197 protein-coding genes, 2 tRNA genes, 5 pseudogenes and 1 riboswitch are annotated in these 226,198 nt (G+C 71.6%); of the genes and pseudogenes, 123 read left to right on the top strand and 81 right to left on the bottom strand.

Annotation, left to right across the window (positions count from 1 at the left end; translation table 11 throughout):
- The first annotated feature begins 85 nt into the window (after positions 1-85).
- Positions 86-841 carry a fimbrillin family protein gene (locus AC5WS8_RS19660; protein ID WP_496104714.1) on the top strand — a complete coding sequence of 252 codons (756 nt, stop codon included), beginning with the start codon at positions 86-88 and terminating at the stop codon, positions 839-841.
- Positions 842-1,019: 178 nt separating this feature from the next.
- Here the strand turns inward: AC5WS8_RS19660 and AC5WS8_RS19655 are convergent, their stop codons facing one another.
- Entirely contained in the window at positions 1,020-1,541 is a 522-nt protein-coding gene (locus AC5WS8_RS19655) for a hypothetical protein (protein ID WP_496104713.1), read from the bottom strand.
- A 34-nt stretch (positions 1,542-1,575) separates the two neighbouring features.
- On the bottom strand, positions 1,576-2,691 hold the full coding sequence (locus AC5WS8_RS19650; protein WP_496104712.1) for a magnesium and cobalt transport protein CorA: 1,116 nt from the start codon (positions 2,689-2,691) through the stop codon (positions 1,576-1,578).
- Positions 2,692-3,202: 511 nt separating this feature from the next.
- On the opposite strand from AC5WS8_RS19650, the gene AC5WS8_RS19645 reads away from it, so the two are divergent.
- Entirely contained in the window at positions 3,203-3,787 is a 585-nt protein-coding gene (locus AC5WS8_RS19645; protein WP_496104711.1) for a suppressor of fused domain protein, read from the top strand.
- Positions 3,788-3,829: 42 nt separating this feature from the next.
- Here AC5WS8_RS19645 and AC5WS8_RS19640 read toward each other — a convergent pair whose 3' ends face one another.
- A complete protein-coding gene (locus AC5WS8_RS19640; protein WP_496104710.1) occupies positions 3,830-5,134 on the bottom strand; it encodes an MFS transporter in 1,305 nt (434 codons plus the stop codon).
- A 172-nt stretch (positions 5,135-5,306) separates the two neighbouring features.
- On the opposite strand from AC5WS8_RS19640, the gene AC5WS8_RS19635 reads away from it, so the two are divergent.
- The 3 genes from AC5WS8_RS19635 (at position 5,307) to AC5WS8_RS19625 (ending at position 7,695) form a co-directional block, all read left to right on the top strand.
- Complete coding sequence (locus AC5WS8_RS19635) at positions 5,307-5,948, top strand: DUF6758 family protein (protein ID WP_496104709.1); 642 nt, start codon at positions 5,307-5,309, stop codon at positions 5,946-5,948.
- A gap of 127 nt (positions 5,949-6,075) precedes the next feature.
- Positions 6,076-6,942, top strand: coding sequence for a PHP domain-containing protein (locus tag AC5WS8_RS19630; protein WP_496104708.1), 867 nt, complete (start codon positions 6,076-6,078; stop codon positions 6,940-6,942).
- A 147-nt stretch (positions 6,943-7,089) separates the two neighbouring features.
- Positions 7,090-7,695 carry a MarC family protein gene (locus tag AC5WS8_RS19625; RefSeq protein WP_496104707.1) on the top strand — a complete coding sequence of 202 codons (606 nt, stop codon included), beginning with the start codon at positions 7,090-7,092 and terminating at the stop codon, positions 7,693-7,695.
- Between the two features lie 80 nt (positions 7,696-7,775).
- Here AC5WS8_RS19625 and AC5WS8_RS19620 read toward each other — a convergent pair whose 3' ends face one another.
- Positions 7,776-7,928, bottom strand: coding sequence for a DUF8834 family protein (locus AC5WS8_RS19620; RefSeq protein WP_496104706.1), 153 nt, complete (start codon positions 7,926-7,928; stop codon positions 7,776-7,778).
- A 247-nt stretch (positions 7,929-8,175) separates the two neighbouring features.
- On the opposite strand from AC5WS8_RS19620, the gene AC5WS8_RS19615 reads away from it, so the two are divergent.
- Positions 8,176-9,072: an NYN domain-containing protein gene (locus AC5WS8_RS19615; protein ID WP_496104705.1), complete on the top strand. Its 897-nt coding sequence runs from the start codon at positions 8,176-8,178 to the stop codon at positions 9,070-9,072.
- Between the two features lie 8 nt (positions 9,073-9,080).
- Here the strand turns inward: AC5WS8_RS19615 and AC5WS8_RS19610 are convergent, their stop codons facing one another.
- Together AC5WS8_RS19610 and AC5WS8_RS19605 are read right to left on the bottom strand one after the other, a co-directional pair.
- Positions 9,081-9,950, bottom strand: coding sequence for an alpha/beta fold hydrolase (locus AC5WS8_RS19610; RefSeq protein WP_496104704.1), 870 nt, complete (start codon positions 9,948-9,950; stop codon positions 9,081-9,083).
- A 103-nt stretch (positions 9,951-10,053) separates the two neighbouring features.
- Positions 10,054-12,414: a DEAD/DEAH box helicase gene (locus tag AC5WS8_RS19605; RefSeq protein ID WP_496104703.1), complete on the bottom strand. Its 2,361-nt coding sequence runs from the start codon at positions 12,412-12,414 to the stop codon at positions 10,054-10,056.
- 487 nt (positions 12,415-12,901) lie between these two features.
- Between AC5WS8_RS19605 and AC5WS8_RS19600 the strand changes: the two genes are divergently transcribed.
- The gene (locus tag AC5WS8_RS19600; RefSeq protein ID WP_496104702.1) at positions 12,902-13,648 is read left to right on the top strand and encodes a ferritin-like domain-containing protein; all 747 of its coding nucleotides are present in this window, start codon (positions 12,902-12,904) and stop codon (positions 13,646-13,648) included.
- Positions 13,649-13,945: 297 nt separating this feature from the next.
- Here AC5WS8_RS19600 and AC5WS8_RS19595 read toward each other — a convergent pair whose 3' ends face one another.
- The 4 genes from AC5WS8_RS19595 to AC5WS8_RS19580 all read right to left on the bottom strand — a co-directional run bounded on the left by AC5WS8_RS19595 (position 13,946) and on the right by AC5WS8_RS19580 (position 16,000).
- On the bottom strand, positions 13,946-14,215 hold the full coding sequence (locus AC5WS8_RS19595; RefSeq protein ID WP_496104701.1) for a hypothetical protein: 270 nt from the start codon (positions 14,213-14,215) through the stop codon (positions 13,946-13,948).
- 229 nt (positions 14,216-14,444) lie between these two features.
- Positions 14,445-14,672, bottom strand: coding sequence for a DUF3107 domain-containing protein (locus tag AC5WS8_RS19590; RefSeq protein WP_103843673.1), 228 nt, complete (start codon positions 14,670-14,672; stop codon positions 14,445-14,447).
- Between the two features lie 193 nt (positions 14,673-14,865).
- The gene (locus tag AC5WS8_RS19585) at positions 14,866-15,510 is read right to left on the bottom strand and encodes a TetR/AcrR family transcriptional regulator (protein WP_103843672.1); all 645 of its coding nucleotides are present in this window, start codon (positions 15,508-15,510) and stop codon (positions 14,866-14,868) included.
- A gap of 259 nt (positions 15,511-15,769) precedes the next feature.
- On the bottom strand, positions 15,770-16,000 hold the full coding sequence (locus AC5WS8_RS19580; protein WP_496104700.1) for an Rv3202a family protein: 231 nt from the start codon (positions 15,998-16,000) through the stop codon (positions 15,770-15,772).
- Between the two features lie 222 nt (positions 16,001-16,222).
- Here AC5WS8_RS19580 and AC5WS8_RS19575 point away from each other — a divergent pair, with 222 nt between their 5' ends.
- The 9 genes and pseudogenes from AC5WS8_RS19575 to AC5WS8_RS19535 all read left to right on the top strand — a co-directional run bounded on the left by AC5WS8_RS19575 (position 16,223) and on the right by AC5WS8_RS19535 (position 26,377).
- On the top strand, positions 16,223-17,290 hold the full coding sequence (locus AC5WS8_RS19575; protein WP_496104699.1) for an alpha/beta fold hydrolase: 1,068 nt from the start codon (positions 16,223-16,225) through the stop codon (positions 17,288-17,290).
- 8 nt (positions 17,291-17,298) lie between these two features.
- Positions 17,299-18,654, top strand: coding sequence for a DUF3152 domain-containing protein (locus AC5WS8_RS19570; protein WP_496104698.1), 1,356 nt, complete (start codon positions 17,299-17,301; stop codon positions 18,652-18,654).
- Positions 18,655-18,925: 271 nt separating this feature from the next.
- Positions 18,926-19,242: pseudogene (locus tag AC5WS8_RS19565) on the top strand (ABC transporter ATP-binding protein); the annotation flags it as partial.
- Positions 19,243-19,443: 201 nt separating this feature from the next.
- Positions 19,444-21,174 carry a DUF3492 domain-containing protein gene (locus tag AC5WS8_RS19560; protein ID WP_496104697.1) on the top strand — a complete coding sequence of 577 codons (1,731 nt, stop codon included), beginning with the start codon at positions 19,444-19,446 and terminating at the stop codon, positions 21,172-21,174.
- A complete protein-coding gene (locus AC5WS8_RS19555) occupies positions 21,171-22,484 on the top strand; it encodes a hypothetical protein (protein ID WP_496104696.1) in 1,314 nt (437 codons plus the stop codon). Before AC5WS8_RS19560 ends, AC5WS8_RS19555 begins: the two co-directional genes overlap by 4 nt.
- A gap of 183 nt (positions 22,485-22,667) precedes the next feature.
- Positions 22,668-23,627 carry an NAD-dependent epimerase/dehydratase family protein gene (locus AC5WS8_RS19550; RefSeq protein ID WP_496104695.1) on the top strand — a complete coding sequence of 320 codons (960 nt, stop codon included), beginning with the start codon at positions 22,668-22,670 and terminating at the stop codon, positions 23,625-23,627.
- Complete coding sequence (locus AC5WS8_RS19545) at positions 23,615-24,364, top strand: spherulation-specific family 4 protein (RefSeq protein WP_496104694.1); 750 nt, start codon at positions 23,615-23,617, stop codon at positions 24,362-24,364. The genes AC5WS8_RS19550 and AC5WS8_RS19545 overlap by 13 nt, the downstream gene beginning before the upstream one ends.
- A gap of 63 nt (positions 24,365-24,427) precedes the next feature.
- The gene (gene moeZ / locus AC5WS8_RS19540) at positions 24,428-25,606 is read left to right on the top strand and encodes an adenylyltransferase/sulfurtransferase MoeZ (RefSeq protein ID WP_496104693.1); all 1,179 of its coding nucleotides are present in this window, start codon (positions 24,428-24,430) and stop codon (positions 25,604-25,606) included.
- A gap of 234 nt (positions 25,607-25,840) precedes the next feature.
- Positions 25,841-26,377, top strand: a complete 537-nt coding sequence (locus AC5WS8_RS19535; protein WP_496104692.1) for a hypothetical protein — start codon at positions 25,841-25,843, stop codon at positions 26,375-26,377.
- 239 nt (positions 26,378-26,616) lie between these two features.
- On the opposite strand, the gene AC5WS8_RS19530 is transcribed toward AC5WS8_RS19535, so the two are convergent.
- From AC5WS8_RS19530 to AC5WS8_RS19520, 3 genes are all read right to left on the bottom strand, one after another.
- On the bottom strand, positions 26,617-28,110 hold the full coding sequence (locus AC5WS8_RS19530) for an alpha/beta hydrolase (RefSeq protein ID WP_496104691.1): 1,494 nt from the start codon (positions 28,108-28,110) through the stop codon (positions 26,617-26,619).
- A gap of 149 nt (positions 28,111-28,259) precedes the next feature.
- A complete protein-coding gene (locus AC5WS8_RS19525; protein ID WP_496104690.1) occupies positions 28,260-29,804 on the bottom strand; it encodes an alpha/beta hydrolase in 1,545 nt (514 codons plus the stop codon).
- A gap of 96 nt (positions 29,805-29,900) precedes the next feature.
- Positions 29,901-32,798, bottom strand: a complete 2,898-nt coding sequence (locus AC5WS8_RS19520) for a lysylphosphatidylglycerol synthase transmembrane domain-containing protein (RefSeq protein WP_496104689.1) — start codon at positions 32,796-32,798, stop codon at positions 29,901-29,903.
- Between the two features lie 185 nt (positions 32,799-32,983).
- On the opposite strand from AC5WS8_RS19520, the gene AC5WS8_RS19515 reads away from it, so the two are divergent.
- The 7 genes from AC5WS8_RS19515 (at position 32,984) to AC5WS8_RS19485 (ending at position 43,789) form a co-directional block, all read left to right on the top strand.
- Complete coding sequence (locus AC5WS8_RS19515) at positions 32,984-33,349, top strand: MGMT family protein (RefSeq protein WP_496104688.1); 366 nt, start codon at positions 32,984-32,986, stop codon at positions 33,347-33,349.
- Between the two features lie 201 nt (positions 33,350-33,550).
- The gene (locus AC5WS8_RS19510; RefSeq protein ID WP_496104687.1) at positions 33,551-33,679 is read left to right on the top strand and encodes a hypothetical protein; all 129 of its coding nucleotides are present in this window, start codon (positions 33,551-33,553) and stop codon (positions 33,677-33,679) included.
- The gene (locus AC5WS8_RS19505) at positions 33,676-37,008 is read left to right on the top strand and encodes an ATP-dependent helicase (RefSeq protein WP_496104686.1); all 3,333 of its coding nucleotides are present in this window, start codon (positions 33,676-33,678) and stop codon (positions 37,006-37,008) included. Before AC5WS8_RS19510 ends, AC5WS8_RS19505 begins: the two co-directional genes overlap by 4 nt.
- 105 nt (positions 37,009-37,113) lie before the next feature.
- Entirely contained in the window at positions 37,114-40,662 is a 3,549-nt protein-coding gene (locus AC5WS8_RS19500; protein WP_496104685.1) for an ATP-dependent DNA helicase, read from the top strand.
- 10 nt (positions 40,663-40,672) lie between these two features.
- Complete coding sequence (locus AC5WS8_RS19495; protein WP_496104684.1) at positions 40,673-42,076, top strand: dipeptidase; 1,404 nt, start codon at positions 40,673-40,675, stop codon at positions 42,074-42,076.
- Between the two features lie 143 nt (positions 42,077-42,219).
- Positions 42,220-43,161, top strand: coding sequence for an NAD(+) diphosphatase (gene nudC, locus AC5WS8_RS19490; RefSeq protein ID WP_496104683.1), 942 nt, complete (start codon positions 42,220-42,222; stop codon positions 43,159-43,161).
- Between the two features lie 4 nt (positions 43,162-43,165).
- Complete coding sequence (locus AC5WS8_RS19485) at positions 43,166-43,789, top strand: class I SAM-dependent methyltransferase (RefSeq protein WP_496104682.1); 624 nt, start codon at positions 43,166-43,168, stop codon at positions 43,787-43,789.
- Positions 43,790-43,838: 49 nt separating this feature from the next.
- Here the strand turns inward: AC5WS8_RS19485 and AC5WS8_RS19480 are convergent, their stop codons facing one another.
- The gene (locus AC5WS8_RS19480) at positions 43,839-44,081 is read right to left on the bottom strand and encodes a mycoredoxin (protein ID WP_496104681.1); all 243 of its coding nucleotides are present in this window, start codon (positions 44,079-44,081) and stop codon (positions 43,839-43,841) included.
- 184 nt (positions 44,082-44,265) lie between these two features.
- Between AC5WS8_RS19480 and AC5WS8_RS19475 the strand changes: the two genes are divergently transcribed.
- The 4 genes from AC5WS8_RS19475 to AC5WS8_RS19460 all read left to right on the top strand — a co-directional run bounded on the left by AC5WS8_RS19475 (position 44,266) and on the right by AC5WS8_RS19460 (position 47,849).
- Complete coding sequence (locus AC5WS8_RS19475) at positions 44,266-46,500, top strand: ATP-dependent DNA helicase UvrD2 (RefSeq protein ID WP_496104680.1); 2,235 nt, start codon at positions 44,266-44,268, stop codon at positions 46,498-46,500.
- A 165-nt stretch (positions 46,501-46,665) separates the two neighbouring features.
- A complete protein-coding gene (locus AC5WS8_RS19470) occupies positions 46,666-46,986 on the top strand; it encodes a hypothetical protein (protein ID WP_496104679.1) in 321 nt (106 codons plus the stop codon).
- Positions 46,987-47,160: 174 nt separating this feature from the next.
- A complete protein-coding gene (locus tag AC5WS8_RS19465) occupies positions 47,161-47,529 on the top strand; it encodes a WhiB family transcriptional regulator (RefSeq protein ID WP_388567928.1) in 369 nt (122 codons plus the stop codon).
- A complete protein-coding gene (locus tag AC5WS8_RS19460; RefSeq protein WP_496104678.1) occupies positions 47,526-47,849 on the top strand; it encodes a putative WhiB-interacting protein in 324 nt (107 codons plus the stop codon). Before AC5WS8_RS19465 ends, AC5WS8_RS19460 begins: the two co-directional genes overlap by 4 nt.
- Positions 47,850-47,965: 116 nt before the next feature.
- Here AC5WS8_RS19460 and AC5WS8_RS19455 read toward each other — a convergent pair whose 3' ends face one another.
- Together AC5WS8_RS19455 and AC5WS8_RS19450 are read right to left on the bottom strand one after the other, a co-directional pair.
- Positions 47,966-49,339, bottom strand: coding sequence for an ABC1 kinase family protein (locus AC5WS8_RS19455; RefSeq protein WP_496104677.1), 1,374 nt, complete (start codon positions 49,337-49,339; stop codon positions 47,966-47,968).
- Entirely contained in the window at positions 49,332-50,555 is a 1,224-nt protein-coding gene (locus AC5WS8_RS19450) for a TOMM precursor leader peptide-binding protein (protein WP_496104676.1), read from the bottom strand. Before AC5WS8_RS19450 ends, AC5WS8_RS19455 begins: the two co-directional genes overlap by 8 nt.
- Positions 50,556-50,777: 222 nt before the next feature.
- Here AC5WS8_RS19450 and AC5WS8_RS19445 point away from each other — a divergent pair, with 222 nt between their 5' ends.
- The 4 genes from AC5WS8_RS19445 to AC5WS8_RS19430 all read left to right on the top strand — a co-directional run bounded on the left by AC5WS8_RS19445 (position 50,778) and on the right by AC5WS8_RS19430 (position 54,717).
- The gene (locus AC5WS8_RS19445; RefSeq protein ID WP_496104675.1) at positions 50,778-51,374 is read left to right on the top strand and encodes a M48 metallopeptidase family protein; all 597 of its coding nucleotides are present in this window, start codon (positions 50,778-50,780) and stop codon (positions 51,372-51,374) included.
- 204 nt (positions 51,375-51,578) lie between these two features.
- On the top strand, positions 51,579-53,252 hold the full coding sequence (locus AC5WS8_RS19440; protein ID WP_496104674.1) for a TerD family protein: 1,674 nt from the start codon (positions 51,579-51,581) through the stop codon (positions 53,250-53,252).
- 11 nt (positions 53,253-53,263) lie between these two features.
- The gene (locus AC5WS8_RS19435; protein WP_496104673.1) at positions 53,264-53,944 is read left to right on the top strand and encodes an AIM24 family protein; all 681 of its coding nucleotides are present in this window, start codon (positions 53,264-53,266) and stop codon (positions 53,942-53,944) included.
- 17 nt (positions 53,945-53,961) lie between these two features.
- Positions 53,962-54,717 carry an AIM24 family protein gene (locus tag AC5WS8_RS19430; RefSeq protein WP_496104672.1) on the top strand — a complete coding sequence of 252 codons (756 nt, stop codon included), beginning with the start codon at positions 53,962-53,964 and terminating at the stop codon, positions 54,715-54,717.
- Between the two features lie 51 nt (positions 54,718-54,768).
- Here the strand turns inward: AC5WS8_RS19430 and AC5WS8_RS19425 are convergent, their stop codons facing one another.
- Both AC5WS8_RS19425 and AC5WS8_RS19420 read right to left on the bottom strand, forming a co-directional pair.
- On the bottom strand, positions 54,769-55,284 hold the full coding sequence (locus tag AC5WS8_RS19425) for an NUDIX hydrolase (RefSeq protein WP_496104671.1): 516 nt from the start codon (positions 55,282-55,284) through the stop codon (positions 54,769-54,771).
- Entirely contained in the window at positions 55,281-56,714 is a 1,434-nt protein-coding gene (locus tag AC5WS8_RS19420; protein ID WP_496104670.1) for a zinc-dependent metalloprotease, read from the bottom strand. Before AC5WS8_RS19420 ends, AC5WS8_RS19425 begins: the two co-directional genes overlap by 4 nt.
- A gap of 191 nt (positions 56,715-56,905) precedes the next feature.
- Between AC5WS8_RS19420 and AC5WS8_RS19415 the strand changes: the two genes are divergently transcribed.
- The 4 genes from AC5WS8_RS19415 (at position 56,906) to AC5WS8_RS19400 (ending at position 60,181) form a co-directional block, all read left to right on the top strand.
- Entirely contained in the window at positions 56,906-58,069 is a 1,164-nt protein-coding gene (locus tag AC5WS8_RS19415; protein WP_496104669.1) for an SDR family oxidoreductase, read from the top strand.
- A gap of 155 nt (positions 58,070-58,224) precedes the next feature.
- Positions 58,225-58,686, top strand: a complete 462-nt coding sequence (locus AC5WS8_RS19410; RefSeq protein WP_496104668.1) for a molybdenum cofactor biosynthesis protein MoaE — start codon at positions 58,225-58,227, stop codon at positions 58,684-58,686.
- Positions 58,687-58,834: 148 nt separating this feature from the next.
- Positions 58,835-58,999, top strand: coding sequence for a hypothetical protein (locus AC5WS8_RS19405; RefSeq protein WP_496104667.1), 165 nt, complete (start codon positions 58,835-58,837; stop codon positions 58,997-58,999).
- 84 nt (positions 59,000-59,083) lie between these two features.
- Positions 59,084-60,181, top strand: a complete 1,098-nt coding sequence (locus tag AC5WS8_RS19400; protein ID WP_496104666.1) for a YlbL family protein — start codon at positions 59,084-59,086, stop codon at positions 60,179-60,181.
- Between the two features lie 89 nt (positions 60,182-60,270).
- On the opposite strand, the gene AC5WS8_RS19395 is transcribed toward AC5WS8_RS19400, so the two are convergent.
- A complete protein-coding gene (locus tag AC5WS8_RS19395; RefSeq protein WP_496104665.1) occupies positions 60,271-60,813 on the bottom strand; it encodes a PPA1309 family protein in 543 nt (180 codons plus the stop codon).
- Between the two features lie 174 nt (positions 60,814-60,987).
- On the opposite strand from AC5WS8_RS19395, the gene AC5WS8_RS19390 reads away from it, so the two are divergent.
- From AC5WS8_RS19390 to AC5WS8_RS19375, 4 genes are all read left to right on the top strand, one after another.
- Positions 60,988-63,975: a UPF0182 family membrane protein gene (locus AC5WS8_RS19390; protein ID WP_496104788.1), complete on the top strand. Its 2,988-nt coding sequence runs from the start codon at positions 60,988-60,990 to the stop codon at positions 63,973-63,975.
- 43 nt (positions 63,976-64,018) lie between these two features.
- Positions 64,019-64,092: transfer RNA gene (locus AC5WS8_RS19385), tRNA-Met, on the top strand.
- A gap of 228 nt (positions 64,093-64,320) precedes the next feature.
- Positions 64,321-66,282: a tetratricopeptide repeat protein gene (locus AC5WS8_RS19380; RefSeq protein ID WP_496104664.1), complete on the top strand. Its 1,962-nt coding sequence runs from the start codon at positions 64,321-64,323 to the stop codon at positions 66,280-66,282.
- A gap of 109 nt (positions 66,283-66,391) precedes the next feature.
- Positions 66,392-66,465: transfer RNA gene (locus AC5WS8_RS19375), tRNA-Met, on the top strand.
- 156 nt (positions 66,466-66,621) lie between these two features.
- Here AC5WS8_RS19375 and AC5WS8_RS19370 read toward each other — a convergent pair.
- The 3 genes from AC5WS8_RS19370 to hisN form a co-directional block, all read right to left on the bottom strand.
- Positions 66,622-67,038, bottom strand: coding sequence for a Fur family transcriptional regulator (locus AC5WS8_RS19370; RefSeq protein WP_496104663.1), 417 nt, complete (start codon positions 67,036-67,038; stop codon positions 66,622-66,624).
- 149 nt (positions 67,039-67,187) lie between these two features.
- On the bottom strand, positions 67,188-67,592 hold the full coding sequence (locus tag AC5WS8_RS19365) for a CBS domain-containing protein (RefSeq protein ID WP_496104662.1): 405 nt from the start codon (positions 67,590-67,592) through the stop codon (positions 67,188-67,190).
- A 282-nt stretch (positions 67,593-67,874) separates the two neighbouring features.
- The gene (gene hisN, locus AC5WS8_RS19360; protein WP_496104661.1) at positions 67,875-68,675 is read right to left on the bottom strand and encodes a histidinol-phosphatase; all 801 of its coding nucleotides are present in this window, start codon (positions 68,673-68,675) and stop codon (positions 67,875-67,877) included.
- Positions 68,676-68,879: 204 nt separating this feature from the next.
- Between hisN and AC5WS8_RS19355 the strand changes: the two genes are divergently transcribed.
- Positions 68,880-69,488, top strand: coding sequence for a TetR/AcrR family transcriptional regulator (locus AC5WS8_RS19355; protein WP_496104660.1), 609 nt, complete (start codon positions 68,880-68,882; stop codon positions 69,486-69,488).
- A gap of 45 nt (positions 69,489-69,533) precedes the next feature.
- Here the strand turns inward: AC5WS8_RS19355 and AC5WS8_RS19350 are convergent, their stop codons facing one another.
- From AC5WS8_RS19350 to AC5WS8_RS19335, 4 genes are all read right to left on the bottom strand, one after another.
- Positions 69,534-69,857, bottom strand: coding sequence for a DMT family transporter (locus AC5WS8_RS19350; RefSeq protein ID WP_496104659.1), 324 nt, complete (start codon positions 69,855-69,857; stop codon positions 69,534-69,536).
- Between the two features lie 104 nt (positions 69,858-69,961).
- Entirely contained in the window at positions 69,962-70,972 is a 1,011-nt protein-coding gene (gene rsgA / locus AC5WS8_RS19345; RefSeq protein ID WP_496104658.1) for a ribosome small subunit-dependent GTPase A, read from the bottom strand.
- A 5-nt stretch (positions 70,973-70,977) separates the two neighbouring features.
- Complete coding sequence (gene aroA / locus AC5WS8_RS19340) at positions 70,978-72,306, bottom strand: 3-phosphoshikimate 1-carboxyvinyltransferase (RefSeq protein ID WP_496104657.1); 1,329 nt, start codon at positions 72,304-72,306, stop codon at positions 70,978-70,980.
- Positions 72,307-72,422: 116 nt separating this feature from the next.
- Positions 72,423-73,154, bottom strand: coding sequence for a M50 family metallopeptidase (locus tag AC5WS8_RS19335; protein ID WP_496104787.1), 732 nt, complete (start codon positions 73,152-73,154; stop codon positions 72,423-72,425).
- A gap of 49 nt (positions 73,155-73,203) precedes the next feature.
- On the opposite strand from AC5WS8_RS19335, the gene AC5WS8_RS19330 reads away from it, so the two are divergent.
- From AC5WS8_RS19330 to AC5WS8_RS19285, 10 genes are all read left to right on the top strand, one after another.
- A complete protein-coding gene (locus AC5WS8_RS19330; RefSeq protein ID WP_496104656.1) occupies positions 73,204-74,019 on the top strand; it encodes an SOS response-associated peptidase in 816 nt (271 codons plus the stop codon).
- Between the two features lies 1 nt (position 74,020).
- Complete coding sequence (locus tag AC5WS8_RS19325; RefSeq protein WP_496104655.1) at positions 74,021-74,656, top strand: alpha/beta hydrolase family protein; 636 nt, start codon at positions 74,021-74,023, stop codon at positions 74,654-74,656.
- 254 nt (positions 74,657-74,910) lie between these two features.
- Entirely contained in the window at positions 74,911-75,591 is a 681-nt protein-coding gene (sigR, locus tag AC5WS8_RS19320; protein WP_496104786.1) for an RNA polymerase sigma factor SigR, read from the top strand.
- The gene (gene rsrA, locus AC5WS8_RS19315) at positions 75,588-75,890 is read left to right on the top strand and encodes a mycothiol system anti-sigma-R factor (protein WP_388990925.1); all 303 of its coding nucleotides are present in this window, start codon (positions 75,588-75,590) and stop codon (positions 75,888-75,890) included. Before sigR ends, rsrA begins: the two co-directional genes overlap by 4 nt.
- Before the next feature lie 196 nt (positions 75,891-76,086).
- Positions 76,087-77,469, top strand: a complete 1,383-nt coding sequence (locus AC5WS8_RS19310) for an HD-GYP domain-containing protein (RefSeq protein WP_496104654.1) — start codon at positions 76,087-76,089, stop codon at positions 77,467-77,469.
- Positions 77,466-78,710 carry an HD-GYP domain-containing protein gene (locus AC5WS8_RS19305; protein WP_496104653.1) on the top strand — a complete coding sequence of 415 codons (1,245 nt, stop codon included), beginning with the start codon at positions 77,466-77,468 and terminating at the stop codon, positions 78,708-78,710. The genes AC5WS8_RS19310 and AC5WS8_RS19305 overlap by 4 nt, the downstream gene beginning before the upstream one ends.
- Before the next feature lie 140 nt (positions 78,711-78,850).
- Positions 78,851-79,831, top strand: coding sequence for a tetratricopeptide repeat protein (locus AC5WS8_RS19300; protein ID WP_496104652.1), 981 nt, complete (start codon positions 78,851-78,853; stop codon positions 79,829-79,831).
- Positions 79,832-79,928: 97 nt separating this feature from the next.
- Entirely contained in the window at positions 79,929-80,579 is a 651-nt protein-coding gene (def, locus tag AC5WS8_RS19295; RefSeq protein WP_496104651.1) for a peptide deformylase, read from the top strand.
- 302 nt (positions 80,580-80,881) lie between these two features.
- On the top strand, positions 80,882-81,967 hold the full coding sequence (cyc1, locus tag AC5WS8_RS19290; protein ID WP_496104650.1) for an epi-isozizaene synthase: 1,086 nt from the start codon (positions 80,882-80,884) through the stop codon (positions 81,965-81,967).
- Positions 81,964-83,328 (top strand): bifunctional albaflavenone monooxygenase/terpene synthase, encoded by a 1,365-nt coding sequence (locus AC5WS8_RS19285; RefSeq protein WP_496104649.1) that lies wholly within the window; start codon positions 81,964-81,966, stop codon positions 83,326-83,328. The genes cyc1 and AC5WS8_RS19285 overlap by 4 nt, the downstream gene beginning before the upstream one ends.
- Before the next feature lie 106 nt (positions 83,329-83,434).
- On the opposite strand, the gene AC5WS8_RS19280 is transcribed toward AC5WS8_RS19285, so the two are convergent.
- The 6 genes from AC5WS8_RS19280 to AC5WS8_RS19255 form a co-directional block, all read right to left on the bottom strand.
- Positions 83,435-84,463, bottom strand: a complete 1,029-nt coding sequence (locus AC5WS8_RS19280) for a ribonucleotide-diphosphate reductase subunit beta (protein ID WP_496104648.1) — start codon at positions 84,461-84,463, stop codon at positions 83,435-83,437.
- Positions 84,463-86,817, bottom strand: a complete 2,355-nt coding sequence (locus tag AC5WS8_RS19275; RefSeq protein ID WP_496104647.1) for a ribonucleoside-diphosphate reductase subunit alpha — start codon at positions 86,815-86,817, stop codon at positions 84,463-84,465. The genes AC5WS8_RS19280 and AC5WS8_RS19275 overlap by 1 nt, the downstream gene beginning before the upstream one ends.
- Before the next feature lie 123 nt (positions 86,818-86,940).
- Positions 86,941-87,078: riboswitch (cobalamin riboswitch) on the bottom strand.
- 52 nt (positions 87,079-87,130) lie between these two features.
- A complete protein-coding gene (locus AC5WS8_RS19270; protein WP_496104646.1) occupies positions 87,131-87,637 on the bottom strand; it encodes a GNAT family N-acetyltransferase in 507 nt (168 codons plus the stop codon).
- A 105-nt stretch (positions 87,638-87,742) separates the two neighbouring features.
- Positions 87,743-89,380 carry a monocarboxylate uptake permease MctP gene (mctP, locus tag AC5WS8_RS19265; RefSeq protein WP_496104645.1) on the bottom strand — a complete coding sequence of 546 codons (1,638 nt, stop codon included), beginning with the start codon at positions 89,378-89,380 and terminating at the stop codon, positions 87,743-87,745.
- Positions 89,377-89,643 carry a DUF3311 domain-containing protein gene (locus AC5WS8_RS19260; protein ID WP_496104644.1) on the bottom strand — a complete coding sequence of 89 codons (267 nt, stop codon included), beginning with the start codon at positions 89,641-89,643 and terminating at the stop codon, positions 89,377-89,379. The genes mctP and AC5WS8_RS19260 overlap by 4 nt, the downstream gene beginning before the upstream one ends.
- Before the next feature lie 128 nt (positions 89,644-89,771).
- Positions 89,772-90,536 (bottom strand): GntR family transcriptional regulator, encoded by a 765-nt coding sequence (locus AC5WS8_RS19255; RefSeq protein ID WP_496104643.1) that lies wholly within the window; start codon positions 90,534-90,536, stop codon positions 89,772-89,774.
- Between the two features lie 423 nt (positions 90,537-90,959).
- Between AC5WS8_RS19255 and AC5WS8_RS19250 the strand changes: the two genes are divergently transcribed.
- The 4 genes from AC5WS8_RS19250 to AC5WS8_RS19235 all read left to right on the top strand — a co-directional run bounded on the left by AC5WS8_RS19250 (position 90,960) and on the right by AC5WS8_RS19235 (position 95,711).
- On the top strand, positions 90,960-92,243 hold the full coding sequence (locus tag AC5WS8_RS19250) for an extracellular solute-binding protein (RefSeq protein ID WP_496104642.1): 1,284 nt from the start codon (positions 90,960-90,962) through the stop codon (positions 92,241-92,243).
- A gap of 91 nt (positions 92,244-92,334) precedes the next feature.
- Positions 92,335-93,324 (top strand): carbohydrate ABC transporter permease, encoded by a 990-nt coding sequence (locus AC5WS8_RS19245; RefSeq protein WP_496104641.1) that lies wholly within the window; start codon positions 92,335-92,337, stop codon positions 93,322-93,324.
- Positions 93,321-94,208 carry a carbohydrate ABC transporter permease gene (locus AC5WS8_RS19240; RefSeq protein WP_496104640.1) on the top strand — a complete coding sequence of 296 codons (888 nt, stop codon included), beginning with the start codon at positions 93,321-93,323 and terminating at the stop codon, positions 94,206-94,208. The genes AC5WS8_RS19245 and AC5WS8_RS19240 overlap by 4 nt, the downstream gene beginning before the upstream one ends.
- 9 nt (positions 94,209-94,217) lie before the next feature.
- On the top strand, positions 94,218-95,711 hold the full coding sequence (locus tag AC5WS8_RS19235; RefSeq protein ID WP_496104639.1) for a glycoside hydrolase family 3 protein: 1,494 nt from the start codon (positions 94,218-94,220) through the stop codon (positions 95,709-95,711).
- A 66-nt stretch (positions 95,712-95,777) separates the two neighbouring features.
- On the opposite strand, the gene nagB is transcribed toward AC5WS8_RS19235, so the two are convergent.
- Both nagB and AC5WS8_RS19225 read right to left on the bottom strand, forming a co-directional pair.
- Positions 95,778-96,563, bottom strand: coding sequence for a glucosamine-6-phosphate deaminase (gene nagB / locus AC5WS8_RS19230; protein WP_496104638.1), 786 nt, complete (start codon positions 96,561-96,563; stop codon positions 95,778-95,780).
- A gap of 272 nt (positions 96,564-96,835) precedes the next feature.
- Positions 96,836-97,399 (bottom strand): annotated as a pseudogene (locus AC5WS8_RS19225) (SDR family NAD(P)-dependent oxidoreductase); the annotation flags it as partial.
- Positions 97,400-97,626: 227 nt separating this feature from the next.
- Here AC5WS8_RS19225 and AC5WS8_RS19220 point away from each other — a divergent pair.
- Both AC5WS8_RS19220 and AC5WS8_RS19215 read left to right on the top strand, forming a co-directional pair.
- Complete coding sequence (locus AC5WS8_RS19220; protein WP_496104637.1) at positions 97,627-98,295, top strand: TetR/AcrR family transcriptional regulator; 669 nt, start codon at positions 97,627-97,629, stop codon at positions 98,293-98,295.
- 424 nt (positions 98,296-98,719) lie between these two features.
- Entirely contained in the window at positions 98,720-100,186 is a 1,467-nt protein-coding gene (locus tag AC5WS8_RS19215) for a sensor histidine kinase (RefSeq protein ID WP_496104785.1), read from the top strand.
- 212 nt (positions 100,187-100,398) lie between these two features.
- Here AC5WS8_RS19215 and AC5WS8_RS19210 read toward each other — a convergent pair whose 3' ends face one another.
- The gene (locus AC5WS8_RS19210) at positions 100,399-100,656 is read right to left on the bottom strand and encodes a WhiB family transcriptional regulator (protein ID WP_003992873.1); all 258 of its coding nucleotides are present in this window, start codon (positions 100,654-100,656) and stop codon (positions 100,399-100,401) included.
- 320 nt (positions 100,657-100,976) lie between these two features.
- Entirely contained in the window at positions 100,977-101,945 is a 969-nt protein-coding gene (locus tag AC5WS8_RS19205) for a diacylglycerol/lipid kinase family protein (protein WP_496104636.1), read from the bottom strand.
- Positions 101,946-102,082: 137 nt separating this feature from the next.
- Here AC5WS8_RS19205 and AC5WS8_RS19200 point away from each other — a divergent pair, with 137 nt between their 5' ends.
- Entirely contained in the window at positions 102,083-102,538 is a 456-nt protein-coding gene (locus AC5WS8_RS19200) for a hypothetical protein (protein ID WP_496104635.1), read from the top strand.
- Between the two features lie 290 nt (positions 102,539-102,828).
- Here the strand turns inward: AC5WS8_RS19200 and AC5WS8_RS19195 are convergent, their stop codons facing one another.
- The 3 genes from AC5WS8_RS19195 to AC5WS8_RS19185 all read right to left on the bottom strand — a co-directional run bounded on the left by AC5WS8_RS19195 (position 102,829) and on the right by AC5WS8_RS19185 (position 104,870).
- On the bottom strand, positions 102,829-103,926 hold the full coding sequence (locus tag AC5WS8_RS19195) for an RNA polymerase sigma factor SigF (protein ID WP_496104634.1): 1,098 nt from the start codon (positions 103,924-103,926) through the stop codon (positions 102,829-102,831).
- Positions 103,923-104,336, bottom strand: coding sequence for an ATP-binding protein (locus AC5WS8_RS19190; RefSeq protein WP_103839295.1), 414 nt, complete (start codon positions 104,334-104,336; stop codon positions 103,923-103,925). The genes AC5WS8_RS19195 and AC5WS8_RS19190 overlap by 4 nt, the downstream gene beginning before the upstream one ends.
- Positions 104,337-104,609: 273 nt before the next feature.
- Positions 104,610-104,870: a UBP-type zinc finger domain-containing protein gene (locus AC5WS8_RS19185; protein WP_496104633.1), complete on the bottom strand. Its 261-nt coding sequence runs from the start codon at positions 104,868-104,870 to the stop codon at positions 104,610-104,612.
- Between the two features lie 63 nt (positions 104,871-104,933).
- Between AC5WS8_RS19185 and AC5WS8_RS19180 the strand changes: the two genes are divergently transcribed.
- Positions 104,934-106,529, top strand: a complete 1,596-nt coding sequence (locus AC5WS8_RS19180; protein WP_496104632.1) for a Na+/H+ antiporter — start codon at positions 104,934-104,936, stop codon at positions 106,527-106,529.
- A gap of 24 nt (positions 106,530-106,553) precedes the next feature.
- Here AC5WS8_RS19180 and AC5WS8_RS19175 read toward each other — a convergent pair whose 3' ends face one another.
- Positions 106,554-107,483 carry a 1-aminocyclopropane-1-carboxylate deaminase/D-cysteine desulfhydrase gene (locus AC5WS8_RS19175; protein ID WP_496104631.1) on the bottom strand — a complete coding sequence of 310 codons (930 nt, stop codon included), beginning with the start codon at positions 107,481-107,483 and terminating at the stop codon, positions 106,554-106,556.
- Between the two features lie 169 nt (positions 107,484-107,652).
- On the opposite strand from AC5WS8_RS19175, the gene AC5WS8_RS19170 reads away from it, so the two are divergent.
- The 4 genes from AC5WS8_RS19170 (at position 107,653) to AC5WS8_RS19155 (ending at position 111,429) form a co-directional block, all read left to right on the top strand.
- Positions 107,653-109,059: a family 2B encapsulin nanocompartment shell protein gene (locus tag AC5WS8_RS19170; RefSeq protein WP_496104630.1), complete on the top strand. Its 1,407-nt coding sequence runs from the start codon at positions 107,653-107,655 to the stop codon at positions 109,057-109,059.
- 165 nt (positions 109,060-109,224) lie between these two features.
- A complete protein-coding gene (locus AC5WS8_RS19165) occupies positions 109,225-110,337 on the top strand; it encodes a family 2 encapsulin nanocompartment cargo protein polyprenyl transferase (protein ID WP_496104629.1) in 1,113 nt (370 codons plus the stop codon).
- A gap of 207 nt (positions 110,338-110,544) precedes the next feature.
- On the top strand, positions 110,545-111,165 hold the full coding sequence (locus AC5WS8_RS19160; RefSeq protein ID WP_496104628.1) for a GNAT family N-acetyltransferase: 621 nt from the start codon (positions 110,545-110,547) through the stop codon (positions 111,163-111,165).
- A 63-nt stretch (positions 111,166-111,228) separates the two neighbouring features.
- On the top strand, positions 111,229-111,429 hold the full coding sequence (locus AC5WS8_RS19155) for a hypothetical protein (RefSeq protein ID WP_496104627.1): 201 nt from the start codon (positions 111,229-111,231) through the stop codon (positions 111,427-111,429).
- A gap of 160 nt (positions 111,430-111,589) precedes the next feature.
- Here the strand turns inward: AC5WS8_RS19155 and AC5WS8_RS19150 are convergent, their stop codons facing one another.
- The 3 genes from AC5WS8_RS19150 to AC5WS8_RS19140 are packed head-to-tail and all read right to left on the bottom strand — an operon-like array spanning position 111,590 to position 113,193.
- Complete coding sequence (locus tag AC5WS8_RS19150) at positions 111,590-112,339, bottom strand: VOC family protein (protein ID WP_496104626.1); 750 nt, start codon at positions 112,337-112,339, stop codon at positions 111,590-111,592.
- The gene (locus AC5WS8_RS19145; RefSeq protein ID WP_496104625.1) at positions 112,336-112,752 is read right to left on the bottom strand and encodes a VOC family protein; all 417 of its coding nucleotides are present in this window, start codon (positions 112,750-112,752) and stop codon (positions 112,336-112,338) included. The genes AC5WS8_RS19150 and AC5WS8_RS19145 overlap by 4 nt, the downstream gene beginning before the upstream one ends.
- 9 nt (positions 112,753-112,761) lie before the next feature.
- The gene (locus AC5WS8_RS19140) at positions 112,762-113,193 is read right to left on the bottom strand and encodes a helix-turn-helix transcriptional regulator (protein ID WP_496104624.1); all 432 of its coding nucleotides are present in this window, start codon (positions 113,191-113,193) and stop codon (positions 112,762-112,764) included.
- A gap of 89 nt (positions 113,194-113,282) precedes the next feature.
- Here AC5WS8_RS19140 and AC5WS8_RS19135 point away from each other — a divergent pair, with 89 nt between their 5' ends.
- Positions 113,283-114,044 carry a nucleotidyltransferase domain-containing protein gene (locus tag AC5WS8_RS19135; protein ID WP_496104623.1) on the top strand — a complete coding sequence of 254 codons (762 nt, stop codon included), beginning with the start codon at positions 113,283-113,285 and terminating at the stop codon, positions 114,042-114,044.
- Between the two features lie 127 nt (positions 114,045-114,171).
- Here AC5WS8_RS19135 and sodN read toward each other — a convergent pair whose 3' ends face one another.
- The gene (gene sodN, locus AC5WS8_RS19130; RefSeq protein WP_496104784.1) at positions 114,172-114,567 is read right to left on the bottom strand and encodes a superoxide dismutase, Ni; all 396 of its coding nucleotides are present in this window, start codon (positions 114,565-114,567) and stop codon (positions 114,172-114,174) included.
- 146 nt (positions 114,568-114,713) lie between these two features.
- On the opposite strand from sodN, the gene sodX reads away from it, so the two are divergent.
- Complete coding sequence (gene sodX, locus AC5WS8_RS19125) at positions 114,714-115,148, top strand: nickel-type superoxide dismutase maturation protease (protein WP_496104622.1); 435 nt, start codon at positions 114,714-114,716, stop codon at positions 115,146-115,148.
- Here sodX and AC5WS8_RS19120 read toward each other — a convergent pair.
- Entirely contained in the window at positions 115,031-115,681 is a 651-nt protein-coding gene (locus AC5WS8_RS19120) for a CGNR zinc finger domain-containing protein (RefSeq protein WP_496104621.1), read from the bottom strand. The two genes, sodX and AC5WS8_RS19120, sit on opposite strands and share 118 nt — an antisense overlap.
- 101 nt (positions 115,682-115,782) lie before the next feature.
- Here AC5WS8_RS19120 and AC5WS8_RS19115 point away from each other — a divergent pair, with 101 nt between their 5' ends.
- A complete protein-coding gene (locus AC5WS8_RS19115; RefSeq protein ID WP_496104620.1) occupies positions 115,783-116,553 on the top strand; it encodes a class I SAM-dependent methyltransferase in 771 nt (256 codons plus the stop codon).
- 64 nt (positions 116,554-116,617) lie between these two features.
- Here the strand turns inward: AC5WS8_RS19115 and AC5WS8_RS19110 are convergent, their stop codons facing one another.
- Genes AC5WS8_RS19110 through AC5WS8_RS19100 form a run of 3 tightly spaced genes read right to left on the bottom strand, consistent with a single transcriptional unit; the run spans position 116,618 to position 119,339 of the window.
- The gene (locus tag AC5WS8_RS19110) at positions 116,618-117,418 is read right to left on the bottom strand and encodes an amino acid ABC transporter ATP-binding protein (protein ID WP_496104619.1); all 801 of its coding nucleotides are present in this window, start codon (positions 117,416-117,418) and stop codon (positions 116,618-116,620) included.
- The gene (locus AC5WS8_RS19105; protein ID WP_496104618.1) at positions 117,415-118,344 is read right to left on the bottom strand and encodes an amino acid ABC transporter permease; all 930 of its coding nucleotides are present in this window, start codon (positions 118,342-118,344) and stop codon (positions 117,415-117,417) included. The genes AC5WS8_RS19110 and AC5WS8_RS19105 overlap by 4 nt, the downstream gene beginning before the upstream one ends.
- A 29-nt stretch (positions 118,345-118,373) precedes the next feature.
- On the bottom strand, positions 118,374-119,339 hold the full coding sequence (locus AC5WS8_RS19100; protein WP_496104617.1) for an ABC transporter substrate-binding protein: 966 nt from the start codon (positions 119,337-119,339) through the stop codon (positions 118,374-118,376).
- Between the two features lie 537 nt (positions 119,340-119,876).
- On the opposite strand from AC5WS8_RS19100, the gene AC5WS8_RS19095 reads away from it, so the two are divergent.
- From AC5WS8_RS19095 to AC5WS8_RS19080, 4 genes are all read left to right on the top strand, one after another.
- Positions 119,877-121,100, top strand: coding sequence for an NAD(P)-dependent malic enzyme (locus AC5WS8_RS19095; protein ID WP_496104616.1), 1,224 nt, complete (start codon positions 119,877-119,879; stop codon positions 121,098-121,100).
- 544 nt (positions 121,101-121,644) lie between these two features.
- Positions 121,645-122,610, top strand: coding sequence for a zinc-binding dehydrogenase (locus tag AC5WS8_RS19090; protein ID WP_496104615.1), 966 nt, complete (start codon positions 121,645-121,647; stop codon positions 122,608-122,610).
- 123 nt (positions 122,611-122,733) lie between these two features.
- On the top strand, positions 122,734-122,943 hold the full coding sequence (locus tag AC5WS8_RS19085; protein WP_018571396.1) for a helix-turn-helix domain-containing protein: 210 nt from the start codon (positions 122,734-122,736) through the stop codon (positions 122,941-122,943).
- Entirely contained in the window at positions 122,943-123,509 is a 567-nt protein-coding gene (locus AC5WS8_RS19080; RefSeq protein ID WP_496104614.1) for a Clp protease N-terminal domain-containing protein, read from the top strand. Before AC5WS8_RS19085 ends, AC5WS8_RS19080 begins: the two co-directional genes overlap by 1 nt.
- Positions 123,510-123,548: 39 nt before the next feature.
- Here AC5WS8_RS19080 and AC5WS8_RS19075 read toward each other — a convergent pair whose 3' ends face one another.
- The 3 genes from AC5WS8_RS19075 to AC5WS8_RS19065 all read right to left on the bottom strand — a co-directional run bounded on the left by AC5WS8_RS19075 (position 123,549) and on the right by AC5WS8_RS19065 (position 125,906).
- Entirely contained in the window at positions 123,549-124,574 is a 1,026-nt protein-coding gene (locus tag AC5WS8_RS19075) for a PadR family transcriptional regulator (RefSeq protein ID WP_496104613.1), read from the bottom strand.
- Between the two features lies 1 nt (position 124,575).
- Positions 124,576-125,511, bottom strand: coding sequence for a DUF4097 family beta strand repeat-containing protein (locus AC5WS8_RS19070; protein ID WP_496104612.1), 936 nt, complete (start codon positions 125,509-125,511; stop codon positions 124,576-124,578).
- Between the two features lie 215 nt (positions 125,512-125,726).
- Complete coding sequence (locus tag AC5WS8_RS19065) at positions 125,727-125,906, bottom strand: DUF6104 family protein (protein WP_028420339.1); 180 nt, start codon at positions 125,904-125,906, stop codon at positions 125,727-125,729.
- A 143-nt stretch (positions 125,907-126,049) separates the two neighbouring features.
- Here AC5WS8_RS19065 and AC5WS8_RS19060 point away from each other — a divergent pair, with 143 nt between their 5' ends.
- From AC5WS8_RS19060 to fxsT (AC5WS8_RS19030), 7 genes are all read left to right on the top strand, one after another.
- Entirely contained in the window at positions 126,050-126,442 is a 393-nt protein-coding gene (locus AC5WS8_RS19060) for a CU044_2847 family protein (RefSeq protein ID WP_496104611.1), read from the top strand.
- A complete protein-coding gene (locus tag AC5WS8_RS19055) occupies positions 126,435-128,423 on the top strand; it encodes a VMAP-C domain-containing protein (RefSeq protein WP_496104610.1) in 1,989 nt (662 codons plus the stop codon). The genes AC5WS8_RS19060 and AC5WS8_RS19055 overlap by 8 nt, the downstream gene beginning before the upstream one ends.
- Before the next feature lie 157 nt (positions 128,424-128,580).
- A complete protein-coding gene (locus AC5WS8_RS19050; RefSeq protein ID WP_496104609.1) occupies positions 128,581-129,612 on the top strand; it encodes an AAA family ATPase in 1,032 nt (343 codons plus the stop codon).
- A 5-nt stretch (positions 129,613-129,617) separates the two neighbouring features.
- Positions 129,618-132,881 carry an SAV_2336 N-terminal domain-related protein gene (locus AC5WS8_RS19045; protein ID WP_496104608.1) on the top strand — a complete coding sequence of 1,088 codons (3,264 nt, stop codon included), beginning with the start codon at positions 129,618-129,620 and terminating at the stop codon, positions 132,879-132,881.
- Positions 132,878-133,078, top strand: coding sequence for a hypothetical protein (locus AC5WS8_RS19040; protein WP_496104607.1), 201 nt, complete (start codon positions 132,878-132,880; stop codon positions 133,076-133,078). Before AC5WS8_RS19045 ends, AC5WS8_RS19040 begins: the two co-directional genes overlap by 4 nt.
- On the top strand, positions 133,075-134,226 hold the full coding sequence (locus AC5WS8_RS19035) for an FxsB family cyclophane-forming radical SAM/SPASM peptide maturase (protein ID WP_496104606.1): 1,152 nt from the start codon (positions 133,075-133,077) through the stop codon (positions 134,224-134,226). Before AC5WS8_RS19040 ends, AC5WS8_RS19035 begins: the two co-directional genes overlap by 4 nt.
- Before the next feature lie 56 nt (positions 134,227-134,282).
- Positions 134,283-137,258: an FxSxx-COOH system tetratricopeptide repeat protein gene (fxsT, locus tag AC5WS8_RS19030; RefSeq protein ID WP_496104605.1), complete on the top strand. Its 2,976-nt coding sequence runs from the start codon at positions 134,283-134,285 to the stop codon at positions 137,256-137,258.
- A 73-nt stretch (positions 137,259-137,331) separates the two neighbouring features.
- On the opposite strand, the gene AC5WS8_RS19025 is transcribed toward fxsT (AC5WS8_RS19030), so the two are convergent.
- The 4 genes from AC5WS8_RS19025 to AC5WS8_RS19010 form a co-directional block, all read right to left on the bottom strand.
- Complete coding sequence (locus tag AC5WS8_RS19025; RefSeq protein ID WP_496104604.1) at positions 137,332-141,144, bottom strand: multifunctional oxoglutarate decarboxylase/oxoglutarate dehydrogenase thiamine pyrophosphate-binding subunit/dihydrolipoyllysine-residue succinyltransferase subunit; 3,813 nt, start codon at positions 141,142-141,144, stop codon at positions 137,332-137,334.
- Between the two features lie 282 nt (positions 141,145-141,426).
- Positions 141,427-142,536: a HAMP domain-containing sensor histidine kinase gene (locus AC5WS8_RS19020; protein WP_496104603.1), complete on the bottom strand. Its 1,110-nt coding sequence runs from the start codon at positions 142,534-142,536 to the stop codon at positions 141,427-141,429.
- Positions 142,533-143,270 carry a response regulator transcription factor gene (locus AC5WS8_RS19015; RefSeq protein ID WP_103839275.1) on the bottom strand — a complete coding sequence of 246 codons (738 nt, stop codon included), beginning with the start codon at positions 143,268-143,270 and terminating at the stop codon, positions 142,533-142,535. The genes AC5WS8_RS19020 and AC5WS8_RS19015 overlap by 4 nt, the downstream gene beginning before the upstream one ends.
- Before the next feature lie 112 nt (positions 143,271-143,382).
- A complete protein-coding gene (locus tag AC5WS8_RS19010) occupies positions 143,383-144,087 on the bottom strand; it encodes a spermidine synthase family protein (protein WP_496104602.1) in 705 nt (234 codons plus the stop codon).
- A 215-nt stretch (positions 144,088-144,302) separates the two neighbouring features.
- On the opposite strand from AC5WS8_RS19010, the gene AC5WS8_RS19005 reads away from it, so the two are divergent.
- The 3 genes from AC5WS8_RS19005 (at position 144,303) to AC5WS8_RS18995 (ending at position 148,306) form a co-directional block, all read left to right on the top strand.
- Entirely contained in the window at positions 144,303-145,073 is a 771-nt protein-coding gene (locus AC5WS8_RS19005; RefSeq protein WP_496104601.1) for a rhomboid-like protein, read from the top strand.
- Positions 145,074-145,206: 133 nt separating this feature from the next.
- Positions 145,207-147,624 (top strand): endopeptidase La, encoded by a 2,418-nt coding sequence (gene lon / locus AC5WS8_RS19000; RefSeq protein ID WP_496104600.1) that lies wholly within the window; start codon positions 145,207-145,209, stop codon positions 147,622-147,624.
- Between the two features lie 169 nt (positions 147,625-147,793).
- Positions 147,794-148,306, top strand: a complete 513-nt coding sequence (locus tag AC5WS8_RS18995) for a MarR family winged helix-turn-helix transcriptional regulator (protein ID WP_496104599.1) — start codon at positions 147,794-147,796, stop codon at positions 148,304-148,306.
- Positions 148,307-148,594: 288 nt separating this feature from the next.
- On the opposite strand, the gene AC5WS8_RS18990 is transcribed toward AC5WS8_RS18995, so the two are convergent.
- On the bottom strand, positions 148,595-149,398 hold the full coding sequence (locus AC5WS8_RS18990) for a protein phosphatase 2C domain-containing protein (protein WP_496104598.1): 804 nt from the start codon (positions 149,396-149,398) through the stop codon (positions 148,595-148,597).
- A 373-nt stretch (positions 149,399-149,771) separates the two neighbouring features.
- Between AC5WS8_RS18990 and AC5WS8_RS18985 the strand changes: the two genes are divergently transcribed.
- The 5 genes from AC5WS8_RS18985 (at position 149,772) to AC5WS8_RS18965 (ending at position 155,606) form a co-directional block, all read left to right on the top strand.
- Positions 149,772-152,693, top strand: a complete 2,922-nt coding sequence (locus tag AC5WS8_RS18985) for a sensor histidine kinase (RefSeq protein ID WP_496104597.1) — start codon at positions 149,772-149,774, stop codon at positions 152,691-152,693.
- Positions 152,690-153,187, top strand: coding sequence for a roadblock/LC7 domain-containing protein (locus AC5WS8_RS18980; RefSeq protein ID WP_496104596.1), 498 nt, complete (start codon positions 152,690-152,692; stop codon positions 153,185-153,187). Before AC5WS8_RS18985 ends, AC5WS8_RS18980 begins: the two co-directional genes overlap by 4 nt.
- Positions 153,184-153,585 (top strand): DUF742 domain-containing protein, encoded by a 402-nt coding sequence (locus AC5WS8_RS18975; RefSeq protein WP_468250879.1) that lies wholly within the window; start codon positions 153,184-153,186, stop codon positions 153,583-153,585. The genes AC5WS8_RS18980 and AC5WS8_RS18975 overlap by 4 nt, the downstream gene beginning before the upstream one ends.
- On the top strand, positions 153,566-154,204 hold the full coding sequence (locus AC5WS8_RS18970; protein ID WP_496104595.1) for a GTP-binding protein: 639 nt from the start codon (positions 153,566-153,568) through the stop codon (positions 154,202-154,204). Before AC5WS8_RS18975 ends, AC5WS8_RS18970 begins: the two co-directional genes overlap by 20 nt.
- A 148-nt stretch (positions 154,205-154,352) precedes the next feature.
- Positions 154,353-155,606, top strand: a complete 1,254-nt coding sequence (locus tag AC5WS8_RS18965; protein WP_496104594.1) for a styrene monooxygenase/indole monooxygenase family protein — start codon at positions 154,353-154,355, stop codon at positions 155,604-155,606.
- On the opposite strand, the gene AC5WS8_RS18960 is transcribed toward AC5WS8_RS18965, so the two are convergent.
- The 4 genes from AC5WS8_RS18960 to AC5WS8_RS18945 form a co-directional block, all read right to left on the bottom strand.
- Complete coding sequence (locus AC5WS8_RS18960; RefSeq protein ID WP_496104593.1) at positions 155,579-156,415, bottom strand: coiled-coil domain-containing protein; 837 nt, start codon at positions 156,413-156,415, stop codon at positions 155,579-155,581. The genes AC5WS8_RS18965 and AC5WS8_RS18960 overlap by 28 nt on opposite strands.
- A 101-nt stretch (positions 156,416-156,516) precedes the next feature.
- Positions 156,517-156,867 (bottom strand): DUF8847 domain-containing protein, encoded by a 351-nt coding sequence (locus AC5WS8_RS18955; protein WP_496104592.1) that lies wholly within the window; start codon positions 156,865-156,867, stop codon positions 156,517-156,519.
- 10 nt (positions 156,868-156,877) lie between these two features.
- Complete coding sequence (locus tag AC5WS8_RS18950) at positions 156,878-157,603, bottom strand: TetR/AcrR family transcriptional regulator (protein ID WP_496104591.1); 726 nt, start codon at positions 157,601-157,603, stop codon at positions 156,878-156,880.
- A gap of 79 nt (positions 157,604-157,682) precedes the next feature.
- Entirely contained in the window at positions 157,683-158,612 is a 930-nt protein-coding gene (locus AC5WS8_RS18945; RefSeq protein ID WP_496104590.1) for an AurF N-oxygenase family protein, read from the bottom strand.
- Between the two features lie 138 nt (positions 158,613-158,750).
- Between AC5WS8_RS18945 and AC5WS8_RS18940 the strand changes: the two genes are divergently transcribed.
- On the top strand, positions 158,751-159,857 hold the full coding sequence (locus AC5WS8_RS18940; protein WP_496104589.1) for a ferritin-like domain-containing protein: 1,107 nt from the start codon (positions 158,751-158,753) through the stop codon (positions 159,855-159,857).
- 400 nt (positions 159,858-160,257) lie between these two features.
- Here AC5WS8_RS18940 and AC5WS8_RS18935 read toward each other — a convergent pair whose 3' ends face one another.
- From AC5WS8_RS18935 to AC5WS8_RS18915, 5 genes are all read right to left on the bottom strand, one after another.
- Positions 160,258-161,733, bottom strand: coding sequence for a penicillin-binding transpeptidase domain-containing protein (locus AC5WS8_RS18935; protein ID WP_496104588.1), 1,476 nt, complete (start codon positions 161,731-161,733; stop codon positions 160,258-160,260).
- On the bottom strand, positions 161,730-163,103 hold the full coding sequence (locus AC5WS8_RS18930; protein WP_496104587.1) for an FtsW/RodA/SpoVE family cell cycle protein: 1,374 nt from the start codon (positions 163,101-163,103) through the stop codon (positions 161,730-161,732). The genes AC5WS8_RS18935 and AC5WS8_RS18930 overlap by 4 nt, the downstream gene beginning before the upstream one ends.
- Positions 163,104-163,152: 49 nt before the next feature.
- Positions 163,153-164,433: an ATP-binding protein gene (locus tag AC5WS8_RS18925; protein ID WP_496104586.1), complete on the bottom strand. Its 1,281-nt coding sequence runs from the start codon at positions 164,431-164,433 to the stop codon at positions 163,153-163,155.
- Positions 164,430-165,209: a hypothetical protein gene (locus AC5WS8_RS18920; RefSeq protein ID WP_496104585.1), complete on the bottom strand. Its 780-nt coding sequence runs from the start codon at positions 165,207-165,209 to the stop codon at positions 164,430-164,432. Before AC5WS8_RS18920 ends, AC5WS8_RS18925 begins: the two co-directional genes overlap by 4 nt.
- Before the next feature lie 139 nt (positions 165,210-165,348).
- On the bottom strand, positions 165,349-165,855 hold the full coding sequence (locus AC5WS8_RS18915; RefSeq protein ID WP_496104584.1) for a protein-tyrosine phosphatase family protein: 507 nt from the start codon (positions 165,853-165,855) through the stop codon (positions 165,349-165,351).
- Positions 165,856-165,952: 97 nt separating this feature from the next.
- Here AC5WS8_RS18915 and AC5WS8_RS18910 point away from each other — a divergent pair, with 97 nt between their 5' ends.
- Positions 165,953-166,756 (top strand): nuclease-related domain-containing protein, encoded by an 804-nt coding sequence (locus tag AC5WS8_RS18910; protein WP_496104583.1) that lies wholly within the window; start codon positions 165,953-165,955, stop codon positions 166,754-166,756.
- A gap of 30 nt (positions 166,757-166,786) precedes the next feature.
- Here the strand turns inward: AC5WS8_RS18910 and ligD are convergent, their stop codons facing one another.
- Positions 166,787-167,668, bottom strand: coding sequence for a non-homologous end-joining DNA ligase (gene ligD, locus AC5WS8_RS18905; RefSeq protein ID WP_496104582.1), 882 nt, complete (start codon positions 167,666-167,668; stop codon positions 166,787-166,789).
- A gap of 71 nt (positions 167,669-167,739) precedes the next feature.
- On the opposite strand from ligD, the gene ku reads away from it, so the two are divergent.
- The 3 genes from ku to AC5WS8_RS18890 all read left to right on the top strand — a co-directional run bounded on the left by ku (position 167,740) and on the right by AC5WS8_RS18890 (position 172,092).
- Positions 167,740-168,765, top strand: a complete 1,026-nt coding sequence (ku, locus tag AC5WS8_RS18900; protein WP_496104581.1) for a non-homologous end joining protein Ku — start codon at positions 167,740-167,742, stop codon at positions 168,763-168,765.
- Positions 168,766-168,864: 99 nt separating this feature from the next.
- Positions 168,865-169,347, top strand: coding sequence for an SLATT domain-containing protein (locus tag AC5WS8_RS18895; protein ID WP_496104580.1), 483 nt, complete (start codon positions 168,865-168,867; stop codon positions 169,345-169,347).
- Between the two features lie 387 nt (positions 169,348-169,734).
- Positions 169,735-172,092, top strand: coding sequence for an MFS transporter (locus AC5WS8_RS18890; RefSeq protein ID WP_496104579.1), 2,358 nt, complete (start codon positions 169,735-169,737; stop codon positions 172,090-172,092).
- Between the two features lie 104 nt (positions 172,093-172,196).
- Here the strand turns inward: AC5WS8_RS18890 and AC5WS8_RS18885 are convergent, their stop codons facing one another.
- Positions 172,197-172,655 carry a DoxX family protein gene (locus AC5WS8_RS18885; protein WP_496104578.1) on the bottom strand — a complete coding sequence of 153 codons (459 nt, stop codon included), beginning with the start codon at positions 172,653-172,655 and terminating at the stop codon, positions 172,197-172,199.
- A 916-nt stretch (positions 172,656-173,571) separates the two neighbouring features.
- Here AC5WS8_RS18885 and AC5WS8_RS18880 point away from each other — a divergent pair.
- A complete protein-coding gene (locus AC5WS8_RS18880; protein ID WP_496104577.1) occupies positions 173,572-174,675 on the top strand; it encodes a pyridoxal phosphate-dependent aminotransferase in 1,104 nt (367 codons plus the stop codon).
- Here AC5WS8_RS18880 and fxsT (AC5WS8_RS18875) read toward each other — a convergent pair whose 3' ends face one another.
- Together fxsT (AC5WS8_RS18875) and AC5WS8_RS18870 are read right to left on the bottom strand one after the other, a co-directional pair.
- The gene (fxsT, locus tag AC5WS8_RS18875; protein ID WP_496104576.1) at positions 174,676-176,808 is read right to left on the bottom strand and encodes an FxSxx-COOH system tetratricopeptide repeat protein; all 2,133 of its coding nucleotides are present in this window, start codon (positions 176,806-176,808) and stop codon (positions 174,676-174,678) included.
- Positions 176,809-176,897: 89 nt separating this feature from the next.
- Positions 176,898-177,287 carry a hypothetical protein gene (locus AC5WS8_RS18870; RefSeq protein WP_496104575.1) on the bottom strand — a complete coding sequence of 130 codons (390 nt, stop codon included), beginning with the start codon at positions 177,285-177,287 and terminating at the stop codon, positions 176,898-176,900.
- Between the two features lie 355 nt (positions 177,288-177,642).
- On the opposite strand from AC5WS8_RS18870, the gene AC5WS8_RS18865 reads away from it, so the two are divergent.
- The gene (locus tag AC5WS8_RS18865) at positions 177,643-179,322 is read left to right on the top strand and encodes an SWIM zinc finger family protein (RefSeq protein ID WP_496104574.1); all 1,680 of its coding nucleotides are present in this window, start codon (positions 177,643-177,645) and stop codon (positions 179,320-179,322) included.
- 691 nt (positions 179,323-180,013) lie between these two features.
- Here AC5WS8_RS18865 and AC5WS8_RS18860 read toward each other — a convergent pair.
- The gene (locus tag AC5WS8_RS18860) at positions 180,014-181,363 is read right to left on the bottom strand and encodes a COG1470 family protein (RefSeq protein WP_496104573.1); all 1,350 of its coding nucleotides are present in this window, start codon (positions 181,361-181,363) and stop codon (positions 180,014-180,016) included.
- Positions 181,364-181,596: 233 nt separating this feature from the next.
- Here AC5WS8_RS18860 and AC5WS8_RS18855 point away from each other — a divergent pair, with 233 nt between their 5' ends.
- The 7 genes from AC5WS8_RS18855 to AC5WS8_RS18825 all read left to right on the top strand — a co-directional run bounded on the left by AC5WS8_RS18855 (position 181,597) and on the right by AC5WS8_RS18825 (position 189,667).
- The gene (locus AC5WS8_RS18855; RefSeq protein WP_496104572.1) at positions 181,597-182,289 is read left to right on the top strand and encodes a LuxR C-terminal-related transcriptional regulator; all 693 of its coding nucleotides are present in this window, start codon (positions 181,597-181,599) and stop codon (positions 182,287-182,289) included.
- 194 nt (positions 182,290-182,483) lie between these two features.
- Complete coding sequence (locus tag AC5WS8_RS18850; RefSeq protein ID WP_496104571.1) at positions 182,484-185,603, top strand: hypothetical protein; 3,120 nt, start codon at positions 182,484-182,486, stop codon at positions 185,601-185,603.
- Positions 185,600-186,307 carry a Pvc16 family protein gene (locus AC5WS8_RS18845; RefSeq protein WP_496104570.1) on the top strand — a complete coding sequence of 236 codons (708 nt, stop codon included), beginning with the start codon at positions 185,600-185,602 and terminating at the stop codon, positions 186,305-186,307. Before AC5WS8_RS18850 ends, AC5WS8_RS18845 begins: the two co-directional genes overlap by 4 nt.
- A 32-nt stretch (positions 186,308-186,339) precedes the next feature.
- Positions 186,340-188,424: an ATP-binding protein gene (locus AC5WS8_RS18840; protein WP_496104569.1), complete on the top strand. Its 2,085-nt coding sequence runs from the start codon at positions 186,340-186,342 to the stop codon at positions 188,422-188,424.
- Positions 188,425-188,515: 91 nt separating this feature from the next.
- The gene (locus AC5WS8_RS18835) at positions 188,516-188,818 is read left to right on the top strand and encodes a hypothetical protein (RefSeq protein ID WP_496104568.1); all 303 of its coding nucleotides are present in this window, start codon (positions 188,516-188,518) and stop codon (positions 188,816-188,818) included.
- Positions 188,808-188,987 carry a helix-turn-helix domain-containing protein gene (locus AC5WS8_RS18830; protein ID WP_496104567.1) on the top strand — a complete coding sequence of 60 codons (180 nt, stop codon included), beginning with the start codon at positions 188,808-188,810 and terminating at the stop codon, positions 188,985-188,987. The genes AC5WS8_RS18835 and AC5WS8_RS18830 overlap by 11 nt, the downstream gene beginning before the upstream one ends.
- A complete protein-coding gene (locus AC5WS8_RS18825; RefSeq protein ID WP_496104783.1) occupies positions 188,972-189,667 on the top strand; it encodes an IS630 family transposase in 696 nt (231 codons plus the stop codon). The genes AC5WS8_RS18830 and AC5WS8_RS18825 overlap by 16 nt, the downstream gene beginning before the upstream one ends.
- Positions 189,668-189,681: 14 nt before the next feature.
- Here the strand turns inward: AC5WS8_RS18825 and AC5WS8_RS18820 are convergent, their stop codons facing one another.
- Positions 189,682-191,430: an eCIS core domain-containing protein gene (locus AC5WS8_RS18820; RefSeq protein ID WP_496104566.1), complete on the bottom strand. Its 1,749-nt coding sequence runs from the start codon at positions 191,428-191,430 to the stop codon at positions 189,682-189,684.
- Between the two features lie 248 nt (positions 191,431-191,678).
- Between AC5WS8_RS18820 and AC5WS8_RS18815 the strand changes: the two genes are divergently transcribed.
- The 14 genes from AC5WS8_RS18815 to AC5WS8_RS18750 all read left to right on the top strand — a co-directional run bounded on the left by AC5WS8_RS18815 (position 191,679) and on the right by AC5WS8_RS18750 (position 207,640).
- Complete coding sequence (locus tag AC5WS8_RS18815; protein ID WP_496104565.1) at positions 191,679-193,235, top strand: phage tail sheath family protein; 1,557 nt, start codon at positions 191,679-191,681, stop codon at positions 193,233-193,235.
- Positions 193,236-193,261: 26 nt separating this feature from the next.
- Positions 193,262-193,702, top strand: a complete 441-nt coding sequence (locus AC5WS8_RS18810; protein ID WP_496104564.1) for a phage tail protein — start codon at positions 193,262-193,264, stop codon at positions 193,700-193,702.
- Complete coding sequence (locus AC5WS8_RS18805) at positions 193,699-194,190, top strand: hypothetical protein (RefSeq protein WP_496104563.1); 492 nt, start codon at positions 193,699-193,701, stop codon at positions 194,188-194,190. Before AC5WS8_RS18810 ends, AC5WS8_RS18805 begins: the two co-directional genes overlap by 4 nt.
- On the top strand, positions 194,187-194,345 hold the full coding sequence (locus AC5WS8_RS18800) for a DUF6760 family protein (protein ID WP_496104562.1): 159 nt from the start codon (positions 194,187-194,189) through the stop codon (positions 194,343-194,345). Before AC5WS8_RS18805 ends, AC5WS8_RS18800 begins: the two co-directional genes overlap by 4 nt.
- A 4-nt stretch (positions 194,346-194,349) precedes the next feature.
- Complete coding sequence (locus tag AC5WS8_RS18795; protein WP_496104561.1) at positions 194,350-197,382, top strand: hypothetical protein; 3,033 nt, start codon at positions 194,350-194,352, stop codon at positions 197,380-197,382.
- A 108-nt stretch (positions 197,383-197,490) separates the two neighbouring features.
- Positions 197,491-197,916, top strand: coding sequence for a phage tail protein (locus AC5WS8_RS18790; RefSeq protein WP_496104560.1), 426 nt, complete (start codon positions 197,491-197,493; stop codon positions 197,914-197,916).
- A gap of 55 nt (positions 197,917-197,971) precedes the next feature.
- A complete protein-coding gene (locus AC5WS8_RS18785; protein ID WP_496104559.1) occupies positions 197,972-198,691 on the top strand; it encodes a CIS tube protein in 720 nt (239 codons plus the stop codon).
- A complete protein-coding gene (locus tag AC5WS8_RS18780) occupies positions 198,688-200,514 on the top strand; it encodes a VgrG-related protein (RefSeq protein ID WP_496104558.1) in 1,827 nt (608 codons plus the stop codon). Before AC5WS8_RS18785 ends, AC5WS8_RS18780 begins: the two co-directional genes overlap by 4 nt.
- A 115-nt stretch (positions 200,515-200,629) precedes the next feature.
- A complete protein-coding gene (locus tag AC5WS8_RS18775) occupies positions 200,630-200,947 on the top strand; it encodes a PAAR domain-containing protein (protein ID WP_496104557.1) in 318 nt (105 codons plus the stop codon).
- Positions 200,947-201,369: a GPW/gp25 family protein gene (locus AC5WS8_RS18770; RefSeq protein ID WP_496104556.1), complete on the top strand. Its 423-nt coding sequence runs from the start codon at positions 200,947-200,949 to the stop codon at positions 201,367-201,369. Before AC5WS8_RS18775 ends, AC5WS8_RS18770 begins: the two co-directional genes overlap by 1 nt.
- On the top strand, positions 201,369-203,330 hold the full coding sequence (locus tag AC5WS8_RS18765) for a putative baseplate assembly protein (RefSeq protein WP_496104782.1): 1,962 nt from the start codon (positions 201,369-201,371) through the stop codon (positions 203,328-203,330). The genes AC5WS8_RS18770 and AC5WS8_RS18765 overlap by 1 nt, the downstream gene beginning before the upstream one ends.
- A complete protein-coding gene (locus AC5WS8_RS18760; RefSeq protein WP_496104555.1) occupies positions 203,327-203,890 on the top strand; it encodes a phage tail protein in 564 nt (187 codons plus the stop codon). The genes AC5WS8_RS18765 and AC5WS8_RS18760 overlap by 4 nt, the downstream gene beginning before the upstream one ends.
- 382 nt (positions 203,891-204,272) lie before the next feature.
- Positions 204,273-205,544 carry an NADase-type glycan-binding domain-containing protein gene (locus AC5WS8_RS18755; protein ID WP_496104554.1) on the top strand — a complete coding sequence of 424 codons (1,272 nt, stop codon included), beginning with the start codon at positions 204,273-204,275 and terminating at the stop codon, positions 205,542-205,544.
- Between the two features lie 284 nt (positions 205,545-205,828).
- A complete protein-coding gene (locus tag AC5WS8_RS18750) occupies positions 205,829-207,640 on the top strand; it encodes a copper resistance CopC/CopD family protein (protein WP_496104553.1) in 1,812 nt (603 codons plus the stop codon).
- Between the two features lie 89 nt (positions 207,641-207,729).
- Here the strand turns inward: AC5WS8_RS18750 and AC5WS8_RS18745 are convergent, their stop codons facing one another.
- From AC5WS8_RS18745 to AC5WS8_RS18725, 5 genes are all read right to left on the bottom strand, one after another.
- The gene (locus AC5WS8_RS18745) at positions 207,730-208,176 is read right to left on the bottom strand and encodes a YrdB family protein (RefSeq protein WP_496104781.1); all 447 of its coding nucleotides are present in this window, start codon (positions 208,174-208,176) and stop codon (positions 207,730-207,732) included.
- A 239-nt stretch (positions 208,177-208,415) separates the two neighbouring features.
- Positions 208,416-208,814, bottom strand: coding sequence for a DUF5959 family protein (locus tag AC5WS8_RS18740; RefSeq protein ID WP_496104552.1), 399 nt, complete (start codon positions 208,812-208,814; stop codon positions 208,416-208,418).
- Positions 208,815-209,086: 272 nt separating this feature from the next.
- On the bottom strand, positions 209,087-209,728 hold the full coding sequence (locus AC5WS8_RS18735) for a hypothetical protein (RefSeq protein WP_496104551.1): 642 nt from the start codon (positions 209,726-209,728) through the stop codon (positions 209,087-209,089).
- 9 nt (positions 209,729-209,737) lie between these two features.
- Positions 209,738-214,195 carry a polymorphic toxin-type HINT domain-containing protein gene (locus tag AC5WS8_RS18730; protein WP_496104550.1) on the bottom strand — a complete coding sequence of 1,486 codons (4,458 nt, stop codon included), beginning with the start codon at positions 214,193-214,195 and terminating at the stop codon, positions 209,738-209,740.
- Between the two features lie 438 nt (positions 214,196-214,633).
- Positions 214,634-215,185, bottom strand: coding sequence for a hypothetical protein (locus tag AC5WS8_RS18725; protein WP_496104549.1), 552 nt, complete (start codon positions 215,183-215,185; stop codon positions 214,634-214,636).
- Positions 215,186-215,344: 159 nt separating this feature from the next.
- On the opposite strand from AC5WS8_RS18725, the pseudogene AC5WS8_RS18720 reads away from it, so the two are divergent.
- Positions 215,345-215,489 (top strand): annotated as a pseudogene (locus AC5WS8_RS18720) (IS630 family transposase); the annotation flags it as partial.
- A 46-nt stretch (positions 215,490-215,535) separates the two neighbouring features.
- Positions 215,536-215,673 carry a hypothetical protein gene (locus AC5WS8_RS18715; RefSeq protein ID WP_496104795.1) on the top strand — a complete coding sequence of 46 codons (138 nt, stop codon included), beginning with the start codon at positions 215,536-215,538 and terminating at the stop codon, positions 215,671-215,673.
- 55 nt (positions 215,674-215,728) lie between these two features.
- Here AC5WS8_RS18715 and AC5WS8_RS18710 read toward each other — a convergent pair.
- Positions 215,729-216,019: pseudogene (locus tag AC5WS8_RS18710) on the bottom strand (DUF4357 domain-containing protein); the annotation flags it as partial.
- 100 nt (positions 216,020-216,119) lie between these two features.
- Here AC5WS8_RS18710 and AC5WS8_RS18705 point away from each other — a divergent pair.
- The 3 genes from AC5WS8_RS18705 (at position 216,120) to AC5WS8_RS18695 (ending at position 219,690) form a co-directional block, all read left to right on the top strand.
- Entirely contained in the window at positions 216,120-216,431 is a 312-nt protein-coding gene (locus AC5WS8_RS18705) for a calcium-binding protein (protein WP_496104548.1), read from the top strand.
- A gap of 49 nt (positions 216,432-216,480) precedes the next feature.
- A complete protein-coding gene (locus AC5WS8_RS18700) occupies positions 216,481-217,740 on the top strand; it encodes a hypothetical protein (protein WP_496104547.1) in 1,260 nt (419 codons plus the stop codon).
- 108 nt (positions 217,741-217,848) lie between these two features.
- Entirely contained in the window at positions 217,849-219,690 is a 1,842-nt protein-coding gene (locus AC5WS8_RS18695; RefSeq protein ID WP_496104546.1) for a DUF262 domain-containing protein, read from the top strand.
- A gap of 71 nt (positions 219,691-219,761) precedes the next feature.
- Here the strand turns inward: AC5WS8_RS18695 and AC5WS8_RS18690 are convergent, their stop codons facing one another.
- Positions 219,762-220,229, bottom strand: a complete 468-nt coding sequence (locus AC5WS8_RS18690) for an ATP-binding protein (RefSeq protein ID WP_496104545.1) — start codon at positions 220,227-220,229, stop codon at positions 219,762-219,764.
- 164 nt (positions 220,230-220,393) lie between these two features.
- On the opposite strand from AC5WS8_RS18690, the gene AC5WS8_RS18685 reads away from it, so the two are divergent.
- Positions 220,394-221,254 carry a helix-turn-helix domain-containing protein gene (locus AC5WS8_RS18685; RefSeq protein ID WP_496104544.1) on the top strand — a complete coding sequence of 287 codons (861 nt, stop codon included), beginning with the start codon at positions 220,394-220,396 and terminating at the stop codon, positions 221,252-221,254.
- Positions 221,251-221,436 (top strand): DUF397 domain-containing protein, encoded by a 186-nt coding sequence (locus AC5WS8_RS18680; protein ID WP_496104543.1) that lies wholly within the window; start codon positions 221,251-221,253, stop codon positions 221,434-221,436. Before AC5WS8_RS18685 ends, AC5WS8_RS18680 begins: the two co-directional genes overlap by 4 nt.
- A gap of 57 nt (positions 221,437-221,493) precedes the next feature.
- On the opposite strand, the gene AC5WS8_RS18675 is transcribed toward AC5WS8_RS18680, so the two are convergent.
- The gene (locus AC5WS8_RS18675) at positions 221,494-221,943 is read right to left on the bottom strand and encodes an EcsC family protein (protein ID WP_496104542.1); all 450 of its coding nucleotides are present in this window, start codon (positions 221,941-221,943) and stop codon (positions 221,494-221,496) included.
- Positions 221,944-222,001: 58 nt separating this feature from the next.
- Complete coding sequence (locus AC5WS8_RS18670) at positions 222,002-222,661, bottom strand: PadR family transcriptional regulator (protein ID WP_496104541.1); 660 nt, start codon at positions 222,659-222,661, stop codon at positions 222,002-222,004.
- 103 nt (positions 222,662-222,764) lie between these two features.
- Here AC5WS8_RS18670 and AC5WS8_RS18665 point away from each other — a divergent pair, with 103 nt between their 5' ends.
- The 4 genes and pseudogenes from AC5WS8_RS18665 to AC5WS8_RS18650 all read left to right on the top strand — a co-directional run.
- Positions 222,765-223,256 carry a hypothetical protein gene (locus tag AC5WS8_RS18665; RefSeq protein WP_496104540.1) on the top strand — a complete coding sequence of 164 codons (492 nt, stop codon included), beginning with the start codon at positions 222,765-222,767 and terminating at the stop codon, positions 223,254-223,256.
- 31 nt (positions 223,257-223,287) lie between these two features.
- Positions 223,288-224,484: an FAD-dependent oxidoreductase gene (locus AC5WS8_RS18660; protein ID WP_496104539.1), complete on the top strand. Its 1,197-nt coding sequence runs from the start codon at positions 223,288-223,290 to the stop codon at positions 224,482-224,484.
- A 272-nt stretch (positions 224,485-224,756) separates the two neighbouring features.
- Positions 224,757-224,975 carry a hypothetical protein gene (locus AC5WS8_RS18655; protein ID WP_496104538.1) on the top strand — a complete coding sequence of 73 codons (219 nt, stop codon included), beginning with the start codon at positions 224,757-224,759 and terminating at the stop codon, positions 224,973-224,975.
- A gap of 16 nt (positions 224,976-224,991) precedes the next feature.
- A pseudogene (locus AC5WS8_RS18650) lies at positions 224,992-225,288 on the top strand (SAM-dependent methyltransferase); the annotation flags it as partial.
- Between the two features lie 301 nt (positions 225,289-225,589).
- Here the strand turns inward: AC5WS8_RS18650 and AC5WS8_RS18645 are convergent.
- Positions 225,590-226,198 (bottom strand): group II intron maturase-specific domain-containing protein (locus tag AC5WS8_RS18645; RefSeq protein ID WP_496104537.1); only part of this gene is annotated, 609 nt, incomplete at its 5' end.

The raw sequence follows: 226,198 nt of genomic DNA, 5'->3' as shown, positions 1-226,198 counted from the left end.
GTCGGACCGGCTCCGGAAGGCCTCCCGGGCACCGGTACCCTGCGGTACGCCGATGAGGACTCCCGTATGAGAGGTAGCCCCGCCTGTGACCGCCATTCCCCAGGGCCGTAACCGCAGGGCCGCGCTGGTGCGCGCGATGTGCGCGCTGGTCGTGGCGGGGGCGGGGCTCGCGGGGTGCGGCAGCGGGGATCCGGACGCCGGGACCAACGGGGTCGGCAGACTGCCCGCCGACACGATCCAGAGCCGGACGCGCACGGCGGCCAGGTCGGCGCCGTCGGTCCATCTGTCCGGCACCGTCGTCAGCAACGGCGGCACCTACACCCTGGACATGCGGTTGAAGGGGGACGGCGGCAGCGGATCGGTCACCGCCAAGAACGGAACGTTCCGGCTGCTGCGGGTGGGCAAGCACCTGTTCCTGAAGGCCGACGCGGCGTTCTGGAACCAGCAGGACGGATCGGGGAGCGGCGGGGGCTCGGCGGCAGCGGCCGGAAAGCTGGACGGGAAGTACGTGAAAGTGCCCTCGGACGACCCGGCCTACCACCGCTTCAGCGGCTTCACCGACAAGGACGCCCTGCTGGACGGGCTCCTCGCGCTGCACGGCACGCTGACGACGGACGGCCACCACGAGCAGAACGGCGTCCGCACCATCCGCATCACCGGCGACAAGGGCGCCGGCGGCAGCCTGGACGTCTCCCTGGAGGGAAGCCCGTATCCGCTGAGCCTGGTCAGGGCAGGCAACGCCGGGACGCTCCGCCTGTCGGAGTGGGGCAAGGACTTCTCCTTGGCCGAGCCCCCGAAGGAGGAGACGGTGGACTACGGGAAGCAGCTGCCGTCGTCGTAACGGGCGTGGCTGCGGGCAACCCCTCCGCGGGCAGTCGTGCCGCCGGGGCGGCACGGGCGGGCGCAGCGGCATCCCGACGCCGGGTTGCGCAGCCTCCCCGCCTGGCCCGGGTCGGAAGTGCGCGATGCGCTCCCGGCCGGCCCCGGCCGGGAACTCCCGGTGCCTCGCGCGGCGCCGCTCAGCCGTGGCGCTTGCGCCGCAGCAGCCGCGGCAGCGCCGCCGGGATCGGGCGCCGCGTCGTGGCCGGGGTCGGCACGGGGCGTGCGGCCTGGGAGCCGGAGGACAGCGGCACCGTCGTCCCGCGCGGCTCCAGGCGGAGCACCCGGCACTCCCGGCGCCACCGCTCCGGCATCTCCTCCCCGTCGGGCGCGTTCAGCCGCTTGCCCTTCAGCTCCGCGACCGCGCCCTCCCACTCGGGCGACCCCGGCGCCAACTCCACCACCGTCGCGGTCCAGGTGACGATCCGGCCGCCCTTGTCCTTGCTGCGTACCGTCACGACCGCGTCCCCGCCGTCGACCAGGCCGGGCAGCGGCTGCTCGCCGGCTCCGCCGCCCACCACGCACGCCGCGCCCTCGTACCACACGTGCCACAGCGCACGCGCGGTCGCGTCGGCCGACGACGCCGCGCCCTGGACCCAGATGAGCCCGGACTTCTTGGTGGCCTCCTCGACCAGGGCCCGCTCGAGCAGCTCGCTTGTCATGCGCCCAGCCTAGCCGGCACCCGGCAGGCGCCCCTCACAGCCAGCCGTTCCGCTTCAGCATGCGGTGGATGCCCACACAGATGGCCACCGTGACGCCCATGATCGCCGGGTAGCCGTACTTCCAGTGCAGCTCGGGCATGTACGTGAAGTTCATGCCGTACACCCCGCACACCATCGTCGGCACGGCGATGATCGCCGCCCACGCGGTGATCTTCCGCATGTCCTCGTTCTGTGCGACGGACGCCTGCGCCAGGTTGGCCTGGAGGATCGAGTTCAGCAGTTCGTCGAAGCCCAGCACCTGCTCGTTGACGCGGGCGAGGTGGTCGGCCACGTCGCGGAAGTACTTCTGGATGTCCGGGTCGATCAGGCGCATCGGCCGCTCGCTCAGCAGCTGCATCGGCCGCAGCAGCGGCGCCACCGCACGCTTGAACTCCAGGACCTCACGCTTGAGTTGGTAGATCCGGCCGGCGTCCGTGCCGCGCGGCGTGCCCTTGCGGCCCGGGGAGAACACCTCGGTCTCCACCTCGTCGATGTCGTCCTGCAGGGCGTCCGCCACCGCGATGTACCCGTCGACGACGTGGTCGGCGATCGCGTGGAGCACCGCCGAGGGGCCCTTGGCGAGCAGTTCGGGCTCGTCCTGCAGCCGGTGCCGCAGCGTCCTGAGCGAGCCCTTGCCGCCGTGCCGGACGGTGATGAAGAAGTCCCGTCCGGTGAAGCACATGACCTCGCCGCTCTCGACGACCTCGCTGTTGGCGGTCAGCCGGTCGTGGTCGACGTAGTGGATCGTCTTGAAGACGGTGAAGAGGGAGTCGTCGTACCGCTCCAGCTTCGGACGCTGGTGCGCCTGCACCGCGTCCTCGACGGCCAGCGGGTGCAGCCCGAACTCGCGGGCGATACCGGCGAATTCGGCCTCGGTCGGCTCGTGCAGCCCGATCCACACGAACCCTCCGTCGCGCCGCACCAGCCGCATCGCCTCGTGCGGTGACAGCGGCTGCTGCGTCTGGACGCGGACGCCGTCGCGGTAGACGGCGCAGTCGACGACGGCGGACGGCGTCGCGGGGTCACGCGTGGTGTCGTACGCGCCGTTGTCCTTCCGCGGGGTGGTGCGGGTGGGGCGGACCACGGCGCGCAGGTCACGGATCATCGACATGGCAGGGCTCCTTCGCGACGAGCAGCGAAAGGCCACGAGGAACGGGTGGAACTACCCGGAATGGGGACGTCCTGGCTGCGGAGGTTTGGCACGTCCACAAAGCGGGGAGCACCGCACCGTCACGGTGGCGGGCTTCGCTGCTGATTCAGCTACTGACTGAGATCAGACAGATCAGGCAAAGCGAAACGAAGTGCTCTTCCGTGGTGACGCGAACGCGAGATGCGAGAGGTGACAGCCGACGGGAGTCAGAACAGCCGCGTCAGCGGCCGGAAGAGCGGGTGGTACTGCACGGTCGACTTCGATCCATGACAGCCCCACCTCCTCCGGCCGGTCCCTGGTGAGGGACGATCCATTCCCTGGTTAGAGGGTGCCCCCGCAGGGGAGTCTCATGGGTGTCGGGCTTGACGAGACGCTTTTTCGCGCTGCCCGAAACCATCCGGCCAAGAGTATCAGCCGACAGAAGTGTCAAGGCGCTGCTTTGCCCGGTACTGGCGAGTTCTATGCTCGCCGCATGGTTGATGTTCTTCCTCTGGTCGAGGCCCGGTTGCGCACCGCCCTGGGCGAGCCGGACGCGCGCGCCGCGGTCACCTTCCTCGGCACGGACCGCATCGAGGTGCTCCGCTTCCACGAGGGCGACATCGTCCGCTACGCCACCCTCGGCATGTCCGCACGGCCCATGACGGACCCCACCGCCGTGCTCGCCGACCCGGTCAAGGGGCCCCGCGCCGAGCTGGTCCTCTCCGTGCGCGGCGGCCTCGCCGACACCGGCAAGGTGCTGCGCCCGCTCGCCGTGCTCGCCGCGTCCCCGCAGGTCGAGGGCTTGGTCGTGGCCCCAGGTGCCTCGCTGGACGTGGGCGAACCGCTGTGGCCCGGGGCCCCGTTCACCTCCGTCCTGGTGGCCGAACCCGGCGGCCTGGTCGAGGATCTGGAGCTCGACGAACCACTGGATCCCGTACGGTTTCTCCCGCTGCTTCCGATGACCCCGAACGAGGCCGCCTGGAAGCGGGTGCACGGTGCGCAGGCCCTTCAGGAGCGCTGGCTGGCGAACGGGACGGACCTGCGGGATCCCTCCCGCAGGTCCGTCCCGCTGGACTGAGGCCGCGCGTGAGCAAGCTCACCGACGTCCGGCCGGAAACGCTCACTTGGCGAAGACCGTGACACCGTCCTCGACCGCGTGCCGGCTCTCCGGTTCCTCGGCCATGGGGGTCCCCCCTGCTCCAGGGGCGCCGAGAGCCTGGGGGAGGGTGAGCGCCCCGCGCCGCAGAAGGACCACGACCGCCCCGAGGAGCGCCGTGAGCGCTCCCGCCACGAACGGCATGTGGATGTCGCTCCACTCCTCGATCTTCGGCGCGAGGTAGGGCGCGGCGGCCGCCGCGAACCACCGCACGAAGTTGTATCCCGCGCTCGCCACCGGGCGCGGCGCGTCCGAGACGCCGAGGGCCAGTTCGGTGTAGACGGTGTTGTTCACCCCGATGAACGCGCCGGACAGGATCGTGCAGACGATCGCGGTGGTGTGGTCGCCGTAGCCGAGCACGGCCACGTCGGCCGCGAGCAGCACCAGCGAACCGCCGAGCACCTTCAGCGAGCCGAACCGCTCCTGCATGCGCGGTGCCACGATCACCGAGAAGACCGCCAGCAGCACACCCCAGGCGAAGAACACGGCACCCGACTGGTACGGGGTCATGTCCAGAACGAAGGGCGTGAAGGCCAGCACGGTGAAGAACGTGTAGTTGTAGAAGAACGCCGAGACCGCCGCAGAGGCGAGACCGCCGTGGCCGAGCGCCTTGATCGGGTCCAGCAGCGAGGTCTTCCGCGCGGGCTTCGGCTGCTCCTTCAGGAACGCCGTGATGCACAGGAAGCCGACCGCCATCAGCGTCGCCGTACCGAAGAACGGGTAGCGCCAGCTGAGGTTCCCGAGCAGTGCGCCCAGCAGGGGGCCGCACGCCATGCCGAGGCCGAGCGCGGACTCGTACAGCAGGATGGCCGCCGCGCTGCCTCCGGCCGCCGCGCCGACGATCACCGCGAGGGCCGTGGAGACGAAGAGCGCGTTGCCGAGGCCCCACCCGGCCCGGTAGCCGACGAGCTGGGCCACCGAGCCCGAGGTGCCCGCGAGGCCCGCGAAGACCACCACGAAGGCGAGCCCGAGCAGCAGGGTCCTGCGGCCGCCGATGCGGCTGGAGACGAAGCCGATGACCAGCATCGCCACGGCGGTGATCAGGAAGTACGAGGTGAACAGCAGTGAGACCTGGCTGGGCGTCGCCTGCAGGCCCCTGGCGATGGACGGCAGGATCGGGTCGACGAGCCCGATGCCCATGAACGCGACGACGGACGCACCCGCGGTCGCCCACACGGCCTTCGGCTGCCGCAGCAGGCCGTCGGCCCCCGCGTCGAAGGGGTCCGCGTCGGCCCCCGTGGCGGGTTCTCCCCCTGGTGTGCTCTTCATGCTCTCCTCGCGTGTCCCGGAGCGGATGGTTGGCCTATACACACATTAAATTAGAGATGCTAATTAGTGCAACTGACATCTAGTTCTCCCGGGTGAAGCGGACGTGAGGGGCACACGCCGGACGGGTGATCGTCCTTGACGCGACGCGGGACGGGGAGGACCGTGGAGGCCTATGAGGGGCGAACCCAGTTGCCCGAAGTGCGGTGGCCGGGTCAGGGCTCCCGGACTCTTTGCCGACTCCTGGCAGTGCGATGTGCACGGCACCGTGCATCCGCTGCAGCCCGTGATCCCGCCCAGCGTCGAGGCCCTCAGTGTCGTGGTGCACCGCGCCCGGGTGCCGGTGTGGATGCCCTGGCCGCTGCCCGTCGGCTGGCTGTTCACGGGTGTGGCCTACGCGGGCGACGATCGCAGCGGGGGCCGCGCCACGGCCGTGGCCTGCTCCGGTCCGGGGCCGCTCGGTGGCGTGGGCGAGCTGATCCTGGTCGCGGAGGAACTGGGGGTCGGGCTCGGGGCCTGGTACGCGGGCATCGACGGGCCGGATCCCGGTCCGTACATGAACGTCGAGAAACCACCCCAGGCCAAGGTGCTCGCCGCCGGCCGCCCCACGCCCCTGTGGCACGTCTTCCGCACCCCCGACGACCGCGCGGTCTTCGCGGGGGAGGCGCGCGGCATCTGGCTGTGGGCGGTTGTCTGGCCCGAGCAGTCCGGCCTGCTGATGTACGACGAGATGGTGCTGACGGATCTGCGGGAGGCGGGTGCGGAGCTGGACCTGCTGCCCATCGGGGCGTTGTCGCCGCGCCTGCTGGAGCCGTGACGCGGCGCCGCGGCGGTCTTCCCGGGGTGTAGGGGGCGCAGCCCGGCTACGGGTGTGACGGCGGGCCCTGCCCTGCCGCTATCCTTGAGCGTCCCCTTCCGTCCCGTCACCGCCTGGAGCCCGTGTCGTGCGCATCGACCTGCACACCCACTCCACCGCCTCCGACGGCACGGACACCCCGGCCGAGCTGGTGCGGCGCGCCGCCGCGGCCGGACTGGACGTCGTCGCGCTCACCGACCACGACACCACCCGCGGTCACGCGGAGGCGATGGAGGCGCTGCCCGCGGGGCTGACGCTCGTCCCGGGCGCCGAGCTCTCCTGCCGGTACGAGGGCATCAGCATGCACATGCTGGCCTACCTCTTCGACCCCGAGGAGCCCGACCTGCTCGCCGAGCGCGAGCTGGTGCGGGACGACCGGGTGCCCCGCGCCCACGCCATGATCGGCAAGCTGCGGGAGCTGGGTGTGCCGATCACCTGGGAGCAGGTGGCCCGTATCGCGGGCGACGGCTCGGTCGGACGCCCGCACATCGCCTCCGCACTGGTGGAGCTGGGCGTCGTGGCCGGCGTCTCGGACGCGTTCACGCCCGAGTGGCTGGCCGACGGCGGACGCGCGTACGTGGAGAAGCACGAGACCGACCCCTTCGAGGCGATCCGGCTGGTCAAGGCGGCGGGCGGAGTGACCGTCTTCGCGCACCCGGCCGCCTCCAAGCGCGGCCGGACCGTGCCGGAGTCCGCCATCGCGGACCTCGCCGCCGCCGGGCTCGACGGCATCGAGGTCGACCACATGGACCACGACCCGGCGACCCGGGCGCGGCTGCGCGGCCTCGCCGCCGAGCTGGGGCTGCTGGCCACCGGCTCCTCCGACTACCACGGCAGCCGCAAGACGTGCGCGCTCGGCGAGTACACCACCGACCCGGAGGTGTACGGGGAGATCATCCGGCGGGCCACCGGCGCGTTCCCCGTCCCGGGTGCCGGCGGACTGCGCAGCGCCTGATCCTCCGCACCTCCTCTCCTCCTTCCACGGCACCCCGGCGCCCGCCGCCGCATCCGGTCGTCCCACGCCTGCGCGCGTGACGACGGCACCGGCGGCCGCGGGACGTCCGCCGCCGCATGCTCGTCCGTACCTCATCGCAAGGCACCCATGTTCGACGTCGCCGTCTTCGGTTCCCTCTTCCTGACCCTGTTCGTGATCATGGATCCCCCCGGGATCACCCCGATCTTCCTGGCGCTCACCGCCGGCCGCCCCGCCAAGGTGCAGAAGCGCATGGCCTTCCAGGCCGTCTGCGTGGCCGGAGGCGTCATCGCCGTGTTCGGCGTGCTCGGCCACCAGATCCTCAACTACCTGCATGTCTCCGTGCCCGCGCTCATGATCGCGGGCGGTCTGCTGCTCCTCCTGATCGCCCTCGACCTGCTGACCGGCAAGACGGACGAGCCGAAGCAGACCAAGGATGTCAACGTGGCCCTCGTGCCGCTCGGCATGCCGCTGCTGGCCGGACCGGGGGCGATCGTCTCGGTGATCCTCGCGGTGCAGAAGGCGGGCAGCGTGGGGACCCAGGTGTCCGTGTGGACGGCGATCCTCGCGATCCACGTCGTGCTGTGGCTGGTCATGCGCTACTCGCTGCTGATCATCCGCGTCATCAAGGACGGCGGGGTGGTCCTGGTGACCCGGCTCGCGGGCATGATGCTCTCCGCGATCGCCGTCCAGCAGATCATCAACGGGATCGTCCGCGTCATCCACGGAGCCTGATCGCCCGGGCCCGCCCCGTACGCGCGGAGCCCCGTACGGCACCATGCCGTACGGGGCTCCGAAGTCCTTCGTGGGCGCCGTTACGAGGCGGACGCCTCGGCCGGGCGGATCCACAGCCGCTGCCCTATGGCCGCGGCCTGCTGAACGATCTGGTTGACGGAGGCGGCTTCCACGACGGTGGTGTCCACGGGGGTACCGTCGACATCGTCGAGTCGCATGATTTCGAAGCGCATGGGCTTCTCCCTTCGTCTGGTCATCCTCCTGCGGAGAACTACTGGTGAGTGGAGTGCGGAGCGTCTGGTGCCCCCTCCTGTGAGTAGTCAACGGGATGCTTGTTACAAACATTCCCTACGCTAAGGAAATTTTTCGAGTCGCTAATTACCGACCGGTATCGATGGAATCGACGGCCGGTTTGAGTTCGTGGTGCACTGATTGGGATCGGTTGTGTTCGCAGCGTGACCGTCGGGAGAATGGAGGCATATGAACGACGACCTGGCGGCGCTCGGCGCCCGCATCGACCGAACGAACGAGCTGCTCCAGCGCATGCTCGCCGAGGTGGCGAAGACTCCCTCGACACATGCGATCTTCGTCGACGCCGGCTACCTGTACGCCGCCGCCGGACGGCTCGTCGCCGGTACCGAGGACCGCCGGGCCTTCGACCTGGACGCCGAGGGACTGATCGACGCCCTCATCGACAAGGCGCGCACGGTCTTCGCGGACAGCCGGTTGCTGCGCGTGTACTGGTACGACGGCGCGAGACGCCGCATCCACACCGCCGAGCAGCAGTCCATCGCCGAACTCCCGGACGTGAAGGTCCGGCTCGGCAACCTCAACGCCAACAACCAGCAGAAGGGCGTCGACTCACTCATCCGCTCCGATCTCGAGTCACTGGCCCGGCACCGCGCCATCAGCGACGCGGCGCTCATCGGCGGCGACGAGGACCTGGTGTCGGCGGTGGAGGCGGCGCAGGGGTACGGGGCCCGGGTGCACCTGTGGGGCATCGAGGCGCCCGAGGGCCGCAACCAGGCGGAACCGCTGCTGTGGGAGGTCGACAGCCAGCGCACCCTCGAACTCGACTTCTTCAAGCCGTACGTGAGCCGCCGCACGGCCGCGACCTACGAGCCCTCCGCCGCGGCCCGCCCCACCCGTGACGACGTCCGGTTCGTGGGCGCGCAGGTCGCCGCCAAGTGGCTCGCGGAGCGCGGCCGCGACTCGCTGGCGGACCTGCTTCCCGGCCACCCGTACCTGCCCGGCTCCATCGACCAGGACCTGCTGGTCGAGGCGGAGAGCCTGCTGCAGTACTCGCTGCGCGGCCAGGCGGATCTGCGCCGCGCCCTGCGGGACGGCTTCTGGGAGCACCTGCAGGCGCAGTACTGACGGTCGCGCTAGGCGTGCCGATCCCAGAAGGCGATGAGAGCTTCGGCCGTGGGTTCGGGCTGGTCGGTGTTGGGGGAGTGCTCCGCGTCCGGGACGACGGTGCGCCGGGCGCCGAGCCGGTCCGCCATGTCGTCCAGCAGTGGAACGGGCCAGGTGTCGTCGCGGTCGCCGGACAGCACGTGCACGGGCAGGCCGACGGCGGCGAGCTCGGCCACGCGGTCGGGTTCCTCGCACAGCTGCCGCCCCGTGGCGAGGAGCTGGGCGGGGCTGTTGCTCAGCCAGCGGCGGCGCAGGTCCTCCCCGTCGGAGAGGCCCTCGTCGAGGTCCCCGGCGTCGATGTCCTCCGGCGGTTCGAAGGCCTGGATGGCGTCCCAGACCCCCGCCATGTCCAGGACGGCGAGCGCGTCGTGCAGCAGCTTCACCCGCTGCTGCTGGGGGAGGGAGATCTGGGCGGGACCGGAGGCCATCAGGGTGAGCGAGGCGAACGGGGAGGGGTCGAGGAGGACGGCGGCCCGGGCGATCTGGCCGCCGAGGGAGTGCCCGAGCAGATGCACCGGCGCCCCGACGGCGTGCGCCAGCGCGATGACGTCCCGCGCCAGCTCGGCCTGCGTGTACGGCGCCTCGTCGTCCTTCGGCCCGGGGGACTCGTACTGTCCGCGCCCGTCGACGGCGACGGTCCGGTATCCGGCCGCCGCGAGGAGCGGCTGCAGGAGGAGGAAGTCCTCCTTGCTGCCGGTGAAACCGGGCAGCAGCAGGGCGGTCCCCTTCACCGGCGCCGTCGCGGCGTCGGCCTCGAGCACGGCGAACTCCCCGCGCTCCGTGGCGAGCCGGTACGCGTGGACGCCGGGGGGCGGGGTGAAGCTGGGGGGACGGCTCATGGGGGTGAGGGTACCGGGCGGGACGACAACACCGATGGCCCGCACCCGTCTCCGTGACAGGTGCGGGCCATCGGTGAACAGGCCCGTGGCCGAGCGCTGGTGGTCAGCCTTCCGCGGGCTCCGTGGCCTTCCGCGTGCGGCGTCGCGGCTTGGCTTCGGCGGCATCGTCCACCTGCGCCGGAATCTCCGCCTCCGCCGCGACGGCCTTCCGCGTGCGGCGCCGGGGCCCGGCCTCGGGCTCGTCGGCGGCCTGCGCGGGAATCGCGGCCTCGGAGACCGGGGCGGTCTCGGCGGTCTTGCGCGTACGCCGGCGCGGCTTGGCCTCGGTCGCCTCGGTCGTGGCATCGGCGGCCGGTGCCGTCTCCGCGGCCTTGCGGGTACGGCGCGGCTTGGTCTCGGTGACCTCCGCACCGTCCACGGCGGCCTCGGGGGCGGCCTCGGCGGCCTTGCGGGTCCGTCGACGGGGCTTGACCTCGGCGGCCTCGGCGGTGTCGACGGCCGCCTCGGCGGCCTTGCGGGTACGCCGCGGCTTGGTCTCGGTCTCCTCCGCGGGCGCCGCCTCCGCCGTCTTGCGGGTACGCCGCGGCTTGGCCGGAGCCTCGACCTGCGCCACCCCGCCCTCGGCCGTCTCGACGCCGGCTTCGGCGGCCTTGCGCGTGCGCCGGCGCGGCTTGGCCTCGGTCGCCTCGGTCGTGGCGTCGGCGGCCGGCGCCGCTTCGGCGGTCTTGCGGGTGCGGCGGCGGGGTTTGGTCTCGGTCGCCTCTGCGGTGTCCACGGCCTGCGCTGCGGCCTCGGTGGTGGTCTCGGTGGTGGCCGGGGCCGTCTCCGTGGTCTTGCGGGTGCGGCGGCGGGGCTTGGTCTCGGTCGCCTCTGCGGTGTCCACGGCCTGCGCCGCGGCCTCGGTGGTGGTCTCGGTGGTGGCCGGGACCGGTTCCGCGGTCTTGCGGGTGCGGCGGCGGCGCGGCCTGGTCTCCGCGGCCTCGGCCGTCTCCACGGCCGTCTCCGCCGCTTGCGGCGCGGCCGACTCCGCGGTCATCGGCGTCACTTCTGCCGCTGCCGCCTCCAGCGGCGCACCGCCACGGGTGCGGCGGCGTCGCCGGGGGGTACGGCGCTCCTCCGACTCGGTCTCCTCCGCGGCGACGGCATCGGTGGTCGCCGACGTGTCCGGCGACGTACCGCCCCGCGTGCGGCGCCGACGGCGCGGCGTACGCGGCTGACGCTCGCCTTCCGTGGACGCGCCCGGGGAGCGGCGCCCACGTGAGCCGCGGCCACCGGTCTCGCCGAGGTCCTCGAGCTCCTCCGCCGCAAGACCCGCGCGCGTGCGCTCGGAGCGCGGCAGGACACCCTTCGTGCCCTCGGCAATGCCCAGGTCCGCGTACAGGTGCGGCGAGGTGGAGTACGTCTCCACCGGGTCGTTGAAGCCCAGGTCCAGCGCCTTGTTGATCAGCTGCCAGCGCGGGATGTCGTCCCAGTCGACCAGTGTGATCGCCGTACCCGACGCGCCCGCGCGGCCGGTACGGCCGATGCGGTGCAGGTACGTCTTCTCTTCCTCGGGCGACTGGTAGTTGATGACGTGCGTCACGCCCTCGACGTCGATGCCGCGCGCGGCCACGTCGGTGCAGACGAGCACGTCCACCTTGCCGTTGCGGAAGGCGCGCAGGGCCTGTTCGCGCGCGCCCTGCCCGAGGTCGCCGTGGACCGCGCCGGAGGCGAACCCACGCCGCTGCAACTGCTCGGCGATGTCCGCCGCCGTCCGCTTGGTCCGACAGAAGATCATCGCCAGCCCGCGGCCCTCGGCCTGCAGGATGCGCGCGACCATCTCCGGCTTGTCCATGGAGTGCGCGCGGTAGACGAACTGCTTGATGTTGGCGACCGTCGCGCCCTCGTCGTCCGGCGCGGTGGCACGGATGTGCGTCGGCTGCGACATGTAGCGGCGGGCGAGACCGATCACCGCACCCGGCATCGTGGCCGAGAACAGCATGGTCTGCCGCTTGGCCGGCAGCATGTCCATGATCTTCTCGACGTCGGGCAGGAAGCCGAGGTCGAGCATCTCGTCGGCCTCGTCGAGCACCAGGCACTTGACGTGCTTCAGGTTCAGCTTCTTCTGCCCGGCGAGGTCGAGGAGCCGGCCGGGGGTGCCGACGACCACGTCGACGCCCTTCTTCAGGGCCTCCACCTGGGGCTCGTAGGCCCGGCCGCCGTAGATCGCGGTGACTCGTACGTTCCGCACCTTGCCCGCGGTCAGCAGGTCGTTGGTCACCTGGGTGCACAGCTCGCGTGTGGGGACCACGACGAGGGCCTGCGGCGCGTCGGTGAGCGCCTCCGGTTTCGCCCGGCCCGCCTCCACGTCGGCGGGAACGGTGACCCGCTCGAGGAGCGGGAGTCCGAAGCCCAGCGTCTTGCCGGTACCGGTCTTGGCCTGGCCGATGACGTCGGTGCCGGAGAGGGCTACGGGGAGCGTCATCTCCTGGATGGGGAAGGGATGAATGATGCCGACGGCTTCCAGGGCCTCGGCGGTCTCGGGAAGGATTCCGAGTTCTCGAAAGGTCGTAGTCAGGGTGCTGCCTCTTCTGTGTGGGCGGCGCGAGGCGAGCGCGGGGGTCGTGACCGTGCCGGATGACGTCGGCCTGCTTGGGGGACGGGCCTGTGGCACGGGACCACGCCGACGCTCCAGCGCTCGTACCGCTGAGGGTCCCTCTGGGCGCCGTACGCACAGTGCCGTACGGACCAGGAGGGCTGTCGGGTCGGAGCCGATCGGGCCACCGACCGGGCATCCTCATACATGCGGCCCGTCGAGATACGCCGTCTCCATAGACGTACGTACTCAGCAGGCGCATTACCACCATACCCCGGAATCGCGCATTCGCGGTGGCCGATTCGGTCACGTAGCCGTCGTCACACTGATTGACCAGGGACTTCCAGGGGTCGGTGAGCGGGCTATTGTGCGCTTCATGACGACGCCTGACAACGCCCCCGACAGCCCCCAGGCCCCCGCCGGACCCACCGGAGTGGCCGCCCAGGACTGGGCGACCGCCTCCGCCGACCCCCAGTACCGTGCCGCGATCGTGGACCTGCTGGGCGCGCTCGCGTACGGGGAGCTGGCGGCGTTCGAACGGCTCGCGGAGGACGCGAAGCTCGCGCCGACGCTGACGGACAAGGCGGAGCTGGCGAAGATGGCGTCCGCCGAGTTCCACCACTTCGAGCGGATCCGGGACCGGCTGAAGGAGATCGGGGCCGAGCCCACGGAGGCGATGGAGCCGTTCGTGGCGGCGTACGACAGCTTCCACAAGCAGACGGCGCCCTCGGACTGGCTGGAGGGGCTCGTCAAGGCATATGTGGGCGACTCGATCGCGAGCGACTTCTACCGGGAGGTCGCGGCCCGCCTCGACACCGACACCCGTGAGCTCGTCCTGGCCGTGCTCGACGACACCGGGCACGCCGGCTTCGCGGTGGAGAAGGTCCGCGCCGCGATCGACGCCGAGCCGCGCGTGGGCGGCCGCCTCGCCCTGTGGGCGCGGCGGCTGATGGGCGAGGCGCTGTCGCAGTCCCAGCGGGTGGTGGCCGACCGGGACGCGCTGTCCACCATGCTCGTGGGCGGTGTGGCCGACGGCTTCGACCTCGCGGAGGTCGGCAGGATGTTCTCCCGGATCACGGAGGCTCACACCAAGCGGATGGCGGCCCTGGGGCTGGCTGCCTGACGCCGAGTCGCCGGATCGCCGGGGCCGCACTCGCTTCCTGCCCGGCCGTCACCGTACGGATGGCCGACGGCCGGCAGTACGGCGGGGGCCCCGCGGCCCCCTCGGGCGGCGGGGCGTCCCGACCTCAGTCGCGCCCGGTGTGACGGCGTCGGCCGGCCTTACACCGGGCGGCGCCGTTCCAGCCCGCGTCCCCGCCGCCGCCGTTGCCCGAGCCGACCCCGGAATCCCCGCATCCGCTGACCGGAGATGCGCCGGTCGTCGTCCGCCGGGTCGGCCTCGGGCCGGGCCCGGCGGCGCTCAGGCCGTCGCCGAGCGGCGGCGAAATCTTTCCGCGGGCCTCAGCAGCAGGGACAGCGACGCCGCCGAGACCACCAGCGCCCCGGCCAGGATCACCACGAGGCCCGTCGGGCCCAGCGCGCTGTGGGTGACGAACGCACCGAAGAGCGCTCCCGCCGCACCCGTCGACAGCACCAGGACACGGCTGGGCAGGCGGTGCGCCAGGCGGCGTGCGGCCACCCATGCCAGGGCGAGCCCGAGGACGGCGGAGCCGAGCGCTTCCAAGAGCATCACGAGGTTCCCTCCCGCACGGCTGCTGCCTGGGCAAATCGGTCGTAGCCGGTATTACCCGCGGCGTGCGGAACACAATCATCCCCTGTGGGGCGGATGTGCTCCGTCTGTGTGGTCCCCGACCAGGCGCCTTCCCGGGCAGGCGTCCACTCCAACCGGCACGCCCCCGGGCAGCGAAGGGGCCCGGCGGTACACGCACCGCCGGGCCCCTTCGCTGCTCCGTCCGGAGCTACAGCGCGCCGAAACCCACCTTGCGGGGGGTGGGCTCGCCGATCTCGACGTAGGCGAGACGCTCGGTCGGGACCAGGACCTTGCGGCCGTGCTCGTCCACCAGGGACAGCAGCTGCGACTTGCCGGCCAGCGCCTCGGACACGACGCGCTCGACCTCCTCGGCACTCTGCCCGCTCTCCAGAACGATCTCGCGGGGCGCGTGCTGCACGCCGATCTTGACCTCCACGGCTTTGTCCCTCCGACGGTCAGTGATGTGCGCGGCCCTCCGCGCCGTACCAGCACACATTAGCCCGGTGAGGGGACGTACACGCTCCGCTCCCGCACGCCAGGAGCGAACACCCGCCGGGAACAAAACAGCCGTACGGCCCGGCCCGGCGGTCGCGGGCGGGGCCGTACGGCGTCGATCGGTCCCCGAGGCGTCAGTGGTGCTGTTCGCTCCCGTGCAGCGGGAAGCCCGCGATGCCCCGCCACGCCAGCGAGGTCAGCAGCTGCACCGCCTGGTCGCGCGGCACGCTGCGGTCGCTGTGCAGCCAGGAGCGTGCCACCACCTGGGCCAGGCCGCCGAGCCCCGAGGCCAGCAGCATCGACTCGGCCCGCGACAGACCGGTGTCCTCGGCGATCACGTCGCAGATCGCCTCCGCGCACTCGATCGTGACCTTGTCGACGCGCTCGCGCACGGCGGGCTCGTTCGTCAGGTCGGACTCGAACACCAGCCGGAAGGCGCCGCCGTCGTCCTCCACGTACGCGAAGTACGCGTCCATCGTGGCCCGTACGCGCTGCTTGTTGTCGGTCGTCGACGCCAGCGCGTTCCGTACGGCCTGCAGCAGGGCCTCGCAGTGCTGGTCCAGCAGGGCCAGATAGAGGTCGAGCTTGCCCGGGAAGTGCTGGTAGAGCACCGGCTTGCTGACGCCGGCGCGGTCGGCGATGTCATCCATCGCGGCCGCGTGGTATCCCTGCGCCACGAAGACTTCCTGCGCGGCGCCCAGCAACTGGTTCCGTCGGGCACGGCGCGGCAGGCGCGTGCCCCGCGGGCGTGCCGCCTCTGTCTGCTCGATGGCTGTCACGCCGCCTCCCAAAATCGTCCACATGCGGTGTGCGCCGCGCCGCCATCGTACTTTTCGGTAACCCTGCTGTGCGCGGTGCGAGCGCAGAATTTCACGGACCGGACGGTGGCGAAAACCGCACGGAACGCGCCATATGCGGGCGAGGCGGACCAGCGGACGCCCCGGAGCCGGGTGGCGGCCCGAGGTCGCTCACCGTATCCACCCGTTCCTTCACGTGCCGTGATCGTCGTACCTCACCGATCTCCCGTCCGCCGGGCGCTCACCGGTAGTCGTCCTCGTCGAGAGCGACGATGCGCGCCTGTTCCGCGAGGTCCGCCTCGTTGGCGCGCAGGATGTCGTCCCCCTTCACGGTCTCGTCGCGCTCGGGGGTCAGCTCCGCGTGCTGTTCGGCGGCGTCGTTCTCGGGGGCCTCGACGTCGAGTTCGTCGAGTTCGGCGGTGTCGTTCTCCTCGTCCTCGAACGTCTGGGGATCAGTGGGGTCTACGGCCATGGTGGGCTCCCTTCCTGGAACTCCTCGGACTTCCGGAACGTCCTTGAAGAGGCGGGGTCCATATGCGGGTGCCCTGCTTCGAGCCTAGGAGACACCGGATCGGGACGCTATGTGTGGTGAGAAGCCCCGGGGGCCGGGGAGTGCTTGACGCCGGGCGTCGCTCCTGGTCGTTGTGACAGCGAACACATGAACCACTGCGTGATCGTCTCGTAACATTGGCGCATGTCTTCGACCGAGTCGCCGTCCGTCACGGCCGCCAACGTCCTTCCGAAGGTGGCGCCCGTCAGGGTCGAGGAAGGTGAACGGCTCCGGTCGGTGGCACTGTCCGGAATCACGCTGGCGGTCCGGTCGAGACCGCCGCGGCACGAGGGGCTGCCACCGGCGCTGTACGTCCACGGGCTCGGGGGCTCCTCCCAGAACTGGTCGGCTCTGATGGCGCTGCTCGACGGCCACGTCGACGGCGAGGCCGTCGATCTGCCGGGCTTCGGCGACTCGCCGCCGCCGGACGACGGCAACTACTCCGTCACCGGGCACGCGCGCGCGGTCATCCGCTATCTGGACGCCGCCGGACGCGGTCCCGTGCACCTGTTCGGAAACTCGATGGGTGGAGCCGTCGCCACGCGCGTGGCGGCCGTCCGCCCCGACCTCGTGCGCACGCTCACGCTGGTCTCACCCGCGCTGCCCGAGATCCTCGTCCAGCGGGGCGCCGTCCCGACGGGCCTGCTCGCGCTGCCCGGGGTCGCCGCCCTGTTCACCCGGTACACCAAGGAGTGGACGGCCGAGCAGCGGGTCCGCGGGGTCATGGCGTTGTGCTACGGCGATCCCGGACGGGTCACGCCGGAGGGCTTCCGCAACGCGGTCGAGGAGATGGAGCGGCGGCTGAAGCTGCCCTACTTCTGGGACGCGATGGCACGCTCGGCGCGGGGGATCGTGAACGCCTACACCCTGGGCGGCCAGCACGGGCTGTGGCGCCAGGCGGAACGGGTCCTCGCCCCGACGCTCCTGGTCTACGGCGGCCGGGACCAGTTGGTGTCGTTCCGCATGGCCCAGCGCGCGGCCCGTGCCTTCCGCGACTCCCGCCTGCTGACCCTGCCCGAGGCGGGACACGTCGCGATGATGGAATACCCGGACGTGATGGCCGCGGCGTTCCGTGAACTCCTCACGGACACGGGCGAGTCGGGCGAGCGCCCGGCGAGGGCGGGATCCGGGGCGCCGGGCGGGACCTCCACCCGGACCTCCCCGCAGGACGCGGCGAACGACGACACCGGCACGGCGGACACAAGGAGCTGAGCAGCGGCGTGGGACGACACAGCCGCAAGGGGCGGGGCGACGGCACGAGCGGTGACACGGACGTGGTGCCGGGCATATCCGCCACGGACCGGCCGGCACGGGAAGCGGCGGTCGGCGGCACGCGTCGCACCGCCGACGGGACACCGGCCCGAGGCGTTCCTGGGCTCGCCGGCGGGACACCCGCCCATGGCGTTCCGAGGCTCGCCGACGGCACGCCCGCCCATGGTGTGCCCCGCCTTGGTGACGGTGCCCCCCGGGTCCGCGGCGGTCATCCCGAGCATCGCGAAGCCGGCGGTGCCCGGGGCGACCTCGGGTCCGGCGCGGCCCAGTACGTGCCGCAGCGGCAGACCGCGCCGCGGGTCCCGCGGCAGCGGTCGCAGTCCGGCCCCCGTCAGGAGTACCTCGACGCCTTCGACGCCTTCGACGAGGACGAGAACGTCTTCAGGCCCCGCCGCACCGGTCGCGCCCCGCACGCGCCCCTGACCGCCGAGCGCGAGCCCGGCGCGCGGACCCCGCAGACCGCGACACCCATGGGGGTCGATGAGGGCGCACGCGGCACGAGCGGCAGGAAACGCTCGTACGCCGGCATCGTGGCCGCCGCGGTGACCACCGTGCTGGTGGTCGTCGTCGTCGGCCAGTTCCTCGCCGGGCAGGACCGCACCGCCGCCGCACCGTCCCGGCCCGCCACCGGGCAGGCCCGCCACGCCTCCGGCCCGGCCACCGGCGCCGACCCCACCCCCTCCGTCCCGCCCGGCGGGACACCGCTGACATACGAACAGGCGATGGACCGGACGTACCCGCTCAGCGCCACGCTGAAGGGCACGGGAAAGTTCGACGCGGTCCCCGGCTTCGACAAGGCACCGGGCACGGGGCGGAAGTACACCTACCGCGTGGACGTCGAGAAGGGCCTCGGTCTCGACGGCGTACTCTTCGCCGAGGCCGTGCAGAAGACCCTCAACGACGACCGCAGCTGGGCCCATCACGGCGCCCGCACCTTCGAGCGCATCTCCTCCGGCAAGCCCGACTTCGTGATCACGCTGGCCGGCCCCGGTACCACCGCCGACTGGTGCGCCAAGTCGGGCCTGGACACCACGGAGGACAACGTCTCCTGCGACTCGGCCTCCACCGAGCGCATCATGATCAACGCCTTTCGCTGGGCGCACGGCTCGACGACCTACGGCGACGCGATCCACGCCTACCGCCAGATGCTGATCAACCACGAGGTGGGCCACCGCCTCGGCCATGGCCATGTGAACTGCGAGAAGGACGGCGAGCTCGCCCCGGTCATGCAGCAGCAGACCAAGTTCCTCGACCACGACGGAATCCACTGCCGTCCCAACCCCTGGCCGTATCCCCGCAGTTGACGGGCGTAGCTCTCGTCCCGTCGACGTTCGCATGGCCACCCGTATCGCCCCGTCGTGCCGCCGTCGAGCCGGCACTCGTCGGAGTGACCGCGCTGGTGCGTGGCCGACATCGGACTGTCGCTGACGCCCGCCTCGGGTTCGCGTCGCGATGTCCCCCTCCTTTCGCCCGTGCCCCGTCTCGACCGTGACCCGCCGGCAGACGCCGGCCGGTGCACCTCTTCTCGACGACGCGTCGCCGAGGCGGACGTCTGACCGGGTCCGTCTCCCCTTCATCGGCTGCGGCGAGCCGGTCTCCGCGCCGGACGTCGCCGTCCCTGCGCAGGTCGTCACCCCCCAGCCGAGTCGCAGCGCGAACTCGGACAGGCGCTCGCATTCATCGCACACGACCTCGCCGCCGTGCGCCGGGCCGGCGACCGGGCCGCGGTGGTGCGCCGTGGGCGGATCGTCGAGCACGGTCCCACCGGCGAGGTGTACGAGTCGCCCCGGACGCCGCACATACGGCAGCTCCTGGCGGCCGTACCCGCGCTGGATCCGGCGGTCGCGGCCGAACGGCGCACGGCCCGCAAAAAGGAGCTCGGCGTCGTGTGACCGGGCCGCGCGGCCGAAAAGCGAGCCGATGAACCCCTAGTGCGATCGAACGCGACCTGTCCGGGAAAGTTACGCCCGTTCACCCCTTTTGGTGGCGTGACAGAAAACCATCCGTCGCACCACCGCCCTGTCCGCATACGTTCGTCCCGCTGCGGGCCGCCGGTCGACGGCGGCTCCTTACGGGAGATCGGGGGTGCACACGTGCGCATCGGACTGCTTACCGAGAGTGGTTATCCGTATGTGAGCGGTGACGCCAGGCTCTGGTGCGACCGGCTCGTGCGCGGACTTCGGCAGCACGAGTTCCACGTCTACGCGCTCTGCCGCACCGAGCGGCAGGAGGAGGACGGCTGGATCCCGCTCCCGCCGCACGTCGGCCGGGTGCGCACGGCCCCCCTGTGGACCGCGCAGGACGACGGGGCCGCGTACGGACGCCGGGCCCGGCGGCGGTTCACCGAGGCGTACGGGGAGCTGGCCGCCGCCCTGTGTGCGGCACCCGAGCCGGAGGCGCCGCACGGCGAGCCCGGACGGGTCGGCCCCGAGGCGGACCGTTTCGGCAGCGCCCTGTACGCACTCGCCGAACTCGCCCGTGACGAGGGCGGACTGGCTCGCGCACTGCGCTGCGAGACCGCCGTACGCGCCCTGGAGGGTGCCTGCCGCGCGCCGGGCGCCCTCCGCGCGGCGCGCGCGGCGGGCGTACCCGACCTGCTCGAGGTGGCCGCACACGTCGAACGGGCGTTGCGCCCCCTTTCGCTCGACTGGTACGAGGACGACGGACTCGGCTCCGTCGACCTCTGCCACGCCACGTCGGGCGGCGCCGCAGCCCTGCCCGGACTGCTCGCCGGGCACTTCTTCGGCATTCCCCTGCTGGTCACCGAGTACGGGGTCCGGCTCCGGGCGCACTACCTGGCAGCGACGGACGAGACGCGCCCGGTGCGCGCGCTGCGCGCCTCCTTCCAGCGCCGGCTGGCCGCCGAGGTGTACCGGCGGGCCGCCTGCGTCACACCCGGGAACGCCCATGCCCGGCGCTGGCAGGAGCGGTGCGGCGCCGACCGCGCCAAGGTGCGCACGGTCTACCCCGGCATGGAGGCGTCCCGTTTCACCGAGGTGGGCGAGACCGCCGACCGCGCGGACCCGTACACGCTGGTCTGGGTCGGCCGTGTCGAGCCCGCCAAGGACCTGGTCTGCCTGCTTCACGCCTTCGCGGAGATCCGCAAGGCGGAGCCGAGGGCCAGGCTGCGCGTCGTCGGGAGCGCGGCGGGTGCCGAGGCCGCGGAGTACCTCGGCCACTGCAGGGTCCTGGCCGCGCAGCTGTTCCCGGACGAGGCGGAGGGCGTGCACGCCGTCGGCGACAACCCGGTGTCCTTCGAGGAGATCGGCGACCCGGAGGTGCCCGACCTGGCGGAGGCCTACGCGGCCGGCGCGGTCGTCGTCCTGTCGAGCGTCGTCGAAGGGTTTCCGATCAGCCTCGTGGAGGCCATGTTCTGCGGTCGCGCGACGGTGTCCACGGATGTGGGCGCGGTGGTGGAGGTCATCGGCGGCACGGGCCTCGTGGTCCCGCCGCGCAACCCGCGGGCGCTCGCGGAGGCGTGCCTGGCACTGCTGCACGACCCCGCGCGCCGTGAGCGCCTCGGCGCGGCCGCCCGCGCACGAGCCCTCGAACTGTTCACCGTCCAGCAGAACGTGGCGGCATTTCACGGCATTTACCTGGAGACCGTCTCTCATGCGCCGGTGCGGCGGGTCGTGGTGGACGACGCGGGCGAACCGCTGCCCTTCGGAGCGCCCGCGGAGGCCCATCTGCCCGGCCGCTGGACCGAGCCCCGGCTGCCCGGTGCCCGTCCCCGTTGGGCGTCCGCGCAGGACGCCGCGCCGACACCCGTACGCGCCGCCGTCCAGCCCCAGGCACCCGTTCCGGCAGTGGAGGGCGCGCGATGAGAGAAGCGACAGACGCGGGCGCACCGCACCGCTCCGACGCCTGGGACACGAGGCCGGAGGAATGGGAGCCGGGGGCCCAGAGCGCGCACACGAGTGCGGACGAGGCCACTCAGGCGCACGCGGGGGCTGCCGCGGCCGAGCGACCGCCCCGTGCGGTGGCGGCGCAGTGGGCGCCCCATGCCGACGGTGCCGTGCGCGCCGCGAGCGCCGGAAACGCGGATCCGGCCCGCAGGCCCCCCGCCCGCCGGGGCGCCGCCGACCCCGTCAAGGCGCTCATGCACCGGCATCGGGAGCTGTGCGAACGGGCCGTCGACCCGCTGGAGATCGCGGCCGGTCTGGAGGCCCACGGACTGACCGACCGGGCCGCCGCCCGCTACCGGCACCGGGACGTCTTCTCGCTCGCCGAGGAGATGTACGCGCGCGTGGCCCGCGACGACGACCGGCCCGCAGCGAGCCCCGCCCCCACGGGCGACACCCGCGAGCACCGGGCGTGGGCCGTCCTCGCCCTGCTCCCCGGCGCCCTGTGCACCGCCGCCGTCCTCGGCCTGCGTGTCACCGACGGCCGTGCCCGACTCGCCGTCGCCCTGCTCGGCGCCCTCGCCGTCACCTTCGGCCTGCGGGTGGCACTCGGCCGGGGCCCGCTGCGCGCCCCCGCCCACGCCGCCTCGGCCGCCACGCGTGTGGGGACATGCTGGCTGCTCGCCTACGCCCTCCTCGGTGACGGCCTGCTGCGCGCCGCACTGGACGGGGGCCCCGAGGGCCCCTGGCCCCCCGCCACCGCGCCCGTCCTCGGCCTCGCCCTGGCCTGCGGCCCGGCTGCCTGGTGCGCCCGCCTCTTCGCCGTCCACACCCGCCGCAGACTCGCCACCAGCCGCGGCCTGGAGGAGTTCGCGGCCTCGGTCACCCCGCTGTTCATCGGTGTGTTCGCCCTCTTCCTGGGCGTCTTCGCCGCACTGCTCGCGCTGACCGGAGCCCTCCTGGCCGACCCCGCCGTTCCGCTCGGAGCCGGGGCCCTCGGCGCGCTCCTGCTGCTCGCGCGGCTCCTCGCCGTCCACGGCGCCGGACGGGCCCCGGCCCTCGCCCTCGGCGCCGCGGCCGCCGTCGAGGCCACCGGCCTCGCCACGGTCTTCGCCGCCCGGCTCCCCGGCTGCTCCGCGCTCGCCGCGCCGGTCGGAACGCTGACCGACGCCTGGGGCGTGGACGCCGTACCGGCTCTCGTCTGCACCGTGGCCGCCCTGACCCTGCTGATCCACGCGATCCGCACCCTGACCCGCGCCTCGGCACACGCCCGGCCGCCCGGATCACCCTGAGCCGTCGGCCCATGCCCACTGGGACCCCATGGAGCCGCCACCACCGCCCGGGACCCGGTCCCCGGCGCCCCTGCCCGCGGGCCGACACCGCGGGGCCTCTCTCATCCCACGGCACCACCCTCGTAAGGAGAAACGCCAGATGATCACCTCCCGAACCGGAGAGTCCGCCCCGGGAGCCGCCCGATGAGGGTCCTGCTGATCGGAGCCAACGGATACATCGGCCGCTTCGTCGCCGACCGGCTGCTGGCCGACCCGGCCGTGCAGCTCACCGCGCTGGGACGCGGCGACGACGCCGACGTGCGGTTCGATCTCGCCTCCGGCAGCCCCGGCGCGCTCACCCGCTTCCTGGACGCCGTGCACCCCGGAGTCGTCATCAACTGCGCCGGGACCATCCGCGGCGGCGCCCGCGAACTCACCCGGCACAACACCGTCGCCGTCGCCACCGTCTGCGAGGCCCTGCGCCGCAGCGGTTGCGGGGCCCGCCTGGTGCAGATCGGCTGCAGCGCGGAGTACGGACCCAGCCAGCCCGGCTCCTCCACGGCCGAGGACGCGGTACCGCGCCCCGGCGGCCCGTACGGCGTCAGCAAACTCGCCGCGACCGAACTCGTCCTGAGCTCCGGGCTCGACGCCGTCGTGCTCCGCGTGTTCTCACCCGCCGGGCCCGGCACTCCCGCCGGGTCCCCGCTCGGCCGCCTCGCCGAAGCGCTGCGCCGCGCCATGCAGTCCGGCGACGGCGAACTCAAGCTCGGCGGCCTCGGCGTCCAGCGGGACTTCGTCGACGTCCGCGACGTGGCTCGCGCCGTCCACGCCGCCTCCCTCTCCGCCGCCCAAGGTGTGATCAACATCGGCTCGGGGCGGGCCGTACGCCTGCGTGACGCCGCCGCAGTCCTCTCCCGCGTGGCCGGCTACGGCGGCGCCCTGCACGAACTCGACGGCCCTCCCGGTCCGATGCGGCCGGCTCTCGGCCACCACCGGGGTGACCCCGAGCACGCGGTCCCGGTCGCCTATCCCTATCCGGACGGCTGCGGCAGCTGGCAGCAGGCCGATGTCCGCACCGCCCGCGACCGGCTCGGCTGGCGGCCCCGGATCAACCTCGAGGAGTCCCTCGCGGACATCTGGATGGAGGCGGCATGCCGCATCTGACCAGCACTCCGGCGAGCAGCGCGAGCACCGACCTGGGTCTGGGCCTCGGCACCCCCGGCTATGCGCACCCTCTCCTCGCCCCCGAGGAGTGGGGTGCACTCGCCCGTCCGGGGACCCCGGTGCACTGGGCCGCCCTCAACGTGAGCAACGGTCCGGGCACCCGGCCCGACCCGCACTGCCTGCAGGCCGCCGGACGGCTGCACACCGCCGGCGTCCGTGTTCTCGGTCACCTCGACGTCGTCTGGGGCGCGCGCCCCTTCGGCGAGCTGCTCTGTGAGGCGCGGCGATATCTCGACTGGTACCAGGTCGACGGATTCCTCCTCGACCGCTGCCCCACCGAACGCGCCCTCCTTTCCGAGACCGGCCGCACGGTCACCACGCTGCGCGCGCTCCTCGGCCGAGGGCACATCGTCCTGGGACACGGCAGCCACCCGTACCCCGGATACGCCGAACACGGCGACCAACTGGTCACCTTCCGCGGCGCCTGGAGCGACTACCGCTGGTCGCAGGTCGCCGAGTGGACCGCCGAGCACCCGCCCGAGCGCTTCTGCCACTTCGTGCACGGCGTTCCCCGCGGTCACCTCGAGGAGGCACTGCGCATCGCCCGCTGGCAGGGCGCCGCCACGATCTGGTTCACCGACCGCACGGACCGCGGTGGCCGCACCGACCCCTGGGAGGCCATGCCCGGCTACTGGGACGACATCGTCTCGCGTCTCGGGACGGGTGTCTCGGAATGAAGAAGGGCGTGGCAGTGTTACGAGGAGAACAACCGTAGTGATTGACCGACCAACGGAGTCCCCGTGTCGCTGCCACCCCTGGTCGAGCCCGCTTCCGAGCTCACCGTAGACGAGGTCCGCAGGTACTCCCGCCACCTGATCATCCCCGATGTCGGGATGGACGGGCAGAAGCGGCTGAAGAACGCCAAGGTGCTCTGCGTGGGCGCCGGCGGCCTGGGCTCGCCGGCGCTGATGTACCTGGCCGCGGCGGGCGTGGGAACGCTCGGCATCGTGGAGTTCGACGAGGTCGACGAGTCGAACCTCCAGCGGCAGATCATCCACAGCCAGTCCGACATCGGCCGCTCCAAGGCCGAGTCCGCGCGCGACAGCGTCAAGGGCATCAACCCGTACGTGAACGTGATCCTTCACGAGGAGCGGCTCGAGGCCGACAACGTGATGGACATCTTCAGCCAGTACGACCTGATCGTCGACGGCACGGACAACTTCGCCACCCGTTACCTGGTCAACGACGCGTGCGTGCTGCTGAACAAGCCGTACGTGTGGGGCTCAATCTACCGCTTCGACGGCCAGGCCTCCGTCTTCTGGTCCGAGCACGGCCCCTGCTACCGCTGCCTCTACCCGGAGCCCCCGCCGCCGGGCATGGTCCCGTCCTGCGCCGAGGGCGGCGTCCTGGGCGTGCTGTGCGCGTCCATCGGCTCCATCCAGGTCAACGAGGCCATCAAGCTCCTCGCGGGCATCGGCGAGCCGCTGGTCGGCCGACTGATGATCTACGACGCCCTGGAGATGCAGTACCGCCAGGTCAAGGTCCGCAAGGACCCGAACTGCGCGGTCTGCGGTGAGAACCCGACCGTCACCGAACTCATCGACTACGAGGCATTCTGCGGCGTCGTCTCCGAGGAGGCCCAGGCGGCGGCCGCCGACTCGACGATCACTCCCAAGCAGCTCAAGGAGTGGATCGACGACGGCGAGAACATCGAGATCATCGACGTCCGCGAGCCGAACGAGTACGAGATCGTCTCCATCCCGGGAGCCAGGCTGATCCCGAAGAACGAGTTCCTCATGGGCACCGCCCTGGAGACGCTCCCGCAGGACAAGAAGATCGTCCTGCACTGCAAGACGGGTGTCCGCAGTGCGGAAGTCCTCGCCGTCCTGAAGTCGGCGGGCTTCTCCGACGCCGTCCACGTGGGCGGCGGCGTGATCGGCTGGGTCCACCAGATCGAGCCGCACAAGCCGGTCTACTGATCAGGGAGTCCCGCTGACCAGCGAGACTGAAGAGGCCCACGGCTCTGGCCAGTTCAGATGCCGTGGGCTTCGGTCGTTCCCGGTCGGCGTCGGCTGACCTCCTACGGCCCGGGGACGGCGCGGCGCTCGCAGGCCGACGGATTCCGACCCGGGGCGCACAGCTGGTGGCACCCCTGGGTATGCCATGCTCTCGGAGGTCGGCCCGGGGATGACGAGCGGTCGGGGAGGCGGGGGATGGGCGAGAGTCTGCGCAAGATCTTGCTGTGGGTGCGGGCCCTGCAAGGGTGGTGGTCGGACCGTCTGGGCAAGGAGATCGTCTCCCTGTGGGCCGCAGGCATCGTTTTGGGCGTTCCTGCCTGGATCTTCATCGAGATCTTCTGGCACCCGGACTCGATCCTCGGTGACGGCGGGCCTGCCGCCCTCGGGCTGCTCATCATCCTGGCTGTCACAACTCTCTTCGCGTGGACGGGCATCATGATCGTCCGCGAGACGATCGCCGAGTCCCGCCTGCCCGCAGGCCGCGCTCGACACCGGTCGCTCACGGTTCGGGTACTCACGGCCGGGATGGCCGGGTGGGTGGCCCTGCGGGCGATCTTGGTCTTCGGTAATCACGTGTCGCCGACCGTAGGCCTGGTCTCGGCGATTCCGCTGGGGGCTACCTACCCACTCGCGTTCGTGGCACTCGTCATGCGCGAGGACGTCCGGTGGCGTGTGGCACGTGCTGTGCTCCCCGCGCAGATTGCCGTGGTGGTGCTGCTCCGGTTCATATGACCGGATGCGCGGCGCCGCACCGCTGCGTGCCCGGGGACCATCTGGACGGCTGGTTCGGAAGATCGCACCGCCGACCCCGCGGATCGGGCAGGTTTGTGCGCCTGCCCGTCAGTGCCCGATCTCGGGCCATGATCTGCCAGGCTCGCGCCGAAGCGGCCGGCCAAAGTCGCGTAGCCGGCCGCACCAGCCACGACCGGTTATGACCGCGGCTGTGCCGTGCCGCTCCAGCCCCGCCATCGTCATGGACAGACCGTTCCGTCCTTCGGCGTGGTCCCCTCCAGCAGGTACGCGTTCACCGCGGAGTCCACGCAGGTGCTTCCGTTTCCGTACGCCCCGTGGCCCTCGCCCTTCCAGGTGAGCTCCACACCGACACCTCTCCCCAGCCCGTCGGCCATCTTCCGGGCGCCCTCGTACGGCGTCGCGGGGTCCCCGGTGTTGCCCACCAGCAGCACCGGCGCGGCTCCCGGCGCGCTGACCACCGGGTGGTCGAACTGTCCGGCCACCGGCCAGTCGTGGCACCAGCCGGCCGTGTCCCACCCCAGGAAGTCGCCGAAGACGGGTGAGATCTTCTCGAACTCCGGCAGCATCCTCTTCACCGACTCGGGCGTCGGCCGCTGCCTGTTGTCCAGGCAGGATATGACCCGTTGTGCGTGTGTCGTGGTGCCGTAGCGGCCCGACGGGTCCCGCTCGTTGTAGTCGTCGGCCAGGCTCAGCAGTTCGGAACCGTCGCCCGCCTCCGCCGCCTGGAGGGCGCTGGTGAGCATGGGCCAGCTCTGCCTGCTGTAGAGCGGCAGCACGATGCCGGTGAAGGCCAGTGTCTGGGTGAGTTTCCGACCCGAGGACGTCGGCAGCGGTTTCGCGTCGATCCGTCGCAGCAACTCGGCGATCTTCTTCGAGCCCTGCTTCGGGTCCTGCCCCCTCGACCTCAGATAGTCCTCCAGCGCGCGCTGGAACCCGAGTGCCTGGTTCTTCGCCTGCCCGATGCTGTCCGCGGTGGGGTCGACGACGGCGTCCAGCACCATGCGCCCCACCTTCTTCGGGAACAGATGGGCGTACACGCCGCCCAGTTCGGTGCCGTACGAGATACCGAAATAGTGCGTCGTGCGGTCGCCGAGGACTTGGCGCATCAGGTCCATGTCCCGCGCGGTGTCGGTCGTCGACACGTGACCGAGCAGCTTTCCGGCGGCCTTGGCGCAGCCCCTGCCGAAGTCGGCGGCGTCGTCGAGGTACGCCTTCTCCTCACCGGCGTCGTCCGGTGTCACGTCGACCCCCTCGGCGGCCTGGATCGCCTTGTCGCTGCGGCAGCGGATCCCCTCGCTGGCCCCGACTCCGCGAGGATCCCAGCTCACGAGGTCGTACCGCTGGTGCAGGGCGGAGACCGTGCCGGCGAACGACGGCATCATCGAGACCCCTGAGCCGCCGGGACCGCCGAAGTTGAAGAGCAGTGAGCCGATCCGGTCGCCCCCTGCGGCCCGGGACCGGATCAGCGCCAGGCCGATCGTCTCGCCGTCCGGCTTCGCCCAGTCCAGCGGTGCCCGCAGCGTGGCGCACTGCCAGTCGCCGTCCGGCGCCGATGTGCCGCTGCAACGGCCCCAGTCGAGCTTTTGCGAGGTGAGCGAGGTGAGCGAGGAAGGCATCCCCGAGGTCCCGCCTGCGCGGGACGAACCACCTCCGCAGCCGGCCACCAGCAGCGCGGCGGCGATCGCGGCCGTCCACCGTGGGAAACGTGACATCTGTACCCCCCTCATCCGCTCCCCGCTCGGCGCCGCGGAAAGCAACGAGGCCATGGTAGGCGGATCGATCGAAGCCCATGCCGGCCTGTGGACAACCCTTTGACCTGTATGTTCGCTCTGCGGGTGGAAGGTTTCCGCGGGTGGGCGGGTCATGTGCAGACGGTGCCGGCTGCGGGGACCTTTCCGTTCAGCAGGTAGCCGTTCACGACGCTCTGCACGCACTTGTTCCTGCTGTCGTAGGCGCCGTGCCCCTGGCCCTTGTACGTCAACTCCACGCCGACGCCCTTGCCCAGCGCGTCCGCCATCCTCTTCGCCCCCTCGTAGGGGGTGGCCGGATCGCCGGTGTTGCCGATCACGAGGATCGGCGGGGCGCCGGGCGCACTCACGTTCGGATGGTTGGCGGCTCCTGCAACGGGCCAGCCGGTGCAGCTGAGCATGCCCCAGGCCAGGAAGTCGCCGAACACCGGGGAGGCGGCCCGGAACTGCGGCAGCTTGGCCCTGACGTCGGCCGACGTGTACCGGGGCTTCTCGTCGGCGCAGTTGATGGCGATGTTCGCGGGGATGAGGTTGCTGTACTGGCCGTTCTCGTTGCGCCCGTTCATCGCGTCCGACAGCAGCATCAGCACCTCCCCGTCACCGGCGTACGCCTGCCGCAGCCCTTCGGTCAGGTAGCCCCAGAAGTCCTTGGAGTAGAGCGCCTCTGCGATGCCGTTGGTCGCGGCGGTCTGGGTCAGCCGGCGGGGGAAGACGCCGGGGATCGGCTTGCTGTCGAGTTTCTTCAGCAGGGCGGCGATCCGGTTCTCGACGTCCTGCGGGGTGCGGCCGACCGGGCATCCGGTGCTCTTGGAGGTGCAGTCCCGGGCGTAGTTGTCGAGCGCGAGCTGGAAGCCCCTGGCCTGTCCGAGCGCGCTCTGTTCCGGGTTCTGCGTCGGGTCCACGACCCCGTCCAGCACGGCCCGCCCGACGTTCTTCGGGAACAGGTGTGCGTAGACGCCGCCGAGTTCGGTTCCGTACGAGATGCCGAAGTAGTGCAGCTTTCGGTCGCCGAGCACCTGGCGCAGCAGGTCCATGTCGCGTGCCGCGTCGGTGGTGCGCACATACGGCAGCACCTTCCCGGAGTGGCTCTGGCAGGCGTTGTTGAACTGCTTGGTGCTGTTCAGGAAGGCCGTCAGCTCGGTGGCGTTGTCGGGTGTCTCGTCCTGCTGGAAGAACGCGTCGAGCTGCTGGTCGTTCTCACACTTCACGCCTGCGCTGCGTCCGACTCCGCGTGGGTCGAAACTCACGAGGTCATAGCGGCTGCGCAGGGTTTCGTAGTCCTGTGCGAAGGCGGGCAGCGCGCTGACGCCGGAGCCCCCCGGGCCGCCGAAGTTGAAGATGAGGGAACCGATCCGCTTGCTCGAGGGGCCGCTGGCCTTCACCCGGATCAGCGCGATGTCGACGGTGCCGCTCGTGGGGTCGTCCCAGTTGAGGGGCGCCCTCATGGTGGCGCACTGCCACCGTCCGCCGTTCGGCAGCGGTGAGGGGGCGGTGCCGCCGCCCTCCGCCACGGACGGCGCCGGGCAGTTCTTCCAGATCAGCTTCTGACCCGACAGCTCCCCGTCCACGAAGCCGCTGGCGCAGCCCGTCAGGAGGGAGGACACAAGCACGGCGGCGGCGCTCACGGAAGCGGCGCGCATCGGAAGGCGGTTCGGCATGTTCCCATCGTGCGACCGCGCGGCCGGGAACGCTCGGGACGCGGGCCGTGCGGGTGATTCCTGGATGCCGCCACCGCGCGCCGCGTGTGCGCCGGCCTAGAGCGCGTCCTCGCGCGTCAGATGGTTGAAGAACAGCCACCCGGGCAGCACCGGCAACCACAGCGTCAGCAGCCGGTACAGCAGCACCGCGGGTGCGGCGACCTCCTTGGGGAGGCCCACGGCGATCAGACCGACCGTCAGGGTCGCCTCGACCGCACCCACACCGCCCGGGGTCGGGGCGGCCGAGCCGAGGGCGTTGCCGGCGAGGAAGACGACCGCGACGCTGGCCAGGCTCAGTGTGGTCCCCTCCTCGTGCCCGAACGCCCGGATCGAGGCGTCCAGGCACATCACGAAACACGCGGTCAGGAGCAGCATGCCGCCGATGCCCGTGACCAACTTCTGCGGCCGCTGCAGCACGTCCAGCATGCGCGGGACGACACCCGCGAACAGCGACCGCACGCGCGTGACGACGAATTTCCGCAGGAACGGCACGGACGTGACCACCAGGACGAGCACCGCGACCGTCAGCAGACCCGCGATGACCGTGCGGGACGGGGACAGGGACGGCGTCTTCTCGGTGCCCGTGAGATACCCGAAGGACAGCAGCATCAGGATGTGACAGCCCAGCCCGAACAGCTGCGAGGCGCCGACGCTCGCCACCGCGAGTCCCGGCCGCACCCCCGCGCGCTGGAGGAAGCGCGTGTTGAGCGCGACGCCCCCGACCGCGGCGGGCGCCACGATCTTCACGAACGACCCGGCGACCTGCGCGGCCACGGCCCGCAGGAACGGCACCCGCTCGGGCACGAAGCCCAGCAGCGCCATCGCGGCCGCCACGTAGCTCAGTGCGGAGAAGAACACGGCCGCCGCCACCCAGCCCCACTCGGCATGGGCGAAGAGCGTGCCGAACTGGATGTGGGTGAGCTGCGTCAGCAGGAAGTACGCGCCGATGGCGCCCGCCATGAAGCTGATCAGCGTGCGTGGCCTGATCCTCTCCAGACGAGCCGGCTCGACCGGCGCCTGCGGCCGGATGCGCAGCACCTGGTGGCGGATCTGGGTGAGCAGGTCCTCCTCACGGGCCTCCTCCAGCGCCTCGTCGATCGCCCGCTTCTCGGCCCGCTGCTCGGCGCGTACCGCCTTCTTGTCGGGCTTGTCGAGGACGACCCCGGAGCCGGCGTGGTTGTCCTCCCCTTGAGCCGCTTTGGCCTCTTGAGCCGCTTTGGCCTCCTGGGACGCCTCGAGGACCGCTTCCCGCTCGCGCTGGGCCCGGTCCCGGGCAAGCCTCCGCAGGGTCGCGCGCGTGGAGCGGGTCAGTGCGATGGGCTGCAGCATGGGCAGGCAGTCGGCGACCGCGTCCGGGCCGAGCACGTCGACCGCGGAAGCCACCGACCGCTCGGCGCCGACCCGGAGTCCGAGCGTGGTCAGCAGCTGTGCGATGTCCATCCGCAGTACCAGGTCACCGGCCGCGATCTCGCCGCCGCGCAGATCCGTCAGGATGACGGTGCCGGAACGATCCACCACGAGGGCGTCGCCGGCGAGCCGCCGGTGCGCGATGCGCCGCGACTGCAGCGCCCGCACCTGCTGCCAGGTGTCGTGCAGCAGATCGTCGGTGATCTCGTGATCGGGCAGCTGGTCGAGGGTGCGGCCGCCGGTGTGCTCGTAGACGAGCATGACGGCGTCGGGGCCCAGCTCGGAGGTCGCGATCAGCCTGGGGGCGTTCGCGCCGGCCGCGATGGCCGCGTACGCGAGGAGCGCCTCCTGCTCCAGGGCCTGCCGCAGCGACTGCAGGCTGCGCCGCGTGGTGATCCCGCGCAGTGTCAGCCGCCGCCACACGCGGTAGAAGAAGCCCTGCGCCTGCTGCTCGCGGTCGACGACGGTGACGTCGAGCGGCGGACCGTCCTCCAGGGTGACGAAGTAGCGCCGGCCGCGGTCGCCGTTGTCCGCCGTGTCGGTTGTCTCCTCGCGCGCCGCGCTCACCGGGCGGAAGCCGACGGTGCGCAGCCCCGCCATCAGGGTCCGCCCGGTGGGCCGTACGTTCGGCGAGCCGACCGCGTACAGCGTTCCGGCCGCGACGCTCCAGCCGATCAGCACCGTCAGGACGATCGAGAAGGGTGTGGTGTAGCCGGTGACCAGCATCGAGAAGGCGTCGAGCAGCAACACCACCCACAGCACGGCACGCCAGCGCGGCCTGCGTGACATGCCCACCGCGGTCATATAGGCGATGACGGGCGCGAGATAGCCGTGCACCGGGTCGGTCAGGGCATGGAGGTCGCTGGGGGAGGGCTGGGTGAGCGCCTCCTGGATGGAGGGCGGGGCGGCCCGGGCCACCCACAGGTCCGTGGCGAGGGTCACTCCGTGGGCCAGGACCGCCGCGAGGACGCCGTCGGCGATGCGCAGCCCGTCCCGCTTGATCAGCCGTTCGATCGCGAAGGCGACCGGTACCAGCAGGATCGCGATGCTCGACGCCAGACCCGCGATCTTGATCAGCAGATCGGGTGCCTGCCCCGTGCCCCTGTTGATGTCCTGTTCGAGGCCCGACGTGGTGCCGTGGGCGAACGCGGCGACCGCGAGCAGCACCACGATCCCGAGGATGCCCACGAGAAGACGCATCAGGTCCGAGGGACGGTGCACGCGCGCGGGGAGCAGCGGTTCGTCGCCCTCCACCTCGTCGTTGGGGACGTCGGCGCACTCCTCGCTCCCCTCCGGTCGCCGGTGGGGAGCCGCTGTCTGCGGCGTGTCGTCGTCGGGAGCCTCGGCGGATCCGCTTTCGTTCGCGGGCGCCGTCCCGCCGACGCCGTCGTGCGCCGCGCCGGGCGTGAGGCCGTCGGCGCCCGTTTCCTTGTTCGCTTCTTTGTTCGTCTCTTCGCCAGCGTGATGGCCCGCTGCGGCGGTGTCGGGGCGCGACGAACCCTCAGGGGCGCCCTCCGCGCCGTCGGGGTGCACACCCTGCTGTTTCATCGTCTCTTCTTGATCTCGTATCACCGGTCACCGCCCGCACGATGGTGGCATGCCCACCCGGCACACGGGGGCATCAGGGTGCAAATGCGGGGGCGCACAGTCTGCCCGAAGCACTGTGCGGAGCGGGGGTCCCGCTCGGCCTCTCTCTCATCACATTGTCGGTGGGGTGGGGCAGGATGGGGCGGATGAGCGAGGAGAACCTTGCGGCGGACGACCTGCCGGAGTACGCGGAACGGGTCCTTGACGTGGCCGAACGCATTCCGCCTGGGTGCGTGATGACCTACGGGGACGTCGCCGAGTGGTTGGAGGAGGGAGGCCCGCGCCAGGTGGGCCGGGTGATGGCTCTCTACGGCGGAGCGGTCCCCTGGTGGCGCGTCGTCCGCGCGGACGGCGTTCTGCTGCCGGGCCACGAGCTGGAGGCGCTCGGCCACTACCGGGTGGAGGGCACCCCGCTGCGGGAGGCCGGCCGCGCCTCGGAGGGACATCTCCCGCGGGTCGACATGAGGCGGGCGCGCTGGGACGGAGTCGAACGCGCGGTGGGTCACGTCTGACAGCTTCCGGCATCGGCCGGGGCGAACGGGCACCCGTCGCCCGTACGGGTGAAGCAGGGCACCTCCGTGGCATGCCGTACTTTCGTGGACAGAGCGACCGCGGTGAGACAAGTGACCACAGGGGCCGGAGAGAGGCCGGGGAAGACCTGCTTCCGCGGACCGCGCGGGCGTAGCGTCAAGGGCGCGCGTTCCCGTCATCCCGTGCCCACCGCCCGCCACACGCGGCCGCCCTGCCGGCCGCCGCCCGACCACCTCGGCTCCTCCACGACGGCGTTCCGCGCCGGCAGTGACCAGCACCAGTACGACCACCAGGACCGGCGAACCACGTGAGCTCCTCTTCCTCCACCAGGCGCCTGCCGCACCCCCGGGTGCGGGAGGGGAGCCGTGGCGCTTACCGACTGGTGCGTACCCCGCCCGTCCGGGTGGATCCCCCTCGTCTGGACGCGAGCCAGCGCGCGGTGGTTGACCACGAGTCCGGCCCTCTGCTGGTTCTCGCAGGCCCGGGCACGGGGAAGACGACCACGTTGGTCGAGTCCGTCGCCGCCCGGATCGCCCGCGGAGGCGACCCGGAGCGCGTCCTGGTGCTCACGTTCAGCCGCAAGGCCGCCGTCGACCTGCGCGACCGGATGGCGCTGCGCATCGGCGCGGCACACGCGCCGCAGGCCACCACGTTCCACTCCTTCTGCTACGCCCTGGTCCGCGCCCACCAGGACAGCGACCTCTTCGTCGAGCCCCTGCGGCTGCTGTCCGGCCCCGAGCAGGACGTGGCCGTGCGCGAGCTGCTCGCCGGCCAGCCGGATCTGGAGCGCCTCGGCCTCGCGCACGTGCGCTGGCCCGACGAACTGCGCGCCTGCCTGACCACGCGTGGCTTCGCCGACGAGGTGCGCGCCGTGCTGGCCCGCAGCCGCGAACTCGGCCTCGGCCCGGACGCCCTGCGCCGCTTCGCCGAGCGAACGGGCCGCCCCGACTGGCAGGCCGCGTCCGCCTTCCTCGCCGAGTACCTGGACGTCCTCGACCTCCAGGGAGTGATCGACTACGCCGAGCTGGTCCACCGCGCCGTCCTGCTGGCCCGCCGCCCCGGCGTCGCCGAGCGCCTGGCCGACCGGTACGACGCGGTCTACGTCGACGAGTACCAGGACACCGATCCCGCCCAGGTACGGCTCCTGCGGGCCCTCGCGGGCGACGGCCGGACCCTGGTGGCCTTCGGCGACCCCGACCAGTCGATCTACGCGTTCCGGGGCGCCGACGTGAACGGCATCCTGGACTTCCCCCACGCCTTCCCGCGCACCGACGGCGCACCGGCGCCCGTGGAGGTTCTCAGGACCTCCCGTCGCTCCAGGGCCGCCCTGCTCGCCGCCACCCGGCTGCTGACCCAGCGCATGCCACTTACCCGCCTCCCGGCGGAGAAGGCACGCGCCCACCGGGAACTCGCCGCCGTACGGGACGGGGGCCGCGTCGAGGCCTACACCTACCCCACCCCCGGCACGGAACTGGACAACATCGCCGACCTCCTGCGCCGCGCGCACCTGGAGGACGGCGTTCCGTGGAGTGGGATGGCGGTCCTGGTGCGCGCCGGAGCCCGCACGATCCCGACGGTGCGCCGTGCCCTGACGGCCGCGGGAGTCCCCCTGGACATCGACGGCGACGACCTGCCCCTGCGCCATGAACCGGCGGTGACCCCGCTGCTGACGGCGCTCCGGGCGGTGGCGCAGGTGGAGGCGCAGGCGCAGGCGGCGGGACCCGGGGAACCCCGGCAGGAAGGGGCCGACCCGGAACCCTGGCTGGACACCGAGACCGCGCTCACCCTCCTCGCCTCCCCGCTCGCCGCTATGGACGCCGCGGACCTGCGACGCCTCGGCCGTGCCCTGCGCGAGGAGGAGCGGGCGGCCGGCAACCCCGTACCCCCGCCCTCCGACGACCTGCTCGCCCGGGCACTGGCCGAACCCGAGCGCCTGGTCACGCACGACCCGGCGTACGCGCGCGGCGCCCAGCGCCTCGGTGCGCTGCTCAGGCAGGCCCGCGAGCGGCTCGCGCACGGCGGCACGGCTGAGGACGCCCTGTGGGTGCTGTGGGACGGCACGCCGTGGCCCAGGCGGCTGGAGAACGCCTCCCGGCGCGGCGGCGCGGCCGGGCGCAACGCCGACCGTGACCTGGATGCCGTGTGCGCCCTGTTCGCGACCGCCGCGCGCGCGGAGGAGCGCACCGGCGGCCGGGGCGCCCTGAACTTCCTGGAGGAGATCGAGGCCCAGGACATCGCCGCCGACACCCTCACCCGCCGCGCCGTGCGCCCCGACGCCGTCCGCCTGATGACCGCGCACCGCTCCAAGGGACTGCAGTGGCGCCTCGTCGTCGTCGCCGGCGTCCAGGAGGGTCTGTGGCCCGACCTACGCCGCCGCGGTTCCCTCCTGGAGGCCGACCGCATCGGCCGTGACGGACTCGCCGAACCCCTCACCCCGGGCGCGCTGCTCGCCGAGGAGCGCCGCCTGTTCTACGTCGCCTGCACGCGCGCGCGTGAACGGCTGGTCGTCACCGCCGTGAAGGCCCCCGCCGACGACGGCGACCGGCCCTCGCGCTTCCTTGCCGAACTCGGCGTCGAACCCAGGGACGTCGCCGGCCGCCCACGCCGTCCCCTGTCCGTCGCCGCCCTGGTCGCCGAACTGCGCGCCACGACCGTCGATCCGCGCGTCTCCGAGCCCCTGCGTGCGGCCGCCGCCCGCCGTCTGGCCCGGCTCGCCGCCCTCACCGACGAGGGCGGGCGGCCCCTGGTGCCGTCCGCCCACCCGTACCGCTGGTGGGGCATGTGGGACCCGACCGAGAGCAAGGTGCCCCTGCGCGACCGGGACCAGCCCCTCGTGCTCTCCGGAAGTGCGCTCGACCAACTCGCGAACACCTGTGCCCTGCAGTGGTTCCTGGGCCGCGAGGTGAAGGCCGACACGCCCGCGACCGCCGCCCAGGGCTTCGGGAACGTGGTGCACGTCCTCGCCGACGAGGTCGCCTCCGGGCGCACCCCCGCCGACCTGGACGTCCTCATGGAACGCCTGGACTCGGTGTGGAACGCGCTCGCCTTCGACGCGCCGTGGAAGTCGGCCCAGGAGAAGGACAACGCGCGCGTGGCGCTCGAACGCTTCCTGAAGTGGCACGTCGACTCCAATGGCGTCCGCGCCGGGCGCACGCCGGTGGCCAGCGAGCACGGCTTCGACGTCACCCTCGAAGCGGGCGACTACCGGGTGCGCATCCGCGGCTCCATGGACCGTGTGGAATCCGACGGCGAGGGCCGCGCCTACGTGGTCGACTTCAAGACCGGCAAGCAGGCGCCCAGTGCCGCGGAGGTGGACCGTCATCCACAGCTCGCGGTGTACCAGCTCGCCGTGCGCGAGGGCGCAGTCGACGAGGTGTTCGGCGGCCGGCGCCCCGAGCCGGGCGGCGCGGAACTGGTCCACCTGCGGCAGGGCGCCGCGAGGAAGGACGGCGGTGAACCGCTGCCCAAGGTGCAGGCGCAGCAGCCCCTGGAAGGAGAGTGGGCCGGGCAGCTGCTGGCCACCGCCGCCGGCAAGGTCCTCGACGAGCGCTTCTCGCCGACCACCGGGCAGCACTGCACACACTGCGCGTTCCGGGCGTCGTGCAGCGCGCGGCCGGAGGGCCGGCAGGTCGTGGAGTGACAGCACGCGTGTGACCCGTGGCACCACCCGTGCTGACCAGCACCTCCTCCAGCGCGGCAGCCAGTTCGGCATCCACTGTCAGCGGCCACCGATAGCCTCTCCGTCGTGCCCGCTCGTATCACCGACCCCGAGCAGCTCATAGAGCTCCTCGACATCCCCTTCACCCCGGAGCAGACGGCCTGCATCACCGCGCCGCCCGCGCCGCAGGTGATCGTGGCCGGAGCCGGTTCGGGCAAGACCACGGTGATGGCGGCCAGGGTGGTGTGGCTCGTCGGGACCGGACAGGTCGCCCCGGAGCAGGTCCTCGGCCTGACCTTCACCAACAAGGCGGCCGGTGAACTCGCCGAGCGGGTTCGCAAGGCGCTGATCAAGGCGGGCGTCACCGACCCGGAGGTCATCGATCCGGACGACCCGCCCGGCGAGCCGGTGATCTCCACCTACCACGCCTTCGCGGGCCGGCTCCTCACCGACCACGGCCTGCGCATCGGGCTGGAGCCCACGTCACGCCTGCTCGCCGACGCCACCCGCTACCAGCTCGCCGCGCGCGTGCTGCGGGAGGCCCCCGGCCCGTATCCGGCGCTGACCCGCTCTTTCCCGGACCTCGTCGGCGACCTCCTCACCCTCGACGCCGAACTGGCCGAGCACCTCGTGGCACCGGAGGACCTGCGCGCCCACGACGCCGAGCTGCTGCGCACCTTGGACGGCGTCAAGCTCACCAACGCCGACCTGCGCAAGGTTCCCGAGACGGCCGCCGCCCGCCGGGAGCTCGCCGAGCTGGTGATCCGCTACCGAGCGGCCAAGCGCGAGCGGGACCTGCTCGACTTCGGCGACCAGATCGCCCTCTCCGCGCGGCTGGCGGGCCGTCCCGAGGTGGGCCGCATCCTGCGGGACGAGTTCCGGGTGGTCCTGCTCGACGAGTACCAGGACACCTCGGTGGCCCAGCGCGTCCTGCTCGCCGGACTCTTCGGCGGCGGAACCGGCCACCCCGTGACCGCCGTCGGCGACCCCTGCCAGGCGATCTACGGCTGGCGCGGAGCCTCCGTCGCCAACCTCGACGACTTCCCCGAGCACTTCCCGCACACCGACGGCCGCCCCGCGACCCGCCAGGCCCTCAGCGAGAACCGCCGCAGCGGCGGCCGCCTCCTCGACCTCGCCAACGGCCTCGCCGCCCCCCTGCGCGCGATGCACGCGGGCGTGGAAGCCCTCCGCCCCGCCCCGGGCGCCGAGCGCGACGGCCTGGTGCGCTGCGCCCTGCTGCGCACCCACGCCGAGGAGATCGACTGGATCGCCGACTCCATCGCCCACCTGGTGCGCACCGGCACCGCTCCCGGCGAGATCGCCGTCCTGTGCCGCACCGCCACCGACTTCGCCCAGATCCAGGGCGCCCTCGTCACGCGCGACATCCCGGTCGAGGTCGTGGGCCTGTCGGGGCTGCTGCACCTGCCCGAGGTCGCCGACCTCGTCGCCGTCTGCGAGGTCCTCCAGGACCCGGGCGCCAACGCCTCCCTGGTCCGCCTCCTCACCGGGCCGCGCTGGCGCATCGGTCCCCGTGATCTCGCGCTCCTCGGCCGGCGCGCCCGTCTTCTCGTGTCGCACGCGCGCGCGGACGGCGACGAGGACCCGGACCGCAGGCTCGCCGCCGCCGTCGAGGGCATCGACCCGTCCGAGGTGATCTCACTCGCGGACGCCCTCGACACCTTCCTGGAGATGCCCATGGAGGCCGAGCGGGAGGACGACGGGCTGCCGTTCTCGCCCGACGCGAGGGTGCGGTTCGCACGGCTGGCCGCCGAACTGCGCGAACTGCGCCGCGCCCTCGCCGACCCGCTGATGGACGTCCTGCACCGCGTGCTCGCCGTCACCGGCCTGGAAGTCGAGCTGTCCGCGTCCCCGCACGCGCTGGCCGCCCGCCGACGCGAGACCCTCTCCAACTTCCTGGACATCGCCGCGTCCTTCGCCGCCAACGAACCGGACGCCGGCCTTCTCGCGTTTCTCGGATTCCTGCGCACCGCCGCCCAGTACGAGAAGGGCCTGGACAACGCCCTCCCCGGCGGTGAGAACACCGTCAAGGTGCTCACCGCGCACAAGTCCAAGGGCCTGGAGTGGGATGTCGTCGCCGTCCCCGGGCTGGTCAAAGGGACCTTCCCGAGCGCCCAGGGCCGCGAGAAGTGGACCGCCCAGGCCAAGGTGCTGCCGCACGCGCTGCGCGGTGACGCCGACACCCTGCCCGACGTCGAGAGGTGGGACTCCCGCGGCCTGAAGGCCTTCCACGAGGCGATGAAGGAGCACCAGCGCACCGAGGAGCTGCGTCTCGGCTACGTCACCCTCACCCGTCCCCGCTCCCTGCTGCTCGGCTCCGGCCACTGGTGGGGTCCCGCCCAGAAGCGCCCCCGAGGGCCCTCGGACTTCCTCCAGGCCCTCTACGAGCACTGCGAGGCCGGACACGGCGAGATCGAGGTGTGGACCGACCCGCCCGCCGAGGACGAGGAGAACCCGGCACTCCACGAGGCCGCCACCGACCACGCCTGGCCGCTCCCGCTGGACGACGCCGCCCTGGCCCGCCGTCGCGCCGCCGCCGCGACCGTACTCGCCCACCTGGAGCAGCTCGCCTCCCACCAGGCCGCACACCCGGCGATCGGCCAGGACGCCTCCGCGTACGACGACCCGGAGTGGCCGCCACCGCCGGACGACGAGGACCTCTACGACGACCTCGAGGGGGAGCAAGCCGCCCACGGCGCGCTCCCGCCCGCCGAGGAGGACGCCGCCCGGCACGACCACCCCGAGGAGGACGCCTCCGACTGGGACTCCTGGTCGACCCACCCCGAGTCCCCGTCCGCCGCGGCCCCCCACGCGCGTGTACCCGGCGGTGACGGCACCCCCGCCGTCCCGCACGCCCGGCGCCACCCGCCCGAGGACGGCCCCGCGCTCACCCCGGAGGAGGCCCGCACCGTCGCTTCCTGGGACCGCGATCTGGACGCCCTCACCGGAGAGCTGCTTCGCGCCCGCGCCGCCGTCACCGACGTACCGCTGCCGTCGTCCCTGACCGCCTCCCAGGTACTGCGCCTGGCCGCCGACCCGGACGGGCTCGCACAGGAACTCGCGCGCCCCATGCCCCGGCCCCCGCAACCAGCGGCGCGCCGGGGCACCCGCTTCCACGCCTGGGTGGAGGCACGCTTCGAGGAGCTGCGGCTGCCCATGCTGGAGCCGGACGAGCTGCCCGGCGGCGACGCCGAGATCGCCGACGAGCACGACCTGCAGACCCTCAAGGACGCCTTCGAGCGCACCCCCTATGCCCACGCCACCCCGTACCGCGTCGAGGCACCCTTCCAGCTCGCCGTCGCCGGCCGCGTGGTGCGGGGCCGCATCGACGCCGTCTACCGTGTGCACGGCGTCGACGGCACGCAGTACGAGATCGTCGACTGGAAGACCAGCCGCGCCCGTACCGCCGACCCGCTCCAGCTCGCCCTGTACCGGCTCGCCTGGGCCGAGCAGCAGGGCGTGCCCCTGGACACCGTCGGCGCCGCGTTCCTTTACGTCCGCACCGGCGAGGTCGTACGCCCCGAAGGACTCCCGGACCGGGCCGCCCTGGAGCGGCTGCTGCTGGGCCGCCCCTTCGACGGGGAACCGGCGGACCAGGATGCCGGCGCGGGCCGATAGGCTCGTGACCATGAGCGAGACCCCGGACAGTGCCGTCCGCACGTACATCGGCAGCCACCGCGCCGCCTTCCTCGACGACCTCGCGGAGTGGCTGCGCATCCCGTCGGTGTCCGCCCAGCCCGAGCGCGCGGCGGATGTACGGCGCAGTGCCGACTGGCTCGCCGCCAAGCTCCGGGAGACCGGCTTCCCCACCGCCGAGGTGTGGCCGACGGCCGGAGCTCCAGCCGTCTTCGCCGAATGGCCCTCCGACGACCCGCAGGCACCCACCGTGCTCGTCTACGGCCACCACGACGTCCAGCCCGCCGCCCGCGAGGACGGCTGGGACAGCGACCCCTTCGAACCGGTGGTCCGCGACGGCCGCCTGTACGCGCGCGGGGCCGCCGACGACAAGGGCCAGGTGTTCTTCCACACACTCGGAGTCCGCGCCCACCTCGCCGCCACCGGGCGCACCGCCCCGGCCGTCCACCTGAAGCTGCTGATCGAGGGCGAGGAGGAATCCGGCTCCCCGAACTTCCGCACCCTCGTCGAACAGCACGCCGACCGGCTCACCGCCGACACGGTGATCGTCTCGGACACCGGCATGTGGTCCGCGGACACCCCGACCGTCTGCACAGGCATGCGCGGCCTCGCCGAATGCGAGATCACCCTGTACGGACCCGAGCAGGACATCCACTCCGGGTCCTTCGGCGGCGCCGTGCCCAACCCGGCCACTGCCGCCGCCCGCCTGGTCGCCGCCCTGCACGACGAGCACGCGCGCGTGGCCGTACCCGGCTTCTACGACGGCGTCATCGACCTCACCGACCGCGAGCGCGAACTCTTCGCCGAGCTGCCCTTCGACGAGCAGCAGTGGCTGCGGACCGCCCGGTCGAGCGCCACGTACGGAGAGGCGGGACACACCACGCTGGAGCGCATCTGGGCCCGCCCCACCGCCGAGGTCAACGGCATCGGCGGCGGCTACCAGGGCCCCGGCAGCAAGACGATCGTCCCGTCCTCCGCCATGGTCAAGCTCTCCTTCCGGCTGGTCGCGGGACAGGAGCCCGACCACATCGAGAAGCTGGTGCGCGCCTGGGCGACGGACGTGCTGCCCGCCGGGATACGGCACGAGATCACGTTCGGGGCGGCCACCCGGCCCTGCCTGACACCCCTCGACCACCCCGCCCTGCAGTCCGTCGTACGCGCCATGACCCGCGCCTTCGAGCAGCCCGTCCGCTTCACCCGCGAGGGCGGGTCCGGACCCGCCGCCGACCTCCAGGAGGTCCTCGGCGTGCCCGTCCTGTTCCTCGGCATCTCCATCCCTTCCGACGGCTGGCACGCCCCGAACGAGAAGGTCGAACTCGATCTGCTCCTCAAAGGCGTCGAAACCGCCGCCTACCTGTGGGACGACCTGGGGAAGAACCGGCGCCATGGTGTCTGACGAACGCGCGGGGCACAGGGCCGCCCCGGCGCGGCACACTGGAAGGGCCGCCCCGCCCGCCTCAGGCCCGCCCCCCGCCCGACCCACGTCTCGCTGAACCGCCCGCCGAAACCACCGTTGCACCGGGGGAGTTGGAAGCACCCGTGACCACCTGGACCGACCACACCGCCGACCGGCCCGTCTCGCTCACCTCGCCGAGCGGCATCGACCGGGCCGCCCACCACCGGCTCGACGAGGCATGGCTCGCCGCCGCATGGAGTCATCCCTCGACGCGCTGCTTCGTGGTCTCCGGCGGGCAGGTCCTCATCGACGAGACGCCCGACGGTCGGACCGAACTCGTCATGACCCCCTCCTTCGAAGCACCGCTCACGGAGGCCCACCGCTACTTCCTGGGCACCGACGCGGACGGCGTCAGCTACTTCGCCCTCCAGAAGGACGCGCTTCCCGGCCGTATGGACCAGTCGGCGCGCCCGGCCGGCCTGCGCGAGGCCGGACTGCTGCTGTCACCACGGGACGCGGGCCTGATGGTGCACGCGGTCGCCCTGGAGAACTGGCAGCGCCTGCACCGCTTCTGCTCGCGCTGCGGCGAGCGCACGGTCATCGCGGCCGCCGGGCACATTCGCCGCTGCCCCGCCTGCGGCGCCGAGCACTACCCGCGCACCGACCCGGCGGTGATCATGGCGGTCACGGACGACGACGACCGGATCCTGCTCGGCCGCCAGGTGCACTGGCCCGAGGGCCGCTTCTCGACCCTTGCCGGCTTCGTCGAGCCGGGGGAGTCCATCGAGCAGTCGGTGCGCCGCGAGGTCTTCGAAGAGGTCGGCATCACCGTCGGCGAGGTCCAGTACGTCGCCAGTCAGCCCTGGCCCTTCCCGTCCAGCCTGATGCTCGGCTTCCTCGCCCGTGCCACCTCCACCGACATCGACGTCGACGGGGACGAGATCCACGAGGCGCGCTGGTTCTCCCGTGAGGAACTGCGGACCGCGTTCGAGACCGGAGAGGTCCTGCCGCCGTACGGCATCTCCATCGCGGCCCGCCTGATCGAGCTCTGGTACGGCAAGCCCCTGCCGACCCGGAGCGTCTGACCTGGTGCGGGCGCGTACGAACGACCCGTACTGGAACCACAACGTCCACTACCACCCCGTGGTCCTCACCGCCGTCCCCGCCGACTGCGGTGCCGCTCTGGACGTCGGCTGCGGCGACGGTCTGCTCGCCCGCAAGCTCGCGACCAGGGCGAGGTCCGTCACCGGGGTGGACCGCTCGCCGGAGATGATCCGGGCGGCCCGCCGGGACGTGCCCCGGAACGTCACGTTCCGTGAAGCGGACTACCTTGGTGAGGCCTCCCTGCGGGAAGGCGGGTACGACTTCGTCAGCGCGGTCGCCGTCGTCCACCACACTGCCTTCGAGGAGGCGGTGGGGCGTCTGGTGCGGCTCACGGCGCCCGGCGGCCGACTGGTGATCGTCGGGCTGGCGTACAACCGGACGTTCCCGGACTGGGTGATCAGCGGCTGCGGTGTGCCGGCGAGCCGGCTGCACGCGCTGCTGCGAGGAGGCAAGCGCGGCCCGGCCGGCATGCCGATGGAGGACTCGACCATGCACTGGAGTCAGGTCCGGAAGGCTGCCGGGCTCCTGCTGCCCGGTTGCCGGTTCCGGCGCCGGCTCCTGTGGCGGTACACGCTGATCTGGGACAAACCGCAAGGAAGCGGTCCCTGAGACAGCTCAGGAACCGCCTTCCGCGCAGGGCGAGAACCTGCGGCCGTCGTCAGGTGCCGATCTTCTGCTTCACCTGCGCCAGTGACGGGTTCGTCAGCGTCGTGCCGTCCGCGAACAGCACAGTCGGAACCGTTTGGTTTCCGCCATTCGCCTTCTCCACGAACGCGGCCGACTCCGGGTCCTGCTCGATGTTGATCTCGTTGTACCCGATGCCCTCACGGTCCAGTTGGCTCTTCAGCCGACGGCAGTAGCCGCACCACGAGGTGCTGTACATCGTCACAGTGCCCGACATGTCGGTTGCGCTCCTTTACGACTGGGGTGTGTGGTCGTTGAGAGGGGAACGTTCGTGAAGGTTCCGCCATTCCCCCAGCCGTGTCGGCGTGACGCCTGTCGTATTCGGCGTATCAGTACGACCGCAACCGTCCCCCTGTGGACAACCACCGCACCCGTCTCCGCCGACCTGGCAGCATGGCGGGGTGACAGCAGCAAGGCATTCCACCCTGTTCTCCCGGGTTCCCGGCGGTTCCCCGTACTCGGCCGTGCCGAGCGGGGCCGACGCCGTGCTGGAAGGGCTCGACCCCGAGCAGCGCGAGGTGGCGACCGCCCTGCACGGCCCGGTGTGCGTGCTGGCCGGCGCCGGCACCGGCAAGACGCGGGCCATCACCCACCGCATCGCCTACGGAGTGCGGGCCGGCATCCTCCAGCCCTCCAGCGTGCTCGCTGTCACGTTCACCAACCGTGCCGCGGGCGAGATGCGCGGGCGCCTCCGCCAGCTCGGTGCCGCCGGTGTCCAGGCCCGCACCTTCCACTCCGCCGCCCTGCGTCAGCTCCAGTACTTTTGGCCGAAAGCGATCGGTGGCACCCTGCCCAGGATCGTCGATCGCAAGATCCAGATCGTCGCGGATGCGGCCGGCGCCTGCCGCATCCGACTCGACCGCAACGAACTGCGTGACGTCACGGCCGAAATCGAATGGTCCAAGGTCACCCAGACCGTCCCCGCCGACTACGCCGCCGCGGCCGCCAAGACCGGCCGAGAGGCGCCCCGGGACCCCGCGGAGATCGCCCAGCTCTACGCCGCCTACGAAGACCTCAAGCGGGAGCGGGGCGTCATCGACTTCGAGGACGTCCTCCTCCTCACGGTCGGCATCCTCCAGGACCGGCACGACATCGCGGAGGAGGTGCGTGGCCAGTACCGGCACTTCGTCGTCGACGAGTACCAGGACGTCAGCCCCCTGCAGCAGCGCCTGCTGGAGTTGTGGCTCGGCGACCGCGACAACCTGTGCGTGGTCGGCGACGCCAGTCAGACGATCTACTCCTTCACCGGCGCCACGCCCGATCACCTCCTCGACTTCCGCGTCCGCCACCCGGGAGCCACGGTCGTCAAGCTCGTCCGGGACTACCGCTCCACCCCGCAGGTCGTCCACCTCGCCAACGGCCTGCTCGCCCAGGCCCGGGGCCGTGCCGCCGAACACCGCCTCGAACTGGTCTCGCAGCGCGACCCGGGTCCCGAACCCGTCTACACCGAGTACGCCGACGAGCCCGCCGAGGCGGAGGGTGCCGCCCGCCGCATTCGCGACCTGCTCACCGACGGTGTGCCCGCCTCCGAGATCGCCATCCTGTTCCGCACCAACGCACAGTCCGAGATCTACGAACAGGCCCTCGCGGACGCCGCAGTGCCCTATCAGCTCCGTGGTGCCGAACGGTTCTTCGACCGCCCCGAGGTGCGCAAGGCGGGCATCGCCCTGCGCGGTGCCGCCCGCTTCGGCGCGAACGACTCCCTCCTGGACGACGCCGTCGACCTGCCCTCCCAGGTGCGTGCCGTGCTCGCGGGCGAAGGGTGGACATCCGTGCCGCCCGCGGGCTCCGGAGCCGTCAGAGAGCGGTGGGAGTCGCTGGCCGCGCTCGTCAATCTGGCCCAGGACTTCGCCGCGGCCAAGCCCGACGCCACCCTCACCGACCTCGTGGCGGAACTCGACGAGAGGGCGAACGCCCAGCACGCCCCGACCGTGCAGGGCGTCACTCTCGCCTCCCTGCACTCCGCCAAGGGCCTGGAGTGGGACGCCGTGTTCCTCGTCGGGGTGGCCGAGGGCATGATGCCCATCACCTACGCCAGGACCGCCGAGCAGATCGAGGAGGAGCGCCGTCTCCTCTACGTCGGCGTCACCCGCGCGAGGGAACGCCTCCATGTCTCATGGTCCCTGTCCCGCTCACCGGGTGGCCGCCCCGGTCGGCGGCCGAGCCGTTTCCTCGACGGACTGCGTCCCGGCTCCAGCGCCACTGCCGGCCGTACCTCCATCGGGGGAGCCGGAGGCGTCGAACGGGGCGTCAGCGCTTTCCGCACGGCCGCGGCGGCCGTCACTCCACGGCGTACCAGCAGAACTCCCGCCCGCTGCCGGGTCTGCGGGCACACGCTGTCCGACGCGGGGGAGATGAAGCTGATGCGTTGTGACGACTGCCCCTCCGACATGGACGAGGGCCTGTACGAACGGCTGCGTGAGTGGCGGGCGCTGCAGGCGCAGCGCAGTGGGCAGCCCGCCTTCTGCGTCTTCACCGACCGGACGCTGATCGCGATCGCCGAGGCCGTGCCCGCAGATGAGCGTGAACTGGCCCGTCTTCCCGGGGTCGGAGCGCGCAAGCTGGGCCGCTACGGCGCCGATGTTCTGGCCATCTGCGCAGGTCGCGAGGTCGAGGCGCAGGACATCGGCGACTGAATCCAACTCGTCGAAAAAATAGTTTGCGCATGCCCCGGCAATCCCCATAGGTTCTTAGCCACGGGGACAGCGGCCTTCTCGGAGGCCCTGATTCCGTGTTGTACTTGCATATCCGTCGGACTGGCTCACCCCAGTCCCCCGAGACGCCGAGAGGAGGCGATTGAAGTGATCAGCATCAGCATCAGCTCCACCCGCACCGCCAAACTGACCGGTCGCTCCGTCGTCTCCACGTGCATGCTCGGCGCCTCCGGCCTGGGCACCGGTCTGTCCGGCATTCGTGCCGCGCGTCCGGCGTCCTCCCTGGCTCTCGCGGGTCTTCCCGTCCGCGAGCGCAATGAGCGACCGACCAAGGCACTGGAAGCGGTAGTGGCACAGGCGCAGACCTATGCCTTTGCGGCGGCCGGTGCCGGATTCCGGAAGCAGACGACGCAGCACCACCTGATGTGGGCCTTCCGTGGGCCAGAACCCTGGAGTGATCCAGCCTGATCGACGATCAGGTCGGCGCCTTCAGGGCCGCGGAACCCCACCCGGGATCCGCGGCCCTTCTGTTTTCCCCGAACGGGGACGGCGGAGAAGGGGCCTCGGGACAAGAAAAGAACCCGGTACCAAGCCGACACCCGGTCCGACCGGACCGGAACGACCAGACGAGGAAGACGAACCGTGCAACTCGAAGCGCACGCCCCGTCCGTACCGCCTTCCGAAACGATCCCCCCGCCCGGCCCCACGGAGGACTCCACCTTGACTCCGCTCACCGCGCTGACCGCGCTCGACGACGCCATCGAGAACCTCGGCGTGCCCGTCCCGTGCCGCTCGTACGACCCGGAGGTCTTCTTCGCCGAGTCGCCGGCCGACGTCGAGTACGCCAAGTCCCTCTGCCGCACCTGCCCGCTGATCGAGGCCTGCCTCGCCGGCGCCAAGGAGCGGCGTGAGCCCTGGGGCGTCTGGGGTGGCGAGCTCTTCGTCCAGGGTGTTGTCGTCGCCCGGAAGCGGCCGCGTGGCCGCCCGCGCAAGAACCCGGTCACGGCATGAACACCGCAGGAACGATCGACCGCCCCCTCACGCACGACCCCCAGAAGCAGGCCCCGATGAAGCCGTCCACGAGTGAGCCCGCAGGCTCCGCGATCCCAGACATCACCACCACCGGCGCGAACGACTCGCGTCAGAACAGGACCCGAGAGATGCAACTCATCCCAGAAGCCCTGGCTCGTGCGCATATGAACGAGCGGCTGCACGAGGCCGAGCAGCAGCGCCAGGCGATGCGCCTGGTGGTGGCCCGCCGGATGCAGCGCCGGGCCGAGCGTGCTTCGCTGCGCGCCCGCCGTGCGCTCGCCATGGCCGTGATGCAGTAGCCGGCCGCGGTCGGCACCAGGAGAACCCAGGCGGGGGCCGGTCCGAAGGGGCCGGCCCCCGCGGCGCGTGGGGAGTTCCGGCAGGACCGGACACCCGGGGGCGAGGTCCGGCCCGGTCAGGCCTCCGCCGCCGATGCCTCCTCCGCCGTCTCCTCCGTCACGAAGCCCGGCAGCCACTCCTCCAGCTCGTCCCGCAGACGGACGGTGGCGCCGAGTTGGCACAGCACGCCGATCGTGCTCAGGGTCACCCGGTGGATCAGGAGGTAGGCCGGGGGCAGGTTGAGCTGTTTGCCCAGCTGGTGGGCGGGGGAGCGCGGGTCGGCGATACGGGCCGCCTGGCTGCGCATCCAGCCGCGGGTGAAGGTGAAATCGTCCGCCTGCGCCGGTTCGATGATCGGCAGGAGGTAGTCGAGGACCGCGTCGGGGTCGAGTGCGATGGACTCCTTGACGAAGCCCTCCTCGCGCAGCAGCTCGTAGACCGCCTGGGCGTCGCCCTCCAGGGTCATGCGCAAGGAGTGCCCGATCGGGGTGGGCAGACCGCCCGGCAGGCGGTCCACCGTGCCGAAGTCCAGGACGCCGAGGCGCCACCCCTCCTCGGCGTCGCCGGCACGGGGGCCGGGCAGGAGACGGAAGTTGCCCGGGTGCGGGTCCGCGTGGAGCAGCCCCGTACGGGCCGGGCCCGAGAAGAGGAAGCGGGCCAGCAGCTGTCCGGCGCGGTCCCGCTGCTCCTGGGTGCCCTCGGCGATCACTTCCGACAGCGGTATGCCGTCGATCCACTCGGTCACCAGGACCTGCTCGCACTGGTGCACCACCGCCGGCACCACGACGTCGGGATCGCCTGCGAACTCCTCCGCGTGGGCCCGCTGCGCCTGCGCCTCCAGCCCGTAGTCCAGCTCCTCCGAAACCCGGTCCCGCAGCTCCGCGATCAGCGGCTTGATGTCCATGCCCGGGATCAGGGGGCCCAGCAGACGGGCGAAACGGCTGAGTTGGTTCAGGTCGGAGAGCAGTGCGTCGCCGGCGCCCGGGTACTGGACCTTGATCGCGACCTCGCGGCCGTCGTGCCACACCCCGCGGTGCACCTGCCCGATCGAGGCCGCCGCCGACGGCTTGTCCTCGAATTCCAGGAACCGCTCCTGCCAGTCCTGGCCGAGTCGCTCCTCGAGGACCCGGTGCACCGTTCGGGTCGGCATCGGCGGGGCCGCCTCCTGAAGCTTGGTCAGGGCGGCACGGTAGGGGCCGGCGACTTCCTCGGGGAGCGCCGACTCGAAGACGGACAGGGCCTGCCCGAACTTCATGGCGCCCCCCTTGAGCTCGCCGAGCACCTTGAACAGTTGCTCGGCCGTGCGCTGTTGGAGTTCGCGGCCGACCATCTCCGCGGACTCGCCGACGATCCGTTTGCCGAGTCCCCAGGTCGCCCGCCCGGCGAAGCCGAGCGGGAGCGCGGCGAGCTTGGCGGTCCGGGTGACCGCCTTCCGGGGAAGATCAGACATGCGCCCTCCAAGTCCCAGACAGCCGTGCCGCGTGTGCCTTGCGGGAGAGGTTCCCCGACGGCCGGTGCTCCGCCATTGTCTCGTGCGGCTCCCCGTCCTTTGAGGTGTGTTCCTCCTTACCTTTCTCCGCCGCACCGCACCCGCATGCGGGGTGCGCCCACACCGGCCGCGCGTGCCAGTCGAGCCGAGGTACGGAGGCCTCCCAGCGTGCGCCTGCGCTGGCGGGCTCGGAGCCGTCCAGGAAGGCGAGCGCGTGCCCGGCGGCGACTCCCGCGACGGCGGTGGCCAGTGCAAGGTCGCACGCCTGGACCTGGCGCGGGCGCCCCGAGCGCCACTGGGCGACCAGACGTGGCCAGGTCTCGTCCCGGTCGGTGCGCCCCCGGTCGAGGCAGCCGGCGCAACTCGTCTCGCCCGGAAGGACGAACGGGCCGACGATTCCCGTGCCTTCCGTGACACCCGCGTACAGATGGGGTGTCCCCGAGGCGATCAGCGGTTGCGCGGTGAGCGGATCGGGCACGTGCACGTCGACGCTGTCGCGTGGGGCGAGGACCACCAGCGAGAAGCCGGGGCCCGGGTCGTCGTGGAGGGAGCGGCGCGCGGTGCGTTCCCGGCGCGGGGGCCGGTCAGGGGCGGCCGTGCGGACCGCGCGGCGCGCCGCCACTTCTCTGCGCTCGCCGATAGCGTCCGCCGGCAGGCCACCGGGGGCCAGGTCCCATGGCTCGACGCAGCCCGTGTCGCGGACGTCGACCTCCCCGACGCCGGCGCCCGCGAGGAGCGAGGCGAGGACGACGCCCACACGGCCCGCGCCGCGGACCTGGACGCGAAGGGAACCGCGGGCGGCCAGACGCCGTGCGGCCTCACCGGGTGTACGGGCGGCCAGGGACAGCGATGCCAGATCGGCACGAAGACGGTCGAGGACGGTCGCCTTGGCGCGCAGGGCGTCGGCCTGGTGGCCACCGCCGGTGGCGTCGTCGAGCAGGCCCGCGTCCGACAGGTTGCCCACCAGGGCGTCGACGTGTCCGTCCGGCAGTCCCATGCGGCGGGCCTCCTCGCGGAGCAGCGGCAGCCCACGGGTGCCGTCGAGCAGGGTGAGGAAACTGCCCGTCGCGGTGTCCACCGGGCCCAGCACCATCGCGTGGGCGGGTGCCATCCCGAACTGGACGGTGTTCAGATCGCGCCAGCCGCGCCGCAGCGCGGGCTTCACCATCGGATGCATGACCGGCCCCCGTAGTCCGTAATAAGTCAGTACGTCACCATCTGGCGGCGGACGTGGTGGCCCACCGACGCAGGCCAGCATGCCTGGAGCCGCCGGGGTCGTGCCGAAGGTTGTCCACAGACGGAGGCGTTCGTCATATGAATCAAGCGGGCGGGGTGGGGATCAGCACGGAACCATGCCGGAGGCGGGACTTCCCGCGTGTGCAGCGGGTAACGTCGGGGCGTGCCCGCCGACCCACCGCACCGTGCAGGAGAGCCGCAGCGCAGCACGACGAGCGAGCCGCCGAGTGGCTCGGGGACGAGCGCGATCGAGGTTCGCAGAAGCGCGCGACGCCGCAGAACGGTCTCCGCGTACCGCGAGGGGGATCGCACCGTCGTGCTCATCCCCGCCCGGATGTCCGCGGCGGAGGAGCAGCGCTGGGTGACCGTCATGCTCGACAAGTTGGCCGCCCAGGAGAGCCGCCGGGTGATCGGCGATGCCGATCTGGCCGAGCGCGCCGAGCGGCTGTCGCTGCAGTACCTGGACGGTCGGGCGCGGCCCGCCTCGGTCCGCTGGGTCACCAACCAGAACACGCGCTGGGGCTCGTGCACCCCGTCCGAGAGCAGCATCCGTCTGTCGCACCGGCTTCAGGGCATGCCCGACTACGTCATCGACTACGTCCTGCTGCACGAGCTCGCGCATCTGCTCGTACCCGGCCACGGACCGCGTTTCTGGCGCTTGCTGGAGGCGTACCCGCGCACCGAGCGTGCTCGTGGATACCTGGAAGGGGTGGTCGCGGCCGGCCGGCTGCCGTACCAGCCGGCACAGGCCGAGGAGTAGGCGCGACCGGCCCACGCCGTCCTGGGGGGCCGTAACGGCCCTTCTCCGTATTCCGCGCATACGCCGCAGAGCGCCGGAAAACGTCGCCGGTCCTCGCGGCGATGCGGTTGTGTACCGGGTCTGTACCGGCTGACTCCGCTCCACACGTTTGCCGTTAGCCTGGCGCGACGCACTCGCATTCGGGATGGGGGACGGTCGTTACGCATGGCCAGGGAATTCCAACGCGGCCACAAGGCCAGGATCAGTGACCTCACGGCGGGTACGGACCTGTACGTAGGCGTGCAGATCTCCGCGCCCGGGCTGACCTTCGACATCAGCTGCTTCGGCCTGGACGCCGGCGAACGGCTCTCGGACGACCGGTACTTCGTCTTCTTCAACCAGCCGAAGACTCCGGAGGAGGCCGTTCAGCTCCTCGGCCCGCAGGCGGGGGACACGGAGTCCTTCCGGGTCACGCTGGACAGGATCCCACCGCACATCCACAAGCTGTCCTTCACGGCGACGATCGACGGCGCCGGACAGATGTCGCAGATCGGACCCGGGTACCTGCGTATCGTCGCGGGCGGCGAGGAAGTGGCCCGCTACCCCTTCAGCGGCTCGGAGTTCACCACCGAACGCGCCGTCATGCTGGGCGACTTCTACCTCAAGGACGTCTGGCGGTTCGCAGCGGTGGGGCAGGGCTTCGACGGCGGCCTTGAGGCGCTGCTGAAGAACTTCGGCGGAGAGGTCCTCGAGGAGGAGCAGACGCCGGCCCCGCAGCAGCCGCAGAACGGTGCCGTCCCGGGGTTCGCCCCGCCCGCGTTCGCCGCCCCTGCGGCACCTGCCCCTGCGCCCGCACCTTCCGCACCCGTCCCCGCACCCCCGGCACCCGCCCCCGCACCGATGCCGCAGCAGCCGCAGCCCGCCCCCCAGGGCTACGCGCCGCCCCAGGGAGCCGCCCCGCACGCTCCGGCGCCCGCGCCCTCCGTGCACGCCGCCCCCACCATCGTCGCGCCCCTGAACACGCCTCCCGCCGGAACCGTGCCCCCGCCGGGCCCCGCACCGTACACCCAGCCGCCCGCGCCACCCGGCCCCCCGCCCGGTTACGGACAGCAGCCGGCCGCGTCGATGCCGCCCGGATACGGTCAGCAGCCGCCGCACGGCCAGGTTTCCGGCCGGCACCCCGGCACGCCCGGCGCCCCCTCCCCGTACGGCGCTCCCCAGGGCGCGCCGCAGGCCGGTGCCGGTGTGGCCGCCGCGCTGCAGGCCTTCAAGGAGACGCCCACCGGGCAGCGGTGGACACAGCAGAACAAGAAGCTCGTCCGCGTGGACCTCGGCACGGGCGGCCAGCCCGTACTGGCCCGCCAGGGCAGCATGGTCCTGTACCAGGGCAAGGTCGACTTCGGCTACAAGGGCGCCGGCTTCGCCGGGCGGATCGTGGGCAACGTCACCGGCCAGGAGATGCAGCTGATGCGCTGCACGGGCCAGGGCCAGGTGTTCCTCGCGGAGAGCGCCACCGATCTGCACCCGATCGAGCTCCAGGGCGACGCGATCTGTGTCTCCGCGGAGAACGTCCTCGCCTTCGACGAGTCCCTCCAGTACGAGGTCCGGCGTATCGAGGGGCACGGCATTCCCGGGGGTGCGCTGTTCACCATGCAGTTCCAGGGGACGGGCACGATCGTCGTCAAGACACACGGCGCACCCGTGGTGCTGCCTGTCACCCCCACGACGTTCGTGGACTCCAACGCCGTGGTCGCCTGGTCCGCCGCCGCCCAGGTGATCGTCTCCAGCCAGGTGCGCATGCGCCGCAACGCCTACCCGGGCCACACCGGCGAGGGCGTCAACCTGCAGTTCCGGGCCGCGCCCGGCAATTTCGTCGTCGTCCAGCCGTACGAGGTCTGAGGGAGCCCGTCATGAACCAGCCGCTCGCGGGCTACGCCCCCGCACCCGTCACCGCCCGTATGGAGAACCACGGCAGCCACATGCTGAAGGTCGCTCTGCAGACCGGGAACGACCTCCTCGCGCGCGTGGGCTCCATGGTCGCCTACGAAGGGTTCATCCAGTACGAGCCCAACCCGCCCGCAGTGCGCCAGATCGCACGGGACTGGATCACCGGTGAGGGCGCGCCGCTGATGAAGTGTTCCGGCGACGGTCTGCTCTACCTCGCCGACTACGGGGCGAACGTCGTCGTCATCAACCTGGCCGGGGACGCGATCTCGGTCAACGCCAGCAACCTGCTCGCCTTCGACGCCCACCTCCAGTGGGGTGTCGAACGTGTCAAGGGGCTCGCCAAGTTCGCCGGACAGGGCCTGTGGAACACGAAGATCTCGGGGCAGGGCTGGGTCGCCCTGACCTCCCGCGGTACCCCGATCGTGGTCGACTGCGGCGGCGGCGAGGACGAGACGTACGTCGACCCGGACGCCCTCGTCGCCTGGTCGCCGAACCTGAAGGTGAAGGGCAAACGCAGTTTCAAGGCGCAGTCGCTCATCGGGCGCGGCAGCGGCGAGGCGTACCAGATGGCGTTCTCCGGGCAGGGCATCGTCGTCGTCCAGCCCAGCGAGGACAGCACCGACCGCCTCCGGGTCCGGGGCTGAGGGGGGGATCGCACACCATGCAGAGCTCGCTTTTCGCCTACAACGAGCAGCAGACCCAGGAGCGCTACAGCCTGCAGAACCCGCAGATGCTGCGCGTCCTGCTGGAGGGCCACGACGACGTCCTGGCGCGCAAGGGCACCATGGTCGCCTACCAGGGGCTCATCGAGTTCGACGCCGAGTACCAGAGCGGCGGTCAGCGTCGTGCGCGTGCGTACACCGGTGAGGGCCTGGACCTGATGCGCTGTCACGGACAGGGCACCGTCTACCTCGCGAACCTCGCGCAGCACGTGCACATCATGGACGTCGAGCAGGACGGGCTGACCGTGGACAGCGGCTATGTGCTGGCGATGGACTCCTCGCTGCACCACGAGGTCATCGCCGTCGACAGCCTGTACGGGATCTCCGGCTCCGGCAAGTACCAGCTCAACATCACCGGCCGCGGCAGGGTGGCGCTGATGACGTCGGGTGCGCCGCTGCTGGTGCAGGTCACGCCGGACAAGTACGTCAACTGCGACGCGGACGCGATCGTCGCCTGGTCCACCGGTCTGCGGGTGCAGATGCAGGCCCAGACGCACTCCTCGGGGGTGTGGCGGCGCCGCGGCAACACCGGTGAGGGCTGGGAGCTCAGCTTCATGGGCAACGGCTTCGCGCTGGTGCAGCCCAGCGAGCTGCTGCCGCCGCAGAACGCCCAGATCGGGCAGGGGCTCGCCGCGCAGTTCGGCATGGGACAGCACGGGGCACGGGGACAGAACCAGGGCAACGTCTGGAGCTGAGGACGAGTGAGGGGTGACCGCTACGGCGGTCACCCCTTGCCGCTCCCGCTTTCACAGCCTGGTGCGCGTGGCCTCCAGCAGTCGTACGACCGACTCGTCCGCCACGTCCGCCACGTCGGAGTACGGGAACCAGCGCAGGTCCAGGGACTCGTCGCTGATCGCCTCCACGGCCCCGGCCGGGGCGAGCGCCGCGTACTGGACGTCGAGGTGCCACGCGCACGGCGTGTGATGCCGGTCCAGTCGCACCGGCCCGCCGGGCAGCAGGATCAGGCCCTCGATGCCCGACTCCTCGGTCGCCTCACGGTGCGCGGCGTCGGCCAGCGTCGCATCGTCCGGCTCGCAGTGGCCGCCCATCTGCAGCCACAACCGGATCTTCCTGTGGAGGGTCAGGAGCACCCGGCCGTGTTCGGGATCGATCACCAGTGCGCTCGCGGTGATGTGTCCGTCCCCGCAGGACTTCCACATGCCGTCCGGGTGTGCCTCGAGGTGGTCCAGATACGCCTGGCGCAGCTCCTGCTGGTCCTCGTACGACTTGAGTACCAGGACCGCGTCGTCGTGGAGGCTCACTCGGCGTCGCCCTCGGCTTCGCCGTCGTCGTCCTTCTTCTTCAGGTCCGGCTTGCGAGCGGAGCCGTCCGCTGCCTCCCCGAGCATCTTGTCCAGCTCGGAGAAGTCGAGCTGCTCACGGTGCACGAAGCCGTCCGGGTCGTCCAGGTCGGACGCCGTCGGCAGCATGTCCGGGTGGGCCCACAGGCCGTCCCGGCCGTCCACACCGCGCGCGTCCGTGAGCGACGCCCACAGGCGGGAGGCGTCCCGCAGCCGACGCGGGCGCAGCTCCAGACCGATCAGCGTGGCGAACGTCTGCTCGGCGGGGCCGCCCGAGGCGCGACGGCGGCGCAGGGTTTCGCGCAGCGCGTCAGCGGAGGCCAGGCGCGGTTTCGCCGCCGCGTGCACCACCGCGTCCACCCAGCCCTCGACGAGCGCCAGCGCCGTCTCCAGACGGGCCAGGGCCGCCTTCTGCTCCGGAGTGTCCTCCGGCTGGAACATGCCCTGTTGGAGCGCCTGCTGCAGCTCCTCCGGGTTCTGCGGGTCGAACTGGCCGACCACGTCCTCCAGCTTCGCCGTGTCGACCTTGATGCCGCGGGCGTAGCCCTCGACGGCGCCGAACAGGTGCGAGCGCAGCCACGGCACGTGCGCGAACAGACGCTGGTGGGCGGCCTCGCGCAGCGCGAGATACAGCCGCACCTCCTCCTTGGGCACGCCCAGGTCCTTGCCGAACACCTCGATGTTCAGCGGCAGCAGGGCGGCCTTCCCGGCCGGGCCGAGCGGCAGACCGATGTCGGTGGAGCCGACCACCTCGCCGGCGAGGACGCCGACGGCCTGCCCGATCTGCGTACCGAACATGGCGCCGCCCATGGAGCGCATCATGCCGATCAGCGGGCCCGCCATGGCCTGCATCTCCTCCGGCAGGACATCGCCCATGGCCGCGCCGACGCGCTCGGCGACCGGGTCGACCAGCTCCCTCCACACCGGCAGGGTCGCCTCGACCCACTCCGCGCGGCTCCACGCCACCGCGGAGCCCGCGCCGGACGGCAGCGAGGTCGCGTCGTCCAGCCACAGGTCGGCCAGGCGGACGGCCTCCTCGACGGCGGAGCGCTCGCCGGTGCTCACGCTCTGGTCCTTGGTGCCGTCAGAGGTGCCCTGGGAGACCGTCTGGCGGGCGATCTGCTTGGCCATGTCCCAGTTCACCGGGCCGCCCTCGTGCGAGAGCATCTGGCCCAGCTGCTGGAAGGCTGCGCCCAGGTCGGTGGGGTTCAGGGAACCGAACATCGCTGCGAACGGGTTGTCGGCGCCGGCACCGCCGGCGCCGGGCAGCCCGAAACCGAACGGGTTGGCCGGTCCCTGACCACCGCCGCTGTCCTGGTCCTTCTTCTTGCCCTCGTCGCCGTTCTCCGGCTCCTCCGGCGGAAGGCCGAATCCGAATGGGGTGTCACTCACGGGATTCCTCGGCTGGTAGGGCCACCGGTTCCTTCCGGCGGCTGGCTGCCCGACAACACCACCCAGCGTAGACACCTTGACCCGATCGGGCCTGGGTGCTTCGCCGACTCCCGGCCTGCGGCAGGATGGATGCCACCTGGTACGCACGCGTGCTTTGCGTCCGTATGGAAGACAACCGCTGGAGACGCCCGGTGAGTTCCCCAGATCCGCAGGTTCGCGCAGCGCGAAACCATTCAGCCCACTCGTCGCCCGACCACCGCCCCTCGAGGACGGCGCCTCGCGCCGGCGAGTCGGCTGCCCCTCGCGGGCCCGTCGTCGCGGTCACCGGCGCCGCCTCCGGCGTCGGCGCGCTCCTCACCGAGCGGCTCGCCGCGTCCGACGGGATCAGGGAGGTCGTCGCCATCGACGAGCGGCGCGGGGAGTGCGCGGCGGCGCGGTGGCACATCCTCGACGTGCGGGACCCGGCGATCGCGGACAAACTGCGGGGCGCCGACGTGGTGGTGCACCTGGCGCTCGACCTGGACCTGGAGACGGACCCGGCGGCGCGGACGGCCTACAACGTGCGGGGGACGCAGACCGTGCTGACCGCGGCGGCGGCGGCCGGGGTGCACCGGGTGGTGCTGTGCACGTCCGCGATGGTCTACGGGGCGCTGCCGGACAACGAGCTGCCGCTGTCGGAGGACGCCGAACTGCGGGCGACGGCGGAGGCCACCGGGGTCGGAGACCTGCTGGAGATCGAGCGGCTCGCGCGGCGGGCGCCGCGGGCGCACCCCGGGCTCAATGTCACCGTGGTGCGGCCGGCTGTGCTGGTCGGAGGCACGGACACGGCGCTGACCAGGTACTTCGAGTCACCTCGGCTGCTGGTGGTGGCAGGGTCGCGGCCGGCGTGGCAGTTCTGCCACGTCGAGGATCTCTGCAGCGCCCTGGAGTACGCCGTTCTGGAGGAGGTGGACGGGGAACTGGCCGTCGGGTGCGACGGGTGGCTGGAGCAGGAGGAGGTCGAGGAGCTGAGCGGGATCCGGCGGATGGAGCTGCCGTCCGCGGTGGCCCTGGGCGCGGCGGCCCGCCTGCACCGGATCGGGCTGACGCCGTCGCCGGCCGGGGACCTCGCGTACACGATGTACCCGTGGGTCGTGAGCGGAAGTCGGCTGCACGACGCCGGGTGGCGGCCGAAGTGGACGAACGAGGAGGTGCTGGCCGAGTTGCTGGAGGAGGTGTCCGGGCGGCACACCGTGGTGGGGCGGCGCCTCGGACGCAAGGACGCGACGGCGGCCGGGGCCGCGGGGGCGACGGTCGCTCTGCTGGGTGCGGCTGCGGTGGTGCGCAGGGCCCGGAAGGCGCGGCGGAGGGGCTGACGGGTGGCTGCGGCCGGGGGAGACCGCCCCGCCGCCCTCACCCTTCCCGTCCGCGGGGCTGCGCCCCTGGTTCCGCTGCCCGGATACCGCGTCCTCGCCGGGCCGCGCACAGCGGTCTGTTCCTGCTTGTCCGAGGTGTGCGGCACGATGGGGGCATGGCACTCAACAGTGATCACCCCGGCGAGCAGGCTGCGGATGAGCCCATCAGGCTGCTGGCCGTACGGGACACCCCCCTCTCCGTCGACGAGGTCTTCGGGGCCGTCGGGGACGACGCCGCCGGAGGGATCGCGCTGTTCGTCGGGACCGTGCGGAACCATGACGGCGGGGCCGACGTCGACGCGCTCGGGTACTCGTGCCATCCGACCGCCGAGGCCGAGATGCGGCGCATCGCCGAGAAGGTCGTCGCCGAGTACCCCGTGCGGGCGCTCGCCGCGGTGCACCGCGTGGGGGACCTGCGCGTGGGTGATCTCGCCGTCGTCGTCGCCGTGGCGTGTCCCCACCGGGGCGAGGCCTTCGAGGCCTGCCGCAGGCTCATCGACGCCCTCAAGCATGAGGTGCCGATCTGGAAGCACCAGAGGTTCTCCGACGGAACCGAGGAGTGGGTGGGCGCTTGCTGAGCGGGGCAGGTATGCCTCTCCCAGGGTTAACCAACCTCTCACCCGGGCTCCGGTTGCGTAACCGTACCCCTCGCGTGAGCGTTGACAGTGCGGATGATTAATCTGCTGATCAGTCAGTTGCGGTCGCTCATCGGGTTGGGAGGTCGGCATGGCGGCGCTCGCCTGGTTGCTGATTCCGCTTTTGGCTGCGATCGGTGCAGGAGTGTGGGGCAGTTGGGCCAGTCGGAACCGCAAGGCCGCGGGCGACGGCTCCGAGCTGGCCGGGTACGCGCGTTTCCGCGAGGCCATGGAAAGGTCCCACTCGGGCGGCTGAGCGCGCCGAGGACCCAGGAGCCGTCCGTACTCGTACGGACGGCCCTGACGGTCCGCTGACAGGGCTGTCCCGTACTGTCGTTCCATGCCACGCCGCACCGCGACGATGCTCGCCTCCACCCTGATGCTGATCGCGCTCCTGTGCGCGGGAGTGTTCATCAAAGTGCCATACTCGGAGATGTCCCCGGGGCCGACCGTGAACACCCTCGACGAGCACGGCGGGCAGCCGGTGCTGCAGATCTCCGGGCACAGGACCTACCCGACGACCGGACACCTGAACATGACCACCGTCCGGGTCACCAGCGCCGACTACAACATGAACCTGGTGGAGGCCGTCTACGGCTGGCTGGCGCACGACACCAAGGTGGTTCCGCACGACACGCTCTACCCGGACGGCAAGACGGAGCAGCAGTCCACGCAGGAGAACGCCGAGGAGTTCAGCCAGTCGCAGGAGAGCGCCAAGGTCGCCGCCCTCAAGCAGCTGGGCATTCCCGTGAAGTCCTGGGTGATCGTCTCCACCGTGCTCAAGGGGTCGCCCTCCGAGGGCAGGCTGCACGCCGGTGATGTCATCAAGGCCGTTGACGGCAGTGCCGTGAAGGCGCCCGACGACGTGGCCAAGCTGGTCACCAGGCACAAGCCCGGCGAGAATGTCGTGTTCACGATCGTGCCCGCCAAGGAGCAGGCCGCTGCCGAGAAGGCACACAGGACGGCCACCGAAACGCAGAATGTGACGATCACCACGGTGAAGTCCCACGACACGGGCAAGGAGCGGGCCATCGTCGGGATCTCCGCCGGGACCGATCACACCTTCCCGTTCACCATCGACATCAAGCTCGCGGACGTCGGCGGGCCGAGTGCCGGGCTGATGTTCGCGCTCGGCATCTACGACAAGCTCACCCCGGGCAGCCTCACCGGTGGCACGTTCGTCGCCGGCACCGGGACCATCGACGACGACGGCCACGTCGGGCCGATCGGCGGCGTCGAGATGAAGACCGTCGGCGCGCGCAGCAAGGGCGCCCGGTACTTCCTCACCCCGAAGGACAACTGCGCGTCCGCCGCCAAGGACACCCCCGAGGGGCTCACTCTCGTCAGGGTCAACACCATCGGGGACGCCCTGAACGCCCTCAAGGACATCCGCACCGGCAAGACCGCCGATCTGCCGAAGTGCACCGCCAAGAGCTGATGGACAGTGCCTTCACATGCCTGGGGGGCGCCCGGGGAATTCCGGGCGCCCCCCGGTCATGGAGGCGCCCCCACGCGTGCGCGGAGTGCTCAGTCCTCGAACGTCGCCGCCAGCGCCTCGGCCAGGCCCGGCACCAGGTCAGGCCCCGTCAGCACCTCCGTCGGCGAGTCCTTCTCGCGCAGCCGCAGCGCCGACTCCCGCGCGCCGTCCCGCAGCACCGCCACCGTCATCCGCACCTCCTGGCGGTCCGGGTGCTCGGCGACCCATGCGGCCAGCTTCTTCTCGCTCAGTCCCTGCGGGACCTGGGTCTCCGCCGACGGCGGCAGCATCAGCCGCTCCACCGTCAGCGCACAGCCGGCCACCGCGTCGGGCCAGGCGATGGTGGCGAGGAACTCGTCCAGCGGCCGGTCGGCAGGGATCTCGTCCTGCTCGATCGGGGTGAGACCCGCGGCCTCGGGCTCCTCCTCCAGACCGAGCTGGGTCGCGAGTACGGGCTCCTCGGTCCGCAGACGCGCGGTGTCGACGAGGGCGAAAAGGCGAGCGGGCTGGTCCCAGCCGAGGCCTGAGGCGTACTCGTCGATCTCGAGCACGGCCCGGGTGAGCGGGTTCGCTGCCATGGGAGTGTTGGACATGGTCACAATCCTGCCTCGTTCCCACCCGGAAGCGGGAACCGAGTAAAGCGCCAGTAAGTTGCATAGGTGAGGCTCCGTGATCGTGGAGCCTCATCCTTGGTCCGCGTTCACGGGGGCCTGACGGATCAACTCGGATCAACAGCGAACTTCGAGGTGCGCACCTTGGCTTTCCAGATGCCCGACCGCGGCGGAGGCCCGACGGGGCCACGGATCAGAGTGGGCGGCCCGTCCGCGCGGGCCCGGACCCTGCTCATGACGCTCGGAGTCCTCGCCGTCCTCGGTATGGCGTTCGTCATGTTCGCCGGTTTCTGGACGGACTGGCTCTGGTACCGCTCGGTGAAGTACTCGTCCGTCTTCACCACCACCCTGTGGACCAAGATCGGGCTCTTCTCCGTCTTCGGTCTGCTGATGGCGGCGGCGGTCGGCGTCAACATCTGGCTCGCCCACCGGCTGCGCCCGCCGCTGAGCGCCATGTCCATGGAGCAGCAGAGCCTCGACCGCTACCGGATGGGGATCGCGCCGTACAAGACGTGGCTGCTGCTCGGGATCACCGCCCTGGTGGGCCTGGTCGCGGGCGCGTCGGCGTCCAGCCAGTGGCAGACCTGGCTGATGTGGATGAACGGCGTGCCGTTCCACCAGAAGGACCCGCAGTTCCACCTGGACGTCTCCTTCTACGCCTTCGACCTGCCCTGGTACCGCTTCCTGCTCGGCTTCGGCTTCGCCGCGACGGTCCTGTCGCTGATCGCCGCCGCGCTCACCCACTACCTGTACGGCGGGCTGCGGATCACCTCCCCCGGCGCCCGCGCCACGGCCGCCGCCACCGGGCACCTGTCGGTGCTGCTCGGTGTCTTCGTCGCCCTGAAGGCGGTCGCCTACTGGCTCGACCGGTACGGACTGGCGGTCAAGTCCAGCGACTTCAAGGCGACCGGCAACTGGACGGGCCTGAGGTACGTCGACGCGAACGCCTATCTGCCGGCCAAGACGATCCTGTTCTGCATCGCGGTGATCTGCGCGCTGCTGTTCTTCGCCACCCTGTGGCGGCGTACCTGGCAGCTGCCCGTGATCGGCTTCGGCCTGATGGTGCTCTCGGCGATCCTGATCGGCGGGCTGTACCCGGCGATCGTCCAGAAGTTCCAGGTCCAGCCGAACGAGCAGGCCAAGGAGGCGCCGTACGTCGAGAAGAACCTCAAGGCGACGCGCCAGGCCTACGGCATCGACGACGCCCAGGTCACCGAGTACCCCGGGACGAGCAGCACCAAGGACAAGAGCACCCTGCGCGACGACGCGGACGCCACGGCGAGTATCCGCCTGTTGGACCCGAACATCGTCTCCCCGACGTTCCAGCAGCTCCAGCAGATGAAGAACTACTACGCCTTCCCGACCAACCTGGACGTCGACCGGTACACCAAGGACGGCAAGGACCAGGACACGGTCATCGGGCTGCGCGAGCTGAACCTGAACGGCGTTCCGAAGAACAACTGGATCAACGACCACTTCCGCTACACCCACGGCTACGGCGTGGTCGCCGCCAAGGGCACCACCGCCGACGCCAACGGCCAGCCCGTCTTCACCGAGTCCGACCTGCCGTCGACCGGTGACCTGGGGACGTACCAACAGCGGATCTACTACGGCGAGAAGACTACCGAGTACTCGATCGTCGGCGGCCCCCAGAAGGAGATCGACTACTCCGACGACAACGGCGAGAAGACCACCAGCTACCGGGGCGAGAGCGGGGTCAGCCTCTCCAGTCCGATCAACCGGGCGGCGTACGCGGTGGCGTTCAGCGAACCGCAGATCCTCTACTCCGGCGCCATAGGCCACGGCTCGCGCATCCTGTACAACCGCACGCCCAAGGAGCGCGTCGAGGCAGTCGCGCCCTGGCTGACCATCGACGGTGACGCCTACCCCGCGGTCGTCGACGGCCACATCCAGTGGATCGTCGACGCCTACACGACGTCGAACGGCTATCCGTACTCCTCCCGTACCACGCTGGGCGACACCACGGCCGACTCGCTGACCGCGGGCAACACCCAGCGCGCGGTGATGGCCCAGCAGAACCAGGTCAACTACATCCGCAACTCGGTGAAGGCGACCGTCGACGCGTACACCGGCGAGGTCAAGCTCTACCAGTGGGACACCGAGGACCCGGTCCTGAAGACCTGGATGAAGGCGTTCCCGGGCACCGTGGAGCCGCGCGGCGACATCTCCCCGTCGCTGATGTCCCATCTGCGCTACCCGCAGGACCTGTTCAAGGTGCAGCGCGAGCTGCTGACCCGCTACCACGTCAAGGACGCGCAGACGTTCCTCAGCGGCAGCGAGGTGTGGCAGGTGCCCGACGACCCGACGAACAAGACGGGCAACGCGGTGCCGCCGTACTACCTGAGCATGAAGATGCCCGACCAGCAGGCGCAGGCGTTCTCCCTGACGACGACGTTCACACCGAACGGCCGTGACAACCTGAGCGCCTTCATGGCGGTCGACTCCGAGACGGGCACGCCCGACTACGGCAAGATCAGGATCCTGAAACTGCCGACGAGCAAGACGGTCGACGGGCCGAAACAGGTGCAGAGCCAGTTCAACTCCCAACAGGACATCGCCGAGTCGATCAGGCTGCTCAGAGGCGGCGACTCGGAGGTCGAGTACGGCAATCTGCTCACGGTTCCGATCGACGGCGGCCTGCTGTACGTGGAACCCGTCTACGTCCGTGGCGGTGAACTCAAGTTGCCCCTGCTGCGCAAGGTGCTGGTGACCTTCGGCGGCAAGACCGAGTTCGAGGACACGCTCGACCAGGCGCTCAACAAGGTCTTCGGCGCGGAGGATTCGACCCCGCCGCCGGACACCGGGGCCGGCAACCCGCCGACGTCAGGCAACCCGACCGTCCAACAGGCGCTCCAGGACGCCCAGAAGGCCTTCGACGCCGGCCAGGAGGCCCTCAAGAAGGGCGACTGGGAAGCGTACGGGCGGGCGCAGAAGGACCTTCAGGACGCGCTGAAGCGGGCCGAGGAGGAGCAGTCCAAGGCCGGAAAGACCAGTGGCGGTGGCAGCGGCGGCTCGGGGGGAAGTGGTCCCTCCGCCGCTCCGAGCAGCTCGCCCAGCGGCAGTCCGAGCAGTTCGCCGAGCGGCAGTCCGAGCAGTTCGCCGAGCGGCTCCGGCGGGGGCTGAACCAAGACCTCTCCCGCGCCGTGGTACGGTTGACCAACAACGGCGCGGGGTGGAGCAGCTCGGTAGCTCGCTGGGCTCATAACCCAGAGGTCGCAGGTTCAAATCCTGTCCCCGCTACTGAAGTCGAGGGCCCGGATCCTGATGATGGATCCGGGCCCTCGACGTGTGTGCGACACGAGGAGCGTACGGCGTGACCAGGCGACTTGCCTGAAATGTGGCCGCTTGTGGGGGCAGTTGGCCAGTTCTGTGTTTCACTTGTCTCTCTGTGGGCATGTCGACAAAACGCTGAAGTGACCTCACTGGCTGCGGTATACCAGGTGTACCCAGGTTGCAGGTGGTGCGACGATGGACGTTATGGGGGAGAAGGCAGCTCTGTTCGGGACGGGTCGATTTGTGCGGCCCGCCGACCGGCTCGCGAGCCGGCCGGCCGAGCAGTCCGCCGACATGTCCGCTCATCGGCTCGCTCACCCATCCGTCGATCACTCAGCCGATTCCCCCGGTGATTCTGCGGGCGACCCGTCTGCCGAGCCATCCGTCGACCCGTCGGTCGACCAGGCCGTGGAGCGTGACGAGGCCGGGGAGGCGGTGGAGGAGGCACGGCAGCGACTCGCCGCCGAGACCGGCGACGTCCAGGCGATGAGCGTGCTCGGCGCCATGCTGCTGCGCCGCGGCGATCTCGACGGGGCCGAGCCCCAGCTGCGCGCCGCCACCGCCGCGGGTGACCGCGCCGCCGCCAACAACCTGGGCGTGCTGCTGCACCAGCGCGGATACGCCGAGGAGGCGGCCGGGTGGTGGCGGATCGCCGCCGTCGCCGGGTCCGCCGCGGCGGCGCACGCGCTCGGGCGGCACCACCGTGAGCGCGGCGACGAGCCGGCCGCCGAGTACTGGCTGCGCCAGGCTGCCGAGCAGGGTCATGTCCTGGGCGCTTACGCGCTCGCCGACCTGCTCGAGCACCGCGGTGACGACAGCGCCGAACAGTGGATGCGGGCCGCCGCGGAGCGCGGGCACCGTGAGGCCGCGTACCGGTTGGCGAGAGCGCTCGACCACAGGGTGCAGCGCGAGCGGGAGGCGGGTGCTGACAACGGTGTCGAGCCGTCCGCGCTCGAGGAGGCCGAGCAGTGGTACCGGCAGGCCGCCGCGCGCGGGCACCGGCGGGCGGCACTGCACCTGGGGGCGATCCTGGAGCGGCGGGGCGAGCTGAAGGAGGCCGGGCGCTGGTACCTGACGAGCGCCAAGGACGGCGAGGCGCGGGCCGCCTGCGCGCTCGGCTTCCTGCTGCGGGACGCGGGGGACACCGAGAGTGCCGCGGTGTGGTGGCTCAGAGCCGCGCAGGAGGGAGACGGCAACGCGGCGAACGCGCTGGGCGCGCTGCACGCCGAGCGCGGGGAGACGCAGACCGCCGAGCGGTGGTACCGGGCGGCGATGGACGCGGGCGACGTCAACGGTGCGCACAACCTGGGCCTGCTCTGTGCCGAGCAGGGACGGACCGCGCAGGCCGAGCAGTGGTACCGGCGCGCGGCGTACGCAGGGCACCGGGAGGCGGCGAACGCGCTCGCCATCCTGCTGCTGCAGGGCGGGGACGCGGCGGGGGCGGAACCGTGGTTCTCGAAGGCGGCCGAGGCGGGGAGCGTGGACGCCGCGTTCAACCTCGGGATCCTCTACGCCGGGCGGGGTGAGGACGGCACGGCTCTCGGGTGGTACGAGCGGGCGGCGGCCGCCGGGCACACGGAGGCGGCGCTCCAGGTCGGGATCGCCCGGCTGCGTCAGGGAGACGAGCAGACGGCCGAGCGGCATCTGCGCTGCGCCGCGGGGGGCGGCAGCGCGGAGGCCGCGTACCGGCTGGCCATGCTGCTGGACGCGCGCCGGCCGCCGGCGCCCGCACATGAGCTGGGGGAGCCGTCGCACGAGAAGAGCGAGTGCGAGGAATGGTACGAGCGGGCGGCGTCGCAGGGGCACCGCCGGGCGCAGGTACGGGTCGGGATGCTGGCCGCCGCGCGGGGTGACGTCATGGAGGCGGCCCGGTGGTACCGGGAGGCCGCGGAGGGCGGGTCGCGGAACGGCGCGTTCAATCTGGGGCTGCTGCTGGCGCGGGAGGGGAGCGAGCCGGAGGCCGCGCTGTGGTGGACCCGGGCCGCCGACGCCGGGCATGGACGGGCGGCGTTGCGGTTGGCCCTGGTCTACGCGCGTCAGGGAGAGCTGGTGGAGGGGCAGCGGTGGGCCGACCGGGCCGTGTCGCTGGGGCCTCCGGAGGTGGCGGAGCGGGCGGCACGCTTGCGGGACGCCCTGCGGGAGGAACTGTCGGCGTGACGCCGCGCCCGGTTCCGCGCATGAGGAGTTCCGCGCCCGAGGAGTTCCGGGGTGCGGCTGAAGCGATTTGCCTCTGTCCGCGTCGTTGACGTAATGTTGCGTTCACCGACGCGGGGTGGAGCAGCTCGGTAGCTCGCTGGGCTCATAACCCAGAGGTCGCAGGTTCAAATCCTGTCCCCGCTACTGAAAGCCCGAGGCCGGGACCCGTATGGGTTCCGGCCTCGGGCTATTGACAGGTCCTCTGTGATGGGTCCATGCGCCCCCTGGGTGGTCGGTACACCCCCTGGGCGGTCGGTACGCCGCCTTGGGCGGGTGGCGCAGGGCCCGGGCGAGGCGCCGCTACGCCGCCGCGCACTCCGGGCACAGGCCGCGGTACGTCACCTCGACGTCCGACACCGTGAAACCGAAGCGCTCGGAGTCGGGCAGGTCCGTCAGCGGGTTGCCCATCGGGTGGACGTCTCGGATCGTGCCGCAGGCGGCGCACACCAGGTGGTGGTGCGGCCGGTGCGCGTTCGGGTCGTACCGCTTGGCGCGGTTGTCCGTGGTGACCTCGAGCACCTCGCCGAGGGACACCAGTTCACCCAGCGTGTTGTAGACGGTCGCCCGGGAGATCTCCGGCAGCTTCGCGACGGCACGGGCGTGCACCTCGTCGGCCGTCAGATGGACGTGCTCGCCGTCGAGGACCTCGGCCACGACGCGCCGCTGCGCGGTCATCCGCCATCCACGTCCGCGCAGGCGTTCCAACAGGTCACTCATACCCCTCAGCCTAACAGCAAGGCGACCAGTTTCCGAACGGGTGTGACTTTGGATCCTTTCTTGAATTGGATTAAGTCCATGTGGTGGGGGTCGCCGGTTGGGAGGGGGCCCGGATCCCGTGGGAATCCGGGCCGTTCCTGCGTGCGCGGCTAGGTGGTCGACACGGCGGGGGCGCGCTTTCCGGCCGGGGCCCAGCAACGGATGATGTCGCGGACCGAGACGACGCCGACCGGTTGGTCGTCGTCGAGGACGATCAGGTGCCGGAAACCGCCGTGGGCCATGGCCCGTGCGGCTTCCTCGAGGGTCCAGGACGGCGCGGCGAACACGACGTCCGTGGTGGTGTGCGCGTGGACCCGTTCGACGTCCGGGCTCTGGCCCAGGCCGACGGAGTTGAGGATGTCGCGCTCGGTGAGGATGCCGGGGCCGCCGGCGTCCGGGTCGAGGACCACGGCCGCGCCGACCCGGCGGGCTGACATCAGGGCTGCTGCCTGGCGGAGGGTGTGTGCGGGGCCGATGGTGAGGACGACCGTGCTCATGGCGTCGCGGACGAGCATGGGGCGGAGCCACCTCCTGGGGATGTGCCGGTGTTGCGGGTGTGCTGGACGGAACCCACTCGTCGGCGCCGGCTCAGGGATCCGGATCCGCAGGGGTCCGCCCGCCGGAAGCGCCCGTTCCAGACTTCACAAATTCACAAGTGGGTGATCCCCAGGTTCCCAGGCAAAGGGCGGGTCAACAAGAGGGCGCGCGACGCGAGTTCAGGGGCGCTCGCGGTGCACAGCAGCACCCCTGGTGTCTCGTACCGGCCGGTAGTGGCTGGGGCCTGTCGGCAGCAGGCGCTAGTACCGATCGTTCAGATAGTCGAGCAGGGTGTCCTGGAGCAGGCCGTTGGACGCGGCCGCATTGCCGCTGTGCGGACCCGGGCGGCCGTCGAGGCCCGTGAAGGCGCCCCCGGCCTCGGTCACGATGATCGCGTTCGCCGCCATGTCCCACAGCGACAGCTCCGGTTCGGCACACATGTCCACCGAACCCTCCGCGACCATCATGTACGGCCAGAAGTCGCCGTAGCCCCGGGTGCGCCACACCGCTCGGGTCAGATCCAGGAAGCCGTTCAGCCGGCCCTGCTCCTCCCAGCCGGACAGCGAGGAGTACGCGAAGGACGCGTCCGACAGCCTTGAGACACGCGAGACGTGCAGCCGCGACGCCGAGGACAGACTGCGCCCGGTGAACGCGCCGTGCCCCTTGGCCGCCCACCAACGGCGGCCCAGAGCAGGCGCCGAGACGAGGCCGACGACCGGCTGGTAGCCCCCTTCGCCCGCCTCCGTCAGAGAGATCAGCGTCGCCCACACCGGCACGCCGCGCACGTAGTTCTTGGTGCCGTCGATCGGATCGATCACCCAGCGGCGCGGGCCCGTGCCCTCGATGCCGTACTCCTCGCCGAGGATCGCGTCGCGCGGCCGGGCGCGCTGGAGCTGGCCGCGGATCAGCTCCTCGGCGGCCTTGTCGGCCTCGCTCACCGGCGTCATGTCCGGTTTGGTCTCGACCTTGAGGTCCAGAGCCTTGAACCGGTCCATGGTCGCGGCGTCGGCCGCGTCCGCGAGCACATGGGCGAGCCGCAGGTCATCGAGATAGTCGGGCATGACCGAACCGTATCTGCCCTTTCGCCGGACCGGCCACAGGGGAAGGGGCATCTTCGTGGGGCGCCTCCGCGGACGACTTCGCGCGGGGGCGTGATCGCGGCGTGTGACGGCCGGTGCGCGCCCTTCGATGCCGCCGAGAACCCTTGACAGTGTTGGTGCACGCGTCAACCCTGTGCGTCAGAGCCGCTGGTCCCGAGGGAGGCGATGATGCCTGCAGCACGGGAATCCCTGCTGGACGCCGCCTACACGGCACTCCAGCGCCGTCCGTGGTCCGCCGTGCGCATGGTGGACGTGGCCGCGGCGGCCGGCGTCTCCCGCCAGACGCTGTACAACGAGTTCGGCAGCAAGGAGGGACTCGCCCGCGCCCTGGTGCGCCGGGAAGCGGACGCGTACCTCACCGGTGTCGAAAGGCTCCTCGCCGCGCGTGGGGATGCCGGCGAGCGGCTGGCTGCGACCGCGGAGTGGACCGTTTCGGCGGCCCGCGAGAACGTCCTCGTCCGTGCCCTGCTCACCGGCTGCTGGAGCGAGTCGTTGCCCACCCCGTCGTTGACGGCCGTGCCGTCCGGCTCCGCGGTGCCGGCGCAGCGGCGGGCCGACGGGCCACTGCCCTCGCCGTCGGACTTGGTGGCCCTGATACGTGACCGTGCTGTCGCGGCGCTGGTCGTGCCCGGCATGGGCACGAGCGACGCCGCGGAGCTGGCCCGTGCCTGCGAGGTGGTCGTCCGGTTGTCGCTGTCGTGCGTGGCCGCTCCGCCGCGGCAGGGCGGGGTCGCGGAGCTGGTGCGGGGCGCTGTGCCGCGGCAGGTTCGGTGACGGTGCGCACCGAGGCCCGCCCCCCAGGGGGTGTGCCCCTCGTTCTCAGTGAGCCGAGCCCGAGAGCTGCAAGCCGATCACGCCCATGATCACGAACGTGATCGAGACGATCTTCAGCGTGGACACGAGGTCCCCCAGGAACACCATCCCGTAGATCGCCGTCCCCGCCGCCCCGATCCCCGTCCAGACCGCGTACGCCGGGCCCACGTCCAGCCTCTTCAACGACAGGGTGAGGAGGCCGAAGCTGCCCAGCGCGAAACAGCAGAACGCGACGGTCGGCCAGAGCCTGGTGAAGCCGTGGGAGAGCTTGAGGCAGACGGCGAAACCGGTCTCGAGAAGTCCGGCCACGATGACCAGCAGCCACGCCATGTGTCGTCCTCCAACGTCCCCGCGCCGACTGCTTCGTCCGGTCGGATCAAGCCCGGTGCGAGTAAGCCTTTACCTGGGTGTCAGGGACGCAAACACCGGCGAGGTCAGTCACCTTCCGTGCGTTCCCGCGTGGCGAGCAGCCTGCGCAGGGAGTACAGCCGGGCCGGATCCGCGTGCCCCTCGGCGACCCACGCGTCGAGCGCGCAGTCCGGCTCGTCGTGGCTGCACGCGCGCGGGCAGCCCTCGGTACCGGGCTCGAGGTCCGGGAAGGCGTGGATGACACGGGACGGGTCGATGTGGGCGAGGCCGAAGGAGCGTACGCCCGGGGTGTCGATGACCCAGCCGTCCGCCTCGTGCAGCGGCAGCGCCAGCGCCGAGGTCGTGGTGTGCCGGCCGCGGCCCGTGACCGCGTTGACGTGCCCCGTGGTCCGCCGCCGGTCCTGCGGAACCAGCGCGTTGACCAGGGTGGTCTTGCCGACGCCGGAATGCCCGACGAACGCGGTGGCCTTGCCGTCGAGGTGCTCGCGCACCCGGTCCGCGGCGTCACCGGTCTCCAGCTCCTCGCGGCTGGTGACCACGTAGGGGATGTCCAGGTCGCCGTACAGCTCCAGGAGCTTCTCGGGCGGGGCGAGGTCGGACTTGGTCAGCACCAGCAGCGGGTCCAGGCCGCCGTCGTAGGCCGCGACCAGGCAGCGGTCGATCAGACGCGGGCGGGGCTCGGGGTCCGCGAGGGCGGTGACGATGGCCAGCTGGTCGGCGTTGGCCACGACCACGCGCTCGTAGGGATCGTCGTCGTCGGCGGTGCGGCGAAGCACCGATGTGCGCTCCTGGATCCGGACGATCCGCGCCAGGGTGTCCTTCGCGCCGGACAGGTCGCCGACCAGGGCGACGCGGTCACCGACCACCGCCGCCTTGCGGCCCAGTTCCCGGGCTTTCATCGCCATGACCGTACGGCCGTCGACGAGACAGGTCAGCCGGCCGCGGTCGACGGTGAGGACCATGCCCTCCGCCGCGTCCTCGTGCTTCGGCCGGATGTTCGTACGCGGCCGGTTGCCCCTGCGATGGGGACGGGTCCGGATGTCGTCCTCGTCGGTGTGCTTGCCGTAGCGGCGCATGGTCGTCAGTCCGCCCGTCGGTTCCCCAGCATCCCGGTCCACAGGTCGGGGAAGTCCGGCAGCGTCTTGGCCGTGGTCGCCACGTTCTCGATCCGCACGCCCTCGACCGCGAGGCCGATGACGGCGCCCGCGGTCGCCATGCGGTGGTCGTCGTAGGTGTGGAAGACCCCGCCGTGCAGGGGGCGCGGCCGGATGTGGAGACCGTCGGCGGTCTCGGTGACGTCGCCGCCCAGCTCGTTGATCTCCTTGGTCAGGGCGGCCAGGCGGTCCGTCTCGTGCAGGCGCAGGTGGGCCACGCCGCGCAGGGTCGACGGGGAGTCCGCGAGGGCCGCGACCGCCGCGATGCCCGGGGTGAGCTCGCCGACCTCGCTCAGGTCCACGTCGATGCCGTGGATGGCACCGGAACCGGTGAATTCCAGGCCCCGCTCGGTCAGCTCGCAGGAACCGCCCATCTCGGTGAAGATCTCGCGCAGCCGGTCGCCCGGCTGGGTGGTGCGCCCCGGCCAGTCCGGGATGACGACCTTGCCGCCGGTGACCAGGGCGGCCGCGAGGAACGGCTGGGCGTTGGACAGGTCCGGCTCGACCGTCAGGTCGCGGCCGAGCAGCGCGCCCGGCGTGACCCGCCAGACGCCCGGCTCGCCGCCCGACTCGGGGGTGTCCACCTGGGCGCCGACCGCGCGCAGCATGTCGACGGTCATCCGGATGTGCGGCATCGACGGCAGCGTGGCGCCGGTGTTGCGGACCTCGACGCCCTGGTTGAAGCGCGGGGCCGACAGCAGCAGGGCGCTGACGAACTGGGACGACGAGGAGGCGTCGACCGACACCGGGCCGCCGTCCAGCGCGCCTCCGCCGTGGACGGTCAGCGGCAGCGCGCCGCGGCCGTCGTCGTCGATGCGGGCGCCGAGGGTGCGCAGAGCGTCGATCACGCCGTTCAGGGGGCGTTCGTACGAGCGGGGGTCGCCGTCGAAGTGGACCGGGCCGTCGGCGAGGGCGGCCACCGGGGGCAGGAAGCGCATCACGGTGCCGGCGTTGCCGACGTCGACCGTGGCCGGGCCGTGCAGTGCGGCGGGGATCACGCGCCAGGTCTCGCCGGAGCCGTCCGGACCGACCCCTTCCTCGATGCCGACCCCCATCGCGCGCAGGGCGGCGGCCATCAGCAGCGTGTCGCGCGAGCGCAGCGGACGGCGCAGCCAGCCGGGTTCGGAGGCGAGGGCGGCGAGCACGAGGGCGCGGTTGGTGACCGACTTGGACCCGGGCACGTGAACCGTCGCGTCGACGGCTCCGCTCGCGTGCGGGGCGGGCCAGAGGGCGGTGTGCGGGGGAGTCGGGGCCATGGCCCCACTCTATAAGGGCGCCGTTGCAGGGGGTGTCGTCCGAGCGGGCGCCGTGGTCGCTGGTCGCCCGACGAGGCGGAGCCGACCGTCGGCCCTTCGCGCCTCCCACCACCGGGTCACATCCGAAGCAGCCACCGCCCGCCGCCCATCAGCGAGCACAGCGACACCGTGTGGAACAGGAACAGCCACAGCCCGGCGGGGACGTTCGTCAACCGTGCGAGCTGGTCCGCGTCCGAGTCCCGGGCGCCCCCGCGGGCCCGCTTGACCTGCAGCTCGAAGGCCGGACGCACGCCGCCCAGCAGCAGGAACCACACCACCGCGTACGCGAACGCCGCCTGCACCTGCGGGCCGGTCAGCCAGGACACCGCCAGGAAGGTTCCTCCGGTCAGTAGCACGGTCAGCGCCCCGTACGCGTTGCGGATCATCACCAGCATCGCCACGAGCAGCACGGTCGCCAGCCACAGCAGTGCGGTGATGTGCCCGGCGGCGAGCAGCGCCGCGCCGCCGAGGCCGAGGAGCGGGGGAGCGGTGTAGCCCGCGGCGGCGGTGAGGATCATGCCGAGGCCGTACGGCTTGCCGCGGCTGACGGTCAGGCCGCTGGTGTCCGAGTGGAGCCGGATGCCGGTGAGCGTGCGGCCGCTCAGCAGCGCCACCAGACCGTGGCCGCCCTCGTGGGCGATCGTGACGGCGTTGCGGGATATCCGCCACACGTTGTGCGGGACGACCACGGCGAGCGCCGCGGCCATGGTTGCGATCACCACCCACAGAGCGGGGTCCGGCTGACTGCCGAAGACCTCGTCCCAGAGATCGGGCAGGGAACTCAGCGAGGTCGAGGCGAGGCTGTCCATTGCGGTGAGTGGCTCCAGGAGTGTCGGCGGATCTGGCAGTGTGGCACGCATGTGCGGACGGTACGCAGCGAGTCGCAGGCCCGAGGATCTCGCAGGAATCTTTGACGTGGAGAAGTGGGAGCCCGAGGAGGCCCTGGGGCCCGACTACAACGTGGCGCCGACCAAGGAGGTCCACGCGGTCCTGGACCGTCCTGTGAAGGACGCAGGCGACCAGCGCCCGGTTCGCCAGTTGCGCAAGCTCAAGTGGGGACTCGTCCCCTCCTGGGCCAAGTCGCCCGAGGGCGGTGCCCGCATGATCAACGCACGTGCCGAGACGGTGCACGAGAAGCCGTCGTACCGCCGGGCCTTCGCCGCCCGGCGCTGCATCCTGCCCGCCGACGGCTACTACGAGTGGGTCACCGCCAGGGACGAGCGGGAACGGGAGGTCGAGGGCCGCAGGAAGCGCCCGCGCAAGCAGCCGTACTTCGTGCTGCCGGCCGACGGCTCGGTCTTCGCCATGGCCGGGCTGTACGAGTTCTGGCGGGACAGGACCCTGCCCGACGACCACCCCCGGGCCTGGTGGGTGACCTGTTCGGTGATCACCACGGAGGCGGAGACGACCCCGCTGGCCGTGGCGCCGGCCGAGGGCCCGCGCACCCTGGCCGACATCCACCCCCGGATGCCGCTGATGCTCACCCCGGACCGCTGGGACGCCTGGCTGGATCCGTCCCACACGGACCCCGACGACCTGCGCTCCCTGCTGGACCCGCCGCCGCCGGGCCTGATGCGTGCCTATCCGGTTCCCACGGCGGTCAGCAACGTCCGCAACAACGGCCCGGAGCTGCTGAAGGAGCTGGCGGGGCCTGAAGAGGGGACACTGTTCTGACGTGACCGATGTGACACAGAGCGTCGAGACGGACGCCGGTACTGCCCGCGTCACCTGGCACCGGGCCACGAAGGCGAGGCTCGTGCTGGCCGTGGGCCATGGCGCCGGCGGCGGCATCGAGGCGCGCGACCTCCAGGCGCTCGCCCGGGTCCTGCCCACGCACGGTGTGACCGTCGCCCTCGTCGAACAGCCCTGGCGCGTCGCCGGCAAGAAGGTGGCGCCCGCGCCGAAGACGCTGGATCTGGGCTGGCGGGGGGTGTGGCCCGCGCTCGCCGGCCCCGGGCTGCCGGTGATCTCGGGCGGGCGCAGCGCGGGGGCCCGGGTCGCCTGCCGAACCGCCGCCGAGCTCGGCGCGCACGCGGTCCTCGCCCTGAGCTTCCCGCTGCATCCGCCGGGCAGGCCGGAGAAGTCCCGCGCGGACGAACTGCTGGGCGCGGGTGTGCCCACGCTGGTGGTGCAGGGCGGGAACGACCCGTTCGGGAAGCCGGGGGAGTTCCCGCAGGGTTCGTACGGGATCGTCGAGGTGCCCTGCGGCGATCACGGCTTCGCGGTGCCCAGGCGCGCGGACATCACCCAGGAGCAGGCCCTGGAGACGGTCACCGACGCGGTGGTGAAGTGGGTCACGTCACTCGGGTGACCTCCGGGAATGTTGCGGGGTGGGCCACTGTTGTCGGGTTCAGACAGCACCGGGCGTGCCGTACGCACCGACGAGAGGAAGTCCGCCGCATGGGTTCGACCATCTGCCCGAGCCGCAGCAGCAGCGCTGACCTGGAGTGGACGGTGCTGCACACGGCGAGGACCGCGCCGGTTCGAGCGGCGGCGGGCAAGGATGTTCGTCTATCCTCCGATTCGAGTGGGGCCGCTCTCGGTCCTGCCACATCGCTGGAGGAGGTGGGTCCGGTCACCGGTACCGACGCAGGGACCGACTACGGCCAGGCGGAGCAGCCCGAGGGCCGGGGCGCGGGCACGGAGTCGTCCGCCGAGCGCAGCGCGCGCTTCGAGCGGGACGCGCTCGAATTCCTCGACCAGATGTACTCGGCCGCGCTGCGCATGACGCGCAACCCGGCCGACGCCGAGGACCTGGTGCAGGAGACGTACGCGAAGGCGTACGCGTCCTTCCACCAGTTCCGCGAGGGCACCAACCTCAAGGCATGGCTGTACCGGATCCTCACCAACACGTTCATCAACTCCTACCGCAAGAAGCAGCGCGAACCCCAGCGCAGCGCGGCCGAGGAGATCGAGGACTGGCAGCTGGCACGCGCCGAGTCGCACATGTCGACCGGCTTGCGCTCCGCGGAGTCCCAGGCGCTCGACCACCTTCCCGACTCGGACGTCAAGGAAGCGCTGCAGGCGATCCCCGAGGAGTTCCGCATCGCCGTCTATCTCGCGGACGTGGAGGGCTTTGCGTACAAGGAGATCGCCGACATCATGGGGACACCCATCGGCACGGTGATGTCCCGGCTGCACCGGGGCCGCCGTCAACTGCGCGGCATGCTCGAGGACTACGCCCGCGAGCGCGGACTGGTCCCGGCCGGCGCCGGAGAGTCGAACGAGAAAGGCTCGGGCTCATGAGCTGCGGAGAGCCGCACGAGACGGACTGCAGTGAGGTCCTGGACCATCTCTACGAGTTCCTCGACAGTGAGATGCCGGACGTCGACCGCACCAAGTTCCAGCAGCACTTCAAGGAGTGCTCTCCCTGCCTGGAGAAGTACGGGCTGGAAGAGGCCGTGAAGAAGCTGGTGAAGCGGTGCTGCGGCCATGACGACGTGCCGACGGACCTGCGGGCGAAGGTCATGGGCCGGATCGAGCTGATCCGCTCCGGTCAGACGGTCCCCGAGCACGATGTGACCGCGACTCCGCAGGAGTCCTGAACTCCAGTTCGGAACGCTTGGTCGTTCCCGGGCCGTCCGTCACTCGAACGTGCTAATCCGCGCGTCGGAGGCACGTGGATTCGGCCAACGCCACCCCGGTGCGCCATCCGCCCCTCTAGGCTCCCGAGCCTGAATGGGGCATGACCGGGCCCGCCCGGTTCCGGGGCCGGGCGCCGGTTCGGCGGGAGGTGGCGTCGTGGGACCGGTTCGGCCTTGGGGCCACGTGTATGTCGGCTGTGCCGCCCTCGCCGCCCTGTGCTGCGTGGCTCCGGTGCCGGAGCTGCCCGTTCCCTGGTGGGTGGTCATCCTGCTCGCCGCGCTCTACGCCGGCTGCGAGCAGGCTCCTCGGTGTTCCTTCGTGGGCCGCCGTGCACCCGACGGCATGGGCACCTTCTTCCCCGTGCTGCTCGCCGGTGCCTTCCTGCTGCCGCCCCCGGCCGCCGCGCTCGTGCCGGTGCCGGGCGCCCTGCTCGCCCGTGTCGAGGGGCGGCCGGCCCGGCTGCGCCGGATCTGGCGCACCGCACAGCTCGCCCTGGCCGTCTGGGCGGCCTCCCGAGTGCACTGGTCGCTCGGCGGCCACGACGCCGTCGTCGGCCCCCGCTTCCCCTACGCGCTCCTGCCGGCCGGTGCCGCGGTGGTGGCGTTCTGCCTGGCGCTCACCGCCCTCGACGGCGGCATCCTGGTCCTCGCCGAGGGCGTACCGGCGCGCTCTGCCTGGCGCGGACTGTTCCTGCGCTGCCTCGCGCCCGTCACCGTGCACGGCCTGGCCGGGCTGATGATGGCCGTGCTGTGGCGCAGCCCGTACGGACCGGTGGCGGCGCTGCTCGTGCTGCTGCCCATGCACGTCTCCTGCTGGGTGTTCGCGCAGTACCACCGCGAGCGGGCGGCCCACCAGGCCACCATCCGGGCGCTCGTCCAGGCCGTCGACATCAAGGACGGCTACACCCGCGGGCACAGTGAGCGGGTCGGACAGGCCTCGATGATGATCGCCCGCGAACTCGGCATGGACGACGCACGGGTGGAGGTGCTGCGGTTCGCCGGCATCCTGCACGACGTGGGCAAACTCGGCGTGCCCACCAGGCTGCTGCGCAAGGACGGGCCGCTCACCCCCGAGGAACGGCGGATCATCGAACTGCACCCCGAGTACGGTCACGAGATGGTCCGCGGGATCGGGTTCCTCGACGAGGCGCGGTCCGCGATCCTCCACCACCACGAACGCCTCGACGGCAGCGGCTATCCGTACGGGCTGACGGGCGACCGGATCCCCGAGTGCGCCCGCGTGGTCGCCGTCGCCGACGCCTTCGACGCCATGACCTCCACCCGCTCCTACCGGCGGGCCCGGCCCGTCGCCGCGGCCCTGGACGAGCTTCAGCGGTGTGCGGGGGCGCAGTTCGACCCGGCGATGGTACGGGCGTTCGCCCGGGCCCTGGCACGGCACGGGTGGCACCCGGTGGTGACCGCGGACGAGGAACGGCGCGACGAGGCCGGGGAGGGCCGCGGGCGCGGAAACGTACCGCCTCCGGCCCTGCCCGTGGCCGGCCGGCCGGCCGGGCGGGGACACGGCGGGGGCGGCGCGTGAGCGCCGGCCGCATCCCCCTGGTCCTCGCCCACGCGGCGGCCGGGCTCCTCGGTGCCGGCTGCCTCGCCCGCACCCTCTGGTACGGCCTCGACGACCCCGGTGCCGCCCTCGCCTTCGGGGGGCTCGTCGGCGTCGGCGAGCTCGGCCGGTGGAGCGGCAGCGGCGAACGGGAAACCGCACCCCTCGGAGCGGCCGGGGCGCTCGCCTACGCCCTGCTCGGGGAGATCGCCGGCCGGCCCGCCCACCACGGTGCGCCCCAGGCCGTCGCGGTGGTGCTCGCGGCCTCCCTCGCCGGGTGCGTCCCGCACGTCGCGCGCGGGCGCGGCCCCACCACCGACCACCTCACCCGCCGCCTGCTCACCGTCGGCTTCGCCGCCGTCTGCTTCCAGCCGCTGTACCACCACGGCGGGCCGCTTCACCGCAGCGGACCCGCCCACGCGCTGATCGTCGTCGCCCTGCTCGTCCTGACCACCCTGTGCGACGCGGTGCTCGCCGCCGCGCTCGCGCACTGCCGGACCCGCTGGCCGTTCGGGCCGCTGCTGTGCGACGAGCTGCGCGCACGGCGCGGCATCGGCTCCGCGGTGTGCGCCACGGGAGCCGTGATGTCCCTGGCCGTCGCGGTCGCCGGCCTGTGGGCGCTGCCCGTCTTCTCGCTGCCGCTGCTGCTCACCCAGCTCTCCTACCGGCGGTACGCGGCGGTGCGCACCACCTACCGGCAGACCATCGCCTCCCTGGCCCGCGCCACCGAGATCGCCGGGTACACGCCCCCCGGACACGCCCGCCGCGTGGCGGAGCTCAGCCGGGCCGTCGGCCGTGAGATGGGCCTGACCGAGCCCGAACTGACCGTTCTGGAGTACGCGGCCCTCATGCACGACATCGGGCAGCTCAGCCTGGTCGACCCCGTGCCCGCCGGCGCCACCGCCCGGCTGCCCGCCGAGGAACAGCGGCGCATCGCGCTGCTCGGCGGTGCCGTGGTGCGCCAGACCGGGGTGGACGCCGAGGTCGCCGTCGTCGTGGAACGGCAGGCCGACCCCTACCGGGAACAGCCGGTCAGCGCCAGAATCGTGCGGACGGTCAACGCATACGAGGAGCTGGCGAGGGAAGAGGCGGGACCGGGGGGACCGCTCAGCGCGCTGGAGCGGCTGCGACTCGGCTGCGCCCGCGACTACCAGCCGGACGTCGTGGAATCACTCTCACGAGTGCTGCAGCGAGACAGTCTGAGGGCCCCCGTGGTGGGGTAACCCATGGGTAATGAGCACCCGTCCGGCCGTACGTGGTTGGATGCGAGGAGAGGGTGTTCGGGGGCACAGCTCGGTCCGTGGCCCCCGCAGACGGCAGGAATCCGGCAGGCGGGAATCGCAAGGGACTGGCAGGCGGAATCGTGAGGATCTTCGGGAAGGGACGGCACCGGCCCTCCGCCTCCTGGCGGCAGGCCACCGACCGCGCGTTCACCCTGATCGGTGACGGCCGGTACGAGGACGCGGGAGCGCTGCTGACCCGCGCCGCGGATCTGGAGCCCTGGCTTTCGGAGTCCTGGTTCAACCTGGCGCTGCTGCACAAGTTCCGCCACGACTGGGAGCAGGCCCGCACCGCCGGGCTGCGCGCGGTGGCGCTGCTGGAGAAGGAGACCGGGGCGCCCGACTGGTGGAACGTGGGCATCGCCGCCACCGCCCTGCAGGACTGGCCGCTGGCCCGCCGCGCGTGGCAGGCGTACGGGCTGAAGGTGCCGGGAGGTGCCGCGGTCTCCTCGGAGCCGGCCGGGATGGAGCTGGGCAGCGCCGCGGTGCGGCTGTCGCCGGAGGGCGAGGCCGAGGTGGTCTGGGGCCGTCGGCTGGACCCCGCTCGTATCGAGGTGCTCTCCATCCCGCTGCCGTCCTCCGGGCGCCGTTGGGGCGAGGTCGTGCTGCACGACGGAGTGCCGCACGGGGAGCGCACGACGGCCGCCGGGCACACCTACCCCGTCTTCGACGAGATCGAGCTGTGGGCGCCCTCCCCGGTCCCCACCTGGGTGGTGCTGCTGGAGGCCGCCACGGAGGCCGACCGGGACGCGCTGGAGCAGCTGGCCGCCGACGCCGGGTTCGCCGCCGAGGACTGGTCCTCGTCCGTGCGGCTGCTGTGCCGTATGTGCTCCGAGTCCCGGATGCCGGCCGACGAGGGCGACGGCGAGCACCTCGACCCGCACGACCACAGCGAGCCCGGCCACCCCGGGCCGCTGGGGCACCGCACGGACGGGCAGCTGTGGGTGCCCGAGCGGGAGTGCGGGGTGGCCGCGCCGGCCTCGCTGGTCCGGGGGCTGCTGGACGGGTGGGTCGCGGACAGTCCCGACTCCCGGGACTGGCGGGACCTCGAAGAGGTGTGCTGACCGCGCCCTCGCCGGTCGATCCGGGGAGGTCACCCGACCGCGCCCCGTAGGCTGTACTCGCAGATTTCCCATGGTTGCAGGAAGGCGTACGTCGGTCATGGCGCAGCAGGACACCGATCAGCAGCACGCAGGCGTGCTCCCCGTCGACGACGAGGGCTATGTCGTCGACACGGAGGACTGTGAGGAGCGCGAGGCGGCCTGGCGGGAGCGTGGCACCTCGCGGCCGATCACGGTCGTCGGGAACCCGGTGCTGCACAAGGAGTGCAAGGACGTCACCGAGTTCGGCGCGGGGCTCGAGCAGCTGGTCGCGGACATGTTCGCCAGCCAGCGCACCGCGGAGGGCGTGGGCCTGGCCGCCAACCAGATCGGTGTCGATCTGAAGGTCTTCGTCTACGACTGCCTGGACGACGAGGGCGTACGCCACGTGGGTGTGGTCTGCAACCCCGAGCTCGTCGAACTGCCCGCCGACAAGCGCCGACTGGACGACAGCAACGAGGGCTGCCTGTCCGTGCCGACCGCCTACGCGCCGCTCGCCCGCCCCGACTACGCCGAGGTCACGGGGCAGGACGAGAAGGGCAACCCGATCAAGGTACGCGGCACCGGCTACTTCGCACGGTGTTTGCAGCACGAGACGGACCATCTGTACGGCTACCTGTACATCGACCGGCTCTCCAAGCGCGAACGCCGGGACGCCCTGCGGCAGATGGCCGAGAACGAGCCGCGCTACCCCGTGGTGGCCAACGACTGAGGCATGGCGGTCGCCCCTCCCTCGACGGCGCCGGGCCGGGCACTCCGCCCGGCCCGGCGCCGTTCATGTAGGTGTCACGTTCATGCATACGTCGCACATTCGACCCCGTGTACGTATGAACTGATCCGTAATCGGTTACACAAGGGGTGAATCCCGGCACAGTAGGGGAGTGATTGGAGCAAATGCGTTCCCATGCCGGTCAGTTGTAGTGCTGAATGGAATGTGCGGGACAACGCGACGGCGGTGCGCCCGGCACGACGGAGGGGGCGCGGCGCCAACCGGCCGCTGAGAGGGGTTTGTTCGTGCCAGCTTTCCCACACAGCACTTCACCGACGGCGACCGCGGTCGCGGTTCCACCGGCGCTCCGACTGCCGGTGATCGAGGCCGCGTTTCCCCGTCGACTGCACCCGTATTGGCCCCGCCTGCAGGAGAAGACGCGTTCCTGGCTGCTCGAAAAGCGGCTCATGCCGGCGGACAAGGTCGAGGAATATGCCGACGGACTGTGCTACACCGACCTCATGGCGGGTTACTACATCGGCGCCCCCGATGAGGTCCTGCAGGCGATAGCCGACTACAGCGCGTGGTTCTTCGTCTGGGACGACCGCCACGACCGGGACATCGTGCACCGACGGCCTGCCGCCTGGGGGAGGCTGAGGTCGCGGCTGCACACGGCCCTGGACTCTCCCGGGGATCATCTGCACCACCAGGACTCCCTGGTCGCCGGGTTCGCGGACAGTGTGCTGCGGCTGTACTCGTTCCTCGGCCCCACCTGGAACGCACGCTTCGCCCGGCACTTCCACGCGGTGATCGAGGCGTACGACAGGGAGTTCCACAACCGCTCCCTCGGGCGCGTCCCCACGGTGGACGCCTACCTCGAACTCCGCCGGCTCACCTTCGCGCACTGGATCTGGACGGACCTGCTGGAGGTGAGCGCCGAATGCGAACTGCCCGAGCGAGTCAGGAAACACCCCGCATACCGGCGGGCGGCGTTACTGAGCCAGGAGTTCGCCGCCTGGTACAACGACCTGTGTTCGCTCCCGAAGGAAATAGCGGGGGACGAGGTCCATAATCTGGGAATCAGCCTCATCCAGCATGAGGGGATGACGCTCGAGGAGGCCGTCAGAGAAATAAGGCGGCGGCTCGAACAATGCGTCACCGATTTCATCGCCGCCGAAAAGGAGGCGCTGCAGTTCGCCGACACCCTGGCGGACGGAGCGGTGCGGGAAAAGGAACTGGGCGTCGCGGTCAGGGCGATCGTCGGGAACATGCGGAACTGGTTCAGCACCGTGTACTGGTTCCATCACGAGTCCGGCCGGTACCGGGTCGACAGCTGGGACGACCGGTCGACACCCCCATACGTCGACAACGAAGCGGCAGGTGAGAAATGACCCTGGAATCGGTCAGGACCGAAGTGCCCATGGAGCCCTCTGTTCCGCCGCTCGCCGCGGGCGGCGTCCCCGGTCTCGGACACGGCTGGAAACTGGCCCGCGATCCGCTCGGCTTCCTCTCCCGGCTGCGGGACGACGGCGACGTCGTACGGCTGAGGATCGGTCCGAAGACGCTGTACGCGGTCACCAGCCCCGAACTCGCCGGTGCCCTCGCGCTCAGCACCGACTTCGAGATCGGTGGGGCGCTGTGGGAATCCCTCGAGGACCTGCTCGGCAAGCAGGGCGTGGCCACCAGCAACGGGCCGCTGCACCGGCGCCAGCGGCGGGCCATCCAGCCCGCCTTCCGGCTCGAGGCCATCCCCGCCTACGGCCCCGTCATGGCGCAGGAGGCGCACGGGCTCGTGGAACGCTGGCGGTCCGGCGCGCCCCTGGACGCCACCACGGAGGCCTTCCGCGTGGCCGTCCGCGTCGCGACCCGCTGCCTGATGCGCGGCAGTTACATGGATGCCAGGGCCGAGCGGATCTGCGCCGCGCTCACCACACTGTTCAGCGGTATGTACCAGCGCATGGTCCTGCCCCTGGGACCGCTTTATCGCCTGCCGTTTCCGGCCAACCGCGAATTCAACCGGGCATTGGCCGATCTGCATCTCCTGGTCGACGAGATCGTCGCCGACCGCCGGGCATCCGGTGGAAAGCCGGACGATTTGCTGACGGCTTTGCTGGAAGCGAAGGACGAGAATGGCGAGACCATCGGGGAACAGGAGATCCACGACCAGGTCGTCGCCATCATCACCGCCGGAAGCGAAACCGTCGGATCCGTGATCATGTCGCTCCTGAAGGTGCTCACCGAGCACCCGGATCAGGGAGACAAGGTCCGCGACGAGGTGAAAGCCGTTGTGGGGGAGCGGCCGGTCGCATTCGAGGACGTCCGGAAGCTGACGTACACCGCGCATGTCATCGTCGAGACAATGCGTTTGCATCCCGCCGTATGGATATTGACGCGGCGGGCGGTGGCCGGCACACAGCTCGGCGGGTACCGGATTCCGGCCGGGGCGGACGTCGTGTACAGCCCGTACGCGATCCAGCGGGATCCGCGGTCGTACGGGCGGCCTCAGGAGTTCGACCCCGACCGGTGGCTTCCCGAGCGGGCCAAGGAGGTCCCCAAGTACGCGATGACCCCGTTCGGCGTGGGCAACCGGAAGTGCCCGGGTGACCACTTCTCGATGGCCGAACTCACGCTCCTCACCGCGGTGATGGCCTCGGCCTACCGTTTCGAACAGGCCCCCGGGTCCGAGTCCGGGCCCCGCATCGGCATCACGCTCCGCCCGCGCCGGCTGCTGCTGAGGGCCGTGCCCCGCTGACCACCGGCACCGGACGGACGTGCAGCCGGCCCGCGAGCCACCTGCACGTCCGTCCGGCAGACGTGCGGCGTCGTGCCCCGGGAACGTGGACGGGTGTGGACGGGGCCTAGAAGTCCTCGTCCAGGGCGACGGTCCCCTCCACCGCGACCTGGTACGCCGACGGACGCCGCTCGAAGAAGTTGGTCAGCTCCTGGACGCCCTGCAGCTCCATGAAGGAGAAGGGGTTCTCCGAGCCGTACACCGGGGCGAAGCCGAGGCGTGCGAGGCGCTGGTCGGCAACGCACTCCAGGTACTGCCGCATCGAGTCTGTGTTCATCCCCGGCAGGCCGTCACCGCAGAGGTCGCGAGCGAACTGCAACTCGGCCTCGACGGCCTCCCGAAGCATGTCGGTGACCTGCTGCCGGAGCTCGTCGTCGAAGAGGTCCGGCTCCTCCTCGCGGACGGTGTCCACGACGTCGAAGGCGAACGACATGTGCATCGTCTCGTCGCGGAACACCCAGTTGGTGCCGGTGGCCAGGCCGTGCAGCAGGCCCCGGCTGCGGAACCAGTAGACGTACGCGAAGGCACCGTAGAAGAACAGGCCCTCGATGCACGCGGCGAAGCAGATGAGGTTGAGCAGGAAGCGCCGGCGGTCCGCCTTGCTCTCCAGGCGGTCGATCCGCTCCACGGAGTCCATCCACCTGAAGCAGAACTCGGCCTTCTCGCGGATGGAGGGGATGTTCTCCACGGCTGCGAAGGCCGCCGCACGGTCGTCCGGATCCGGGAGATAGGTGTCCAGAAGTGTCAGGTAGAACTGGACGTGGACGGCCTCCTCGAAGAGCTGCCGGCTCAGATAGAGCCGGGCCTCGGGCGAGTTGATGTGCTTGTAGAGGGTCAGCACCAGGTTGTTCGCGACGATCGAGTCGCCGGTCGCGAAGAAGGCCACCAGGCGCCCGATCAGGTGCTGCTCGCCCGGGGTGAGCCTGCCGAGGTCGGCGACGTCCGAGTGGAGGTCGACCTCCTCGACGGTCCAGGTGTTCTTGATGGCGTCCCGGTAGCGCTCGTAGAAGTCGGGATAGCGCATGGGGCGCAGGGTCAGCTCGAAGCCGGGGTCGAGGAGGTTCTGGGGACGGGTGGTGCCGGTGGTGCTGGTCATTACTGGCAGGCCTCGCAGGACTCGGGGTTCTCAAGGGAGCAGGCGACGGCTTCGGCGTCCGGGGTCGCCTGCTGGACGGGGACGGCGGCCTGAGCCGCGCGGGCGATACGGGTCGCCGGGCGGGAGCGCAGGTAGTAGGTCGTCTTCAGGCCCCGCTTCCAGGCGTAGGCGTACATCGACGAGAGCTTGCCGATCGTCGGCGTCTCCATGAACAGGTTCAGCGACTGGGCCTGGTCCAGGAACGGGGTGCGGGCGGCGGCCATGTCGATCAGACCGCGCTGCGGGATCTCCCACGCCGTGCGGTAGAGCCGGCGTACGTCCTCGGGGATCCAGGCGAAGCCCTGCACGGAGCCGTTCGCGTCCCGCAGCGCCTCGCGGGTGCGTGCGTCCCAGACGCCGAGCGCCTTGAGGTCCTGCACCAGGTACGAGTTGACCTGGAGGAACTCACCGGACAGCGTCTCGCGCTTGAAGAGGTTGGAGACCTGCGGCTCGATGCACTCGTAGGCGCCCGCGATGGACGCGATGGTCGCCGTGGGCGCGATGGCGAGCAGCAGCGCGTTGCGCATGCCGACCGCGGCGATGCGTTCCCGCAGGGCCGCCCAGCGCTCCGGCCAGGTCGGCTCGACGCCGTAGTGGTCGGGGTGCAGCACGCCCCGCGCCGTGCGGGTCTCCTCCCACGCCGGCAGGGGGCCGTGCCGCTCGGCGAGGTCGGCGGAGGCCTCGTACGCGGCGAGCATGACCCGCTCGGCGATCCGCGTGGACAGGGCCTTGGCCGCGGGGGAGTCGAAGGGCAGCCGCAGCTTGAAGAAGACGTCCTGCAGGCCCATCGCGCCGAGGCCGACGGGACGCCACCTGGCGTTGGAGCGGGCCGCCTGTCCGGTCGGGTAGAAGTTGATGTCGACGACGCGGTCGAGGAAGGTGACCGCGGTGCGGACGGCCGCGTCCAGCCGCTCCCAGTCCATGTCGCCCTCGGCCACGAAGGCGCCGAGGTTGACGGACCCGAGGTTGCAGACCGCCGTCTCCCCGTCGTCCGTGACCTCCAGGATCTCCGTGCAGAGGTTGGAGGAGTGGATCACGTGGCCCGGCTCGGCGGTCTGGTTGGCGGTGCGGTTGGCGGCGTCCTTGAACGTCATCCAGCCGTTGCCCGTCTGCGCGAGGGTGCGCATCATGCGGCCGTACAGATCCCGGGCGGGGATCGTCTTCCTGGCGAGCCCCGCCGCCTCGGCCCGGCGGTAGGCGGTGTCGAACGCCTCCCCCCACAGGTCGGTCAGCTCGGGCACGTCCGAGGGGGAGAACAGCGACCACTGCTCGTCGGCGTCGACCCGGCGCATGAACTCGTCCGGGATCCAGTGCGCCAGGTTGAGGTTGTGGGTGCGGCGGGCGTCCTCGCCCGTGTTGTCGCGCAGCTCCAGGAACTCCTCGATGTCCGAGTGCCAGGTCTCCAGGTAGACGGCGGCGGCACCCTTGCGCCGGCCGCCCTGGTTCACGGCGGCGACCGAGGCGTCGAGGGTCTTCAGGAACGGGACGATGCCGTTGGAGTGCCCGTTGGTGCCGCGGATCAGGGAGCCGCGGGAGCGGATGCGGGAGAAGGCGATGCCGATGCCGCCGGCGTGCTTGGAGAGGCGGGCGACCTGGTGGTAGCGCTCGTAGAGGGAGTCCAGCTCGTCCTTCGGGGAGTCGAGGAGGTAGCAGGACGACATCTGGGGGTGCCGGGTGCCGGAGTTGAAGAGGGTGGGGGAGGAGGGCAGGTAGTCGAGCCGGCTCATGAGCCCGTAGAGCGCCGCGACGTCGTCCACCGAGTGGGGGCTGTCGTCCTCGGCCAGGCCCGCGGCGACGCGGAGCATGAAGTGCTGGGGCGTCTCGACGACCGTGCGGGTGATCGGGTGCCGCAGGAGGTAGCGGCTGTGCAGGGTGCGCAGGCCGAAGTAGCCGAAGCGGTCGTCGGCCTGCTCCTCCACCAGGGCGTCGAGACGGCTGGCGTACAGGCGTACGAACGCGGCGGTGCGGTCCGCGATCAGTCCTTCCCGGTGGCCGACGGCGATGGACTCGGTGAACGACGTGACGCCCTGGGAGGCGGCCTCGGCGCGGATGCCGATGGTCAGCAGGCGGGCGGCCAGCTTCGAGTAGGCGGGGTCCTCGGAGATGAGTCCGGCGGCCGCCTCCGTGGCCAGCTCGCGCAGCTCGGCGTCGTCGGCGCGGGCGGACCGGCCGCGCAGCGCGGCGGCGGCGACCCGCCCGGGGTCGGCGTCGGGGAGGTCGGCGGTCAGCTCGGTCAGGGTCCGCAGCAGCGCGGCACCCGGACCGTCGGTTTCCAGACCTGTGGCTGAAGCCGGATCGGCTGGCGCGATGGTCACGTGGGGCTCTCCCTCGCTCGGCACGGGGCCTGGCGGAGGGCAGGGGGCAGCTCACGAGCGCACACGGCGTCGCGCCCACCGGCCCATTCCACGAGGCCCGGACGTCAGGGCACCCGGACCGGACGGCCGGGCGCGCTGTCGGCAGGTCCTCGGACTGACGCTCGTGCGGGTCCGCCTGGGGCGGGCACGCACAGGTACACCGTTGCGGGACAGTTCCGGATTCGCACCGGATTCCCCTGCGGCGACAGCGAGCATGAGCATACATCTTGTGCCGGGCTGTGATGTCGCCCCCAGATGTTGTGTCGCGGTGGCCTCAGAGCGTCAACTCGTAGGTGAGGAGAGTGATGTCGTCGAGGTGGGGGAAGGGGTTCCAGTCCCGCTCGGGTGCGCGAACGAATCCCATACGTTCGTAGATGCGGTGGGCGGTGCGCATGGTCCGCTGGGTCGACAGCACGACCCGTACGCAGCCGTCGGTGGCCCGGGCGCGGTCGACGCAGGCCCGGACGAGGGCCTCCCCGACGCCCCGGCCGCGTGCGTCGTGCGCGACCGCGAGCATCCGTATCTCGGCCTCTCCCGGTCCTGCGATGTCGGCCATGGGGCCGCCGGCCGGTACGAAGGTGACGCCGCCGAGCAGACTCCCGTCCGCCACGGCCGCCAGCACCTGTGCCGCGGCCGCCCGTCCCGCCACGTCCTTCAGTTCGCCGAGATAGGCGTCGCTCTCGCCGAAGTCCAGGAGACCGTCCTGGAGGTAGGCCCGAGCGGTGATCTCGCCGAGCGTGCCGTATTCGTCCGGGGCCGCCGGCCGGATGGTGAAGTCCATGGGCCGAGTGTGCCGGACGGGTACGACAACGGGCCGCCGGATTTCCTCCGGCGACCCGCTGACCCGCTGACCCGCTGACGCGCTGACCCGGCGTACGACGTGGACTCAGTGCGAGGCGCCCGCCGTGGCCGGCGGCAGCTGCACCTGCACCCCCGGGTCGCCCGCGTCCGCCGTGTAGTCCTCCGGCTTCGTCTCGTCGATGCCGTCGGGGGCCTTGACCGCCTTCAGGACGAAGGTCAGGACCACCGCCACCGCCACGTTCAGGACGAACGCCGTCAGACCGATGTAGCCCATCTCGCCGATGCCCGGGATCATCGCGTTGGACCCGCCGAAGTGCTTCTGCGCCGGGTTGGACGGGGACGCGACGCGATAGGCGGCGACCGTGCCGTAGACCATGCCCACCGCCCAGCCCGCCAGCAGCGCCCAGCGGTGGAACCAGCGCGTGAACAGGCCGCCGACCAGAGCGGGGAAGGTCTGCAGGATCCAGATGCCGCCCAGCAACTGGAAGTTGATGGCGACGGTCTTGTCCATCGTCAGGACGAAGACGAGCGCGCCCACCTTCACCAGCAGCGACACGATCTTGGAGACCCGGGTCTCCTCCTTGGCCGTGGCGTCCGGCTTGATGAAGTCCTTGTAGACGTTGCGGGTGAAGAGGTTCGCGGCCGCGATCGACATGATCGCCGCGGGCACCAGCGCGCCGATGCCGATCGCCGCGAAGGCCACACCCGCGAACCAGTCCGGGAACATGTTCTCGAACAGCTGCGGGATCGCCAGCTGCCCGTTCTTGACCTTCACGCCCGCGGCGACCGCCATGAAGCCGAGCAGCGCCAGCAGGCCCAGCATCAGCGAGTACAGCGGCAGGATCGTGGTGTTGCGGCGGATCACCTCACGGCTGCGCGAGGACAGCGTCGCGGTGACCGAGTGCGGGTACATGAACAGCGCGAGCGCCGATCCCAGCGCCAGCGTCCCGTACGTCCACTGGGTCGCCTCGGCCGGAGCCAGCGCGCCGCGCGGCTTGCCGGTCACCGGGTTGACCTGCGCCAGCGCGTGCCCCGCCTTCGCGAACACCTCGTCGAAGCCGCCCAGCTTGATCGGGATGTAGATGATCGCCACCGCGATGACGATGTAGATCAGTGCGTCCTTCACGAACGCGATCAGCGCGGGCGCCCTCAGACCCGACGAGTAGGTGTACGCGGCCAGCACACCGAAGGCGATCAGCAGCGGCAGGTCCTTCACGAACCAGTTGGTGCTCTCGCCGCCGCCGACGCCCATCACGTCCAGCACGGCCTGGATGCCCACCAGTTGGAGCGCGATGTAGGGCATCGTCGCCAGGATGCCGGTCAGCGCCACCGCCAGCGACAGGCCCTTGGAACCGAACCGGCCGCGCACGAAGTCCGAGGTGGTGACGTATCCGTGCCGGTGCGAGACCGACCACAGGCGCGGCAGGAAGGTGAAGATCAGCGGGTACACCAGGATGGTGTAGGGCACCGCGAAGAAGCCCGAGGCGCCCGCCGCGTAGATCGCCGCCGGCACCGCCACGAACGTGTACGCGGTGTACAGGTCGCCGCCGAGCAGGAACCAGGTGATCCAGGTCCCGAACGAGCGGCCGCCGAGGCCCCATTCATCGAGGCTGTGCTCGTTCTCCGCCCTGCGCCAGCGCGCCGCCAGGAAGCCCATGACGGTCACGGCCAGGAAGAAGAAGACGAAGACGCCGAGCGCGACGCCGTTCACGCCGTCCTTCACTGCGACGCACCCCCCTTGCCGCCGGCGCGGGCGCGCTGGTCACGCTGCCACAGCTTGTAGGCGAGCATCGTCAGCGCCGTGGAGATGATCACCCACAGCATCTGGTACCAGTAGAAGAACGGGATGCCGATGAACGCGGGGTCCGTCTTGGCGTACGAGCCGACCCACAGCATCGCGACGAAGGGTGCTACGAGGCAGAGGGCGATGACGACGCGCACCGGCGTCACCACCGCCGCTCCGGCTGCATCTGACTGATCGGACATACGGCTCCGTCCCTCACTGTCACCTGTTCATCTGTGTAATGCGCAGGCAATGTAGGTGACCTTGCCATGGGAGCGGAAGCCCTCGTCCGCACATCGGCACGGAGTGGACCCGAGGAGTGCTCTGCGCCCTACTCCGCGGGCCGCTTCAGCCTCGCCACGAACTTGTACCGGTCCCCCCGGTACACCGACCGCACCCACTCCACCGGCTTGCCCTCGCGATCCAGCGAGTGGCGGGAGAGCATCAGCATCGGCAGGCCCACGTCCGTGCCGAGCAGACCCGCCTCGCGCGGGGTGGCCAGCGAGGTCTCGATGGTCTCCTCGGCCTCCGCGAGATGGACGTCGTACACCTCCGCGAGCGCCGTGTAGAGGGACGTGTACTTCACCAGCGACCGGCGCAGCGCCGGGAAGCGCTTGGCGGACAGGTGCGTCGTCTCGATCGCCATCGGCTCACCGCTGGCCAGCCGCAGCCGCTCGATGCGCAGCACCCGGCCGCCGGCCGAGATGCCGAGCAGTCCGGCGAGCGTGTCGTCGGCCGTGACGTAGCCGATGTCCAGCAGCTGAGAGGTCGGCTCGAGTCCCTGCGCGCGCATGTCCTCCGTGTACGAGGTCAGTTGCAGCGCCTGGGAGACCTTCGGCTTGGCGACGAACGTGCCCTTGCCCTGGATGCGCTCGAGCCGCCCCTCGACGACCAGTTCCTGCAGCGCCTGGCGCACCGTCGTGCGGGAGGTGTCGAACTCCGCGGCCAGCGTGCGCTCGGGCGGCACCGGCGTCCCCGGCGGCAGCGTCTCCGTCATGTCGAGCAGATGCTTCTTCAGACGGTAGTACTTGGGCACGCGCGCGGTGCGGACGGTCGCCCCGCCCTCGCTCTCCGCACTGCTGACGTCGGTGCTCATGCTCTGCCTTCCCGGCTCCGGATGCCGAAGCGACCGACAGGGCGTCGGTCACGGCTCACATCGTGGCACGGCCTCATGGGGAGCAGGGCCGCACGCTCCGTGATCCCCGTTCCACCGACGGGGGTCCCCTCTGTATACCGTCGGCACCTTCGCTGGTCTAGTCCACGCCCGACGGATTGGTCCAGTCGCGGCCGTGACGAACCGGGTGCCCGTTTTCGCTGAGTTCCTACTTAAAGGTCCTTTCATATGTAGGTCACATAACGAACACCCTGAGCGGCTCGAACGCCCTTGACGCGCCTATTGGTCTGAGCCAAGCTCCCCCCTACTGGTCTACACCAATGGTCCAGTCCCGGCCCCACGGGCGGTGCGCGTCGTCACGCCGCGGGGACAAGGGGGGTTTGTGGCATCCCTGAGGAGGATGGCGTGAAGCGCAAACTGACAGTCGCGATCGGTATCGCGGGCATGATGGTCTCCGTCGCGGCGTGCGGAAGCGGCAAGTCCGGGGGGTCGAGCACCGGGGCGGACGCCAAGGAGCTCACCGTCTGGCTGACGGTCGACGCCCAGAACAACTGGCCGGCCCTGGTGAAGGCCGCCGACGACGCGGTGCTGAAGAAGCACCCCGGCCTGAAGATCAACCACGAGTACTACGGCTGGCCGGACAAGAACACCAAGCTCGACGCCGTCCTCGCCACCGACAAGGCGCCCGACGTGGTCGAGATGGGCAACACCGAGATGCTCGGCTACATGGTCAAGGGCGCCTTCGCCCCCGTGGACCCGGCCAGGTTCGACAACTCCGCCCAGTGGCTGGACGGTCTCAAGTCGTCCGTCACGTACGACGGCAAGACCTACGGCGTTCCCTACTACGCCGGCGGCCGCGTTGCGAATTGGCGCAAGGACATCGCCGCCTCGGTCGGCGTGAAGACGCCGCCGAAGACCTACCAGGAGCTCACCGCCGACCTGGACAAGATCCAGAAGAAGGAGGGCAGCGGGTTCAGCGCCTGGTACCAGCCCACGCGGGACTGGTACGCGGCCATGTCCTTCGTCTACGACGCGGGTGGCTCCATCGCCAAGCAGGAGGGCGGCCAGTGGAAGGCCGACCTGTCCTCGCCGGAGTCCCTCAAGGGCCTGAACGAGTTCAAGACGGTCATCGACAGGTACATGCACGGCGACAAGACCAAGGACGAGTCCGACCGGTACATCGTCTACGGCCAGGGCAAGTCCGCCATGATCTTCGGTGCCGCCTGGGAGGGCGCGGCCGCGGCCGACCCGAAGGCCGACAAGACCGGAGGCAAGCTGAAGAGCAGCCTCGAGAACTTCGTCATGCCCGGTCCCTCCGGCAAGAACATGCCCGTCTTCCTGGGCGGTTCCGACCTCGCGGTCCCGGTGAAGTCCAAGGCGCAGGCGCTGGCCGCCGAGTGGATCAACGCCTTCACCGGGTCGCAGGGCCAGAAGGGCCTCATGGCCAAGGGCAACCTGCCCAACAACAAGACCGACCTCGCGACCCTGAAGAACGACCCGGCGACGGCGATCCCCGCCACCGCGGCCGAGTCCAACTGGTTCGTCCCGATGGCACCGGGCTGGGGCCAGGTCGAGAAGGCGCAGGTCCTGCAGACGATGCTGCAGGACATCGGCACCGGCAAGAAGTCGGTCGAGGCCGCCGCGAAGGACGCGGACGCCGCGATCGACAAGGTCATCAACACCAAGTGAGCAGAGGGCAGGGCCCCGTGGACCCCGGGGGGTGTCCGGGGGAGGGGCCCTGCTGCTCGTACGACCCACAGGGATCGCTGAGGAGCGCGCGATGAGTGCCGCAGACACGACCACCCCTGCCAAGGTGCCGCCGCGGCCGGCGCCTCCCCCACCGGGCTTCCCCGCCGCGAGGCCACGCCGAAGGCGGGCGCCGGGCGGGGCCGCCGTCCCCTGGACGCTGCTCGCCCCCTGTCTGCTGGTCCTGGCCCTGGTGATGGGCTATCCGCTGGTCCGTCTGGTGACCCTGTCGTTCCAGAAGTTCGGCCAGTCCCAGCTGTGGGGGTTCCAGCCGGCCGAGTCGGCCGGGTTCGCCAACTTCACCGAGGTGCTTCAGGACGGCGAGTTCTGGGCGGTCGTCGTGCGCACGGTCGTCTTCGCGGCCGGTTCGGTGATCTTCACCATGGTCCTCGGCATGCTGATCGCGCTACTGCTCCAGCGGGTCTCCGGCTGGTTGAAGACGCTGATCAACATCGTGCTGGTGGCCGGCTGGGGCATGCCGGTCATCGTGGCCACCACCGTCTTCAAGTGGCTCTTCGACTCGGACTACGGCATCCTCAACGCTCTGCTGAGCGAGCTGCCCGGCGTGCGTCTGATCGGCCACAACTGGTTCGCGAGCGGCCCGCAGGGCCTGGCTGTGATCATGCTGCTCGTGGTCTGGGGCGCCGTTCCGTTCGTCGTCATCACCCTCGGCGCGGGCCTCACCCAGGTGCCGAAGGAACTGGAGGAGGCGGCCAGGCTCGACGGCGCGGGCTCCTGGGGCGTGTTCCGCCACGTCACCCTCCCGATCCTGAAGCCGATCATCGTGATGCTGACGACCCTCTCCGTCATCTGGGACATGGGTGTCTTCCCGCAGGTCTTCGTGATGCGGGGCGGCCACCCCGAGGCCGAGTTCCAGCTGCTCACCACGTACTCGTACGACCGGGCGTTCGTGGTCAACGACTACGGCCAGGGCTCCGCGATCGCCCTGATCACCGTGCTGTTGCTGCTCGGCGTCGTCGCCGTCTACATGCGCCAGATGCTGAGGATCGGAGAAGTCGAATGAGCGGCACGAGCGGCACGAGCGGCACGACTGCGGCGACGCTCATCCGGCGCGCCGTGGCCCGCCGCCGGACGAGGGCCCGGCTCGGGTGGAACCTCCTCGGCCTGCTGGTCTTCCTCACCGCGGGCTTCCCCGTCTACTGGATGATCGACACGGCGATCAAACCGGCGAAGGACGCCATCGACCCGGACCCCAGTCTGCTGCCCACGGGCTTCACACTGGACAACTTCCGCCGGGCGCTGGCCATCGCCGACTTCTGGGGGCCGGTCGGGCGCAGCCTGGTCGTGTCGCTGTCGGTGGTCGCGATCGGCATCGTCGTCGGCATGCTGGCGGCACTGGCCATCTCCCGGTTCGCCTTCCGTGGCCGGAAGATCGTGATCGTGGGCATCCTGGCGGTCCAGATGGTCCCGCTCATCGCCCTGATCATCCCGGTGTTTCTGCTGCTCAACGACCTCGGTCAGTACGACAAGCTGTCCGGCCTGATCCTCACCTACCTGACCTTCATCCTCCCGTTCACGGTGTGGACGCTGCGCGGCTTCATCGTCAACATCCCGCGCGAACTGGAGGAGGCGGCGATGGTGGACGGCTGCTCGCGCACCGGCGCCTTCCTGCGGGTGGTCTTCCCGCTGCTGGCCCCCGGTCTGGTCGCCACCTCGGTCTACGGCTTCATCCAGGCGTGGAACGAGTACCTGTACGCCCTGATGCTGATGAGCCAGCAGAACCAGACCGCGACCGTCTGGCTCGGCAACTTCACCACCAAGCACGGCACGGAATACGCCCCGATGATGGCCGGCGCCACGATGATGGCGGTGCCGATGGTCGTGCTCTTCCTCCTCGTCCAGCGCAAGATGGCCGCGGGCCTCACCGCGGGCGCCGTGAAGGGATAACGCCCCCCGATGACGACATTCGCCAGCGGCACGGACACTCTGACGCGCGACGCGTTGACGGTCCTCCAACCCGGCTTCACCGGCACCACCGCCCCGGACTGGCTGTTGCGCCGCCTCGGTGAGGGCCTGGCGTCCGTGGGCCTGTTCGGCCGCAACATCACTTCTCCCGAGCAACTCGCCGCCTTGACCGCCCAGATGCGCGTCGAACGCGACGACGTGCTGGTCGCCATCGACGAGGAGGGCGGTGACGTCACCCGCCTGGAGGTGCGGACGGGGTCCTCCTTCCCGGGCAACCATGCGCTGGGCACGGTGGACGACGTCGACCTGACCCGTGAGGTGGCCCACGCACTCGGCCGCCGGCTCGCCGAGTGCGGGGTCAACTTCAACTGGGCGCCGTCGGCCGACGTGAACTCCAACCCCGCCAACCCGGTGATCGGCGTCCGGTCCTTCGGCGCCGACCCCCTGCTGGTGGCCCGCCACACCGCCGCCTACGTCACCGGACTGCAGTCCGCCGGCGTCGCCGCCTGCACCAAGCACTTCCCGGGGCACGGCGACACCGAGGTCGACTCCCACCACGCCCTTCCGCGCATCGACGTGGAACCGGCGGTGCTCGAGGACCGCGAACTGGCCCCGTTCCGCGCGGCGATCACCGCCGGCACGCGCGCCGTGATGAGCGCACACATCCTGGTCCGGGCCCTGGACCTGGACCGCCCGGCAACGTTGTCCCGGCGCATCCTGACCGAGTTGCTGCGCGGCGAGCTCTCCTACGACGGCCTGATCGTCACCGACGGCATGGAGATGCGGGCGATCGCCGAGACGTACGGCATCGAGCGCGGGAGCGTCCTCGCCATCGCCGCAGGCGCGGACGCCATCTGTGTGGGCGGCGGCCTCGCGGACGACGAGACGGTACGACGTCTGCGCGACGCCCTGGTGACAGCGGTCCGCTGCGGCGAGCTGTCCGAGGAACGGCTCGCCGAGGCGGCGCAGCGCGTTCGGGCGCTGGCACGGTGGACGGCGTCGGCCGCAGCGGACAGCGGCGGCGCGCACCGGGCTGCCGGCGCCGACGTCGGCCTGCTCGCCGCCCGCCGCGCGCTGAGGGTCACCGGCAAGGAAGGTTTCACCCCGCTCACCGAGCCGCCCTACGTCGCCGCCCTCGCCCCCGTCGCCAACATCGCGGTGGGCGACGAGACTCCGTGGGGCGTGGCCGCCGAGCTGCTCCGCCTGCTTCCCGGCACGGAGACCGGCAGCTTCGCCGGGAAGGCGGCGGGGGGTGCGGCGCTGGCGGCCGCCGGGCCCCGACGGATCGTGGCGGTGGTCCGTGACGAGCACCGCCACCCGTGGATGGCCTCCGCCCTGGACACGCTCCTCGCGCAGCGCCCCGACACGATCGTGGTCGAGATGGGGGTCCCCCAGGCCACTCCCCGTGGCGCCCTGCACATCGCCACCCACGGGGCGGCACGGGTGTGCGGTCGGGCGGCGGCGGAGGTCATCGCGGGCCGTTGAGCCGGAGGCGGGGAGGACGCCGGGTCCGGATGCCGTCCGGACCCGGCGCGCCCCTTGGAAGGGCTGCTAGATCCCCTGCCAGTCGGGCTTGTTGGCGTAGGTGTGGCGGAAGTAGCCGGCGAGCTTCAGCTTGGACGCGGCCGCCTCGTCCACGACGACGGTCGCGTGCGGGTGGAGCTGGAGCGCGGATGCCGGGCAGACGGCGGCGACCGGCCCCTCGACGCTGGCGGCGACCGCGTCCGCCTTGCCCTCTCCGGTCGCCAGCAGCACCAGGTGCCGTGCCTCGAGGATGGTGCCTATGCCCTGGGTGATCACGTGGTGCGGCACCTGGTCGATCTCGCCGTCGAAGAAGCGGGCGTTGTCGACACGGGTCTGCTCGGTCAGCGTCTTGATGCGGGTGCGGGAGGCGAGTGAGGAGCACGGCTCGTTGAACCCGATGTGCCCGTCGGTGCCGATCCCGAGCAGCTGCAGATCCACGCCACCGGCCTCGGCGAGCGCCCTGTCGTACGCCTCGCACGCAGCCTGCACGTCCTGCGCGGCACCGTCGGGCCCCAGGAAGGCGTCCATGTCTATCCCGAGCGGCTCCAGCACCTCCCGTCGGAGGACGGATCGGTACGACTCCGGGTGGTCCGCGGGCAGTCCGACGTATTCGTCGAGCTGGGCGACACGCGCCCGCGAGACGTCCACGGCACCGGAGCGCGCCTTGGCCGTCAGGGCCTCGTACACGGGCAACGGTGTCGAGCCGGTGGCCACACCGAGCAGGGCGTCCGGCTTGCGTCGGAGCAGCTGTGCCATGGCCTCGGCGATGAGCTCGCCACCCGCCTGGGCGTCCGGAACGATGACAACTTCCACGCTGGGCCTGCCGATCTGAGGAGAAGGGACGGGAACCGGGGAAAGAGACCATGTGGTTTAGACCAATCTAACAGAGCCGGGGCCGTCGGCGGAGGGCGGGACGGGGCTGTCGGCGGGCGGTGTGGAGGCGGTCCCGTGGGGAGTGGGCGGGCCGGCGCCGGCACCGCGGCGAGACCGCCCGGGTCGGGCAACGGACCGGGAGACGGCCGACAGCTCGCGCGCACCGGCCAAGGCGACGGAGGCGCACCGAGGGGCGGCGTGCAGGCGCTCCAGGTCAGCGAACCTCCTGTCGCGTCCACCCAGCTGCCCGTGTCCCATCGGCCGGCGTCGGAGGCGCGGGTGAAGACGTCCAAGGCGCCCTTCGTCATCGCGTAGGCGATCTGCTGCGGTATGACCGCGGTCCTGGACAGGCCGGAGGAGATGTTGATGACACGGCCGCCGTCCCTCAGCCGGTCCAGGCCCTGGCGCACAATGAAGAACGGCGCCTTCACGTTCACCGCGAAGACCTTGTCGTACTCCTCCTCGCCGATCTCCGGTAGTGGGCGTGCGCCGCCGATCCCCGCGTTGTTGACCAGGATGTCCACGCCGTCCGCATGGCGGTCGAACGCCTCCCACAATGTCCGGGCGTCGCCCGGCAGCCCGAGCTCGACGCCGATCGCGAACGCGGAACCGCCGGCCGCCTCAATGGCTGCGACCGTCTCCTTCGCAGCCGCCCCGTTCCGGCCGTAGTGCACGGCCACCCGAGCGCCGTCACGCGCCAGCCGCTCGGCGATTCCCCGGCCGATTCCCCTGCTCGCCCCTGTGACCAGTGCGGTCCTCCCCGTGAGCACACCCATGCCGACGCCCCTCCCTATTTCTCTAGCGATCGATACATAAAAGACCGTACGGCAGGATGGCCGCCTTTCTCTAGTACCCGCTATAAAATCCCCCCATGGTGGAGAGCCAGGACAGCGACCGACACAGTGAGCCGCGACCCGGCGGCCCGGCCGGGGCCGCGGCGGAGGGCGGGGCCGCGGCGGAGGGCGGGGCCGCGACCGGGGTGACACCTGCGAGGAGCGGTTCCGTGTCCTCCCGCCCTCGCGGACGCCCCCGTTCCTTCGATCGCGAGACCGCGCTCGAAAAGGCCCTCCTCGCGTTCTGGGAGCGCGGTTACGAGGCCACCTCCGTCTCCGATCTCACCCGGGTCATGGGCATCGGTGCCCCGAGCCTGTACGCGGCGTTCGGTGACAAGCGCTCCCTCTTCGAGGAGGTCGTCGGCGTGTACGACGAGCGGTACGGGTCCTTCGGGGACCGCGCCCTCGCCGAGGAACCCACCGCTCGTGCCGCTGTGGAGCGGATGCTCCGCGAGGCCGCCGACCTCTACACCGCGCCCGGGCGCCCGCACGGCTGTCTCGTCATCCACGCCGCCGCCAACTGCACGACGCCCGAGATCGAGGAGTCCCTGCGGGCGCGGCGCAACGCCGGTATCGACTCCTTCGAGAGGCGCATCCGGGCCGGAGTCGCCGCCGGTGAGTTGCCCGCCGGTACCGATGTCCGCACCCTCGCCCGGTACGTCGGCGCGATCATTCAGGGCATGTCCCAGCAGGCGCGCGACGGCGCGGGCCGGGAGGAGCTGCGGGCGCTCGCCGAGGTCGCCCTGGCCGTCTGGCCCCACACGGCAACCGGCGGCGACTACGCTCCGAGTGGCCCTTCGGGAGGTCCGGGACGGATGCATGAAGGTGCGGATGTCTGATAAAGAGACAACAGCAAACATCCTCCAACGCATGGACACGCGCTCGAAGACCCAGCACTATTGGTCTCGTCGGCATGGTCTAGTCCACAAAGCCGAACACGACTAGGTAAAGTAAGTAAAGTTGCAAGCCCCGCCTTCCCCGCACAGGAAGGCGGACCGAGGATCCGGCGCTCTCTGCCCTGACTGCTCCGGCTCCTCGGCCTTCGGCCGGCCGGGACCGCACACCCCGCGGCCGTTGATGCTCCGGGCTGCGGTGCCGGGAGGGTTGAGGGTCCCTCCCAGGCGCCGCGGCCCGCGGGTGCTTTCGGGGGCCGCGCGAGCGCCGTACCCGGACCACCGCCCCCCGGCAGCCGTACCGGGACTCCGCTCTGGCCGGTTTCGATCGATGTCCGAACGCCCAGGTACCCTCGCAGACGTGCCCTCCATGAACGAACTGGTCCGCCAGCACACCTCCCTCAGCGACTCCGACCTGGAGTGGCTGCACCTGCTGGTGTCGGAGTGGCAGCTGCTGTCCGATCTCTCCTTCGCCGACCTGGTCCTGTGGGTGCCCACCCTGGACGGCACCCGGTACGTGTCGGTGGCCCAGATGCGCCCCAACACCGGCCCCACCTCCTACCAGGACGACATGGTCGGCCACCTCGTCCCCCGCGGCCGCCGCCCCATGCTGGACGCGGCCCTGGACGAGGGCCGGATCGTGCGCGAGGGCGACCCGGAGTGGCGCGAGGAGGTCCCCGTCCGGGTCGAGTCCATCCCCGTGCGCTGCGGGGGACGCGTCCTCGGCGTGATCGCTCGCAACACCAACCTGCTGACCGTGCGCACCCCGAGCCGCCTGGAGCTCACCTACCTCCAGAGCGCCTCCGACCTCGCCCAGATGATCGCGGCCGGCGCCTTCCCCTTCCCCGACCAGCAGGTCGACATGGACGCCTCGCCGCGCGTCGGCGACGGGCTGATCAGGCTGGACGTGGACGGCATCGTCCAGTACGCGTCACCGAACGCCCTGTCGGCCTACCACCGGCTCGGTCTCGCCTCCGACCTCGTCGGTCACCACCTCGGCAAGACCACCGCGGAACTCGCCCCGACCAAGGGGCCGGTGGACGAGGCGCTGGTCAAGCTGGCCAGCGGATGGGCGCCCCGCGAGTTCGAGATCGAGGCGAACGACGGGGTGATCCAGTTCCGCGCGATCCCCCTCAAGCCCAAGGGCACGCGCATCGGCTCGCTGGTCCTGCTCCGGGACGTCACGGAACTGCGGCGCCGGGAGCGGGAGTTGATCACCAAGGACGCGACCATCCGGGAGATCCACCACCGGGTGAAGAACAACCTTCAGACGGTCGCCGCCCTGCTCCGCCTGCAGGCCCGCCGTATCGAGTCCGAGCGCGGGCGGGAGGCGCTCGAGGAGGCCGTGCGACGGGTCGGCTCGATCGCGATCGTCCATGAGACGCTGTCCCAGAACCTGGACGAGCGCGTGGAGTTCGACGAGATCGCCGACCGGGTGCTCGCCATGGTCGCCGAGATCTCGCCCGGTACGGTCACCGGCCGGCGCAGTGGCCGTTTCGGGATCCTGGACGCCGAGGTCGCCACCCCCCTCTCCATGGTGCTGACCGAGATCCTGCAGAACGCCCTGGAGCACGGCTTCCGCCAGGGGGACACCGGCACGGTCGAGGTATCGGCCGTCCGTGGCGGTACGACGAAGGAGGAGCGCCTCCTGGTCACTGTCCAGGACGACGGGGCCGGTCTGCCCGAGGGCTTCGACCCGCAGACCGCGGGCAACCTCGGGCTGCAGATCGTACGGACGCTGGTGGAGGGGGAGTTGGGCGGGACCTTCGACATGGTCCCGGCGCCGGGGCGCGGCACACGAGTGATCCTGGACATCCCGGTTCGCGCACAGAAATGAGCCCGGGCGGTGGCCGACGCGTACGGACATCGCCGGCCCGCGGCGCTCCGATGGCGACGTCCACACAGCAATGAGCCCCGGACCACCAAGTGGACCGGGGCTAAAGCTCGTTGGTGCCAGCTGCTGCTAGCGACTGCGCGCTGCGGCTCGGGGGCGGGGGAAGCGTACTCGCTGTACGCGCCGCCAAGCTCAGGCTCGTCGGGGTGGGTGTGTCAGGCGGAGGCCTGACGGGCCCGGTTGCGGGCGGCGCGGCGCTTCATGGCGCGGCGCTCGTCCTCGCTGAGACCACCCCAGACGCCGGAGTCCTGGCCGGACTCGAGCGCCCACTGCAGGCACTGCTCGATAACCGGGCAGCGACGGCAGACGGCCTTGGCTTCCTCGATCTGCAGCAGCGCAGGACCGGTGTTGCCGATGGGGAAGAAGAGCTCGGGGTCTTCCTCGCGGCAAACGGCGTTGTGACGCCAGTCCATGGCTGCTACCTCTCCGTGTATTACGTGCAGATTGCTTGTGAATGTGAACGCTTTCACGAATCCCTCAACAAGTGAAGGGCCGATCGTCAGACTCACTGACGTGGTCCTGTGGATTGAGGAGGGGTTCGGGCACTCTCGAGGGGAGCCGGTGTTGCGAGCTGTCCCGAGCGCCACGTAGAGATTCGCAAACCTCAGCGGCGGATACAACCCCTTCCGGAAAGTTTTTTTTGATTCCTTGGTGTCGACTAGGTCACAGCCGTACTTCCAAGGGGTGGATCCTGGTCTAAACGTTCGAGTGAAAGGACTTTGGCCCCTTCCGCTCACACAATCACACGCAGTGCACGGTGTACGCCTGTGAACGTCACGCTCGTACGCACCCCGAGGTGGTCGCCGTCCATCTGCAGGGGCAGGGGGACCTTCGAATGCAAGGTGAAGCCGGCCAGGTCGTGCAGTGAGACCACCCGCCTGCCCCGGGGTCCGCGCTCGGGGGACGAAGTGAGCAACTGGGTCGCATACCGGGCAATCGAGGCCGTGGAGAGGCGGCTGAGGGCGAGCACGTCGAGGCCGGTATCGAACGACGCCTTAGGTGAGGCGTACACCGGGCGATTGCCGAGAAACGTCCAGGGCGCGGTGTTGCAGATTATGGACATGACCAGATCGGTGACCGGCTCCTCACCCTCCCGCTCCAGGGTGATCGTGCCGTGCCTGCGATGCGGTTCGTCCAGGAACTGGCGGACCATCTGGCGCAGGTACAGCGCATGCGTGGACCGCTTGCCCTGCTCCCGCTGCTGCTCGACCCGGCCGACCACGCCCGCGTCGAAGCCGAAGCCGGCGTTGAAGGTGAACCAGCGGGAGGGCACCGCCTCGTCCGCGGTGCCCGGGGTGCCCGCGGCGAGACCGAGGCCGACCATGCGCTCACGGCGCTCACGCAGGCCGTCGAGGATGGCGCCGGTGGCCTCCACGACGTCGTTGGGCAGGCCCAGGGCGCGCGCGAAGACGTTGGTCGAGCCGCCGGGCACCACGGCGAGCAGGGGGAGGTGCTCCGGTTCGGGGCCGTGGTGCAGCAGGCCGTTGACGACCTCGTTGACCGTGCCGTCCCCGCCGAGCGCCACGACCAGCTCTATGTCCTCGCTCTCCGCGGCCTGCCGGCCGAGGTCCCGGGCGTGCCCGCGGTACTCGGTCGTCACCGCCTCGAGCTTCATCTCGCTCGCCAGCGCGTGGATGAGGACGTCACGGGTGCGTGCGCTTGTGGTGGTAGCCGCCGGATTGACCACGAGAAGTGCACGCATGGTGTGCAGCGTACCTACTGAGCGGTACTCGGCCCCAACCCGGGTAGGGATCCGGTAAGAGGGCCGGAAGTGGTCCCGGGTACAGCGGTGCCGGAGGCGTCCGGGGCGGTGGCCGGCCCGAGGGCTACCCTTCAGGGGTGAGCGCTGAGCAGAACCCCACCACTCCCGAGACCCGCGAAGCCGGGCCCCGCCCCACGCGGCTGACCGCCGCGGCGGCGCTGGCCGGCCTGGAGGGGCTGGCCCTGGTCGCGGGCGGCGTCTGGACGCTCGTCCTCGGCCTCACGGGCTCGCCGGACGACCGTCAGCAGGCCGTCACCCTCGGTATCACCCTGATCGTGCTCGCGCTGCTGCCCCTGCTGGCCGCGCGCGGTCTGCTGCTGCGGCGCGGCTGGAGCCGGGGGCCCGCGGTGATCACCCAGATCATGGCGCTGCCGGTGGCGTACAACCTGCTCCGCGCCGACAGTGTCGCCATTCCGGTCGGCATCGTGCTCGCGGTCGTCGCGGCGACCGCGCTGGTGCTCCTGGTGAACCCGGTGACCACGCAGGCCCTCGGGATCCGCGGGCCCGGACGTGCGCAGGAGCCGAGGCGGTAGTCGGCGTCCGGCCGTACCGGCTCGGCGTGCGACGCCGGGCCGCGGCACCTCGCAGGGTGACCTCCGCCATCCGTGCCGACCGCCGCCTCCGCCTGCGGAGGTCGGCCGCAGGCCGGCCGCGGCGCCCCTCCGGCCGTCGCCGAGCGGGGCGAAATCGACGACATCACGGCCGTCTCCGGCCTGTCGCGCGCCGGGTGGGTGGGGCGAGCCCCGAGCCGGGCGTGAACGGCGGGGACACGCCAGACCCTCGCGGGGCGCCGCCGAGCGGCATCCCGGTGCCGTCGTCCTGCTTACTCCTCGACCAGCAGTTTGTCCCGCAGCTGCGCCAGCGTCCGCGCCAGCAGACGTGAGACGTGCATCTGCGAGATGCCGACCTCCTGCGCGATCTGCGACTGCGTCATGTTGCCGAAGAAGCGCAGCAGCAGGATCCGCTTCTCCCGCGGCGGAAGATCCTCCAGCAGCGGCTTCAGTGACTCCCGGTACTCGACGCCTTCCAGCGCCTCGTCCTCCGCGCCGAGCGTGTCCGCGACCGCCGGGGACTCGTCGTCCGTGTCGGGGACGTCCAGGGAGAGCGTGGAGTACGCGTTGGCGGACTCCAGGCCCTCCAGGACCTCCTCCTCCGAGATGGCCAGTTTCTCGGCCAGCTCGTGGACCGTCGGAGAGCGGCCGTGCTGCTGGGACAGCTCGGCCGTGGCCGTCGTCAGGGCCAGCCGCAGTTCCTGCAGGCGCCGCGGCACCCGTACCGCCCAGCCCTTGTCGCGGAAGTGCCGCTTGATCTCGCCGACGACCGTCGGAGTCGCGTAGGTCGAGAACTCGACACCCCGCTCCGGGTCGAAGCGGTCGACCGACTTGATCAGACCGATCGTGGCGACCTGGGTCAGATCGTCCAGCGGCTCGCCCCGGTTGCGGAAGCGGCGCGCGAGGTGCTCGACGAGCGGCAGGTGCATGCGGACCAGCTGGTTGCGCAGCTCCGCGTACTCCGGGCTGCCCTCCTTCAGCTTGCGCAGTTCGACGAACATCGCCCGCGCGCCGCTGCGGTCCTGTGGGTCGTGCTGTGCGCCGACCGGCACACCCGTCTCAGCGTTTCGCTCGTGCTCGCTCATCGTCCCGCCCGTCGTCCGCCGCCGTCCGGAGGACGTGCCCGTGGCTCCGCCTGCATCCCCTGTGCCGCCGCCCCGGACGGAGGGCGCCTCGTCCACCCCGGCCGGTCCCGTCTGCACGGGTGCCATGACCGCCGAAGCCTGGCCCTCCGGGTGCGGACGGGCCTGCTCGGGGATGCCGTCCACGCCTTCCGCCATGCGCGCCCCGCCCGGGCCGCCCGCGCTCCCGGCGGAGAACTTCCGTGTGCCGCGCTCTTCGTCCCGCACCGGCCCGTCCCCGTTCGTCACGCCGGCCCGGGTCCCGCGCCGCGCTGTTTGTAGAGGCTGATGGACACGGTCTTGTCGTCCGAGACCGCGGAGGAGACCTTGCCGGCAAGGGCCGACAGGACGGTCCAGGCGAACGTGTCCCGTGAGGGGGCATGGCCGTCCGTGGTCGGCGCCGCGACCGTGACCTCCAGCGAGTCGTCGATGAGCCGGAAGACACAGCTGAGTACCGAGCCGGGCACGGCCTGCTGCAGCAGAATCGCGCAGGCCTCGTCGACCGCGATCCGCAGGTCCTCGATCTCGTCGAGGGTGAAGTCCAAACGGGCCGCGAGACCGGCCGTGGCCGTGCGCAGCACCGACAGATAGGCACCCGCAGCCGGCAGCCGGACTTCCACGAAGTCCTGGGTCGCGGGCTCGCCTGCGATCTGGGACACCCTCACCTCCAAGGTGGTACAAGCTGTTTCGGGGGCCGAGGGCCGCCCCCCGGGGTAACGCCCCTCTGGTTCAGCGGTGACGCTATCGCGCTCTCAACGTACCTGTCCCCGGGACCCCAACCCCTTGCTGTCACTCATGGTAAACCCATGTATACGCACAGTGGCTAGGGGTTGGGCGGAACCAATCGGGAACAGCGCGCGCCGGATTGACGTACCCAGGCGTCGGACCGGCGAACCGTCCGGATACAGGGTCACACGAGCACCGGTCCGGGGTCACGCGAGTACATGGTCGACGAAGCACCAGCGCCAGTTCTCACCCGGCTCGAAGGTGCGCATCACCGGGTGGCCACTGGTTTCGTGGTGCGCCGTCGCGTGCCGCAGGGGCGAGGAGTCGCAGCAGCCCACGTGCCCGCACTCCAGGCACAGCCGCAGTTGCACCGGGTGCGTGCCGGCGGCGAGGCACTCCAGGCAGGTCTCGCTTCGGGGCTCGGGCTCGGGGTGCGGCAGCGCGTCGGTGTGCGTGCACTGTTTCATGATTGCCAGATTACGACGGGTCCGCGGGAAGCGGCGCGGAAAAAAGAGGGCGGGCGGAAGACGATGAACGTGGTGCCACTGCTGTTGTTGGTCGCCGGCAGCGCGGCCGTCGCCGGGGCCGCGCGTCGCACCCCGGTGCCCGCGCCCCTGCTGCTCGTCGCGGTGGGCCTCGCCGTCTCGTACCTGCCCGGCGTGCCCGGGTACACCCTGGACCCCGAGGTCGTCCTGCCGCTGGTGCTGCCCCCGCTGCTGTACACGGCGGCCACCGACAGTTCCTACCTGGACCTGAGGGCGCAGCTGCGGCCGGTGGCCCTGCTGTCCGTCGGGTACGTGCTCTTCGCGACGGTCGCCGTGGGCTGGGCGGCGTACCTGATCGTGCCGGGCCTGCCGCTGACGGCGGCGCTGATACTGGGCGCGGTGGTCGCACCGCCGGACGCGGTCGCAGCGACGGCGGTCGCCCGGCGGGTGGGCCTGCCCTCCCGGATCACCACGATCCTGCAGGGCGAGTCGCTCCTGAACGACGCGACCGCGATCACCGCGTACAGGGTGGCGCTGGCCGCGGCGGTCGGTGAAGGCGCGACCTGGACGGGCGGAGTGCAGGAGTTCCTGCTCGCGGCGGTCGGCGGCGTCGTCATCGGCCTGCTGCTGATGATGCCGATCCACTGGCTGCGCACCCACCTGAAGGAGGCACTGCTGCAGAACACGCTCTCCTTGTTGATCCCGTTCGTCGCCTACGGCGCCGCGGAATGGCTGCACGCCTCCGGAGTGCTCGCCGTGGTGGTCGTCGCCCTCTACCTCGGTTACCACAACTGGCAGGTCGACTTCGCGACCCGGCTCCAGGAGGAGGCGGTGTGGAAGATGGTCGCGTTCGTGCTGGAGTCGGCCGTGTTCGCGCTCATCGGACTGCAGCTGCCGGTCGTCCTCAGGGGGCTCGGTCCGTACGAGGGCGCGCGCGCCGCCTGGTACGCGGTGGCGGTGTTCGCGGTGGTCGTCGTCTCCCGGTTCGTCTGGGTGTATCCGGCGACCTTTCTGCCGCGTCTGCTCGTCGTCCGCATCCGGGAGCGCGAGGAGAACCCGACGTGGAAGGGGCCGTTCATCGTCGGCTGGGCGGGAATGCGGGGGGTGGTGTCGCTCGCGATCGCCTTCTCGATCCCGCGGACCGTGCACGGTGGCGGCCCGTTCCCCGACCGCAACCTGATCCTCTTCCTGACCTTCACGACCGTGATCGGCACGCTGGTGGTGCAGGGGCTCAGCCTGCCCCCGATCATCCGGCTGCTGCGCCTGCCGGGACGCGACCCCCAGGCGGAGACGCTCGCCGAGGCGAACGCGCAGGCGCAGGCCTCCCGAGCCGCCGAGCAGCGCCTCGACGAACTCCTCCAGGAGGAGCGCAACGCACTGCCGCCGCCACTGGCCGACCGCCTCCGCACGGTCCTGGAACGTCGCCGCGACGCGGTCTGGGAGCGGCTCGGCTCGGTGAACCCGGTGACCGGCGAAACGGCCGACGACACCTACCGGCGGCTGTCCCGCGAGATGATCGGCTCCGAGCGGGAGGTCTTCGTCAAACTCCGCAACCACCGCTATATCGACGACGAGATGCTGCGCGCCCTGCTGCGCCGCCTGGACCTGGAGGAGGCGGCCGCGTACCGGGAGACGGCATGAGCCCCTGCCCGGGCCGGGATTCCGCTAGGAGAACGGACGGCCCGTGATCACGGCCGCCACCGTCGTCCCCCTCGGGAACGCCCCCTCCCGGGCCAGCGTGACCAGCCCGTACAGCAGCTTGGCGACATACAGACGCTCCACGGGCAGGCCGTGGCGGGAGGCGAAGTCGGTCGCGAACGCCTCGAGTTCGGGCGTGGCGCGGGCGTACCCGCCGAAGTGGAAGCGGTCGTCGAGGGACCAGGTGCCGCGGCGGGCGCCGAAGGCGCGGGTCTGCAGGGCGGTCACCTCGGCGGCCAGGAAGCCGCCCTTCAGGACCGGGACGCCCAGGGCTCGCTGGCCGGGGGCCAGGCCGGCCGCGAGGCCCGCCAGCGTGCCGCCCGTGCCGCAGGCCACGGCGACCACGTCCGCCCGGCCGCGCAGCTCCTCGCCGAGCGTGCGGCATTCCCGCACGGCGAGGGGGTTGCTGCCGCCCTCCGGCACCACGTACGCCTCCTCGGCGTCCGCCACGCGCAGGATGCCGGCCAGTGTCTCCGGCTCCGCCTTGCGGCGATACGTCGACCTGTCGACGAAGTGCAGTCGCATGCCGTCGGCCGCGCAGCGGGCCAGCGAGGGGTTGAGCGGGCGGTCGGCCAGTTCCTCGCCGCGGACCACTCCGATCGTCTCCAGCCCCAGCAGCCGGCCCGCCGCGGCTGTGGCGCGCAGATGGTTGGAGTAGGCGCCGCCGAAGGTGAGCAGGGGGCGGTCGGCCGCGGCCCGCAGGTTGGGGGCGAGCTTGCGCCACTTGTTGCCGACCAGGTCCGGGTGGATCAGGTCGTCGCGCTTGAGCATCAGCCGCACGCCGTACCGCCCGAACCGCTCGTCCGCGACCTCCCGCAGCGGCGACGGCAGCCGGGGACGCAGCGCGGTCGCCGGGTCGGGTGTTTCGCGGTCGTCTCGCGCGTCTGGGCTGGTCACTCGACCATTGTCGGACACCTGTCCATCGGCCCGGACCGCTCGGAAACGGGCTCCAGTGCCCAGGACCGCGGTGATCCATTCCCGCTCTTTCGTGTAATGGTGTGAACACTGTGCGTGATGAAAGGCTTGTTCCCGCAGATCAGATGCATGACCGGGAGGGGCAATACCAATGTCGGTAGGCGAAGAGGTCCGCGCCGAGGAGAACAGGCCGCAGCAGAGTCTCGGCGCCGCGGCGGCGCGGAACCTGGCCACCACCACCAAGTCCGCACCCCAGATGCAGGAGATCAGCTCACGGTGGCTGCTGCGCACCCTGCCGTGGGTGGACGTGCAGGGCGGCACGTACCGGGTGAACCGCCGTCTGACCTACGCGGTGGGCGACGGCCGTGTGACCTTCGTGAAGACCGGTGACCAGGTCGCGGTGATCCCCGCGGAGCTGGGCGAGCTGCCCGCCCTGCGCGCGTTCGACGACCTGGAGGTGCTCGGCGAACTCGCCCGGCGCTGCCAGCAGCGCAGGTTCGCACCGGGGGACGTGCTCGCCGAGTTCGGCAGTCAGGCCGACGAGGTGTTCCTGCTCGCGCACGGCAAGGTGGAGAAGATCGGCACGGGCCCCTACGGGGACGACGCGGTGCTCGGCGTCCTCGCAGACGGCGCCTACTTCGGCGACCAGGCGCTGCTCGACCCGGACGCCATCTGGGAGTACACGGCCCGCGCGGTCACCACCTGCACGGTGCTCGCCCTGCCCCGCCGGGACGTCGACCAGATCGCGGAGCGGGCCCAGTCGCTGCGCGACCACCTCCAGCGGCAGCGCTCGGTCCCCGCCCAGCGCACCAACAAGTACGGCGAGAAGGCGATCGACCTCGCCGCCGGCCACACGGGTGAGCCGGACATTCCGCACACGTTCGTCGACTACGAGGCCTCGCCCCGCGAGTACGAACTGAGCATCGCGCAGACCGTCCTGCGCATCCACACGCGCGTGGCCGACCTCTACAACCAGCCGATGAACCAGACCGAGCACCAGCTGCGGCTGACCGTCGAGGCACTGAAGGAACGCCAGGAGCACGAACTCATCAACAACCCCGACTTCGGGCTCCTGAGCAACTGCGAGTACGACCAGCGGCTGCACCCGCACGACGGCGTGCCGAGCCCCGACGACATGGACGAACTGCTCAGCAGGCGCCGCGGAACCAAGCTGTTCCTCGCCCATCCGCGTGCGATCTCCGCGTTCGGCCGCGAACTCAACAAGCGCGGACTCGTCCCGGAGACGATCGACATCGCGGGCAACCGCATCCCCACCTGGCGCGGGGTGCCCATCTTCCCGTGCAACAAGATCCCGGTCACCGAGGCCCGTACGACCTCGATCATCGCCATGCGTACCGGAGAGGAGGACCAGGGCGTCGTCGGACTTCGCCAGTCCGGTATCCCGGACGAGATCGAACCGAGCCTGTCGGTGCGGTTCATGGGCATCAACGAACAGGCGATCATCAGCTACCTGGTGACGGCGTACTACTCGGCCGCCATCCTGGTGCCGGACGCGCTGGGGGTCCTGGAGAACGTCGAGATCGGCCGCTGGAGGTGATCCTCTTCCTCGGCTCGTCGACCTACGGGTCGCACTCCGCCGCCATCCGGAAGCGGCACCCGGTGTTCCGCCCGTCACCGTGGGTAGATGCTCCGGGTATGTGCCCGGCGGCAGCGGAAGCATCACGGTCCGCAGACTTCACGAGGCGGTTCCATGGGTGAGTTCATGACGGAGCCGAAGCGGGGCCCCGCCCTCGCGCGGCGCGGCCCGGCCGGCATCCCGAGGCGGCGTGACCCGTTCCCTGGCCGGCCGGCACCGCCCGACGGACCGGAGGCCGAGGCGATCCTGGAGCATGCCCGCGCGGCGGTCGATCCGGAGTTGCGCCGGGCCGTCGACTCGCTGCCCGGCTCCATGCGCCGGATCGCGCGCTACCACTTCGGCTGGGAGCATGCCGACGGCACCCCGGCGACCGGCAACGCGGGCAAGGCGATACGTCCCGCGCTCGTGCTGGCCGCCGTCCGGGCACTCGGCGGACAGGAGACGGCAGCCGTGGGGGCCGCCGCCGCGGTGGAACTCGTCCACAACTTCACGCTGTTGCACGACGACGTGATGGACCGGGACACCACCCGCAGGCACCGCCCCACCGCGTGGACCGTGTTCGGTGACGTCGACGCGATCCTCGCCGGAGACGCCCTGCAGGCGCTGGCCCTGCGCCTGCTGGCCGAGGACCCGCACCCGGCATCGGGCGCGGCCGCCGCCCGGCTCGCGGCCTGCGTCGTGGAGTTGTGCGCCGGGCAGCACGCGGACACGGCCATGGAGCGGCGCGGCCCCCACGAGGTCACCCTCGCAGAAGTGCTCGCCATGGCGGAGGCGAAGACGGGCGCCCTGCTCGGCTGCGCCTGCGCACTCGGCGCGCTGTACGCGGGCGCGGACGCGGCCGACGTGGAGGCGCTGGACGCGTTCGGCCGCGAGGCGGGGCTCGCGTTCCAGCTCATCGACGACGTGATCGGCATCTGGGGCGACCCGAGCCGCACCGGCAAACCGGCCGGCGCGGACCTCGTGGCCCGCAAGAAGTCACTGCCCGTGGTCGCCGCGCTCACCTCCGGCACACCGGCGGCGGCCGATCTCGCCGAGCTGTACCAGGCGCCTTACGAGGAGGGGGAGTTGGAGCGCACCGTGCTCGCCGTCGAGCGGGCGGGCGGTCGTGACTGGGCGCAGTCGCAGGCGGCCGACCGGATGGGCCGTGCGATGCAGGAGCTGTCCCGCGCGGTTCCCGACCCGGAGGCGGCGGGCGGTCTGCTGACGCTGGCCGAGTTCGTCACCCGGCGCAGCACCTGACCGGCAGCGCCGCTGGACCCCGGAGATCCGGGCCCGCGCGGTTCCTGACCCCGCGCGGTCCCGGAGGCTCCGGCCGGGGCGGGCCCCGCGCCTTCGCGGAATGCGCGGGGCGCGCCCCCTTTCCCCCGCGCCCTTCCGGCCGGCCGGGTCCCCGTTAGGCTGCAACCGCCGTATTCACCGGGCGAGTTGACGTGGAGGGGTGGGCTGATGGGCGTGGCCATTCGGGCGGCCGACGAGGGCGACCGGGAGTTGGTCGTCCGGTTGCTGGACGAGGCGTTCAAGGACGACCCGGTCAGCAGCTGGGTCTTCCCCGGCGAGGAGTACCGCCGCAGGACGCACCACCGGCTGATGGCCGCGTTCACCGACACGGTGCTCGCCGAGGGGCGCATCGACGTGACCGAGGACGGCGCGGCGTGCGCGCTGTGGCTGTCGGTTCCCGCCGGCGACCACGCGGCGGACGGGGCCACGGCCGGGGCGCAGGCCGAGGAGGGGGACGACGCGATGCGGCTGCGCGAGGCCGTCGACCCGGACAACGAGCGTGTGGAGCGGATCGCCCGGTTGATGGCCGAGGCGCACCCCGCCGACCGCGCCCACGAGTACCTGTGGATGATCGGCGTGGCCCCCGGGCACCAGGGCGAGGGCCTGGGCACCGCGCTCATCCAGCATGTCCTCGACCGCTGCGACGGCGAGGGTCTGCCCGCCTATCTGGAGGCGAGCAGCGCCCGCAGCACCCGGTTGTACGAACGCCTCGGCTTCGCCTTCACCGGAGGCGCCCTCGACCTCCCGGACGGCCCGCGGATGTGGCCGATGTGGCGCGAGCCGCGCTGAACCCGGCGACGCGGTCCACGGCGGCCCCGGGCCTCGAACCCGCGTCCGTCCTACGCTGGAGGCATGGGCAGCCAGGACCCCGTCTGCCCCTCCTGCGGGCAGCCCGTCGCCACCGTCGTACGGCGCCACAAGACGCTGGGTGCCGTCGTCCCCGTATGGCGCCCCGGTCCCTGCCGGAATCCGCAGTGCCCGGCGTATGGGGCACGGGAAGCCGAGGAGGCCCGGCGGGACCGGCGCGGCGAAGGCGCCGGACGAGATCGCTAGTGCTGTGACCGGAAAGGTTCACCGGCTCGCGACGCCCGGCACGGCACCTCGCCGCGTTGTCGCATCACCCGCGTACATCCAGTACGCGGGCGATGCTCCGCCTTGCGATGCACCGCACCGGACGCCGCGAGCTTTCCGGCAAACCTTTCCGGCCACAGCACTAGCCCGGCAGGCCGCCCGTCCAGGGGTCGCGTCCCGTCAGGCAGTAGGTGCCGCCCGCCGGGTCGCGCATCACGGTCCAGTGGGTGCCGTCGGCGACGTGCGTGGCGCCGAGGCGCTCGTGCCGGGCCCGGGTCGCGGTGATGTCCGCGCATGCCAGGTCCAGGTGGGCCGCGGCGGGGCGGTCGGTGCCGAGACGTTGCAGCAGGACGCGGACCGGCAGGTCGGCGGGCGGTGCCACCACGTGGAACTCCGGCAGCGAAGCGGGGCGCGACTCCCAGCCGGTGAGCTCGCTCCAGAAGGCGACCTCGGCGTCGAACACGGACGGGGGGAGGTCGAGGCACACCTGGTCGAGCCGGCAGGCCGCGCCGTCGGGGCCCCCGACCACGGGCGGCCGACCGGACTCGCCGTGCCAGGACACCGCGCAGAACAGCACCCCGCCGGGGGAGCGCAGTACGGTCCAGCCGGGGTGGTCGGCGACGACGTCCGCGCCGAGCCGACGCGCCGCCGCCACGAGCGCGGGCACGTCCTGCACCGCGAGGTCGAGATGGGCGCCGCCGCCTGCGCGTACGGCCTGCGCCTTCACGCAGGCGTCGCCCGAACCGGGGAGCAGCGTCAGGAACTCGCCGTTCTCGCCCCGGGATGCGGACAGCTTGGTGTCCGTGACGGCGGTCCAGAAGTCGCAGGCCCGACCCAGTTCCCGTTCGGGCCGGTCGACGAAGGCGTACGTCCAGCGGATCGGTTCGCTCATCGGGCTCGGCGTTCCATGAAGCGCAGCAGGTTGCCCGCCGGGTCGCGGAAGGCGCAGTCCCGTACGCCGTACGGCTGGTCCATGGGCTCCTGCAGCACCTCCGCACCGGACGCCTGGACCCGGGCGAAGAGGGCGTCGCAGTCCTCGGTGGAGAAGATGACGCCGCGCAGGATGCCCTTGGCGAGCAGCTCCGCCATCGTCCGGCGGTCGGCGGGGGAGGCGTCGGGGTTCGCCGCGGGGGGTTCCAGCACGATCTCCACGTCCGGCTGGAGCGGTGAGCCGACCGTCACCCAGCGCATCCCCTCGAAGCCGACGTCGTTGTGCACCTCCAGGCCGAGGACGTCCCGGTAGAAGGCGAGCGCCTTGTCGTGATCGTCGACGGCGATGAAGCACTGGGCGAGTTTCAGGTCCATGAGGCCAGGCTAGAGCTGCTCCCGGGGATCTGTGCGTGTGTCGCCCGGCCGTCCCCGGCGCGGCCGGGTCAGCCCCTTCGCCACGCACGGCGGTATCGCGGCCCCCTGCTCGTGCGACCGTGCCCGGTAGGCGCTCGGCGTCTCGCCGACCAGTTCCGTGAAGCGTGAACTGAAGGACCCCAGCGAGGTGCAGCCCACGGCGATGCAGACCTCCGTCACGGTCAGGTCGCCGCGCCGCAGCAGCGCCTTGGCCCGCTCGATACGGCGGGTCATGAGGTAGCTGTACGGCGTCTCCCCGTACGCCTCGCGGAAGCTGCGCTGGAAGTGCCCGGGCGACATCAGTGCTGTCCGTGCCAACGCCGGTATGTCCAGCGGCTCGGCATACTCGCGGTCCATCCGGTCGCGCGCCCGCCGCAGCCGGACCAGGTCCTCCACTCCCACACCGTCAGCATCGCACGGGCCACCGACAAAGGGCCCTCGCGGGAGGCCGCCGTACAACGCCCGCCCGTCGGGCCCCGGCCGGTGCCACGATGTCCGCATGGCCCCGAACCCGCCGGCCCGTCCTCGCCACGGCCCTCGATCAGGCCCGCCGACTCGTCGACAGCCGTTGTCCGGGTGCCCTCTCCGCCGTGCTCGGTGGTTCCACGGCGCGGGGACGGGCGACCGCCACGAGCGATCTGGACGTCGTCCTGCTGCTTCCGGACGGGGACGTCAGCCGTCGGGAGACACTCCGTCACGAAGGGCGGGTGACCGAGGTGTTCGCCCACACCCGTGCCGACCTCGAGGAGGTCTTCGCCGCGGACCGGGCGAGCCGCCGGGGGACCATGTTGTTCCTCTACGCCGAGTCGGTCGCGGTCCACGACCCCCACGGGCACGCGGCGGCGCTCCGCACCGAGGCACGCGCCCAGCCGGCGGCGGGCCCCGACCCACTGACGCGCAAGGAGCGCGACGACGCCCGCTACGGACTCACCGACCCGCTGGACGACCTGGCCGACGTCCACGACCGCCACGAGCAACTGGTCATCGCGGACCGGGTGCTGACGTCCGCGTCCCTCCTGCTGACGGACCACCGCCATGCCTGGTGGGGCAACGGCAAGTGGCTCCCGCGCCGTCTGACCGCCGCCGACCCGGTCCTCGGCGGCGCCCTCCCGCAGGCCCACCTCAGGCTCGCCGAACACGCCGACCCCGTCCCCCTGACCGCGATCGCGTACGAGGTCCTCGACCTCGTGGGCGGCCCCCTGCGGGAGGGCCACTCGGGCCTGTGGGCCGAGCCAGGGAAGAACGGGGGATGAGCCGTTTCGCGGTGGACCGGCGACAGCACGACGGGGCCCGGCCGGTTGCTCCGGCCGGGCCCCGTCGGGTGGGCGGCGGACCCGCGAGGGTGCACCACTCGCCGGTCGCCCTTGGCGAAAGACCTGGTCAAGCCTTCTTGGTCTCCCAGAAGATCTTGTCGATCTGGGCGATGTAGTCCAGCGCCTTCTGGCCCGTCGCCGGGTCCGTCGAACCCTTGGCGGCCGACAGGGCCTTCAGGGCGTCGTTGACCAGCTGGTGCAGCTCGGGGTACTTCTCGAAGTGCGGGGCCTTGAAGTAGTCGCTCCACAGCACCGACACGTGGTGCTTGGCCAGCTCGGCACGCTGCTCCTTGATGGTGGTGGCGCGCGCCTGGAAGTGCGGGTCGTCGTTGGCGGCCATCTTCTCCTGGATGGCCTTCACCGACTCCGCCTCGATGCGGGCCTGGGCCGGGTCGTAGACACCGCAGGGAAGGTCGCAGTGGGCGCTGACCTTGACCTTCGGGGCAAACAGGCGGGAGAGCATGAAGCCGTCCTTCCTCGTGATCGTCATCTCAGGTGGGACATTACTCCGTAGGGGACCGGTTTTGGCGAGTGCCCCCATGGGCTTACGCCAAAAGTCCAGGGTGAGACTGGGACTGGTGGAGGAACGGATCGGGGAGGTGCCGGACGATGCCGGAGCTGTCACAGGAGACCGAGCGCACACGGGCCCTGCTGCCGCTGGGGGTGGCGGAGGTCACAGGACCGTCCATGGTGCCCACCCTCCAGCACGGGGACCGGTTGCTCCTGCAGTACGGGGCCCGGGTGCGGTCCGGTGACGTCATCGTCCTGCGCCACCCCTTCCAGCAGGACCTGCTGGTCGTCAAGCGTGCCGTGGAACGGCGCGAGGGCGGCTGGTGGGTGCTCGGCGACAATCCGTACGCGGGTGGGGACAGCACCGACTACGGCGCCGTTCCCGAGGAGCTCGTCCTCGGGAAGGTGTGGTTCCGTTACCGTCCGCTCCGGGACGGTCGGCGCTCGCCCTTCGCGCTGCTGCGCTGGGCGCTCTCCGCGGCCCGGCCCGTGCTTCCCGGCCGGTCCGCCTCCAGGCGCTTGCGGGCCCGGTAGGCGGCCACGTTCGCGCGTGTCGCGCAGCGGTCCGAGCAGTAGCGCCGGGAGCGGTTCGTGGAGGTGTCGAGGTAGGCGTTGCGGCAGGGGGCCGCCTCGCACAGACCCAGGCGGTCCACGCCGTACTCGGTGAGGTGGAAGGCGAGCCCCATCGCGGCGATGGCCGCGTAGCCCGCCGTCGCGTTCGAGGGGTGGTCCGCGAGGTGCATGTGCCACAGGGGCCGGTCGTCGACGTCCCGGTGGTCGTGCCCGGAGATCTGCGGGCTCACCGGGAATTCCAGGAGCAGGGAGTTCAGCAGGTCCACGGCGAGCGTCTCGTCGCCCCGGTCGGCCGCCTCGAAGACCGTGCGCAGCCGAGCCCGGACCGAGCGGAAGCGGGTCACATCGGCGTCGGTGGCGCGGCGGGCAGCCGACTGGTTGCCGCCGAAGAGGCCGCGCACGGCCTCCACCGAGGTGAGCGAGTCCTTGCCCCGGGCCGGTTCCTCGCTGTTCACGAGACGTACGGCATAGTCCGAGTAATAGGCAAGTTGCACTTGTAGTCCTTACGAAGGGGCTCTATCGTCGTGGGTGCGTTGGGTAACAGATGACTCCGCGTCCAGGGTATTACGCGATGGTGTGGAGAAGGGGGCTTCCGATGGACACGACGACCGGAACCACGACGGGCACCGACTGGGGGTCGTGGCAGGAGAGCTGGGACCGCCAGCAGGAGTGGTACATGCCCGACCGCGAGGAACGGTTCCGGATCATGCTCGAGATGGTGGAGGCGTTCGTGGGCACCGAACCCCGTGTGCTCGACCTCGCGTGTGGCACCGGCAGCATCACCGCCCGGCTCCTCGCGCGCTTCCCGAAGGCCACCAGCACCGGCGTCGACCTCGACCCGGCCCTGCTCACCATCGCGCGCGGCACGTTCGACGGCGACGACCGCGTCACGTTCGTCGAGGCCGACCTCAAGGACCCCGACTGGCCGGCGCGCCTGCCGTACGACGCGTATGACGCCGTCCTCACCGCCACGGCCCTCCACTGGCTGCGCGACGAGCCTCTCGAGGCCCTCTACGGCCGGATCGCGGAACTCGTCCGCTACGGCGGCGTCTTCATGAACGCCGACCACATGATCGACGACACCACGCCCCGGATCAACGCCGCCGAAAGCGCCCAGCGGCACGCCCGTATGGATCAGGCCATGCGCGGCGGCGCCCTCGACTGGGCGGAGTGGTGGGCGCTGGCCGCCAAGGACCCCGTCCTGGCCGCGCCGACCGCCCGCCGCTTCGAGATCTACGGCGTCCACGCCGACGGCGACATGCCCTCCGCCGCCTGGCACGCGCGCGTACTGCGCGAGAAGGGCTTCGCCGAGGCCCGCCCGGTGTGGTGCTCACCGTCGGACACCCTGCTGCTGGCCCTCAAGTAGAGCCCGGAGGAGAAAGAGCAGAGGGCGGTACGGGAAGCCCGTACCGCCCTCTCCGCCGTGACCGTCAGAGGACCTTCGACAAGAAGGACTTCGTCCGTTCGTGCTGAGGGTTCGTCAGGACCTCGCGCGGATGGCCGGCCTCGACCACCACGCCGTCGTCCATGAAGACGAGCGAGTCGCCCACCTCCCGCGCGAAGCCCATCTCGTGCGTGACGACGATCATCGTCATGCCGTCCTCCGCGAGGTCACGCATGACGTCCAGCACCTCGCCGACCAGTTCCGGGTCGAGGGCCGAGGTCGGCTCGTCGAAGAGCATCAGCTTGGGTTCCATCGCCAGCGCGCGGGCGATGGCGACGCGCTGCTGCTGGCCGCCGGAGAGCTGGGCGGGGTAGTGGCCGGTACGGTCACCGAGGCCCACCCGGTCCAGGAGCCGCTGGGCCCGCTCCCGGGCGGCGGCCTTGCTCTCGCGCTTGACCTGGACCGGCGCCTCCATGACGTTCTCCAGCGCCGTCATGTGCGGGAAGAGGTTGAAGCGCTGGAACACCATGCCGATGTCCCGTCGCTGCGCCGCGACCTCCTTCTCCTTCAGCTCGTGGAGCTTGTCGCCCTTCTGCCGGTAGCCGACCAGATCGCCGTCGACGTACAGCCGTCCGGCGCTGATCTTCTCCAGGTGGTTGATGCACCGCAGGAAGGTGGACTTGCCCGAGCCGGAGGGGCCGATGAGGCAGAACACCTCCCGCGGGTTCACCTCCAGGTCGATGCCCTTGAGGATGTGCGCGAGACCGAAGGACTTGTGCACGCCCTCGGCCTTGACCATCGGGCCACCACTGGTGCTCTTGCCCACGCCCTTGCCGAGACTGCTCATCGGGCCACCTCCGGGCGACGGAACGAGCCGAACAGACGGAGGTTCTTCGTCAGCCGCTGCAGCGGGGTCGGCGGCAGGTTGCGCGTCGAACCTCGGGCGTAACGGCGTTCGATGTAGTACTGGAAGATGCTGAAGATCGTGGTGAGGACCAGGTACCAGATCGATGCCACGAAGTACATCTCCACGACCGCGAGCGAGGTGCTGGAGATGTCCGTGGACCGCTTGATGAGCTCGTTGAACTGGACCGCGTAGGCCAGCGACGAGGTCTTCAGCATGTTGATGAACTCGTTGCCGGTCGGCGGCACGATCACGCGCATCGCCTGCGGGAGGATCACGCGCCGCAGCGTCTGGCCCTGGGTCATGCCCAGCGCGTGGGACGCCTCGGTCTGTCCCTCGTCCACCGACTGGATGCCCGCGCGCACGATCTCCGCCATGTACGCGGCCTCGTTCAGTCCGAGGCCCAGCAGAGCCGTCAGGAACGGCGTCATCACCTGGTTCATCTCGTCCTTGTAGAACCCCAGGTTGAGGATGGGGAACACGAGCGCGATGTTGTACCAGAGGAGCAGCTGGACCAGGACGGGAGTGCCCCGGAAGAACCAGATGTAGAACCAGGACACCGTGCTGGTGACCGGGTTCGACGACATCCGCATCACCGCCAGGACGATGCCCAGGGCGAGGCCGAGCACCATGGCGAGCACCGAGATGTACAGCGTGTGCCAGGCGCCGGACAGGATTGTTCCGTCCGTGAGGTAGTCCGGGATCACGCTGTAGTTGATCTTCGCGTTGGAGAACGCGATTCCGATCAGCACCACAAGGGCGACGACCAGGACGCCGGCCACCCAGCGGCCGTAGTGGCGCACCGGTATGGCCTTGATCTGCTCCGGCGGCACCGTCGGCGCCGGAGTCTTGTCGACAGTGTCAGTCACGGTGACTGCCCTTCAGTCTTGCGTGAGGCTCAGGAGCCGCCGTTGATCTTCGCCTCGGTCACCGCGCCGTCCGTGACGTTCCACTTCTGCAGGATCTTCTGGTAGTCGCCGCTCTTGATGATCGCGGTCATGGCCGCCTGCAGGGCGTCGCGGAGCTGGGTGCTCTCCTTGCTGACCGCGATGCCGTACGGACCGGCCTCGATCTGGTCCCCGACGACCTCGAAGTCCTTGCCGCCGCCCGAGGTCTTGGCGTTGTAGGCCGCGACCGGGAAGTCGTTCAGGTCCGCGACGGACGCGCCCTGCTTGAGGCGGAGCAGCGCCTCGGGGTCGGTGTCGAAGGTCTGCAGGGTGATGGCCTTCTTGCCGTCCTTCGTGCACTTGGTGCTCTGCGCCTTGGCGACGCCCTCGGACGTGGTGCCCTTCTGCAGGGCCACCACCTTGCCGCACAGGTCGTCCAGCGACTTGATGCCCTTCGGGTTGCCCTTCTGGACGAGGATCGAGGTGCCGGCGGTGAAGTAGTCGACGAAGTCGACGCCGTTGCCGACCTTCTTGCCGGTGTCGGAGTCGATGCCGTTCTGGCGGTCCTTGGTGTCGCTCATCGCGGACATGATCATGTTGAACCGCTTGGCCTGCAGTCCCACGATGAGCTGGTCGAACTTGCCGTTCTGGAAGTCGAGCTTCACGCCCAGCTGCTTGCCGAGGGCGTCCGCGATGTCCGGGTCGATGCCGACGGCCTTGCCGCCCTGCATGAACTCGACCGGAGCGTAGGAGATGTCGGAGCCGACCTTGATGACGCCCGCGTCGCGGATGTCCTTGGGGAGCTTGGCGGCGAGCGGCGCCGAGGCCACGGACGAGCCGCCGCTGTTGCCGGTGCTGCCCTTGTCCGTGTGGTCGCCGCAGCCGGCCAGCACCAGGGTGCCCGCGACCGCAATGGCGCCGACCGCGGCTGTTCGGGAGCGCGTGGCGGTCGTACGACGGGTGGAGCGTGCGGTCATGGTGGGTTCCTCCGGCGGAATGGGTTGTGCCGACGGGGTCGACGTGCACACACCTTCGGGTGTCGCGACCTCGTGTGATTGAGGCATCTTGCCAGCCGGACGGCGGCATTCAGGTGACTCGCTATGTCAAAATCGGATAACGGGTGACCCCCGAACCGCCTCGGACGGCCGATTTCGGCCGCACCTTGTGCGGGAATCATTCCTTCCGGCCGGAAGATCTTCGGTGCATCTCACCATGCGGCCGGTCTCACGCCCGCACACGTGACCGTGTGAGGACGCTCCGTGGACGTGTGCACATTTTCGGTCATGAGCCATCTCACCGGCGTGTGACCTTCGCGTTATGGACTCGTCCCGGACACCATCCGTCGGGTAAGAAGGTGCGTTACACCCCTCATCCGGGGCTCAGGGCGCGTGTGCGGCGCGCCCGTCGCGTATGCGCCCTCACGCACCAGTCACACGGGTCGTACGCGGTGCCCGCCCACCCCTCAACCAGGAGTGGTCACCCTCAAACCATGCAGATCTAAGGGGTACGAGACAGTGGCAGCGGAGATCGTCAACTCGCGCAGCGCCAGCAATTCGGATCAGGACGGCGGGGCCGAGCCCCACGATTCCTTCGATCCGGCGTTCGCGCTGCACCGCGGCGGCAAGATGGCCGTGCAGGCCACCGTGCCGGTCCGCGACAAGGACGACCTGTCCCTCGCGTACACGCCCGGCGTCGCCCGGGTGTGCACGGCCATCGCGGAGCAGCCGGAGCTGGTCCACGACTACACATGGAAGTCCTCGGTCGTCGCCGTGGTGACCGACGGCACGGCGGTGCTGGGCCTCGGGGACATCGGCCCCGAGGCCTCCCTCCCGGTGATGGAGGGCAAGGCGATCCTGTTCAAGCAGTTCGGCGGTGTGGACGCGGTGCCGATCGCGTTGGACTGCACGGACGTGGACGAGATCATCGACACCGTGGCCCGGCTCGCGCCCTCCTTCGGGGGCGTCAACCTGGAGGACATCTCGGCGCCGCGGTGCTTCGAGATCGAGCGCAGGCTCCAGGAGCGGCTGGACATCCCGGTCTTCCACGACGACCAGCACGGTACGGCCGTGGTGACACTGGCCGCCCTGCGGAACGCGGCGCGGCTGACCGGCAAGGGGCTCGGCGATCTGCGCGCCGTCATCTCGGGCGCCGGCGCAGCGGGCTTCGCCATCGCGAAGATGCTGGTCGAGGCGGGGATCGGCGATGTCGCGGTCGCCGACCGCAAGGGAGTCGTCTCGCGGGAGCGGGACGATCTGACGCCGGTGAAGCGGGAGCTCGCCGCGTTCACCAACAAGGCGGGGCTTTCGGGCTCTCTTGAGCACGCCCTGGAGGGCGCCGACGTCTTCATCGGGGTCTCCGGCGGCACCGTGTCGGAGGACGCGGTGGCGTCGATGGCCAAGGGTGCCTTCGTCTTCGCGATGGCCAACCCGAACCCGGAGGTGCATCCGGATGTCGCGCACAAGTACGCGTCCGTGGTGGCGACGGGCCGCTCCGACTTCCCGAACCAGATCAACAACGTGCTGGCGTTCCCCGGCATCTTCGCCGGAGCCCTCCAGGTGCGGGCGTCCCGTATCACGGAGGGCATGAAGATCGCGGCGGCGGAGGCGCTGGCGGGGGTCGTCGGGGACGACCTCGCTGCCGACTATGTGATCCCGTCGCCGTTCGACGAGCGGGTGGCGCCGGCGGTCACGGCGGCGGTGGCTGCTGCGGCGCGGGCCGAAGGTGTCGCTCGGCGGTAACGGTGCGCGGGGCGGGCGGGGTTGCGCCCCGCCCGCCCGTCCGGGCAGGGTGAAGCGCGGCTTCTCGCCCGGTGCCTGCCGGGCGCCCGGCGCCTGCGCGGGCCGGGGCGGGTGGTGCTTCCCGGTGTCGGCAGTCGTGCCGCCGCGCCCACCCGTGCCGCCCCAGCGGCACGACTGGCCCGCAGCTGCGTACGGGGCTGCCCGGGGTTGCGTGCGGCTGCTCGCAGCGGTGTACGGCTACCCGCGGGTACGTGCGGCTGCCCGCCTCGGCTGCGTGCGGCCCCGGGGGTGCGTGCGGCTGCCGCCTCGCCGGCGTCCGACTACCCGCCTCGGCTGCTGCGACCGCCCTCGGCTGCGTGCGGCTGCCCGGGGTTGCGTGCGGTTGACCGCGGCTGCGCAGGGCTACCGCGGCCGCGCGCGGCTGCCTGTGATTGCCCTCCGTGCGGGCACGGCCGTCGCAGTGGCGTAGGTCCGCGCCTGGCGGGACACGCGTCACAGTCCGCCTCGGTTCCCTCCTCCAGGGGCGGAGCCTAACCTCAAGGTCATGTTCGCTGCCTACGCCGCCCGCATCGACCGCGACAACCCTCTCTCCGGCCTTGAGCTGGGAGAGCGTCCCGCCCCCGCATCACGACCCGGCTGGACGACCGTGAACGTCAGGGCCGCCTCCCTCAACCACCACGACCTCTGGTCCCTCAGGGGCGTCGGGCTCTCCGAGGACAAGCTCCCCATGATCCTCGGCTGCGACGCGGCCGGCGTCGACGAGGACGGCAACGAGGTCGTCCTCCACTCCGTCATCGGCCAGACCGGCCACGGCGTCGGCCCCGACGAGCCCCGCTCCATCCTCACCGAGCGCTACCAGGGCACCTTCGCCGAACAGGTCTGCGTTCCCACCTGGAACCTCCTCCCCAAGCCGAAGGAACTCTCCTTCGAGGAGGCCGCCTGCCTCCCCACCGCCTGGCTGACGGCCTACCGCATGCTGTTCACCAACGCCGGAGTGCGCCCGGGTGACTCCGTCCTCGTCCAGGGTGCGGGCGGCGGTGTCGCGACCGCCGCGATCGTGCTCGGCAAGGCGGCCGGCCTCAGGGTCTTCGCCACCAGTCGGGACGAGGCCAAGCGCAAGCGGGCCGTGGAACTGGGCGCCGTGGAGGCCCTGGAGTCCGGGGCCCGGCTGCCACAGCGTGTGGACGCCGTCATCGAGACCGTCGGTGCCGCCACCTGGTCCCATTCCGTCAAGTCCCTGCGGCCCGGTGGCACCCTCGTCATCTCGGGGGCCACCAGCGGTGACCGTCCCTCGCACGCCGAACTCACCCGCATCTTCTTCCTCGAGCTGAAGGTCGTCGGCTCCACCATGGGTTCCAAGGACGAACTGGAGGACCTGCTCTCCTTCTGCGCCGCCACCGGCGTGCGCCCCGTCATCGACGAGGTGCTCCCGCTGGAGCGGGCCCGCGAGGGCTTCGAACGCCTGGAAGCCGGAGACCAGTTCGGGAAGATCGTGCTCACCGCCGGCTGACGATCCCTCGCTCCACCGCCCATGGCGGGCCCGGAAGGCGTTCCGGGCCCGCCATGGGCGTTTCCGTGAACCTGCATGTCAACCATGGTTGACAAACTCCATGTGTCAACGTAAGTTGACATCATGACCGAAGCAACGGATCTCGCCGAACGCGCAGGCGACCGCGATCCGCGAGTCGGACTGCGAGCCGTCGCAGCGCTGCGCAGGCTGCTGGAGCAGCTGGAGGCGGTGCAGGTGCGCAGCGCGCGCAACCAGGGCTGGTCGTGGCAGGAGATCGCCGCGGAACTGGGCGTCAGCCGGCAGGCAGTGCACAAGAAGTACGGGAGGCAGTGATGTTCGAGCGGTTCACCCAGGATGCCCGTGCGGTGGTCACCGGCGCCGTCGCGCACTGCGAACGCGCCGGTGAGCGACGCGTCGACGATGCCCACCTGGTGCTCGCACTTCTCGAGAGGCAGGGCGGCCGCGCCGCGTTCGCCCTGGCGGCGCTCGGGCTGACCGGGCGACGTGACGCGGTCGAACGGGACCTTGCCGAGGCCCGTCGCCGCGGCGGGCTCACCCGCGCCGACGCGGACGCTCTCGCCGGGCTCGGCATCGACCTCACCGAGATCGTCTCCCGGGTCGAGGAGGCCCACGGACAGGGCGCGCTCGCCGCGACCCGTGCAGGGACGGTGCGGCGGTCGGGACGCCGCCCGTTCACCCGTGGCGCCAAGGACGTACTGACCCGGTCCCTGCGCGCCGCCGTGGCGCACGGTGACCGGCGCATCGGCGACGAGCACCTGCTCCTCGCTCTGACCGCCCGCCCCGGCGTCCCCTCCGAGGTCCTCGCCGACCATGGAGCGACCTACGTGGCCGTGGAGCGCCTGCTGTGGGGCGGTGGTGGCCGGGCGAAGGCCGGGTGAGCCTGCCGCCGTTGACGCTCGGCCGGTCGTGGAGAGCGCCTACCCCTTCCGTGACCGCAGCGTCGCCCCGATGTGCGCCGCCGCCGTCGACAGGTGCCGACGGGCGTCGCGCACCTGCTCCTCCGTCACCCCGTGGTCCCGGGCCGCGTCGCGGATGTCGTCACGGAAGCGGTCCAGGAGCCGGTCGAGGGCGCGGGCCGGGTCGCCCGGGAAGTCCTCGTGCGCCCAGGCAGGCTCGTACGCACCGGGGAAGTCCTCGGGGGTCGTCGAGTACTCGGGCTGCTCCGCCGCCCTGGGCGCACCCGCCGCCGGGCGCCCGAAGCCGAAGTCCTTGCCGAACTCGCCGAACTCCTTGGCCAGTTCGGCCAGGCCCTCCCGTACGCCCGTCGGCCAGTCGCCCCGTGCGAAGTGGTCCTGCACCTGCTCCTGGACCCGTCGTGCCATGCGCTGCAGCTCCTCCTGTGCCTGGGTCCGCGCTCGCTCCTGCGCCTCCTTGGCCTGGCGGCGTGCCCGCTGGGCCTCCTCACGGGCCCGCCGGCTCTCGTCCTTGGCGCGTCGGGCCTGTTCCTTCCACTCCTGCCTGGCGCGGCGCATCTCCTCCCGGGCAGCGCGCCACGCCTCGTTCTCGGCCTGGTCGTCGTACGTCCCGCGATCACCCTCGTGCTCCTTGGTGCCCCGGCGGGCCTCGGAGGCCGCGGCCCGCATCTCGCGGCGCAGGTCACCCGCTGCTCCCCGAACGTCGGCCTGGATCTCGGCGGCCAGCTCGGCGACCGACTCGCGGATCTCCAGTTCCAGGTCGGCCAGTTCACCACTGCGGTCGGCCAGTTCACCACGGCCCGCGTCCGTGATCGCGTACACCTTGCGGCCGCCCTCGGTGGTGTGCGTGACCAGGCCCTCGGCCTCCAGCTTGGCGAGCCGGGGGTAGACGGTGCCGGCGGACGGTGCGTACAGCCCCTGGAAGCGCTCCTCCAGCAGCCGGATCACCTCGTATCCGTGGCGTGGTGCCTCGTCGAGGAGCTTCAACAGGTACAGCCGCAGGCGTCCATGGGCGAAGACGGGAGGCATGTCAGAGCTCCTTCCGCTCGGTGGGGCCGCCGGTCGTGCCGTGCGGGGAACGGTCGGCCGGGACGCCGGTGCCGTCACAGCCCGTGCCGGGGGACGCGTCGGCGGGCGGCTCGTCCCACGGCTCGTCCGCAACCGGTGGGCGGCGCAGCAGGGCGATGGAGCCGGAGACGGTGGTCGCCTTCAGCCGGCCGGTGCCCCCGCCCAGGCGGCCCGTGATCTTCTTCGCGCCCCACTGCCCGGTGACGCGCAGGTCGTCGAAGGCGTTGGACACGGCGCCGCTCGCCGTGTTCGCCTCCACCTCGGCGTCCGCCGGGTGGGGGAGACGGATGGCGATCTCGCCCGAGACGTTCGTCAGGCAGGCGTCGGTGGCACCGGTCGTGGGGCCGAGGTCCAGGATGATCGAGCCGCTCACGGAGTCGGCCTTCACGGACGGGCAGGCGCCCTCGATGACGGTGAGGTCGCCGGAGACCGAGTTGAGCCGCAGCACGCCGGTGACGCGCTGGGCCTCCACGCTGCCCGACACCGTGGAGGCGCGGGCCGGGCCGGACAGGCCGACCAGGGTCGTCGCTCCCGTGACGCCCTTGACGTCGGCGCAGCCGTCGATCCCCGAGACCAGGGCGTCGGCACCGATCACGCCGACCTCCACGCGGGTTGAGGCCGGGACGGCGAGGGAGACCACCGCGCTGCGCCGCCGGCTCTTGCGGTCGAGCCACTTGAGGAAGCCCTTCCAGGGCAGGTCGTCGTAGGCCACGGTGAGGGTGCCGCCCTCCTGTGCCACCGTCAGGGCGGGGCCCTCGACGTGTGAGACCTCCAGTCGTGCGGAACCCTCGTCGGTGCCCACCACGTTCACCGTGCCGTTGACCATGCGCACATGGAGCGCTGTGACGGGGGCGTCGAAGGTGAGCTTCCTCGGCTCTGCGACGGACCACTCGGGCATGGTGCTGACCTCCTCGGCCGGTGCGGGCGGGCCCGCGTGACGAGCGGCCGCCTGGTCGCCCGACGCGTCCCACACGCTCGACTGGACGCGGCATATCGCGTCTTCGCCATTCACGATATATCGCGGCTGCGGGAAGTCAAGACACCCGTTCCGGTGGTGAAGCGCGCACAAGGGCGGGGCGCCCCGTCCGCGGGCGCCCCGTCCGAGGGTGCTGCCTACTCGTCGTCCTCGTCGTCCAGCCGTGCCAGCCAGGTCGCCAGCCGCTCCACCGGCACCTCGAAGTCCGGGTTCAGGTCGACGAACGTCCGCAACTGCTCGGCGAGCCACTCGAAGGTGATCTCCTCCTCGCCGCGTCGCTTCTCCAGCTCTTCGATGCCGCGGTCGGTGAAGTACATGCCCTCAGAATATGCGCCACTTGGCCGGATAGCGGTCTCGCTCCGCAGCGGTGCGGCCAGCTAGCCTTTTCGCAGTTCAACAGTCCGCGCCCCGGCGACGGTCGGCGGAGGGCGGGCAGAGCCGTGCACAGGGCGGGGGAGCCATGGTCGATACGCTGCGCGAGATCACGCTACCGGGGGGCCAGACCGTGCTGGCGCGGGTGACCCCGGCGCCGGGAACGACGACTTCCGGAGGCTATGGCTCCGACGACCTCGACATCGGGGTCGGGCGGAGCGCGGCGGCAAAACTGGAGCAACTGGGGGAGCTGATCCAGGGCGTCGGACAGTCGGTCCTGGACGCCGCGCGGGCCGCGCAGCCGGACGAGGCGAGCATCACCTTCGGCGTCGAGATCGTCGCCAAGCCCGGCAAGGCCATCGCGGTGCTCGCCGACGGCGAGGCCAAGGCGTCCCTGGAGGTCTCCCTCGTGTGGAAGCTCGACGAGCGCCGCACCCGGGCCGCCGCCACGGCCGCCGCAGAGCCGTCCGCGGATGCCTGAGCGGCGCGATCCTCGCCTCGAATCCCTGATCGAGAACGCCACGGTCCATTTCCACTCCGCGCGCCCCGGCGACGAGGACATGTGGGGCAGCGGCTTCCTGGTCGCGCCGGGCTGGGTCCTGACCTGTGCCCATGTGCTGCTCGGCCGCATCGGGGACGCGGGCGAGGAGGAGTTCCGGGTACGCGGACCGGGCCTGCACGACGGCCGCCCCGTGGCCGCCCGGCTCCAGGAGTGTCTGTACAAGGGGTCACTGGGCGAGCAGGACCACGGGCGGAGCAATCTGGCCGTGGAGCAGGACATGGCCCTGGTGCGGCTGCTCGACGACTCCGTCGCGCACGAGTGCGTCTGGCTCAGCGACCGTTCCGGCCATCCGCTCGGCCACCACCGGATCGTGTACGGCTACCGCCCCCTTCCCGACGGTGCGGCCCAGGCGTGGAACGGCGACGCCGCGGTCAATGCGCACGACGGCCCCTACGGGCTGCGGCTCGGCCCCAGCAACGAGTTCCCCGACGGCGTCTCCGGCGGCCCGGTGCTGGACCCGGCGACCGGCGCCGTCGTCGCCTTGATCAAGTGCCGCCGGGGCGACCGGGACGGCGGGCTGTCCATCGCCGTGTCGCTGATGCGGCGCTTCGCGGCGTACCACACCGTCGTCGCCGCGCACGACAGGTGGCATCGGACGCGTCGCAAGGTGCAGCACAACTGGGTCGGCCGGCAGATGAAGCTGCCCGGGACTCCGGGTGAGGCCGACCCCGACCAGTGGAGCCCCGCCGACCGCAGGGAGGCGCTGGCCCTGCTGGCCGCGGTCGAGCCCGCCGACGCGCCCCACACCGTCACCCAGCTGGTGCGCAGGGCGCGCGGCGACGATCCGGCCGGACGCCCGCACCTGCCGGTCTCCTGGCGCGACGGCCACGGACAGCTGTACGAGGAGGACCGGTCGCAGGAGGCGTTCGTCTTTCTGCGCTATCTCCGTCTCGTCCAGCTCTATCTCGAGGCGCGGGAGCCGAAGGACCGGGGCGCCGTCGAGGCGCTCGGCGCCTGGATCCAGGACCGGCTCGACGGCGTCAGACCGTCCGTGCGGACCAATGTGGAGGACGCCGTCCTGCCTCCCGGGCTGCTGCCGGGCGGGCAGCGGTCGGTCCAGCGCTACCCGGGCCCCGGGGAACGCGGTGTGGTCCTGCTGGAGCTGGAGCCGCTCGATGACGACCCGTCCCGGTTCTACTGGACGTTGCGCGTGGACGACGGGGGCGAGAACAGCGACGTGCCCCGTTACGGGGAGACCACCGGGCCGGGCGTCGAACTGCGTCGTCTGCGGGCCGTGCTCGACGAACCGCTCGCCAAGGCGTTCGAGGCCGTCGACCGTCCCGACCTGCCGGCGCCTCTCGAGGTCGCCCTGTCGCTCTCGCACTTCGACACCCCCGTGCACACATGGCAGATCTACGACTCCGCGCCGCTGTGGGACCGGGCGCGCCAGCAACTGCTGGGTGTGCGCCGTCCTGTGGTCATTCGCGACATCGAGCGCCGAGGAGTTCCGGCCGAATCCTGGGACACGCGCTGGAGCAGCATGCTGGCGTCGGGGCGGGTGACACCGAGGAGCACGGTCTTCAACGCCAGCCCGCTGCAAGCCCGCCACTTCGCCGACCTCGCCCCCGGAGCGATACCCGTCCAGTGCAGGCGGGCCGGGTCCGGAGCCGGCCGGACGGCGATGCGCCTGGCCCTGGACGCCGGGCACGGGATCGTGCTGTGGCACCTGGGTGAACATCCCGCACAGGAGTGCGGACCCCGCTGCGACGACCTCCACCGATCGACCGCCGAGTTCCTGGTGCAGGTGGCGGACCCGGCTGAACTGCCGGACCGGGTCCGCCGTATCAGAGAGCACGTCAGCACCGGGAACGGGCCCCACTGGGCCGCCGAGGTCGCCGTCCTGTACGACGATCCGCGCCGCCCCCTGCCCGCGGAGGAAGGGGTGTTCGACGCGCCATGACCCACCGTGGACACCCGGCGACGCCCGTGAGTGGCTGGCGGGAAATCGACCTTCTGTATCCGACGGACGGGTACGTTTTCAGGGGCCCGTTGTGGGCGCCGCTCGCCCTCGTCGGCCGGGACGTGCAGTGCCATCGATCGTCGACGAGGAGCGAAGCATGAGCGAGTGGCTGGTCTATCGGGGCACGGGCGACCCTGCCGCGGAACGGGTCGGCTTACTTCCGCGGCCCCCGCACTGGCGTCGCTTCGACGGCGAACCCCTGGACGACGTGTACCCGGTGCCCCCCATCGACAGCGCCACCTCCCGGCGGCTCGGCCGCCGGCCTCCGCTTCCCGTCCAGGACGCCCGGGCCATCGAGCTCATCAACGCGGCGCTCTATCTGAGGCGCCCGCTCCTGGTCACCGGCGAGCCCGGCTCCGGCAAGAGCACCCTGGCCCACGCCGTGGCCCACGAGCTGGCGCTGGGCCGGGTGCTGCAGTGGCCCATCGTCAGCCGCACCGAGCTCAGGACGGGTCTGTACGCCTATGACGCGATCGGCCGTCTCCAGGACGCGCAGCTGGACCGAGCCGGGACCGAGGAGCCGGACGGGCCCGGCCCGGCACGAGGCGACCTGGCCATCGGCCGCTACATCCGGCTCGGCCCGCTGGGAACGGCCCTGCTCCCGATGAAGCGCCCCCGAGTGCTGCTCGTCGACGAACTGGACAAGAGTGACATCGACCTGCCGAACGACCTGCTCAACGTCATGGAGGAGGGCGAGTTCGGCATCCCGGAACTCGAACGGATCGCCGACCGCCACGGCACCGTGGACGTCCTCACCGACGACGGCCTGCGGGTGCCCGTCACCGGGGGGCGCGTCCGTTGTCACGCCTTCCCGGTGATCGTCATGACGAGCAACGGAGAACGTGAGTTCCCCGCGCCACTGCTGCGGCGTTGCATCCATCTGCACCTCGACCCCCCGCGAGGCGACCGGCTCGCCGCCATGGTCCAGGCCCACTTCGGCGAGGGCGCGGACCGCGAACACCGGGATCTCGTCGAGCTGTTCACCACGGACGCCTCGGGTGCGCGCCGCCCGACCGACCAGTTGCTCAACGCCATCTACCTCACCCAGCGGGTGGCTCCGCCGGGCAGTCCCGGCCGCACGGAGCTGGCCCGTCTGCTGATGGGCTCGCTCGACTCGGGACAGCGGTAACGGCCATGGCCGTCGCCGAAGCGCTGGAGCTGCTCGCCCTGCGGCTGCGTGAAGCGGGACTGGCTCCGGACGCCGAGGAACTGGCGGACGCGCTGTGGCTCGCCCGTCACCTCCCCGGTACCACGGCGACCGCCGGAACACCCGGCACCGATGCCACCGGCCCGTCCGCCGAGGCAGGGTCCGGGTCCACACGTCCCGCCGCCACACCGCCCGAGGCCTCCCTGACCGTACGCGCCCGCGACCGGTCCGCGCGGCGCCGTACGGCGGCGGTCGACGGCGTCCCGACCGAGGGCATCGCGCAGGGCACGGACACGGTGGTGGCCATTCAGGTGCCCGCGGCGGCGGTACTGCCCGAACCACTGGGCCTGCAAAGGGCGTTACGTCCGCTCAACCGATACCGTTCGCCCGGCGGACCGGTCTTCGCCGGGCTCGACGAGGAGGCCACGGCGCAGCGGGCGGCCGACACCGGCGTGGTCGTCCCGGTGCCCGCCCGTGAACAGCGTCGTGACGCGCGGCTGCAACTGGTCATGGACGTCTCCTCCTCCACCGTGGTCTGGCAGGACACCTTCACCGAGCTGCACCGGGTCTGCGAACGCGCCGGCGCCTTCCGGGAGATCCGCGTCCACTACATCCACGAAGACGGCCGGGGCGAGGCGCGGGTGGCCTCCTCGCCCGACCCGTCCTCGCCCTCGGACGGCCCCGGCCTGCTGCGCGACCCGAGCGGGCACCGACTGACCCTGGTGCTCAGCGACTGCGCGGGACCGCTGTGGCGCGCCGGCAGGATGCAGCGTCTGCTCCAGGACTGGGCTTCCTGCGCGCCGCTCGCCGTCGTCCAGCCGCTGCCGCAGCGGATGTGGCGCGGCACGCATCTGCCCGCCTACTCCGGCGAACTCCGCCGCCGCGAGGGGCCGGCCGGCGGCCTGGAGTTCCGGTCGGAGCGGGCCGGACCGCCCCCGGAGCGGGCCCTGCCGGTGCCCGTCCTCGCCCTGCGCCCCACCTCCCTCGCCAACTGGGTCCGGCTCGTGTGCGACGCCACCTCCCAGCGCCTGGTCACCTCCGCGGCCTGGGTACGGCCGGACCATCCCGCGACCGCGGGGCCACCGCTCGCCGAGCGCCGGATCACCTCCCGCGACCGGGTCCGCGCCTTCCGGCGCACGGCCTCGCAGGACGCCCGGCAGCTCGCCGAGTACCTGGCCACCGTCCCCCTCGCCCTGCCAGTGATGCAGCTCGTGCAACGGGCCATGCTCCCCGGCACCGGACCCGAGGCGATGGCGGAGGTCCTCCTCGGCGGACTGATGAGGCGCAGCGACGCCGTCGCGGACGGGGGGTACGAGTTCATCGACACGGTGCGCGAGGAACTCCTGCGCCATCTGCCGGGCGTCGAGGCCACCCTGGTGCTCAAGCACAGCTCGCACTACGTCGAGCGGCGGTACGGCCGGTCCGCGCGCAACTTCCCGGCGCTGGCCGCCGCCTACCTCTCCGGCGCGGTGGCCTCGCGCCCGGCGGCCGAGGACGGCGCCGACGACCGGCTGCTGCGCGCCTTCGCCAGAGTCTCCGCACAGGTGCTCGCCCGCTACGGGAGGGTTCCCGCCGCCCCGCCCGGCGCGGGCCCCGCCGAACTGGCCTCACGCGCGCGTGAGGTCCTCCACCGGTACGACGTCCACGGCACCGCACGCGACCTCGACGAGGGCGTCGGCCTGCTCCGGCGGGCACTGGAGGTGGAGCGCCGCCAGTCGGAGCAGCGTGCGCTGCGCAGCCGGCTCGCCGGCGCCCTGCTGGAGCGCTGGCGTGTGGCCGGTGCAGCCGACAACCTCCGGGAGGCGTACGAGGTCCTGCCCCGGCACCGCAAGACGGACCCCGCCGAACTCGTCATGGAGGCGCGGATCCTGCTGCACATCGCGGCCGACCTGGAGACCTCCGGCGCGGCCGCCGCGACCCTTCCCGCAGGACTCGGCCGGGACCTCGGCGAACCCGACGCGCCCCCACGGCGGCTGGCCCTGCTCGCCTACCGCAGGGCGGGACGGCTGCTGGAGGAGATTCCGCCGGGCGCCGACGACTCCCTGCTGACGCGGGGCATCCGGCTGAGGGCCACCACGGCTCTCCAGGCAGCGTCGCTGGCCGCCCGCGCCGGTTCCGCGGTCCTCAGCCCCGAGGAGGGGGCCCCGCAGGAGTGGGCCGCCCAGCGGTTCGAACAGGCGGCGGGGCTGGCCACCCAGCACCGGCTGCGCGACGACGGGCCCGCCGCCCGCCTCTTCGAGGCCCGGGCACTGCTCGCACTGGCCCGGCACGACTCCGGGCGCGGTGCGACGCCCTGGGAACCCGGCGCGGAGCGACGCGAACGCGCCCACCGTGCAGCCGAGTTGGCGGAGGTCGGCTTCCGGGAGGCGCTTCCCCGGCGCGCGGCCGAGGGCGCCGAGGCGCAGGAGCTGACGCAGATCTGTCTGGACACCGCCCGCGCCCTCGATCTGACCCGCGACGCGGAGCGTGACCTCGGCACCCGCCGTCGGGTGATCACCCTGCTCGACCAGGCACTGGAGTACGCGGGTGACCACGAGGAACTGCGATCCGTGTGCTTCGACCGGCTCGGTGAGGCCCACCTGGCCGCCCACGGCCTCAGCCATGAGGCACGCGACCTGGAGGCGGCCGTCCGGTCCTGGTGGCAGGCCGTCGGAGCGCTGCCCCTGGACGAGCCGGGCCGCCCCCCGTTGCTGCACCGGCTGGGCCTGGCCCTCGGCGTCGCCGGCGAGTGGACGGATGCCGTGCGGGTGCTGCGCATGGCCGTCGACGAGTCCGCCGAGGAGGATCCGCAGCTGCCCCGCCACCGAGTGGAACTGGGCGACGCGCTGCTGCACCGGAACCTGGTGCAGGGCGGTCTGGCCGACCTCCACGAAGCCGACTGGATACTGGGCACCGCGGCACGCGAGGCCGACGACGACCTGCTCGCCGCGCGGGCCTGGCGGCTGCGCGCCGGGGCCGCCGGACGGCTCGCCGAGCACACCGCGCAGCGATCGGACTGGGAGGCGGTGGCCGACCATCTGCTGCGGGCCGCCGAACTGTACCGGGACCAGGGGCTCTCGGAGCCGGAGGCCCGCGTACGCGTCGAGCGCGGGGCAGCCCTGGGCCGCGCCTCCGCCCCTGCCCGTGCCGCCGAGGAGTACCGCACGGCGCTGCGGCTGTACCAGGAGGCCGGGCTGGGCGGCGGGGAGGAGGCGGAGGAGGCGCGCAACGCTTTGAACGCCCTGGAAGCGAACGGCGGGGGCGGCGCATGACGGATCCGGACGGCCCCTGGGGCATAGCCCTGCCCGTTTTCGAGCCCTTGGGCCCCGGCGAGGCACGTCATCCCGTCCTCGCCGCCGTACTGGCCGAGATGCGCGAGCGGAAGCAGGCGCAGGAGCCGCCGGCCGCCTACTACGGCGACTCGCCCGATCCCGCGTCGCCCGGCCCCCGGGCGGGAGCGGGCCCATGACGTCCGACGGCTTCCGCCAGTTCGTCCTCAAGGTGCACAGCCGGTGCAACCTCGACTGCACGTACTGCTACGTCTACCGCAGCCCGGACCGCAGCTGGCGGGACCGCCCGCACCAGGTCGGCGAGCGCGTCATGCGCCGGACCGCCGACCGCATCGCCGAACACGTCCACAGCCACCGGCCGAGGGCCGTCCGCGTGGACCTGCACGGCGGTGAGCCGCTGCTCTCCGGGCCCGAACCGGTCGTCGCGTACGCCGACGCCGTGCGGCGTGCCGTTCCCGCGGACACCGCCGTCACGGTCAGCGTGCAGACCAACGGCACGCTGCTCACAGAGGAAGTGCTCGACCGCCTGGCCGATGCAGGCATCCACGTCGGACTCAGTCTGGACGGCGGTACCGCCGCACTCAACGCGCGTCGCGTCGACCACGCGGGCCGGCCCTCCTGGCCCGCCGCCCGCCGCGCGGCCGGTCTGCTGGCCGCGCGGCGGCCGGGCACGTACGCGGGCGTCCTGTGCACCGTCGACCCGGCCACCGACCCCGCCCAGGTCTACTCCTCGCTGCGCGCCCTGGCTCCGCCCTCGCTCGACTTCCTCCTGCCGCACCTGCACTGGGGCAGCCGTCTGCCCGGCCGCCACCGTCCGGCTCCCACCCCGTACGGGGACTGGCTGGCCGACGCCTTCGACCTGTGGTGGGACGACACGGCTGCCGACCGGCCGAGGGTGCGGCTGTTCACCGAGGTCGTCACGACCCTGCTCGGCGGCTCCTCACGGACCGACGCGCTGGGCCTGTCACCCGTCACCGCGGTCGTCGTCGAGACGGACGGCAGCATCGAGCGGATCGACTCGCTCAAGACCGCCTTCCCCGGGGCGCCGGCCACCGGCCTCGACGTCTTCCGGAACTCCTTCGACGAGGCACTGTGCCACCCGCGCATCGCCGTGCTGCGGGCCGGCCCCGACGCACTGGCCGAGGTGTGCCGTACCTGCCCGGTCGTCCGGGTCTGCGGCGGCGGCAACTACGCGCACCGCTATGCGCCTCGCAGCGGCCACTTCCGTAACCCGAGCGTGCACTGCGCCGACCTGGAGCGCATCATCCGGCACGCCGCCGGGCGCCTCGCCGAGCAGCTGCCCGTATCGTCAAGGGGTGTGGGTTGACGTGGGGTTGACGGACCGCGGCGTAGCCCTCACCTACGGCAGAAGGAGACCCAGGCATGCCATCCCCGTCCGCTGAGACTGTCACGATCGTCTACGCGGGACAGTCATGGTCCTGGGCGACCTGGATCGAACACCGGCTGGCCCACGCCGGAGCGGTGCCGAAGGCGGTCCGCTGGGATCCGCTGCACACCGCTCCGGACCCCGGACGGCTGACCGGCCTGCTGGCCGGGTCCGGCAAGCTCCTGCTTCTCGTCGACGACTGGTTCGTGCGCTTCGACGAGGCCCGCCGCCAGGCCTGGGCGGACGTTCTGGCCGAGGTCATGCCCCGTGAAGGGCACCGTGTGGTCGCCGTGTCCATCACCGCCGCCACCCTGCCCTCCGCCGCCGAGCGGCTCGGCCGGGTGCTGCCGCTGCGCGGCCTCGACGCCGACCGGGCCGCCGAGGTGCTGCTCCAGGCCCTGGACGTGACCCCGCCGTCGGGGGGACCGGTCAGCCTCGACCGCGCCCGCGGCCCGCGCTTTCCCGAGGACCGGCCGGGCGTCGACAACGCTCCGCGACACAACCGCGATTTCACCGGCCGGGAGCGGGTCCTGGAGCGTGTCCACCAGGCGTTCGCGGAGGGCGGCGAGGGAACGCGCATCGCCCTGCGCGGGCCCGGCGGCATCGGCAAGACGCAGACGGCGACGGAGTACGTCCATCGCTACAAGGGCGAGTACGACATCGTCTGGTGGGTCCGTGCGACGGTGCGCAACCGGGCCCGGGAGGACTTCGCCCGGCTCGCCGACCGGCTCGGTGCGGAGCCGGACACCGGGGACGCGCTGCGCGGGCGCATCGAGGCGGCCAAGCGGGCCCTGGCCGACCGCACCCGGTGGCTGGTCGTCCTCGACGGCGCCGAGGACCCGGAGGACCTCGCGACGCTGCTGCCCGACGGGCCCGGTCACCTCCTGGTCACCACGGCGCGCAGGGAGTGGCACCGATGGGTCGGCCAGGTCGTCGAACTCCCTCCGTTCGACCGGGAGGAGTCCGTCGACTTCGCCTGCAGGCGCAGCGGCCGGCTCACCCGGGACACCGCGAACCGTCTCGCCGCCGCGGTGGAGGACCATCCGCTCCTCATGGACCAGACCGCGGCCTGGGTGGAGCTGAACGAGACCGCCGACATCGACGCGTACATCGCCCGCATCCAGAAGGACGATCCGCACGCCGTGCCGGTGGTCCCCTCGGAGGAGTACCGCAAGGAGTTCCAGGCCGCCTGGGCACAGACCGTCAACACGCTTCGGGAGAAGCGCCCCAACGCCTACGAACTGCTCGCGCTGTTCGCCTTCTTCTCGCCCGACGTCATCCCGCTGACCCTGGTGCAGTCCGCCCGTGCCGGTGACCTGCCGCCGCACCTGGTCTCGCTGGTGACCGAGCCGAGCAGCTGGAACACGGCGCTACGGGTGCTGTCCGACGCCACCTCCATGCGGCTGGAGTACGAGCAGGGCCCGATGGACATCCAGACCGTCGGCACCCTGCGCATGCACCGGCTCTTCCACCGCTTCGTCCGCGGGCACCTGGGCCCGGGGGAGGCCCGCCAGGCCGCCGAGACGGCCCGCCGGGTGCTGGTCGCCGCCGACCCCCGCCGCCCCGGCGACCGCGTCCACTGGGCCCGCTACGCGGAGGTGATACCGCATCTGGAGCCGACGGGCGCGCTCAGCTCCAGCGATCCGGACGTGCGGACGCTGGTGCTCAACTGCGTCGAGTACCTGCGGATCCGCGGCGAGTACAAGGAGGGCCGGCGGCTCAGCCAGGCGGCCGTCAGGGCCTGGACCGCGGCCTCCGGGGAGACCGACCCGGCCGTGCTGGTCGCCGTGCACCAGCTGGCCAACATGGAGCGCCGCCTGGGCCGTTACCGGGAGGCGGAGCGCATCGGACGGGAGGTGCTGCAGCGGATCACCGCCGATCCCGGACGGAGCCCCATCCAGGTGCTGCGGGCCAAGAACGGTCTCGGCGGAACACTCATGGCGCTGGGGAGGTACGAAGAGGCCCGCCTCCTGTACGAGGACGCCGCGGCCCAGGCGGCGGCCGACCTCGGTGACCAGGAGGTGCCGCGCACCCTCGACATCCGCGGCAACCTGGCGATCGCCCTGCGGCTGCTGGGCCGGTACGAGGAGTCACTCGCCCTGCACCGGGCCGTCCTGGAGACGTACATCTCCCTCAGCGGCGGTCGCGACCCGGCGACGCTCGACGCCGGCCTGCACACCGCCTGGACACTGCGGCTGCTGGGCCGGTACGGCGAGGCCCTGGACATCCAGGAGTTGAACCACCGCCTGCACACGGACGCCCTCGGCCGCAATCACGGGCAGACGCTGCTCGCCCAGCACAACCTCGCGCTGTGCCTGCGGCGGGAGGGGTCCTATCTGCGGGCCCGCGGCCTGATGCGCGAGGCACGCGAGCGCATGCTGCGCAGGCACGGGCCCGACCATCCCGAGTCGCTGATGCTGAGCACCGACTACGCCATGCTCCTGCGCGACATCGGAGACCTCGACGACGCCCGGGAACTGGCCGAATCCGCCTACGGCCAGTACACGCGCCTGCTCGGCGACCACCACCCGTACGTGGCGGGGACGCTCGACAACTGCGCCCTCATCCAGGGCGACCAGGGGGAGCTCACGGCGGCCCGCGAACGGGCGGAACGTGCGCGGGCCGCCATGGAGCGGGCCCTGGGCACGGCCCATGTCTGGTCCATCGGCTGTGCGATGAACACCGCCACGGCCCTCGCCCGCACCGGTGAGCTGGAGCGCGCGGTCGCGCTCGGGCGGGACGCGCTGAAGCGCGCGCGTACCGCGGTGGGGGACAGGCATGTCCTCACCCTGAACCTGGCCGCGGGCCTCGCACAGGACCTCGCGGAGACCGGACAGCACGGGAAGGCCGAGTCCGTGCGCAGGGCGGCGGTCCAGGGGCTCACCGAGAACTTCTTCGAAGAACACCGGCAGGTGCGCTACATGCTCGAAGGACGGCGCCCCTACTGGGATTTCGAACCGCAGATGATGTGACGACGCGGCGATGCCGGAAGGGGCCGCCCCCGAGCCGGAGCTCGGGGGCGGCCCCTTCGTGGTGCCGTAGGGCCTAGGCCTCGAACACCTCACGCACCAGCTGCTCCTGCTCCGCCTGGTGCCGCTTCGCCGAGCCCACCGCGGGGGAGGAGCTGTGCGGGCGGGAGATGCGGCGCAGGCGCTCGCCGGCCGGGATGTCCGCGCCGACCGCCAGGTCCAGGTGGTCGATCAGGTTCAGGGCGATGAACGGCCAGGCGCCCTGGTTCGCCGGCTCCTCCTGGGCCCACAGGTACTTCTCGGCGTTCGGGTACTTCTTGATCTCCTCCTGGAGCTCCGCACCCGGCAGCGGGTACAGCCGCTCGAGGCGGATGATCGCGGTGTCCGTGACGCCGCGCTTGGTGCGCTCGGCCTCCAGGTCGTAGTACAGCTTGCCGGCCACGAAGACGACCTTGCGGACGGCGGCGGGGTCCACCGCCGCATCACCGATGACCGGTCGGAACTGACCGGACGTGAACTCCTCCGTCTTCGACGCGGCGGCCTTGAGACGCAGCATCGACTTCGGGGTGAAGACCACCAACGGCTTGTGGTGCGGGTTGTGCACCTGCCAGCGCAGGAGGTGGAAGTAGTTCGACGGGAGGGTCGGCATCGCGACCGTCATGTTGTTCTGGGCGCAGAGCTGGAGGAACCGCTCCACGCGGGCCGAGGAGTGGTCCGGGCCCTGCCCCTCGTAGCCGTGCGGGAGCAGCAGGACGACACCGCTCGTCTGGCCCCACTTCTGCTCGGCCGCCGAGATGTACTCGTCGACCACCGTCTGCGCGCCGTTGACGAAGTCGCCGAACTGTGCCTCCCACATCACGAGCGCGTCGGGGCGGGCCAGCGAGTAGCCGTACTCGAAGCCCATGACCGCGTACTCGGACAGAAGGGAGTTGTAGACGTTGTAGCGCGCCTGCTCCTCGGCGAGGTACTGGAGCGGGGTGTACTCCTCGCCCGTCCGGCGGTCGATGAGGACCGCGTGGCGCTGGCCGAAGGTGCCCCGCTGGGAGTCCTGGCCGGAGAGGCGGACCGGGATGCCCTCCAGCAGGAGGGAGCCGACCGCGAGGGTCTCGCCCATGCCCCAGTCGATCATGCCGTCCTCGACCATCGCCGCCCGGCGCTGCAGCTGCGGCAGCAGACGCGGGTGTACGTGGAAGGAGTCGGGGATGTTGACCTGGGACTCGGCGATCCGCTTGACGACCTCCGTGGAGATCGCGGTGCTGACGGCGACCGGGAAGTCCGCCTGCGGGTCCGACACCGGGCCGGAGACCGGCTGCGACGTGGCCTCGCGGACCTCCGTGAAGACCTTCTCCAGCTGCCCCTGGTAGTCCTGCAGGGCCTGCTCGGCCTCTTCCAGGGTGATGTCGCCGCGACCGATCAGGGACTCGGTGTACAGCTTGCGCACCGAGCGCTTCTTGTCGATCAGGTCGTACATCAGCGGCTGGGTGAAGGCCGGGTTGTCCGACTCGTTGTGACCGCGGCGGCGGTAGCAGATGAGGTCGATCACCACGTCCTTGTTGAACGCCTGACGGAACTCGAAGGCCAGTCGCGCCACGCGCACGACGGCCTCCGGGTCGTCGCCGTTCACGTGGAAGATCGGAGCCTCGATCATGCGGGCCACGTCCGTCGCGTACATGGAGGAGCGCGAGGACTCGGGGGCCGCGGTGAAGCCGACCTGGTTGTTGATGACGATGTGGACCGTGCCGCCGGTGCGGTAGCCGCGCAGCTGGGACATGTTCAGGGTCTCGGCCACCACGCCCTGGCCCGCGAAGGCCGCGTCGCCGTGGATCGCCACCGGCAGGACCGTGAAGTCCGTACCGCCCTTGTTGATGATGTCCTGCTTGGCGCGGCTGATGCCCTCGATGACCGGGTCGACCGTCTCCAGGTGGGACGGGTTCGCGGCCAGCGAGACCGTGATCTGCTCGCCGTCCAGGCCGGTGAAGGTGCCCTGGGCGCCCAGGTGGTACTTCACGTCGCCGGAGCCGTGCATCGACTTCGGGTCGAGGTTGCCCTCGAACTCGCGGAAGATCTGCGCGTACGACTTGCCGACGATGTTCGCCAGCACGTTCAGGCGGCCGCGGTGGGCCATGCCGATGACGACCTCGTCCAGGCGGGACTCGGCCGCCGAGTCGATCACCGCGTCGAGCAGCGGGATGACGGACTCGCCGCCCTCGAGGGAGAAGCGCTTCTGGCCGACGTACTTCGTCTGCAGGAAGGTCTCGAAGGCCTCCGCCGCGTTCAGCCGGCGCAGGATGCGCAGCTGCTCCTCGCGCTCCGGCTTGGTGTGCGGGCGCTCCACGCGGTCCTGGATCCACTTGCGCTGCTTGGGGTCCTGGATGTGCATGTACTCGATGCCGGTGGTGCGGCAGTACGAGTCGCGGAGCACGCCGAGGATGTCGCGCAGCTTCATCATCGACTTGCCGGCGAAGCCGCCGACGGCGAACTCGCGCTCCAGGTCCCACAGGGTGAGACCGTGCTCGGTGATGTCCAGGTCGGGGTGCTTGCGCTGCTGGTACTCCAGCGGGTCGGTGTCGGCCATGACGTGGCCGCGGACCCGGTAGGAGTGGATCAGCTCGAAGACGCGGGCGGCCTTGGTGACGTCGTCGTCGTGGCTGGCGTCGATGTCCTTGAGCCAGCGGACCGGCTCGTAGGGGATGCGCAGGGCCTCGAAGATCTCGTCGTAGAAGCGGTTCTCGCCGAGGAGGAGGTTCGCGACGACGCGCAGGAACTCGCCGGAGGCGGCGCCCTGGATCACCCGGTGGTCGTAGGTCGACGTGAGCGTCATGACCTTGGAGACGCCGAGCTTGTTCAGGGTGTCCTGGGAGGTGCCCTGGAACTCCGCGGGGTAGTCCATGGAGCCGACACCCATGATCACGGACTGGCCGGGCATCAGGCGCGGCACGGAGTGGACGGTGCCGAGGCCGCCGGGGTTCGTCAGGGAGACGGTGACGCCGGTGAAGTCGTTCATCGTCAGCTTGCCGTCGCGGGCGCGGCGGACGATGTCCTCGTAGGCCTGCCAGAACTCGAAGAAGTTCAGCGTCTCGGCCTTCTTGATCGCCGCGACGACGAGCTGGCGGTCGCCGTTGGGCTTGACCAGGTCGATGGCGAGGCCGAGGTTGACGTGGTCCGGCTTGACGAGGGTGGGCTTGCCGTCCTTCTCCGCGAACGACCAGTTCATCGACGGCATCGCCTTGATGGCCTGGACCATGGCGTAGCCGATGAGGTGCGTGAAGGAGATCTTCCCGCCGCGGGCGCGCTTGAGGTGGTTGTTGATGACGATGCGGTTGTCGAAGAGCAGCTTCACCGGGACCGCGCGCACGGACGTGGCCGTGGGGATCTCCAGGGAGGCGTTCATGTTCTTCGCGACGGCGGCGGCGGGGCCGCGCAGCGTCACCAGTTCGGGGCCGGCGGGGGCCTCGGACACGGGCTCGTCCTTCGTGGGCTGGGCGGGGGCCGCGGCGGGCTTCGCGGCGGCGGGTGCGGCGGGCTTGGCCGCGGCGGGAGCGGCGGCCGGGGCGGGCTTCGCCGGAGCCGGCGCGGCGGCCGGCCGGGGAGCGGCGGCCGGGGCCTGCGGTGCGGCGGGCGCGGCCTGCGCCGCCTGGGGCGCCGTGGTGGTCTCCGCGGCCCCCGCGACCGCGGTACCCGACGGAGCCGAGGAGGCGGCTGCGGCGGCCCCCGGCTTGTAGTCGGCGAAGAAGTCCCACCAGGCGCGGTCTACCGAATTCGGGTCCTGGAGGTACTGCTGATAGATCTCGTCGACGAGCCACTCGTTGGGACCGAACGCGGCTGCGGGGTTCTTCCCGGCTTGGTCGTCGGTCGAGAGGTTCGAGTTACTGGGGGACTGTGGCGACACGGCGGCAACCGCCCTCTTCCGCTTCACAAGGTGATTGGACAGCGGGAATAAAGGCTACGCCTCCAAGACCGCGAAGGTCAGGTCGGGCCCGTTCATCGTCGCGTAAGTCACATCGAAAAGTGCGTTTCAGGGGTTGAAATGGCGGGAAACAAGCGTGGTTCCGGTTGTGGGCGGGTGCGACGACCCGGACCCGGCGCGGGGAGTGCGCGGGCCTCTGCCTGATCACACGTGTCCGGCTGCGCGGACAGGCGTGGATCTTGTTGTTCCACTTCGAACTTTACGTCAACTCGGCAGGGACGGCTCTCCCGGAAGGGTGACCTGGATCCGGCAGCCCCGCTGGGATTCGGCCACCCCGATCCGGCCACCGTGGAGATCCACCACCCAGCGGGCGATCGCCAGGCCGAGGCCCGTGCCTCCGTCGCTGCCGGGCCCGTGCGGCCGGTTCACCGCGCCGCGGTTGAAGCGTTCGAACACCCGGTGCCACTCCGACTGGGGGATGCCGGGGCCCTCGTCCAGCACCTCCAGCTCCAGCGAGTCGGGGGTGGGGCCGCGCCGGGCCCTCACCGTGACCCGGCCGTGCGGCGGGCTGTGCTTGACCGCGTTGTCGATCAGGTTGGCGACGACCTGGTGGATGCGCTCCGGGTCCGCGTGCGCGGTCAGCTCCGGGGGGGAGACGTCGAGGTGCAGATGGACGTCCGTACGGGTGTGGTTGCCGGAGCCCGAGGCGATGCCCGCGCGAGCGGAGGACACCATCTGGGCCTCCTTGAGGACGCCCGAGAGGTACGGCCACACCTCGAAGCGACGTCTCCTCAGCGGGACGACGCCGTTGTCCAGGCGGGAGAGGTCCAGCAGGGTCTCGACCAGGCGGCCGAGGCGCTCGGTCTGCTTCAGCGCCGTGCGCATGGTCTCCGGATCCGCCTCGGTGACCCCGTCGACGATGTTCTCCAGCACCGCGCGCAGGCCCGCGATGGGGGTGCGCAGCTCGTGCGAGACGTTCGCCACCAGCTCCTTGCGCTGGCTGTCCTGGGCCTCCAGCTCGTCGGCCATCAGGTTGATCGTCTGGGCCAGGTCGCCCAGCTCGTCCCGGCGGTTGTCCCGCACACGACGGCTGTAGTCGCCGTGCGAGATCGACCGGGCCACCGCGTTCATCTCGTCCAGCGGGGCGGTGAGCGAGTGCGCCACGAACTGCGTGATCAGCAGGGTGGCGATCATCGAGAACACCGTGATGAACCGCAGCTCGGTGGCGGTGCGTACCGCGATCATCAGCAGGCCCGTGGTGATGAACACCGAGATGACGACCAGCGCGCCCAGCTTGGTCTTGATCGAGAACGGGCGAACGCCGCCCCAGGGCTCCCCGGGGCTCCTCCGTGCGGCCGACCGCCCGTGACTCATGGCGTCGGGGTCTCCAGCGCGTAGCCGACACCGTGCACGGTCCGGATGCGCTCCGCGCCGATCTTCCGCCGCAGCGCCTTGATGTGGCTGTCCACGGTGCGGGTGCCGGAGGCGTCCGCCCAGTCCCACACCTCGGCGAGCAGCTGCTCGCGGGAGAGTACGGCGCGCGGCGTGTTGGCCAGGCACACCAGCAGATCGAACTCGGTGGGCGTCAGATGGACGTCCTCGCTGCGCACCCGCACCCGGCGCTGTGCGTGGTCGATCTCCAGTTCGCCGAGGCGCAGTATGCCGGTGCGGGGAGTCGCGGCGGCCAGCGCCGCCCGCTCCACCCGGCGCAGCAGCACGTGCACGCGCGCCGCGAGTTCGCGCATCGAGAAAGGCTTGGTCATGTAGTCGTCCGCGCCGACGCCGAGTCCGACCAGCATGTCCGTCTCGTCGTCGCGCGCGGTGAGCATCAGCACCGGCACCGGGCGCTGGGCCTGCACGCGCCGGCAGACCTCCAGGCCGTCGAAGCCCGGCAGCATGATGTCGAGGATCAGCAGGTCGGGCTGCCAGGCCTCCGCCGTGTCGACCGCCGCCGGACCGTCACCTGCCGTTTGCACGAGGAATCCCTCCGCGCGCAGACGGGTGGCGATGGCGTCGACGATCGTCTGGTCGTCCTCGACCACCAGGACGCGCCGTTGGGCGCCCGGGGTCGCCGTCGTGCCGTTGTGGGAGGTGTGTGTCTGCTCCATCGCCCGCCCCTGGGGTTGCTTTCCGGAATCCGTGGGGTGATCCCATGACTGCGTTTGACGCTTGAATGATCCGCGCCAGGGAAGCAGCGTACGGGGAGTTACCGCCGGTCGGCTATCCAGGTCCGATCGCGAGGTGCACGACGTCCGGAACGCCCCGGGCAACGGGGACCTCTTCGGTACGCACCTGTTGGAACCCGGCATTCCAGAGGGTTCCTTCAAATTCCGGGGACGGCGCGGCCGACCACACCGCGAGCACGCCGCCGGGTCTCAACGCCCTTGCACAGCTTGCGAGTCCGGCCGCCGAGTAGAGGCTGCCGTTGTCGTCCGTGACCGTCCAGGCGGGCCCGTTGTCGATGTCCAGGCACAGTGCGTCATACGTGTCCGATGTCTCATTGACGTGGGCGAGGAGGTCGGCTTCCACGATGCGGGTGCGCGGATCGGTGAGCGCCTCGGCGGACAGCGCGGCCAGGGGGCCGGCGAGGTGCCAGTCGATGACGGCGCGTTCGCGTTCGACGACGGTGATGCGCCCCCAGCGGGGGTCGGCCGCCGCGTGCGCGAGCGAGAAACCGACGCCGAGTCCGCCGATCAGCACGCTCGGGTCCGGGCGGCCGTCCAGGGCGTGCGAAGCGGCCTCCACCAGCAGCCGTTCCGAGCGCCCGTCGGAGGTGTCCATCAGGAAACAGCCGTTGGCGATGATCTGCAGCAGCTCACCGTGGCGCCGCAGCACGACCTCGCCGTGCGGGCCCTCACGACGGTCCAGGACCATGGGGGTGGCGTCGGTGTCGCCGGTGTCGTCGGTGTCGTACGGATGAGGCATGGGCCACATTCTGGTGACGGGCGGGGTGCGGGACGACGCATTTTCCTCCCCGCGGCCGGACGCGCCGCCGCCGGCGGCCGACCGTCGTGCGCGACCGCACCGGACGCGGAAACCGCCTGAGAAGTTGCTTTGAATCACGCCCTCGGGTGGCGTCGGTCATAGACAGCGACCGGCGTGGCGCGAAGGGTGGAGCGGGACGGAAGGAGCGCCGCACCTTGGAACGTACGGTCTCGGCCGACGCCACGCTCACGCCCACCGGGACGGGCGCGCCGCTTCTGGACGGCATGCCGCGCCAGCGCACCGCGCCGCCGCCCGTCGCGCCCCCGGTCCCGCTGCCGGTGCGGTGGACGGCCCCGCGCCTGCTCGAGCTGCTGCCGGGCCCCGAGCGGGCACCGTTCACCTTCGGATACGCCGCCGTGCTGCTGGTGACCTCCCTGTTCGCCCGGTACGCCGATCCGTCGCTGGTGAACGCCCTGTACCGGGGATCCAGCACGGACGTCGCACATCTGACGCGCAGTCCGGTGGTGGTGCTGCTGGCCAGCGCGCTGTGGATCGCCGGCGGGATGATGTCGTACTACGCGCTCGTCTTCCTGGTCGTGCTGACGGCGCTGGAGCGGCGCATAGGCGGCGCGCGCACGGCGGTCGTCTTTCTGCTCGGCCATGTGCTCGCGACGCTGGGCACCGAGGTCCCGGTCGGCCTCGCGGTGCTGGCGGGGCATCTGCCGGACAGTTCCCTGCACCGCCTCGACTACGGCATCAGCTTCGGCGTGGCGGCGAGTCTGGGCGCGCTGACGGGGGTGCTGCGGCCGTCGCTGCGCTGGACGGTGCTGATCGTGTTCACCGCGCTACTCCTGCAGGACCTGGCCGAGTTCACGGACCCGCTGAGCAACTGGGGCCACCTGCTGGCGCTGGCGATCGGCGTCGGGACCTGGCCGCTGGTACGGCGCTGGGCCCTGACGGGGGCCGCAGCCGCGCCGACGAGCTGACCCGGCGCCGCTCCGTGCCCGGCCACAGCGGTCGCCCCAACTGATCGCCCAGAGCGAACAGTAGGTGGGGAACAATCGAATCCTCTCGTGCATTGAGTCACCACAGCTCAACTTGACTGCCGAAGGGGAGATCATGGCTTCGACGTCCACACCGCTCACCCTGCCTGTGCTGCCGCTCGACGGCGAGGTTGTCCTGCCCGGCATGGTGGTCCCGCTGGACCTGAGCGACTCCGAGGTGCGCGCTGCGGTGGAGGCCGCCCAGGCGGCCGCCCGCTCGGAGCCCGGAAAGCCCAGGGTCCTGCTCGTTCCACGCATCGACGGCACCTACGCCGCCAACGGCGTCCTCGGCACCGTCGAGCAGGTCGGCCGGCTCGCGGACGGCGACCCGGGGGCGCTCATCCGCGGCGTGGGACGGGTGAGGATCGGTGCGGGCACCACCGGGCCCGGCGCGGCGCTGTGGGTCGAGGGGACACGCATCGACGAGACGGTTCCCGACCCGCTGCCCGGCCACGTCGCCGAACTCGTCAAGGAGTACAAGGCCGTCGTCGCCGGCTGGCTGAAGAAGCGCGGCGCCTGGCAGGTCGTCGACCGTGTCCAGGCCATCGACGACGTCTCCGCGCTCGCCGACAACTCCGGCTACTCGCCCTTCCTCACCATCGAACAGAAGGTCGAACTGCTGGAGACCACCGACCCGGTGGCCCGGCTGAAGCTCGCCACCCGGCAGCTGCGCGACCACCTCGCCGAGCAGGAGGTCGCCGAGTCCATCGCCAAGGACGTCCAGGAGGGCGTCGACAAGCAGCAGCGCGAGTTCCTGCTGCGCCGCCAGCTCGAAGCCGTCCGCAAGGAGCTGCGCGAGCTGAACGGCGACACCGCCGAGGGCGAGGAGTCCGACGACTACCGCGCCCGCGTGGAGGCCGCCGACCTCCCCGAGAAGGTCCGCGAGGCCGCCCTCAAGGAGGTCGACAAGTTCGAGCGCACCAGCGACCAGTCGCCCGAGGTCTCCTGGATCCGCACCTGGCTGGACACCGTCCTCGAGATGCCGTGGAACGAGCACACCGAGGACGCCTACGACATCCGTGGCGCCAAGGAGATCCTCGACGCCGAGCACGCGGGCCTTGAGGACGTGAAGGAGCGCATCACCGAGTACCTGGCGGTGCGCAAGCGGCGCGCCGACCGGGGGCTCGGCGTCGTGGGCGGCCGCCGCGGGGGTGCCGTGCTCGCGCTCGTCGGCCCGCCCGGCGTCGGCAAGACCAGCCTCGGCGAGTCCGTCGCGCACGCCATGGGCCGCACGTTCGTCCGCGTCGCCCTCGGCGGCGTCCGCGACGAGGCCGAGATCCGCGGCCACCGGCGCACGTATGTCGGCGCGCTGCCCGGCCGTGTCGTCCGCGCCATCAAGGAGGCCGGGTCCATGAACCCGGTCGTCCTGCTCGACGAGATCGACAAGGTGGGCTCCGACTTCCGCGGCGACCCGGCCGCGGCCCTGCTGGAGGTGCTGGACCCGGCGCAGAACCACACCTTCCGCGACCACTACCTGGAGGTCGAACTCGACCTGTCGGACGTGGTGTTCCTGGCCACGGCCAACGTCCTGGAGGCCATCCCGGAGGCGCTGGCCGACCGCATGGACATCGTCCGCCTGGACGGCTACACCGAGGACGAGAAGGTCGTCATCGCCCGTGACCACCTGCTCCCGCGCCAGCTGGAGCGGGCCGGCCTGAACAAGGACGAGGTCACGATCGAGGAGGCCGCGCTGCGCAGGCTCGCCGGCGAGTACACGCGCGAGGCGGGCGTGCGCACCCTGGAGCGGTCCATCGCGCGGCTGCTGCGCAAGGTCGCCGCCCAGCACGAACTCGGCGAACGGGAGCTGCCCTTCACGGTCCGGGACGAGGACCTGCGCGGACTGCTCGGACGCCCGCACCACGTGCCCGAGTCCGCCCAGGACCCGGCCGAGCGGCGCACCGCGGTCCCGGGTGTGGCGACCGGCCTCGCGGTCACCGGAGCGGGCGGCGACGTGCTGTACGTCGAGGCCTCGCTGGCCGACCCGGAGACGGGCGCGGCGGGCGTGACCCTGACCGGTCAGCTCGGCGACGTGATGAAGGAGTCCGCGCAGATCGCGCTCAGCTTCCTGCGCTCCCACGGTGCCGAACTGGAGCTGCCCGTCGGGGATCTCAAGGACCGCGGCGTGCACATCCACTTCCCGGCGGGCGCGGTTCCCAAGGACGGTCCGAGCGCGGGCATCACCATGACCACCGCGCTGGCCTCGCTGCTGTCGGGCCGGCTGGTCCGCACGGACGTGGCGATGACCGGCGAGGTCTCGCTCACCGGGCGTGTGCTGCCGATCGGCGGGGTGAAGCAGAAGCTGCTCGCCGCGCACCGGGCGGGGATCACCACGGTGATCATCCCCAAGCGCAACGAGCCCGACCTGGACGACGTCCCGGCCGAGGTGCTGGACAAGCTCGACGTGCACGCCGTCACGGACGTCCGCCAGGTCCTTCAGCTGGCGCTCGAGCCCGCCACGAGCGACGCGACGCCGGAGGTTCCCGTGGCGGCGTGACGGGCGCCACGGGATGAGGGAAGGCCCGGGTTTCGTGAGGGAGGCCCGGGCCTTCGCCATGGACCGGTGCTGCCATCGGTCCGCGACTGCGAAATACTGACACGAGCTGCGCCAACGGCGACCTTCGGCGGAAACTGCGAGGAACGGGAAACCGGATCAGGTGACTGACGTGCACGAGGACGGAAACGGCGAGCGGCGTTCGGTGGAACCCGGCGCGCCGTCGGACGGCGCGGACCGGTCCGGTGGCGTGGACCAGGAGTTCCTGGCGCTCGAGCGTGAGTTGACCGTGTTCCTGCGGCGTGCCCGCGCCAACGCGGGCCAGATGGCCCGGGAGGTCCACCCGGACCTGGAGTCCGCCGCGTACGGGCTGCTCGTACGACTGGACGAGTGCGGCCGCCAGCGCGCCACGGAACTCGCCGCCTACATCGGTGTCGGCAAGGCCACGATGTCCCGCCAGCTGCGCGCCCTGGAGGAGCTCGGCCTGGTCGCCCGGGAGCCCGACCCGGCCGACGGCCGTGCCTGGCTCGTGCACCTGACGGAGGAGGGCCGGCGGCGCGTCGGCCGCGTCCGCGAGGCCCGCCGCGCCCGCTATGTGGACAAGCTCGCCCACTGGGACCCGCGCGAGGTCGCGGAACTGGCGCGGCTGCTGCACCGGCTCAACCTGGGCATGGAGAAGCAGTAGTCCTACAGGCGCAGTAGCCCTGCAGACGCAGTGGCCCTGCCAGACGCAGGAGTCCTGCGGGGAGCCCTGAGGGGGCCTTGCCCCATGCCCGCCCGGGTCGCGCCGCCCGGCACCGCACTCCGCCGAGCTCTTCGGGCAGGGGCCCACGCCGCGTTGCGGAAAAGCCCTGGTAGCTCCTCCTCCAAGCTCCCGGCTCCGCTCGGGCAGGGGTCCCCATCCAGGACTCTCCGGCGCCTTGCCACGCACGGCACCGGACGGCACCTCACCACGCGACCTGAACGCGGACGCTCATGGTGCGAGGCGCCAAGGCTCCACGTACACCACCGTCGCGTCGTCGTGCGTCTTGCCGCGGCCGAGATGCGTCCGTTCCCCGCGGTCGGCGCGCTCCAGCTCCCGTACGCGTTCCACCAGCGCCGCTGCTCCCTCCTTGCGGACGACCGTGAACAGATCCGTCCAGTCGCCCTGGCGGAACTTCTCCGTCCAGCGGGTCGCGCCGTCCGTCAGGGCCGCGAGGGCGCGCACCCGCCCGCGCGGCAGTTCGCCGGTGACCGCGCGGGCCGCGACCGAGGGATCCGCGGCCGCCGTGAAGAAACCGCCCTCCTTGTTGCGGACGGTCGCGTCCACCAGCGCGTCCGTGGCCAGGGCCGCGCGCGGGAGGCGGGCGAGGCGGTCGTCCAGGAGAGCGGTGACCGTGCCGTCGGAGGCCTCGACGAGGAGCGCCGCGTCGGACAGGACCAGGTACTCCACCGCGGTGTCGGACCAGCGGGCGAGGGCCACGGTCGCCTGGGGGGTACGCGGGTGAGAAAGGTCACAAGTCGAGGCGTGGGTGTCGGCGGTACGGAGAACGGCCTCCGCAAGGACCTCGGACAGCGTCAGATCCCGGCGGGAAACGGACAGTTCGGTCAGCAGGCCGCCCAGGCGCGCGCAGAACCAGGGGACGGAATGAAGACAACCGTCGTCGCCGCCGGGCGGGGTCACCCCGTCCAGGACGACCAGCGCTCCGCCCTGCCCTGAAGCCGGAAGCGCGAGCGCGGCGAAGTCCTCGTTGGGGCGGGTCGCGCCGCCGGGCTCGGAGGTCAGCTCAATACGCATCCAGCCAGTCTGCACGAGGCCTTCACAAGGTCCGCGAAAGGCCGTCAATGGTCGCGGAATCGATGCGGTCGCGCAGCTCAGTCGCCTGGTTTGATACGGAATAATCGCTTCCGGTGAAGCGTGGCGGCGAATATTGCCAAAGTGCGCCGCAGACGTCCAACCGGCCCGTCGTGCAAGGCCTCCGCACGCGCCAGAGGAACTTGCCCGCCAACTCCCCGCCGATGTTCACTCCTTCGGGTGGCGGGTCAGGCGAAGCGAGACCTCTGCCCACCGGCACTGGGAGGGTCGGAAGCCGTCGTACCGGGTCGGCATTCCCGTTGACGGAACGTCACCCCGGGCCCATGGGTACACGAGTGAGGAAGTGCGAGCACCGGTGCAGAAGACGCGGCCTCGGAGCACAGGCAAGCAGACGGCCCCCGGGCAGGCGGCCTCGACCGAGTCCGCGGGCCGCGGCCGCGCCGCCCATGTGCGCAACCGTCTGATCATCGCGGTGGCCGTGGTCGCCGCCGCCATCGCCGGGGCCGGGGCGCCGAGCGTGGTCGCCGCCTCCGGGCAGCTGCACGACTCCCAGAACCTGGTCACCCTCGCCGAGCAGACCCAGGACGCGCTGGTCCTCGCCCACTCGCTGGCCGACGAACGCGACGACGTCACCTCGTACGTGGCCGCGGGACGCCCCGGGTCCAAGGCGCCCGCCGAGCAGCGGAGCGCGCGCGTCGACCGGGAGATCGAGGACCTCCGCGCCAACCCGGACCTCTCGGCCGGCCTGCGCAAGGACCTCGACGACGTGGCCGCCGTACGGCGATCGGCGCTCACCGGCAAGAGCACCGCTCTCCAGGCGCACCAGGCGTATTCCGCCGTCATCACCGAGCTGCACGCCCTCGCCGAGCAGCTGGCCGACGCGATGCCGCCGCGCGCGGGCTCCGGCGCCCACTCCCTCGCCGAGCTCGACACCGCCGTGCAGCAGGCCGCCGCCGCCCGCGGACTGCTCCTCGCGGCCCTGAACATCCCGCGCACCACCCGGACCGTCATCAGCCCGGTCACCGGCCTGCCGACCACCACGAGCACCGCCTCGGACGCCGACACCAAGCAGCGCGACGCGCTCACCGCCGCAGCCCAGCAGGCCGCCGTCCGCTCCGAGGCGGCGATCGCCGGCTTCCGTGACACCGCGCCCGCCGCGGCCAAGTCCTCCTACGACTCCACGGTCACCGGCCCCGAGGTGTCCTCCGCCGAGAAGTACCTCGCCGACCTCACCGACCAGCCCACCCTGTCCGACAGCGACCTCGGCCTGAGCACCAAGAAGGTCGACGCCGCCCTCTCCGCCCGCGTCGACCTGATGCGCGGCGTCGAGTCCTCCCTCTACCAGGGCCGCAGCAAGGACCTCGCCCAGCAGCGCGACAACGACGTCACCGCGCTGGAGATCCGCATCGCCGTCCTCGGGGTGCTGCTGCTCGTCGCCGTCGGCATCGCCATGGCCATGGCCCGCAGCCTCACCCGCCCGCTCGCCGTGCTCCGCCTCGGCACCGCGCGCGTGGCCGCCGACCCGGCCGCCGAGGAACCGGTGAGGTTCACGGGCCGCAACGACGAGTTCGCCCAGGTCGTCCGCTCCGTCAACGCCCTGCACGCCCACGCCCTCGCCCTCCAGGAGCGACTGTCCACCCTGGAGGCCGACCGCAAGCACCTCGTCGGCCAGCGGCAGACCATGGCCGACGAACGGGAGAAGCTGCGCGCCGAACTCGCCCGGGCCGCCACCCACCTGCAGCAGGTCCGGCACAGTATCCACTCCACCTTCGTCAACCTCGCCCTGCGCACCCTCGGCCTGGTCGAGCGCCAGCTGACCGTCATCGAGGGCCTGGAGGAGCGGGAGCAGGACCCGGAGCGGCTGTCCACGCTGTTCAAGCTGGACCACTTCGCCACGGTCATGCGGCGCCACAGCGAGAACCTCCTCGTCCTGGCCGGAGCCGAGCACGTCCAGCAGCACGCCGTGCCGGTACCGCTCGTCGACGTGGTCCGCGCCGCCGTCAGCGAGATCGAGCGCTACGAGCGCGTCCGGATCGCCGCACTGCCACCGCACGCGCACGTCGCCGGATTCGCCGCCGACGACCTGTCCCACCTGCTGGCCGAACTCATGGAGAACGCCACCGCGTTCTCCCCGCCGGACGTGCCCGTCGAGGTTTCGGGCTGGCTCCTGGAGAGCGGCGAGGTGATGCTCTCCGTCCAGGACGAGGGCATCGGCATGACCGCCGAGCGGATGAGGGCGCTCAACGTCCGGCTCGCCGACTTCGCCCCGGAGGACCCCTACGAACAGGAGAGCGGCGAGGGCCTCGGGCTCGGCCTGTACGTGGTGGCCCGCCTCGCCCACCGGCACGGGGTGCGGGTGCAGCTGCGGGAGCAGAAGCAGGGGGGCGTCGCGGCCGTCGTGGTCCTGCCGAAGCCACTGCTCGCCGAGGCGCCGGCCGCGGCCGTGCCCGTCGGGGCGCCGGTGGCCGGGGGCGCGCCCTCCTTCTCGCTGCCCGGCGCGGACGCGGAGGTCAACGCCAACGTCCTCAGCGGCCGCAAGCGGCTCACGGTGCAGGAGCCCAGGGGCGTCGAGGACCCCCTGATCGCGGCGGCGGAGGAGGCCGTACGGGAGCGGGAGGAGAGCGGTCGGCGGGAGGAGAGCGGTCGGCGGCAGGACTTCGTCGGCGGTGAGGAATCCGTACGGGACGACTGGCACGCACCGGAACCCGAACCCGCGGGCGAGCCCGCCGCCGAACCGGAGTCCGGTCCCGAGACCACGATGGAGCTGTTCCTTCCGTCGCCCCGAGCGGCGGAACCCGCCCCGGCCGCCGGCATCCCCGCCCAGGCAGCCGCCGAACCCTGCTCCATCGGCCCCGAGACCCACGAACGCACCGCGGACGAGGGAGAGCCGCGGCCCGCCGCGCAGGCGCCCCGCACCACCGCTCCCGAGCTGCCCGCGCCCGAGGCGTCCCAGGAGCCCGAAGCGCCCCAGGAGCCCGAGCCGCCCCGGCTCACCGCCAAGGGACTCCCCAAGCGCACCCCCAAGATCTCCGCGCCCGCTCCGGCTCCGCGACCCCGTGCCGGCGGCGTGGACGCCGAGGCGCTGCGCCGCAGGCTCGGCGGCTTCCACCGGGGGGCCAGGGAGGGCTACCGCCACGCCGAGGCGGAGATCGCCGAGCGGACGGGGGAGACCAGGGCACCCGGGCACCGGCCCACCGCACCACCTCAGCACGCGACACCCAGCACCGCACAGGACGTTGAATCAACGGGGGGCACAGTCGAGGAGGCAAGCAGTTGACCGCGCCCAGTACCTTCGGACTGAGCAGTGAGGCCCGCAATCTGCACTGGCTGCTGACCAACCTGGTGGAGGAGGTGCCCGGCATCCTGTCGGTCGCGGTGGTCTCCTCCGACGGCCTGCTCCTGCTCTCGTCCGACCCCGGCCGGGTGGCGGAAGCCCGCGCCGGCCGCGACGGAAGGCCGAGCGGCCCGAAGGGGTCCGCCGCCGACCTCGCCACCATCGTCTCCGGCATCGGCAGCCTGACCATCGGCGCCGCCAAGCTGATGGACGCCGGCCGGGTCAAGCACACGATGGTCGCGATGGACGAGGGCAGCCTGTTCGTCATGTCCATCAGTGACGGCTCGCTGCTCGGCGTGCACGGCTCCGCGGACTGCGACATGAGCGTGGTGGCGTACCACATGGCGCTCTTCGTCGGCCGCGCCGGACACGTCCTGACACCCGAACTCCGCAGCGAGTTGCGCAGGTCCCTGGAGTCGGCGGGGAGCGTCCGATGAGCGGCACCCAGAAACTCCCCGTCCGCGGCGGCGACCGCAAACCCGCCCGGGTCCGCCCCTACTCGCTCACCGGCGGCCGTACCCGCTTCGGCCACGTCCTGCTCGTCGAGACGTTCGTCGCCGCCCTGGACGCCCCGGAGGAGCGGCGGGAGCTGACGAATGGTTCACTGTCCACCCGCGTGATGCCGGAGATGCGGGCCATCGTCGAACTGTGCCGCCGTATGCGCACGGTGGCGGAGATCGCGGCACTGCTGAAGATGCCGCTCGGGGTGGTCCGCGTGCTCCTGAGCGATCTCGCGGACCAGGGAAAGATCCGTGTGTACGGAACCGGTCACGGCACGGGAGCGCCGGACCGCGCTCTGCTGGAAAGGGTGCTGAGTGGACTCCGTCGTCTCTGACGCCGCCCCGGGCGTCGATCGACTCGTCGAGCCCGACGAGGAACTGAAGGCCTGGCAGACGGACCGGACGCGCGCCCCGATAGCCACGAAGATCGTGGTGGCGGGCGGCTTCGGCGTCGGCAAGACCACCCTGGTGAGCGCTGTCTCGGAGATCACGCCTCTGCAGACCGAGGCGCTGATGACCGAGGCCAGTGAGGAGACCGACGACCTCACCGGCACCCCGGACAAGCTCACCACCACCGTGGCCATGGACTTCGGCCGCATCACGCTCGACGACGACCTGGTGCTCTACCTCTTCGGCACACCGGGTCAGCAGCGGTTCTGGTTCATGTGGGACGACCTGGTGCGCGGCGCGATCGGGGCGGTCGTCATGGCCGACACCCGGCGGCTCGCGGACTGCTTCCCGGCGCTGGACTACTTCGAGAGCAGCGGTCTGCCCTACATGGTCGCGGTGAACCACTTCGACGGCAGCGAGCGGTTCGAACCCGAGGACGTGCGCGAGGCCCTCACCATTCCCGTACACATACCTGTCATGATCATGGACGCGCGCCGCCGGATCTCGGTGATCGAGACCCTTCTGGCCCTGGTGGGCCACGCGCTGGACGTCACCCCCGAGTAGTCCCCCGGCAGTGAGCGAGCCGAAGGGGCGAGCCGGCGTGGAGGGGCCGAACGCGCGGAGGCCCGAAGGGCCGGGCACGATCGGGCCCCCGACACCGGCTTCGGCACTCCGGAGGCGAACGAGCCAAGAGATAGGGAGCACCACCCGTATGCGGAAGATACTCGTCGTCGGAGCCGGCCAGTCCGGACTCCAGCTCGCCCTCGGCCTCCAGTCGCACGGGTACGACGTCACCCTGATGTCCAACCGGACCGCGGACGAGATCCGTACCGGCCGGGTCATGTCGACGCAGTGCATGTTCGACACGGCGCTGCAGCACGAACGCGACCTGACGCTGAACTTCTGGGAGTCCCAGGCCCCGAAGATCGAAGGACTCGGCGTGTCCGTCGCCGCCCCCGGCTCGTTCGACCCGGGCCCCTCGCAGCGCGCGATCGACTGGGTGGCGAAGCTCGACGGGTACGCGCAGTCGGTCGACCAGCGGCTGAAGATGGCCGGCTGGATGGAGACGTTCGCGCAGCGCGGCGGCCAGCTGGTCATCCACGGCGCGGCGGTCTCCGACCTCGACTACTTCTCCCGTACCTACGACCTGGTGCTGGTGTCGGCCGGCAAGGGCGAGCTGGTGTCCATGTTCGCCCGGGACCCCGAGCGCTCCCCGTACAGCGAGCCGCAGCGCGCCCTCGCCGTGTCGTACGTCCACGGCCTCGGCCCGCGTCCCGAGCACCCGGACTCCGACGCGGTCCGCTGCAATCTGGTCCCGGGCGTCGGCGAGCTGTTCGTCATGCCGACGCTGACGACCTCCGGCCGCGCGGACATCCTGTTCTGGGAGGGCATACCCGGCGGCCCGCTCGACGTCTTCAACGGCGTCAAGGACCCCGGCGAGCACCTCTCCCTGACCCTGGAACTCATGGAGAGGTTCACGCCCTGGGAGTATGCGCGGGCCACCAAGGTGGAGCTGAGCGACGCGGGCGGCACGCTGGCCGGGCGGTACGCGCCCACCGTCCGCAAGCCGATCGGGCGGCTGCCCGGTGGCGGTCTGGTGCTCGGTGTCGCCGACGTGGTCGTGGCGAACGACCCGATCACCGGGCAGGGCTCCAACTCCGCGGCCAAGTGCGCCGCCGCGTATCTCGCCTCGATCCTCGAACAGGGCGACAAGGAGTTCGACGAGGCGTGGATGCAGCAGACGTTCGACCGCTACTGGGAGACGGCGCGCCACGTCACGAAGTGGACCAACGCCATGCTCGGGGCGCCGCCGGAGCATGTGCTGAACCTGATCGGGGCGGCCGGGGCGATGCCGCCGGTGGCGCACCGGATCGCCAACGGGTTCAACGACCCGTCGGACTTCGAGAACTTCTTCTACGAGCCGGAGAAGGCCGAGGCCTACCTGGCATCGGTGGCCGGCGCCTGAGCCGCCTGAGCTGACGCCCCCGGGCGCACGGCCCCTGCCGAGGGGGACGCGGCGACCGGGGACTGCCGGGCCGACGCGGCCGCCTCCTGCTCGGACCGGGCCAGGGCGGCCAGCTGCTCGGGGGTGAGCGAGACGAGCAGCTTCTCGATGTCCTTCAGCCGCTGTTCGACGTCGTCCCGCGCCCTCTTCTGCCGGTCGGTGAGGGAGAGCTGGTCGTCCAGCGCCGCGCGGGCCGCGCGGGCCAGGGCGTCGGCGCTCCGCTCGGCGCCGGTCAGCTGGTTGACGGTCGCGGCCCGCTCCCGCGTCAACCGGCCGATCAGATGGCCCACGTCGAGCGCACGCTGCGGATCACGGGCGAACAGCAGGCGCACGTACGGGGAGAGGGACGTGCTGCTCTGGTACTGCTGCCGGGCCAGCCGGCCGGCCTCGACACGGCTGTTCTGCAGTTCGAGCCGGACCCTGGCGAGCTGCCCGTCGAGCCGGTCCACGTCCGCCTGGCGCTGCTTCAGCTTCTCCGTGGTCGCGTCGTAGGCCTCGGTGGCCTGCTCCGCGGCGCGGTAGCGCTGCTGGAAGTCCGCCAGGATCTGCGCGACGGGACGGGACTCGGGCCGGACGGTGCCGGGGGCCGGGTCCGGCCGGGGCGTGGTGCTCGGTGCGGGGTCCGGTCGTGCGGTGGTGCTGTTCGCGGGGTCCGGTCGTGCGGTGGTGCCGGGAACGGGGTCCGGGACGGCGACCGCGGGCGCGGTGGCCAGCAGGGCCCATGCGGTCACCGCCGCCGTACCGGCCAGGCGCAGCAACCGTTCTGACATGTCATCACCTCCGGTGCCGGGTGGTCCCTCCACCTCGCACCGGCAGGATGAGTCGGGTGCGGCCCGTGCGCGCGCCGAGTGGCCGGTTCGGCGCAGTGAGGTCACTCATGGGCGGTGTCCGGACCCTCGCCCGGCGTGGCGCCCGGCTTTCGGCGCGGCTTCGACCACGGCCACCGCGGACGGCCGGCGGTGTCCCCCTCCGGGTCGTACTCGTACTTCCAGCCCGGATGGAGACCGAACCGGCCGCGCGGTCCCGCCGGGACGCGACGGTAGACGAGGACGGTGGGCGGACCTCCCCCACGCTCGGCTTCGCTCGCGCGGAGGGACCCCCACGCCGCGTCCGGGACGGGCACACGGTAGGTCTGCGGCGGGTGCCCGGTGAGGCCGAGCAGGACGGGCAGGACGCGCCCGTCCAGGGGGCCGCCGACGAACGGGGTGTCTTGGCTCTTCATGGCACCAGTGTCACAGCAGGTGACCGGCGTCGCCGAGGACGGGAAGGACGCGCCGGGCCAGGGCGCCGACCGGGCCGTCCGCACTCTCCAGGGCCAGGGCGGAGCGCACCACGGCGGCGGTCTGCGCGTCGCGTGCCGCGGTGGCCACCAGACAGGCCACGAACTGCTCCACCAGCCGGTCCCGCAACTCCTCGACCGGGGGCTGCTTGTCCTGGTCGAGCCAGATGAGGGAGGCCGCCTCGACGGAGGTGATCCACATCCGTACCGTCATCCGCAGCCCGGGGCCGGGTTCGTCGACGCCCAGATGGCTGAGGATGTGCTCGGCCGCGGCCCGGCGTACGCCGTCGACGATGGCGGTGGTGCGGGACGTCTCGGCCACGCTGCCGCCCTGGAGGAGGGCGCTGAAACCGGCGTCGTGCCGGGCGACGAAGGCGAGGTAGCGGTCGAGTGCGCGGCCGAGGCGGTGGCTGAGCGGTCCCTCTTGGCGTTCGGCGAAGCACTGCCTGAGGTCGTCGGCGGCGGAGCGCAGGGCGGCCTCGTAGAGCTGCTGCTTGCCGCCGGGGAAATAGCGGTAGACGAGGGGACGGGAGACGCCGGCCGCCTCCGCCACGTCGTCGAGGGTGACCTCCTCGGGGGCGCGGTGCGCGAAGAGGGTGAGCGCGGCGTCGAGGAGCTGACGACGCCGTTCTTCGACGCTCAGGCGACGGTACGCGCGCGTGGGTGCCTCGGAGGTCATGTTCGCAGCGTAACCGTAGCCGCCGTAGCCGCGGGCAGCCGTGCCTCCCCCAGTGCCTCACCGGCCTGGGGCCCCGGGGCTATGCCAGCAACCCCGAGGACCTCCACAGCCGTCGTCCGACACCCCTCAGCACCCCGATGTCGTCCAGGAAGTCCGTCAGCCTCTTCGCTCCCGCCTGCATGATCTCCCGGCGGTGGCCGCTCGCCCTCACCTGGGCCACGGCCTCCCGCCGGTCCAGGCCCACGTTCGTGTAGACCTCCGGGTTCACGAAGGCCACGGAGAACACCCGTGCGAACTCGCCGGAGGTGATCCGTGTGAACTCCTGCGACCACCGCGGAGCGGTCAGCATCTGGCGGCGCAGTTCCTCGCGCGCGTAGCGGACGTGGCGGGCCTCCTCGACCACGTGGATGCGTGTGACCCCGCGGATCAGCGGCTGCACCCGCTCGTCGGGGAACGTCAGCCGCTGCATCCAGTCCAGGACCTCCTCGCCGAGCAGCGTCGCAGTGAAGGAACCCGGTGTGGTCGAGATCGTCTTGAAGACGCGGCCCAGGTTCCGGTGCGCCCGGCTCACCGGGTACCAGGGCGTGTCGCCGTGCGCGATCAGCCGGGCGAACATCTTCGAGTGCCGGCACTCGTCCTCGATCTCGGTCAGCGCGTAGCGCACGTGCGCGCTCGTCGCCGCCTTGTCGTAGATGTGCCGGACCAGCAGCTGCATCAGGATGATCTCGAACCAGATGCCGAGCGAGGCGAGCGCCGCCGCCTCGTGCCGGGAGAGCAGCATCCGCTGCTCCTCGCTCATCCGCCGCCACAGCGGTGTGTCGTACAGCGACACCAACTCCGGGGGCCAGAACCACTTTCCTTCCTGGTGCGGCGCGTCCCAGTCCAGTTCCTGGTCCGGGTCGAAGGAGTGTCTGGCGGAGGAGGCGAGGAGTCGCTCCGCCACCTGCTCCCGGTCCCTGAGCAGTCCGAGCGCGTCCCGCAGCACGTCTGCTTCCGTCACGGTCGTCATCGCTGTGCCCACCCACCTCGTCGTACGGGCCGCCTGTCACCCGTGGTCCCGGTCTTATGAGACTGCTTGTCAGCAAGAACGTCAATCCCTTGCGCTCCACTTGTTGACGCGGCGTCTACCTCATGTGAGCGTGTGCTCATGCCGACGTTTGAGCTGTACGCCAAGGAGCCGGGGGACCCCCTCTGGCAGGTGCCCGCGAGTGGCGCGGCCCGCTTCAGCTGGGAGTACGACGACGGGCGCGACCGCCTGCTCGCCCTGTACCAGAAGGGCAAGGACAAGCAGTGGGACGGGCAGAAGCGGATCGACTGGGACCTGGAGGTCGACCCGCACGACCCGCTCGGCACGCCGGACGAGGCGATGACCCTGTACGGGACGCCGTACTGGGCGAAGATGACCGACGAGGACAAGGGCGAGCTGCGCAAGCACTACGCCTCCTGGCAGTTCAGCCAGTTCCTGCACGGCGAGCAGGGTGCGATGGTGTGCGCGGCGCGGATCGTGGAGTCCGTCCCGGACCTGGATGCGAAGTTCTACTCGGCGACCCAGACGATGGACGAGGCGCGGCACGCGGAGATCTACGGCCGCTTCCTGCACGAGAAGATCGGGATGCTCTACCCGATCAACGACAACCTCCAGGCGCTGCTCGGGGACACCCTGCGGGACAGCCGGTGGGACATGCCGTACCTCGGCATGCAGGTGCTCATCGAGGGCCTGGCGCTCGCCGCCTTCGGCATGATCCGCGACACCACGGACAAGCCGCTGCCCAAGCAGATCCTCGCGTACGTGATGCAGGACGAGGCACGGCACGTGGCGTTCGGCCGGATGGCGCTGCGGGACTACTACAAGCAGCTCACGGACGCCGAACTGCGCGAGCGTGAGGAGTTCGTCATCGAGGGCTGCTACCTGATGCGGGACCGGCTGCGCGGAGTGGAGGTGCTGGAGAACTTCGGCATCCCCAAGGCCGAGGCGGATCAGCTCAGCGAGCGCTCCGAGTTCCTCCACCTGTTCCGCCGGTTGCTGTTCAGCCGGATCGTCCCCTGTGTGAAGGACATCGGCCTGTGGGGCAAGCGCCTCCAGCAGGCCTACGTCGACATGGGCGTCTTCGAGATGGGCGACTCGAACCTGGACCTGCTGATGGCCCAGGACGAGGAGATCGCGGAGAAGCTGGACGCGGAGCGCTTCGCGGCGGAGGAGAAGGAGCGGGTGGCGGAGGTGGCGGAGGCGATCGATGCGGGGGCGGAGGGGTGAACGGGGACGTCGAACGCACGGGGCGAGGCAGACGTGGTACGTCCCCAAGGACGTCGTCCTGGCAGTCGGGGTCGTCTTTGAGGACTGCGAGGAACGCGACCGTGAGATCGGACCCCGCAGGTACGCGGGGCCCGCATCCGTCGCTTCCGGCGTGTCGAGGAGAACGGCGGGCTGCCTGTCGTCTACGTCCATGAGCTCGATCCGGCGACAGCTCGTACGCCGTCACGCCGTCACCGGCATTCACCACGACAAACTCGGGCTGGCCGTCCCGTTCCCCTCGAGGTCGACCTCACCGCCGTCAACCGCCGGCCACCGGTCGCGCCTTCCCCGGCGGGAACGACGTCCGCAGAGTTGGTCGGCCGGACCCTCGGCACCATCCCCGTCTCAGCAGTCGGGCCCGTCAACGCGCGGTCCGCGCCGTGGAGTTCAGGACCGCCTCCATCACCGCCTTCGCGATCGGCGCCGCGTCCCCGCCCCCGCTGACCTCCCCCCGCCGGCCCGCCGCGTCCTCCACGACCACCGCGACCGCCACCGCCGGCTCCAGCGCGTCGTCCGCCTGCGCCCAGGAGATGAACCAGGCGTACGGCTTGCCGGAGTTGTCGACGCCGTGCTGGGCCGTACCCGTCTTGCCGCCCACTCGGGCACCGGGGATCGCCGCGTTACGACCCGTGCCCTCCTGCACCACCTCCGTCATCATCTCCCGCAGCTGTTCCGCGGTGGTGGCGTTCATCGCCCGGTGCAGGGTGCGGGGTGTGGTCGTGGAGACCGTCTCGCCGTCCTTCGTGGTCGTGCGTTCCACCAGGTACGGCGCCTTCACATCGCCCCCGTCGGCCACCGTCGCCGCGACCATCGCCATCTGCAGCGGTGTCGCCCGGGTCTCGTACTGCCCGATCGAGGACAGCGCCAGCTGGGAAGCGTCCAGCTTCTCCTCGAACCTGCTCGGCGCCACCGCGAACGGCACCCTCGGTTCCCGCTCGTTGAAGCCGAAGTCCGCCGCCGTGCCCGCCATGCCCTTCAGCCCCACCTCCACGCCCAGCTTGGCGAACACCGTGTTGCACGACCAGGTGAAGGCGTACCGCAGCGACGCGTCCGCGCAGTCGTCGGTCTCGTTGGTCAGCTCTGTCGTCGTGCCGGGCAGCCGGTAGGGGTCGGGGGAGTCCGTCGGCGCGTCGAGGTCCGTCACCACCCCCGCCTCGAGGGCCGCCGCGGCCGTGACCACCTTGAACGTCGAACCGGGCGGATATGTCTGCCGGATCGCCCGGTCGAGCATCGGCCGCGCCGCGTCCGCGTTCAGCCGCTTCCAGGCCCGGGCCACGGCCGACGACGTCCCCGACAGCTCCCCCGGGTCGTACGACGGTGTCGAGACCAGCGCCAGGATCCGCCCCGTCGTCGGTTCCACGGCGGCGACCGCGCCCGAGCGTCCGGCCAGCCCCTGGTACGCCGCCCGCTGCGCCGCCCCGTTGAGGGTGGTGACGACATGGCCGCCGGGGACGCGCTTCCTGAGGACGCCGTTCCACAGGGGGAACGGATCGAGTTGCGGGTCGGTGCCCGACAGCAGCGCGTCCTCGGTGTGCTCCAGCAACGTCGTCCCGTACGCCTGGGAGGCGAAGCCGGTGACCGGCGCGTACAGCGGCCCGTCGGTGTAGGTGCGGGTGTAGCGGAACGTGCCACCGGTGTCCCGGGACCCGGTCACCGGGCGGCCGTCGACCAGGATGTCGCCGCGGGGACTGCCGTACCGGGCGATCGTCTCCCGCCGGTTGGCCGGATTGCCGCCGTAGCTGTCGGACTCGAGGATCTGCACCCGGGTCGCATTCGCCAGCAGGGCGACCAGCAGCACCGCGCACAGGGCCGCCGCCCGGCGGATGTACCGGCTCACGACGGTCCCGTCCGGTCGTACTGGCTGCGGGCCGAGTCGCTGATCCGGATCAGCAGCGCCACGATGACCCAGTTGGTGACCAGCGACGAGCCGCCCTGCGCCAGGAACGGCATCGCCATGCCCGTCAGCGGGATCAGGCCCGTCACCCCGCCCGCGATCACGAACACCTGGAGCGCGACGATCGACGCGAGCCCCACGGCGAGCAGCCGCCCGAAGGGATCCCGCAGTGCCAGCCCGGCCCGGTAGCCGCGCTCCACCAGCAGGGCGTAGAGCAGGAACACGGCGGAAAGGCCGGCGAGGCCGAGCTCCTCGCCCGCCGTCGCCAGGATGAAGTCCGACTTCACGGCGAAGCCGATCAGGGCCGAGTGGCCGAGGCCGAGGCCGGTGCCGAGCGCGCCGCCGGCGGCGAACGCGAACAGCGACTGGGCGAGCTGGCCCGCGCCCCGGCCCGCCTCGATCGACGCGAAGGGGTGCAGCCAGTCCTGGACCCGGGCGTGCACATGCGGCTCCAGGCGGCCCACGGCGAACGCGCCCACCAGCGCCAGCAGCAGCCCGACCGCGATCCAGCCGGTGCGGCCCGTGGCGACGTACAGCAGCACCACGAACAGCCCGAAGAACAGCAGCGAGGTGCCGAGGTCGCGCTCCAGGACGAGGACGCCGACGCTCAGCAGCCAGATCGCCACCACCGGTCCGAGGACCCGCCCGGTGGGCAGCTGCAGCCGCCACACCCTGCGGCCCGTGAACGCCAGCGCCTGCCGGTTGGCGGCCAGGTACCCGGCGAAGAACACCGCGAGCAGCAGTTTGGCGAACTCGCCCGGCTGGATGGAGAACCCGGCGACCCTCAGCCAGATACGGGCACCGTTCACCGCCGGGAAGAAGATCGGCAGGGTGAGCAGGGCCAGCGCGCCGCCCCCGCACAGATAGGTGTAGCGCTGGAGCACCCGGTGGTGGCGCAGCAGCAGGACGACGGTGGTGAACAGGGCGACGCCGAGCGTCGACCAGGACAGCTGGGCGGGGGCCGCCCGGTGGCCCGGGGTCTGGAGGTCCAGGCGGTAGATGAGCACCAGGCCGACGCCGTTCAGCAGCACCGCGATGGGCAGCAGCAGCGGATCGGCGTACGGGGCGCGCAGCCGTACCGCGCCGTGCGCGAGCAGCGCGAGCGCGCCGAGCCCGGCGCCGTAGCGGAGTGCGCCGGGCGGGAGGGCGCCGTGCCGGGCGAGGCCGACGGCGCAGTACCCGTACACCGACAGCAGCACGGCGAGGACGATCAGGCCGAACTCGGTGCCCCGGCGCCGGGGCAGACGCAGGGCGGGGGCGGGGGCGTCCGCCGGCGTCACGGTCCCCGCTCCTGGCGTTCCGGGCTGGATCATGTGCGGAACGTAGCAAGCGATGAGCGGTATGTCCCGTTTGCCAGGGCTGTCAGCTCGTTCCGGTACTCCTTGGGGTCGCCGGCAGGGAGAGCGTGGCCACGGCCCCGCCGCCCGGCGCGTTGGAGAACTCCAGCCGGGCGCCCAGCACCTCCGCCTGCCCGAGCGCGATCGTCAGCCCCAGGCCGTGCCCCTTGGCGCCGCCCTCGGTGCGGAACCGCTGCGGTCCGTGCGCCAGCAGGTACTCGGGATAGCCGGCCCCGTGGTCCCGTACGGTGACCAGCGGACCGTCGACCGTCAGCACCACCGGGTCGCGCCCGTGGCGGTGCGCGTTCGCCACCAGATTGCCGAGCACCCGCTCCAGCCGCCGCCGGTCGGTCTCCACGCGCGCGTCCCGCACCACCCGCACCTCGACCGGGGTGCCGGCGGCCCGCACCACCCGCTGCGCCAGCGGCGCGAGCCGCTCGTCGGCCAGCTCCAGCCGTTCGCCGCCCGCGTCCAGGCGGGAGATCTCCAGCAGGTCCTCGGTGAGCGTGCGCAGCGCCGCCACCCGGTCCCGCACCAGCTCGGTCGGCCGCCCGGGCGGCAGCAGTTCGGCCGCCGCGTGCAGCCCGGTCAGCGGGGTGCGCAGCTCGTGCGCCACATCCGCGGTGAACCGCTGCTCGGTCAGCAGTTTGCCCTGCAGCGAGGCCGCCATGGTGTCCAGCGCGCCCGCGACCGCGGCCACCTCGTCCTGGGGGCGCGCCGGGTTCCTCGCGCGCCGGTCGTTCACGCGCGCGTCCAGGTCGCCCGCGCTGATCCGCCGGGCCACCCGCGCGGTCGCCTGCAGCCGCCGGGTCACCCGGGTGACCGCGAACGCTCCCACGCACAGCGTCGCGCCGCTCGCCAGCGCCGACGACCACACGATCGCCTCGTCCAGGGCGTCGATGATGCGGGCGCCCTGCGCGTAGTCGACCTGCACGGCCAGCGCCCGGCCGCCGTCCGCCGGGCCCGCCGCCCACATCGTGGGCTGTGGATCGCGGGTCCCGACCATGGTGCCGCGGTATCCGTCCGCCGCCAGCTCCCGCAGCGGCGCCGGCAGCCCCGGCGGGTCGACGCCCGCGTCGTGCGGCAGCCGGTCGCCCGCCTGGTACGCCTGCGTCGCCTCCGACAGCCGGGCCAGCGCCCGGCCGCGGGCCTCACCGACGGTCCGGTCGGTGACCTGGACATGGACGAGCACACCGAGCAGCGCGGCCAGACCGCAGCACATGACGGTGATGAAGGCGGCCGCCTTCCAGGTCAGCGTGGCGGTCCAGTGCGGCAGCCGGCCGAGTGTGCGGCCGAGGGGTCTCATCGGGCGCTCTCCGACGGGACGGGCGCCACCGAGGGGGAGGAGGGCGGGACGGGCACGCGGGGGGCGGACGGGGCCGGTGTGACCGGCCGGCGCGGGGGCGCGGTGCCCACCCGCACGATCTCGTCCCGGGTCGCCAGCATCGCGTGCTGGTGCGGATCCCAGGTCCACTCCGTGCGGAACTCGTAGCCCGGCAGCGTCGAGGGCGAGCGGATGATCAGGGTCCGGCCCGCCAGCTCCACACTGATCACGCTGTCCGAGGTGCCCATGACCTGCACCAGCCGGTGGTGCTCGACGGTGTACACACGCACCGCCAGCTGGTCGTCCGGGAAGCGGATGCCGAGCACCATGTCGTCCTCGCCGTCGCCGGTGAGATCGCGGTAGTACGCCCGCAGCACCGGGCACTGCCGCGCCGGCGGTCCCGTCCCGCCGCAGTCCTTCAGCCGCTCCCGCGTCTCGGCGTACGCCGCGTGCGGGCCCGAGTAGGCGTCCGGGTGCGCGGCGACCTCGGCCCGTACGACGTCCAGGGGATCCACCCGGTGGATGTCATCACCCGGAACGGTGATGCCCTTGACGGTCTCGGTGACCGCCTCGCCGTAGTCGAGGGCGGGCGTCGAGGCGGGCGGCAGCTGCGGCCACAGCCGCACGGGACCGACGGCGGTGGGGGTCGGCCCCGCGCCGCGCAGGGCACCGGAGTCGCCGCAGCCCGCCAGCAGCAGGGCGGCCACCGCCACGCCGAGGGCCGTGCGCGCGGGAGTGCTGCGGAACGCCGCGTGCACGGGACGGCTGTGGGACGCCGTGCGCACGCGGCGGCCGCGGAAGGCCGGGCACACACGACGGCTGCTGGGGCACACGGGGACATCCGTCCTTTTTGCTCACCTGATGACCGGTTGTTCACTCTACGACCGGCCAGTGAGGTTACTCCGCGAGTTCCTCCAGGAGACGGGCGGTGTCCAGACCCGCCCGCAGGTACTCCACGAACAGCTCGTTGTGCAGCGCCCAGGGGCCGCGCCGGGCGCGGATCATCCGGATCGCCTCCTCGGCCGTGTGACCGGCCCGCACCAGCGCATGCGCCACGACCAGACCCGAACGGTTGTACCCGTGATAGCACCGGACGAGCACCCGCCGGCCGTCCTCCAGCGCGTCGTCGGCGGCCTGCGCCAGCCGCATCACGCCGGCGAGCTGCGTTCCGTCCAGCGGACCGTCGGGGATCGGCCAGACATGGTGCTCGACCCCCTCGTCGGGCCCGTGCCCGGGCAGCCGCAGCAGGGTCAGCACCAGGTCGAACTGGTCACGTACGACGGCGAACTCCCGCTCCCCGGAGCGCCCCCTGAACTCATGGCCGCCCATCCACAGACCGGGCACGATCTCGCTCCACGGGGCGTCGGGAGCCGGAACATCGGGTTGCTTTCTGCGGGTCCGCAACGGCGCCTCCCACCGAGTCCCCAACTGCTCACAAAGGTAGCCGGGTTCTTGCCCCCGGAGCACCCCGCCTGTTCCCATGGACGAGGGGTGATGGTGCATGGACGGACTGCGTGTCGTACCGACCTGGCGGCACGGACAGGAACGCCTGTACGTGTGCGGCACCGACGGGCGGAACATCGCCTGGTACGACCGGGAGACCGGCCGGGTCAACCTGCTGAGCGAGGACCTGCGCGAGGACGTGCTCGACACGCTCGGCCCGTTCCTGACGGGCCCGGTGACCGTGGGGCCGCCCCCCGTGCCCACCCCCGCGGAGCTCGCCCGGCTCACCCTCCACCCCGACGACGACCTGGCACCGAACCGGCCCGGCGAGGCCCTGCTGATCGCCCTGGACCGCGACCCGGCCCCCGCACACCGGCTGCGCCCGGACCCACGGCGCCGGGCGCTCGCCGCCGAGCAGGCGGTCGGTGAGGCACTGGACGGCCTGGAGGGCGCGGGCTGGCGCACCCTGCACTCGGTGCCGCTGCCCGGCGGCGACCGCATCCACCACCTGGCGATCGGCCCCGGCGGCCTGTTCGCGGTGTGCTCTCTTTGCGCCCGCAGACAGCGCGTCCGCGTCGCCGACCCGATGGTGAGGCTGGGCCGCCAGGAGCCGTGGCCGCTGCTGCGCCAGGTGCGCGCCGACGCGGACCGGGCGTCGTACGCGCTGACGGCCGAGGTGCACCCCGTGCTGGTCGTCACCGAGCCCGCCCACCTGGAGATCGCGACACCGCTTCGCGAGATACGCGTCCTGAGGGACACGGACCTGCCCGGCCTGGCCCGCTCGGGCGGCATGCTGAAGCCGGCGGACGTGGAGGCGCTGCACGCGATGGCACGGGACCGGCATACATGGGCCCGGGTGTGACGCGGGTGTGACGGTGGTGCGGGTGGGGGCTCAGGGCAGCGGCACCCCCTGCCCCGGGTCGCAGAGCGGACCCATGAGATCCCCGTAGGCCTGCAACCGGGGAGCGATGTCCGCGGCGCGGAAGACGAGACGGCCGGGCGAGGCGCAGTCGGTCACCTCCTCCCAGGTCACCGGTGCCGAGACGGTGGGCTCCGCCCGGGCACGCAGTGTGTAGGGCGTGGCGGTGGTCTTGCGGGCCGCGTTCTGGCTCCAGTCCACGAAGACCTTGCCGGGTCGCAGGCTCCGGGTCATCCGGTGGACGACGAGGCGGGGCATGGCCTTCTCCGCCTCGACGGCGAGCTGTCGGGCGTAGTCCGCCGTCCGCTGCGAAGGCGTCGGTTCCACGGTCGCGAGCAGATGCAGCCCCTTGGACCCGGACGTCTTCGCGTACGCCTCGATCCCGTCCGCCGCCAGCCGCTCCCGCAGCCACAGGGCGACCTCGCAGCACTCGACGATGGTGGCCGGTGCCCCCGGGTCGAGGTCGAAGACCAGCCGGTCCGCGATGTCGGGCGTGTCGATGCGCCACTGCGGGGTGTGGAACTCGGTGACGAGATTGGCCGCCCACATCAGACTGGCCAGGTCCTGGATCAGCACCATGCGGGCCGCACCCTCCGTACGCGGCACCTCGGCCGTCGTGACCCAGTCGGGCGTACCCGGCGGCACGTTCTTGGCGAAGAACAGCTGCCCGTCCGGCCCGTCCGGATAGCGCAGGAAGGACAGCGGGCGGTCGCGGAGATGGGGCAGCAGGGCGCTCGCGGTGGTGGCGTAGTAGTGCAGCAGCTCACCCTTGGTGAAGCCGGTCGCGGGATGGAGCACCTTCTCCAGGTTGCTGAGCGCCAGCCGCCGGCCCTCCACCTCTGTGATCGGCGTCATACGATGAGAATCCCATGGAACCCGACTCGACCCCATGAAATCCCCTGACTCATCGGAAAAAGGGGCGGAACGTGCGATCCATCTGGAACGGCGCCATCTCGTTCGGCCTGGTGAGCATTCCCATCAAGCTGATGAACGCCACCGAGAACCACTCCGTCTCCTTCCGCCAGATCCACCTGGAGGACGGCGGCCGGATCCGGTACCGCAAGTTCTGCGAGCTGGAGGACCGCGAGGTGGCGCAGGCGGAGATCGGCAAGGGGTACCAGGACGCGGACGGCTCGGTCGTCCCGATCACGGACGAGGACCTGGCGCAGCTGCCCATCCCGACCACCAAGACGATCGAGATCGTGGCCTTCGTTCCTGAGGACCTGATCGATCCGCTCCAGATGGACACGGCGTACTACCTGTGCGCCAACGGCACGCCGGCCGCCAAGCCCTACACGCTGCTGCGTGAGGCGCTGGAGCGCACGGGGAAGGTGGCGATCGCGAAGTTCGCCCTGCGGGGCCGGGAACGGCTCGGGATGCTGCGCCCGGTCGGTGACGTCCTCGCCATGCACGCACTGCTGTGGCCGGACGAGATCCGGGCGCCGGAAGGCCTGGCACCGGAGGGGAAGATCACGGTCCGGGACAAGGAGCTGGACCTGGCGGACGCCCTGATGGACACGCTGGGGGAGGTGGACCTGGACGAGCTCCACGACGAGTACCGCGAGGCGGTGGAGGAACTGATCGCGGCCAAGGCGGAGGGCAGGGAACCGCCGACCGTGCCGGAGCCCGAGGGCGGCAAGGTGCTCGACCTGATGGCGGCGCTGGAGAAGAGCGTACGGGCGGCGAAGGAGGCGCGGGGGGTCGGTGAGGCCGGGGAGGTCGGACGCCTGCCCGAGCGGAAGGCGGCGCGTGCGGAGCCGAAGGGTGCCGACGGGAAGAGGAGGGCGCCGGCGGCGACGAGGACGACGGCCGGCAGGACCACGACGAAGCGGACGTCGACGAAGCAGGCCGCGAAGACGGCAGCCGAGAAGGCTACGGCGAAGGGGTCGACGGCGAAGAAGACGGCGGAGAAGAAGACGGCGGCGAAGAGGGCTACGGCGAAGGGGGCCTAGCACAGGCCTAGCACCCCGGCAGCGGCGCACGGCCGGTACGGCGCTGTGGTCGCCGGAGTCCTTGTTTCGGGCGGGGCACGGCCAGGACACCATGTACCCATGCGCCGACGCAGACCCGACACCAGTACCTGGTCGCAGGCCCCCGACCCGGTGCTCGCCCTCGCCCGGGAGGAGCTGGCCTTCTACGAGGAGGTGCGCGACTCGGCCCGCATGTGGCACCGCGTCACCGAGCTGGGGGCCCTCGCCACCTCCTCGTCCACAGTCGTGGCGGCGGGGCTCCATGCTCCCGCCTGGCTCACCGCCCTCATCGCGGGCGGCGCCCTGTTCTTCACCGGCTTCCGGCAGGTGTTCGCGCACGGTCCCCGCTACGTCCTGGCGGCACAGTCCCGTGAGTCCCTGCGACGAGCCGTCAACCGCTATCTGCTGCTCCCCGAACCCGACCGGGACGCACGAGCGCGCCAGGACCTGCTCGCCGCCATGGAGCAGGTGGGCGACGAGGAACTCCGGCAGTGGGTCGAGCAACGGCAGGGAACGACCTTGGACGGCAACGCCCCGAACAGCGGCTCGCCCACGCTTCCCTGACCGTGGCGCCGACGCGGCCCGGGGGAGTGCCAGCGGGGCATCGAGGGGTCCGGCGCCCGGGGAACTCGCCCACCACGAGGCGCCGGTTCGGCTGCACCGGGGCCTGAGGCGCGGAGCGGACGCCGATCGAAACGTTTGCGTTTCGCTGGCTGGTTCCCTACGCTCGTGCCGGTGTACGAAACCGTTTCGGACCGATGGTCCGGACGCGCCGTCCACCTCCGGCGCGAAGGCCGGCACGGCCGTCGCCCCGGGCACCCCGGCCCGACATCCCGCACCTCCGGCGCAAAGGCGGACACCGTCGTCCTTCCCCCGCCTCGGGGGTAGAAGGCACTGAGTCACACGAGCCACTGAGCACCCGGAGCCCTTGAGCCCCGCAAGAGGGATCACATGGAATTCATCCAGACCGAAGCCGCCCCGGCCACAGATTCCGGGCCGACCCACCACCATGCCCGGCCGAAGCACCGATGGTGGGCGCTGGGCGTGATGGCCCTCGCCCAACTCATGGTGGTGCTCGACGCCACGATCGTGAACATCGCCCTGCCGTCCGCCCAGCGGGACCTGGGCTTCGACAACAACGGACGGCAGTGGATCGTCACCGCCTACTCGCTCGCCTTCGGCAGCCTGCTGCTGCTCGGCGGCCGGCTCGCCGACCTGGTCGGCCGCAAGACCACCTTCATCATCGGCCTGGTCGGCTTCGCCGCGGCCTCCGCGCTCGGCGGCGCCGCCAACGGATTCACCATGCTGGTCGTCGCGCGCGCCATTCAGGGCCTGTTCGGCGCCCTGCTGGCTCCCGCCGCGCTCTCCCTGCTCACGACGACCTTCACCGACGCCAAGGAACGCGCCAGGGCGTTCGGTGTCTTCGGCGCCATCGCCGGTTCCGGCGCCGCCGTCGGCCTCGTCCTCGGCGGTCTGCTGACCGAGTACCTGAACTGGCGCTGGACGCTGTACGTCAACGACGTCATCGCCGTCTTCGCGCTGGTCGGTGCGATCACCTTCATCACCGGTTCGGTCCCCGCCCAGCGGCCCCGACTGGACATCCCGGGCGTGATCCTCGTCTCCGGCGGCCTGTTCGGCATCGTCTACGGTTTCGCCAACGCGGAGACGCACCACTGGAGCAACTGGATGACCTGGGGCTTCCTGGCCGCGGGCGGCGTTCTCCTGCTGGCGTTCTTCCTCTGGCAGGCCCGGGCGAAGCACCCGTTGCTGCCGCTGCGCGTGCTGGCCGACCGCAATCGCGGCGCCGCCCTGTCCACGGTCCTCATCTCGTCCGCCGGCATGTTCGGCGTCTTCCTGTTCCTGACCTACTACCTGCAGGCGACGCTGGGCTTCTCGCCGGTGAGGAACGGCGTGGCCTTCCTGCCGATGGTGGGCGCGCTGATGGTGATGGCGCAGTTGGCGACCAACTGGCTGGTGCCGAAGACCGGCCCCAAGGTGATCGTGCCCATCGGCATGCTGCTGGCCGCGGGCGGCATGGTCTGGCTGACCCGCCTGGGCCTGCACAGCGGCTATGCCGCCCATGTGCTGCCGCCCCTGCTGCTGATCGGTGCGGGCCTCGGCCTGTCGATGCCCGCGGCGATGAGCTACGCGACCCTCGGCGTGCAGGCGAGCGACCAGGGCGTGGCCTCGGCGGCCGTCAACACCACGCAGCAGGTGGGCGGTTCGGTCAGCACCGCACTGCTCAACACCCTCGCCACCAGCGCCGCGACGGACTACGCCGAACACCACATGACCGACCCGCTGGTCAAGGTGAACGCCGCGCTGCACAGCTACTCCACCGCGTACTGGTGGTCGGCGGGCTTCTTCGCCTTCGCCGTGCTGGTGACGGTGCTGCTCTTCCGCCGCAGGCCGACGCCGGCGTCCGTCGCGGACCCCTCCGCCGCCCCGGCCACCCCGGAGGCCGCTGCCCCGGCCTCCGAGCCCGTGGCCGCCGCCACCGCAGCGGCCACCGACGGCTCGTCCACCGACGGCTCGTCCACCGACGACCCGGGCGGCGTGATCCGCGGCCGGGTGCGGGACGGAGCGGGCGCACCGCTGGCCCGGGCCGCGATCACCGTCCTGGACCCGACGGGTCGCCAAGTGGCCCGGGCCACCTCCCGGGAGGACGGCTCGTACACCGTGGCCACCGCCGCCCGCGGCAGCCTGGTGCTCATCGGCTCGGCGGCCGGACACCAGCCACAGGTCGCCACCCTCTCCCTGAACGGCGCCCCGATCGCCTACGACCTGGTGATGCCCGCGGGAACGGGCGCCCTGTCCGGCACGGTGCGCGACGCGGCCGGAGAGGTACTGTCCGGCGCCCTGGTGGTCGTCACCGACGAGCGCGGCGCCGTGGCTTCCTCCACGACGACGGGGACCGACGGCGCCTACCGGATCGCCGACCTCCTGCCCGGCGACTACGCGGTCACGGTCACCGCTCCGGGCCGACGCCCGGCGGCCTCCCTTCTGACCGTCACCGCCGAGGATGTCCATCACACCATCGAGCTCCGCCCCGCCGCCGACGTACGCGGCACGATACGCACGCGGGACGGCCGCCCGGCGGAGGACGCCCGGGTCACCCTGCTGGACGGGGAGGGCAACGTCGTCGCGGCCCGCTCCACGGGGCCCGACGGCTCGTACGCCTTCACGGACCTCTCCGGCGACGAGTACACGGTGGTGGCCGGCGGCTACCCGCCGGTGGTCACGCCGGTGAAGATCGACGGTCCCGGCGGTGAGCAGGTGGACGTGTTGCTGGGGCACGAGGAGATGTAGCGCGCCGTTTCGCGGCGGCCGATCCGAGCCGTGACACAACGGAGCCCCTCGTGCCTGCCGAGGGGCTCCGTGCTGCTGCGCCGACGCTCTGCCGGCGCTTGAGCCTATGAGGTGGTCGCTGGTGCCGCCCCGTCGGCCGCTGGGGTGGTCCTGCCCGTCTTCAGGAGCGTCTCGGCCGCGTAGGCGCCGGGGCCGAGGCAGGCGATCAGCAGGAACGCCCAGCAGAACAGGACGGCCGGTTCGCCCCCGTTGTCGATCGGAAACAGCGCGTTCGACTGATGAACGCTGAAGTAGGCGTAGGCCATGGACCCGGAGCAGATGACGGCCGCCGTTCGCGTGAACAGGCCAAGAGCCACCAGGGCTCCACCTGCCAGCTCGATGACTGCGGCCCACCAACCGGGCCACTGCAGGGTGGGGACCGTGCCGCCGCCATGGGCGCCGCCCAGGACTCCGAACAAGGAGGCCGCGCCGTGACACGCGAAGAGGAAACCGGTCACCAGGCGGAACACGGACTGGATGACGGGACGCACGGTGCCTAACGACCGTGCTGGTGAGAAGTTCATGGGGGTCACTCCTCGAATCTGGGGAATCCGGCGGTGATCCGGCTCGATCTCCACCATGTTCATGACATGTCAGATCTAACGCAGGGCGCAGGCCCGCGCCAGTCGCCGGAAGCTCTGTGTTTCCTCTGAAAGCCCGCTCGCCCGACCTTGAGGTGCCGTCGTGGTGATCCCCCGGGGGCCGCTGGGCTCTCGGCGGTGAAGAGGGCGAACTCCGATCCGGGCCCGTGCCGCCGCCGGCCTCCGGCCCCGGGTTCCCGCCTGGATCCGGTCGATCCGGGGCCTCTGGTGGTGTGGCTCGACCGTTGCGGGAATCCGGGGCTTCCGTTTTGGCCGTCGGAGGCGTAGGTTCCGGTTACCCCGCGACGGCGTCTTTCGGGGCGCTGGCCCGCCGATCCCGGGATGGCGGGCCGCGCGGGGGCCAATTGCCTGGTTGTGCCCTTGTCTCGGCAGCCGGCGCCCGTTGCCCGGGCGCGGGCACCATCGGCCGTGGGGTATCACCCTCACGCGACCGAGACATCTCCCGTCCCGTCGTCGGGCGGCGGGTGGACCCGTTCGGCTGTGCCGGCGTGTTCCCCGCTCGATCGGGTGCGCTCTCGGCGCCGGGCGCGGTCGGTGGATGCCGCCGTGGGGACTCCGATCCCGGACCGGCCGACACGCCCCATCGGCACGTGGCGGCCTACACGTGCCCGTGGCCAGGGGCTCGGACGCGCGGTCGGCTTGTGCGGCGTCCGGCTCCGCAGGGCAGTCGGATCCCCGGCTTTGCCCGGGGGCGGTCCGGGTATAACCGGGGTCAAGGGGGAGACCGACGCCTTGCAGCCGGCGAGAGCCGGGAGACGGCCAGAGGCGGTCACGGCGGGGACGGTCGATCTGGACACAAGGGGTGAGGGTGACCGAGCGCAATCTCACGCAAGAGGAAGTGGACGCTCTCCCATTCGAACGCAATCTGTCGGATGGCCACGCGTTCCGCTCCTGGACCGATGCCGAATCCGCCATCATCGCTGACTCGGCGCGCTTCTTCGCCGAGTCCGACCGCAGGGGCGGGCGGCGGGCCGAGGCCGAGTACATACGCCGCTACCTGAGGCTCGGGGCGCAGTCGTACATCCCGGAACACTTCACCGGGCTGATGTCCTACTCCGCCTCGATGGCGATCGAGATCGTGGCCAATGTGCTGCGTCTCAGGGGGCTTTCGGTGGCCCTGATCGAGCCTTGCTTCGACAACATCGCCGACATCCTGCTGCGCCACCGCATACCTCTTCAGCCGTTTCCGGAGACCGCGCTGACGGACGGGCCGGCCGCACTGGAGAGGCTGCTCGAGACGCTCACCGCGGACGTGATCTTCCTGGTGAGCCCCAACAACCCCACCGGTACCGTGACCGGTGAGGAGGCGTTCACCCGAATCGTCGAATACTGCCGGGCCGAGGACAAGCTCCTCGTTCTCGACGGCTGCTTCCGGGTCTACCTGTCCGACGATCAGGTCTACGACCACTACGGGATCCTCGCCGGTTCGAGAATAGACTGCGTGGTCATCGAGGACACGGGAAAGGTCTGGCCCGCGGCCGAGTTGAAGGCGCCCTTCCTCAGCGTCTCGCCGAGACTTGCCGACGCTGTCCGGAAGGTGCATTCGGACTTCCTGCTCCACCTCTCGCCTTTCACCGTCCGGCTGATCACGGAGTTCGTGCGTCTGGCGGAGGCCGACGGCGGCCGCTATTTACGTGACCTGGTCGTGAAGAACCGGACACTCTTCCAGAAAACGATCCCTGCCTCATTCCTGAGAACGGACGACACCCAGAAACTGGGCCTGGCATGGCTGGAGGTGGCCGCCGACGGACTGGACGGAGAGCGCGTCCGCGGGCTCCTCGCCGAGCGGGGCGTCCACGTCCTCTCCGGCGAGAGGTTCTACTGGTCGTCACCGCACCTGGGCCGGAGGCATCTCCGCATGGCCCTGCTGCGCGACCCGGACATCGTCGTCCGGGCCGCGGAGGCGATCGCCGATCTCTGGACCGAGCTCGGTGATCACTGATCACGGGGGTACGGGCACCTCCATGAGTGCCCGGGCCGAGCGCTGCGTGTCCGGGTGGTCCTCACCCAGCACGCGGCATCGCCGTTGCCATGTGTCCCGGTGCAGTTCGCGGGCGCGGGCGTAGTCCCCCAGGGCGCGCAGATCGTCCGCGAAGCTGTAGGCCGAGCGCAGAGTGTCGGGATGGTTGTCGCCATGCAGCCGCCGGCGCCGGTTCCAGACGTCCTCGTTCAGCGCCCGCGCCTGGGGATACTCGGCCATCCGGTGGAGGGTGATGGCCATGTAGTGCGCCGAACGCAGGGTGTCCGGATGCTCCTCGCCCAGGAGCTGCCGCCGCTGCCTCAGGACCCACCGCTGCATCTCCAGGGCTCGCTCCAGTTCGCCCAGGTCGCACAGAGTGGAGGCGAGATGGTGCGCGGAGTGCAGGGTGTCGGGGTGGTACTCGCCGAGGACCTGCCGGCGCCGCTTCCAGACCTCCTGGTTGATGTCATGGGCCTGCTCGAGCTCACCGAGCTCATACACGTCGGAGCCCAGGTAGTGGGCCGACTGCAGCGTGTCGGGATGGTACTCGCCGAGCAGGCGGCGGCGATGCCGCCACCCCTCTTCGTCCAGGGCGCGCGCCCCGGCGAAGTCCCCCAGGTCGCAGAGGTCGGCCGCGAGCTGGTGCGCCGACCGGATGGTGTCCTGATGGTCCACGCCGAGGACACGGCGCCGCCGGTCCCAGACGTCCTGGTCGACCTCCCGTGCCTGTGCGTACTCACCGAGCTCGAACAGGTTGGACGCGAGGTTGTAGCCGGAGTGGAGCGTGTCGGGATGGTCGGGGCCGAGCCGGGCCGTCCAGGACTCCTGGGTCATCCGGCAGATGTCGACCGCAGACCGGGACTGGCCGGAGACGTACAGATACCGCTGCACTTTCAGGACCAGGCTACGGAAGGCCTCCGCGTCCAGGGGGATCCCGGGCAGGGCCGCGGCGGACGACAGCAGCTCCCGGACATGCGGAACGATCAGCCCGTACTCGCGCCAGGATGCGGGGGTGTCCGGGTCGCCCGGGACGATCGTGGCGAGCAGTTCCTCGGCGGCGTGGTGGATCACCCCGCGCTCGTCGAACGGAAGCCTCGCCCTGAGCAGGGTGTGAATGAGGCGGTGCATCTGCAGGGCGTTGTCGGCGTGCCGGGCCAGCCCCAGGGTGACGATCTTGCGGACGGCCAGAGCGGCCGTCGCGGTGTCACCGAGCTGGACGCCGAACCGGGGCGGCCCGACGGCGGGGTCGGAGCCCAGCGGGATCGGCTCGGGGGCGAGAAAGGCGAGCCGGTCGAGCAGGGCGGCGGCCGCCGGACCGCCGGTCGTCACCAGTCGGTCACGGCTGGTGACGACCACCGACACCAGGCCGGGGTGCGCCGAGACGGTGCGGTCGTCCAGGCCGCTCGCGGTCGGCTGAGACCTGAGCAGCGTGAGGTAGTCGGCGGTCTCCAGGCCGGTCTCGTCCAGGAAACACCCGACCTGTTCCACCGAGAGGGGCAGATCGCCCACCGCGGCAGCGACCCGGTCCGCGTCGTCGGGTGACAGGGAAGGACAGCGGTGCGACAGCAACGTGATCGACTCGTCCCGTTCGAACTCGGTGACGTCGATGCGTGTGCCGATTCGTCCGATGCGGGGATCGCGGCTGGTGATGAGGAGCCTTCCCCCGTGGGGAGGGAGGAGGTCGTTCATGGCGCCGAGATCGTCAAGGTTGTCGTACACCAGCAGCCAGTCCCGCCTGGCCGCGAGTTCCAGCCAGAGGGCCCGGATCAACAGGGACGGCTGGACGGCGGTGAGCCCCAGATGGGAGGCCAGGGCGGTGAGGCTCGCCATGACCGCGGCGAGCTGGTCGGCGCCCACCCACCACACCAGCCCGTACTGGTCGGCGTGGCGATGGGCGTATTCGAGGGCCAGTTGGGTCTTGCCGATGCCGCCCATCCCTATGAGCGACACCACTCCCCGGTTCTCGGCGCCGCCTTCTCCCGTGTGCTGCAGGCCGGCGTCGAGGCGCTGCAGCAGGGCGGTTCGCCCGGTGAACGCCTGATTGCGCGAGGGAAGCGCGTGAATCGCCCTCGGGCGGGTGACCGGGCCGTTCGACGGCGGAGGTGCCAGATGCACATGGTCGATGCGCGCGGCAACGACTCCGCCGGCGATCGCCGCCGTACCGGCCGCGATCGTCGGCTGGGCGGACGTCTCCCCGGAACCGCTCAGCCCTCGTGCGGTCCCGGCGTCGAAGGGGGGTGCCCGGTCGTCACTCCTCCCGAGACATTCCCTCCGACGACGACGCCACCGGTCTCGACCCGGAGGTCACGAGCCGCACTGACGCCACCCTGCTGCGCCAGTCCGGCCTCATGGCGTTGCAGGCGGTCGACGCACGCGGCCAACTCGGCGGCGAAGCCGGGATCTTCCTCCGCCATGTCGGCGATCGCGTCCGTGGCCCGCCGTGTCGTGCGCTCGGTCACCTCGCCCTCGCCGGCCTGCTCCAGCAGCCGTGTGACGGCGGGATCGTCGCCGACGACCCCACTGACCAGCTCGTGCAGGGCATCCATGCTCTCGTCGAGGATCCGGTCGACCTCGGCATCGGCTCGGGAACCCACTCTCCGAACCTTCCTCACCAGGTAGCCGACCGCCGCTCCGGCCACTAACTCCAGTCCGGGTATGGGCACTTTCCCTCCCACGCTGTCGCCTGGAGTCAAGTAAACACCACGACGGCACAATTGCTGCCGAATCGCTTCGCCGGTATGCGAGGCGGTCCTCGACGACTGCGGGGAGGGCGGCGAGTTGTTCAACGCCCCGCGCGGCGAGGGCGGCCGACCGACCCGGGGCGGCGTGCTTCGCCCCTGGCAACGGTCGAGTCGGAGGTGAATCCATCGAAGCCGTCCGTTCTCGGCCCCTGCATCCCTAGGCTGGCAGGGCATCAAGTGCAGAACCACATCAGAGCGGAAAAGAATCTTGCGCGGCTTCACAGAGGCGGACCTCAGGACGCTGGCCGGAGCACGTTCCTTCGAACGCGGCCTCGGCTATCTCGACGCGGTGTCCGGGGTCGAGGTCGGTGACGGCTGGGTCACCGCGAGCGTCCACGGCACGGAGCGCTACGAGGTGGAGCTGACCCTGGACGGGCCCGGCGGGCCGGCCGGCGAGTGCGACTGCCCGTACGGCATGGAGGGCAACTTCTGCAAGCACCTCGTCGCGCTCGGTCTGAAGGTGCTCGCCCAGCAGGAGAGGCTGCCGCAGCAGCAGAAGGCGGCCCGGGAGCGCGTCCAGGACCTCGACGGGTGGCTGTCCGCCCTGTCCGGGGACGAGTTGCTCGCTCTGCTGCGCGAACAGATCGATCAGGACCGGCAGTTGCGTCGGCGTCTGGAGCTGCGGGCCGCGAGTGCTCGCGGAGACCTGGCCGGGGTCCGGTCCCGTATCCGCGAGCTGCTCGACATCGGCCCCTTCGCGCAGTACGGGTACGTCGAGTACGCCGATGCCCGGGCCTACGCCGACCAGGCCGGGCAGGCGGTGTCCGCCATCGGCGCGCTGACCGGCTCGGGCCGGGCCGCCGACGCGATCACCCTGGCGCGGGAGGCGATGCGGCTGCTGGCCGAGGCGGTGGAGAGCGTCGACGACTCCGACGGATGGCTCGGGCAGATCGGCGCAGACCTCGCCGACGCCCACCTCGACGCCTGCCGCGCGGCCCGCCCCGACCCCGGCGAACTCGCGCGCTGGCTGGTCGGTCATGCTCTCGGCGGCATCGACGACGGCCTGACCGACATCGATCCGCTCGACTACGAGGATGTCCTCGGCGAAGAGGGAATGGCCGTCCTGCGGAAGCTGGCGCTCGAGGCGTGGCGGGGCAACCGTCGCGGCTGGGCGGAGAAGTACCTGATGGAGCGTCTGGCCAAGGCCGGAGGAGACATCGACGCGGTGATCGCCGTACACGCGTCCGACCTCTCGCCGAACGGTCACTCGCACCTGGTCATCGCCCGCGAACTGGACGCCGCCCGGCGCTCCGACGAAGCCCTGAGCTGGGCGGAACGCGGCATCCGGGACGCGCGGGACCTTGCCGCCGTCGACACCGCCCTCGTCGACCATCTCTGCGAACGCTATGCGCGGGCGGGTCGACTCGCTGATGCCGTCGCCCTGCGACGCGGCCACTTCGGCGCCCGCCGCTCTCTGCTCGCATACCAGCAGCTGCGTGCCGCCGCGCGGACCGCGGACTGCTGGCCGGACGAGCGCGAGGGAGCCCTGGCCCTGCTGCGTGCCGACGCGGAGCGGCCGCAACAGGGCCGGTACGGCGACGGCCCCGTCCTGGTCGACGCCCTGCTCGACGACAAGGACGTCGACGCCGCCTGGCAGGCAGCCACCCGAACCGGTGCCCATGACCGTCAGTGGCTCACCCTTGCCGACCAGGCGCGGGCCTCCCGTCCCGCCGACGCCCTCACCGTCTACCTGCGCCTGGCCGAGCCACTGACCCAGCAGACCGGCAACACGGTCTACGAGCAACTCGTCGGCCTGCTGCTGGGCATCCGCGACTGCCACCGCCGCCTGGGCACGGAGGACGAGTTCGCCGCGTACGTCGCCACCCTGCGCACCGCCCAGAAACGCAAGCGGAACCTGATGCGCCTCATGGACGAACACGGTCTGTGAGCCGCACGGCGTCCCGGAGGGCCACCCGGCCACGCCGCCCTTGTTCCTCCGCCCGATCCGCCACCGCCGTACGTCGAGACTCCCGTGGTCGTGGACCGTCCAGTCGGCGTCGGACACCGTCCCGGGGCGCCGCGCCTCTTCCAGGCGATCTGCGGCAAGGCGCGGGCCGAGTTCGCGACGACGCGTGGCGGAACCGCTTCCGTCCCGAGCCCGCCCGCCGCGGACGACGGCGCGGCCGGGCGCCCGAGCACGCCGCGACGGACCAGGTCCGCTTCGGGTGACGGGACGTCCGGCGCCGGCGGGAGGCTCCGCCGGCGGAGGTGCCCCCACTGGCGGAAGCCGCGACGGCGCAGCCGGTCAGCAGTGCCGGGCCGGTGCGAACGGCTCGCTGGTCGCCGCCGGCTCGCGATCAGTCCATGTAACCCACCCCACCCCGCCCCGCGACGCCGGCCGCCGCTGACAGCCGGCGCTTGGGCCCGGGGGCGGGCGCGGAGTGTCGTACGGCCGGCAGGAGTGCGGGCCATGGCGCCGGATCGCGTGAATCGCCAACAGGTGAACGGGAAAAGACCGCCATCAGCCCGGGTGCCGGTTTTCAGACCCGATGTTATCGATTTCCAGACGGAACCAGTTGCCGCTCTTTACAGATGTAGTCACCAATGATCGAGAATGATGGGGAAGTTCGGTGTTCGATTCACTGCCTGGTGCGGCTGAGCACACCGCTGACGTTCAGCACCTCGTGACATCCCTGCGCCCGGTGGCCGGTGGCCGGAGTGCCCGGCTCCGCGCAGGTCACTTCGATGGTCACGGTGTCGTTCGCGGGGATCTTGATGGGGGTGACCCAGTGATAATCCTGGTTGCGAAAGGTTTCCAGGGCGATCGTGGTGATCTTGCGATCGCCGAAGGTGATCGTCATCACCCCTTCGTCGCCTTGAAAGTTGGCGACAACGATGTCCGTTACCCCGAATACGCTCGTCTCGGGAACTTTGTAGGTACCGGTCTTGGTCTCCCCGCCGGACGTCTTCAGATCGATGGTCGCCGAGCTCTGCTGCCCGCCGCCGACCGTGGTGCCGTCACCGGTCGAGGTGCCGTCGCCGCCCGATCCGGATCCCAGGCCCTGGCCCGACCCCTGTGCGCCGGGCGATGCGCTCGCGCCGCCACCGGAACCGTTGCCGGGTGCCCGCCCGTTGACGCCCTGCTCCCCGGCGGGCGTGGGGCGCGGCTGGACCGCCTCGTCGGCCGCCTCCTTCGCGGCGCTGCGCACCGCCGGGCGGACCAGCGCGAACCACGCGAGCAGCAGCGCGAGCAGCGCCGCGAGCAGGGCGAGCAGCCACTTGGGGAAGACGGGTATCTGGACGAACTCCGCGTCCAGCGGCGGCCGGTGGGCGGTCTCGTCCGGCCGGTTCCCCTCCCGGTCCCCGGTTTCGGCGGTGTCCACGGTGAACGGCCACGCCACCGGGGAGCCGAACCACACCGGCTTGCCCGTACGGACCCGCAGTCCGACCTCGAGCGACTCGCCGGGCTCCAGCTTCGGCTCGGCAGGGCTGAAGGCGAACGCCAGCTCCTCGCCCGCCTGGCCGGGGGTGAAGCCCACCTGCACCGGGGTGTTGCCCTCGTTGCGCACCGCCAGCCGGTAGCGGCCGCGCAGCCAGCCGCGCCGACGGCGCGGGAGCAGCTCGGTGCGCAGCTCGTGGAACTCCGCGACGTGCACAGTGGTTTCGGGGACCCGTACCGCCTCGGGGTGCTCTGTCGGCAGGACCCGTACCGCCAGGGGCATCTCGCCGGCCCGGATCTCCGGGGAGCGCGGCGGTGCCAGCCGGATCGTCACCGTTTCGGAGGTGCCGGGGTAGAGGGAGACCCGCGCGGGTTCCACGGTGGTCCAGGAGGCGCAGTCCCCGACGGCCTCCAGACTGTAGGCCTCGACGATGTCGCTGTCGTTGCGGACAGTCAGACTGGTCGTGGCGGTGCCGCCCGGGGCCACCGTCACGACCGGGATGTCGAGTCCGGGCGCACCGGGACCGGAAGAGGCTGCAGAAGGCGTCACGCCACCACCCTAGAAACGCCCGCGGGGGCGCGCCGAGGGACGCGAGGGCAACACCCGGGCAGTCGTGGTGCCCGCGGAGCCACGATCAACTCGCCTGTTGGAAGTGGGTCGTTGCTGTCGTCCGAGGGCTCCCGCGCGCCGCCTTCCGGCGTTCCTCCCCGGCCCCACCGATCCTGTCTGGCGAACTCCGGACAGGTACCTCACACATTTTGCGCAGAGGAGAACGCCCCGCCATGTCCGCCCCCACGTCATACGAGTCCGCAACCGCCGGCTCAGGGCACCGGGCCTTTCGCACCGGCCGACCGGAGCGGGTGACCGTGGTCCTCTACGCCGCCGATCCGATCCTGCGCGTCGGCGTCGTCCAGCAGCTGCGCCAGCGTCCCGAGGTCGACCTGCTCGCCGAAGCCGATGCCGAGGAGGCCCAGGTGTCGCTGGTGGTCGTGGACAACGTCGACGACGACGTGGCCGAGCTGCTGAACCGGCTGCGGCTCAACTCCTCCACACGGGTGGGCCTCGTGGTGAGCACCCTCGGCTCCGACGCGCTCCAACGCGTCATCGAGTGCGGCGTCGCGGCGGTGCTGCGCCGCGGCGAGGCCGATCAGGACCGGCTGGCCCACCTGGTGCTGGCGACGGCCAACGGCGAGGGTGTGCTCCCCGGCGACCTGCTGGGCAAGCTGCTCAGCCACGTCGGCGCCCTGCAGCGCTCGGCGCTCGATCCGCGGGGCCTGTCCCTGTCCACGCTGACCACACGGGAGGCGGACATGCTGCGCCTGGTGTCGGAGGGCCTGGACACCGCGGAGATAGCCCGCAAGACCGCGTACTCCGAACGGACCGTCAAGAACGTCCTGCACGAGATCATCACCCGTCTCCAACTCCGCAACCGGGCCCACGCGGTGGGCTATGCGCTGCGGAACGGACTCATCTGACGAATGCCGGGTACGCCGGTGCTGCCCGAAAGCACACCGCACGTTTCCCCCGGGTACGGCCCCGCCGCCCTGCCGCGTCGCGCGCGGCCGTCGCAGGGTGGCGGGGGCACATCCACGTGCCGCACCAGACCGCGAGGGGGATCTCGATGGGAACCGGTGGCCCGGGCGGGCGGTACCGCCTGGGGAGACTCGGCATGGCGTTGCTGCTGCTCGTCCCGCTGTTCGCAGTGGCGGCGGCATCCGGGCAGGGCAGCGCCGAGTCCGCACCGCGGGCCGCGGCGGCAGGCACCGCGGACACCCGGATCGCCTACGCCGGCACCCGGCACCGCAGTCTCGGCCGGGTGGCCGGCAGCACCTCCAGCACCCCGCTGTTCGGTGCGGGCCCGGCCCACTACGACGTCCAGCCGTCCGCCCTCGGTGACCAGGTGGTCTTCGCGAGCCTCCGCGACGAGAAGACCCCGCAGATCTATCTGCGGTCCGGCGACGGTTCCGTACGGCGCCTGACCAGCGGCATGGACGCCGCGCACCCCCGCCTGACCCCGGACGGCAGGTCCGTGGTGTTCGACGCGGCCGAGCCGGGCGGCCCGGGCGGCGGGAAGCAGCGCGACCTGTGGCTGGTGCACACCGACGGCACCGGTCTGACACGGCTCACCGACACCCCCGCGAACGAGGAGTGCCCGACGGTTTCCCCGGACGGGCGGCGGCTGGCGTACGCGAGCGACACCGATGCGCCGGCCGGGGAGCAGATCTATGTACGGCCCCTGGCCGGCGGCACCGTCACCCGGGTCACCGACCCCGTGAACGGCACGGCCACCGAACCGGTGTGGAACCCGGTGAACGACGCCGCCCACAAGGACCTGATCGCGTACACCGGCACCGCGCCCGGGCAGTCGGACCCCAGGCTGAGGGTGACGGACGGGACCAGCGACGGGCCGCTGCTGGCGGGCGAGCAGGCGGGCTGGCGTACGCACGGGGCAGCCTGGCTGCCCGACGGGGACGGGGTGCTGTTCCTCAGCCCCGACCGCACGTGTTCCTGCGAGGGTGACTGGGAGCATGTGTTCCGGGTGCCCGCGCATTCCGCCGGTACCCCTTCGGTGGTGCTCAGCGAGGACCGGGAGGTCTCCTCGGTCACCTGGCTCGGTTCGCTCGACGGCGGCAGTGCGGTGGTCGAGCGCGTCTCGGCGCCCGGCCCGCACGTGGTGACGCTGCAGGACGTCCGGTCGGACGGCTCCGACCCGCGCGATCTGGGGCTGACGATCCTCAAGGAGGACCCGGCGGCCGACACCCACACCGATCCCGCCCAGGACCCGCTGTTCCAGCCCGCGTCCGGGTACGACCCGTGGACCGAGCGGCAGAGCTACACGCCCGACGGCCGCCGGATCGTGGTGACCCGCTTCGAGGACGGCTCCGAAGGCCGTATCGAGCGGATCTGGATGGCGGACGCCGACGGCTCCGACGCGGCGCCGCTGCCGCTCGCCGGACGTGGAGCGACGGACTGGGACACCGATCCGGCGTTCTCCCCGGACGGCAGGTACCTGGCCTTCACCCGGACCTCGCCGGGCGGCGTCGGCGGGCCCAGCCACATCCTCGTCGCGGACGTGGCCACCGGCGCGATAACCGGGCGGATCACCCCACCGGCCGGGGAGCGGACGGGCGGCGACGCCCAGCCCACCTGGTCATCCGACGGCAGGACACTGGCCTTCACCCGCAACGAGCTGATCAACGGCAACGGCGGCAACAAGCACATCTGGACCGTGCCCGTAGCCCACCTCGACCAGCAGCGCGACCTGAGCGCCACGATCTGCCCGGGCGCCTGCCAGGTCATCGACGACAGCCCGGCGTTCTCGCCGGACGGGACCGCCATCGCCTTCAACCGCAAGAGCGGCGGTGGCCGGATCGACGAGCGCGACGGCATCCTCCTGACATCCCTCAGGGGCGACGACTGCCGGGTGCTGACCCCCGCCGCCGCCCGCGGCCTGCCCGGCGCCTGCGGCCGGGAGCTGCCGGACACCTCGGCGACCGGCCCGTTCCAGCCGCGTGACGCCGCCTGGACGGCCGACGGCAAGGGCCTGGTGATCAGCTCGCGTGCCGCCGTCGCCGTCAACAGCCCCGAGAAGCTGAGCCTGTTGGACGTCGGCTCCGGCGATCTCACACCGCTCACCGGCACCCTCCCCGGCCGCCAGAAGGAGCCCAGCGTCCAGCAGTCCGTGGACCTCGCCGTCCACGCGCCGGGCACCACCCCCGAGGTCACGGTCGGCAGGTCCACCACGGTCGGCGTGGACCTGGTGAACAAGGGCCCCGCCGCCTCCCCGGGCACCACGCTGACCATCGCCCCGCCGGCCGGCGTGCAGGTCGCCGAGGTGACCTGGCCCGGCGGCACCTGCGACGCCACCACCGACCAGTGCGATGTCGGCGTGGTGCAGCCCGGCACCACCGTCCCGGTGCGCGTCACCCTGACCGGCCTCACCGCCGGCGACCAGCCCGTCGACTGGTCGGTCACCGGCACCGTCCTGGACCCCGAGCCCAGCGACAACGCCGGCCGGACCGTGGTCCCGGTGCGCGAGGGCACACCTCCGACGGCACCCGCCCCGCCCCCGACGACCCCCGCGCCGCCCCCGACGACCCCCGCCCCACCCCCGACCGTGCCCGCCGAGCCGCCCGCGCCCGACGCCGGACCCGGGGTGAAGGTCACCGCCCAGCCCGACCCGGGCTACGTCGGCGGGCGTGTCGTGGTCACCTACACGGTCCGCAACGGCCGCAACGCGCTGGCGACCGGGCTGCGGCTGCACATCGGTCTGCCCGAGGGCATCCCCACCAACGGGCCGCCGGAGGGCTGCGACCGATCCTGGGTGTGCGCGCTGCCGGACCTGAAGCCGCGCGCGAGCACCGTCGTCCGGGTCGTCCTGAGCCCCGACAAGGCGCTGACCGGTCGCGTCACCGGCGTGCTCACCACCACCGGCACGGACGCCGACAAGGGCGACAACACCGCCAGGCAGCGGCTGCGCATCCTCCAGCCGCGTATCGTCGCGGTGCCGAAGGTCGGCAAGCCCGGCTTCGTCACCTCCGTACGCGGCAAGGACTTCCCGCCGGGAGTGCCGGTGCGGCTCACCTGGAAGCCGGGGATCACCGCGGCGGCGGCGCCGACGATCCCCGGTCCCGACGGCACGTTCATCGGCCAGCTGCTCATCCTCGCCAAGGACGAGACCGGGCCGCGCGTCATCACCGCCAAGGGCCCCGGGTTCTCGCCCGTCACCACCGGCTTCCTGGTGGTCAGCGGCAGCATCCAGCCGCCCGACGAGGTGACCCGCCGGTGATCCACGAGGTGGACGAGGGGCTGCGCCGGCTGCTCGGCGAGTCCGGACTGGAGGCGTCGGGCGTCGAGGTGGTCTTCGACGCCCCCACCCGGGACTGGGCGGCGCGCCGCAGTGCCCCCACCGTCTGCGTCTTCCTCTACGACATCCGGGAGGACGCCACCCGGCGCGGCAGCGGCGCCGGAGAGGTGTACGACGCGGACGGATACCCGGTGGCACGGCGCTCGCCGCCGCGCTGGTTCGAGCTGACGTACCTGGTGACCGCGTGGGCGAACCGCCCGCAGGACGAGCACCGCCTGCTCTCGCAGGTGCTGGCGACTCTGGTGGCCACCGACACCCTGCCCGCCCGCCTGCTCACCGGCACGCTCGCCGAACTAGGCCTGACGGTGGCACTGGACACCACCGGGGCCGGGGCGCCCGCGCCGTCCGCCGCCGACGTGTGGTCGGCGCTCGGCGGGGAGATGAAGGCATCCCTCCAGGTACGGGTACGGGCGCCGCTCGCAGGGGTGACCAGTCGGACCGCACCGCCGGTCACCGAAGGTCTCGTCGTGCGCTCCGCCGACCGGAGCGAGGACGGGGAGGCGACGCCCGGCCGCCGGCTGCGCTACAAGGAGGCGACCGACCCGGGCCCGGACGGCTTCGCCGGCCCGCGCGAGCGGGGCCCCGCCCCCGCCCGTCGCCGCCTCCGGGGGGACCGCCGGCCGTGACGCACACCGCCGGGCCCGTGACGAGTGACGCCGTGTCCGAATCCCCCGACGTGGAACCCCTGTGGTCGCGGCTGAAGACGGTCGAGGAGCGGGTACGCCACGCCGTGGCCGTTCGTCGTGCCGCCGACCCCGATCCCGACGACCCGTACCGCGGCCAGTACCTCACCCCCGACGCGGCCGCCCGCATCCTGGACGAGCCGGGCGGCCTCGCCGTACCCGGGCACGAGCCGTGGCAGCCGCCCGCCGGTTCCGTCCTCGACGGCCTCGCCCGGCGGTTCGGCCTGTCCCCGCTGGACCTGGACCTGCTCCTGGTCGCGGTGGCGCCCGACCTCGACGCGCGCTTCGAGCGGCTCTACGGCTACCTCAACGACGACCTGACACGTCGTCGGCCGACGGTCGGACTCGCCCTGGAACTGTGCGGGCTCGCCGGCGCGGCTTCCGCCCGCTTCCGCCTCGCACCCGGAGCACCACTGATCGCGGGGGGCCTGGTGGAGGTCACCGAGGCAGAACGGCCGCCACTGTCACGGGTGCTGGCGGTTCCCGACCGGGTCACCGGGCACCTCCTGGGCAGTGCCCGGCCCGACGCCCGGCTCACTGGGGTGCTCGGCGAGGCCCGTGCGGACCCGACCGCCGAGGCGGCGGAGGTCCACCGCGCCGCGGCCGCGGCCGGCACCGGCGTCGGCCTCGTCCATCTGCGCAGCCGGGGCGGCGACGCGGCGGGGCTGGCCACCGCCGCCCTGCGCGCGGCCGGGCTGCGTCCGCTCGTCCTGGACGCGGTGGCGCTCGCCGGGCGCCCCGGCGACGTACCGGATCTCGCCCGGGTCGCCGCCCTCGAAGCCCGCCTCACCGGCGCCGGGGTCGTCCTCGGCCCCCTGGAGGCGTTGCCGGGGGAGCCCACCGAACGGGCCCGCACGCTCGGGGCTCTGTGCGCGGCGCTGCGCAGGACGCCCCTGCTCACGCACGGAACCGTCGGCTGGGCCCCGGAGTGGGCGGCCGACACCCCCGTCGTCCTGAGCGTGCCGGCGCCTTCGCCCGAGCGGCAGGTCGCGCGCTGGCGACACGCCCTCGAACGGGCGGCCGACAACCACTGCGGTGACGGCTCCCGTGACGGCCTGGCGACCGGTGACGTCGAGGCGCTCGCCGAGGCGGTCGCCGCACACCGCCTGGACTCGGGGCAGTTGCGCCGCGCCGCCGACGTGGCGGTGCGCACGGCTGCCCTCGCGGGCCGCCCGCTCTGCCCCGACGACCTGCGCACCGCCGTACGCGCCCAGAACGGCGCGGGGCTCGACCGGCTCGCCCGCCGGGTGGAGCCGGGCGTCGGCTGGGACGACCTGGTGCTGCCGCCGTCCACCCACCGTCGGCTGCGCGAACTCGCGCTCCGCGCCCGCCACCGCGAGCAGGTGCTCGGGCAGTGGGGGATGCGTCCCGGCGGCGGCCGGGGACGCGGTGTGATCGCGCTGTTCGCCGGCGAGTCGGGCACCGGCAAGACCATGTCCGCCGAGGTCGTCGCCGCCGACCTGGGCATGGATCTCTACGTGGTGGACCTGTCCACGGTCGTCGACAAATACATAGGGGAGACCGAGAAGAACCTGGAGCGGATCTTCACCGAGGCCTCGGCGGTCAACGCGGTGCTGCTCTTCGACGAGGCCGACGCGATCTTCGGGAAGCGCTCGGAGGTGAAGGACGCGCACGACCGGCACGCCAACATCGAGTCGGCGTATCTGCTGCAGCGCATGGAGTCGTTCGACGGCATCGCCGTGCTGACCACCAACCTGCGGGCCAACCTGGACGAGGCGTTCACCCGGCGGCTGGACGTGGTGGCCGACTTCCCGGTGCCCGACTCCGGCCGGCGCGTCGCCCTGTGGGAGCGCTGCCTGGGCGACCGCCTGCCCCGGGCCGACGACCTGGATCTGGGGTTCTGCGCCGACCGCTTCGAGCTCGCCGGCGGATCCATCCGCGCGTGCGCGGTGACCGCGGCCTACCTCGCGGCCGAGTCCGGCAGCCCGCTCACCATGCGGCAGCTGGTGACGGCCGTGGCCCAGGAGTACCGCAAGCTCGGACGGCTGGTCCTGGAGAGCGAGTTCGGGCCGTACCTGGAGGTGGCCACCGGTGCCTAGTAGATTGTCGCTGCTAAGTGTGGCTCTGATTGGTGGAGTTGGGGTCGGGCAAGCTCCCCTTGTTGCTTCCGTTCGGCCGGGCGGGGGTGCCGTGTCCTCGCAGAAGAAGTATCCGGTTGCGTTGAGTGTCGAAGATCGGCGGGCGTTGGTGCGCGTGACGACGACGGGGGTCCGTAGCGCGTCGATGATCAGACGGGCGCGGGTGTTGCTCGTGTTGGATACGTCGGTCGGCGAGGTCGATCCGCGGGCGGTGATCGCGGACCGGGTCGGGGTGTCGTGCGAGTCGGTCCGGCTGATCTCGAAGCGGTATGCGGAGACCGGCGGCGATGTGTGGGCCACGGTCGGCCGGAAGGTACGCGCCTGCCCCCCCGGTGCCCTCCCCGGTGACCGGTGAGGTCGAGGCGAGGCTGATCGCGCTGGCCTGCTCGACGCCGCCCAAGGGACATGCCCGGTGGTCGCTGCGCCTGCTGGAGAGGCACGTGGCGCTGATCGAGGACCTCCCGAACCTGGACCACTCCACGATCGGCCGGGTCTTAAAAAAACGGAACTGCGTCCTCACCTGAAGAAGTGCTGGACCATCCCGCCCGCCGCGAATGCGGCTTTCGCCGCGGCGATGGAGGACGTCCTGGCGGTCTACCGCCGGCCCTGCGATCCGGAGCGTCCGGTGGTGTGCATGGACGAGAAGCCGTACCAGTTGCTCGGCCACGTCCGCGATCCGCTTCCCGCGCGGCCGGGCCGTGACCGGCGCGAGGACAACGAGTACGTCCGCTCGGGGACCTGCTCGATCTTCTGCTGGGTGGAGCCGCTGCGCGGATGGCGACGTGTGGATGCCCGGCCCCGCCGGACCAAGGTCGACTGGGCGCGCCAGGTCGAGCACCTGCTGACCGTGGACTATCCCGACGCCGCCGCGGTCGTGCTGGTGATGGACAACCTCAACACCCACAGCATCGCCTCGCTCTACGAGGCGTTCGACCCGGAGAAAGCCTTCGCGCTGGCACAGCGTCTGGAGATCCACCACACCCCCAAACACGGGTCCTGGCTCAACATCGCCGAGATCGAGCTCTCCGCCCTCACCCGCCAGTGCCTGGACCGCCGCATCGACGACCTCTCCGTGCTCAACGCCGAACTCGCCGCCTGGCAGCAGCACACCAACAGCGACCAGCGCCAAGTCGACTGGCACTTCACCACCGACGACGCCCGCGTGAAACTGCGCCACCTCTACCCAACCACACGGCAAAGTTAAGCCGCGACAATCTACTAGCCGGTGGACATCCTGTCCTCGAAGTCCGAGTCGGAACTGCTGCCCTGCGAGCCGAAGTCGATGGTGGCGAACGGCTGGCCCGGGGAGGGCAGCTGGGAGCCGTCGGGCATGTCCACGTCGGACGTCTCGGACTCGCTGCTGGAGCTGGTGTCGCTGTCCGGGGCGGGAGCGGGGACGTCCCCGAGGGTGTAGGTCGCTGTGGCGCCGGTGCCGGACCTGGTGACCCACCCCGCCTCGATGTACGACTCGATCCGCTTGTTCCGGCGGTCCTTGGGGATGTCCGTGCGGGTCATGCCCTGCGCGTGGGCGGCGGCGGTACTGCTGCCCGCAGCGGGGGTCCGGCCCTGCGCCCTGAGGTCTTCGTAGTCGTTGTACGAGAGGGCGGTGCCCATCTCCTGGGCCAGTGCCGCCAGGGCGAAGTTCTGCATCTCGTCCTCGGTCAGCGGCGCCTGGACGTTCAGCCGGTCCTTGGTCTCCGTGTAGTAGTGCGCCAGGTCGCTCGGGTCACGGCCCGCCCGCATCAGGTCGTTGGCGTCCGGTTCGTTCTCCCACGTGTTGTACGGGACGGCGGAGGAGACGTTGTCGAGGAAGATGTCGATGCTGGTCGGGATCATCACCCGGCGGTGGTTGCCCTGGGCCGTCCCGTAGTGCACCTCGAAGCGGAGGCTGCCCGCGCCCAGGCCCACCAGCGCCTGCTCGATCTTGCGCCACATGCCGGTGCCCTGGTTCAGGGACCACTGCGGGACGATGTTCTGCGGGACGTCGCTGCCGCCGACCTCCAGCCCCATGACGTGTCCGCGGTCGTAGCCCGCCCCGCCGAACAGGTCCTTCCAGACCTGCCCCTCGGAGGGCGCCCCACGTGAACCCTTCGCCGTCTTGTAGGCGGCGTGGAGCTTCTTGACCGCGATCGGGTTGGGCGCGGCCGGCCGGCCCTTCGTGCCCGTCGGAGTGATAGGACCGGTCACCCTGCTGGGACGCTGGATGGTGAGGTTGTCCGCCTGCTCGGCGCCCGCCTTGCCGGGTTGGTAGTGGGCGACGACGGCGTTCTCCAGCGTGGTCGTGCTGGCCCGCTGCACCATGTCCGCCCCCGCCGCGCCGCACGCCGTGGCCCCGTGCCCGTCGCTCTCCGGTGCGCGCTGAACCCGCGGCGCCGGACCGGACAGGACCTTGCGGGCGTTGGCCTCGGCGGCCCGCTCGAAGCGGTCGCCCGGGTCCGACACCGCGAACCCGTGGCCGGTGGCGGTGCCCGACACCGGGCCGCTGCGCTGCTGTACGACATGCGTGAGCTCGTGGGCGAGGGTGTGCCTGTCGCCGCCGCCGTCGCCGATCACGACATGGCTGCCGGAGGTGTAGGCGCGGGCGCCGATCGCGCGGGCCGAGCGGGCGGCCGCGGCTCCCGTGTGCAGTCGTACGTCGGAGAAGTCCGACTGGAAGCGAGCCTCCATGTCGTGGAGCACCGGCCCCGGGAGGGGTTTGCCCGCCGAGCGCAGCACCTCGTGCACGCCCGGGTCCTGCTGTTCCACGACGGGTGCGGTACGGGCCCGACGTGCGATCATCGCGGCCACCGCGGCGTTGCCGGCGCCGCGCTGTGCCGCCCGGAGCGCGTCGGCGGTGAGCGGGGGCGGCACGACGGGGCTGCCGGCGGCTTCCCGGCCACCCGAGGTCTCCCGGCGGGCGGCGGCCGGTCCTCGCGCGGAGTGCCGGGCGGTCTCGGTCTGCTCGGTGTGCGCCCCGGACGTCCGCATGTCGCTGCCTCCTCGTCGGCGCACTCCTGTTGCCGCGTTCAGTGGACCGCCCGGGCGAACGGGGCGTCCAGGACCGTGCGGGCAGAACGAGGGCAAGTCGGTGCGACCGCCGGGCCGTTGACACGCGCGGCAAAGGCAGTGATCTTGCCCCTGCCCAGGTCCCCGCGTCCCTGTCGCCCCGTCCGCCCCGCCGCGCAGACTCGGCCTGGACACAGGTGACTGACCCGTTAGGACCCGAAGGAGCGAGCATGCCGACGTACCTCACCCCGGGCGTGTACGTGGAGGAGGTGCAGTCCGGTGCCCGACCGATCGAAGGGGTCGGCACCGCCGTCGCCGCGTTCGTCGGGTTCGCCGAGAGCGGCCCGTTCCACACGCCGACGCTGGTCAGCAGTTGGGACCAGTACACCCAGCTCTTCGGCGGCTTCACCGAGGGTGCCTACCTGCCCCTGTCGGTCTACGGCTACTTCGCCAACGGCGGCGGCGCCGCGTACATCGTGCGGATCGGCGGCCGGGCCGCGGACGCCTCCGCCCCGGCGGCGGACGCCGGACGGCGCGCGAACAAGGCGGCGGAGCCGGTGGCCCTCGGCGGCTTCCTGGTCGCCGCCAGGCCGGGCGTCACCGGGGTGTCGGTCGAGGTCGCCGACGCGGACGGGGAGAACCCGCCGGAGGACCGCTTCAAGGTCCTCGTCCGCCAGGGCGACCAGGTGGTGGAGACGTACGAGGCCTCCGCCCGCAAGAACGTCAAGGGCTACCTGGTCAACCAGGCCCGTACCTCCAAGCTGATCCAGGTCACCGAGCAGCAGGGCGCCGCTCAGAGCAGGCCCACCGCCCAGACCCTGGCGGTGCCCGACGCACCGGCCGCGCCCGCCGCGAACGGCTCCGGCGAGGTCGCCCGTCTCGATGCGGCCGAGTACGTCGGCGACGCCGCCGCCCGCACCGGGTTCGGCGGCCTGGAGACCATCGACGAGATCACCATGGTCGCGGTGCCCGACCTGATGAGCGCCTACCAGCGCGGCGACATCGACGCCGAGGGCGTGCGCACCGTGCAGCTCGCGGTGATCTCGCACTGCGAGCAGATGGGCGACCGCGTCGCCGTCCTGGACACCCCGCCCGGCCTGGGCGCCCAGCAGGTGCGCGCCTGGCGCAACGACGAGGCGGGGTACGACTCCCGGTACGCCACCCTCTACTACCCCTGGGTGCGCGTTTTCGACCCGGCCGCCGGACGCAACACCACCGTCCCGCCGAGCGGTCACATCGCCGGCGTCTGGGCGCGCAGCGACGCCGAGCGCGGTGTGCACAAGGCGCCGGCCAACGAGGTGGTGCGCGGCGCGGTCGACCTCGAAGTCCGGCTCAGCAAGGGCGAACAGGACCTGCTGAACCCGATCGGCGTCAACTGCGTGCGGGCCTTCCCCGGCCGCGGCATCCGCGTCTGGGGCGCCCGCACCCTCTCCTCCGACCCGGCCTGGCGCTACCTCAACGTGCGCCGCCTCTTCAACTACCTCGAGGAGTCCATCCTGTTGGGCACCCAGTGGGTGGTGTTCGAACCGAACGACGACCGGCTGTGGTCGAGCATCCGGCGCAACGTCACGGCGTTCCTCACCGAGGAGTGGCGCCGGGGCGCGCTGTTCGGCCGTACGGCGGAGGAGGCGTTCTACGTGAAGTGCGACCGCGACAACAACCCGCAGGAGTCCATCGACCAGGGCCGCGTCATCTGCGAGATCGGCGTCTCGCCGGTCAAACCCGCGGAGTTCGTGGTGTTCCGCCTGGCCCAGTTCTCCGACAGCACCAGCCTCATCGACGAGTGACCCGCAAGGAAAGGTGACAGACAGTCATGGCAGAGGGCGATGCTCTTTCCACCCACGTCTTCGGCGTGCAGCTGGGCGGCTACCGGGTCGAGTCGATCCAGGAGATCAGCGGGCTCACCGTCGAGGAGGACGTCGTCGAGGTCAAGCAGGTCAGCGATCAGGGCAAGCAGATCATCCGCAAGCAGCCCGGCGCCCGGCAGGCCGGCGAGGTGACGATCACCCGGGGACTCGACAAGAGCAGCGAGTTCACCAAGTGGATCAAGGAGACCCTGAACAAGGGCGCCGTGTCCTCCGCGCGGCAGAACCTCACCATCGAGATCATGGACTCCGAGCTCAACACCGTCCGCCGTATCCAGCTGATGCAGGGCTGGGTGTCCAAGTGGGAGGGCCCGTCCCTGAAGGCGGGGGAGTCGTCTCCGGCCACCGAGTCCGTGACGATCGTGTTCGAGGAGATCACCCTCGAATGAGGCGCCGAACGGTCACGGCGGGCAACCTGGACGAGATCCTCGCGATGACGGCGCCCGCCCAGGCGGCGCAGCAGGCGGAGACCCCCGCCACCGCCCCGCCGCGACGGGAGGACCACGGGCTGCGCACCGAGTTCGAGTTCGAACTGCCGCGCGGCTACGTGGACGAGGCGGGCACGGTGCACCGGCACGGCGCGATGCGCCTGGCCACCGCCCGTGACGAGCTCCGTCCGCAGATCGACCTGCGGGTCAAGGAGAACCCGGCGTACCTGAGCGTGGTGCTGCTGAGCCAGGTGATCACCCGGATCGGCACGATCACCGATGTGCACGCCGGGATCGTGGAGCGGATGTACGCCACCGACGTCGCCTTCCTCCAGGACTTCTACCGCCGCGTCAACAGCGAGGGCCACACCCGTGCCGCGGTGACCTGCCCGCACTGCGAGGGCGGCTTCGAGGTCGACCTCTCGGGTGGGCGCCTGGGGGAATCGTGACGTACGCCCTTCCCCGGCTCCGGGAGGAGGTCGCGTACATCGCCTATCACTTCCACTGGCAGCGCGAGGAGATCCTCGACCTCACCCACGACGAACGCCGGCAGTGGGTGACCGAGATCGCCCGTATCAACACCCGCATGAACGAAGGCGGTTGAGGACATGGCATGGCGGGACTGGTGGCGCCGCCGGGCCGCCGAGGACGGCCCGTCCGGCGCGAGCCCGGACCGGAACGCACCCGGCGACCCGGGTCCTCCCGTGCCCGGCGACTGGGACGGGGGATGGCGCCGCACCGCCGCGCCGGAACTCACCGTGTCCCGCGCCCCGCTCGGTGTCAGCGACGGCCTCGCCTTCCGCGCGGGCCTGGCCGCCTGGCAGAACCCGGCCTTCGACAGCGGCCTCGGCCACGCGCTGCTCCCGGCCGCTCCGACCGGACTGGTGCACGGTGTCACCCGCCCGGCGGCTCCTCGGCCCACCCACACCGCCGGGGGGCCGCTGCTGCTCAGGGCACTGCGGCCGGAGGGGGCGGACGGTTCGGGGAACGGGGCCCCGGATTCCGGGACCCCGGACGGGCGGACGGCCGCCCCGACCCCGCGGGCTGCCCGCCGGACGGGCCCGACGGGCCGGAAGGCAGGCGTGGCGGCGCCCCGGCCGGGCTCGTCCGCCGTACGGCCCTCCGGTGGTGCTTCGGAGGACAACAGCGCTCCGGAGGACAACGGCGCTCCGGATGACAACAGCGCTCCGGGAGAGAGGGGTTCGCGCGACGACGCCCCCCGGACCCGTGGCCTCACACCCTCGGATTCCCCCGCCGTGCTCTCCCCGCCGGTTCCCGCGGTCCGACAGGCCGCGCAGCCGGGCACCGGCCCGGTCGTGGCCCCCGCCGACACCGGCGGCCGACCGGCCGTCTCCGGCACTCCGCTCGTGCGACGTGTGGCGGTGGTTGCGCCCGCAGCCGCCGACGGGGTGGCGAGCCGGGCCGCCTCCAAGCCACGGCCCGGCGCGTCCGGGCCGAACTCCGGCCCTGGCACTGCGGTATCGGCCGGTTCCGGGGGCCGTACGCCTGCGGCCCCGGCCGTCCATCGCGCCCCGGAGGGAACGACGGCGGCTCGGCCCGCCCGCTCCAGTGGCGAGGCGTCCCGCCCCGCCCGCTCCAGTGGCGAGGCGTCCCGCCCCGCCCGCTCCAGTGGCGAGGCGTCCCGCCCCGCCGTCCGGCCGCCCGCCTCGCCGCCCGGGCCCGAGCCCGCTCGGCAAGGCGGGCAGCCGGAGGTATCCCGTGCTTCCGGCCCGGCCGAGGGCCGGCCGGCGGTCCGGCTCGGCTCCCTGGGGCCTCCACTGACCGTCGCCCGGCGCCCGGCCGGACCGGTGCGCCGTGTCGCCGCGGTGCGGTCCTCCAGCATCGCGGCGCCCGACACCGCCACAACCGCTGTCGCCTCCGGTACGGCAGCACCGTCCCCTACGAGCGCGGGCTCCACCGCCCCCGTACAGCGCACCGACGCACCCGCAGGCAGCCGCCCGGCCCTCGGCGCCCCACTGAGCGAACTGCCCGCCACGGCAACCCGGTTGGCGCAGGACGCCCCGGTAACCGGCGCGGCAACCGCGTCCGGCGCGCCGCTGCCCGTCGTCCAGCGCCAGGCCGACACCCCGGAGCCGTACGACGGCGGTTCGAGCGGGACGAAGGGAACATCACCGGCTCCGGCTGCCCCTGCCGACACTCTTCGTCGGGCCTCCGCCGTCGGCGACACCGGCGCACGTGCCCGCGGCGGCCTGGGCGCGCCCCTGCCCGCGCTGCCGCCGAGCGCTGAGTTGCCCGGTGCGGCCCCGTCCGGTGCCCGCGCCTCCCGTACGGCGTCCGGCCCGGACGTCCAGCGTGCTCCGGTACGTCAGGATCACGGCTCCGCAACGGCTCCGGTGCCGCCCGCCGGTGCCGCGCCCCGCGCGCCGGGAGCGGACGCCCCTTTGCTGGGGACGGTCGACGTCCAGCGCCGCCCAGCGGACGATTCCACCAGGGGGAGCACCACCAAGGCAGCTCCCGCGCACGCGAACGGGCCCGCCACGCCGCTGGTCACGCCGCCCCCGGCCGCCGTGGCCGACCGCCCGGCACCGGCGGACCCCGTAGCCGGGGAAGGCGCGGCGGGAAACGCGCGACGCCCGGGCGGGGCGTCCGGTGGGCCGAGCTCCGACGCAGCGGGCTCCGGGGCGGCGGGCTCCGGCGCAACGGGTTCCGCCACGCAACGGTCCCAAGGCCCCGCGGCCCCGGGCCCGGTGGTCGTGGCGAGGGCCGTGGCCTCAGGCACCACAGGCGCCCGGGACTCCGGCTCGGCAGGCACGCTCCCGCTCACCGTGACCCGCTCCGCAACGCACTCCGCCACGGCCGGGCCCCGCACCCTGGCCCTGCTCGCCGCCCGCCCGCTCACCCTGAGCACCCGGACCCCGGAAGGAGTGGCGGCGCCCGCCGCCGCCCGCTCCGGCGGCCGTCCCGTGGTGGCGGCGCGCCGGCCCGCCGCACCGGGTGCCTCCCCGGACGACACCGCGCCGAGCACCGCACCGTCCGCCGGGGCCTCCGGGCGCCCGGCGCCCCGCCCGTCCGCCCCCGTCCCGGCGCGCCCGCACGTCCGGCGGGTCACGACCGCGCACCCCGGACCACAGGGCGAGGACACGGCTGCGCGAACGACCACCTCCTCTGCTCCCGTTCAGCGCGTCCCGGTGGTCCGTCCCGCGCCGCTCCGCCCGGCGACCACCGCCGTACCGGCGAAGTCCCTGCCGGTGACCGTCCCGCAGGCGCCGCCGCTCTCGGACCCCCCGACGGCTTCCCCGGCAGCGACGGCGACCGTCCCCGTGGTCCGGCCAGGGACCGTCGCGCCGAGCCCCGGGCCGGCTACGGGGCCGGCCACCCCCGTTCAGCGCGACGCCACCGGCACGGGCGGTGGCGACCTGCTCAAGGGCGTACAGGTCAAGCAGGTACCGGCGCGCGGCCGGTCGCGGCCGCCGGCCGGGTCTTCGGCGTCTTCCGAGCCGTCCGAGTCCTCCGCCTCGGGCACGTCAGCCGCCCGCCGCCCCGGGGCCCCTCAGGACGACCCCGGCCTCGACCTCGACGACCTGGCGCGCCGCCTGCTCGACCCCGTGTCGCGGCTGCTGCGTACCGAACTGCGGCGCGGTCGTGAACGCACCGGCCGTCCCTACGACGGACGCCGCTGAGGGCACACGACGGACGACGAACAACCGACCGACAACCGACCGGCGACCGACCCTGACGACCGACATACCGACCGACCGACTGACGAGTGACTGACTAGTGGCGGACGCATGACCGACAGCATCTTCGCGACGAGCGTGTTCTTCCGGCTCGCGATCGGCGGCAACGACCTGGGCGCCTTCCACACCTGCTCCGGCATGGGCGCCGAGGTCGAGATGGAGACGTACGCCGAAGGCGGCAACAACGGCTTCACCTGGCAGCTACCCGGCCGCGTGACCTGGTCGAACATCACGCTCACCCGGCCGGTCACCGCCGACACGGCGAAGATCGCCCGCTGGCTCGACGAGACGCTGAAGCGGGTGGAGCCCAAGGACGGCGAGATCGTGGCGCTGAAACCGGACCTGACCCGGATCATCAGCTGGCAGGTGTCCGGGATCGTTCCGGTGCGCTGGCAGGGCCCGTCCTTCGACCCCGCCGACTCCCGGGCGGCGGTGGAGACCTTGGAGATCGCCCACCAGGGGCTGCGCCCTTCCTGAACCGCTCTCACACATCCGTTCCCCACGTGTCCGTTCCCGGAAAGGAGGTCCCGCCGTGTCCCCAGCCCGTTCCAGCCGGACCCGGGCCCAGCTGACCCTGAAGGAGCCCCCGGCCTCCGTCGGTGCCAAACCCGGCGGGACGATCGCACGGTTGAACCTGCAGTTCAACCCCTCCACCCTTCAGCTGCGCAAGACCACCGAGTGGCGGCGCTCCCCGTCGCGGATGGCGGGGCAGTCGGCGCTGCCCGAGTTCGTCGGCAGCGGTCCGCGCGAGCTGAGCCTCGAGGTGTTCCTGGACGCCACCGCCACCCACGACAACTCCGTGGAGCTGGCCGTGGAGAAGCTGATGAAGGCGTGCGTGCCGACCCCGGCGAGCCTGGGCCGCAAGAAGCCGGCCAGCCCGTGGGTCCGGTTCGAGTGGGGCACGGCGCGGACGACGTCGTTCGACGGGGTGCTCTCCAGCCTGGCGGTGACGTACACGCTGTTCGACGTGGACGGAAAGCCGCTGCGGGCCACCTGCGCGCTGTCCATCGAGGAGGCGAGCGTCGACCCGCCGGGCCAGAACCCGACGTCCGGCGCGCGCACCGGGCGCAGCACGCACACCGTCGTGGCGGGTGACAGCCTGGCGCTGCTGGCCTGGCGGGAGTACGGGGACGCGACGGCCTGGCGGGTCATCGCGGAGGCGAACGACATCGACGACCCGATGGCTCTCGTGCCCGGCGCCGAACTGGTGGTGCCGGGCCTGCGCGACACGGGCGCCGAGGAGGATCAGTGACCACACCCGAGGCGCGCGGTGGCCGGTCGTTCGCGGCGGACCCCGTCGTGGAGGCGCCGGGCGAACTTCCGCGGATCTGGGCCGCCCAGCTGGTGAGCTGCGTGGTGGACGAGAACGTGGACCTGCCGGACACGGCGGTGCTCACCTTCCGCGACCCCGACCACGAGTTCCTGCAGGCGACCGGCATCACCATCGGCACCCCGCTCAAGGTGTCGGTGGTGACCGTGTCCGGGCAGATGCGCGAGCGGCTGTTCACCGGCGAGGTGACGGCCCTGGAGCTGGACCGGGACGGCACGGGCTCCTTCACGGTCGTGCGTGCCTATTCCAAGGCGCACCGCCTCCAGCGGGGCCGCAAGGTGGTGGCGTACCGCAACATGACGGCGGCGGAGATCGTCCGCAAGGTGGCCGCCGGGGCCGGGCTGGCCTGCGGCAGGGTCGACGCCGCGCCGGTGACCTACCGGCAGCTGTCGCAGGCGAACGTGTCCGACTGGGACTTCCTGCAGTTCCTGGCGGGGGAGAGCGGCGCTCGGGTACGCGTCGACGACAAGGGGCTGCTGCAGTTCACCAGGCCGCAGAAGGCGTCCGGCGCGCCCGCGCCGTCGACCCCGGCCACCCGAAACCCCATGGTGCTGGAGTACGGGCGCAACCTGCTGGCGCTGCGGGCCTCGCTGTCGGCCGCGGACGGCGCGTCGCAGGTGGAGGTGCGCGGCTGGGACGTCACCACGAAGCGGCCGCTGGTGGCCCGGAAGGCGTCGGTGACCAGCGGCACGGTGGTGCCGGGACTCAGTCCGACGGCGGGCGCCTCCCGGTTCGGCAGGTCGACGAAGCTGACCGTCACGGACACCCCGTACCGCACCCAGGCCGAGACGAAGGCGGTCGCGGACGCCGTTGCCGCTCAGGTCAGCGCCGGATTCGGTGAATTGGAGGCAGTGGCCGAGGGCAACCCCAAGCTGCGGGCGGGCAGGCCCGTGGCGCTCGGCAACGTCGGGCAGGACTTCTCCGGCCGGTACACCGCGACGGCGGTGCAGCACGTCCTCGAACCGCACGGCGGGTACCGGACCACGGTGTGGGTCAGTGCCAGTCCGGACCGCTCCCTGACCGGGCTGGTGACCGGAGCGAACGCGCCGAGCCGCAGCCCGCGCATGCCCGGCCTGGCGACCGGTGTGGTGACGGACGTCCGTGAACCGGGCGGCGCCCAGAGTGGCGCGGTACGGCTGAAGTTCCCCTGGCTGGACGACAGTTACGTCACCGACTGGGTGCGCACCGTGCAGTGGGGCGGCAAGGGCGGCGGAGGCGTGGTCAGCCCCGAGGTCAACGACGAGGTCCTGGTCGGCTTCGAACAGGGCCTGCTGGACAGTCCGTATGTCATCGGCGGCCTCTACAACGGCGTGGACAGGCCCTCGCCGCACGACGTCCCGCTCATCGACAAGACCAGCGGGAAGGTCAACCGCCGTTCCGTGGTGTCGCGTTCGGGACATCGGGTGGAGCTGTTGGACGCCAGGGCACCGGGCCCGTCCGGACTGAGACTCGTGACCGGTGACGAGCGCCTGGAAGTACGCCTCGACGACCGGCGGGACCGGATCGAGCTGACGGTGAACTCCGGGCGGGGCAGCCCCCTCACCTCCATCGTGCTCGACAGCACGGGCATCACCCTGGACGCGCGGCAGGGCACCGTGACCCTGAAGGGCCGGCAGGTGGACATGGAGGGCACGACCGGGGTCCGGATCGACGGCGCCTCGGTGAAGGTCACGGGCAAGACGGACGTCAGCGTCGACGGCGGTCTGCTGGGCGTCCTCAAGGCCAAGCTCATCCGGATCAACTGAAGGCCCGCACACCCCGCACACCCCGGTCGACGCGACCCGAAGCCCCCCTGACCGACGCGACCCGAAGCCCCCTGACCGACGAGCCCGGATCCGTAACCGACGAAAGGAGCACCGCATGCCGGCCGCAGCCCGTTCCGGTGACCCCACCAACCACGGCGGTGTGATCGCCACACCGCCGGCCGGCGCTGCGGCGGCGGTCGCGAGCGTGCTCATCGGCGGCCGCCCCGCCGCCGTCGTGGGAAGCCTGCACACCTGCGCGATGCCACCGCACCTGGCCCTGGGGCCGGGCAACGTGGTCATGCCCGACCCGGCCGCGCTCGCCTCGGGCGAGGTGCTCATCGGCGGGCTGCCGGCCGCCCGGATGCGCGACAGGACCACGTGCGGCGCGATGATCTCGGGCGGCGACCCGACCGTGCTGATCGGGGGCGTGTGATGAGCGGGCGGTTCATCGGCCGCGGCTGGGGGTTCCCGCTGCGGGTCGGGCCGACCGGCGGGATCGGCATGGTCGAGCGGGAGCGGGAGATCGAGGAGGCGATCCGCCTGGTCCTGGGCACCGCGCCCGGAGAGCGCCCCATGCGCCCCGAGTTCGGCTGCGGCATCCACGACTACGTCTTCGCGCCCGGCGACGGCGCCACCGCCGGACGTGTCGCGCAACAGGTGCGCGAGGCCCTGGAGCGGTGGGAGCCGCGCATCGCCGTGGACGACGTGGTGGTCGCCTTCGACGCCGTCGAGGACGGCACCCTCTACATCGACGTGCACTACACGCTGCGTTCCACCAACGACCGGCGCAACCTGGTCTTTCCCTTCTACACGATCCCCTCCGAGGAGGGGGCCGAGGAATGGGGCGCCGACTGATGGCCCTGCCCTCCCCCAACCTGGACGACCGGCGGTTCCAGCAACTCGTCGACGAGGCGAAGCGGTACGTGCGCCGGCGCGCCCCGGAGTGGACCGACCACAACGTCTCCGACCCGGGCGTCACCCTGATCGAGACGTTCGCCTATATCGTGGACCAGCTGCTGTACCGGCTGAACCGGGTCCCGGACAAGAACTACACCGCCTTCCTCGACCTGCTCGGCATCCGCCTGTTCCCGCCGGCCGCGGCCGTGGCCGAGGTCGACTTCTGGCTGTCGGCGCCGCAGCCCGACACGGTGACGCTTCCCGCGGGCACCGAGGTGACCACGGCGGGCGGTGAGGGCGACGAGGCCGTGGTGTTCACGACCACCGAGGAACTGCGCGTCCTCCCCAGCGAGTTGACACGTCTGGTGACCGCGCCCCGCACGGGCGAGCAGACGGACCGGACCGGGGAGCTGGCCGAGGGCCGCCACGTGCCCGTCTTCCAGGCGGCACCCCAGCCCGGCGACGCGCTGCTGTTCGGCCTCCCGACGGCGGTGCCGCGCTGTGTGGTCGCGGTGCGCCTGGACAGCCGCGTCGAGGGCATCGGCGTGGACCCGCGCCAGCCCCCGCTGGTGTGGGAGGCGTGGGACGGCGGCGGCTGGCAGGTGTGCGAGACCGGCGAGGACTCCACCGGCGGCCTGAACCGGCCCGGCGAGGTCGTCGTGTACGTACCGGCCGGGCACACGGCGGCGGTGATCGGCGGGATGCGGGCCGGCTGGCTGCGCTGCCGGGTCACCGAGGCGGAGCCGGGCCAGCCGTTCTACTCGGAGTCCCCGACGGTGCGCGAGGCGTCGGTGTTCACCGTGGGCGGCACCATGTCCGTCGAACACGCCGAGACCGAGACCGACGTGCCGCTCGGCACCTCGGAGGGGGTCCCGGGCCAGACGTTCCGGCTCGGGCGACCGCCCGTTCTCCTCGACGGCGAGCCCCCCGTGGTGGAGGTGTCCTCGGCAGAGGGCTGGCAGCGCTGGGACGTGGTGGAGCACTTCGGCCGCTCGGGCCCCGCCGACCGTCATGTCCAAGTCAACGCCACCACCGGCGAGTTCACCTTCCCACCGGCGTTGCGCGAACCGGACGGCACGCTGCGGCAGTGCGGCGCGGTGCCGCCCAAGGGCGCCCGGATACGGGTGACCCGCTACCGCACCGGCGGTGGCCCCGCCGGCAATGTCGCCCGCGGCGCGATCTCCGTACTGCGCAGTTCCGTCCCGTACGTGGCGCGGGTCGTCAACCGGGAGGCGGCACGCGGCGGCGTCGCCGGCGAGACCGTCGCCAACGCCAAGCTGCGGGCACCGGACGCCCTGCGCATGCAGGAACGCGCGGTCACCGCCGAGGACTACGAGATCATCAGCCGCCGGGCCGCCCCCTCGGTGCGCCGGGTCCGCTGTCTGCCCGCCACCGGCGGCGCGGGCGCGGTGCGGGTCCTGGTGGTGCCGGACGCAGTGGCCGACGAGGGCGACGACCGCCTCCGCTTCGAGCAGCTCATCCCCACCGACCAGGTGCTCCAGGCGATCACCACGAGCCTGGACGAACGACGCCTGATCGGCACCCGCCTCGTCGTCGAGCCGCCCGTCTACCAGGGCGTCACCGTGGTCGCCAGGCTCGCGGCGGCGCCGGCAGACACCGACCGCGTCCGCGACGCGGCCCTCGCCGCGCTGTTCCGCCACCTCAACCCGCTGGTCGGCGGCCCCGACGGCACCGGCTGGCCCTTCGGACGACCGGTCCAGTACGGCGACGTCTTCGGCGTCCTGCAACGCGCCACCGGCAACACGCTGGTCGAGGAGATCCTGCTGTTCCCCGCCGACCCGATCACCGGGCGACGCGGCGCACCGACGGACCGCATCGAGGTGGCGCCGGGCGCGCTGGTCTTCTCCCACCAGCACCAGGTGGTCGTCACGGCCGTGGAGCCGGAGGCCCGGGGATGAGCCGCGCCGCGATACCCGGTCTGCCGAGCCGGTACCCGATCGGTGGGCAACTGCCCGCGCTGTACGCCGACGACGACTTCGCGCAACGCTTCACGGCCGGACTCGACACCGTCCTCGCCCCGGTGTTCGCCACCCTCGACAACCTGCCCGCCTACCTCGATCCCCGGGTGACACCGGCCGACTTCCTCGCCTGGCTGGCGTCCTGGGTGGGCGCAGCCGACGACCCGCAGGGGCCGGTGGAGCGGCGCCGTGAGGCGGTGGTCCGCGCGGTGGAGCTGCACCGATGGCGCGGCACCGGACGCGGCCTGGTCGAAGCCCTGCGGCTCGCCCTCGGCGTCCATGCCGAGGTCACCGGGGACGGCGGCGCGGTGTGGTCGAACACCGCCGGTGCCGACCTGCCGCCCGAGTCCCCCGCCGAGGTCCTGGTCCGGGTGTGGTCCGATGACGAGGCGTGGGTGGACCCGGACAGGGTCCGCGAGGTCGTCAGGGCCATGTGCCCGGTGCACACCGCCTGCCGGGTGGAGGTCCTCCCCGGCCCGCCCACCGACGAAGGGAGGTGACGCCATGCGCGCCTGTCCCGCGTGCGGGGCGTCCAACGGCTCCACGGACGACTTCTGCGGCAACTGCGGGGCGTATCTGGGGTGGTCGGACAGCACGCCGGCTTCGGGCACGTCGGCTTCGGGCCCGTCGTCCGGGTCGCCGGCATCGAGTACGCCCGCGGGGCCGTCGTCCCCCGGCGCGTCCCCGCCACCGTCCGCCCCGAGCGCGCCCCGGCCGTCGGCTTCGGAGCCGCCGGCGGCGAGCACACCCGCCGAGTCGTCGGCGCCGGCCACACCGGCGCAACCCCCGGCCGGCGCGGCCGCCGCTCTGCCGGCTGCCGCCCCCGCGGCGTCGCCCCCGGTGGAGGAGCCGGCGTCCTCCGCGCCCGGCCGCGGTCCGTCATTGCGTACGCGGCTGACGGCCCGCGTTCGCGGCGAGGCGCGGGGGGCGAGCACGGGGCCTGCCGCGGGCCCGCGCTCGGGGAGCGGCGACAGCGACCGCGAGGGCTCCGTGCCCGCCTCCGGCCGGGACGGGACGACAAGCCCCGCACCCCGGACCGGCCCCGACGATGCCGACGCCGGGCCCTCCGCTCCCGCCCCCCGCTCGACAGCCGGTGATGACAGGGCTTCCCGCACCGACGAGGGCTCGCGCGCCACCGAGGGCTCCCGTACCGACGAGGGCTCGCGCGCCACCGAGGGCTCCCGTACCGACGAGGGCTCGCGCGCCACCGAGAGCTCCCGCGCCCACGAAGCCGCCCGCACCGGCCAAGTCGCCCCCACGCCCCCGGCGGCGTCGGCTGTCCGCCCTGCTCCGGCCTCCCCACCCGCTGCCGCCTCCGGGAACACGCCGGGCCCCCGGCCCCCGATCGCCCCCACCCCCGAGCAGCCGGCTCCCGCGCCCATCCAGCCCGTGCGACCCGCGAAGCCGGTGGCTCCCCGCCCGGTCGTACGCCCCGTGGAAGTGCCCGACGAGGTGGCAGGCGCGCCCTGTCCCTCCTGCGGTACACCCAATCCGCCGGACCGCCGGTTCTGCCGTCGTTGTGCGGCCGCGCTGAAACCCGCCGCGAAGCCCGAACCGCTGCCCTGGTGGCGGACCGTGTGGCCGTTCCGCCGCAGGGCGAGGGCGGGTTCGGGCAGGGCTGTGCGGTTCCTGGTGATCACGGCCGTGGTCGTGGCGCTGTGCGCCGGCGGTCTCCTGCTGCTCCCCGCCGGACGCGCGCTGTTCCAGGACACCCGGGACAAACTGGGCAAGGCCCAGTCCATCACCCCGGTGGACACCGAGGCGAGCGCCGAGTCCCCCCGGCACCCGGCGAAGAACACCACGGACGGACTGAGCAACAGCTACTGGGGCGCACCCGCGCCGGGCGCCTCGGTGACGTACACCTTCCGCAAGCCGTTCCGCCTGGTCGACCTGATCATCACCAACGGCCCGTCCGCGGATCCGGAGGGGTACGCCCGCGAGGCACGCGCACTCCAGATGGACCTGGAGGTGACGACGCAGAACGGCGAGCAGCAGCACAAGCAGCTCACCCTCAGCGACAAACCGGGCCCGCAGACGATCCCCACCGGCATCAGCGACGTGAAGACGGTACGCCTGGTCCTGCGCTCGCCCGTGGGCCTGGGCCCGGGCCGTCAACTGGCGCTGGCAGAGGTCGAGTTCTTCCAACGAAGCTGATTCACCGCCACCCGCGCCGGCACGTGACCTTCCGGAGGTCCGGACCCCGGCCGGTGCCGGGCGGGTGACGCCCTGGAGACGGCTGGACCGGCGGGCGGAGGGCGAGAAGGCGATCACGCTCCGGGAAGCAGGCGCCGGAGGGCCCGCGCTCGCGTGCCCGGGACCGGCGCAGACGCCGAGTTCATATGCGTCTGCTCGTCTGCGCAGGGCGCCGTCGGGTGAGCAGGGTTCGGCGTGCGTCCGTACATATCGATGATCCAGACGCCGGAACCCGGGGACACGACGTGGTGCGACGACAGGTGAACGACGGCAGGCGGACGATCGGCTCGCTCCTGGCGCTGCTCGCCGTGCTTGCCGGTGCTCTGCTCGGAGGTGCGGCACCGGCTTCGGCGCACGCGGTGCTGACCGGCAGCGACCCGCGCGACGGCAGCGTGTTGAAGACCGTGCCGAAACAGGTCACGGCGACCTTCGACGAGTCGGTCGCCCTCGTCGAGAACTCCTTGCGGGTGCTCGATCCCGAGGGCCGTCCGGTGACGGCGGGCGATCCGCACCATGCGGGCGGCCGGGGCGACACCGCCCGCGTGGCGCTGATGAGCGGTCTGGGCCAGGGCACGTACACCGTGTCGTGGCGGGTGGTGTCGGCGGACACCCACGCGGTGTCCGGCGCCTTCACCTTCTCCGTGGGCAAACCGTCGGCGAACCGGGCCCCGGCCGCTGCCGCACCCGCGGTGGACCCTGCCGTCGAAGCGATGTACGGCGCCGGTCGCTACGTCGCCTACGGCGGTCTCACGCTGCTGATCGGCATTGCCGTGTTCGTCCTGGCCTGCTGGCCCTCGGCCACGGCGGTGCGGGTGGTGCGCCGGCCGTTCGTGACCGGATGGTGGGCGCTGCTGGTGTCCACGGTCGCGCTGATTCTGTTGCGCGGGCCCTACGACGGCGACGAGGGGCTCGCCGGGGTGTTCGACGTGGGGTTGCTGCGGCGTACCGCGGACAGCCGGCCGGGGATCGCCCTGTTGGCCCGGCTGGTCCTGCTCCTGGTCGTGGCCGCGCTGGTACGCCACCGGCTGCCGGCGTCGAAGCCCACTCGGCCGGTTGCCGCAGCAGGCGGCGTGCTCTCCCTCGGCCTGACCGCGACCTGGGCGGCGGCCGAGCACGCCTCCGCCGGGATCCAGGTACCCGTGGCCATGACCTCCGCCGTGCTGCACCTGATGGCCATGGCGGTGTGGCTCGGCGGCCTGGCCGCACTGCTGGTCGCGCTGCACCGGGCACCGGCCGAGGACCCACTGCCCTCCGCCGCCGTCGCCCGTTTCTCCCGCATCGCCCTGACCGCCGTGGGTGTCCTGGCCGCAACGGGCGTGTACCAGTCATGGCGTGGGCTGGGCTCCTGGGAGGCGTTCACCACGCCGTACGGCAGGATCCTCGCGTTCAAGGTGTGGGCGGTCATGCTGATGCTGCTGGCGGCGTCGTACTCCCGGCGCTGGACGGCCCGGCTGCTGCACGTGAAGGAGCAGGAAGGCGTGCTGGTCACGGCGGGCGGCGGCGGGACTCCTCCCCCTTCCCCGGCCGGCGGGAGCGAGACGGCGGGGCCCGGTTCGCCCGCGCTCCGGCGCGGGCTGCGCCGCTCCGTGCTGGCCGAGGTGACGGTCGGTGCGGTGGTCCTCGTGCTCACGACCGTGCTGACGGGCACCCAGACGGGCCGGGCCGCCGACGAGACCGCTGCCGTGGCGAGCAGGGTGCCCGGACGGCCCGACGTGAACCTGACCCTGATTCCGTACGACACCGGTAAGAACAACCTCGTCGGACGCGGCAGGGTCCAGGTCGAGCTCGAACCGGGCCGGGTCGGCCGGAACGTGGTCGAGGTGATCGTCTACGGCGCCGACGGCAGCCCCGTCGCCATCCCCGACCTGCGGCTCACCTTCACTCACGCAGCCCGGGGGATCGGCCCGCTGGACGCGCGGCTCGCCGACGAACGCGGCTTTTGGGGCAGCGACACCCTCAACCTGCCCGCCGCCGGGACCTGGACGATGAGGGCCACGGTCCGCGTCTCCGACATCGACCAGGTCACCGTGGAGAAGACCGTGATGATCGGGCGATGACCCGTGGCCCCACCGCGCTTCCGGTGCCTCGCACCGCCTCGTGGCAGTGACACGGAGCCGGAGCGTCCCGACCTGAGCCGGCGTGAGCCTCAGCCTTCACGAACCGGGGGCTGCGTCATTCGTCCGTCGCGCGCCGGCCCGGCCGGCACCACGCTCGGCGGGGCGGCACGGAAGATCTCGGCCACCGCCGTGTTGACGACCGTCACAACTGCCACGGCACTTGCCGCGACGGGATGACCCACGTCGAACAGAGCGGCGGCACCACCGCCGAGCACCAGCGCCTTCACCATCAGGACCAGGGGAAGCCGCGGCCGCAGCCGAGCCCGGGGCGCGGCGAACAACGCCCAGAGCGTGATCGCCAACAGAGGCGTTCCCAGGCCGAGCAGGATTCGGACAGCGCCCTGATGCCCCGCACCGAACCCCCACCAGCTCAGAAAGCTCAGCGCTGCGAGCTCAAGCAGGAACGCCAGGACTTCGTTGGCGCCGTACCAGGGCCGAACCCCGAGTTCGGCCACACCGTCAGTGTCCCCCGCCATCAGATCCTCCCGCTGCTCCGGCACGCCCAGCATGGCACGGCGGCGGTCAAGGCGTGAGCATCGGTCGGCTCGCCACCACCGAGGACCTGCTCCCCGCTGCCGAGCACGTCATCGGACTTCCCCATGACGCCCAACGGTCGATCGACAGGGCAGCGAGCAAGACCGACGTTGCCGCGTCGGCCGGGAAGGCACGCCCGTGCTTACGGTGGTCGACGGCGATCCCGTTCGCCGGCCATGGTTCAGTCTTCGGCCAGGGGCCAGGTCTCCCAGACCAGGTCCAGGCGTCGGTACGCGTCGTCGAACCAGGCGTCGGCCAGTGGGACGGCGACCGTCACCGCCGTCAGGGACATGGAACGGTCCCTGATCGTGACCTGGCACCGGTCGTCGTCTTCGTCGAGTTCGACGAAGAGCCACGGAGCGCGTTTTCCCTCGCGCCAGGCGATGTCCTGGCCCGCGTCGAGCGAGTCCAGGGCCTGCTGCCACTGCCGCAGGTCCTGGGGGCAGATCCAGGTCTTGAGGGTGCCACGGACGAAGGGCGTGTCCACCACGAACTCTCCGGCCAGGACATCGGCCTCGGTGGGACGCTTCCGCTCCTCCTTCCCCGTGATCCGGAGAACGACGATCGAATCCACAGCCATGACTGCCCCTCCCGACTCGCGCATGTCGCCGAAGACTAATCGTCGGCACAGACACCGGGCCGGCTGCGGCGTGTCAGGCCGCGTGGGCTTCGGGGCATTCGGCGAGGCGTCCGCGTGCGAAGCGGGACGAACCGTTCTGTGGTGGGCGCCGGGATCGCCGTAAGCGGGAGGCGGGCCCGGCGGGAAGAGGCAGGGATCACGCGACCTGGCTCGGGTTGCTCCCCAGATCGTAGGGTGCCGGATCCGCCCGGCGGCGGATCCGGCACCTCTGGCTACTGCAGGTCGATCAGATGGTCCACTGTCATGACCAGCGGCTCCCCGTAGCCGAACCGCTCGCCCAGAGCGACGAACCGGTCGTACTGGGGCTGCGTCAGCGGTACCCAGTACTCGGACAGGCACCGCAGCAGCAGCCGGAACGCGAGGTCCGCGCTGACCTGAGTGGCGGCCAGGTTCAGCGCGGGCACGACCCCGCCGACGTGTGCCCAGGCGTGCTCGGTCACCGCGACCGGCAGCCGCGGGCTGGCCAGCAGGATCTCGTCGAGGACCTCGCCCGTCAGCGCCTCGGACGCCGGCCCGGGCGCCTGGAGCCGGTAGGCCGGATCGTCCCTGCGCAGCCGCCGCAGGCACACGTCGATGATCTGGCGCAGCCACTCCCGGCCGTCGATGCCCAGCCGGTCGATGTCGTACCCCCGACAGGTCGCCGCCAGCCACAGCGATGTGACCGCCCAGGTGGGAAGCGGCGACTCCAGCAGCCGCAGTGAATCCTCCAGCAGCGCCGGCGCGGCCTTGCCGCCGAAGCTGTCGGCCGAGTTCGCGACGATCTCAAGTGCCGTCCCGTCCCGCGACCAGTCCTGGTGGAACTGCCGCGTCAGCTGGGTCAGCCCGAAGTCGGGAGCGGAGCGCCAGTCGGTCATCGTCCCTCCTTACACCGGGTAGGCGGTGAAGACGAAGTATCCGAGGGGGTGTTTCCCACTGGCTGTCCTCGGCGCCTTCTTGAGAAGGACGACGTACCCGTTGCCCGCGTCGGTCACCACGTTGTTCGCCCGGTAGACCTTGCCGAGTGAGTTCTTCGCACCGAAGGTGCCCTTGATGGTGTACGGCTCCGTGCTGTCGCTCGCCAACCACTTGGCGATCGTGAGGGACTTGGGGTTCTTCGCCTTCTTGGCGACATCGTCCGCGATGGCGTAGTCGACCACCTGCTGGGCGGTCTGCTCATCGACGAAGACGCTGTTGACTCCCTTCTTCTCGATCAGTTCGTCCAACTTCTCCGGGGTCGGGTTCACGTGCTCGTCGAGCGTGTGGGCCTGGCCCGGGTACTCCGCCGCGTCCTTCACCAGGTCGTTGCAGTTGTGGACGAGCACGTCCTGTGCCCTGGTGCCGGCGGTGCGCACGTAGAAGGTGTGCAGGCCGTCGACGGTCAGGTCGTAGACCGACTGCGGGGCGAGGCCTTCGCGGTCGCGGAGCCCGGTGACGGCTCGAGTGCCGCCGTCCGCCGTCCGCAGCAGGTCACCCGCGTGCAGATCGGAGGCGAAGGTCCAGCCGGCGTTGACCACGTACACCCGGTGACCGGCCGTGCTGGTCAGCCGGCCTGCGCCGGAGAGGGTGATGTCGACCAGGCGGTCGGTGCTGTGAGCGAAGGACGCCGTCACCGGCTCCACCCGCGAGGTGCGGGTGTCCGGGTCGGTGGCCAGCAACCGGTCGCCGACGCGGATGTCGCTGATGGCCTTGTAGGAGCCGTCCGCCAGCAGCACCCGCGTGTCGGCCGGGAAGCTGTTCAGCGAGCAGTTCGCGAAGGCGTCCTCGGCGACCTTGACCTCTTCCTCGAGGCCGGCGAGTGCGTCGGCGTCCAGTCCGGCGGCCTTGACCCCGACCCAGGCTTCCTCGATGCCCTTGCCGGCCTCCATGGCCCGGCGGAGGCCGACCACGGACTTGATCATCTCACTGATCTTGCCGTACGGGATGAAGTTGGCCGCGGCCCAGGCGCAGCCACTGGCCTTGCCGTTGGCGCAGTCGATGAAGTCACCGGCGACGATGTGCACCAGGTTCTTCAGCGAGGCCTGGATCATGTCCTTGGCGACGATGTGCAGGGTGCGGTGCTCGGTGAAACCCACCGGCCGCGTCGCCAGCGACTGGCGCAGGCAGTCCACGCTCGTGGGGCTGGTCACGTAGCAGATGAGCACATCGGAGTAGACGGTGCCGCTGATGTGCATCGCCACGTCGATGTCGCAGGTGCCATCACTGCCGGTGGTGCAGCCGCCGGGGTCGGTGGTGACGGTGAGGTCGTCGGCGGTCTCCAGGATCGCGTAACCGCCGTCCCACTTGTCGATGATCCGGGACTGCCGGGCCGCCGTCTGGGCCTGTGCCTCGGCCGTCTCCGCCGACTTCTCGGCGGCTTCGGAGTCGGCCTGGGCGTTCTTGGCGGCTTCCTGGGCGTCGGCGGCGTCCTTGGCGGCCTGGTCCGCCGCCTTCTGAGCGGCGGTTGCCGCTTCCCTGGCCTGCGCGGCGGCGCTGCGCGCGGCGGCGGCGTCGTGTTCGGCTTCGGTGGCGGCGCTGTCGGCTGCTGCCGCGTCGCTCTCGGCGCTGCTGGCGGAGTTGTTCGCGGCGGCGGCGTCGGCCTGCGCCTGGGCGTTGAGCCTCGCGGTCGCGGCGTCGGCGGTGGCGGCCGCTGCGGCGTCCTCCGCTGCCGCGGCGGCCGAGGTGCGGGCCGCCGCTGCGGACTTGGCGGCGGCTGCCGCGTCGGTCGCCGCACCGGCTGCGGCCTGGGCCGCGGCCTTGGCGTCGGCGTTGGCCTTGGCGGCTGCGGCCTGGGCCAGCTTGGCGGCGTCGGCGGCGTCCTTGGCGCGCGCCTCGGCGGCCGCCTGCTGCTGCTGGGCGACCGTCTTGGCGCCCTGCCCGACCAGGACCGCCAGAGCGGCGGACGAGTCGATCTCCCGGAACGGGGTGCCGAGCGCGATCGCGTCATTGGCGGGCGCGGTCACGGCGGCCGCCGCGTCGCGGGCGGCGGCGGCCGAAAGAGCCGCCGCGTAGGCCTGTCCGGCTGTGGTGGCGCTGTCCTTGCGGGCCTGGTCGGCCGCTGCCCGGGCGGCCACCGCGTCGGCGGCGGCCTTGCGCGCGTCCGCCTGCGCCGAGGCGGCCAGCGCGGTCGCGGCGTCGGCCGCCTCGGCCGACTGGCGGGCGGCGCTGATCGCGTCGGCGGCGGCCGAGTGGGCGGTCGCGGCCGCGGCACGGGTGGTGTCCGCGTCGGACTGTGCCCGGTTGGCGGCCGCCCGGGCCTTCTTCGCGGCCGCGTCGGCGTTCGTGGCGGCAGCCCGCGCCGCGATCGCGGCATTGGAGGCGTCGTCGGCGTCGGCTTGGGCCTTGTCAGCGGCGGTGGACGCGTCGTCGGCGGCGTGCTGTGCCTTGGCGGCGGCGGCCTTCGCCCCATCGGCGGCGGACGTGCCGTCGGCGGCAGCCGCCGCTGCCTCGGCGGCGGCCGCCCTGCTGTTCAGGGCGTCGCGGCGGTTGGCGGCGTCGGAGGCCCGGCCGCGGGCGTCGGCGGCCTGGGACTCGGCGGTTTGGGCGTCCGTCTTCTTCTGCGCCGCGACGGCCTCGGCCTGTTCTGCTTCGGCCTCCTTGCTCCGGGCCGTGGCCTGCTGGCTGCGGGCGTCGGCTTCGTCGGCGGCGGCGATCTGCCGCTTGCTCTCGGCGAGCGCCCGGTCGGCGGCGGCGTTGGCCGCCTGCTGCTGGGCGATGCCGCGCTGGGCCGCCGCGTCGGCCGCCGCCCTCGTGGCGGTGGCCTGGGCCTTCTCGGCGGTGGTCCGGTCGGCCTTCGCCGTCGCCGCGGCGTTGGCCGCCGTGGTGGCCTGGGCCGCCGCGGCAACTGCTGCGGCGTGCGCCTGGGCGGCAGCCTCCTGGGCGGCGGCCTTGCGGAACTCCGCCTTGAGCGCCTCGGCCTGGGTCTTCGCCAGCGACATCAGCGCCGCGCTGTCGTTGACCGACGCCTTCGCGGCGTTCACCGCGGTCTGGGTGGCCTTGGCAGCTGCGGCGGCCGCGGCGGAGGACGCCTTGGTGACCTGCGCCGACTGCTGCGCGTAAGCCAGACCGCGTCCGTAGGGCGTGTTGTTCGCGGCGGCGATCTTCCCGGCCGCTGTCTCGGCGGCGGTCACCTTGTCGGCCTGGGCCTTCGCGTCGGCGGCGGCCTTGTTCGCGATCGTCAGCTGGGCGGCTGCCCGGGTGCGGGCGTTGCCGATCTCCTTGGTGGCGTACTTGAAGTCGGCGGGCTTGGGATAGGACAGCTCATTGGAGCTGTTCTTGGGGTGTTTGGTCCAGTACGACTGCCACTTCGCCAGTTGCCCGGCGATCCAGGACTGGCCCACCGACTCGACCATCGCCTGCGAGGCCGTCTGCAGATCGCTGTTGGCCTGGATCTCCGCCGCGACGATGTCAGCGCGCTGTGCGGCCTGCGCGTCCAGTTCCGACTGCCACTCGACGCCGGCGGTCTTCACCACCGACCCCAGCACATGGTGGGGGTCCAGCGGGTTGTCGCTGTCGCAGGAGGCGAAGCGCAGCTTGAGCGCCTCGACCTCCATGCGGTACTCGACCGACCCCGCGTCCGGCGCGGTCTTCGGGAACCCGCCGTCCTGCAGGAAGATCCGTACGTCGTCGGCGTGCTTGTTCCCGGTGAACACCTTGCCGTCGTCGAACGGCTCGTAGGAGCCCAGCGCCTGCCACGCCTGGGCCTCGGCGAGGTTGTCCGAGGTCTCGTCCTTGCCGGAATACAGGTGCAGGTTCTTGGCCAGCGCGGTGGCGGCGGTCATCGAGGACGGCTGGGCGATCGGCGCCAAGTCCCCGTAGAGCGAATCCTCGCCCTTGAAGTACTGGTTGACGTAGAACTCGGTGACGCCGAGCGTGCCGTAGTAGTCCGGTGACCAGTGGAACGCGGTGTTGCTCATGCCCGGCAGATCGAAGTTCCCCGGGATCGACTTGTCCCACGTGTAGTGCCGGTCGCCCAGGGTGTTCCAGGTCTTCTCGTAGCTGGCCTGGTCCTTGTCGTACGCGGTGGACAGCGGTGTGGTGTTCCAGTACTCCGGATTCGCCAGCCGGTGCAGTTCCGCGGGATCGGTGCTCGTCAGCCCTGACTTGGCGACCGCCTTGAGGGCCGGGCCGCCGGCGTGCAGGATGAATCCCAGCCGGCACACATCCGTACGGATGGGGGCTGCTGTGTCCTTCAGCCGGCCGGGGTAGACGTAGGTGTCCGTGTCGGCCCCGCCGGTATCCTTGGGCGTGGCCGCGAACGTCGGTGTGGCGGTGGCGAGCAGAGCTCCAGCGACGGTCGCCGCGGCGAGCGCATGCCAGCGGAGCCGGCGTCTGGTCAGGACGCCGACGGGAGTGTATGTGGTCAATTCGACCCTTCCCCCTGTGAGTTTTGAGTTGTGTGTGGGTAATGTAAAGGCGCGTGTGACGGATCGTCATGGTCTCGTGATGCAGATCACACAGGGGAATCACAGGCGGATTCGAACTCTGCCGAGTGCGCGGCATGTCAGCGGCCCCGGGGTGGCCAGAGGCCCCGTGACCCCGCGTCGCGGCGTCCGTCCTCGACCCAAGGTGGGTGGGACGGACGCTCACGAGTGGCGGGCCGCACCGGCCGACGCGGCCGTGGCCGAACGGATGCGCAGTCCACGGACTTCGCACCGCCGTACGCGCGGGCGGCTCTCGCCGCGGTGGAACGGTTGCGGCAGATCCCCGACGAGTTCACCGGCGTGCTCCGCGGCCGGCCCACCATCGGTGTTGTCTCCGGAGTCGCCGGCGGCAGATTCGATGTCGCCTCGCTGGTTAATTGGTCAGGTCCCCTGCCGTTGCCCCAACAGGCGGGCCTGTTCCTTCTTCAGCGCGGAGAATCCCTGGCGCGCGTAGGCGGCGAGCTCCTCGCTGGGGAACGACACCACCGAGAGGTGCTGATCGTGTTGTCCCTGCGCCCAACGAGCGGTTGTGATCTCATAACCCGACACATGCGCGCACAGTTGGAGCAGAAGCGACGGCATCTCTGATTCGCTCAACAGGTCCGCATGTCTGATGACCAGGTCGCGCATGGCCTGGATGTTCGGAAGAAACACGGTGGTGACCCACAGCCGCCACTCGGTGAGCTCTTCAGGAGTGGGCAGGGACTCATGAGCAAACGGCGACTTTCCGCCGGGGCGGGCGTGACGTTCCACGAACGCGTTGAACGTGCGGCTGTTGGCTTCCGTGAGGGCGAACAGCGGCCCGTAGAAGTCGCTGAGCTGGCGATTCACGCGAGCGAGACGTTCCTGACGTTGTGACAGGCGTAAGCCGTTGAGGTACGTGACGACGTAGCCGACGAACGCCAGCCCGACGGTAACGACCACTGTGATCACGAAAGGCGATTCTAGTGCTGTCACCGCATGGGTTCGAAGGGTTGCTGGTTGGGGCGGTTGGATGTGCGGTGACGTCCCCTTCCGATCGCTGGGGGCACGGTGGCCGAGCCCGTCCGTGTGCGCAGACTGACCGACCAGGAGGGGCAAAAGCTCCAGTAGATCGTGCGTCGGGGCAGCACGAGTTCGGTGCGTTATCGACGCGCGATGATGCGGCCGGCCTCGGCCGGCGAGAACCGGGTGCATGTGATCGCCCAGCTCGTGCAGACCGATGAGGACACCGTCCGGGGATGTGATCCACCGTTGGGCAACCGTCCTGGCCGAACTTGCCACCTCTCCCGAGAGCTCGCGCGGTGGTCTGGGTCCGTCGTGAGGATCGCCGCGGCCGCGAGTCCGTCGGCTTGCTCGTCTTCGCCGCCCACACTCCCAAGGGCCTCGTGCTGATCGACGCCGCCCGTGACGCCCCCGCCGCGCTGGACAATTACGAGTGAAGCCGTCCTCCGTACGCCACTCGGCCCGCCCGCCGGGGCTGCGGCCGGCCACGACCGATGCCGCGGCCGACGGGGAGTTGCACTCGATGTCCCGGGTGGTCTCCAGATACCCCCGCCAACGCTCCGACTCCCGGATCCCGCCGTCGGTGAGCAACTCCTCCCGCTGCGCCGCCGCGTGACGTCCTATGCCGGGCAGCGTCTCCCGGCGCACAGGCGAGCCGGCCAGGACCAGGAACTTCGGGCTGCCGTTCAGCCCCTTCTCGCGCAGGACCCGTCCTCGCGCGGACGGCCCGCCGTTCGGCAGCCGCAGACAGAACTCCGGGTACTGCACGACGTCGTCGGCCATGGTCACCACTCCCGCCACACCGAGCAGAAGATCCACCGAGAACGATCGGGCCCTCCTCCGACAACGGCGAGTGCCGAGGTGGGGTCGTTAGGGTTGCCCCATGAGCGCGTTGGACACGGCCGAGCTCGAGGCCATGATCGAAGAGGCGACTGTCGACGCCTACAACGAGGACGAGCAGCTGACCGGCCTGTTCACCATGCTTGAGGAGCACCTCGACCTGCCCTTCACCACCGTGGTTCTCGGCGTCGAGGTGACCGTGGGCGGCATCGACCTCACGCGGGACGGGAGAATCGTCGCCCTGTGCTCTCACGGCGGCATCCGGCAGTCGATCGGAATCCTGGATCTGCCGTTGCCCAGCCCGGCGCCCGAGGGCGCGCAGTGGATCGAGGCGTACCGTCACTGGGCCGGTTGAGGCCGGGCACTCGAACGCACGCGAAACCGGTTGTGTGGAAGGGCTGAACATGGCTGACGCCGAACAGGGCACGCACCAGGACGTCGGCGAACGGTCGCTGACCGACCTCGTCGAGCGCAGTGCCGAGTTGAAAGGACAGCTGGTCGCCTTCGGGCAGAGCTCCCGCTTCGACCGGTGGTTGAGGCCCCTCCTGCTGGAGGCCGCAGGGCCCGAGCGGCAGCTGGACGAGGGCGAGGCGATCCGGATCGTCGACCACTTCATCCTGCGGTATCGCCTGCCGGACGGTTCGACCGTGGTGGACCGGTTCGTCGCCGGGCGTAAGGGCTTGACCGCGGTCGACCGGGAGATGCTGCTCGGCTGGCGCGACCCGGTCGAGGGCATCTTCGAGATCCAGCGCAAGGACAAGGATGCCGTCGCTCTGCTGAACCTGGTCGACGACCTGGAGTACCGCACGTACTCGAATGCCGGGAGGACGGCGTTCCGCGGAGTGTCCGAAGGGGACTTCCTCCACACCTGCCTGGTGCCGGTGCACCCGGCCCGCGGGGCGTGGCTGGTGTCAGGGGCGATGTCGAGCTACCCCGCCTCCAGCGCGACCGAGATCGCCCAGGCCGCTCTCCAACTGGCCACCAGCCGACCCGAACTGGTCTTCCGTAACCCCCGAAAGGTCGAGCAGGGGTGGCAGGTGATGCGGGAGGACCGGGCCGCGTTCGTCGAGTTCTGCGGCGGTGACGAACTGGCCCTTCCGCCTGCCGAAGCCGAGGACCTCCTCAACGCCTACTACCGCCACCGCCAAGAGACCGCCGTCGCCGGACAGCCCGACCGCGCCCGGGGCAGGCGGCTGCCCGGCCTGGACCTGCCGTTCTTCGAGTTGCCGCCGGAACTGGCGGGCTCGGACACCGTCGGTGTCATCTACGACCAGGTCGACGGGCTCAACTTCTACGCGGACTACGGAATGCTCCGAGACCTCTTCGCCGACCCGGCGCTCGGAAGCCGCAGGCAGTACCAGGACCTGCTGCGCATGTACCTGCGCGAGGAGTCGATCGGACCGCTGCCGATCCGCCGACTGGCTGCCGCTCACCCGGAGACAGCCGACACCGTGTTCCGAAAGCTGCTGCGGAAGCCCGGATTCACCTGGAGTGAGCACGGCGAGGCGCTGCTGCGCCGACGCAAGCCCTGGTACTACGCGGACGAGCCCCGCCCTGGTGTCTCCGTCATCGGCGACCGCCTCCTTGCGCTTGCCGCCGGCCGTCGACAGTCACCGGTCACACGGCCGCGACTGCGGCGCAACACCGCTCGGCGCAGGCAGTGAGGCCCCAGGCGCCGGCGGTCGTGCTGGGCGGGTCGTCGCATGCCGCTGCGGGGGCCCGACCGGGGGCGATACGGTGGGGACGAAGATCTGAGTCCGGTGGGGGGACGCATGTCATTCCAGACGCCCATCACGATCGCCGGCGCGCTGGAGAGGATCCATCGCCGCGAGTACGTGTTGCCGGCGATCCAGCGGGAGTTCGTCTGGTCGCGCGACAAGATCACCCGGCTGTTCGACAGCCTGATGCGCGGCTACCCGATCGGCTCCTTCCTCATGTGGCAGGTCCAGGAGGGCAACGCCGGCCGCTTCGCCTTCTACGACTTCATGCGCGACTACCACGAGCGCGACAACGCCCACTGCGCGCCGACGGGCCCCCTCGGCAGCCGGGCGGTCACGGCGATCCTGGACGGCCAGCAGCGGTTGACGGCTCTGAACATCGGCCTGTACGGGTCGTTCACCGCGAAGCTCCCGCGCCTGTGGGCGAACAATCCCCTCGCCTACCCGAAGAAGTTCCTGTACGTGAATCTGTTGCACCGCGGACAGGACGACGACCTGGGAGTCGAGTACGACTTCCGGTTCCTCACACCGGAGGAGGCCGCAGCCGGGACCGAGAGCGGAGACGCACACTGGTACCGCGTCCAGGACGTGCGCGAGGTGCGCACCGTCCGGGACGCCGTCCGCACGCTTCAGCACCGCGGGATCATGGACAACGACACGGCCGGCGACGTGCTGAGCCGACTCCAGGAAGTCGTCCACGTCACCCCGACCGTGAACTTCTTCCTGGAGGAAGCGCAGGAGCTGGACAAGGTCCTCAACATCTTCATCCGGGTCAACTCGGGCGGGGCGGTTCTCTCCTACTCCGACCTGCTGCTGTCGGTCGCCACCGCGCAGTGGGGCGAGCGCGACGCCCGGGAGACCATCCACCGGCTCGTCGACGAACTGAACGGGGTCGGCCAGGGCTTCGCCTTCAGCAAGGACCTCATCCTCAAGACGGGCCTGGTGCTGCTCGGCAAGGGGGACATCCGCTTCAAGGTCGACAACTTCGACCGCGACACCATGACCAACCTGGAGAAGCACTGGTCCGACATCGAGGGCGCCCTGCGTCTCGGTGTGGCGCTGCTGGCCGACTTCGGGTTCTCCGGTGTCACGCTCACCGCCAACAGCGTCCTCATCCCGCTGGCCTACTACCTCCATCGCCGCAACCTGGGTGAGAACTACCGCACTTCGGAGGCCTTCCGGGACGACCGCGCGGCGATCCGCCGCTGGCTCCAGCGCTCGCTCATGAAGTCCGGCGTGTGGGGCAGCGGTCTCGACCGGCTGCTCACCGGCCTGCGCACGACTCTGGAGAAGGAGGGCGGCCAGGGATGGCCGACCGAAGCCATCGAACGTGAGATGGCCCGCCAGGGCAAGGCGCTGCGCTTCGAGCCGGCCGAGATCGACGACCTCCTGGACCTCAGGTACGGATCGAAGCGGCTGTTCCCGATGCTGGCGATGCTGTATCCCGGCGTCGACACCCGGGACCACTTCCACGAGGACCACGTCTTCCCGCGCAGTCTCCTGCGGTCGCGGGCCAAGCTGCGCAAGGCCGGTGTTCCCGAGGACGCGCTCCCGCTGATCGAGGACCGCGCGGACAGGGCGGCCAACCTGCAACTCCTCAGAGGAGCCGAGAACACTTCCAAGCAGGCCTCTCTGCCGGCCGACTGGCTTCGGAAGCACTTCCCGTCGGACGCCGAGCGGCAAAGCTGGCTGCGGGAGTTCGACGCCATCGGTTTGCCCGAGGCCGTGACGGGGTTCCCGGAGTTCTACGACGTACGCCGGGAGCGCATGCGACAGCGCCTCGTGGCCCTGCTGGACGTGCACACCCGCACGGAGCAGGAGCCGGACGCCGACGCGTTGGGGGTCGGGCAGACGGTTCCGGACGATGAACCCGATCCGGGGAACGAGGGGCTGTAGGCCCGGGGGAGAGCGGGGCCGCTCTCCCTGTCGGTGAGCTGGTGAGCTGGTGAGCCGGAGACTCCCAACTCCTAACGGATCGGCCTCGGGTCGCATGGCCCGAGATCGAGCTCGGCCCACACGGTCTTGCCACTGGGCGGATGCGGCTCGGTACCCCATCGGCCGGCCAGGGCGGTGACGAGCAGGAGCCCACGGCCCGTTTCGGCGTCCGGTGGCGTCTCGAAATCCGTGGAGGGGGTGGGCAATTGGTCGCCCCGGGCGTCGGTGACGGCGATGCGGAGGACGACGTCGGCGGACGCGTGATCGAGGGTGAGCGTGAGGCGGAAGTCGCGGCCTTGGACGCGGCCGTGCAGTGCCGCGTTGGCGGCCAGTTCGGCCACGATCTGCTCCGCGCGCTCGGCCACGGACGGCGGCACCTGCCAGGCCTGGAACTCCGCCACGGCGAGGAGACGGGCGAGCCGTGCGCCGCGACGGGTGGACGACAGCTGCTGCGCGAACGTCCGGACGGCGGTGGGGGAGTGGGGCGAGCTCACGTTCATGGGGCCACCGTGACGCGCGTGAGGTGGTGTGCGCCAGGAGTGCGGCCCGTACGGTGCGTCAGCGTACGGACACGTTCGGTGGACAGTACGCATGCGGAATGGCCAGTCTGGGTGTTCTCCATCAGGGGGGAACTGGCTTGTGTGCACCTGGAGGTGGGCCTCGAATGACGACCGACCACGTCGAACCGGTGGGGCTGGGCGGAGACTGCGAGCGGGAACCGGATCCGTCGGACAGTCTGCGGACGTTCGGGGCGGTGGTCCAGGCGCTGCGCGAGCACGCGGGGCTGAGCCGGGCGGAGTTCGGGGAGTTGGTCCGCTTCTCCAAGCACACGGTGGAGTCGGTGGAACTGGGGCGGCGGATGCCGGACGCGTCGTTCGTGGAGCGGGCGGAGGAGGCGCTGGGGAATACGGGGGCGCTGCGGCGGGCGGCGTGCTTCCTGACGCGGGGGGAGGCGGGGCTGGCGGCTTGGTTTCGGCAGTGGGCTCGGCTGGAGCGGGCGGCGGTGAGCCTGTGCACTTATGAGTGCCGGCTGGTGCCGGGGTTGTTGCAGTCGGAGGGGTATGCGCGGGCGGTGTTCGACAACAGCATCCCCCCGCTTTCCGATCAGCAGTTGGAGGCGCAGGTCGTCGCGCGACTGGAGCGGCAACGGATGCTCACTGAGCGGCCCAACGTCCCGTTCAGCTTCATCGTGGAGGAGCACGTCTTACGGCGGCGGCTTGGAGGTGCGGAGGTGATGCGAGGCTTGCTGGATCACGTGCTGGCACTCACTGCTCCCAGGAACGTGACGTTTCAAGTCATGCCGATGGACGCCGAGTATCACGCGTGCCTCGACGGTCCCATGCGCCTGCTGGAAACCCCGGAACGTCGGCGGATTGCCTACTCGGAGGGTCAGCAGAACGGCCGTCTGATCACCGACGCGAAAGAGGTGAGCCTGCTCTGCCAGTGCTATGACACACTGCGGTCGCAGGCCCTGCACCCCAAAGACTCACGGGGTCTGCTGGAGCGACTGCGAGGAGAGCTATGAGCAACCCCGAACTCGCCTGGTTCAAGTCCAGCTACAGCGGCACCCAGGGGGACGACTGCGTGGAGGTGGCAGTTACCGAGCAGGCCATTCACGTGCGGGACTCCAAAGACGTCACGCGCCCCGACTTCTCGGTGGGGCGAGACGGCTGGGCGCACTTCGTGGACTTCGCGGCGGGGTCCTGAGCCGTCGTCCCGGCGGTCGCGTGATGACGTTCACCGCCGGGACACCGGTACACCGGGTCAGTGGAGGTCGGGTCCGCCCGCCTCGACGATCTCGTCGAGCACGCTGATCTCCTCGTCGGCGTCGTCCGGCACGTCTGGGTCCTCGCCGAGATACGGTCCGGGTGCCTCCTCGTCAGCGAGATGCGGGTACTTCTCCAGGAGCAACCGCCGCCGGTACGCCATGTCGGCGGCGTCGACGATCCCCTCCAGAGTGGTCCAGTTGAGGGTGCCGCCGACAACGATCCCGAAGGCGGGTACGGCCTTGCCGAGCCCCTTCTTGGTGAGACGAAAGCCGAACGCCTTCGCGAACTGCGTGGAGACCTTGGTGACGACTGACTCGCTGAGGACTTCCCACGTCTTGCCGCGGAAGAGCGCCTGGGTGAGCCGCGAGATGTCGGCCATCGCGGCGTTCTTGGCGGTGGCCGAACTTGCTGTCCCGACGTTGACGACAGACATCACGAAGAGCACGGTGGCAGGTAGTTCCCGTTCCGAGCCGGTGCGGCGGGGTCTGCTGCACGTCTCGCGGTCACTGCAGGTCGTGGTCCGGCATTGAGAGCGTTCGGTCGGCCAGGGCCTGCTGTCCGGTGCTCTGGGCGAAACCGATCAACTCCTCAAGGCTCCAGCCGAGCCGCCCGCGGCGCAGATCGTCTGTGACGGCGCGGATCCAGTCCAACTCTGCGGCGGTCATGGCGCGCAGATACTCCCCTTCGAGCATGGTCACCCGCGGCAGGCCGTGGATGTCCCTCTGCTCGGCCAAGGACTTGTCGTGTGCGTCGAGCGCTCCCGCGACGGCCGCGGCGCGCTGTTCCAGCACGTCGAGGGCCTCCTCCGGGGCGAGCATGAGGACGAAGGACAGTGCGGCGGGGAACTGCGGGAACTCCTGCTTCGGCGCGCTGAGCATCTCGCCCAGCCAGACGCGCATGGTCGAGCGTCCCTCGTCGGTCAGCTCGTACACCGTCCGCTCGGGGTACTGCTGGTCGCGACCGGTCTCCCGGACCGTGACCAGGCCCGCCGCGAGCAGCCGGTCGATCGTGCGGTAGAGGCTCGCGCGCTGGCCGACGTTGACGACCTGGTCCTTCCCCCACTGCTTGATCAGTCGCTGGATGCCGTACGGGTGCAGCGGCTGGAAGTGCAACAGGGCCAGCACGGTCAGGGCCAGCGGGGAGCTGCGGGGCGTGGTGCTCATGCGTGCATATTACCCACGCTGAAACTAGTTGACGTGAGACTAGTTTCGATGCAACTATCCATGGAGTATGAACGGGGCCCACGATCGGACGGAGACCACGAAAATGACCACCACCAGCACTGAGACGCCCGCCGCCGCCGAGCGCGTCCACGCCGACCACGCCACCACCAAGCGGCTGGGCAACTGGACCCGCGCCGGACACATCCAGGTGCGCGCCCGCCAGGGCCTGGCCGTGCTCGACCTGCGCTCCCCGGACCTGCCCGACGACATGGAGCTGCGCCTGGAACTCCAACGCGCCACGGTCAAACTGCTGGTGCCGGAAGACGCCGTAGTCGAGCACTGGGACCTGCGTTGGACCGCGCGCGGCAAGGTCAAGGACGCGCAGGGCCGGACCGCCGGGGAACCGGCCCTCGCCGGGGTCCGCCGCATCCGTCTGACCGGTGTCGCAGCCGACAGCGAGGTCCGCGTGCACCGCGGCGGCATCGCGGTCCTGAGCGCCATGTGCTCCCGCGCCTACCTGCAGGACCTGCGCCTCGCCCACCGGACGGGCGGTCACCCGACCGTCGACGACCCGGCACGCTCGCACGGCCACTGAACATCCGACAGGACGGGGAAGGGGCAGACGCATGACTGCGATCAAGACGGCGGCCGTCATAGGAGGCGGCATAGCCGGACCGGTGACGGCCCTCGCACTGCGCAGGGCGGGCATCGAGGCGACCGTCTACGAGGCTTACGAGAACACGGCGGACGGCCTCGGCGGCATGCTGATGGTCGCACCCAACGGGCTCAGCGCCCTGGAAGTCGTCGGTGTGGACCAGGGCTTGGCCGGTCAGCCGGTCCATCGCATGGTCATGACCGACGGACGGGGCCGACGGATGGGCGAGTTCGGCGGACTGACCGGCCTGCCGCCCAGCCGGGTGATGTCGCGCGCCGACCTGTACGGGGCGGTACGCGAGCGGGCCGCCGCGATGGGCGTACGGACCGTGTACGGCAAGCGCCTGGCCGGAGCCGAGGAGACTCCGGCGGGCGTCACGGCCGAGTTCACCGACGGGACCCGGGTGACCGCGAACGTGCTGGTCGGGGCCGACGGCATCCGGTCGACGGTCCGGCAGCTGATCGACCCGGCAGCGCCCGGCCCCCGGTACACCGGCCTGCTCGGCTTCGGCGCGTACGCGAAGGCGGAGGTCCCTCAGGCGCGGCCGGACACCATGTACTTCGCCTTCGGCGAGCACGCGTTCCTCGGCTACTGGCCGGTGCCCGGCAAAGGCACCGCCTGGTTCGCCAACCTGCCGTACGACGAGCCGCTCAGCGCGGAGCAGGCCCGTACGACGCCGCCGGCCGCATGGATGCGCATCCTGCGGGAGAAGTTCGCCGGGGACGTGCCCGGCCGCGACCTGCTCCGGGGCACCGGCGACGACGAACTCCTCACGTTCGGAGGGCTGGAGATCCTGCCCTCGGTGCCGAAGTGGTACCGCGGCCGGATGGTCCTGGTCGGCGACGCGGCCCACGCGCCGTCCTCCAGCTCCGGACAGGGCGCGTCCCTCGCGGTGGAGAGCGCGGTGCAACTGGCGCGGTGTCTGCGGGACATCCCCGACGTGGGCGCGGCGTTCGCGACGTACGAGCAGCTGAGGCGGGACCGGGTGGAAAAGGTCGCGGCCCAGGCCGCGAGGACCAACAGCCAGAAGTCGATGGGGCCGGTCGCGACGAAGATCACGGCCCTGCTGATGCCGCTGGCGACACGGACGTTCCTGAAGCCGGAGAAGATGTTCGGCTGGACGCACCGGTACCGGATCGACTGGGACGCGCCTGTGATACCCGCCTGACGCGCAGGCGACATCCGACAGCGCTCACCCGGTCCGGGCACCCGCGCACCGCGCGCCACGTCCCGACGATCCGGACGCGGGCCGCCGCCGCACCGCTCAAGGCCGCCATCAGTCGCCGGCCTGGAGGATATCTGCCCTACAAGTGGTCTCCCTGAAGCGTTGAGTCCTGCGGAAAGAGCGATCGGGTCCTGAGAATGACGAGAGACGAAGCCGTCGAGGCGGCACGCGTTCACCTGCGGGGCATTTAGGGAGACGGTCCGCCGATCATCGTGATGCAGCCGGAACTCTCGGTCGAGCACGACGCGGCGTGGGCCGTGCGTTTCGACAGTCAGGAGCACATCGACACCGTGGACCTCACCCAGGCGCCGATGGTGCGGGTCGTCGCCGTCTTCAAGGACAGGTCGTTTGTGGGATTCCCTCCCTCCGCCTACACCACTGAGGAGTTGAGGACGTGGCTCGCCACGGGGCAGCAGTCCAGGAAGCCGTTCTGAGTCGATGAGTGATCCGCTGCCGGCCCGGATCGGCGGCGTCTTCGCACCGGGCAGCCGGATGGGCCTGACGCTGGGGTCGCGCCGGGGGGCGAGCGCTTCGGCGCGGACGCCGGACCGGGATCGGCGGCCTTGATGTGGGCTCGGGAGATGCCCGAGCACCCGGTCGGCCGGCCGACCGGGCACGGCTGGGACGCCCAGGGCCACACCCTGCGAGCGCGCCGCCTACGGCCGACCGATCCTCACTCCGCCACAGTGGGAAGAGCAGCCCGGCGAGCTGGTCTCGGCCCTCCGCCGGCCGACCAGCCACCGGTGAACCCATCCGGTTACTTCGCTGCTGTACGCCCTGAAACGCCGGAGGTCCCGCAGTGATCCGGGACCTCCGAGCTGCGCGCACCCGGCAGGATTCGAACAGACGCGTGAAGTGTCGCGGCGGGAGAGCCGGTTCTGGACCCGACCGGCAAGGGACGACGCCGCTGGACACCATCTCGGCCCAGGCCCGCTGTGGTCGGGTAGCCGGAGACCATTGCTGATCCCCGGCCCCCTCAGAACCGGACGTGCGAGCTTTCCCCGCATCCGGCTCAAGCAAGCCCCATGGGCTTCGCAGGTCAGCAGGGTTATGTGGTCCGTCTGCCGTCGCGAGCGTGGTGCTGGCGGTGGCATTCGGAGTGCACGAGGCGAAGGTTGGTCCGCTCGTCCGTGCCGCCGTCTCGCCGGTAGGTGAAGTGATGCTTGTGGAGCATCTTCTTCGAGGCCGCGAACCAGTTGATCCACTCGCGTGGGCTGTCCGGTTCGTACTCGGCTCCGACGATCAGCGCCTGCCTGCAGAGAGGACAGAGCCCCTGCTGCCGGACCGCCAGGAGAAGACTCGTCTTGTCCATCGGCGGCGGCGCTTTCCTTCGGCGGCGGTCCCGCCAGTACTCGGTCAGGTCGGGGTCGTCCGGAGACGCTCCGCCCTTGACGAGCTGGTGGCGGACGATGCCGGTCCAGGCAAACTTGATGAGAAAGGCACCGCTGTCGCGGTCGCCGAATACCCACCGGTCTCGCCGGGACGGGTGGAACCTGCCGAAGTACCGGTCCACGACCCAGTACCTCGACTTGTTGCGGTGACGACGTCTGGCCCATGTGAAGGTCAGCCGCCACATGTAGTGATCCAACGACGAAAACGTCGTCGTGGATGCCACCGCCCGGTAGTAGGCAGCCCAACCGCGAACGATCGGGATCAG

Source organism: Streptomyces sp. PTL18 (assembly GCF_059510295.1).
The sequence above is the reverse complement of the archived record's forward strand: the minus strand, read 5'-3'. Positions and strand labels throughout refer to the sequence as shown.

Excerpts from the sequence above, each read along its gene's own strand:
- AC5WS8_RS19235 (WP_496104639.1), top strand. The coding sequence starts at position 94,218 with ATGACGACATTCGCCAGCGGCACGGACACTCTGACGCGCGACGCGTTG.
- AC5WS8_RS19150 (WP_496104626.1), bottom strand. The coding sequence starts at position 112,339 with ATGAGCGAACCGATCCGCTGGACGTACGCCTTCGTCGACCGGCCCGAA.
- AC5WS8_RS19620 (WP_496104706.1), bottom strand. The coding sequence starts at position 7,928 with ATGCGCTTCGAAATCATGCGACTCGACGATGTCGACGGTACCCCCGTG.
- AC5WS8_RS18770 (WP_496104556.1), top strand. The coding sequence starts at position 200,947 with ATGAGCGGGCGGTTCATCGGCCGCGGCTGGGGGTTCCCGCTGCGGGTC.
- AC5WS8_RS19455 (WP_496104677.1), bottom strand. The coding sequence starts at position 49,339 with ATGTCTGATCTTCCCCGGAAGGCGGTCACCCGGACCGCCAAGCTCGCC.
- AC5WS8_RS19215 (WP_496104785.1), top strand. The coding sequence starts at position 98,720 with ATGAACGAACTGGTCCGCCAGCACACCTCCCTCAGCGACTCCGACCTG.
- AC5WS8_RS19285 (WP_496104649.1), top strand. The coding sequence starts at position 81,964 with ATGACCCTGGAATCGGTCAGGACCGAAGTGCCCATGGAGCCCTCTGTT.
- AC5WS8_RS19015 (WP_103839275.1), bottom strand. The coding sequence starts at position 143,270 with ATGGAGCAGACACACACCTCCCACAACGGCACGACGGCGACCCCGGGC.
- AC5WS8_RS19070 (WP_496104612.1), bottom strand. The coding sequence starts at position 125,511 with ATGCCCGAGTGGTCCGTCGCAGAGCCGAGGAAGCTCACCTTCGACGCC.
- ligD (WP_496104582.1), bottom strand. The coding sequence starts at position 167,668 with ATGACGCCGATCACAGAGGTGGAGGGCCGGCGGCTGGCGCTCAGCAAC.
- lon (WP_496104600.1), top strand. The coding sequence starts at position 145,207 with ATGGCTTCGACGTCCACACCGCTCACCCTGCCTGTGCTGCCGCTCGAC.
- AC5WS8_RS18925 (WP_496104586.1), bottom strand. The coding sequence starts at position 164,433 with ATGAGACCCCTCGGCCGCACACTCGGCCGGCTGCCGCACTGGACCGCC.
- AC5WS8_RS19575 (WP_496104699.1), top strand. The coding sequence starts at position 16,223 with ATGTCTTCGACCGAGTCGCCGTCCGTCACGGCCGCCAACGTCCTTCCG.
- AC5WS8_RS19170 (WP_496104630.1), top strand. The coding sequence starts at position 107,653 with ATGTCGGTAGGCGAAGAGGTCCGCGCCGAGGAGAACAGGCCGCAGCAG.
- AC5WS8_RS19645 (WP_496104711.1), top strand. The coding sequence starts at position 3,203 with ATGGTTGATGTTCTTCCTCTGGTCGAGGCCCGGTTGCGCACCGCCCTG.
- AC5WS8_RS19400 (WP_496104666.1), top strand. The coding sequence starts at position 59,084 with ATGCCACGCCGCACCGCGACGATGCTCGCCTCCACCCTGATGCTGATC.
- AC5WS8_RS18895 (WP_496104580.1), top strand. The coding sequence starts at position 168,865 with ATGCGCCGACGCAGACCCGACACCAGTACCTGGTCGCAGGCCCCCGAC.
- AC5WS8_RS19535 (WP_496104692.1), top strand. The coding sequence starts at position 25,841 with ATGGGCGAGAGTCTGCGCAAGATCTTGCTGTGGGTGCGGGCCCTGCAA.
- AC5WS8_RS19050 (WP_496104609.1), top strand. The coding sequence starts at position 128,581 with ATGAGCGAGTGGCTGGTCTATCGGGGCACGGGCGACCCTGCCGCGGAA.
- AC5WS8_RS19525 (WP_496104690.1), bottom strand. The coding sequence starts at position 29,804 with ATGCCGAACCGCCTTCCGATGCGCGCCGCTTCCGTGAGCGCCGCCGCC.
- AC5WS8_RS19515 (WP_496104688.1), top strand. The coding sequence starts at position 32,984 with ATGAGCGAGGAGAACCTTGCGGCGGACGACCTGCCGGAGTACGCGGAA.
- AC5WS8_RS19065 (WP_028420339.1), bottom strand. The coding sequence starts at position 125,906 with ATGTACTTCACCGACCGCGGCATCGAAGAGCTGGAGAAGCGACGCGGC.
- AC5WS8_RS19610 (WP_496104704.1), bottom strand. The coding sequence starts at position 9,950 with ATGAGCCGTCCCCCCAGCTTCACCCCGCCCCCCGGCGTCCACGCGTAC.
- AC5WS8_RS18775 (WP_496104557.1), top strand. The coding sequence starts at position 200,630 with ATGCCGGCCGCAGCCCGTTCCGGTGACCCCACCAACCACGGCGGTGTG.
- AC5WS8_RS19545 (WP_496104694.1), top strand. The coding sequence starts at position 23,615 with ATGCCGCATCTGACCAGCACTCCGGCGAGCAGCGCGAGCACCGACCTG.
- AC5WS8_RS19145 (WP_496104625.1), bottom strand. The coding sequence starts at position 112,752 with ATGGACCTGAAACTCGCCCAGTGCTTCATCGCCGTCGACGATCACGAC.
- AC5WS8_RS19165 (WP_496104629.1), top strand. The coding sequence starts at position 109,225 with ATGACGGAGCCGAAGCGGGGCCCCGCCCTCGCGCGGCGCGGCCCGGCC.
- AC5WS8_RS19020 (WP_496104603.1), bottom strand. The coding sequence starts at position 142,536 with ATGAGTCACGGGCGGTCGGCCGCACGGAGGAGCCCCGGGGAGCCCTGG.
- AC5WS8_RS18795 (WP_496104561.1), top strand. The coding sequence starts at position 194,350 with ATGGCATGGCGGGACTGGTGGCGCCGCCGGGCCGCCGAGGACGGCCCG.
- AC5WS8_RS19075 (WP_496104613.1), bottom strand. The coding sequence starts at position 124,574 with ATGCCTCCCGTCTTCGCCCATGGACGCCTGCGGCTGTACCTGTTGAAG.
- AC5WS8_RS19395 (WP_496104665.1), bottom strand. The coding sequence starts at position 60,813 with ATGTCCAACACTCCCATGGCAGCGAACCCGCTCACCCGGGCCGTGCTC.
- AC5WS8_RS18740 (WP_496104552.1), bottom strand. The coding sequence starts at position 208,814 with ATGGCTGTGGATTCGATCGTCGTTCTCCGGATCACGGGGAAGGAGGAG.
- AC5WS8_RS19110 (WP_496104619.1), bottom strand. The coding sequence starts at position 117,418 with ATGAGCAGTCTCGGCAAGGGCGTGGGCAAGAGCACCAGTGGTGGCCCG.
- AC5WS8_RS18855 (WP_496104572.1), top strand. The coding sequence starts at position 181,597 with ATGTCCGCCCCCACGTCATACGAGTCCGCAACCGCCGGCTCAGGGCAC.
- AC5WS8_RS19090 (WP_496104615.1), top strand. The coding sequence starts at position 121,645 with ATGTTCGCTGCCTACGCCGCCCGCATCGACCGCGACAACCCTCTCTCC.
- AC5WS8_RS19460 (WP_496104678.1), top strand. The coding sequence starts at position 47,526 with ATGAACACCGCAGGAACGATCGACCGCCCCCTCACGCACGACCCCCAG.
- AC5WS8_RS18885 (WP_496104578.1), bottom strand. The coding sequence starts at position 172,655 with ATGAACTTCTCACCAGCACGGTCGTTAGGCACCGTGCGTCCCGTCATC.
- AC5WS8_RS18990 (WP_496104598.1), bottom strand. The coding sequence starts at position 149,398 with ATGCGTATTGAGCTGACCTCCGAGCCCGGCGGCGCGACCCGCCCCAAC.
- AC5WS8_RS19595 (WP_496104701.1), bottom strand. The coding sequence starts at position 14,215 with ATGCTCTTGGAAGCGCTCGGCTCCGCCGTCCTCGGGCTCGCCCTGGCA.
- AC5WS8_RS19370 (WP_496104663.1), bottom strand. The coding sequence starts at position 67,038 with ATGAGTGACCTGTTGGAACGCCTGCGCGGACGTGGATGGCGGATGACC.
- AC5WS8_RS19100 (WP_496104617.1), bottom strand. The coding sequence starts at position 119,339 with ATGACCGCACGCTCCACCCGTCGTACGACCGCCACGCGCTCCCGAACA.
- AC5WS8_RS19440 (WP_496104674.1), top strand. The coding sequence starts at position 51,579 with ATGGCCAGGGAATTCCAACGCGGCCACAAGGCCAGGATCAGTGACCTC.
- AC5WS8_RS19480 (WP_496104681.1), bottom strand. The coding sequence starts at position 44,081 with ATGTCGGGCACTGTGACGATGTACAGCACCTCGTGGTGCGGCTACTGC.
- rsgA (WP_496104658.1), bottom strand. The coding sequence starts at position 70,972 with ATGCGCCGCTACGGCAAGCACACCGACGAGGACGACATCCGGACCCGT.
- AC5WS8_RS19180 (WP_496104632.1), top strand. The coding sequence starts at position 104,934 with ATGAACGTGGTGCCACTGCTGTTGTTGGTCGCCGGCAGCGCGGCCGTC.
- AC5WS8_RS19115 (WP_496104620.1), top strand. The coding sequence starts at position 115,783 with ATGGACACGACGACCGGAACCACGACGGGCACCGACTGGGGGTCGTGG.
- AC5WS8_RS19335 (WP_496104787.1), bottom strand. The coding sequence starts at position 73,154 with ATGGACAGCCTCGCCTCGACCTCGCTGAGTTCCCTGCCCGATCTCTGG.
- rsrA (WP_388990925.1), top strand. The coding sequence starts at position 75,588 with ATGAGCTGCGGAGAGCCGCACGAGACGGACTGCAGTGAGGTCCTGGAC.
- AC5WS8_RS18685 (WP_496104544.1), top strand. The coding sequence starts at position 220,394 with ATGACGACCGACCACGTCGAACCGGTGGGGCTGGGCGGAGACTGCGAG.
- AC5WS8_RS19435 (WP_496104673.1), top strand. The coding sequence starts at position 53,264 with ATGAACCAGCCGCTCGCGGGCTACGCCCCCGCACCCGTCACCGCCCGT.
- AC5WS8_RS19040 (WP_496104607.1), top strand. The coding sequence starts at position 132,878 with ATGACGGATCCGGACGGCCCCTGGGGCATAGCCCTGCCCGTTTTCGAG.
- AC5WS8_RS18930 (WP_496104587.1), bottom strand. The coding sequence starts at position 163,103 with ATGATCCAGCCCGGAACGCCAGGAGCGGGGACCGTGACGCCGGCGGAC.
- AC5WS8_RS19350 (WP_496104659.1), bottom strand. The coding sequence starts at position 69,857 with ATGGCGTGGCTGCTGGTCATCGTGGCCGGACTTCTCGAGACCGGTTTC.
- AC5WS8_RS18680 (WP_496104543.1), top strand. The coding sequence starts at position 221,251 with ATGAGCAACCCCGAACTCGCCTGGTTCAAGTCCAGCTACAGCGGCACC.
- AC5WS8_RS18705 (WP_496104548.1), top strand. The coding sequence starts at position 216,120 with ATGAGCGCGTTGGACACGGCCGAGCTCGAGGCCATGATCGAAGAGGCG.
- AC5WS8_RS18850 (WP_496104571.1), top strand. The coding sequence starts at position 182,484 with ATGGCGTTGCTGCTGCTCGTCCCGCTGTTCGCAGTGGCGGCGGCATCC.
- AC5WS8_RS19260 (WP_496104644.1), bottom strand. The coding sequence starts at position 89,643 with ATGTCCGATCAGTCAGATGCAGCCGGAGCGGCGGTGGTGACGCCGGTG.
- AC5WS8_RS19245 (WP_496104641.1), top strand. The coding sequence starts at position 92,335 with ATGAGTGCCGCAGACACGACCACCCCTGCCAAGGTGCCGCCGCGGCCG.
- def (WP_496104651.1), top strand. The coding sequence starts at position 79,929 with ATGGCGCAGCAGGACACCGATCAGCAGCACGCAGGCGTGCTCCCCGTC.
- AC5WS8_RS19280 (WP_496104648.1), bottom strand. The coding sequence starts at position 84,463 with ATGACCAGCACCACCGGCACCACCCGTCCCCAGAACCTCCTCGACCCC.
- AC5WS8_RS18965 (WP_496104594.1), top strand. The coding sequence starts at position 154,353 with ATGCGGAAGATACTCGTCGTCGGAGCCGGCCAGTCCGGACTCCAGCTC.
- AC5WS8_RS19550 (WP_496104695.1), top strand. The coding sequence starts at position 22,668 with ATGAGGGTCCTGCTGATCGGAGCCAACGGATACATCGGCCGCTTCGTC.
- AC5WS8_RS19605 (WP_496104703.1), bottom strand. The coding sequence starts at position 12,414 with ATGACGCTCCCCGTAGCCCTCTCCGGCACCGACGTCATCGGCCAGGCC.
- AC5WS8_RS19160 (WP_496104628.1), top strand. The coding sequence starts at position 110,545 with ATGGGCGTGGCCATTCGGGCGGCCGACGAGGGCGACCGGGAGTTGGTC.
- AC5WS8_RS18810 (WP_496104564.1), top strand. The coding sequence starts at position 193,262 with ATGGCAGAGGGCGATGCTCTTTCCACCCACGTCTTCGGCGTGCAGCTG.
- AC5WS8_RS18815 (WP_496104565.1), top strand. The coding sequence starts at position 191,679 with ATGCCGACGTACCTCACCCCGGGCGTGTACGTGGAGGAGGTGCAGTCC.
- AC5WS8_RS19430 (WP_496104672.1), top strand. The coding sequence starts at position 53,962 with ATGCAGAGCTCGCTTTTCGCCTACAACGAGCAGCAGACCCAGGAGCGC.
- AC5WS8_RS19495 (WP_496104684.1), top strand. The coding sequence starts at position 40,673 with ATGAGCGAGACCCCGGACAGTGCCGTCCGCACGTACATCGGCAGCCAC.
- AC5WS8_RS19650 (WP_496104712.1), bottom strand. The coding sequence starts at position 2,691 with ATGTCGATGATCCGTGACCTGCGCGCCGTGGTCCGCCCCACCCGCACC.
- AC5WS8_RS19390 (WP_496104788.1), top strand. The coding sequence starts at position 60,988 with ATGCCCGACCGCGGCGGAGGCCCGACGGGGCCACGGATCAGAGTGGGC.
- AC5WS8_RS19600 (WP_496104702.1), top strand. The coding sequence starts at position 12,902 with ATGACGACGCCTGACAACGCCCCCGACAGCCCCCAGGCCCCCGCCGGA.
- AC5WS8_RS19045 (WP_496104608.1), top strand. The coding sequence starts at position 129,618 with ATGGCCGTCGCCGAAGCGCTGGAGCTGCTCGCCCTGCGGCTGCGTGAA.
- sodX (WP_496104622.1), top strand. The coding sequence starts at position 114,714 with ATGCCGGAGCTGTCACAGGAGACCGAGCGCACACGGGCCCTGCTGCCG.
- AC5WS8_RS18945 (WP_496104590.1), bottom strand. The coding sequence starts at position 158,612 with ATGACGACCGTGACGGAAGCAGACGTGCTGCGGGACGCGCTCGGACTG.
- AC5WS8_RS19450 (WP_496104676.1), bottom strand. The coding sequence starts at position 50,555 with ATGCATCCGATGGTGAAGCCCGCGCTGCGGCGCGGCTGGCGCGATCTG.
- AC5WS8_RS18690 (WP_496104545.1), bottom strand. The coding sequence starts at position 220,229 with ATGAACGTGAGCTCGCCCCACTCCCCCACCGCCGTCCGGACGTTCGCG.
- AC5WS8_RS18890 (WP_496104579.1), top strand. The coding sequence starts at position 169,735 with ATGGAATTCATCCAGACCGAAGCCGCCCCGGCCACAGATTCCGGGCCG.
- AC5WS8_RS19035 (WP_496104606.1), top strand. The coding sequence starts at position 133,075 with ATGACGTCCGACGGCTTCCGCCAGTTCGTCCTCAAGGTGCACAGCCGG.
- AC5WS8_RS19255 (WP_496104643.1), bottom strand. The coding sequence starts at position 90,536 with ATGAGCACCGACGTCAGCAGTGCGGAGAGCGAGGGCGGGGCGACCGTC.
- AC5WS8_RS18670 (WP_496104541.1), bottom strand. The coding sequence starts at position 222,661 with ATGAGCACCACGCCCCGCAGCTCCCCGCTGGCCCTGACCGTGCTGGCC.
- AC5WS8_RS19210 (WP_003992873.1), bottom strand. The coding sequence starts at position 100,656 with ATGGACTGGCGTCACAACGCCGTTTGCCGCGAGGAAGACCCCGAGCTC.
- AC5WS8_RS18940 (WP_496104589.1), top strand. The coding sequence starts at position 158,751 with ATGCCGACGTTTGAGCTGTACGCCAAGGAGCCGGGGGACCCCCTCTGG.
- AC5WS8_RS18790 (WP_496104560.1), top strand. The coding sequence starts at position 197,491 with ATGACCGACAGCATCTTCGCGACGAGCGTGTTCTTCCGGCTCGCGATC.
- AC5WS8_RS18760 (WP_496104555.1), top strand. The coding sequence starts at position 203,327 with ATGAGCCGCGCCGCGATACCCGGTCTGCCGAGCCGGTACCCGATCGGT.
- AC5WS8_RS19625 (WP_496104707.1), top strand. The coding sequence starts at position 7,090 with ATGTTCGACGTCGCCGTCTTCGGTTCCCTCTTCCTGACCCTGTTCGTG.
- AC5WS8_RS18655 (WP_496104538.1), top strand. The coding sequence starts at position 224,757 with ATGCAGCCGGAACTCTCGGTCGAGCACGACGCGGCGTGGGCCGTGCGT.
- AC5WS8_RS19085 (WP_018571396.1), top strand. The coding sequence starts at position 122,734 with ATGACCGAAGCAACGGATCTCGCCGAACGCGCAGGCGACCGCGATCCG.
- AC5WS8_RS19520 (WP_496104689.1), bottom strand. The coding sequence starts at position 32,798 with ATGAAACAGCAGGGTGTGCACCCCGACGGCGCGGAGGGCGCCCCTGAG.
- AC5WS8_RS19635 (WP_496104709.1), top strand. The coding sequence starts at position 5,307 with ATGAGGGGCGAACCCAGTTGCCCGAAGTGCGGTGGCCGGGTCAGGGCT.
- AC5WS8_RS18960 (WP_496104593.1), bottom strand. The coding sequence starts at position 156,415 with ATGTCAGAACGGTTGCTGCGCCTGGCCGGTACGGCGGCGGTGACCGCA.
- AC5WS8_RS19580 (WP_496104700.1), bottom strand. The coding sequence starts at position 16,000 with ATGGCCGTAGACCCCACTGATCCCCAGACGTTCGAGGACGAGGAGAAC.
- AC5WS8_RS19185 (WP_496104633.1), bottom strand. The coding sequence starts at position 104,870 with ATGAAACAGTGCACGCACACCGACGCGCTGCCGCACCCCGAGCCCGAG.
- AC5WS8_RS19010 (WP_496104602.1), bottom strand. The coding sequence starts at position 144,087 with ATGCCTCATCCGTACGACACCGACGACACCGGCGACACCGACGCCACC.
- AC5WS8_RS19155 (WP_496104627.1), top strand. The coding sequence starts at position 111,229 with ATGGGCAGCCAGGACCCCGTCTGCCCCTCCTGCGGGCAGCCCGTCGCC.
- sodN (WP_496104784.1), bottom strand. The coding sequence starts at position 114,567 with ATGCTCTCCCGCCTGTTTGCCCCGAAGGTCAAGGTCAGCGCCCACTGC.
- AC5WS8_RS18950 (WP_496104591.1), bottom strand. The coding sequence starts at position 157,603 with ATGACCTCCGAGGCACCCACGCGCGCGTACCGTCGCCTGAGCGTCGAA.
- AC5WS8_RS19270 (WP_496104646.1), bottom strand. The coding sequence starts at position 87,637 with ATGGACTTCACCATCCGGCCGGCGGCCCCGGACGAATACGGCACGCTC.
- AC5WS8_RS18975 (WP_468250879.1), top strand. The coding sequence starts at position 153,184 with ATGAGCGGCACCCAGAAACTCCCCGTCCGCGGCGGCGACCGCAAACCC.
- AC5WS8_RS18745 (WP_496104781.1), bottom strand. The coding sequence starts at position 208,176 with ATGGCGGGGGACACTGACGGTGTGGCCGAACTCGGGGTTCGGCCCTGG.
- AC5WS8_RS18765 (WP_496104782.1), top strand. The coding sequence starts at position 201,369 with ATGGCCCTGCCCTCCCCCAACCTGGACGACCGGCGGTTCCAGCAACTC.
- AC5WS8_RS19615 (WP_496104705.1), top strand. The coding sequence starts at position 8,176 with ATGAACGACGACCTGGCGGCGCTCGGCGCCCGCATCGACCGAACGAAC.
- AC5WS8_RS19410 (WP_496104668.1), top strand. The coding sequence starts at position 58,225 with ATGGCACTCAACAGTGATCACCCCGGCGAGCAGGCTGCGGATGAGCCC.
- hisN (WP_496104661.1), bottom strand. The coding sequence starts at position 68,675 with ATGCCCGACTATCTCGATGACCTGCGGCTCGCCCATGTGCTCGCGGAC.
- AC5WS8_RS18955 (WP_496104592.1), bottom strand. The coding sequence starts at position 156,867 with ATGAAGAGCCAAGACACCCCGTTCGTCGGCGGCCCCCTGGACGGGCGC.
- AC5WS8_RS19530 (WP_496104691.1), bottom strand. The coding sequence starts at position 28,110 with ATGTCACGTTTCCCACGGTGGACGGCCGCGATCGCCGCCGCGCTGCTG.
- AC5WS8_RS18700 (WP_496104547.1), top strand. The coding sequence starts at position 216,481 with ATGGCTGACGCCGAACAGGGCACGCACCAGGACGTCGGCGAACGGTCG.
- AC5WS8_RS19380 (WP_496104664.1), top strand. The coding sequence starts at position 64,321 with ATGGACGTTATGGGGGAGAAGGCAGCTCTGTTCGGGACGGGTCGATTT.
- AC5WS8_RS18735 (WP_496104551.1), bottom strand. The coding sequence starts at position 209,728 with ATGACCGACTGGCGCTCCGCTCCCGACTTCGGGCTGACCCAGCTGACG.
- AC5WS8_RS19080 (WP_496104614.1), top strand. The coding sequence starts at position 122,943 with ATGTTCGAGCGGTTCACCCAGGATGCCCGTGCGGTGGTCACCGGCGCC.
- fxsT (WP_496104605.1), top strand. The coding sequence starts at position 134,283 with ATGCCATCCCCGTCCGCTGAGACTGTCACGATCGTCTACGCGGGACAG.
- AC5WS8_RS18695 (WP_496104546.1), top strand. The coding sequence starts at position 217,849 with ATGTCATTCCAGACGCCCATCACGATCGCCGGCGCGCTGGAGAGGATC.
- AC5WS8_RS19205 (WP_496104636.1), bottom strand. The coding sequence starts at position 101,945 with ATGCGTGCACTTCTCGTGGTCAATCCGGCGGCTACCACCACAAGCGCA.
- AC5WS8_RS19055 (WP_496104610.1), top strand. The coding sequence starts at position 126,435 with ATGCCTGAGCGGCGCGATCCTCGCCTCGAATCCCTGATCGAGAACGCC.
- AC5WS8_RS19060 (WP_496104611.1), top strand. The coding sequence starts at position 126,050 with ATGGTCGATACGCTGCGCGAGATCACGCTACCGGGGGGCCAGACCGTG.
- AC5WS8_RS19355 (WP_496104660.1), top strand. The coding sequence starts at position 68,880 with ATGATGCCTGCAGCACGGGAATCCCTGCTGGACGCCGCCTACACGGCA.
- aroA (WP_496104657.1), bottom strand. The coding sequence starts at position 72,306 with ATGGCCCCGACTCCCCCGCACACCGCCCTCTGGCCCGCCCCGCACGCG.
- AC5WS8_RS19655 (WP_496104713.1), bottom strand. The coding sequence starts at position 1,541 with ATGACAAGCGAGCTGCTCGAGCGGGCCCTGGTCGAGGAGGCCACCAAG.
- AC5WS8_RS19555 (WP_496104696.1), top strand. The coding sequence starts at position 21,171 with ATGAGAGAAGCGACAGACGCGGGCGCACCGCACCGCTCCGACGCCTGG.
- AC5WS8_RS19135 (WP_496104623.1), top strand. The coding sequence starts at position 113,283 with ATGTCCGCATGGCCCCGAACCCGCCGGCCCGTCCTCGCCACGGCCCTC.
- AC5WS8_RS18910 (WP_496104583.1), top strand. The coding sequence starts at position 165,953 with ATGGACGGACTGCGTGTCGTACCGACCTGGCGGCACGGACAGGAACGC.
- AC5WS8_RS18820 (WP_496104566.1), bottom strand. The coding sequence starts at position 191,430 with ATGCGGACGTCCGGGGCGCACACCGAGCAGACCGAGACCGCCCGGCAC.
- AC5WS8_RS19365 (WP_496104662.1), bottom strand. The coding sequence starts at position 67,592 with ATGCTCGTCCGCGACGCCATGAGCACGGTCGTCCTCACCATCGGCCCC.
- AC5WS8_RS19330 (WP_496104656.1), top strand. The coding sequence starts at position 73,204 with ATGTGCGGACGGTACGCAGCGAGTCGCAGGCCCGAGGATCTCGCAGGA.
- AC5WS8_RS19640 (WP_496104710.1), bottom strand. The coding sequence starts at position 5,134 with ATGAAGAGCACACCAGGGGGAGAACCCGCCACGGGGGCCGACGCGGAC.
- AC5WS8_RS18805 (WP_496104563.1), top strand. The coding sequence starts at position 193,699 with ATGAGGCGCCGAACGGTCACGGCGGGCAACCTGGACGAGATCCTCGCG.
- AC5WS8_RS18665 (WP_496104540.1), top strand. The coding sequence starts at position 222,765 with ATGACCACCACCAGCACTGAGACGCCCGCCGCCGCCGAGCGCGTCCAC.
- AC5WS8_RS19405 (WP_496104667.1), top strand. The coding sequence starts at position 58,835 with ATGGCGGCGCTCGCCTGGTTGCTGATTCCGCTTTTGGCTGCGATCGGT.
- AC5WS8_RS19240 (WP_496104640.1), top strand. The coding sequence starts at position 93,321 with ATGAGCGGCACGAGCGGCACGAGCGGCACGACTGCGGCGACGCTCATC.
- AC5WS8_RS18660 (WP_496104539.1), top strand. The coding sequence starts at position 223,288 with ATGACTGCGATCAAGACGGCGGCCGTCATAGGAGGCGGCATAGCCGGA.